Consider the following 229,242-nt stretch of genomic DNA (forward strand, 5'->3'; position numbering starts at 1 on the left):
CGGCCGCGAAAGTTCGTAAGCAGTTCAAAGACATGGTTGGCCTTCGGGGGAACATCGTTCTTGATGTCCATGCGCTGCACGATCGGGTCATCCGCCTGATCGGGGCTGCTGAAATCTGACGCCTCCAGCGTGACTTTGACGCGAACCCCATTCTCCCAACGATAGCCTTCCAGAATCCGGTTTGCGATGTGGCTGCGTTCCGAACCCCGGTGCATAAAATAGCGGGAGTGCTCATCCCACGCGGGCAGATTGAGATAGAGAAATGGATGCGCATCCATGCTCTTCACCGCCTTGAGTTCCGCTTCCCGCGCGGAGATTTCCTTGTTGAATGCATCGAGGGACATGATCTTCGTCTCGAGCCGTGCGTCTTCCACAGTGGCGGACCCTTTGACCGTCACGCCGGCGGGCAAATCGATAAGATGGCGTCCCACACAACGCGGGATTAGGTTGGTAGTCAGGGCATTCACTGTCTGTTGTTCCTGAGGCGTCAATGGAGGGGTCTTCCCACAAGCCGGTAGCGCAAGCGAAAAGATCACGATAAGTAGCGATGAGAAGCGTTTCATTTGCGATAGGCCATGGAAGTTTGTTTCACGGCATCCGTGATCTTGACGATCGACCATACGGTGAATAGCTGGAGTGGCAAGACCTTGTACGCGGCTTCGTGCTCGATCCCTCGGTAAGCCAGGCAGACCTTTGCTTTCTCCCGTGGCGCTGCGCCGGACCGGCGCGGGACGGTGCCGTCGCCATCTTCGTCCGCGCCGTTCAGGTCGAAGGCGACGCGCAATGGGTTTCCGGCACTGCGCGTGAGGATCGAGATGCTTCCCACGCCTGTGTCACCCGTAACCGTTCCCTCGGCAAGGTCGTCAATGGCGCGCGGCCCGAAGCGCGGCGCAGCATGCCGCCGCCGCCATGTGACCTCTCCCCAGGTCTTGTGTGCGGTATCGTCGCCGTAGAACGCATACGTATTCGGGTGATATCGGTTCGCGATGGCACGATGAAATGGGCGCACTAGCGTCTCAACGGTTTCCACGTACCGTTGCCAGTCCTCGTTTACTGTTTTTTTGTACGTATCGAGCGGATTGATAAGGTGTTCGTGGCATAGCGCCCACCACTTTCCCCGCACGGTGTAGATCTCGTTGTAGGGATCTGACTGCGGAAGCGAGACCATGCGGTTGCCATCACGGATCTTCAGCCAATGGCTGCCGTACTCGGGCGTGGGCAGCAATTGCAGGGGTCCGGGCGCTTGTGCAAAAACCGCCGTCACTTCTTCGGCATTACTACCCAGGACGCTTCCCGCCGCACCCTCCGTACCGGCTTTCACCCGCTTGTAGGCTGCCGCAGCGCCGGTCGCCGGCATGACCCCATTCACCACACCGAGGATGACTTCCTTGCCGCCCATCGACTCAGTGAAATACCTCCCGACAAGTCCGCCCATCGAATGCGTAACGAGGATGGCGCGGTCGCACATGAATCCCTGGCTTCGGTAGAAGGCCATGAACGCATTGACTCTGGCCGCCAGGCGCTTTGCCGAATCCTCGTTGGACTGCAGCCAGTTGTATCCCACGGCATGGACGGGATAGCGGTACTTGTAGGACAAGGCGGCTTCTTCGCGCGTGAGCGCGGCCACGCCGATCGCGCGGGCCTTCACGTCATCCAGCAGCGTCGAACGTATGCCGTTCTGCCATTGATGTGTATCGTTGAGCGCTCCCTCAAGCCAGGCGAGGAACTCTCCATAGCTCATGTATGCGACTTCGCCCCAGCCTCGCCGCTGCATTTCCTCTTTGGTCAGCGCGCTTCCGGTCGGAAGCTTCCCTTTGCGATACACGATCGTCTCATTCGGATTCAGGATCCTTTTGCGATCGGCCGCATCCTTGCTCGTCCAATGGAACACGGTACGTATGCTATCCAGCAGCCAAACAGCTTTACCTTCCCCATCTTTCTCAGCCAAATTCGACCCCATCACCCCCGGCACGAACACCACCGGGATGACCCGCCGCGAGACCAGGTAGCAAATCGCCTCGGTCTTTCCCTTCGACATGACGGATCGATACCGCACGGAGCCGTCTTCCTGAATCTCGGGCGGGATAATGCGTTGCGTGACTTCCATGACATCACCGTTGTTGTTTGACGTTGACCATCGCCGGCTTCTCAGAGAGCACCGGGTCTGGGCCGCAGGGTGCGGGACACGGCGTCCCATAGGGCCAGTGCCTGCGCCTCCGTCAGCGAGGCCTTCTTCAACGGTTCTTCCAGGCCCGTGGGGCCGCCGTTGCTCAGCTTGACGGCGACGAACGGTGTCTCCGGGCTGCCGGTCGTGGCGTTGCTCTCCAGCCGGAACGCCTGCCCCTGGACGTTCGTCACGATCATCGGCCCCGCAATAACCATCTCCTCGCCCCGGCCACCGGGCAGATCCACCGTGCCCCTGCGTAACGTCTTCCCGTCATCGAGCACGCGTTGCGCAGCGGCAATCGGGCCGCCCCGCCACAGCAAGGAGGTCTTCTCCTGAAGGCTGGAATGGGTGAATACGTTGAAGTAGACGTCGGGATAGGCCGGCAAATTGAAATCGACGTCGACCTGCTCGTCATCCTTCGACTTGCCCAGGAGAATCCCGCCGGGAACGCAGAGGCCGGGCTCTGTGGGTATCGCGCCATCCGGCCGGCCGCGGAAGCTGGTGAGCATTTCGAACACCTGTGTGGCGGCGCGAGGCACGTCGTTCTTGGTCTCCATTTTCCGCACGAGCGGATCCTTGGTCTGATCGGGCTTTGTGAAGTCCCAGGATTGAAGCTCGATCCTGATCAGCACACCGTTCTCCCACCGGTAGCCTTCCAGTATTCGATGTCCCGGATCGTTGCCGATCGAGCCACGATGCAGGAAGTAGCGTGAATGTTCATCCCACGCCGGCGCGTTCACGTACAGGAAGGGATGCGCATCGATGCTTCGCGTCTTGGTGAGTTCGGCCTCCCGGGCTGCCACCTCTTTCTGGAATTGGTCCAGCGACATGGCTACCGTCTCGACGAGGGCACCTTGCATCTTCACCATGCCGCCCAATTCGACTTGCGCCGGCATATCGATGAGGTAGCGCCCCACGCATTGCGGGACGAGTTGGGTGGTCAGTGCCTGGATGGCTTGTTGTTCTTGCGCGGTCATTTTCGGAGGGAAATCGCAGCCGGCAAGCGTCAGGCACAGGCCGGCGGTAAAGAATCTGCGGGTCAGGTTCATTTGCCGTACGCCATCGAGGTGAGCTTGACGGCATCGGTGATCTTCACGATCGACCAAAGCGTAAAGAGTTGGATGGGCAGCGCCTTGTAGGCACCTTCGTGATCGATGCCACGATAGGCCAGGCAGACCTTTGTCCTGCCTTTTGGCGCGGCACCCGAGCGGTGCGGGACTGTGCCGTCACCGCTGTCCGCTGCGGCTTGAAGCTGGAACACGGTCCGGACGGTGTTGTCACCGCGCCGGGTGTGAACGGCGATTTCGCCGGTGCCCTTGTTCGCCACCACCTTGCCATCCAATGGGTCATCGACAGGCAGGCCTCTTGCCGGCCCGAGGCCTGCCTGATGGCGTCGCTGCCATGTCACCTCGCCCCAGCTCTTGTGATTTGGATCGTCACCGAAGAAGGCATACGAATTTGGATGGTAGCGGCCGGCGATCTCCTGATGAAACGGTTTGACGACGGCCTTGACTCGGAACTCGTATAGCTTCCAATCGCGATCGAGGGTGACCTTCTTCTTGTCCGCCGGATTGATCAACTTGTCGTCGCATAGACACCACCACTTTCCGCGGTTGGTATAGATCTCGTCGTACGGATCCGATTCCGGCAAGCCAATCACCTTGTCCCCATCCCGAAACTTCAGCCAACGCATGCCGTACTCCGGCGTTGGCAGCAGTTGCAGCGGGCCCGGCGATTGCGCGAAGACCGCCGTCATTTCCTCCGCATCGCAGCCCAGTGCCCAGCCAGCCGGTTTTTCCGTTCCCGCCTTGACGCGCTTGTAGGCGGCCGGCGCGCCGGTGGCGGGCATGACGCCATGCACGACGCCCAGCACCCGGTCGCGCCCGCCCAGCACTTCGGTGTAGCAGCGTGACACCAGCCCGCCCATGGAATGCGTGACGAGAATCACCCGGTCGCACATGAATCCCTGCTTCCGGTAATAGGCCATGAATGCCTCGACGCGCGCCTTCAGGTGCTCCGCCGATGCGCGGTTCGACTGCAGCCAGTTGTAGCCCACGGCATGCACCGGGTATCGGTATTTGTAGGACAGCGCCACCTCCGCACGCGTCAGCGGCTGTACGCCCACGCGTTGCACGGTGTTGGGCTCCATCAGTTGCGAGCGCACGCCCGTCAGGAAGTCGTGGGTGTCGTTGAGGGCGTTCTCCAGCCAGGCCAGAAACCCGCCGTAGCTGATGTGGGCGATCTCTCCCCAACCACGGCGCCTCATCTCGTCTTCCGTCAGCGACGTCCCGGTAGGGAGCTTTCCGCCGCCATAGACGGAAGTCGTCAGTGGGTCCAGCATGATCTTGCGGAACTCGGCGCCTACGGGAATCCAGGTTGCCGCGTCGGCCATGCTGTCGAGCAGCCATACAGGCTCCTTCGTCAGTTCAATCTCGCCGTTGAACCGCCGTCTGGGTCGCAATCCAAGCAGATTCGACCCCATCACCCCCGGCACGAACACCACCGGAATCATCCGGCGTGACACCAGATAGCAGACCGCAACGCTGTCGTCCGGCGGGGTCATGACGGAGCGGTAACGGACCGAGCCGTCCGCCTGGATTTCGGGTGGAATGATGCGTTCTCTTGCTGCCAAGATGGGGTCCTCAGGATTTCAATGGGCAAAGCAGGTCGACGCTCTCGGCGAAGAGGCTCTTCTGCAGCGACGTCTTGCCTTCCGCATCGGCCGCGCCACGAATGCGGCTGCCGTCGTCGCGGAGCACGGCATACGACTCATGGCTGGCGGGCTCGTCGTCGAACGGCCAGCGGACCGTGAACGCTTCATCGAACTCCGTGTGCTTCCACGTATTCATCGCCTGAGAAAGCGACTGCTTTGTCGTCTGCTGATAGGAAGCCGATCGGATGATCCGGTCGCCGCGCGTGCCGTCCTCGATGCCCGTGAGCGACAGCCGCAGGAATGAACCGCCGCACTTCAGCAGCAGTTCCTTTTCGGCCTCGATGACCACCCTGCCGTTGGCGCTGCTGATGGTCACGTTGCGGTCGGCCAGCAGACGCATGTCGTCGCTCTGCGCCTGGATGTCGATGGGTCCCCGCGCGGCGAACAGCTTGATGCCGAGCTTTTGCGCGAAGATCGACACCAGCTCGCCGGCGGCGACGGTGAAGCGCTTCAGCGCGCTGAAGTCCGCGTGGCCACCCGATGTGCCGATCAAGTTCTGGCTCGCGCTCAGTTGCAGGTCGCCGCCAGACGCCAGCGCCATGCCGGCCGGGGCGCTGGCCAGCAGGCCGGCCTGCTTGAGGGTGTCCAGCGTGTTGTCGAGCAGCGCCTTCTGGCGGCCGTAGTCTGCCGCCACCGCCTGTGCCGCCTGCGCGGCGGAGGCCAGCGCTTCGGCCTGACTGAGCGCCTGCTGGAGCAAACCCCGGGCCGCGTCCATGCCGAGCTGTGGGCCCTTGGCGCTGGGCTGGTCGTCCGCCGACAGGAACAGGCCCTTGCCGCCCCGGATGGCGCCCCACCCGGACGTGCGCAGCTCGAAGCCCTCACCGCGCTTCTGCCGTTTGTCGTCGACCAGATAGCCAAGATTCAGCTGCGACTTGCGCGCAAAGTCGGTGGAGAGCTTGACGCCCTCCTGCCCCTCCCAGTCTTCGAAACGCAGCTTGTTATTGCTCTGGGTGCGGATCACGTTGCGAGACAGCCAGCGGTCCCGGTTGGTGATCAGGTCCTCGTGCTGGCTGTTGTGCTGCACGTGGGCGATGTATGGCTTGTTCGGATTGCCGTCGCGGAAGGCCACGTCCACATAGGTGCCATCGACGAGCGGAAAGTGGAAGCCGGTCTGCCTCGCCCCGGCGAACGGCTTGGCCAGCGCCAGCGGCACGCTTTCGCCGCCGTTCGGCCAGGTGTCGAAATCGAGGTCGAAGCGGACCGTGTAGTGCCCCTGCTGCGTCAGGTAGGCGTACTTGTACTGGCCCGGCGAGGTCACGCGGGCAGACAGCGTGCCCTGGATCCTCGGCCAGCGGTCTTCGGCCAGCGACAGCCGGAAGCGCCGGTCAGAGGGAATAGCCTTGAACGTGTTGCGATAGGCGGCATCGCGCGCGCCGGTGTGGATAACCTCGGTGATGACCTGCCCGTTCGGCGCCTCCGCCAGCGCCAGATCCATGCGGAGGATGCGCGCCGGGCGCAGGTCCAGCACGTTGCTCTCGCCCGAGAACACCAACTGGCCGGCCATCGCCGCTTCATGGCGTAGCTGCGCCTCCCACTTGCCGCCCTCGAAGTCCAGATGATGGGTGCCGAAGACATAGGACTGCCCGTAGGTCGTCGTCTCCTTGCGCGCGACGTTGGCCTCGCCGGTGAAGCGCTCCCACGCGCTGCCCGGGTGGTAATCGGCCACGCGAAATGACGCCGCCACGGTCGTCGCATGAGATTGCAGCGCCAGCACCGCCTCCACGCCCGCCTCCAGCCCGGCGGTTTCGCGGTACGGCACGCGCAGTTCCGGCTGGTAGAGGTAATGGTCGATGTCATCCCCGACCACCAGCATCTCGCCGAACTTGCCGGGCACGAAGTAGCTGTACAGCCCCTCCTGCTCCATCAGCAGCCGGATGTAGGCCCAGTCGGACATCTGGTACTGGAAGCGGAACGCGTGCTGCGGATACTTGCGGCGCAGCCGGAAGGCGAACTGATGGCCCTGCAGGTCGTGCCGGCGCAGGATGGCCTCGATGATCTGCGGCGCGGTCTGGTGCTGGTAGATGCGACTGGCCTGCGTAAGCTTCAGCCGTGCGGCGAGCGGTTCGACCACGGCCTCGTAGCTGAACAGGTCGCGGGAGCGCTGGAGCCGGCTGAGCCGGGTGATGCAGCCGGCGAACTGGCGCGGCGCGGCCCCGTCGATGGGGTCGCCATGGTCAATGCGGAAGGTGGCGGCCTTGCCGAGATAGTCGGCACGCTCGAGTTCGAGCGGGTGCGTGAACTGCACCGTGACGACGTAGGTCTCGCCAAGCCGTTCTTCGGCAGTGAATGACACCACCGACAGCGCGGCGGCATTGGCGGCGCCGGGCACGTCGAGGTAGTAGACCTGCCTCCTCTTCAGCCGGGCGTCGCCGTCGTCCGCCCAGTATTCCTTCCGCTGCGCTATTGCTTCCACTTCCTTCCCCATCGACTCGGATTTGCGGCAGAACCGTACTCCGTTTCGATGGCGCCGGAAGCGCCCAAAGCGCGCTGTTTGCGCTACGTCATGTGTGACTAATTGCTTGAATTTCCTAGGCTTTCTCGGAATTACCTGAGGTCAGGCCGGCGCCTTCCCAGGCGCCCGATCTATCGGCCTAGCTTGCAGCCACGGTCCAGGAAATCGCTGGCATGGCCGTTGTTGGCCGGCGCGAGAGCGACCGGCTCATCCACGACGACAAAGCCGCCGCCCGCGTAAGCGAGAAAGATGCCGCGGTCCTGCGTGTCGCCGGCGGTGCCCGCCGTTTCGCGATGCACCTCATCGAACGGATTGAAGGCCAGCACCGGCTGGTCCGCCGGCACGCGCTTCGCCCGGACGCGCTTCCCCGCGAACGTGAACTCCCCCCATGCCGGCGAAATGCCGCTCTGGTTCAGAAACTTCTGAGCGGCGCCGCTGATGCAATCCAGATGGATATGGAGCTGGTCCTGGCTGCGCGAGCCCCGGGAATTCACGGCGAGGCCGATCAGCGTATCGGGCAGGGGCTTGCCGACCGCCTTCGCCACGATCTGGCGTTCTTCCCACCCGAAGGCCCAGCCGTTGGCGCGCGTGCCCGTCCAGACGCGCGCGTGTTCCACACCGCTGACGGCATGATCGGGAATCACGAGGTAGTGCGAGGCGCCGACGTAGTCCTTGTAGAGCACGAGGCCCCGGTCGCGATCGACCACGGCGCAGTCGGCGTGGCGCGGCGCGCCGTCCGTGAGGCAGCGCGCCTGCACGTTGCGCCAGAGACCGTTGCGGGTGAAACCGCCGACGGCATTCGGCGGCCACACGATCTCCGCGCTGGCCACGGCCGAAACGCAGGCCGCAATGATCGCGACGAACAAACCTCGCATCGGAAAACTCCTGGGTATGGGTGAGATGCCTGGGGCGCGGGGCGCGCGCCTGACCCGGGAGAGTTACCAGAACTTGTGTGGCATTTCTACCATAGGGCCGGACTGGCTATCTGGATTGCACGCCGCCCTGGTCCACCGCCGCACTGGCCAGCAGCACGAGATCGGCGATGGCCTTGCCGCCTGCCGAGATATGCGTCCGCATGGCCTCGGCGGCGACGTCGGCATGGCCCGCCAGCACCGCCTCCACCACATGCCCGTGCTCGCGGTGGGAGCTGGGCACGCGGGCGTCGTTGATCAGCCCCTTCTTCTGCCAGTAGATCGCCAGCCGGCGGCGCAACTGCACGATCTGCTCGGACAGGAACGGATTGGCTGCCGCCTGGTACAGCACGTCGTGGAATTTGCGATTGGCCTCGATATAGCCGGCGGTATCCCCGCGCTCGACGTGCTCGGCTGCCGCTTCGTGCGCATTGGCCAGCACTTTCTTGCCGGCCGCCGTAATGCGCTGGGTTGCCAGCCGCGCCACCACGCCCTCCATCTCGGCCAGCGTCTCGAACATCGCCACCAGTTCGGCGGCGGTCGGCTGGTGCACGAACATGCCAGCGCGCGGCACGATGGTCACCAGCCCCTGAGCGGCCAGCATCAGCAGCGCCTCGCGCACCGGCGTGCGCGAGCTCTCGAACGCGTCGGCCAGCGCCTTCTCGTCGATCTGTGCCCCCGGGGGCAGCGCGCCGGTCTGAATGGCCGACACCACGTTTTCTCGAATGCGATCCTGGAGTGATTGCACGGGTATACCCTCTTTTGTTCCGGATAGAAAATATCTGTAGGCTTCGTGAATATATCAAGAAGACCGGGAGATATTTCGGAATGGATGATAACTCGCCTCTGCTCACTGTGGACGGCCCCATCGCCACCCTCGCGCTACGCCGCCCCGAGGTGGCAAACCGGCTCAATCCAGGTGATCTGCGCGCCATACGGCATCACATCGAGGCGGTCAACGAGATGGAGCGCGTGCTGGTGCTCCGCTTCGTCAGCGCCGGCAAGTATTTCTGCAGCGGCTACGACATCGGCTCGCTGGCCGGCAAGGCCGACGAAGGCGCGCTGAATTTCGGCGAAGTCATGGACGTCATCGAAGCCGCCCGCCCGGTCACCATCGCCGCCATCAACGGCGGCGTCTACGGCGGCGCCACCGATCTTTGCCTGGCGTGCGACTTCCGCATCGGCGTGCCCGGCTGCGACATGTTTATGCCGGCCGCCCGCCTGGGCCTGCATTTCTATCGCGGCGGCATGGCGCGCTACGTCTCGCGGCTCGGCCTGAACGCCGCCAAGCGCCTGTTTCTGACCACTGACCGGATCGACGCCGCCACCATGCTGGACATCGGCTTCCTCACCGAGATGGTCGAGCCGGAGGCGCTCCACGCGCGGGTGGACCAGTTGTCCACCCAGCTTGCCGGCATGGCGCCCATCGCCCTGCTCGGCATGAAGCAGCACCTCAACGCGCTGGCGCGCGGCACGCTCGATGCCGACGCGCTGGCGCGGGACATCCATCGCTCGGAGATCTCGGCAGATCTCCGGGAAGGCGCGGCGGCGTGGAAGGAAAAGCGCCAGCCGGTATTCAGCGGCAAGTAGCGATACAGCTACCCGGAGGAGACACACACCATGAAAAAGACCCCCGTATCCACGCAGTCACTGGCCGCCCTGGCCACGTTGGCCCTCGTCGCCACCGCGCTGCCTGCACAGGCTTCGCCGCAGACGGCGTACCCGACCAAACCCATCCGCCTCGTCATCGGCTTTCCCGCCGGCGGCGGCGCGGACAACACGGCACGGCTGTATGGCGATGCGCTGAGCCGCGAACTGGGCCAGCCCGTCATCGTTGACAACCGGCCCGGCGCGGGCACCACCATCGCCGCCGAGTTCGTCGCCAAGGCGCCGGCGGACGGCTACACGCTCTACATCGCCACGGCCAGCCTGATGGGCGGCGACAAGGTGCTCTACAAGAACATCAAGTACGAGCCGTCCGATTTCATCCCCATCACCCGGCTGGTGGCGGCGCCGATGATCCTGGCCGTCAACAAGGACATCGGCATCCGCAATGTGGCCGACCTCGTGGCGCAGGCCAAGGCGCACCCGGGCTCGCTGAACTATTCGTCCTCCGGCAACGGCGTCATCACCCATCTGGCCGGCGTCTACTTCACCAAGCTGGCCGGCGTGAAGATGACACACGTGCCGTATAAGGGCGGCGCGCCGTCCGCGCAGGCCGTGGCCGCCGGCGACGTGCAGCTCACCTTCGGCACGGCGCCGTCCGTCAAGCCGATGATCGACACCGGCAAGATCGTGCCGATTGCCGTGACGTCCGCCCAGCGCTCGCCGGCCAACCCCCAGTTGCCGACCATTGCCGAAGGCGGCGTGAAGGGCTACGACCTGTCCGCGTGGTACGGCCTGTTCGCGCCCGCCAAGACGCCGCCCGAGATCATCGACAAGCTCTACGCGGCCACCGCCAAGGTCATGGCCAACCCCGAACTGAAGAAGAAATTCCTGATGCAGGGCGACGAAGTGGCGGTCTCCGCCTCGGTGGCCGAATTCCAGGAATACGCGGCGCGCGAAGGCCGGATCGGCGTGGACCTGGCGGTCTCCAGCGGCGCGAAGATCGATTGAATGACATGGAGCATGCAATGACAAACCCGGCCAATCCCACCCCCACGCCTCCGGCGGGCCAGAGCCTGCTGCCGCTGGCGGGCCTCATGGTGGTGGATCTCACGCGGGTGCTGTCCGGCCCCTACTGCACGATGATGCTGGCCGACCTTGGCGCCCGCGTCATCAAGATCGAGCACCCCAACGGCGGCGACGACTCGCGCCAGGTCGGCCCGTTCGTGGATGGCGAGTCGGCCTACTTCGCCTCCATCAACCGGAACAAGGAATCGATCGCGCTGGATCTAAAGCAGGCCGACGACCGCAAGGTGCTCGAAAAGATGCTGGAGTCGGCCGACGTGCTGATCGAGAACTTCCGCGCGGGCGTGATGGAGAAGCTCGGCTACACCTGGGCGACGCTGCACGCGCGCTACCCGCGCCTGGTGTTCGCGTCGATTTCCGGCTTCGGGCAGACCGGCCCCTACCGGAACCGCCCCGCCTACGACATGGTGGTGCAGGCCATGGGCGGCCTGATGAGCGTGACTGGCGAGGCCGGCGGCAACCCGGCGCGCGTGGGCGTATCGATTGGCGATATCGGCGCGGGGCTGTACGCCACCATCGGCATCCAGTCCGCGCTGCTCAAGCGCGCGGCCACGGGGCTGGGCGAACGCGTGGACATCTCGATGCTCGACTGCCAGGTGGCGCTGCTGGAGAACCCGATCGCACGCTACTCGGCCACGGGCGGCGTGCCGAAGCCGCTGGGCACACGGCATCCGTCGATCACCCCGTTCGACATGTTCGCCACGCGCGACGGCTTCATCGTCATCGCCGTGGGCAACGATGCGCTGTTCACCACACTTTGCGCGGCGCTGGGGCGCGAGGAATGGGCGCGCGACCCGCGCTTTGCCACGGTGCCGGCCCGCAACGAGCACCACGCCATCCTGAAAGAGGCGCTCGAAGCCCGGCTGGCCGATGCCACCACCGCGGAGTGGGAAGCTGCGCTGGAAGCCGCCGGGGTGCCGCATGGTCCACTCAACGGCGTGCCGGAGCTGGTCGAGAACGCGCACGTGGCGGCGCGCGGCATGCTGCTGGACATCGGCATCGGCGATGGCAAGGCGCTGCGCGTGGCCGGCAACCCGATCAAGATCGGCACGGCGGACGCACTCTCTGGCGTGCGCAACCCGCCGGCGCTCGACCAGGACCGCGCCCGGCTGCTGGCCGAGTTCCGGGTGTAGGCCCCGCTAATCAGGGTTCGCGCGCGTAACTAACCGGCCTTGCCGTGACGGGCAAGGCTCGTAAATGACAGTTGCACAATCAAACAGAATGTCAGGTGCCTCGACGCTACAGTGGTCACTCCCATGCCTGTAGGCGTTTTAGGAGGTACACGAATGAAGCAACATCTGGCGAAATCCCTGTTGATGGCTGGTGCGATGATCGCGTCTTATCCGCTGCTGGCGCAGCAGACGCTGCCGGCCCAGCCGATGCAACCGGCGCAACAGGGTCAACCGCCGATGCAGTCGGCCGCGCCGTCCCCGGTGGGCGTGCAGCAAGGCGTGCCGCCTGCTGCACCCGACACCTATGCGCAAGGCTCCGGCCAGTCGGTCCAGTACGGCGTGCCGCCGTCGGCTGGCGCGCCCATCGCGGCAACCGTCGCCCCCGCCCCCACCATGAGTCCGGCGATGGACCCGAGCGCGGCAGCGAACACCACCTTGCCGCCCGACGCACTAGGCTCGCGGCTCGGCCAGCGCAGCAGTTTCCTCGACGGGGCCTGATCCAGCCCGTTCAGCCCGGCACGCCGAGGCACCGCGCTGGTGCCCCGGCGTGCCAGCGCTCACCGCCGGAACCACAGCATCGACAAGGCGCAGGCCGCCACCAGCAACACCACCGACGCCGCCGCCAGCAGCGCGCTCACCTCGGTTTCCTTGCGCTCCATCGCAAAGCGGGCACTGAGCTGGCGATAAACCTGACTCAGGTCGGCCGCCGACCCGGCCTGGAAGTACTCCCCACCCGTCATCGTCGCCACCGCGCGCAGCGCCGGTTCATCGAGCTGCATGAAGTAAGACAGGTTCGATTCCCCCGCCGCGCCGCCCTGCGTCGACCCAAATCCCACGGTATAGACACGCACCCCGCGCTGGGCCGCCATGCGCGCGGCTTCCGCCGGGTCCGGGCCGGTGGTGCGGCGCCCATCACTCAGCAGGATCACCGCGCCGTGCCGGTACGAGCCCGGCTGCACCGCCTCCCGCTCCTGATCGCGCTTGCGCGCGGCATCCGCCGACGCGGCCTCGTCCAGCGAGCGGGGGCCGCGCCCGGGGCGGGCCGACATGCCATTGAACAGGATGTCCTCGAGATCGATGCCATCGTCGGGAAACAGCACCGCCAGCGCCTGGATCAGCCCGCTGCCGGTGGCCGTGCCACGCTGGAGCTGGAAGCGCTCGATGGCGTCGAGCATGTCCTGCCGGTTGTTGGTGGGCGGCAGCACCACCGTGGCAGTCGTGGCGAAGGACACGATGCCCAGGCGCACGCTGGCCGGCAGGCCGATGATGAGGTCCCGCGCCGCCTGCTGCGCGGCGCTGATGCGTGTGGGCGCCACGTCGGTGGCTTCCATGCTGCGCGAGGTGTCCATGGCAAGCACCAGCGTGACGGTGTCCGATGGCAGGGTGATGGTGGCGCTGGGGCGCGCGCAGGCCAGTAGCGCCAGGGCCAGCGCCACGAAGTACAGCAGGGGTGGAATATGGCGCCGCAGGCGTTGGCGCGTGCCAAGCGCGGCGCGGGGCAGCGTCAGGCTGGCATAAAGCAGCGCGGTCTTCTTACGCCGTGCCAGCAGATAGAGATAGGCCGCGGCCAGCAGCGGGAGCGCCAGCAGCAACCAGAGCATTTGCGGCCAGAGAAACTGCATGCCCTGCTCCTTGGCGCGTGAGTGAGAACGATGGTACTGTATTTTCCAACGGCGGGACGGGACCTCGGGAGCAGCAATGAAACGGGTGACGATCTACGGATGGCTCTCGGCGGCAGTCGCGCTCGTTTTCTCCTTGGGTGTGGGCTCCGCCTGGCTGATGCAGCCCGCCCCGGCGCGCGCACCCACGCAGGCAGACATCGACTCGGCCGTGCTCCATACGCTGCAAACCAAGAGCCTGCCGTCGCGCACGGCGCGCGCCGCAGAGGCGGTGCGCGAGTCGGTGGTGGAAGTCCGCAGCTACGCGCCCGGGGAAGACAAGGCGCAACCGGCACCGGCGGCGCCCAACAGCAAGCCGGCGCCATCCGCCAAGGCACACACCAAGCCGTCGCCAAAATCCTCGCCAAAATCCTCTGCACCTTCGCCCGCGCCGGCCCCCGCCCCGCCGCGTGACGAAATCGCCACGGAAGGCATGCCCGACCACAAGACCGAAGAGCGCCAGATCGGCACCGGCGTGGTCGTGACCGAAAGTGGCATCGTCATCACCAATCACCACGTCATTGCCGATGCCAGCCGCGTGGAAATCCGCTTCCACGACGGGCATGTCGCCGAGGCGTCCATCCTCCAGGCGATTCCGGAAAAGGACATCGCCATCCTGCAGGCCAAATCCATCCCCGACGACCTGCCGGCGGCCACGCTCGGCTCCAGCCGGGAGCTGGCGCCCGGCGCCGAAGTCGTGGCGGTGGGCTTTCCGTTCGGCATCGGCCCGTCCGTCTCCGCCGGCGTGGTGTCCGGGCTGGACCGCCAGTTCATCTCGCCGGACAACAAGCAGAAGCTGGACAAGCTGATCCAGTTCGACGCCGCCGCCAACCCGGGCAACTCGGGCGGGCCGCTGGTCAACATGAACGGCGAGGTGGTGGGCATCGTCACGGCCATCCTCAACCCCAACAAGGACGGCACTTTCCTCGGTATTGGCTTTGCCATCACCATCGAAAGTGCCGGCGCATCCATCGGATCTTCCCCCTTCTAGACGCGGAGGCCTATGAACGACGAAGCCCGGAGCGCTGCGGACAGCGCCAACCTGATGGAACGCCTGCTGTACGAGGTGAAGCGCGTGGTGGTGGGGCAGGACCACTTCCTGGAGCGGGTACTGGTGGCCGTGCTGGCTGGGGGGCACCTGCTGGTGGAAGGCGTGCCGGGCCTGGCCAAGACGCTGACCGTCAACACGCTCGCCCGCACCATGAGCGGCACGTTCAAGCGTATCCAGTTCACGCCGGACCTGCTGCCGGCGGACCTGGTCGGCACGCGCATGTACAACCAGGGCAGCGGCGAGTTCTCCACCGTGCGCGGGCCGGTGTTCGCCAACCTGCTGCTGGCCGATGAAATCAATCGCGCCCCAGCCAAGGTGCAGAGCGCGCTGCTGGAAGTGATGCAGGAGAAGCAGGTCACCATCGCCGGGGAGACGCATCGCGTGCCGGCGCCCTTCCTCGTCATGGCCACCCAGAACCCGATCGAGACCGAGGGCACCTACCCGCTGCCCGAGGCGCAGGTCGACCGCTTCATGATGAAGGTGCTGGTGGGCTACCCGAGCGAGGAGGAGGAGGTCGTCATCGTCAATCGCGTGACCGGCCCGCGCATCCATGTCGGGGCGATTGCCACGCCGGAGCATCTGGTCGAATTGCAGGAAGCCTGCCGCAAGGTCTATGTCGACCCGGAACTGATCCAGTACGCGGTGCGCGTGGTGGCGGCCACCCGCAAGCCCGGCAACTACGATCTCGCCGACATGGATCGCTACGTGTCCTTCGGCGCCAGCCCCCGCGCCACCATCGGCCTGATCGAAGGCGCCCGCGCGCTGGCCTTCCTGCGCGGCCGGCACTATGCCGTGCCCGAGGACGTGGTGGATCTGGTGCCCGATGTCCTGCGCCACCGGCTGGCGCTCTCCTATGAAGCCATGTCCGATGGCGTGACGGCGGACCAGTTGATCGCACGCATCCTCAAGGCCCTGCCGGTGCCGGAGCGGCCGCTGGAAACCCATGCTCGGGCGGCTGTTCGCTAGGCGCCGGGCCGGCGCGGACGGCATTGCCGCCGCCGCCCCGCTCCCGCCGGTCCCCCCGCCTGCGGAGGCGCCGCTGGGCGGCCCGCGCGTCAGCCAGACCGAGGCGCTGGTCCGCCGCCTGGAATGGACCGTGGTGCGCCGGCTGGACGGCATGCTCCAGGGCGACTACCGCACCCTGTTCCGCGGCTTCGGGCTGGATCTTGCCGATCTGCGCGAATACCGGCCCGGCGACGATGTGCGCCACATCGACTGGAACGTGACCGCGCGGCTGCAGACGCCGCATGTGCGCGAGTTCCAGGAAGACCGCGAGGTGGCAGTCTGGTTCCTGCTGGACCTGAGCGGCTCGATCGACTTCGGCTCGGGCAGCGTGCGCAAGCGCGACCTGCTGAACGATTTCACCACCGTGCTGGCGCTGCTGCTGACGCGCTATGGCAACCGGGTAGGCGCGGTGTTCTACGGCGGCGCGGGCGAGATCGCCACCTCGGTGATCCCGGCGCGCGCGGGGCGCCGCCAGTTGCTGCACCTGCTCGACCGCATGCAGGCCACGCCCGCCGCTTCGCCGGGCGACACCCGGCTGCGCGACCTGCTCGAACGCGCGCGGTCCGTGGCGAAACGCCGCTCCGTGATGTTCGTGGTCTCTGACTTCATCAGCGCGCCGGGCTGGCAGGCCTCGCTCGCCATGCTGGCCCGGCGCCACGAAATCGTCGCGGTGCGGCTGGTCGATCCGCTGGAAGTGGCCCTGCCTGATCTTGGGCTGGTGGTGCTGCAGGATGCCGAAACCGGCGAGCAGATGTTCGTCGACACCCATGACCCGGCCTTCCGGAAGCGCTTTGCGGCCGCCGCGGAGGCGCGCGAGGCGGAGTTGCGGCAGGGCTTCGCGCGGGCCGGCGTGGAGTGCCTGACCCTGTCGACCTACGCCCGGCTCGATCTGGCGCTGCTGCACTTCGCCCGGCAGCGACGCCATCGGCAAGGGGCCGCGAGCGGCGCGGGGGCATCATGATCGATGCGATGAGCCGCCTGCCCCTCTTCAGTTTCCTGTGGCCGGAAATGCTGTGGCTGCTCGGCTTCGTGCTGGTGCTGGGGGCCGGCTATGTCTGGCTCGATGCGCGCCGGCGCCGCGCAGCGGTGCACTATCCCGCGCTGCGCAGCGTCGGCCTGACCACCACGGGCGGCGCCGGCTGGCGCCGGCACGTGTCGCCCGGGCTGGCGCTGCTGGCCCTGAGCGCGTTGATCTTCGCCATCGCCCGCCCGCAGGCCGTGCTGATGCTGCCGTCCCGCATCGATACCGTCATGCTGGTGATGGACCTGTCCGGCAGCATGCGTGCGCAGGACGTGAAGCCGAGCCGCATTCGCGCCGCCCAGCAGGCCGCCAAGGTGCTGCTGGACGCCCAGCCCTCGGGGGTCAAGGTGGGCGTGGTGGCGATGGCCGCCACGGCCGCCGTGGCGCACGCGCCCAGCCGCAACCGGGAAGACGTGGCCAGCGCCATCGACCGCCTGAAACCGCAGGGCGGCACGGCTCTCGGCAACGGCCTGCTGATCGCGCTCACCACGCTGCTCCCGCAGGCCACCCCCGACGCCGCGCTCCTCATGGACGACGACATCCCCCCGCAGAAGACTGCCGATGCGCTGGGTAGCGACGACGACAAGCGACCCGGCTCCTACGCCTCGGGCGCCATCGTCCTGTTCTCCGACGGCGAAAGCAACGCCGGCCCGGCGGTGGTCCAGGCCGCCCAACTCGCCGCCGCCCACGGCGTCCGCATCTACACGGTAGGCGTGGGCACGACGGACGGCGTGGTGCTCTCGGTGGACGGCTGGTCGGCCCGGGTCAAGCTCGACGAAAAGGTCCTGAAACAGGTGGCCGACGTGACCGGCGCCGAATACTTCCGCCTGGAAGATGCCAGCCAGCTCAAGAAGGTCTACCGCGCCCTCAGCGCCAAGCTGGCCTTCGACAAACGCAACCAGGTGGAAATCACCGCCTTCTTCGCCGCGCTGGGCGCCCTGCTGGCCGGCTGCGCCGGGTTGCTGTCGCTGTGGTGGTTTGGGAGGGTGTTGTAGGGCGCCGCCTGTGCAGCCCCCGCACAAATCCTGTGCGGCGCATGGCGTTGTAGTGCAGCGTGGCGGTACCTAGACTGGCGCCTCTTTCCTGAGGAGCCTGTTGCATGAACTTCCATCTGCCACGCTATTTGCGCTTCGCTACCGTCGGGGTCTCGCTCGCCGTATCGGCCGCATCGGCCGGCGCCGCCGGGGCGAACCCGCATCCGGGTATCCGCGCGATTCTCGGCGCCCAGCCCATCGACCATCTCGAGGCCAGCACCACCGCGCTGGTCATCATCGACTTCCAGAAGGAATACTTCTCCGGCCGGCTGCCCATCCCGGACGGCCGGCGTGCGCTGGCGCAGGCGCAGCGGCTGGTGGCGTTCGCGGATCAGGCGCGGATGCCGGTGTTCCAGGTGCAGCATGTGGCGCCGGCCGGCTCCGCCTTGTTTGCGGCCGATGGGGACACGGTGTCGTTCGAGCCGGGCATGCTGCCGCGCCCGCAGGACACCGTGCTGCGCAAGCAGACCGTGAGCGTGTTTGCGAGTACCGATCTCGACCGGCGCCTCAAGACGCTGGGCGTGAAAACCGTGATCGTGGCGGGCCTGATGACGCATGCCTGCGTGGCCGGCGCGGCGCGGGACGCGGTGCCGCTCGGCTATCACGTTGTGATAGCATCGGACGCCTCCGCCACGCGCGATATCGTGCGGGCCGACGGCCAGAAGGTCGACAAGGACGCGCTGCATCGCGCCGCGCTCGCGGAGATCGAAGACACCTTCGGCGATGTGATGACCACCGCCGACATTACCCGCCTGCCGCTGCGCTGAGCGGGTTCACGGAACGCCCTGCGGGGCGTTTCTCATTTGGCCGGACACATCGATACTTCATGGATCAGTTGCTTGCCATGCGCATCTTCTGCTGCATCGTCGAGACCAAGGGGTTCTCGGCGGCGGCGGAGCGGCTCGACATGTCGCACTCCACCGTCTCGCGGCAGTTAAAGCAGCTCGAAGCCGCCATGGGCGTGCAGCTGCTGAACCGCACCACGCGCCGCTTCGCGCTGACCGCGGCGGGCGAGCGCTATCACCAGTACAGCCTCGACATCCTCGCGCGCCTGGACGCCATGACAGCGGCGATGACCGGCGAACGCGAGCATCTCGCCGGGCCGCTGCGGGTGACAGTGCCGCTGGCCATCGGCACGCTGGAGCTGCCGGACTGGCTGCCGGCCTTCCAGGCAAGCTTTCCCGATATCGCCCTGGATCTGTCGTGCAGCGACCACTTCGTGGATCTGGTAGCCGAGCGTTTCGACGTGGCACTGCGCATCAGCAGTACACCGCTGGCCGACAGCAGCCTGATGGCGAAATCGCTGACGGCATCGGACACGGTGCTGGTGGCGTCACCGGCCTATCTGGCACGGCACGGCCTGCCGGTATCGGCGGCGGACCTTGCGCAGCATGCTGTGCTGAGCTTCACGGGCGCAAACCGCACCGGCGAATGGACGCTGACAGCCCCGGACGGGGCTGTCGAACACGTGGGTGTACGGGGTGGCATGTCGACCGATACGATCACCGCGCTGTACGCGGCGGCGTTGGCCGGCACGGGCATCGCGGCATTCACCGAACGCACCGTGCGTACCGAACTGGCCCGGGGCGGGCTGGTTCGCGTGCTGCCGCAATACCGGCTGGGTACCAGCCACTACTACGCGCTGTACCCCCACACCCGACATCTCACGCCGCGTGCGCGTGCCTTCGTCGAATTCATGGCGGCGCACTATCGGATGGACGACCGGGCAAATTGAATCGGCTTACCGCGCCAGCCGCCTGAGCGTCTCGTCGGTGTCCCAGAGCGCGTTGGCGATGTAGCGGAAGTTGACCAGCGCCGCATGGTAGCCATCACCCTCGGGCAGCTTGGGGCCGGCCACGGCATCGCGCACCACCGCCACCTCGAAGCCGTGCTCGAGCAGGTCGCGCAGATGGGACTCCACGCACAGGTTGGCCGCCATGCCGGCGAGGATGACCTGATCCACCCGCTGCTTGCGCAACTGCAGGACCAGATCGTTGGCCTGCGGCCCATAGAGCTTGTGGGTCGAGCAGATGATGGTCTCGCCATCCTCGATATAAGGCTTCAGCTCGGGCATGAAGTCGGCGCCCGAGTCACGGAAGCCCTCCAGCGTCAGCGCGCCGGGGCGGTCGAACATGCCGACGGCATGCTGGAACATCTCCGCCGGACCCGCCACCTTCCACTTGTGGTCGTGCGGAAAATAGTAGTGCGGAGAGATGGCGACGCAGATCCCGGCCTGCTTCGCCGCCGCGAACAGGCGGACGAGGTTGGGCACCAGGTTCTGCTCGGTCACGCTCTCCCCCACCACGCCCCAACTCCGCCCTTCGGGACTCATAAAGTCGACCTGCGGGTCGATCACGACCAGCGCGGTACGCGCGAGGTCCAGCGCCAGGTCGGCGCTGGGCAGGCCCGGCTCGGCCGGGTCCTTGTAGGCAGGGTTGGCATTGCACATGGTGGGGGCCTTTCAGGTGAAGTTGCGAGGTCAGCTGCGGATAAACGCCAGCAAATCGGCGTTGAATTTCTCCTTGTGGGTGTCGGTCAGGCCGTGCGGCGCGCCCGGGTAGACGATCAGCTTGGAGCCCTTGATCAGCTTCGCCGAGGCGCGGCCGGCGGCGTCGATCGGCACGATCTGGTCGTCGTCACCGTGGATGATCAGCGTCGGCTTGTCGATCTTCTTGAGGTCTTCGGTGAAATCGGTTTCCGAGAAGGCCTTGATCGAGTCCAGGGTGTTCTTGTGTCCGCCCTGCATCCCTTGCGCCCACCAGGCATCGATCAGCCCCTGGGACGGCTTGGCGCCCGGACGGTTGTAGCCGTAGAACGGGCCGGACGGCACGTCGCGATAGAACTGCGAGCGGTTGGCGAGCTGGGCCGCGCGCAGGCCGTCGAAGACCTCCACCGGCAGGCCGTTCGGGTTGGCCGGCGTCTTGACCATCACCGGGGGCACGGCCGAGACCAGGACGACCTTGGACACGCGACGCGTGCCGTGGCGGCCGAGGTAGCGCGCCACTTCGCCGCCGCCGGTGGAGAAGCCCACCAGGATGGCGTCGCGCAGGTCGAGGGTTTCGATCACCGTGGCGAGGTCGTCGGCATAGTGGTCCATGTCATTGCCCTCCCACGGCTGGCTCGACCGGCCATGGCCACGACGGTCATGCGCCACGGCGCGGAAGCCCGAGCTGGCCACCAGCAGCATCTGCGATTCCCAGCTATCGGAATGCAGCGGCCAGCCATGACTGAACACCACGGGCCGACCCGATCCCCAGTCCTTGTAGTAGAGCTGCGTGCCGTCGCGGGCGGTGATGTAGCTGCCGTGCGGCTTGCCCGCTGCCGAGGCGCTGGCCCCCTTGGCGGCCTGTGCGGCTTCGGCGCCGCCGGGAATGCTGGTGGCCACCAGCGCGGAGGCTGCGGCGGCGCTGCCGAGCAGCAGGTTACGACGTGACACGCGATTCGGGAGACTCTGATCGGAAGACATGGCGAAGATCCTTGTTTTGCTGCGAGGTTGAGAATCGGGGGTGAACGACAGTGCGCTTGTTGCTGGTTTCCATTGAACAACGAAAACGCCCGCAGGATTGGTGCCTCTCCGGCAACACCGTGCGCGCCGGCGGGGCACTACCGGCGTGCGGGGCCGACCGCTACCTTTGGTATCAGGCAACCGGCCTGTCGTCGGGGCCGATGTTCAGCCCCGGCCATGTCGTCCGGGCGAAGGTTGCGGAGAAGCAATGATGGCGAAGCCAAAGACGCGTACCGTGCCGGCCTGGGTATGCCTTGGCGTGTTGGGCGCAGCGGTATTCCTGCCGGGCTGCGCCAGCATGAAGGGGCTCAAGACCCAAGCTACGGTCGATGACCCCAACCGCCTGGCCGCCACCGCATCGCTCGCCGACACGCCCCTGTCGCCGGCCGCCTGGCCGGACCGCGCATGGTGGGAAGGCTTCGGTGATCCGCAGCTCACCGCGCTCGTGGAAACGGCACTGGCCGGGCAACCCACGCTGCGCATCGCCGCCGCGCGGGTGCGTCAGGCCGATGCGCTCGCCGGCCGCTCCGAAGCCGCCTTGTATCCGCAGGTCAACCTGGACGCGCGGACCACGCGCCAGCGCTTCAGCGAGAACGGCCTTGTGCCACCCCCGCTCGGCGGCAGCTGGAAATGGGCCAGTGACGTGCAGCTCGGTCTCGGCTACGAACTCGACTTCTGGGGCAAGAACCGCGCCGCGTTCGACGCCGCGCTGGACCGCGTGCGCGCCGCCGAGGTCGACTACCACGCAGCGGAACTGATGCTGACCACCTCCGTCGTGCGCACCTACCTGCGGCTCGATGCCGCCTACGCCCAGCGCGCGCTGACCGAGCAGACCTACCGCCAGCGCCAGAACACGTTCGACCTGACACGCCGGCGCGTGGATGCGCAACTCGACTCGGCCTTCGACATGAAGCAGGCCGAAGCCGCCCTCCCCGCCACGCGCGAGCGCCTTGCCGCCATCAACGAGATCATCGCGCTGACCCAGAACCAGCTCGCGGCACTGGCGGGCAAGGGGCCGGATGCCGGCGCCGACATCCGCCCCCCGCAACTGCGCGACCGCTACGCGGCGGCGGTGCCGGCCACCCTGCCGGCCGAACTGATCGGCCGCCGGCCGGATGTGGTGGCGCAGCGTTGGCGCGTGGAAGCGGCGGGCCACGACATCCGCGCCGCCAAGGCCGAGTTCTATCCGAACATCAGCCTGAACGCCTTTGCCGGGCTGTCCAGCCTGAGCCTGTCCGACTTCTTTACCGCGGGCAGCCGCACCCTTGGCATCGGCCCGGCGCTATCGTTGCCGATTTTCGACGGGGGCCGGCTGCGCGCCAACCTCGGCGTCAGGCAGGCCGAGTACGACGCCGCAACGGAGCAGTACAACGCCACGCTGATTACCGCGCTGCACGATGTGGTCAACCAGCTGGTGTCCCTGCGCTGGCATGCCGAGCGCGCCGACGAGCAGCAACAGGCGCTGCGACTGACGCAGGAAGCCTATGACATGGCCGTGTCGCGCTATCGCAGCGGCGTGGGCAACTATCTGCAGGTGCTGTCGGCCGAGGGCCAGGTCCTGCAACAGAAGCAATTGCTGATCGACCTTGAAACCCAGGAGCGTACGTTGCACCTCGAACTGATCCGCGCGCTGGGCGGCGGGTATGACACCGCGACAGCGCCGGCCCAAGGCGCCGGTGCGGCCACCCGGAGCGCATCATGAATCCCGCCAGCCAGCCCACGCCCGCGCAAGCCACCGCCGCGCCGCCCGTCGACCTCCGTCCGGCACGGCGCCGGCGCATCGCCGGCGGCGTCCTGCTCGTCCTCCTGCTTGCCGGCGCCGCCGGCTATTGGCTGCAATACGGCCGGGACCAGGTTTCCACCGAAGATGCCTATGTCGAAGGCAACGTGGTGCAGGTCACGCCGCAGGTCAGCGGCGTGGTCACCGCGATCCTCGCCGACAACACGGATCTGGTCGCCTCGGGCGTGACCCTGGTCGAACTCAATGGCGTGGATGCCCAGCTGGCGCTGGCGGCCGCGCAGGCCCAGCTCGCCCGCACGGTGCGGCAGGTGCGCGGGCAGTTTGCCGCCGTCGGCCAGGATCGCGCCAATGTGGAACTGCGCACGGTCGACTTGGCGCGGGAGCAGGAGAACATGACGCGGCGCTCGGCGCTGGTCGCCAGCGGGGCGATCTCGGGCGAAGAACTGATCCATGCGCGCCATGCTGTACGCGCCGCACAGGCCGCCCTGACCATGGCCAGCGAGCAGCTCAAGCGCAACCAGGCGCTGGTCGAGCGGACGTCGGTGGGGTCTCACCCCGATGTGCTCGCCGCCGCCGCGCAGGTGCGCAATGCCAGCATCGCCCTCTCGCGCACGCGCATCCTGGCGCCGGTGGGGGGCGTGGTGACCAAGCGCTCGGTGCAGGTGGGGCAGCGCGTCAGCCCGGGCGTGTCGATGATGTCCGTGGTGCCGCTGGATCACCTGTGGGTCACGGCCAACCTGAAGGAGTCGCAGTTGCGCGATATCCGCCTCGGCCAGCCGGTGACGCTGACCACCGACCTGTACGGCCGGCGGGTGGTGTACCACGGCCGGGTCATCGGGCAGGACGCCGGCACCGGCAGCGCGTTTGCGCTGCTGCCGGCGCAGAACGCCACCGGCAACTGGATCAAGGTGGTGCAGCGTGTGCCGGTGCGCATCGCGCTGGACCCGGCGGAAGTGACGGCCCACCCGCTACAGATCGGCCTGTCGATGAAGGTCGCCGTCGATACGCGCGCCCGGGACGGCAAGCGGCTGGTGGCCATCGACGCCTCCAGCCAGAACTACCGCACCACGGTGTTCGCGGACGAACTGGCGCGCGCCGAAGCGCACGTGCGCCGCATCATCGACGACAACTCCTAGGCGCGCCATGACCTCCGCCATGCCTTCCGCCGTGCCCTCCGCGCCTCCCCGACGTCTCCTGCTGACGATAGGCGCGCTGACCACGATCGACTTCCTCCAGAACGGCATGGTGGCCTTCTCCGCCGCGCCGATCATGGGCGAGATCGGCGCGAGCCCGGACCAGTACAGCACCGTTGCGGCGGCCTACGCCAGCGTGGCGGTGGTGGTGATCGCGCTGCAGCGCTGGATCGTGGAGCGCGTGGGATGGCGGCGCTACGTCCAGGGGTCGCTGGTGGCGGCGGCGCTGGGGGCGCTCCTGTGCGCCCATGCCGACAGCTACGAGACCTTCCTGGTCGCCCGCATGGTCATGGCGCTCGGCTGTGCCGGCATGGTGACGTCGTCGCGGCTGACCGTGAACCTGATCCCGCCCAGCCCGGCGCGATTCTTCGGCATCAAGGCGCTGGCGTCCGGCGTGTGCTGCGGCATGGCGCTGGCACCCTGGCTGGCCTCCGCCATCGTCAGCGCGGACCGCTGGCCGCTGATCTTCTGGCTGGTGGCCGGGTGTACGCTGGCGCTGCTACCGGCCACCAGCGTCCTGCCGGAGGCCACGGCGCCGCCCGCGCAACGCTCGGACGCCCATCCGATTCGGCTGGCCGCGCTGGCCGTGGGCAGCTTCCTGGTCCTGTATGTGCTGCAGCGTTCCTACTACGATTTCTACGCGGACCGGCTCTGGCTGGTGATCGGCGCCATCGCGGGCGGCACCGCCCTGCTCGGCTTCATCTGGACGGAGTCCCGCAGCGAACGTCCGCTGCTGCGGCTGCGCCATCTGGTCGAGCCGCGTTACCTGTGCGGGCTGGCGCTGTTCACGTTCTGCTACGTCACGCTGGGCGCGAATGGCTACCTGCTGCCCATTGTCCTGCAGCGCTCGCTCGGGCATGCCTGGTCCACCGCCGGGCAGTTCTATGCGATGGGGTTGTCGGCGGGCGTGCTCACCTGGCTGACCGTCTCGCGCCTGCTGCCGCGCTGGCCCAGTCCGCGCAAGTACTTCGTCGCCGGCTTTCTGTCGCTGGCCATCTCGGCCTGGATGATGAGCCGGATGCCACCCGCGCCCGACCTGTGGGGCCACGTGCTGCCGGCGCTCGCGTTCTACGGGGTCTTCATCATGATCCTGATGCCGGTGACGGCCATGCAGACTTTCAGCGGCGTGGCGCACAACGAGTCCGTGTTCTCCAACGCGCAGCAGACCAAGAACATGCTCGGCCAGCTCGGCCAGGCGCTGGGCGTGACCATCGCCACGGTGGGCCAGCAATGGCTGACCACGCGGCACTACAGCACGCTGCATGACACCATCCACCTCAACAACCCGCAGTTCCAGGACGCCCACGCGCGCTTCACGGCGGCGATTGCCGCGTCGTCCGATCCGGTGCGCGCCGCCGAACTCGCCACGGCGCAGATCGCCCAGGTGCTCGCGCAGCAATCCGCCCTGCTGGCCAATCTTGACCACTTCCGCGCGCTTGCCGTGGTGGCCGTGCTGGCCATCGTCGTGAGCCTGACCCAGAAGGTGATCCGCTGAGCGCCCCGCTTGCTGGCCTCGGCGCACGCCCTTCCCATTGACTGACGCATCAGATACATTGACGGCTCCTGGCTTTTCCGAGGCGCCGTGAAACACTACAACCGCGAGAACTTCCGATTGACGCAGAGCGTTGGCTTCCATCTGAACAAGGCCCGCAACGGGCTGCTGATGGAGATCGACGCGGCGCTCCGTCCGCTGGACATCACCGGCCAGCAGATGGGCATCCTGCTGTCGCTCACGCAGGGCGCGGCCAGCACGCCGCTGGAGATCAGCAAGCTGCTGGAGATCGACACCGGCCTGATGACGCGCATGCTCGACAAGCTGGAGAGCAAGGGTATGCTGCAGCGGCAGCGGAGCGAGGCAGACCGGCGCGTGGTGAACCTGATCGTGACCGACAAGGGCCGGGACGTGGCCAGCCGCGTGCCCGACATCGCCCCGGATGTGCTGAACCACCGCCTGCGCCATTTCTCGCGGGAGGAGTTCAGCGAGTTCCTGCGCCTGCTGCACAAATTCTCCGAAGCCGCCTGAGCAGCAAGGGGTGGCCCTCAGTGGGCCGCCGCAGCAGCGCTCGACATCTTGCCCTTCGCAGGCCGGGTCAGCCAGATCAACGGGATGATGGCGACGAAGATCACCGCCGAGACCCAGAAGATATCGTTGAGCCCGAGCATGATCGCCTGCGCATTCATCCCCCGTTCGAAGAACGCCACGGCCTGGTCCGGCGACAGATGCATGGCCGTCTGGATCGACTCGAGCGCGGTCGTATAGAGCGGATTGCCCGGGCCGGCCTGTTCCGCGAGCCGGGCGTGGTGGAGCACCGCGCGATCGTTCCACACCGTGGTGGCCAGCGACGTGCCGGCCGCGCCGAAGAAGACCCGCACGAAGTTCGACAAACCAGCCGCAGCCGGAATCTTCTCCGGCGGCAGGCCGGAGAGGATGATGGCCGTCAGCGGCACGAAGAACAGCGCCATCGGAATGCCCTGCAGCAGCGTGGGCAGCACCAGCGTGAAGGTATCCACGCCGGTCGTGTATTGCGAGCGCATGAAGAACACGGCGGCAAAGCCCAGGAACGCCAGCGTCGCCAGCACACGCAACTCGGCCTTCGGCAGCAGCTTGCCGACCACCGGCGCCAGCAGCACGGCAAAGATGCCCAGCGGCGCCGTGACGAGACCCGCGTTGACCGCCGGATACGCCAGGTACTGCTGCATCCACTGGGGCAGCACCACGAGGTTGGCGAAGAACAAGGCAAAGCCCACCGAGATCGCCGCCGTGCCCGCCAGGAAGTTGCGGCCCTTGAACAGGCGCAGGTCGATGATCGGGTCAGGCTCGGTCAGCTCCCAGATCACGAAGAACACGAAGCTGAGCAGCGCCACCACCCCAAGGCCGATGATCACGGGCGAGGCGAACCAGTCGAGATCCTTGCCCTTGTCGAGCATGATCTGCAGCGACGCCACCCAGGTAATCAGCGAGGCCAGGCCGACCAAGTCGATCGGCAGCTTGCGCACCGGTGATTCGCGGTCGCGATAGACCGCCCAGGTCACGGCGGCGGCGAACAGCCCCACCGGCACGTTGATGTAGAAGATCCACGCCCAGGAGTAGCTGTCGGTCATCCATCCGCCCAGCGCCGGGCCGGCAATCGGCCCCACGGTGGCCGTCATGGCCCACAGCGCCAGCGCCTGCGAACTCTTCTCCTTCGGAAACGAGCCGAGCAGGATGGCCTGCGACAGCGGAATCAGCGGCCCGGCCACCGCGCCCTGCAGGATGCGCGCGGCCAGCAGCGCGGTCAGGTTCGGCGCGATGCCGCACAGCCATGACGCCAGCACGAACAGCAGCAGCGAGCCGACGAACAGTCGGATCTGCCCCACGCGCTGCGTGAGCCAGCCGGTCAGCGGAATGGCCACGGCGTTGGCGGCGGCGAACAGCGTGATGACCCACGTGCCTTCATGGACGGACACGCCGAGGTTGCCGGAGATGGTCGGAATCGCCACGTTGGCGATCGACGAATCCAGCACGTTCATAAAGGTGGCGAGCGCCACGGCAAAGCTGCCCAGCACCAGCCTGCCGCCGGTGAGCGGCGGGGGCGGCTGGAAGGGGGTCGCGGTAGACATGATGCGGCTCCGGTTGCGGTGATGGCTGGGGGATGGCTGGGTTACGACGCGGTGCGCGCGGGGGTCTCACGCTTGCGCGCCGCGCTTTGCTCGCCGCCCTGCCCCCGGTTGCGCGCGATGATGCGGTCGATCTCGGCATCCGCCTCGGCGCCGTACTGCCGGAACACGTCCGTGCTGTACGTGGTGCGGACCGGGGCGGCGTTGCGCGTGGGGTTGCGTGTGGCGTCCAGGGCATCGCCACGCGCCTTGGTTTCCACATCCACCTGCATCGACAGCCCGATCTGCAGCGGATGGGCGCGCAGCTCGGCCGGATCGAGCGCGATCCGCACCGGCAGGCGCTGCACCACCTTGATCCAGTTCCCCGTGGCGTTCTGCGCCGGCAGGGCCGAGAACGCGCTGCCGGTGCCGGCCGAGAAGCCGACCACCTTGCCGTGGTACGTCACCGTGCTGCCGTAGAGGTCGGCATGCAGTGCCACCGGCTGGCCGATGCGGATGTGCTTGAGCTGGACTTCCTTGAAGTTGGCATCCACCCAGACGCCGTCCAGCGGCACGATGGCCATCAGCGGATTGCCCGGCGCCACCCGCTGCCCCACCTGCACGGAGCGGCGCGCCACATAGCCGGTGACCGGCGCCGGCAGCGTATTGCGGGCATTGGCGAGGTAGGCGTCGCGCACACGTGCGGCGGCGGCCTCCACGCTGGGGTGGTCCGCCACGGCGGCCCCGTCGGTCAGGGCATGGTTCGAGGCGAGTTGCTGGCGGGCCGTCTCCAGCGCGGCTTCGGCGGACTTGACCGCATCGCGGGCATGGGCGATGTCCTCGACCGCCACGGCGCCGGACTCGGAAACCGCCGTGCGGCGGCGCAGATCGTCACGCACGCGCGCCACATCGGCCTCCCGCTGCCGCACGGTGGCGGCCAGCACATCGTTGTTGATATAGAGCGCGCTCACCTGCCGCACGGTCTGGCCCAGCGCGGCCTCGGCGTTGGCCAGCGCAATGCGGGTATCGGCAGGGTCCAGCGTCACGACCGGCTCGCCGGCGCGCACGACCTGCGTGTCGTCGGCATTGACCGACACCACGGTACCGCTCACCTGGGGCGTCAGCTGCACGAGGTTGCCGTTCACGTAGGCATCGTCGGTGTGTTCGTGGAACCGGGCCACCCCGTAGTAGTAAGCGCCATAGCCTGCGGCGGCCAGGAGCGTGGTCAAACCCAGCAGCGCCAGCAGGCGCTTGCGGGAAGACTTCGGCGCGGTGGCGGACGGCTTGTCAGCGGAGGAAGGAGTCGAGGTCATGAGAGGGTCTGTTATCGAAGGAAGGGGGCGATCAGCGGGCCGCCGCTGTCTGTTGGGTGTGGGCGACGGTCTCGGCGGTCTGGGCGGTCTGGGCGGTCTCGGTGTACCCACCGCCAAGCGCGGTAGCCAGCGCGATCTGCCGGTCGCGGCGTTGCATGCGCAGGTTGGTCACCACCTGGCTGCTGGCCAGCGCCGTGGTCTGGGCGTTGAGCACGGTCAACTGCGTGGTCAGGCCGCCCTGGTACTGGGCCATCGCCAGCCGGAGCGCGCGCTGCGCGGCCTCGTCGGACCGCGTGGCGTTGACCAACTGCGCGTCCACCGCGCGGATATCGGCCAGTTGCGTGGCCACATCGGTCAGCGCCTGGATCAGCGTGTCGTTGTAGTTCGCCACCGCGAAGTCGAACTCGGCATAGCGCCCCTTGAGCTGCGCACGCAGCGCGCCGCCGTCGAAGATCGGCAGATGGATGGCCGGCCCGGCCGATGCCGTGCGGCTCGCCGCGCGCAGGAAGCGGCCCCAGCCAAAGGCATCGAGGCCGATGGCCGCGCTCAGGTTGATATCCGGATAGAACTCGGCCTTGGCCACCTTGATGTCGTGCGTGGTGGCCTCCACGCGCCAGCGCGCGGCCACGATGTCCGGGCGGCGCGAGACGAGGTCGGCGGGCAGGTTGGCCGGCAGATGGATCTCGTCGCCCACGCCAAGCGTGGGACGTGCGATGGCCAGGCCGCGATCCGGCCCCTGCCCGAGCAGCGCGCCCAGTTGATAGCGGGTGCGCTGGATATTGCCTTCCAGCGCGGAGACACTGACTTGCGCGGCGGCCAGATTGGCCTCGGCAGTGCGCAGCTCGACTTCGGTATCGAGCCCCATCTTCACCCGGCCCCGCGCCACGCGCAGCACTTCGGTGCGCTGGCCGACTTCGTCGCGCGCAATGTCGAGCAGGGCGTAGAGACGCCCCAGCTCGTTGTAGCTGCGGGCGATGGCGCTCGTCAGCGTCAGGCGCACCTGCTCGGCTTCGGCCTCGCTGGCGTGCACCGTCGACACGGCCGAGCGCAACGCCTCACGGTTCTTGCCCCACAGGTCCAGCTCGTAGCTGGCGCCGAGGAAGGCCTTGTTTTCCGATTGCCAGCTGCCGGCGAACGCGGGCGGGATAAAGGTGCTTTCGGTCAGGCGCTGGCGCGTCCAGCTATAGCCGGCCCCCACCTGCGGCAGCGTATTGGCGTTGGCGGTTTCGCTGAACGCCACCGCCGCCGCCACGCGGGCGCGGGCCTTGTCGAGTGTCGGGCTGTCTTTCAACGCTTCCGCGATCAACGCCTTGAGTTGCGCATCCCCGAACTGGTCGGCCCAATCCGCCGCGGGCCATCGGCCCTGCTCCGCCGGAAGGCTCTGCGTGGTGGCGTATTGGCCGGGCTGCGCCATCTGGCGGTCGCTTCGGATGCCGGCATAGTTCGCACAGCCCGCCAGCACCGCGACCACGAGGGTCGACAGCACTGGCCCGGCCAGCCGACTCACCCCGCGCGGCATTCCCTTAGATTGCTCGAACATTATCTGACCTGTCAGTTAATCATGCAAAAAAGTGGCGCAGCGTGGGCTTTTCGTACAATTTGGCCGTGCTGCGCGTTATTTGCCTGAACAATAATTGACAGGTCAGCAAAAAACAAGCCTTAATTGGACTTTGTGCGTGCACGGTGACGAAGGCGGCAATAAATGCCTGATATGTCACTTATGTGGCAGTAACGTGTCCGTCATCTCAGTCGTTCCGGTTTAGCGCTACCATCTGAACCGAATTCCCGCCGCAGAACATCAGATTCGCACTTCCCGTCCTACCCATGCCCCACGCCATCGAAGTCCCCCTGTCAACCGTCGACAAATGGCAAGACATTGTCAATCTGCTCGCCGAGATCATGTGCGTGCCGTCCGCGCTGATCATGCGGACCAAGGCACCCAATATCGAAGTGCTGGTATCGAGCCATTCGGAGGGCAATCCTTATGAGGCGGCCGAAACCGCCCCGCTGGATACGGGGCTGTATTGCGAGACCGTGATGGAGACCCGCCAGCCGCTGCTGGTGCCGGATGCCCTAGCGGACGTGGACTGGAATGCCAACCCGGATATCAAGCTGGGCATGATCTCGTACATGGGGCTCCCGATCAGCTGGCCCGATGGCGAAGTGTTCGGCACGATCTGCGTGCTCGACCGGAAGAAGAACGCCTACAGCAACCAGTTTCTCCGGCTGCTGTCGATGTGCCGGGACATCCTGCAAGCCGACCTGAACATGCTGATGGCCTTGAGCGGCCAGCTTGCGGAAAGCCAGGCCAGGATCCGGCGCCTGGTGGACGCCGACATCATCGGCATCTTCCTCTGGGAGGTGGACACCCAGGTCATCGTCGAGGCCAATGACGCCTTCCTGCGGATCGTCGGCTACGACCGCGAGGATTTGCGGTCGCGCGGCATGCGTTGGACCGCGATGACCCCGCCGGATTGGCTTGAGGTGGATCTGCGAGACCGGTTGCCGGTACTCAAGCGCAGCGGCCGCCTGCAACCGTTCGAGAAGGAATATTTCCGCAAGGATGGCAGCCGGGTGCCGGTGATGATGGGCGTGGCCCGGTTCGAGGACGGCGGCAAGGAGGGGGTCGCGTTCGTGCTGGATTTGACCGAACGCAAGCTCGCCGAAGCCGACGCCCGCGAAAGCGAGCGCCGTTACCGGGAAACCCAAAGCGCGTTGGCGCACGTCAACCGGGTCACGACCATGGGGCAGCTCACGGCCTCCATCAGCCATGAGCTGAAGCAGCCGATCGGCGCCTGTGCGATGAACGCCAGCGCGGGCCTGCGCTGGCTCGCGGCGCAACCACCGAATCTGGAAGAAGCGCGCCTCGCCTTCGAGCGGATCAACAAGGACGCCCGGCAGGCCAGCGACATGATGAGCCACATCCGCGACCTGTTCAAGAACGCCCCGCTGCAAAAGGAGGGGGTGCAGATCAACGAGGCGATTCGCGAAGTCATTACCCTGACGCGCGGCGAAGTCGTCCAGCATGGCGTGGCGGTGCAGATGCAGCTCGCGGAGGATCTGCCGCCGGTCAAGGGTGATCGCGTCCAGCTGCAGCAGGCCATGCTGAACCTGATCATGAATGCCGTGGAAGCGATGAGCGCCGTGGACGACGGCCCCCGGGAACTGACGATCCGCACCGCCGCCGATGCGGGACATGCCGTGGTGGTGACGGTGCGCGACTCCGGACCGGGTGTACCGCCCGAGCACGCGGTGCGGCTCTTCGAACCGTTCTGCACGACGAAGTCCAGCGGCATGGGCATGGGCCTGACGATCTGCCGATCGATCATCCAGGCCCATGGCGGCACCCTGGAACTCTGCGAGAACGAGGCGCGTGGCGCCGTGTTCCGGTTCACGGTGCCCACGCTCGACGCCTAGCGCGCGTTCCCGGCAATCATCGCCGTAATCTCGGCGGCGTCCATCCCCGTCTCCCCCAGCACCTCGGCCGTGTGCTCGCCCAGCGCCGGCGCCGGGCGGTGGATCGCGGTCGGCGTTTCGGAGAACTTCGCCGTCGGCCGGATCTGGCGGATCGGCCCGACCACCGGATGCGTGGAGTCCTCGAACAAACCCACTTCGCGCAGATGCGGATGCGCCGGCAGGTCGTCCAGGCCGTAGATCGGCGTGGCGGGGATGTCCATCCGCTCGCACATCGCCATCCATTGCGCCGTGGTCCGCTCGGGCGCCAGTTCGCGCAGGTGGCCGTACAGCGCCTGGATATGCGCATTGCGCGCGCGCCGGCTGGCGATGTCGTAGCGGCTGGCGAGGTCGTTCCGGCCCACTTCGGCAAAGAAGGCATGCCAGTGCTTCTCGGTGTACGGCAGCAGACTCATCCAGCCGTCGGCGGTGCGCACCGGCTTGCGCCCGCCGCCGAGCAGCCGCGCGTAGCCGGCCTTGCCCGGGTTGTCCGGGAACGTCATGCCGCCCATATGCTCGGTCAGCACGAAGGCGGTCATGGTTTCCAGCATCGGCACCTCCACGTACTGCCCCGCGCCATGCCGCTCGCGATGGAACAGCGCCGCCAGCACCGCGTTGGCCACCGCCAGCCCTGTGGTCTTGTCCGCGATCAGGCTCGGCATGTAGTCCGGCGCGGCACCATCCCCCGACGCCGCCCCCACGAAACCACACGCAGCCTGGATGATGTCGTCGAACGCCGGCTTGTCGCGGTGCGGCCCGTCCTGGCCAAAACCGGTGGCGGCGCAGTAGACGATGTCCGGCTTCAGCGCCGCCACGGCCGCGTAGCCAAGGCCAAGCCGCTCGATGGCACCGACGCGCATGTTGTGGATCAGCACGTCCGCGGTCGGGATCAGCCGCTCCAGCGCCTCGCGTCCGGCCGGGCTTTTCAGGTCGAGCACGATGGAGCGCTTGTTGCGGTTCAGGGCGAGGAAGATCGAACTCATGCCCACGTGGTGCACCACGCCGTTGGCCCGCATCAGGTCGCCTTCGGGCGCCTCCACCTTGATCACGTCGGCGCCCATGTCGGCCAGCAGCTGCGTGGCCATCGGCCCCAGCACGACTGAGGACAGGTCCAGCACCCGCACGCCATGCAGCGGGCCGATGGCGGCCGGCGCGTTGGGCGTCGATCGATCGCTCTTGGCAGTCCGCTCCATGCTCAGCGCCCCTGGAATTGCGGCAGGCGCCGCTCGGCCATCGCCGCCACGCCCTCGCGGAAGTCCTCGCTGGCGAACTCCTTCAGTTGCGCCGCCAGCTCCTGCCGGTTGCCCTCGACGATGCGGTCCGCCAGCCCCTGCCGCAGCGTGGCGCGGGTGCTGCGCACAGCCATCGGCGCGGAAATGGCGATCTCCGCCGCCAGTGCGTGGGCCTGCGCCAGTTCATCGCCGGGCTCGGCCAGCACGTCGGCCAGCCCGATCTCCACGGCACGCGCGCCATCGATGCGCCGGCCCGTGTAGAACAGCAGTGCCGCCTGCTGCTCGCCGATCAGGCGCGGCAGCGTCACGCTGAGGCCGAAGCCCGGATGGAAGCCGAGCCGGTTGAAATTCACGCTGAAGCGCGCGTCGCGGCTCGTCACGCGGAAATCCGCAACCAGCGCCAGCCCCACGCCGGCGCCAACGGCCGGGCCATGCACGGCGGCCACGATCGGCTTGGCCGTGCGGAACAGGCGCATGGCCTGCCGGTAGAACGGGCTCGGGTCGCGCGCCACGCTGCTGTCCTGCGCGCCGAAGTTGGCGCCGGCGCAGAACGCCTTGCCCTCCGCCGCCAGCACGATGGCGCGGCATTCGGGCGTCTCGTCGAGCGCGGCGAAGGCTTCGGCCAACTGCGTCATACACGCCTCGTCCACATAATTGTGCGGCGGACGGCGCAGCGTCACCTGCGCCACATGGCCTGTCATGGCGACCTGGACCATGTCGGTGGAAAGCTCGGACACGGGACGTTTCGTATGCATGGGGTTGTCTCCTTCGGTTGGATGGCGCCGATCAGGCGCACGAATAGTGGGTTATGTCTGGATCGATATACACTGCGGGGGTCCACCGGACGCACCCCGCCAGGGGCGATGCCCGGCCTCAACTTACAAAATCTAGGGACATCGATGGAGCAAGGAGACAGCCTCGCCGGACCTGGCGACACCACGGGCGACACCACGGGCGGCCGACGCCTGCCGCTCGCGGACCTGCGCAAGAAGGACCTCAACCTGCTGGTGGTGCTTGCCGCACTGCTGGAGAGCAACAGCGTGAGCGAGGCCGCCAAGCGGCTCGACAGCACCCAGCCGTCCACCAGCCGCATGCTGGAGCGACTGCGCGACGAAATCGGCGATCCGCTGCTGATCAAGAGCGCGCTGAAGATGCTGCCCACGCGCCGCGCCCAGGAACTGCAGCCGCTGCTCGAAAACGTGCTGCGCCAGATCGAGCAAATCTACACCCAGGCGGCCGACTACGATCCGGCGCTGGAAACCGGCTCCTACGCCATCGGCATCAACGACTCCCTGCAGGCCGTGATCGCGCCCGGCTTCCTGGAGGCGCTGCGTCAGACCGCGCCGCGTGCGCGCGTGCGCATGCAGCCGGTGCCGATGCCGAGCGGCGTCAGCGCGCTGTCCAGCGGCGCCATCGACGTCATGGTGGCCTTCCACCCGGCCGAGGAGCACGAATCGCTGCGCGCGGAGCTGCTGTTCAACGCCCAGTTCGGCTGCCTGTGCGCCACCGGCAATCGCCAGATCGGCGACCATCCCACGCCGGCCGACCTGACGCCGCTGCCCTGCCTCGATGTCTCGCAGTTCGGCCTCGTGACCAAACTGATCGACCGATACTTCGGCGCCCACGGCACCACGCGCAACATCGTCGGCACGCTGACCAGCTATCTGGCCGTGCCGGACGCCGTGGCGGGCACCGCCATGTACGCGATGGTGCCCGGCTACCTCGCCCCGCTGCTGTGCCGCCATCCCGGCGTGCGCTTCGCGCCGGTGGTGGACCCGCTGCTGACCGTGCCGGTGCACCTGTGCTGGCACAACAACGTCCACACGCACCCCTTCGTGTCGGTGCTGCGCACGCTGCTGACGCAGGCCGCCGCGCCGCTGGCGCACTGACGTCCCGGGGTGTCCATGGCGGCTGCGCCCCATCGCGGCTACTCCGGACGGATGCCCGCCGCCTGCGCCACCCGGCGGAAGCGCGCCATCTCGGTCTGGTGGAAGCTGCGCATCGCGTCGGGGTCGTAGGGCATCAGGCTCGACCCCGAACGCGCGACGTAGGCGGCGGACTCCGGCGTCTTCAGGATGGCCTGCATCGTCGTGGCCAGCCGGGCGACGATATCGTCCGGCGTCTGCGCGCGCACGTAGAACGACACCCAGCTGTACTGGATGTAGTCCGGATAGCCGCTCTCGCGCACCGTGGGCACGTCCGGCAGCTCCGGATGCCGGCGCTCGCCGGATACCGCCAGCGCGCGCAGCTTGCCCTGCTTCAGCAACGGTAGCGCCCCCCCGGTATCGACCAGCGCCAGGTCAAGCTGGCTGCCGAGGATGTCGGACATGATCTGCGCCTGGCCCTTGTACGGGATATTGGTGAAGCGGATGCCCGCGAGCGAGCCGAACCACACTGCCGCGAGCTGGTAGCCGGCGGAGTAGGTGCCCACGTTGAACGGCCGCTCCTGCTTCTTCGCGGCGGCGGCCAGATCGCCCATGGTCTTCAGCGGCGACGTCAGCGGCACCACGAACACATTCATATTGCGGCTCAGGCCCGCCACCGGGCGCAGATCGGCGACGGGGTCATAGGGCAACTGCTTGATGACGAGGGGATTGACCGACATCGGCGAATTGCTGGCCAGCAGGATCGTGTAGCCGTCCGCCGGCGCGCTCTTGAGCGCCTGGATGCCGATGACGCCATTGGCCCCGGGCCGGTTCTCCACCACGACCGCCTGGCCGAGTTCGCGCGCCAGCGCCTCGCCGTAGAAGCGCGCCGAGGCGTCCGAGCCGCTGCCGGGCGTGAACGGCACGATGATCCGCAAGGGCTTCGAGGGGAAGTCCTGCGCGCGCTCGCCCGCCTGCGCCGTCGGCGCGTAGACGAGCAGCGTGGTGGCCACCCCGGCCAGCATCGTCTTCAGCCATGTCATGGTGTCTCCCCGTGTGTCGTCTGAAGGCTAGGCCGCCGCGGCGGTCAGGTCCGCCCACAGCGCATCGCCGCCGCGCGCAATCGCACGCCGGCCAATCTCGGCCGCCCAGTACGCCTCGGTGCCGCACTCGGCACGCCAGGCCCACACGCGCCGCGTGGATTGGTGCAGCGAATGCTCGTGCGTGAAGCCGATCGCCCCATGCACCTGATGCGCGATGGCCGCCGCGCGGCCGGCGGACTGCCCGCAGATCACCTTGGCGACCATCGCCGCCTGGGTCCAGTCGCCGGCATCGACCGCCGCGCAGGCGGACGCCACGGCCATGCGCGCGGCCACGGTCTCGTTGGCGAGGATGGCCAGTTGCTGCTGCACCGCCTGGAACTTGCCGATCGGGCGGCCGAACTGCGTCCGCTCGTTCGCGTACTGCACGGTCTGGTTCAGGATGCGCTCCAGCAGGCCAGCGATGCCGATCGCCCGCGTCAGCGCGCCGAGTGCCTGTGGCGCCGCTGGCCATCCCGCCGGATCGCCGCGCACGGCCGCGCTGTCCGGCACGCGCTGGAAGGTGAGCCGGTCGCGCGGTTCGTTGGCGAGGTTCACGCCGGTCTCCACCGCAGCGGCGCCGGTCGCGGCGAGCAGCCAGAGCGGCGCCTTGGTCTCGGCATCGATCGCGCGGATCAGCACATGGCCCACGTAGCGGCCCCACGGCACCGCTACCGCGCCATCGAGTGCCCATCCATCGTCATGCAGACAGGCGCTGACGGGCGCGGCGAGATCGGCAAGGCCGATGGGGCCGCCCGGCATCGCCACGCCAAGCTGGTTCAGGACCCAGCCTGCCACTGCGGTGTCCAGGAACGGCGCCGGGGCGTTGGCGCCGGCCAGCAGCACCGGCAGGCCCTCGGTCCAGCTGGCCTGCGCGCCCTCGTCCGCTTCCGGCACGAAGAGGCGGGTCAGGCCGCTGGCCTCCACCTGGTCCCACAGTTCGGCCGGCCACAGGCCGTGTTCCATCGCGTCGATCCGGGCCGGCGTCACGGCATCGGCAAAGAGACGGCTGGCGCTGTCCGCCAGCATGCGTTCGAGTTCGTTCATCGGACCCCCAGTCCCTTGGCAATGATGCCACGCAGGATTTCGCGGGTGCCGCCGCGCAGCGAGAAGGACGGCACAACCTGTGTCAGATAGCGGTGCGTGGCCGCGAACGGCGACGCGCTCCCCTGCAGGGCATCCCCGAACAGCTGGTGCGCCACCTCGGGAATTCGCTGTTCGAACAGCGCGCCAAGGTCCTTGACGTTGGCGGCGGCCACCTGCGGGTTCTCCCCGCGATTCAGCATGGCCGCAATGCCGCGCGACATCTGCCGCAGGGTGGTCAGTTCCGCCACCAGCAGGCCCAGCTCCGTGGCCTGGCGGCTGTCCGCGGCGTCGGCGTGATCGAGCATCTGGGGCAGCAGCGCGTAGCTGCTCAGGTAGCGCTCGGGGCCGCTGCGCTCGAACGTCAGCTCGGCCGTCACCTGCGCCCAGCCGTCGCCTTCCTTGCCGATCAGCATGCGGTCCGGCACGAAGACATCGGTAAACACCACCTCGTTGAAGCCCTCCTCGCCGGAGAGGCTGCGGATCGGCCGCACCTGCAGGCCCGGCGAGTTCATGTCGACGAGGAACTGCGACATGCCCTTGTGCTTCTCGTCGGCGCCGCGATCGGTGCGCACCAGCGCAATCATGTAGTGCGAGCGGTGCGCGTTGGAGGTCCAGAGCTTGGTGCCATTGATGACCCAGCCGCCTTCCACGCGGTCGGCGCGGGTGCGGATCGAGGCGAGGTCGGAGCCCGAGTCGGGCTCGCTCATGCCGATGCAGAAGTAGACCTCGCCACGGGTGATGCGCGGCACGATCTCGGCGGCGACGGCCGGATCGGCGTAGCGCATCAGCAGCGGTCCGCTCTGGCGCTCGGCCACCCAGTGGCCGCCGACCGGCGCGCCGGCGGCGAGCAGTTCCTCAAGGACCACGTAGCGTTCGAGCATCGAACGCCCCTGGCCGCCGAACTCGCGCGGCCAGGTCATGCCGATCCAGCCGTGCGCGCCGAGCGCCAGGCTGAACTCGGCATCGAAGCCGCTCCAGCTCTTGGCGCGCAACGGGCGCGGCCGGTCCGGCATGACCCGGGCGAGAAATGCCCGCACCTCGGCCCGCAATGGTGCCAGCGGCCCATCGGGCTCGGCTGGGCGGATCACTATCCTGGCGGCTGTGTCCACGCTGTCTCCTGTCGTTATCATGTGTCGCGTTGCCGGGGGCCCCGCGAAAGTGACGACGAGATTAGCAAGCCGCAGACGCCGCACCTATCGCACGGACGGCATATCCGAAATGCGTGCGATAGGTGCGGCGCGCCCGGGGCATGGTTTTCCCGCACCCGGCCCCCTGCCCGCGCGGCGCATACCGGCCCGCGCATAACGGATATGCCCCGCCGAGCCTTGCCTCGGTGCAGGGCGAGCCAGTAGGCTCTTCCTCCATCAAACGACGACGGATCACCGTTGCGGAGGAGACCACCATGAGACACCGACAGGACAAGGTTCGCGCCATCCCTCACCAAACCCGGCGTCGTACGCTGCACACGCTGGCCACCCTGGCGGCGGCCATCGGGCTGGCGCCGCTGGCTGCCCTCCCCGCCCTGGCGCAGGGCGATGCCGCCAGCTTCCCCAACCGGCCCGTGAAGTTCATCGTGCCGTTTCCGCCGGGCAGCGGCACGGACACTGGCGCGCGCATCTTCGCCAAGAAGATCGGCGACCTCACCGGCCAGCCGGTCACGGTGGAGAACAAGCCGGGTGGCAACGGCTTTATCGGCGTGCAGACCGCGCTCAACGCGCCGGCCGATGGCTACACGGTCTTCATCGGCAGCAACTCCACGCTCTCCACCAACGCCGCCACGTTCCGCAAGCTGCCCTATGACCCGCTGACCGACTTCGCGCCGATCAGCCTGCTGACGCGTGGCCCGTGCCTGATCATCGTGCCGCCAAACTCGCCGTACAAGAACGTCGAGGAGCTGGTGGCGGACGGCAAGAAGCGCCCCGGCGCGCTCAACTACGCGAGCGGGTCGATGTCGTACACGCTGTATTCGGAATGGCTCAATGACATGACCGGCATGCGCTCCACCGGCATCAACTACAAGGGGGCGGGCGATGCGATCAACGTGACGCTCTCCGGCACCGTGGACTTCGCGGTGGTGGACGCCAGTGGCGCCATCGAGCTGGTGAAGAGTGGGAAGCTGCGCGCGCTGGCGTACACAGCCCCGCAGCGCACCCACCTGCTGCCCGATGTGCCGAACGCGCAGGAGGCCGGCATTCCGCAGTTCCTGGCCTACAACTGGGTGGCCGCGGCAGTCTCGGCCAAGACGCCGCCGGAGCTGGTGCGCCGCTGGGCCACGCTGTTCCACCAGGCGGCAGAGACACCGGAACTCAAGGACTACTACAAGCGACAATCCACGACGGTCATCATGTCCAGCCCGGCCGAGATGCGCCAGTACCAGCAGGAGGAAATCCAGCGCTGGAAGCAACTGGCTTCCCGCGCTGGCATCCCCCTGCAGTAAGGGTCGCAGTCAGGGCCGCTGTACGGTCCTTTAGCGCTCCAGGTTCTTGCGCTCCGTGGCGGTGAGCATGCGCAGCTGCGATTCGCCCAGGTCCATCTGCCCCAGCACCTGCACCACGCCTTGCGGATCGTACTTCGGCGGCGTGGCGCTGGCGCCTTCGCGTCCTCGCGGCGCGTAGGCGCCGGCGCTGCCGTCGCCCTCATTGCCGTTGCCGAGCACCCGCACCGTGAACACCGACGGCAAGCCCTGGCGCGCCGCCGCGCGGTCGCGCTGCACGGCATCCTGCGCCGCGCTGGCCGCCTGCGACGCCGCCGCGCTGGCGTTGCTCAACGCCCCCACGTTGATCGCCGCCACCACCGGCATGCCCGCCGCCTTGCCCTGCACCTGGATGTTCTCCGCATTGACCACCCGCAGCGCCGCCAGATTGACGTTGCCCGAGACCCGGATACCGGCCTCGCCCGCGTCGATGGTGCCGAGCGGCGCAATCAGGTCGATATCGCCCGGCGGTACTTCCGGGATCGGGTTCAGCGTGGCGATACCCGCGCCCGTATTCGGCGTGGTCGGTGACAGCGCCACCAGCCCGATGTCGTCATACGTGCGCCGCTGCGGCGTGTAGACCACGGTGGACTTGGAGCCGCGCCCCGCGTTGATGTCGCCCTGCGCCGACCAGCCGAGGATATTGCCGCCGAAGGTCGTGAAGATGCGGCTCTGGCCCAGCAGGATACTGTCGCGGGCATACATCTGGATCTCGCCCGCGCCCTGCGTCAGCACGCCGGAACCCTCGCCCGGCACGAAGCCGCCGTCCACGCCGACCAACGTACGGCCACCCGGCGTGAACACGCTGATGTCGCCGCCGAAGTCGGTGTGGATGCCGGCATCGAGCACGTCGTAGAACGGCACGCTGCCGGGGCTGCCCGCAGCCAGCCACTCGGCCTTGCTCAGGTACTTCATGCCCGGTTTGGGACGCGTGGTGAAGCGCCCGTCCAGGTTGTCCTGCCCGCTCTGGTAGAACCGCGCGCTGCTGAACATCGTCAGGTCGCCCTGATAGTCACCCTGAGCGTCCGCCGCCTGCCCCGGGAACAGCGTGGCGATGGCCTCGCGGCCACGCAGGTAGCTGCCCGCGCGCGGACCGGTGGCGTCGTTGAACTCGCGGCCCGAGGCCTTGAGTTCCGCGTAATACACGTTGCGCAGGTAGGCGCGCTGCTGTTCCGGCGGCAGCGCGGCGAGGAACTGCCGCGCGTCCATGGTGGCGGCATCGAAATGCACGCCCAGCCCGTTGCTGCCGCCGAAGCGGTCCGTCAGCCAGTTGACCAGGTGTAGCTGGCCGGCCAGTCCGTATTCGCGCTGCAGGTCGCGGCTGGGCGCCGCGGTGCCGGCGGCCAGCGCCGCCTTGCGCGACTGGTCCAGCTCGGCCTGCCGGGCGGCCAGGAAGGCCGGGGCGCCGGCCTCGTCGCCGGTGTAGCCGAACTCGGCGCGCAGCCAGTCACCCAGCGTCAGCTTGCCGCCGTAGGTGGTCACGGCCTTGCCCGGCTGATCGGCCAGCGGGCGCCCGCTGTCGGCCTGATTGGCCGCATCCAGGTAGCGCGCGGCGAAGGCGTCGAAGCCCAGCCCGTCGAGCCCCTTGGCGCCCACGCCGGCGGCCACGGCAATCGCCGCGCCGTTCGAGCGGTCGTGCTGCGCCGAACCGGCCACCGCGCCGATGCTGCGCAGCTCGCCCTTGTCCGCCAGGTAGAGATCACGCCCGGCGGTCACTTCCAGCAGGCCGGGGCCCGCCACATAGAAGCTGCCGCCCCGGATGTCGCGGCCCGCCGAGATCACCGAGATGTCATCGTCGTTGCCATGCACGATCAGGTTCCCGCGCGTGGTGGCGATCGTGTTCCGGGTGGGCCGCAGCGGCGCGTCGGGCTCGGAGCTGTAGTACTGGCCGAACCAGCCCAGCGCGTCTTCCGGTGCCATCGCGAAGGTACCCAGCGGCGTGCCGGCGTTGACGATATCGCGCCCCGCGCGGATCGCCACCGGCCCGCCCCCCTCGTACAACGGGCTCTGGGTGCCTACCGTGCCCGTCAGGCTGCCCACGTAGATGATGGCGCCGGTGCGCAGGCCGACGATATCGCCCGCGTTCGCATAGAAGCGCGCGGGCGGCTGCCCCTCGCGGGTATAGCCGGATGCGGTGGGCGACGTGAGGCTGAACAGCGGATACGCCTGCTCGCTCTCCACCCCCTTCGAGAACAGCACGCTGGGCGCCAGACCCTGCGGGTCGATATTGCCGACCACGTGCTGGCCGTACCACGCGGTACCGACCACGCCGAGGAAGCCGGGGTTGAACGGGCTCGGCAGCAGCGTGGGATTGGCGCCGGACTGGGTCACCGAGTAGCCGGCGGCGTAGATCGAATCGCCAGCCAGCAGCTCCAGCGCGCCGGTGCCCGTCACCGCGAAATGCGGGCTCACCGGCGAAGGTGCCAGGATCAGGCCGACCGGCGACTGCTCCGGACTGTTGTTGCTGACCCGGCCGGAACTCGCGTTGCCGTAGTACAGGCTGCCGTTGGGCGCCGCCGCGCGCAGGATCGACGGCATCACGAAGCGGCCGTCGGTGGCGCTATGGTTGCTGCGGTCCCGGTCGTCCGTCCACGACGTGGACGGCGTCAGGTTGCCGCCCGCGCTGAACAGGTCGATGGCGGTGGACGGCGTCCACAGCGAGAACCAGCTCCAGCCCTCGCCATCCTGCGCGGTGCCGTCGAGCGTGAACGGCGTGCCGTTGTGGAACTGGGCCACGCGGCCCGGATCCGCCACGCCGCCGATGACGAGGTCGCCGCGCGACTCGATGCGCACGCCGGCATCGCCCACCACCAGCACCGGCCCGCCGCCCGCGATGGACGAGGTGGCCACATAGGGCTGGTAGGCGCGCGTCTCCATCGGATCGGCACGGTCGTAGCGCAGCTCGATGCCGCCCACGGCGCCGGCTTCCAGCCGCAGCGCGCCGCGCAGGTTGACGAACGTGCTGTTCAGGTCCAGGCGCGGATTCGAGAAGCGGGTCAGCGGCGTGATCTCGCCATTGCTCTCGGGCTGGTTGCGGACTTCCGCCACCGGGTTCAGGCCGCCGCCGATGCGGATGTCGAGGTCGCCCCCGCCGGTCTGCGTCAGCGTGCTGCCATCGGCCGAGACGCGGCCCGTGCTGCCCACGGCCAGCACCAGACCCTGGCTCCGCGAGAGCACCGGCGCGCCATTGCCCATGCGCGATTCCAGCATGCCGGCGTTGCCGCCGGCTTCCATCACCAGATTGCCGCCGCCGAGCGTGCCGATACCGGTGAAGCCCACCAGGAACGGCAGGGTGCCCTGCACCGCGTACTGGTCGTCCTTGGCCGCCACATAGCTGCCGAAGTTGACCCACCACGCCGTGGGCACGCCCTCGCCGGGCGCTGCCGCGCTGCCGGTGCCCTGGCGCCACAGCCAGCCGCCCACGGCCGAGGTGTCGAAGTGGATGCGCATCTGGCCCAGCGCGTCGTCGGTGCGGATGGTGCCCGGCTTGGTGCCGATGATGTCGCCGCGCACATCGCCCTGCGCGCGCACCAGCACGTTGCCGCCGTGCTCGGGATACCACGCCTGGTACGTGCTCTGCGCGCCGCCGTTGATAAACGGTTCGAGGTAGGCGCCGTTAGCGCCCAGCAGCGTGCCGTCCGCGCCCCTGGCGCGCGCCTGGTTATAGGCCGCACCCACGCCGGCCGCCTGCGTGCCGGCGGTATAGACGCCGAACGGCGAGGTCATGGTGAAGTCGGCCGCGGCCAGCAGGTCGAGGTCGCCGGTGCCGGTGCGCAGCACGCTGAACATTTGCTGGCGCCCCGGCATCATCTTGTCCTCATAGACCGGCGGCGTGCCATCGGCGATCTTCTCGACGAGGATGCCGAGGCCCAGGTCGTTGAGCCCCGCCACTGCTTCCTCACCGCCATACGCCTCGAGGTTGATCGGCGTGCCCGGCACTTCGCCGAACATCCAGGCCTCCGGCCCCCAGATGTACTTGCCCGGGATGCCCGTGCCCGGCTTGAGCACGGTCTGCTGGGCCAGCCCGTAGTGGGTATCGGCCAGCAGGAGCTGCCCGCGCGTGCTGCGCGGCTGCAGCGCGCGGGTGTCGGCCGCCGTGAGGTCGGCGCCGCCCACCAGCCGCATCGACCACGCCTGCGAGCCCTGCTCCAGCATCGGCGCCAGCGCCCAGGTGCGGCCCTGGTTGCCGCTGGCATCCGCGTCGCGCATCAGCACGGTGGTGGCGTCGCCGGGCAGCTTCACCACGGTTTCGGCCGGGATCATGGCGCCCTTGCGCAGCATCAGGTCACCCGCCAGCACCACGCCGTTGACCGGGCCGTAGGTGGGCATGTCCACCACGGCGCCATCGGGGAACGGCAGCGGCACGCCGGCCGGCCACGTCATGGCCGCCACATGCGCGGCGCCCGGCAGGCGGTTGCCCGCGTCGAGCTGCATGCCAGTGGTCAGCGTGAGCGCGGCAGACAGTACCGTGCCGGCCGGATGCACCACATTGCCCGCGCCGTCGCGGATGGCGCCGCCCAGCACGGTGCCGGCCGGCAGCACGAGGTCCGCTGTCAGCGTGGCGCGCGTGGGCAGCTCGGTGCCGGCGCGCAGGCTCATGGCCTGGATCGGCAAGGCGTAGTTGAGCGCGCGGCCCGGCTGGAAGAAGGTGCCGTCGGCCAGCGTGACCTTGCCGTCGGTCGGCACCACCACGTCGCCGCCCCAGGGCACGCGGCCCTTGACCAGCATCCAGCCGTTGTCGTCCGGCGTGACGGGCAGCGCGGCGCCGTCGAAGCCATCGGACACGCTGCCAAAGATCTTGAAGTCCCCGCCGGCACGCATCACCAGCGCGCCCGCCTCGCCGGAGCCGCGCACGCCGGTCTGCTGCGTATGCGGGTTGACGCTCGCGTAGCGGTAGCCGGACAGGTCGATATCCCCGTCGATATGCAGGTCGCCATCGGGCGTGATCGAGACGATCTCCACGCCCGGGCGCAGGTGGAACGCGTCCGCGTAGGTGCGCAGGCCGGCCAGCCTGCGGGTCATCAGGTCGCCGTTGGCCAGCGCGTTGCCCATGAAGGTCAGGCTCTCCGCGTGCTTCTGGTCCAGGTAACCCTGGGTGATGGACTGGTAGTCGCGCCCATCGGCCGTGCCGCCGGAGACCAGCGGCGCGTCGTTGTAGGTCTGGAACGCGTTGACGGTGATCGCGCGCGCGCCGTCGATGCGCACGCTGCCTGATGCGTCGATGTCGACGTCGTTGCCGGTGGCGCCGCCCAGCCGGCGGGCGCTCAGCTCCACCGTGCCGAGCGACAGCGGCGTGCCGTCGGTGCCGGCGCGCACGTCCATGCGCGCGCCGTCCGCCAGCGTCAGCCGGCCTTGCCCCGCGTTGATGTCGATCACGGCGCGGTTCGGCGCCTCGATCACCTGCCCGTAGCTGTCCACGCGCAGCACGCGGCCATGGGCGTCCAGCAGCGCGCCGCCGCCGATCGTCACGCCATCGCGCGCGGCCAGGCGGATGCTGCCGACCTGCTCGCCGCTGGCGTCCACGGTGCCGTTCACTACGAGGCGGCCGCCATCCACCGAGACGCTGATCTCGCGCGCCTTCAGTTCGTCGCCCACCGTCAGGTCGCCCTGCTTGATCTGGAAGTTGCGGCTGCCGGTGACCCCGCCCGCCGTCAGGCGCTGATTGAGGCCCGTGAAGTCGGCCACGTGCTGGCCGCGAATGTCGGCGCCGCCGGCCGCGTACGGCACCCACGTGCCGCCCGCATCGTAGTAGCCGGTGCTGCCGCCGGCGATGGCACCGCGCAGGTCCACCGTGCCCGCGCCAGCCCCCACCGCCACGGCGGTGAGCTTGCCGGCGCGGTTCTCCAGCGCGGAGAGGTCGATGCGCGAACCAGCCGTCTGCAGGATGTTGCCGGACTGGCTTTCCAGCACCACGTCGCCGCCCCAGCTGTACTTGCTGACGTCGAAGAAATCGACCTTGCGGCCGGCGAGGTCCAGCCGGGCGCCATCGCCGAGCACGACATCGCCCTCGGCGGACACCGTGAGCTTGCCGCTGGGCAGCGCCACGGTGGTGTCGAGTGCCACGCTGCGTCCGGCGAGCGAGACTTCCGCGCCCAGCGCGGCAATCAGCTCCGCATTCGTCAGCGCGGGCGCGGTAGCCCCGGCAGGCGCGGCCACGTTCACCGCGCCGCCCGCGCGGATCTTGTTGACCGAGCCTGCCGCGCCGGTCAGCAGCGGCGTATGGATGGTCAGGTCGCCGCCGCTGTAGGCGTAGGCGTTAGTGGCTGCATCCCAGGCGCCGCGCGTCTGGTAGACCGCGAGCGAGCCGGTCTGGTTGGCCGTGACGCGTTCGCTGGCGTTCAACTCCACGCCGCCGAAGCCCAGCACCAGCCGGTCCATATCGTGGATGGTGTCCGGGCGGGTGCCCGGGCCGTAGCCGAATTCGATCTGGCGGGCATCGACGATGAACTGCCCGCTGCCGTTGCCGGCGCCACCGGCCGCCACCTGCCCCGGCGCGGTGTTGGTGCCGTTCCAGACCAGCGTGTCGGTACGGATGCGGGCGCGGGCGTCGGCGTCTCCCAGGCCGTAGATGGCCGGGGTGGTCAGCACCAGCCGTTCCAGCGAGGACTTGCCAGTGGTAGGGTCGATGGTGGACAGTTCGATCGAATCGTAGAAATTGACCGCGTCGCGCGCCGTCAGCACCAGATTCTCCAGTGCCGGCGCGCCCGCGCTGGTGTCGCCGCGCAGCAGGCGGTCCAGCACGCCCTGGTTGAGGGTCAGCCCCGGGGTCAGGGCATTGCGCGCGGCCACGGCGGCCAGCGACGCCTCGCTCCCCACGTTGATGCCGCCCACGGCCAGCGTCAGGTTGCGCGTGCCGTAGCGCGCCGTGTCGCGCAGCTCGAAAGTCTGGTCGGTGGCGGCCGCGATGGTGCCTTCCGAATAGAGCTGCGTGGTGCCGTTGCAGACGGCGCCCGCCGCGCAGGCGCCAATGTCGATGCGGCCCGGGCCCTGCGCCGGGTCATTGCCGATGGCAGGCGGCAGCAGGTCCAGCCAGCCGTTGGACACCGCCAGCACGGACAGCCGGGCCGGATCGTAGACGTAGCCGTCCATGGAATCCCACGCGGCCTTGCCCTGCCCGAGCGTGTTGATGCCCGCGCCCTGCTCGATGACGATGCCGCCGGACTTGGCGCCGGTGACGAGGAACACCTCGCCGGCCTTGAGCACCGCGCCTTCGCGCAGCACGATGTTGCGGGCGTTGCCGGTGAAGGTGGCGATGTTGTCGCGCGGTGCGCCGGTGGTGGCGCGCACCACGGCGGGCAGGCCGCCGATGCCGAGGCGGTTGGCGCCGATGGCATTGAGGTCGTCCGCGTGCAGCGAGATCTGGTTCAACAGATCCCCGCCGGGCAGCGCCCGCGGCGTCGCGCCGGCCGCCAGGATCTCGTAGTCGCCGGAGTTGCTGACGACCAGCGCGCTGCCGCCATAGCCGCCCGTCGGCGTGCCGTAGGCGGTGGTGCCGCTGGCAAAGCGCAGCGCGGGCGCGTCACCGATCTTGCCGGCCTGGATATCGGCGATGAATTCGAGCTGAAGGCCCTTGGCGTCGCGCTCGAGCATGGGCCGTGGCACGCCGTTGAGCGCCGCGTTCGCCAGCCCGAATTCGGCGTAGCTCGTCTCGTTGTACTGCGACAGCCGGCGCAGCCTGTCGGCCGAGGTCAGCAAGACCTGCGTCGGCAGCGCATCGCGGAGGGTCGTGTTGGCCGTGCCGAGCTGCGCGGAGGTGGCGTACGAGCCATTGCGCATGGCCAGCGCCGGTCCCTGCCCCAGCCCAGCCTGGCTGGCGCCGTTGAGTTCCACGCGGAACGCGCCCGGTAGCAGCGCGAAGGTCGAGGGCAGCAGCGTGTAGGTGCCGGCAGGCAGCCCCGGCACGCCCGCGCCGATGGTGATCTGGCGGCCGATGGCCGGGTCGCTGGCGCCGTGCTCGGCCACGATCGGCGCATAGCCGGCCTGCGCGCCCGGCACGATGGCGTAGATGGGATTGGTGCCCAGGCCCGGCAGCGTGAAGCCGCCCTTCGGCGACACCTGCACCAGCGGATTCATCCGCGCGTCAGTGGAGCCGCCGCGCCCGGCCAGGAAGGCCGCGCCGGTCAACTCGCCGCCGCCGGTCATGTCCAGCAGCGCGCCCGGCTGCACGTCGATGGCGTGGCCGGTCAGGTTGATGGTCGGCCCCGCGCCCACGCCGGGGAACACCACGTCCGTGCCGTCGTGCATATAGCTCAGGCCGTCCAGCGTGCCGCCGTAGGGCATCACCAGCCCGTTCGCGCTGACCGACGTCACGCTGCCGGGCAGCACGTTGACCACGCCGGTTTCCGTGCCGTTGCCGCTGGTCCCGATCGAGACCGAGCCGAGCGGGGCCCGCACGACGCCGCCCTGGTTGACCGTGGGGCCGGAGAGACTCAGGGTGCCGAAGACCGAGTACGGCGTGGCGGGGAGTGCGTCGCCCACCCGCTCGATGTTCAGCACGCGGGTCGGGTCGAAGGTGCGGATGGGGCTGCCCCACTGGTTGACACCGTCGATCTGCCCGACCAGGACCCTGCCGCTGTCCTGCATGGCCGGGTAGATCTGCGAGGCGGCCAGCGTCAGGTCGCCCGGCTGGTACAGCAGCGCGGCGCCGGACATGCGGATGTCCGAGGCGCTGCGCAGCGTCATCTGGTCGAAGGCATCGCGCTCCACCTTGAGCGGATCGACGGCGTTCTGGATGATCTCGCCGCGCGCGCCAACGCTCAACTCGCCCACGATGTCGAGGAACTGCGCATCGGCCAGGAAGCTGGTGCCGTCCGCCACCAGCGGCACACCGAGCGTGCCGCCCGCCGCGCCGGAATTCTTGGAGCCGCGCACCGGGTTCGGCATGATGCCGTTTTCGCCCTGGCTGCGCGTGGTGCCAGCGAGGCGCATATAGGGCGCCGCCAGGCTGACACGCGTGCCGGCCGCAGCCTGTTCGGCCAGGCCGATGGCGCTGGCGGTCAGGCTCAGGCTCTGGCCCATGGCCAGGTTCACGTCGCCATCGAAGCTGATCAGGCCGTTGGCGAGCAGCGCCAGGTTGTCGAAGCCACCGGCCGCCACACGGTCTACGCCGATACGGGCGGTGCCGTAGCGCAGCGCGGCATCGCGCATGCCGGGGCGCAGCGCGTCGGAGAGGCCGCTATCGCCCTGCACCTGCGCCACCACCAGTTCACGCGGCACACGCACCGCGTCGTCCACGGCCGCGCCCTTCAGGGTGTTGCGGTCCACGCCGAGGTAGGACGGCGTCTCCAGGTTGATCGCCAGCGTGCCGCCGGCCGCGCCCGCGCCACCGGCTGCCGCGCGCAGGTCGCCATCCACGAACAGGCCGCGCATCGAGCTGAGCGCGATCACCCCGCCGTTGCTGGCCACGTTGATCGGGCCGACGCCGGCTACGTCCACCACTGCCGACGCCCCGGAGGCGTCCAGCCGCGCGCCGGGCCGCACCACCACGAAGGCATCGGCCGCATCGACCTCCCGTGCGCCGTCCACGTGGCGCGCGCCGATCTCGATGGTGCCGCCGTTGGCGACCTCGCCATAGGCCCGGCCCTGCACGTCACGCGCGGTGACCGCACGGCCTGCCACGTCGATCACGGCATCGCCGCCGATCCAGATCGAGCGGCCATCGGGCGTGCCGCTCGGCGACGCCGCATTGCCCACGCCCAGCGCGGTCTGCAACACGGCGACGCTGCCGCCCCAGGCGTTCAGCGTACCGTCGATGGTGATCTGGCCGTTGCCCTGCAGCGTCAGCGCGTGGCCCGGATCGACCGTGACCGTGGCGCCCTGCCCCACCGTCACCGGCGCCTGGCCGTAGACGTTGCCGCCACCCAGCACGAGGTCGGCGCCGCGCCGCTGCGTCAGCACGCCATGGACCGGATCTTCCTCCCACAGCGGCGGCAGCCAGCGCTCCAGCGCCTGCGAGGGGTCCGCGCCGGTGGGCACCCTGTGCGCCGCCGTGGTGTCGTGGCGCAGCACCGGCATGATGACGTCGACGGTGGCGCCGTTGGCGATCTGCGAGCCCTGCTGGCCCGATACGTCGTACTTCGAAAAGCCGGTCTGGAACAGGTCGGTATCCAGCACCAGCAGCGGCTTGACCGCTACGTCGGTGGAAAGCACCGCGCCAGCCGGCAGGCGGTCTCCGGCGGCCATCGCATGGTCGGTCTGGAACGCCGTGCCCGCCTTGACCGTGGTGCTGTACATCGCCACCGGCATGCCGTTCGGGAACACGTTGCCCGGCACCACGTAACCGGCGCCCATTTCGCCCTGCGTGCGCACCAGCACGGTCCCAGCAGGCACCGTGGTGCCGCTCGCGTACCAGGCGCCGTTCGTGTCGTACACAACGAACTGGTTGAAGCCGACGCCCGGCGGCACCACCCACCCCTGGGTGAGCGTGAGCGGCCGGCTCGGCGCGATGGCGATGGTGCCCGGCGACACCTGGCCCGGCGCAGCGGTGTCGGACGTGAACGTGTAATCCACCGGCAGCACCGTGCCCGCCTTGATCGTGAACGGCTGGTCCAGCGTCAGGTGCACCGGCACCGATTCCCCGGCGCGCAGCACGCCGGATTCGGCCAGCAGGCCGCCGCCGATGGCGACGCCCAGCCCCGAGTCGATGGTCAGCGTACCGCCGCCGTTCACCCCGTAGCCGCGCAGATCGCCATCCATGCGCAGCGTGCCCGAGCCGGTGCCGGCCACGTCATACTGGTTCGAGCGGAGCGTGATATTGCCGCCGCGCCCGCCGCGCAGCGAGCCGTCCGCCATCAGCGCCGCACCGGACGACACGTCGATCAGGCTGCCCGCGCCGAGCGTGACGTCGCCCGAGCTGCTGACCGTGACCGAGCCGCCGTTCACATAGGGCAGGCCGTCGATGTTGCCCGGGTCCTGCTTGAGATTGGTCCACAGGCCGCGCGCATCGAGGGTGACGCCGGGCGCCACGGTCACGGTTGCCGTGCCGGTGGACGCGTCGGTGACGGGCCGGTCGATCCAGTTGCCCGGGGTGCCCCGGCTGACGATGTCCCCAAGCGCGATGGTGCCGCCACGCGCGGTAAGGTCCGCGCCGATGTCCACCGTGGTGGCATGCAGCCCCAGCGCGCCGCCCGTCGCCACGGCCAGCGGCGCATCCACGGCAATGCCATCCTTGGCGAAGACCGTGAAGCCGCCGAGTTCCAGCCCGTTGAGCCAGCCGGCGTCGAGACGGATGTGGCCGCCGCTCTGATCCGCCGGCAGCGCGTCTTCGAGCGCGATACCCTGCGCGATGCCCTGCACCGCGCCAATGTCGACCTGCCCGGCCACCGCCGTCGGGATTTCCCGGATCGTGTTGGTGGCGGGGTCGAACAGCGGCGTCAACTTGCCGATCACCAGCTGTCCGCGCCGCGGCGCGGCAATCTGGGACTGCTGGTAGCCGTCCAGCCCGGCGTCGCGCGCCTGGCCCTGGCGCGGGCCCTGATAGACGGTGGCGTCGATATCGCCCTCCATCACAGCCGAGGCGGTGGACACCACCACGCGGCCGGCATCGCGGCCCACGGTGTAGCCGTTCTCCAGCCGCTCGCGCGGCGCGATCAACGGGTTGTAGAACTGCTCGGTGGCCTTGGCGCCCCAGCGCTTGTGCGCGGCCTCAAAGCCGCGATACACGCCCTCGTAGGTCATGTCGCCGGGCGCGGTGGCGAGGTTGTAGAGCTGGCCGTCGCTGCCGCGCAGCCAGGTCTGCTTGATCTTGCCGGTCTGCACGTCCAGCGAGCCGCCCGCCACATTGATGGTCGAGCCCGCCCGCGAGACCAGCTCGCCGCCTTCGAACAGCACGGTGCCGCCCAGCGCGGCCCATTCGCCGATGCCGTGGCCGCTCGTGTTCAGGTAGCCGCTGACTTCCAGCAGGCCGCCGCCGGTGTACCAGCGGTCCGTGGTGGCGCCGTTGGTGCCGGCCGGCACGCGCACGAGGTAGCGCCGGTCCACCCACATGGTGGTGTTGTTCAGCTTGCCGGAGTCGCGGTTGTTCGGGGCGTCGCGCTGCTCGTTGCCCTGGACGTTGATCTCGACGTTGTTGGACTCCATCGCCACGCGCACGCCCACCGCGCCCGACACATCCAGCACGGCGCGATCGGCCAGCAGCGTGCGTCGCGCGGCATTGACCTGGATCTGTCCGCCGGTGGCCAGCGCCAGCGAATCGGCGTCGAACAGCACGTCCCCGCCCGAGGCGATCTGCACCAGCGACTGGTCGCGCCGGTTGTAGCCGCCCTCGCTGGCGGTGGCGGAATCCTTGATCAGCGCGTCGCGCTGCACGTCGAGCGCGGTCTCGTTGCTGTCGGCCAGCAGGATGGCGCTGACGCTGCCCGGCGCCAGCGTCACGCGGCTCTTGTCATCGCCCTCGGCGCGCAGGTGCACCGTGCCGCGCGTGGTGACGGAGCTGCTGGAGAGCAGCACGCCGCGCTGCTCGACCGTATGGCCCTTGAGCGTGATGTCGCCGGTGGCGGCCTGGATCAGGCCGGCGTTGGTGACCAGCCCGGCCGTGCTGCCCGGGTTGCGCAGCACATCCACCTCATTGCCGCGCGTGGTGGACGTCTTGTTCGCGTCGGTGCCCATGCCCCGGCGAATCACAAAGCTGTCGCCGGCGGCCAGCGTAGTCTGGCCGTTCGGCGTGACGATGGTGCCCCGGTTGTGCGCCTCGCGGCCGGCCAGCAGCACATAGCCGCCGCCCTCGGTCACGCTCTGCGGCGTGCGCGTGGCGATGCGGGCGCCCGCTTCCACCACCACGTCGCCGGTGGCGTTGCCGAAAGAGGTAGCGGTCGCCGTCGAGACCAGGTCATTGGCGAAGGTGGGCACGTAGCCGCTGCCCTTGGCCTCGCTGAACAGCCCCTTCTGGAACTGCGAATCGGTCATGCCGGCGGCGGCGGCCACGAGGTTACGCGTGTCGACCTGGCTGGTGCCCTTGAAGACGATGCCGTTGCGGTTGACGATCATCACCGTGCCATCGGCCTTGATCTGCCCTTGGATCTGGCTGGGCCGCGCCTGCGGATCGTTCACGCGGTTGAGCACCGCCCAGTCGGCCTGCTGGTGGAACTCCACCGTGGTGTTGCGGCCCACGTTGAAGGTTTCCCAGTTCAGGATGGCGCGGTCGCCGGTCTGCTCGATGGAGACCACGGTCCGGCCATCGACAACCTTCTGCCCGGTGGCCTTGTCCAGCGGCCGGGCGTTCTGCCAGCCCGCCGTCAGGCTGTTGGTATCGACCTTGAGGCCGCCCTCGGCCAGCCCGTCGGGGACGGACGGGTCCTGCGCGGCGGCGTTGCGCGCCGCAGCCTGCGCGGCCTGCATGGCGGCGATGGCCTGCGCGGTGGTGGCGAGGTTCTGGATCGAACGCTGAAGCTGCTGGTTGGCCTGCTGTTGCTGCGCGGACGGGTTGGTCAGCGCGGAGGCCGGCATGCCGTTGGGCAGCCGGCCGGTGGCGGCCGCCGTGCCCTGCATCATGTTCTTCTGCGCCATCCAGTCGCGGCTGAAGGCCTGCTGGGCGTGCGCGCCATCGAGCATGCCGCCCGCTGCCACCAGCAGCGCTATCGCATGGGCCAGCGGCCGGCGGCGTGGATTCGGAAGCCGGAAGCCGCCGCCGTGTTGTGGCGAAGGCATGTTCCCGCTGTGAGCGCGCATCTGCATGGTGATCTCAATCCCGTCAAGCAACGTTGGCGGGCCGCCTCTCGCAATCTGCGTGGCGTGGCGGCCCTGTCGTCATGTCCACCGACGGCAAGCGCCGTCGATGCTCCTGGGACCTAGACCATTGGGCCGAAGGGAATCGGCAAGCTTTTCCTTGAAGATTTCGTGACAGCGATCCGGGAAAACCCGGACCACCGTGCCTGCGAAAAACCTAGCTCAGCAGCACCATGCCGCCCGGCAGCGTGCGCGCGTGCAGCCCGAACGAGCGCTGCATCTGGACGATGGCCTTGTCGAGCGCGTGAATCTGAAAACGGCCGGTGACCGGCTTCGCCGCGAGTTGGCGGTCCAGCAGCACGACCTTGCCGGTACGGTAACGATTGATCTCGTCGAGCACCTCGCCCAGCGGCGCATCGGTGAAGCGCAGGTAGCCCTGGCGCCAGCCCGGCATGCGCGCGGCATCGAGCTGTTCGGCGCGGCCCAGCGTGTGGTCGTCGTAGCGCAGGCGCTGGCCGCCCGACAGTTGCACGGTGCCGCTGGCATGGGCCACCTGTACCTGGCCGTCGATGCAGGTCACGCACACCGCGCCGTCCAGGTGCCGGACCTCGAAGCGCGCCGCCTGGCGCTGAAGCGCCTGCGTATGGCCGGCGCCGGCCGCCACCACGAAGGGCGTTTCGGCACGGCTCAGGTCGATGGCGGCTTCCCCGGCGATCAGGTCGATGCCGCGCGTGCCGCCCGCGCCGGGCCACACCGCGATGCTGGTGCGCGTATTGAGTTCGACATCGACGGCGCCGCCCAGCGCCAGCCGCCGCTGTTCGCCGGTGGCGGTGCGGTAGTCGGCACGCCATTCATTGGCGGCGGGCCACAGGCCCAGCGGCGGGTGGACGACGGCTGCTACCGCCGTCGCCGCGGTGGCGCCCAGCGCGCCACCGAGGAACGCACGCCGCTGCCAGCTGGACGGACGCCGTGCCGCCGGCAGGGTGGCGTGTATGGCGGCGGGGTTGCGCGCCTTGACCATCGCGGCGGCCTCGCCGAGCTGGGCCCAGCGGGCGCGCGCGGCGGCAAAGGCGGCGGCGTGGGCAGGGTTCGCCTGACACCACTGCCGCAGCGCCGCGCCGTCGGCATGCGTGATCTCGCCCGCCGCGACACGGCGCACCCAGGCGAGCGCCTGCCGCTCGACGGGATCCAGTTCGCGCGGCGGGGGGAACGGAGCATTCATGGTTGGGATCATGGCGTCAGACGAGCCATCCTCGGGTAGCGCCCGGCCAGCAGGCTTACAGACAAGACGGTTGGGCGGACGCGGATCGGCACGATTTCTTCACTCATGCTTCGGCATGTGCGCCATGCAGTACTCATGGGCGCGTTTCAGTTCCAGACCGACCAGTCGCGTGGATACGCCGAAGCGCACCGCCACCTCCTGGTTGGAGCGCTCCTCCACGCGCACCGCGAGGAAGATCGCCCGCCGCCGGGGCGGCATGCTGTCGATCAGCCGCGCCAGCGCCTCCAGCTCGTCGCGGGCGGCCACGGTCTGCGCCGGCCCCGGGGCGGGATCCGCGATTTCGAGCATCAGCGTGTCCACCTCGTCCGCACTCATATAGCGGCGGTCGCGCTGGAGCCGGTCCAGCGCGAGGTTGGTCGCCATCCGCATCAGGTAGGCGGCCGGGCTGCTGACCGGGCCGCTTTCCTCGCTGCGGTCTTCCAGATGGACCCAGGTGTCGTGCAGCGCGTCGCTGGCCAGCTCGGACGAGCCGAGCCGCCACGTCAGGCGGCGCTTGAGGTCTTCGTAGCGCAGCGCGAGGAGGTCGCGCAGGGTGGCGCGGGTGGAATCGCTCATGGCTCAGCCCGCCTGCCGTTCGCACGCCGGGCGGCACGCGCCGGCCTGCGCCGCCCGTGCGTCGCAGTGCACGGGGTGGGCCAGCAGCACGAAGGGCCGCGACGGATCGGTGGGCGACAGGCCCACATCGACCTGTTCGAGGGTCTCAACGATGGCTGCATCGCGTGCCTTGTCGCCGGTGGTGTCCAGCAGCCGCACCTGCCGCACATGGCCGGAGGCATCGACATGCACGCGCAGCGCCAGCCGGTATTCCCCGAACGCCAGCGACGGCCGCGCGCACAGCGCCCGGTAGATGCGCGCCTGCACCGCGCCGTCGACCTGGCGCTGCCGGCTGGCGGTGGCCTCTGGCGCGGGCGCATCCGGCGGGCGGGGTGTGGGGATCAGCACGAAGGCGTCGGACGCCGCGGCCTGCACGGTCAGCCCGGTGCCGTCCACCAGCCTGCGCAGCGCGTCCTCGGGGCGATAGCTGCCATGCACCGGATTCGAAGTGCGGCCCTCCGCGAGTTCGGAAGGGAAGAAGACGGACAGGCTGGTCAGCCTGTCGTACTGCGCCAACGCCTGTTTCAACGGCTGGGCCGGCAGGTCGAAGGCGATCTCGGCCATGCCGTCCGGCGTGGCCTGCTGGGCGCGGAGCTTCTGGCAGGCCATGCAGAGCACGAGCAGCGTCAGGTAACCCACCAGCGCGCGCGCACTGGGCGATGCGACCAGCCTTGCCATCACGATCCAAGATGAGTCGTCCGTTGAGGAATGCCCGACGGCGCCGCTTGCGGGCGCCTTGAGCCGGTCCGCATCGTAGGACTCCTGTGTGACGTAACCGTGACTGCAAGGCGGCGTACTGCCCTCCCCCCTCCGGGAGGGGGGCGTGGCAAGCTTCAGCCGGCAACGGCGTCGGTGGCGGCGGTGACGTCATCGGTGACGGCTGCATCGGTCGCCGCTTCCGTCGCCGCTTCCGTCCCGGCCGCCTGGAAGTTGCGCAGATGCAGGAAGAACTGCCCCATCATCTGCACCCAGAGCTGCATCGCCACGCCGAGATAGGTGGGCGCGACGCCGCCGGAGACCATCACATCCATCTCCAGCACCACGAACTCGCCATGCTGCGCCACCCGCGCGAAGCGCCGGCTGCGGTGCCACTCGGCCACCACGCCCTCGGGCAGCGTGCCGCCCTGCACGCGCAGCGGGCAGCTCAGCGTGAAATCCACATACTCGCCCGGCGCGGCGGCATTGCCCCACAGCACCTGGAAGCCGACGCCGTGGCTGGCGCTGTGCAGGCGCGGCACGCCCTCCTGCTCGATGACGGTGACGGCGCAGCCGGCCGCCTTGATGGCGTCCGCTACCTGATCGGGCGTGATGGCCTGCAGGAGCGTGGGTTGTTCGGTGGTTTGCGCGACGGTGTCGAACGGCGTGGCGATGGTGGCGATGGTGGTCATGGACTTGTCCTGAGATCTGAAATACGTGGAAGAGGGGTTAGTGCGTCTTTTGCGGCGCGGCGTCCGGCTGGCTCGCTGACTGGGCCGATGGAGCCGCCGGCGCAGCCTGCGCTGCCGCGGCGGCGGAGAACTGCCCTTCGTAGAGCTTGTCGCCAAACTGCTGCGCAATCTGCTCGTAGCGCACGCGGCTCTGCGCGGCGAAGGGCTGGCGCGCGCTCAGCACCGTGCCGAGGTCGACGGTCTCGTAGGCCTGCAGCACCTCCTGGCCCACCGCGTACAGCTGCGCGTTCTTGGCTTCGCACTGGGTCAGCGCGGTCTTCTGCGCGGTGGTTTCGGCGGCCAGGCGCTGGCGCTCGGCGTCCAGTCCGCGCGCCATCCTGAGCAGTTCGTCGTACGCCCCGCGATACTGGGCAATCTGCGCGCCAGCCTTTTCCGCCAGCGCCTGGCCCTGCTGCTGGCTCTGGCGTAGCGCCTCGCGCGACTGGCGCTCGCCGGCCAGTTGCGCGCGCGCAGCCTCCAGCTCCTTCTTCAGGGCCTCGACATCGGCCGACGCCGCGCCGGCCTTGGCGGCGGGCTGGCTGCCGGCGCCGGCCTTGAGCACCGCCAGTTCGTTCTGCGCCTGCTGGAGCTGCGCGGTGGTGTTGCGGAGCTGGTTGCGCAGGCGCTCTTCCATGCTCTGGCCGGCCGGGGCCTGCTGGGCATGGGCGGCGTCGGCGGCGGCGCCGGCCACCAGCAGCGTGGCGGCCAGGGCAATGCCGGGGAGGAACGGATGGGACACGGTGTCCTCCTTAGAAACGGGCGTTGACTTCAAGCTGCAGCGTGTCGATCGACAGCGGCGGCCCGAACACTTCCTTGGTCGAGATCCAGCGGCCGGTCAGCCAGGCGTTCTTGTCGAACGCGTAGGAGCCGCCCAGGTAGTAGCCGCGCGCATTGGTGCCGCCCATGTGGAAGGTAGAGTCGTTGTAGCCGTCCGGCATGGCGTCCGGCTCGATGCGCTTGTAGCCAGCCAGCACGTTCCAGTCGCCGCGTGCCGAAGGCGTGGGCTTGCCGAAGGTGGCCTGGAACATGTAGGCGTTGCCGCCACTCTTGAAGTCCGCGCGGCTGGTGCCGCCGCTGGCGCCGAAGTTGTTCACGATGCCGCCGTTGGCGCGCGCGAACATCTCGTCCGGGTCGTAGGCCAGGTTGCGGATGTAGTTGCCGTCCAGGCGGAGCATGTACTTGCCGGCCACCTTGGTGTCCCAGCGCAGGTTGACGTCGAGCAGCTGGAATTGCGAGGCCAGGCCCACGTACTGCGGCTGCGGCGTGTTAGCCGGGTCGAGCGGGTTGAGCGCGATATTGCGCAGCAGCATGAGCGTGTTGCCCTTCTGCATGAAGGCCGGACGGCTCCAGTCGGTGCTGCAGCTGGTGGCGCCCGCGTACAGCGCGCAGGGGTCGGACACCCGGCCGCTGACGTTGTGGAAGTCGTAGTAGGCCAGCGCGCCGCGCAGGCGGTTGTCGTCGTTCACCTTCCAGCTCGCGCCGATCTGCGCGCCCAGCAGCCACTTGTTCTCGCTGCTCATCTTGTCCTGGCTGTTGCCCGGGAAGCCGTCCGACGAGTATTCGAGCGGGATCAGGCCCAGCGAGCCGAACAGCGAGATGTCGCGGTTAGGCAGCGCCTTGTCGAACTGCGCGGCGATGCCGTCGAAATTCAGGTCATTCGAGAACAGCGTGTCCGACGACACAAACGGGTTGCCGAAGCGGCCGCCGGTGACCTTGACCCATTCGAACGGCTGGTACGACAGCCAGCCCTGGTCGAGCCAGACGTCCTTCTTGGCCAGCCCGCCGCCGAGCGTCTGGTTGGTGGAGACCGGGCTGTTGTCGTTGCCGGTGGCCAGGCGCACGCCGGCCTTCACGCTCTCGGACACATCGGCGAGCACGCCAATCCGCGCGCGGGCCTTCCACTGGAGCGTGCGGTTCTGGCGCGTGTTGAGCAGCGGCGGGAGCGCCAGGTTGGTGTTCGGGTTGACGTCGAAGCCGCCGCCCGAGTTGATGGCGGCCCAGTCGATCTCGATATTGCTGTTGTTGCCCGAGTAGAAGCGCGATTCGTTGCGCAGGCGTACATCGCCCTCGACATGGATGCGCTGGGTCCACTCCGGCGTTTCGTTCGGCGCGGCCCAGCCTTCGGCCTTGGCCTGGGCCATTACCTGCACCTTCACCTCGTCGCGGATCTCGTCCCGCACGGTTTCCGGGATGTACGGCACGCGTACGTCGCCCGGTTGCAGCGCGGCGGCGGTCACGGCACCGGCAGCGGCACCCGTGGCGACACCGGCCCCGGCACCCGTGCCGCTGGACGCCTGCATGGTCGCCAGTTGGCGCTGGGTCTGCTGCGCGGCCATCGCCTCGGTCTGGGCCTGCACCAGCAGGGCCTCGCCGGCGTCCTTGCGCAGCGCGCCGCTCTCGATCAGGCCACGGATCAGCTTGACCATGGTGCTGTCGCCCTGGGCGGCGGTCTGCGCGTTGGCGCCGCCACCCGCGGCCAGCAGCGCGACGGCCAGGGCAAGCGCCTGCGCGCGGCGCCGGGTGCGTGGATCGCGCGTGATGGGCGTGGCGCGCGGGTGGATGGCGGAGGGATTCATCGGTGTGTTCTGCATGATGTGTTGGGAATGGGGAGCGCGCGGCATCGTCATGGCCGGCGCCCCTTGATCGACATGCGCAACGGCGAGCGCAGCGTGGCCGGCGGGCGTTCGTCGGCACGGAATTCGCGCACCATGGCGAGCACCGCTTCGTCGGTCTTCGCGTTGCCGGTGCCTTGCGAGAGCTGCACGCGCGTGACGGTGCCGTCCGCATCGAGCCAGACGTCGATGCGGATATCGTCGAACGCCAGCTGGCGGGTGCGCGCGTCACGCGCAAACGCCTGCTGCAGCGCGCTGGACAGCCACGACGCGTAGGAACGGCTGCCGAGCCCGCCCCCGCCACCGGTCATGCCGCCGCCGCTGCCCGCGCCGATGCCGAACGCATCGGTGCCGGCCTGCGCGGCGCCGTCGATGGTGACCGGGTCGCCCAGGTCCTTCGAGGGGCTGGGCGGGCTGTCGTCCTTGGGCGGATCGAGCGGCTCCATCGGCTTGGGCTCGGGCTCCTTGATTTCCGGCTTGACCTTCTCCGGCTCCGGCTCGGGCAGCTTCTCGGGCTCGGGCGGCGGAGGCGGCGGCGGTGGCAGCACCAGCGTGGGCGTGGCGGCAACTTCGCGCTTGGTGCTGGCCGTGCCGGACAGCAGGTACCAGACCACGGCCGCGAGCACCACGAACGCCAGCGCGCCAATCAGGTGCCCGCCCCAGCGGCGCCAGAGCACCGCAACGCGTGCGCGGAAATCAGGCGGGGGATCGCGACGGTTCACGCTGTCTCCCTTACGCCGGCTTGCCGGTGACGAGGCCGATCTGGTTCAGCTCGATCCGCCGCAGCAGGTCGAGCACCTCCACCACCTTCGCGTATTGCACGGCGGCATCGCCGCGCACGATCACCGGGAAATCCGGCGTCAGCGCCTTCTCGGTGCGCAGGCGCTCCTCCAGCTCCGGCAGCGACACCGGGTAGGCGTCCAGGAACACCTGGCCGGCGTTGTCGATGGTGATCGCCTTGGTCTTGGGCTTCTCCAGCGCCACCGAGGCGCTGGCCTTCGGCAGATCCACCTTGATGCCGGGGATGCTGGCGTTGCTGGTGAGGATGAAGATCACCAGCACCACCAGCAGCACGTCCACGAATGGCGTGATGTTGATGCCGCCGGTGCGCTTCTTCGTGCCGAACTTGGCTGCGTGTGCCATGGTTTCGGTACCCCGTCAGGCGCTGTGCAGCGCGGCGGGCACGCGGCGGCCCTCGCCCTGCTCTTCGGCCAGGCGCGTGGCGAACTCATCCACGAACACCGCCATGTCGGCGCCGATGGCGTCCGAGCGCGAGGCCAGCCAGTTGTAGCCGAACAGCGCCGGAATGGCGACGCCGAGGCCGGCGGCGGTACACAGCAGCGCCGCGGCCATGCCCGGTGCCACCGAGTTGATGTCCACGGCGCCGGCCATGGCCGCCACCACGAACACCAGCATGATGCCGATGACGGTGCCGAACAGGCCCACGTACGGGGCGCCTTCGATGGTGGTGGAGAGCCAGTTCATGCGTTGTGCCATGCGCTCGTTCTCGCGCACCATCACGCCGTCCATCGCCGCGCGGATCGCGCTGATGGTGGCGTCGGACACCGCGTTGAGGTCGTAGCCCATCTGGTGGCGGCGGTGCAGCTCCTCGGTGGCCACCTCGTACAGGCGCCACAGCGACGAGTTCGCCTTCACCTCCGCTGGCACGCGGCCGGTCTTGGCGAGATGGTCCAGCGAGGCTGCGGACGTATCGCGGAAATGCGTCATGAAGGCGGCGTTGGCGCGCGCGTTGGCGCCGTAGCTGCGGCCCTTGGTGATCATGATGGCCCACGACGTGGCCATCATCAGGCCCAGCAGCGCCACCACGATCCAGGCGTCCAGCGGCATGGCCGCGAGGATGAAGCCGAAGTGGCTCTTGCCGGCCTGTTGTTCATCGGGGCCGAACGCCGTCAGGCGCGATTCAGCGCCTTGCGACACGGCGTCCGCCAGCAGCAGCGGCGCCGGGCGCGCGATCTTCGACAAACGCAGTTCGTCGATGGCACCGGCGAACGGCGTGCCGCTGGTTTCGGCGGTACCCCCGGCCACCGGCGCGCCGATGGCGGCAGGCGTGTTCAGCGCCGGCAGCGCCAGCGGCAGCGTTGCGGCAGAGCGGCCACCCACGAAGAGCGTGACGGCCTTGCCATCCGCATTGACCGCCAGGTGCGACCACTGCCCGGCCTGCACCGGCTGGCCCGGGCGGCTGCGCTGGCCGTTGACCTGCACGAACGGCACGCCCTGGTCGATGCCGATCACCAGTTCGCTGGCGCCATCGCGGCGGGCATAGATCACCTGCTGCGCGCCAAGCTGGTCCGGGCGCACCCACGCCGAGAACGTGAAGGGAGCGCCGGCCTGGAGCGCCAGCGACGGCGAGGCGGGCAGCATCAGCGGTGCGGTGCCGAGCTGGGCGCCACGCCCGATGATGGTGCCGTCCTTGCTCACCACGGCGGTCTGGCTGTTGTTGCCGTAGGCGGTGGAGTCCCGCGCCGGCACGTTGGCCTCGGTGAAGTGGTAGACCAGCGTGTAGTCGGGGTCGAAGCTGCGCTGGCCGTTGCCTGAGGCGGGTGCCTTGGGGTTGCCGTAGTACATCCAGATCTGCTGCGGGCTGCCCGCCGAGACGGCCGGTACATCCACCCAGACCAGTGCGATGCCCAGCAACGGGTCGAACTGTTCGATCTGGTGGTTCAGCACGGTCTTGTCGTCACCGGCGACAAAGCGCAGGTCGGCGCCGCTCTCGCTGACGCCCTCGAAGGTGAAATTGCCGGTATGCAGGCGCAGCAGCACCGGCGTGCGGCCGGCATCGCCGCCGATGGCGCCGCCCTGCGGGCCGGCATCGATCGTGACCGGCTTGCGATAGGCCCAGTCGGGCTGCCACCAGGCGTGCGCCAGGCCCGGCAGCAGGGTGCTCGCTAGCGCGAGCAGAAGCAAAACGATGCGTCGCATGACAAGGGTTCTCCGTAGATATATGAGGGGCGCCCGCGCTCAGTAACTCGCGGTGACGCTGAAATTCAGGCGTGGGTCGAAGCGTTCCGTGCGGGGGCCGGCCTTGAGCGGGAAGCCCAGGTCCAGGCGGCCCGTGACCTGCTGGCCGAGGCGGAAGCTGGTGCCCAGGCCCACCGAGGCCAGCGAGAACGTGCTTTCCTGCTCGGGCAGCGGTTCGCGCAGCCGCAGCTGGCCGCCATCGACGAAGGCGTACACGCGCCAGTCCTCGACCACGGTGGGGAAGAACGGCAGCGGCGGCGCGCGCAGTTCGACCGAGCCGACCACGCCGTAGTCGCCGGTGGCTTCAGCCGAGAGGTAGCCGCGCACCGAGTTCATGCCGCCGGCCGCGATCTGCTCGCTCGACACCAGCGGGGAATCGGTGATCTGCCCGGCCAGCCGCCATGCGAGCTGGGTGTTGCCGGGGAAGCTGTAGCTGCCGGTGGTGTCGGCCTTGAGCACAGTGAAGCTCGGCGACGCCTTGTAGCGCTTGTAGTCGAACTGTTCCCAGTTGCTGCCGTAGCCGAGGAAGCTGCGCGTGCCGGATACCAGCGCGATATTCAGGCCGTACTGGCCGCGCTCGCTCTGGGTGAAGCCCGCATAGGACAGCGTGATTGGCGCGTACTTGAGCGGCACGTTGTCGCTGGAGGCGCCGAACCGGGTGGTTTCCTGGTTGTCCTTGAAGTCCACGCCCAGGCTCAGGGCATGCCACCACGCGCCGGTGTCCGGCACGGTGTAGGTGCCCTTGATCCCGACCGAATGGCCCTTGCCGAGCACGCTGGTGCCGCCCACGGTGGCGACATTGCTGTCCGACTTGTAGCCCGAGGCTTCCACGCTCCAGTTCGTGCCCCGGAACGGCGCCACGTAGGAGCCCGAGAACACCTTGGTCTGGTTCATGTCCTGCGGTGCGCCGAAGAAGCTCAGCGAGGCGCTGTGGCCGAGCTGCCAGAGGTTGTCGTGCCCCAGCGAGGCGGTGGCGCGCAGGGCCTCGGTATCGGGGCTGTAGTCGTTGTTCAGGCCGACGCTGGCGCGCCACGGGCTGCTGTCGTCCACCTTCAGGTCGACATCCATCGTGCCGGGCAGGCTGCCCTGCCGGACCAGCGGCGCCACCTGGCGCTTGGCGCCGCGATTCACGGCGGTCAGCTCCGCCTGCACCTGCGTGAAGTCGGGCACGGCGCCTTCCTTCAGCGCCGGTACCTGCTCGCGCACCTCGCGCGGCGAGTTGTACTCGGTGCCCACCACGCGCACGCGGCCCACGCGCGTCTCGCTGACCTGCAGGAACACGATGCCGCCGCTGACCTGCTGCTCGGGCAGTTCGACATAGACCGACTGGTATCCCTTGGCCTGGTAGGCCGCCGTGAGCGCGTCCCGCGCGCCCTCGATGTCCTGCATGGTGCGGTCCGGGCCCAGGAACGGGCGGACCGCCCGCTCGATCGAGCGGACGTCGAGCACGGTATTGCCGCGCACGATGTACTCGTTGACGTTGACACGCCGCGCCGTCTCGGCCTTGCCCGGCGCGGGCGCAGTGGCCTCAGCTGCGGTAGCGGCCGTGGCGCTGGCGGCCGGCGCCTCTGCCGTTGCCGCCTGCTGCGCCCCTGCCAAACCCGAGGTTCCCAGTCCAATGACCGCCAGCCACACCGCACTCCAGCTCGAAGGCGGGCCGTTCTTCTTCACGTCATGCATTGTTGACTCAATTGCTCTTGTTCGATTCGGTGCCGTGGCGCGCCCGCGGCCTCGACCAAGGCCCGTGATGCGGATGCATTCGGCAGCGGGAGACATGATGGAAAGCCTTCATGTCAGCGTTGCGCTCGGTTGCCTAGACGGCCGGCACGGGCGCCGACTGTCGTTTGTCACAAAAGCTTCATCGAGAAAAAAATGGTGCGCGGCCGCGCCGCACGGCTGGCTATACTCGGGCGAGGCAGAGCGCCCACACGAACGACAGGAACGACAGGAACGACAGGAACGACACGAACGGAGGCATCGACATGGGAATGCAGAACTGGCTGGTGGCGATAGCCGCCATCGCGGCGGGTAGCGCGGCGCCCATGGCGTCGGCCTGGGCGGCGCCGTGCGTGGAAGTGGAGGTGAACGGCGAACGCGCGCCTTCGTACGACTGCCTGACCGAAAAGCTGAAGCCCACGGGCGGCCGCCCGGCCGGCAAGGGAGAGACGACGATGTCGTCCGAGTCGATCGTCCAGCGGCCATCGAACCAGCTGGGGCTCTATAACAACGCCGCCACCAGCCATCGCATGGGGAACACCTTCGGTACGTCGGTCTATCCCCAGCGGCCGGCCACCCCGCCGCCGGCTGCGCCGGTGGTGCCGCGCGGGCAGCCCTGACGGCTGCCGTTTTTCTCGGGCGGCGCACCCCCTGCGCCGGCCCATGTCACCGCCTTCTACCCGCGTCCCCTCTCCTCTCGCTGCCCGCAATCGGCGCCTTCGACCTGCCCAAATGTATCTAAATGTTTCCAAACGTATCATGTTGTACAAATCAATGCGAATCATTATCATTCGTACTTCCTTTCGTATTGACCTCTCAATTCATGCGTCTCACACGTATCGCGCTCGTTACCGGCTCCCTGCTTTCGACGTGGCCGGCGGCCCATGCCCTCGCTGCCGACGGCCAGGAATTGCCGGCCGTGGTGGTCACCGGTACCCGCTCGGAAAAGCCGATCGACGAGACGCCCATCCGTACCGAGGTGGTGGATCGCCAGGAAATCGAGCGCACCCACGCCCGCACGCTGAAAGACGCACTGGAGAACGTGCCCGGCCTGCAACTGCGGGAAATCCACGGCAAGTCGGGCTACGAGGTGACGCTGCAGGGCATGACCAGCGACCAGGTGCTGGTGCTGATCGACGGCCTGCCGATTACGGCCAGCACCGGCTCCACGGTGGATGTCTCCCAGTACCTGCTGACCGACGTGGACCGGGTGGAGGTGGTGAAGGGGGCCAGTTCGGCGCAATACGGCAGTTCGGCCATGGGCGGCGTGATCAACGTCATCACGCGCCCCATCCGCAAGGGCTTTTCGGGCGCGATGACGGCCGATGGCGGCAGCTACGGCGGCCAGAACGCCGATGGCTCGCCCGGCCTGCTGCACGGCAACGTGCGCGTGGAAGGTGGCACCGAGCAGTTCCGCGGCCGGCTTTCCGCCGATGGCCTGGACAACAAGGGCTTCGCGGTGGACCCCGATGGCTGGACCCGCCACGGCGACGCCGTGCGCCGCCAGCAGTACGCGGGCCGGCTGGAGTGGCTGCCCACGCAGGCCGGCAGCTTCTGGTTCGACGCCAGCGCCTATCGGGAGACCGACGAGCAGCGCTACCAGTACTACGCCCCGCCCAACTACGTGCCGCAGCGCAAGACCGAGGATATCGACCGCAACCGCTATACCTACGGCGGGCAATGGCGCTTCGACAACGGCGTGCGGGCCCGGCTGGCGGGCGTGGCCGAGACCTACGACACCACCACGCGCGAGTTCTCCAACAGCTTCCAGACCGCCACGCGCAACAGTTCGCAGCGCACCGACCATGTGTCGACCCAGTTCGACCTGCCGGCTTGGTACTCGCAACTCTGGCAGTTCGGCGCCGATTTCCACCGCGAGCGGCTGGACCAGACCGTCAACGGCGCCTCCGAGCTGGCCGGGAATGCCGAGCGCCGCGCCGGCGAGCTCTACTTCCAGAACGACATCCTGTTCAGCGAGACCTGGGAGATGATCGTCGGCCTGCGCGGCCAGCAGGATTCGGACTTCGGCAGCCACTTCGCGCCCAAGATCGGCGTGCGCGGCAACCTGCTCGCCACCGAGGACTGGAAGGGCGTGCTGCGCGCCAACTACGGCCAGGGCTATCGCGTGCCGAACCTCAAGGAGCGGCACTACCTGTTCGACCACAGCTCGCTGGGCTACATGGTGCTGGGCAACCCGGACCTCAAGCCCGAGTCGTCGCACAGCTTCCAGCTCGGCGGCCAGGTGAGCTGGCGCGACCGCGTGACGGTGGATGCCAACCTGTTCTACAACCGCGTCTCGGACCTGATCCAGACCGACATGGCCAACTTCACGCTGGTCAACGGCATTGCCACCTACACCTACCGCAACGTGGCACGGGCACGCACCCAGGGCGCGGAAACCTCGCTGCGCTGGCGCGCCACCGGGGCGCTGGGCCTGACCGCCGCCTACACCTACACCGACGCAGACGACCTCGACACCGGCGCGCAGCTGACCCGCCGTCCGCGCCATATGGGCCGGCTCGGCGCGGACTGGCGCGTGCTGCCATCCACCGAGATCACCGCACGGGCGCGCTTCCAGAGCAGCGAAGTGGCGGATTCCACCACCGGCGCGCGCTCGCCGGGCTGGGGCACGCTCGATCTGGTCGTCAACCAGCGCATCGGCCGCAATGCCGCCGTCTTCGCGGGCGTGAACAACCTGTTCGGCCGCCAGCGCGATTTTTCGAATGCCAGTGATTTCGGGCCCGTGGCGGGGCGCTTTGTCTATCTGGGCGCGCGATTCAATGTCGACGTCGTCCGCTGATTCCAACAAGCAACCAGGGGAGCGAACTACCATGAACAATACCCAACCCACCACTCGCCGCGCGCTGGGCGCGCTCAGTATCATCGCGCTCGCCGCGACCCTTGCCGCCTGCGGCGGCGGCGGCGACGACGGCGGTACCGCCACCACGCCGCCCACCAGCGGCGGTGGCGGCGTGGTCGCGCCGCCGACCGTCACGCCCACGTCGAGCTTCACGCAGACGGCCGAATGGACGTTCACGCTGCCGGCCGCCGGCACGTCGCTGTGCTACGACTTCAACACCAAGGCCGAAGTGGCCGGCTGCACGGGCACCGGCTGGGACCTGAAGGTCACCAGCAGCGGGCTCACCGGCACGCTCTGGAGCAATAGCGGCACGAGCGGTACCGGCGGCGGCGGCGTGTTCGGCAGCCCCCTCGCGAACACCTGGGCTGACCTGTCCACCTGGAAGAACGCCACCATCGATCCGGTCAATGGCACGCTGCCTGCCGCCGTGTTCCTGAAGGACTCCGCTGCCGGCGTGTTCGCGAACAGCAACTCGATCAGCTCGGCAGCCTTCGAGTACGGCGTGGCCAGCGCCACCGACCACCTGCTCTACCCCACCTATCGCACCTTCATCGTCACCAGCAACAGCGCCAGCGCGGACACCACGGGCACCGTGGGGGCGCCGGTCTTCGCGCTGCAGGTCACTGGCTACTACGGCGGCTCGGGCGGTACCACGTCCGGCTATCCGTCGTTCCGCTGGATCGACCGCACTGCGCCGGGCGTGGTGCGCACGGCCCAGGTCAATGCCTCGGCGGACTGGGTCTACTACGACCTGGTGGCGGGTGCCGTCAGCACGGCCAGCGGCACGTGGCATATCGCGTTCAACCGCTACAACGTGAAGCTGAACGGCGGCCAGTCCGGCAGCGGCACCGTGGCGGGCTTCCTGGGCAAGACGCCGGCGGGCTTCTATGACGGCACTGGTGCGCCGGTGGCGTCGAAGTTCGCCGATGCCTCGAACCTCACTGCCACGCTGGCCGACCTCACCGCGCCGGACCTGACGCTGCCCACGGCCGCCAACCAGTGGATCAAGGACGCCAACGCGTCCGCGCTGAACCCGAAGTACACCGGCGCCTACCCGAACGCGCTGAACTACGGCTGGCTCTCCTACTTCCCGACCGCCGCCGCATCGGCCGCGAACGGCCTGCCCGCCGTGGCCCACCTGATCGCCGCCAATCCGCAAGGCGCCGTGATGCTGCGCGGTGGCGAAGGTTCCACCTACGCCCGCTTCCACCTGACCAAGATCCAGTACGCGGATCCGAACGTCAACAGCAGCGCACAGACGTGGACCATCAACTTCGACGTGCAGCCCTGATACCCGACACCCAAGAACCCTATGGCACAAGATAGTTTTGAAGCCCTGCGCCAGCGCCACGCCGCGCTGGTGGCCGCCACACCCGACCTGCGCATCCGCGAGCGCGCCAGCCGCCTCGGCGCCACCGAAGCCGAACTGGTGGCCGCCGGCTGCGGCGTGTCCTCGCGCCAGCTGGGCGGCACCGCGCAGGCGCTGTTCCGCGACCTCGGCTCGCTCGGGTCGGTCATGGCGCTGTCCCGCAACGACGCCGCCGTGCACGAGCGGCACGGCCACTACGACAACATCCAGGCCGATGATGGCCCGGTCGGCATCGTGCTCGGGCCGGACATCGACCTGCGCATGTTCTTCAGCGCGTGGCAGTACTTCTACGCGGTGACCGAGAACGGCCGGGACAGCATCCAGTTCTTCGACAAAGCCGGCGAGGCGGTGCACAAGATCTACCGCACCGACCACACCGACGCGGCAGCCTGGCAGGCGTACATCGACCGGCACGCCCTGCCGGCGGGGACGCCGGTGACGCCGGTGGTGGTGGCGCCGTTCGCGGCGTCCACCGAGGCCGCCCAGCCCGCCGACCCCGAAGCGCTGCGTGCCGACTGGCGCGGCCTGAAGGACACGCACGACTTCTTCAGCATGCTGCGCCAGCACAAGGTGTCGCGCATCGGCGCGCTGCGCACGGCCGGCCAGGACCTCGCGCAGCAGGTGGCCGACGGCGCGGTGGAAACGATGCTGCAGCAGGCGGCGGAGACGGGGCTGTCGATCATGTGCTTTGTCGCCAATCGCGGCATCGTGCAGATCCACACCGGCCCGGTGCAGAAGCTGGTCCGGACCGGCCCGTGGTTCAACGTGCTGGATCAGGCCTTCAACCTGCACCTGAACACCACGGCGGTGACGTCGAGCTGGGTGGTCAACAAGCCCACGGTCGATGGCTGGGTCACGTCGCTCGAGCTGTACAGCGCGGAGGGCGAGCTGATCGTCCAGTTCTTCGGCGAGCGCAAGCCCGGCAAGCCGGAGTTGCCGGCGTGGCGCGCCCTGCTGGAGTCCTTGTGCCCGACGGCGCTGGCGGCGTAAGCCGTCTTTTCAGGAAGGAGTTTTCATCATGACTTTGCTGCGCCTGGCGCTGCTTTCGCTGCTGTGCGCAGCCGGCATGACCCACGCGGCGCCGCCGGCCCGCGTGGTCGGGCTGGGCGGCGCCATCACCGAGATTGTCTATGCGCTCGACGCCGGCGGCACGCTGGTCGGCGCCGATTCGTCGAGCATCTACCCGCCCGAGGCGCTCAAGCTGCCCAAGGTGGGCTACTACCGCACGTTCTCTGTGGAGGGCGTTGCCAGCCTGAAGCCGAACCTCGTGCTGGCGTCCGACCAGAGCGGCCCGCCGCAGGCCTTCGAGCAACTGCAGCGCCTGGGCAGCAAGGTGGTGGTGCTGCCCTCCGCGCCCACGCTGGCGGCGCTGGACCAGCGCATCCTCGGCGTGGCCGCCGCGCTGGACATGCAGGCCCGGGGCACCGCCATGGTGGAACGCCTCCATGCCGAACTGCGCGAGATCAAGCCGCCGGCGCAGCGTCCGCGCGTGCTGCTGGTGAGCAGCCATACCGGCAAGATGCAGGCCGCCGGCGAGGACACCGCCGCCGACGCGATGCTGGCGCTGGCCGGCGCGACCAACGTGCTGGCCGGCCAGACCGGCTACAAGCCGTTCTCGGCCGAGGCCGCCGCCGCGCTCAAACCCGATGTCATCGTCACCACGACGATGTCCGTCAGTGCCAGCGGCAGCGTGGACAAGTTCCTGGCGCAGCCCGGCCTGAACGCCACGCCGGCCGCGCGACAGAAACGCGTGGTTGTCATGGATGACCTGCTGCTGCTCGGCTTCGGCCCGCGCCTGCCGGACGCGCTGCGCCAGCTGCAGGCCGGCTTTGCGGCCCGCCCGGTGGCCGCCGCACGCTGATGCCGCGTCCGCCGCTTGCCGTATTCACGGCCCTGTGCGCCGTGCTGGTGGTCTCCGCGCTATGGGCGTCCGCCAGCGGCGCGCTGTCGATCCCGCACAACAAGCTGCTGCCGCTGCTGTGGTCCGGCGCCACCGACGGTGACGATGTGATCTGGCGCAATGTCCTGATCGAAGTGCGCCTCCCGCGCATTGTGCTGGCCGTGACCGTGGGCGCCGCACTGGCGCTCTCGGGCGCGGTGATGCAGGCGCTGTTCCGCAACCCGCTGGCGGAGCCGGGCCTGATCGGCATCTCGCTGGGCGGTGCCGCCGGTGCGGTGGCGGCCATCGTGCTGGGCGCCGAGGGGCTGTTCGGCATCGCGCCGGCAGCGTTCGGCGGCAGCCTGATCGCCACCGCACTGGCCTATCGCCTCGGCTCGCAGCGGCCCGGCGTGGCCAACCTGTTGCTGGCCGGCGTGGCCATCAACGCCATCTGCGCCAGCATCGTCGGCTTCTTTACCTATCAGGCCAGCGATGTGCAGCTGCGCAACCTCACTTTCTGGAACATGGGCAGTCTGGCCGGGGCCACCTGGAGCATGCTGGCCTGGCTGGTACCGCTCGTGGTGGTGATCTGCGCGCTGATGCTGCGCGACTGGCGCGCCATGAACGCGCTGCTGCTGGGCGAGCGGGAAGCGCAGCACCTCGGCTTCGACCTCGCGCGCCTGCGCCGGCGCCTGATCGTGCTGACGGCGCTGCTGGTGGGACCGATCGTCGCCGTGACCGGCACCATCACCTTTGTCGGGCTGGTGGTACCGCATCTGATCCGCCTGCCGCTGGGGGCCGATCACCGCTGGCTGCTGCCGAATACGCTGGCTGGTGGCGCGATTGCCTTGACGCTGGCCGACTGGCTGGCGCGCACGGTGGTGATTCCCGCCGAGCTGCCGATCGGCATCGTCACGAGCCTCGTGGGCGGCCCTTTCCTGTTGTGGATGCTGACGCGCCGGAGCGCCTGACATGCTGACTGCACGCAACCTGCAATGCAGCCGTGGCCGCCGCCGCGTGCTGGACGCCATCGATATCGACCTGCCCGCCGGCGAAGTGCTTGGCGTGCTGGGCGCCAACGGCGCCGGCAAGAGCACGCTGCTCGGCACGCTGGCCGGCGAACTGAAGCCGGAACTGAGCCCGGAGCCGGGCCTGTTGCTCAACGGGCGCGAGATGGCGGCGTGGTCGGTGGCGTCGCTGGCGCGCTGCCGCGCCGTGCTGCCGCAATCGCCGGGGCTCGGCTTCGACCTGCCCGCGCACGAGGTGGTGGCGATGGGTGCCTACCCGTTTCCCGAACTGACGCCGCGTGCGCTCGCGACGCTGATCGACCGCGCCTTGGAGATTGCCGACGTGAGCGCCCTGGCGCCGCGCGCCTACCAGAGCCTGTCCGGCGGCGAGCAGCAGCGCGTACAGTTCGCCCGCACGCTGGTGCAGGTGCTGGCCTGCCGGGCGGCAGAGGAGTACCGCGTGCTGTTTCTCGACGAACCCACTTCCAGCCTGGACCCGCGCCACCAGTTGCTGCTGCTCCAGGCCGTGCGGACGCTGAGCCGCACCGATGGCCTCGCGGTGCTGGTCGTGCTCCACGACGTCAACCTCGCCGCCCGCTGGTGTGACCGCCTGCTGTTGCTGGCCGACGGGCGCACCGTCGCGCTCGGCACGCCAGCGAACGTGCTGTCCCCGGCCCATCTGGCTACGGTCTACGGCATGGACGCCGCCGTCATCGACTCCCCGGTGCATCCGGGTACGCCGATGGTGGTGTTCGGCTGAGCGCTACGCCCAGCCGGGGGCCGCTCAGATCGGCAGGCCCTTCTCGCGCAGCACTGCGTCGAACCGTTCCGGGTCCGCCGTGCCGAGCCGGTTCGTTTCGCGGATCTTGGCCTCACGCTCCAGGTGCAGCCGCGTGCGGCGCAAGACATCGGCGGCATCGGCCGCCGGTACCGCGATGACGCCATCGGCATCCCCGACGATCAGGTCGCCCGGCATGACGGCCATGCCTGCGCACGACACCGGCACGTTGATCTCGCCGGGACCATCCTTGCTCGGGCCGCGATGGGTATGGCCCCTCGCAAAAATCGGCATGCCGTCCTCGGCCCACTCCAGCAGGTCGCGGATCGCCCCGTCGATCACCAGCCCGCCGAGGCGCTTGGCCACGCAGGTGGTGCGCATCAGGCCGCCAACGAGGGCCTGCGTGACGTCGGCACCGCCGTCGATCACGAGCACGTCGCCGGGCTGCACCATCATCAGCGCCTTGTGGATCACGAGGTTGTCACCGGGCCGCACGCGCACGGTCACGGCCGGCCCGCAGAGCACCGTTTCGAGCCGCGCGTGATACTGCCGCAGGCCGTAGGTGCCGACGTTGCGGCTCATGGCATCGCCGATGGCGGCCACGGGCATCTCGCGGAACGCATCGACGATGGCTTTCGCGGGCCCCTCGGCGCGCGGGTTGATGCGATAGCCGGCCGGCCACTGCACCGGTTGGTTGGTATCGGTCATATTCAGGACGCTCCCTTGTCAGCGGTGATTCAGCGCAGTTGTTCGCAGGCCGTGCGCAGACGCGCCAGGCCGGCCTCGAGCCGTTGCATCGACGTGGCGAACGAGATGCGGAAGAACGGCGACACGCCATAGGCGCCGCCCTGCAGCACCGCCAGGTTCTGCGCATCGAGCAGGTACATCACGAAATCCTCGTCCGTCTCGATCCGCTTGCCATCGGGCGTGGTCTTGCCCAGCAAGGCCGCGCACGAGGGAAACACGTAGAACGCGCCTTCGGGCGCATGGCAGGTGATGCCGGGCATGGTGTTCAGCGCGCTCACCACCGCATCCCGGCGCGACTGGAACACGCGGGTGCGTTCGGCGATGAAGTCCTGCGGCCCATTCAGCGCCTCCAGCGCGGCGGCCTGGCTGATCGATGACGGATTCGACGTGCTTTGCGACTGCAGCTTGACCATCGCCTTGACCAGTTCCGCCGGGGCACCGCCGTAGCCAATGCGCCAGCCGGTCATGGCGTAGGCCTTCGAGACGCCGTTGATGGTCAGCGTGCGTTCCTTGAGCGCCGGCTCCACCTGGGCGATGGTCGCGAACTCGCGGCCGTCGTAGAGGATGTGCTCGTAGATGTCATCCGTCATCACCCAGACGTGCGGATGCCGCAGCAGCACCTCGGCCAGGCCCTTCAGCTCCGCATACGAATAAGTGGCGCCGCTCGGGTTGTTCGGCGCATTCAGCACCAACCAGCGCGTGCGCGGCGTGATGGCCGCCTCGAGCTGGGCGGGCGTGAGCTTGAACGCGTTCTGGGGCAGGCAGTTGACGAAGACCGGCTTGCCTTCGGCCAGCAGCACGATGTCCGGATACGAGACCCAGTACGGCGCCGGCACGATGACTTCGTCACCGGCCTGCAGGGTGCACATGAAGGCGTTGAAGATGATCTGCTTGCCACCCGTGCCGACGATCAGCTCGTTGGGCGCGTAGTCGAGCCTATTGTCGCGGCGGAACTTGTCGGCAACGGCCGCGCGGAGCTCCGGCGTGCCGCCGACGTCGGTGTACTTGGTCTGCGACGCCGACATGGCGCGCGTGGCGGCCTCGCAGATGTTCTGCGGGGTGTCGAAGTCAGGCTCGCCGGAGGTCAGTCCGATGATGTCGCGGCCAGCGGCGCGCAACTCCCGGGCGCGCTGGCCCGCCATGGAACTGGGCGACGGCTTGATACGGTTCAGGCGTTCAGCAATGAGGGGCATGATCAGAGCGGTTGGGGGGTGATGGGACCGGGTACGGAACCCGGCCGGGATGGCTTGAGGAACTGGCGGTGCTGCCGCAGGTACGGCACCAGGCCGCCAGCTTCGCGGATGGTCAGGACGACATCGGGCACAGGCTCGCACGCAATCACATGCGCGCCCTCGGCGCCGACGTGCAACGTGGCCTGCGCGCCGGCAAGCCGCAGCGAGAGCGGCGCGCCTTCCGGCACGGCCTCGGTATCGGCGGTATCGGCGGTAATCAGCAGCAGGCCGTTATTCACGGCATTGCGCCAGTACGTGCGGGCAAAACTCTTCGCCACGACCACGCGGATGCCGGCGGCCAGCACCACCGTGACGGCCACCTCCATGGCGGAGCCACAGCCGAAGTTGTGCCCTGCCACGAGGATGTCGCCATCGCGGACGCTTCCCGCGAAGTCGGGATCGAGGTCTTCCAGCAGGAACTGCCGCAACACGTGCGGATCGACACTGTGCTTCTTGCGGCTGGAGGCAATGATGTAGTCGGTGTTGATATCGTCCCCCAGACGACGGGCGCGGCCTTCGATGACAAGGGAACGGGGACTGGCGACGGCGGGCAACGGCGAATTCATGGCGTGACGACGAGGTCTCGGGGGTCCGCCAGATGGCCACTCGCTGCGGCGGTGGCGCAGGCAAGCGGCGAGGCGAGGAAGATCTGCGCATGGCGATTGCCCATGCGCCCCTTGAAATTGCGGTTGGCGGTCGAGATCACGCGTTGGCCGTCCGCTGGAATGCTGCCGCAGGTGCCGCAGCAGCTGCCGCATCCGGGCGGCTGCAACTCGGCGCCCAGGGCGACGAACTCGGCCAGCATGCCGTTGCGCTCCATCTCGGCCCGCACGGGTTCGGACGCCGGCGTGACGATCAGCCGCACGCCCGGCGCCACGCCGCCGCGTGCGTGCAGCACGGACAGCGCCTCGCGGTAGTCCTTCACGCGGCCACCGGTACAGGTGCCGAGGTAGACGATGTCGATCTTGGTATCGCCCGCGTCGGCCAGATCGACCACGTTGTCCACGCGGTGCGGCAACGCCACCTGCGGCGCGACCACCGAGAGGTCGAAGGTCATCGTATCGACATAGCTGGCATCGGCGTCGGCCGAGACCGGCGTGTAGCGGCCCGGGTCGACGGACGCGTTGGCCGACAGCCAGTCCGCCGTGCATGCATCGAACGGAAACAGCCCGGCCTTGGCGCCCATTTCCACCGACATGTTGGCGAGCACGATCCGGTCGTCCATATCGAGCGTCGCCACGCCGGGGCCGGCGAACTCCAGTGCCAGATAGTTGGCCCCGCCCACGCCGAGCCGCCGGGCCATGGTCAGGGCGACATCTTTCGCCGAAGCGTAGGCCGGCAGCGTGCCCGTCAGCCAGATGCGCAGCGTGCCGGGGACCTTCAGCCAGAGCTGTCCGCACTGGAAGATGCCGGCGAGATCGGACGAGCCGATACCGGAGCCAAACGCGTTGAGCGCGCCATAGCTGACCGCATGCGAATCGGCACCGACCACGAGCTGGCCCGGCAGCACGCGGCCACGTTCCAGCATCAATTGATGGCCGATGCCCTCGCCTACCTCGAACACGCACAGGCCGTGGGTCTGGGCATAACTGCGCGCCCGGTCCTGCAGCCGCAGCGCCTGCTCGCCCGACGGGGCGCCATAGTGGTCCAGCGCGAACACCAGCCGCTCCGGAAAGGCTGGCGGCGGCAAGTCGCCCTCGGGCTGCATGTCGCGGAAGTAGTCGAGCGCCATCGGGATCGACCCGTCGGTGCCCATCGCGCCATGCGGCACGCAGATCGCCAGGTCGTCGGCATAGACCGCTTCGCCTGCGGCGCGCGACAACAACTTCTCGGCAAGGGTCTGGCCACGCGTGGCGGCCGGCTGGAGAGACGTCATAACGATCAGGGCGTGACTCAGTTGAGCTTGATCTGGGCGGTCTTGATGACCTTGCCCCACTTGTCGTGCTCGGCCTGGATCAGGCGCGCGAAGTCCTCGGGCGAGCCGCCGACCGGTTCCACGCCCAGATTCAGGAGCTTCGCCTTGACGTCATCGGACTTCAGGATCGCATCGATCGCACGGTTGAGCTTCAACACGATGGCGCGCGGCGTGGCGGCTGGCGCCACGACCCCACTCCACGACAGCGATTCGTAGCCCTTGACGCCGGCTTCGTCGAGCGTCGGCACATTGGGCAGGCCGGGAAGGCGCTTGCGGCTGGTCACGGCCAGCGCCTTGAGCTTGCCTTGCTGCACGAAGCCGATGGACGACGGCGCGTTGTCGAACAGCATCGTGACATTGCCGCCCAGCAGGTCGGTCAGCGCCTGCGAACTACCCTTGTAGGGCACGTGCAGCATGTTCACGCCGGTCATCGACTTGAACAGTTCGCCCGACAGGTGCGTGGAACTGCCGGGGCCGGACGACGCGAAGCTCAGCGCGCCGGGGCGCGTCTTGGCCAGTTGCACGAGGTCCGCCACGTTGGTAGCCGGCATGCCCGGCGACACCACGAGGATGTTGGCATTCTGCGTGGCATAGCTCACAGGCACGAAGTCCTTGGCCGCGTTGTAGTTGAGCTTGCCGTACAGGTGGTCGTTGATCGACAGGATGCCGGTGGCCCCCATCAGCAGCGTGTAGCCGTCAGCGGGAGACTTGGCCACCAGTTCGGCGCCGATATTGCCGCTGGCGCCGGCGCGATTGTCCACCACGAACGGCTGCTTGAACTGCTCCTGCAGCTTCTCGGCGAGAATGCGCGCCACCACGTCAGTGGAGCCACCGGCGGCGAACGGCACGACGATGCGGACCGCCTTGTCGGGATAGGTATCTTCCGGGCCGGCAAAGGCGAAGGTGGGCAAACAGGCAAGCAGGACTGCGGCGCGACCAAACAGGTTCTTCATGGGGGGATCCTGGGCAGAGGGTGTGATTTTTTTCGCTTGGCCACGTATGCAGCCCCGTGGTTGCGAACACAGTCTAGAGACGGCCATTACCGTGGACAATCGACTTTTTTGCGCCCACTATTACCAAATTCTGATAAATCGCCCCTTCGCACCCGCCTGATGCGTCACAACGTCACCCTCAAGCAGTTCCGCTGTTTCCTGGCCGTGGCCGAGACCGGTTCGTTCACCGCCGCGGCGTTGCGGCTCCACATCACCCAGTCCGCGCTGACCGCGACCATCCAGCAACTCGAGGAGGTGCTCGGTCTCCGGCTGTTCGACCGCACCACCCGCCGGGTGACGCTGACCGGGCATGCGGAGCGCTTCCGGCCCGAGGCGGAACGGCTGGTCAACGGTATCGACGGCGCCGTCTCGGACCTCGTGGCGCTGGCCCAGGGCGAGCGCGGGCATATCCGCATCGGCGCGGCGTCGTCGGTCATCAGCCAGTTCCTGGTGCCGGCGCTGCCGCGCTTTCGCGACGCGTATCCGGGCATCACGGTCTCGCTGCGCAACCCCGCCGCACAGCAGACCGAGCGGCTGGTGCTTGAGGGGGAGGTCGACTTCGCCATCGACAGCAAATTTCGGGGCGCGGAAGAACTCGACTACACGCCGCTGGTGAGCGACTGCTATGGCGCGGTCTGCCACCGGGACTCGCCGCTCGCCACCCTCGATCGGCCGATCGATTGGACCGACCTGCCCACGGGCGGCTATGTCGGCTTCAGCGCAGACACCGGCATCGGCCACTTCCTGCGCACGCACGCCGCCCACTGGTCCATGCTGCAAGGCGAACACGATGAGGTAGAAAGCACCACCTACCTCTTCGCCATGCTGGCGCGCGGCAACTACTACTCGGTGCTGCCGGCGCTGGCGTATCAGCGCAACGAGTTTCCGGAACTCGTGTTCCGGGAGCTGCACGGCCCGCGCCTGTCGCGCGAGCTTTGCGTGATGACCCGGCCGCTGCGCTCGCTGGCGCCCAGCGCGCAACGGCTGCTGGCCCTGCTGACCGATACGTTGACCGAGATGCCCATGCCGCCGGGCGTGACGCTGCTGGCCAGACGGCAGCCGGCATAGCGCCCGACGACGATATATCGCCAACACTGATCAATCGATCTTTATTTTTCATTGGTCATCATCAATCGATATTCCTATCATCGTCTGACGACTTCATGACGACGGGAGTGCCTTGTGACGATGTGGGCAATTGGGATTGATATTGGCGGCACCTTTACGGATGTCGTCGCACTGGACTACGGGGCGGGCAGGCTCGTCAGCCTGAAGGTCCTCACCACCCACGGTGACCCGGCGCAGGGCGTGGCCGATGGCGTCAGCCGGCTGATGCACACCCACCACATCGACCCGCAGCGGGTCACGCGCGTGGTCCATGCCACCACGCTGTTCACCAACGCGCTGATTGAACGCCGCGGCAGCACCACCGGCCTGCTGACGACCCGGGGCTTCCGGGACGTGCTGGAGATCGGCCACGAGCGCAAGTACGACCTGTATGACCTGACGATCGAGCCAGCGCCGGCGCTGGTGCCGCGCCGGCTGCGCGCCGAGATTGGCGGGCGCATGGATGCGCAAGGCCATGAGATCGAGGCGCCGGACGCCCAGGAAGTGCGCGCGGTGGTGGGGCAGTTGGTGGAGCAAGGCGTCGATTCGCTCGCCGTGTGCCTGCTGCACGCCTACGGCGCGCCGGCGCACGAGCGGCTGGTGCGCGACTGGATCGAGCGCGATTTCCCCACCCTGCACGTCACGCTGTCATCGGATGTCGCGCCCGTCATCCGCGAATTCGAGCGCAATTCCACCACCGTCGCCAATGCCTATATCAAGCCGCTGGCGACGCGCTACCTGGACGCACTCGAAGGTCGCCTGCAAGCGCTCGGCCTGCACGCCGGCGTGCTGATGATGCTGTCCAACGGCGGTCTGGCCCATATCGGCGAGGCCAAGCGCAATCCGATCGAGCTGCTCGAGTCCGGCCCCGCGGCCGGCGCGATCTCGGCGGCCCACTACAGCCTGCGCGATGCGCAGCCAGACCTGCTGGCCTTCGACATGGGCGGCACCACGGCCAAGCTGTGTTTGGTAGAGGATGGCAAGCCGGCCATCACGTTCGGCTTCGAGGCGGCACGGCGCAAGCGTTTTGCCGAAGGCAGCGGCCTACCGATCCGCATTACCACCATCGACCTGATCGAGATCGGCGCCGGCGGCGGCAGCATCGCCCATCAGGACGCCCTGGGCCTCCTCAAGGTGGGGCCGCAGAGCGCCGGCTCCGAGCCGGGGCCAGCCTGCTATGGGCTGGGCGGCACTGATCCGACCGTGACGGATGCGAATCTCGTGCTCGGCTACCTCAATCCCGATTACTTCGCCGGCGGCACGATGGCCATCAGCGTGGCGCGCGCCGCCGAGGCGCTTGGCCGCGCGGGCGAGCGGCTGGCGCGTGACGTGACCGGCGTGGCCTGGGGCATCCATGACATCGTCGCCGAGAACATGGCGGGCGCCGCGCGCGTGCACGTGGCCGAGCGTGGGCGCGATCCGCGCGGCTTCGTGCTGCTGTGCACCGGTGGCGGGGGGCCATTGCATGCGTATTACGTTGCCCAGAAGATTGGTGTGCGGACGATTTTGTGTCCGCCCGCCGCAGGCGTGGCGTCTGCATACGGCCTGCTGGTGTCACCGGCACGCGCCGACCGCTCGCGCACGGTGAGCGTGCGGCCCGCCACGGATTCGCTGGAGCGGCTGGAAACCGCCTTTGCCGAACTGGAATCGCAATCGCGCGAAGCGCTGGCGCCGCTGGACGAGAGCTTCGGCCCGATACGGCTGACGCGCCATGCCGACGGGCGCTTCGCCGGACAGGGCTTCAACCTGTCGGTGCGCCTGCCCGATGGCCCCTACACCGGCAAACAGCCGGCGGAGATCGTGCGCGCCGCCTTGATCGCCGCGTTCGAATCCGGCTATCGCGAGAAATTTGGCCGTACCCCGCCCGATGTCCCCGTGGAACTGGTGACCTTGCGCGTGACGGGCGAGGCGCCGCCGCGACAGGCCTTCGTCGCCGAAACGCTGCCTGAAGGCGTGGCCGTCGCGCCCGGCAGCCGGCGCAAGGTCTATTTCAGGGAGGCCGATGGCTACCTGGACACCCCGGTCTTCGACCGCGCCGCGCTGCCAGCGGGATTCCGCGCGCAGGGGCCGCTGCTGATCGAGGATGCCGGTTCCACGCTGGTCGTGGGGCCGAAGGGCCGCGTCACGCAAGGGGCAAGCGGCAATCTCGTCATCGAACTGGAGGAGCACGCAGCATGACCCGCCAACCCATGCCCGGCGCGGCTTCCGCCGCCGACCCCATCTTCCTGGAAGTGTTCTGGACGCGCGTGCGCGCCGTGGTGAACGAGGCCGCCAAGCTTATCGTGCGCACGTCCTTCTCCACCCTCTCCACCGAGGCCAACGACTTCGCGGTGGTCGTCACCGATTCGGCGGGTCGCGCGTTGGCGGAGAACAGCGGCAGCATTCCCTCCTTCATCGGCACCCTGCCACGCACCGTGCGCGCCGCCATCGCGCAGATCGGTGCGGACAATATGCGGCCGGGGGACATCTTCATCACCAATAACCCGTGGATCGGCACGGGGCACCTTAACGACGTGTGCCTGGTCAAGCCGATATTCCACGGCAATCGCCTGGTGGGCTTCGCCGCGACGGCGGGCCACGTGCCCGACATCGGCGGCAAGATCCGTTCGGTGGATGCGCGCGAGCTGTTCGAGGAAGGGTTCCACATCCCGATGATGCCGCTCATGCGCGAGGGGCACGTGGACGACACGCTGCTGCAACTGATTCGCACCAATGTGCGCACGCCGGAGCAGACCGTGGGCGATATCTGGTCGCAGGTCGGCGCGGTGGAACTGATCGCGGCGCGGCTCCATGACATCCTGACCGAGTACGCCTTGCCCGGCATCGACGATCTGGCGCAGGCGCTGTTCGACCGCAGCGAGGCCGCCATGCGCCACGCCATTGCGCAGCTGCCGGAGGGCGAATATCGCTACACGATGCAAACCGACGGCTTTGGCGAGCGCTTCACCTATGCCGTGACGGCGCGCATCGGCAACGGCGAGATCGAGTGCGATTTCGCGGGCACGTCTCCGCAGCAGCCGCGCGGCATCAACTGCGTGCTGGCCTATACGAGCGCGATGACGGCCTATGCGATCAAGTGCCTGCTACTGCCCGACCTGCCGAACAACGACGGACTGTTCCGTCCGATCCGCGCCGTGGCGCCGGAGGGCTCGCTGCTCAATCCGCGCTCACCCGCGCCCGTAGGGGGGCGCGCTTGCACGGGCCACTACGTGCCCACCGTCATCTTCGGCGCCATGCAGCAGGTGCTGCCCGAGCGCGTGATGGCCGGCGCCGGCTCGCCGCTGTGGATCGCCAACCTCAGCGGCACCCGCGAGGATGGCCGCCCCTTCGCCACGGTGCTCTTCTATAACGGCGGTCTGGGCGCCACGGCCGGGAAGGACGGCGCATCCGTCATGTCCTGGCCGAGCAATATTTCGCCGACGCCGGTGGAAGTGGCGGAACGCGACGCGCCGCTGTTCTTCCGCTACAAGGCACTGCGCCCGGGCACCGGCGGTGCCGGCCGGCAGCGGGGCGGGCTTGGCGAGGAGGTGTGCTTCGTCAGCCGTCATCCCACGCCCCTGTCAATCGTCTTCCTGACGGAACGGCTGATCGTGCCGGCGCCGGGTTTTGCCGGCGGCGAGGCCGGCGCCTGCGGGGAAGTGCTGATCAACGGGCAAGCGGTGGATGCACGTCAGCCGCAGACGCTGCAGCCCGGCGACGAAGTGATCCTGCGTACCCCGGGCGGTGGCGGCTTCGGCCCGGCCACCGAACGGGACTTCGAGCGCATCGCGTACGATCGGGAACAGGGCTACGCCACCTGAATCGGCACGCATCATGCATGCGGAGGAGACAAGAGCCGGCACCTGAGGGTGCCTTTACCACACAACATCCGGGCGGACCCACGCCGCACCGGTGGAGAGGTAGTCATGCATTGCATCTTCAAGACGCTGTCCCTGCCCGTCGCGCTGTGGTTGCTGGCGCCCCTTGCCCACGCGGCCGATGCCACGCCGGCAGAGGTTGCCGCGTATCCCAACAAGCCAGTACGCATCATCGTGCCGTATCCAGCCGGTGGCTCCACCGACGTGCTCGCGCGCGTGCTCGGCCAGAAGATCGGCGAGGAAATGGGCCAGCCAGTGGTGGTGGAGAATCGCCCCGGCGCCAGCGGCAATATCGGCGCGAGCTATGTCGCCAAGTCGCCGGCGGATGGCTACACGCTGTTCCTCGGCACCTCCACTGCGCTAGCGGCCAACCCCGGCCTGTACAAGACGCTCCCTTACGATCCGCAGAAGGATTTCGCGCCGATCATCCTGGCTACGACGCTCGCCAGCCTGGTCGTCGTCAATCCATCGGTGCCGGTGAAGACCATGCAGGAGCTGAGCGCCTACCTGAAGGCGCATCCCGGCACGAGCTACGCGTCATCCGGCAACGGCACGCCGGCCCACCTCGGTGGCGAGCTATACAAGAAGATGGCGGGCGTGCAGATGAATCATGTGCCCTACAAGGGTGGAGCGCCGGCGCTGACGGATCTCATCGGCGGGCAGACGTCGCTGATGTTCGCGATCCTGCCCGAGGCGATGCCGTTCGTGAAGGAAGGCAAGCTGCGCGCACTGGCCGTGACCACGGCCAAGCCCACCCCCAACGCCCCGCAGATGCCGACGGTGGCCGAAGCCGGCGTGCCGGGCTATGAGCTGGTCGGCTGGTATGCCTTCCTGGCGCCGCGCGCCACGCCGCAGCCCATCGTTTCCAAGTTGAACAAGGCGTTCGACGAGGCGCTGCAGGACAAGGCGGTGCGCGAGCGGCTCACCAGTCTCGGCTTCGACGTTGCCGGCGGCCCGCCGGAGCGCCTGGCCAGCACGATTCGCAGCGAGACGAAGAAGTGGAAGCAGGTCATCGACGAGGCGCACATCAACCTCGACTGACGATTGCAACGCCGGAAGGGCTGGGGCGGCGCGGGCGCGGGGCCGGCCGCTTCAGCCCGCCTTCCGGCGCGTGGTGCGGCGCGTGGCGCGACGCGGGGCGGCTTCCTCGCCGATGATCGACACGCCATCGGGCAGCGCCTGCGCACGGATGGTGTCCATGATGATGTCGAGCATGCGTTGCGAACTCGGCGACAACGAGCGCAGCCGCCGCGTGATCAGGCAGATCTCGCGTGACAGCACCGGCGCGGCCAGCTCACGGTAGGCCAGGTCGGTGAAGCCCGCCGCCTTGGCCGCCAGGGCCGGGATGATCGAGAATCGCCCGCCTTCGTTGAGCACCGCGAACAACGACGTCGTGCTCGAAATCTCGTCATGTTCCCCGCCGAACACCGGCCAGTGGCCCGCGTTCTCGTGCAGGAAGGTGCCGATGCCCGTGTCGGCCGTGAAGGCGACGAAATCCTCTGGCGCAAGGTCCGCCCAGCGCAACGGACCGGCGCGCTTGGCTAGCGGATAGTCCGCGCGGCAGACCACGCCGTAGCGGTCTTCCAGCAGCGGCACGTAGGAGAGTTCGTCGATGCCCTTGTGGCGGCTGGTAATGGCGAAGTCGAGTTCCCCATCCATCACCATCTGTTCGACCTGCTCCGCGCCGGCATCGCGCAGCGTGAACGTCACGCCCGGATACTGCTGGCGAAACTTGCCCACGGCCGTGACCAGGAACTGGTAGATCACCGACGCCGCCGCCGCAATGCGGATATGCCCTTTCTGGCTGTCCGCGAACGATTGCAGGTCGGAGATGGCGCTGTCGAAATCCCGCAGGATCCTGTCGGCCTCGGCCTTGAAGCGGACCGCCTCCTGCGTCATGACCACGCGCCGCGTGTTGCGGTCGAACAGCTTGAGCCCGACCGATTCCTCGAACTGCTGGATGGTCGCCGTCAGCGCCGACTGCGTAACAAACAGGCGCGCCGCCGCCGTGGTGAACGATCCGGCGTTGGCCACCTCGACAAACGAGCGTAGGTGACGCAGGGAGATATTGCGGTTCATGGCGCGCGCTGTGCGGCGTGGGGAGGGATGCCTGCAGCATATATTCGAAGCCGTGAATGATCAACGACGACTCATCGCGCGTAGCGAAAAGCCGTGCGCTGCTCACCCAACGCCAGCCCCGCGTCACTAGCCGCGGTCGAAGGCGGTCACCTTGGGTAGCACCTCCGCCAGGTAGTCCACCATCGTGCGCACCGCCGGCAGCAGGCCGATACGGTAGGGAATCAGCGCGGTGATGCGCGCATCGGCGGCAATCCATTGCGGCAAAATCTGCCGCAGCGCGCCGGCTTTCAGCTCCGTCTGGCAGATGTAGCCGGGCAGCGCCGCGATGCCGATGTTTGCGCAGGCGGCTTCCTTCAGTGAAATCAGGCTGTTGCTCTGGAACCTCGGATCGATCGGCACCGTAACGGTGCGTTTGTCGGGGCCCTGCAAATGCCATTGCAGCGGTCCCTTGCTGACCATGCCGATGAGCGAATGGGTCATCAGGTCTTCCGGCTCCGCCGGCACGGACATCCGCTCAAGGTATTCCGGACCCGCGAACAGGTACCAGGGCGCCTTGGCCAGCGGATGCTGGATCAGGTTGGAGTCCTGCAATTGCCCCGTATGGCCCCGGATCGCGAGGTCGAAGCCCTCCCCCACGATATCCACCAGCCGGTCCGTGGCGGTCTCGACGATCTTGACCTTGGGATTCTCTGACAGGAAGGTAGGCAGCACGTGCCGCAGCGCAAACTGCGCGATCTCGGCGGCGGTGGTCACGCGGATCACGCCGCTGGGTTCGGCCAGCCGCTGGCGCATCGCCTCCTCGGCCACCTCCGCGCTGCGCAGCAGGTTCATCGCGTACTGGTAGAACTCCTGGCCCACCTCGGTCATGGCGAACTGCCGCGAGGTGCGATTGATGAGCCGCACGCCCAGCGACGCTTCCAGCTCCTTGACCCGATGGCTCAGCGTCGACTTCGGCAGGCGCAGCACCTCGCCGGCCGATGTGAAGCCACCGCGGTCAACGACCTGCACGAAGAAATAGACGTCCTTCAGATCGAGCATTGGATGGGGGCGCGCAGTCCGCTGTCGCGATGGCAACGGCTGTCATATCGGTATGGTATCGAGGTCCGATCATACTGCACCGCGCGCGCCCAGTGGCATCCGGGCAAACCTTGGTACTTCCTGCCCCCGCCGTACGACCATCGTTCGGTTTTGCCGAACCTTGCGTACACGATCTGACCGCTGCCCAATCGATATTGAACGCTTAAGCTGTTGCACATGAGCGGCTCCGCGCTGTCTCGTGACCGTCAATACTCAAGTGGAGAGGACAATGTCGATGATCAAGGGATTTCATCATCTGACCGCCGGCGTAAGACACGCGCAGGAGGATGTGGATTTTTACGTCAAGCTGCTGGGGCAAAGCCTCGTCAAGAAGACCGTTCTTCTCGACGGCGAGGACCCGATCTATCACCTCTACTACGGCAACGCCAACGGTGACCCGGGCACGCTGGTGACCTCGTTCCCGTTCCGGCAGAAAGGGGTTGCGGCGCGCCCCGGCTCGGGCCAGGTCCGGGTCATCAACTATTCGGTGCCCACCGGCTCGCTCGACTTCTGGCGCGCCCGCTTCGACGCGATGGGCATTGCCTACGACAGCGCCATCACCGCGCGCTTCGACGAGCGGCGCCAGCGTTTTCATCACCCCTGCGGCATCGAGTTCGATCTGGTCGAGACGGATCTGGACAAGCGCCCGGCCTGCGTGGCCAGCGACATTCCCGAAGCATTCGCGATCCGCGGCGTGCACAGCATCACGCTGTCGCTGCGCGAGGTGGCCGAATCGATCCGCTTCATGAGCGAGGCGATCGGTTTCCGCCAGGTCGGCCAGACCGGGCCGTACTACCGCTTCGAGACGCACACGGGCGGCCCCGGCATGGTTGTCGAATTCCTGCATGAGCCGGATCGTCACCAGGGCTCCTCGGTCTATGGCGAAGGCACGATCCACCATGTGGCGTTCGCCGTCGACACCATGGACCAGCAGATGGCCCTCAAGGAAAAGTTCATGGCGCTGGGCTACATCGATACCTCGGAGTCGGTGAACCGCAACTACTTCCGCTCCATGTATTTCAAGATGCCGGGCGGTGTGATGTTCGAAGCGGCCACGACCGATATCGGCTTCGCCATCGACGAAGAACCCGGCCACTTCGGCGAGGAATTCCAGTTGCCGCCCTGGCTGGCCGACCGCAAGGACGAGTTGCTCGGGCGACTCGAACCCATTTCCGTTTGACCGACTTCACCCTGTCTGGACCTGACATGCAGAAACCCAAAGTACTGATCGCCTTCTATTCCCGCAACAGCTCGACCGAACTGCTGGCCAAGGCCGTGGCAGCCGGCGCCATCGAGGCCGGCGCGGAAGTCCGCCTGCGCCGCGCGCGCGAGGTGGTCGGCCCCGACGTCATGCGCCAGGCGCCGGGCTGGCTCGAGAACGCCACCGCCATGAACGACCGCTACGAAGCGCCGACCGAGGCCGACGCCGAGTGGGCCGATGCCATCGTCTTCGGCACGCCGACGCGCTTCGGCTCGATCTCGACGGAACTCAAGGCCTATATCGACGGCCTCGGCGGCCTGTGGTTCCAGGGCAAGCTCAACGGCAAGGTCGGCTCGGTGTTCGGCTCGACCTCGTCGCGCCACGGCGGCAATGAATCGACGCTGCTGTCGATCTACACGCCGATGGCCCACCTGGGCCTGATCATCGTGCCGCTGGGCTACGCCGACGCCGTGATGTTCAAGGCCGGCACGCCCTACGGTGCGACCCATGTCTCACACCTCGACGCCGACAAGCCCGACGAGGACCACCTGGCCGTGGCCCGCTTCCAGGGCCGCCGCGTGACCGCCGTGGCACGTTCGCTGCATTGCGAGCAGGAACCCGTGGCCGCTTGAGGTCGCTCCAGGTCGCTTGAGGTAAGAGAAAGGGCGGGGACTTGTGGTCCCCGCCCTTCTTTATGCCCCCTCCGTCTGGTTCCTGTTACTGCTTCTACCCCAAACCTAAGCCGCCACGGCCTCGCCGCAGCACGCCACCGTTTCCATGTACCGCGAAGGCGGCATCGCGCCGAGCGTGGCCTGGATCGCCTCCTTGCAGAGCGACGGGCGCCTGGCGAGCAGCTCCACGTAACGCGTGACGTTCGGCAGTTCCTCCCACAGCGACGCCAGCCCGAGGTAGGCCATCCGCACCAGGTTCACGCCCCACAGCACATCGCCCAGCGTGAACGGGCCGCCCTTGAGATAGGTTTCCGACGACGAGGACAGCGTGTTTTCGAGATCCTTCAACAGGCTGGCCACGTGCTGACGCGCTGCCCGCTGGAACGCCGCGTCGTGGCGGACGGACTTGCCACCGCGCTCCTTGGCGATCTTGGCGCGATAGGCGGCCACCAGCACCGCATCGTCCGCATTGGCGGCGATCATCGCCTCGAGCGCCATGATCTTGTAGTCGTAGACCCGTTCCATGCCAGCCTTGAGCACATCGGGCCGCGCATCCGCATCGGGATGAAAGCCATAGAGCAGCGTGCCGTTCGGGATCCTGTCGACGATATCGACCTGCCGCATCACCGCCGCGCGCGCGACCGCGTCCTCTGGCACCAGTTGCACCGGGTCATGGGACACCGCGTCCAGGTAGCAGCAGATCCGCTTCGAATCGGCGATGACCCGGCCGGCCTCGTAGTCCACCAGCAGCGGCACCACGCACGGATCGAAGCCTTCGGTCTCGACCGAGGTGCGCCCGCTGTAGCCGCTGACGAATGCCCTGTCCACCTCTCGCCCGGCGATCAGGCGCAGCCGGACATAGGGCGGATGGTAGTGCTCGGCGGCGACGACACCCGCCGGCCCCATCGAACCGAGGATCATCATGTCGTTCGAGCGGTACGACAGGCGCTTCTCGGCCAAGACCGTACGCACCTTCTGCGAGCAGAGCGAACTCGCCGCATGAAAGAGCTCGAAACGCGGCGCGGCGTCGTCCCCGACGATGGTGATCCGCGCGGGGTCGGCCATGGCGGCACGGGCATCGGCCGCCAGACTCTTCAATCTCGTATGGTCCATTGCTGTGTTCTCCTTACTTGTGCATGTGCGGGCATGCCGCCGGCGGGTCGCCGATGAAACCGCGCGCCGACCAGAGTTCCGGGAACGGGATCTCCGCCATGGACGGCAGCAGCCAGGCAACGCCCTCCGTGCCGAAGTAGGCCGGGCGGGCGCCGAACGTGCGGCGCGTGGCCATCAGGTGCAGGTGCTTCCAGGCGGAGAAGCCCTCGGCGACATCGGCCAAGGTCTCGCCAAGACGCTGGAGTTCGACATGCTGGTTCGGGTTGGCATACACAACGCGCCAGGCTTTCTCGACATCCTTGCTGGGTGCATAGGCCTGGCTGAAGTCGCGCTTGAGTACCGTGGCCGGCACCGCGAAGCCGTGGCGGTCCAGGTAGCCGAGCACGTCGTCGTAGACGCTCGGCTGGTGCAGCGTCGTGTTGAGCTGGTCCCAGCGCGCGGGTTGCGGTTCGAAATGCTGCAGGTGCTCCGCCTGCTTGATGCCGAGCAGGTAGACCATCTGCCGGTAGGTCCAGCCCTGGAGCGCGGTGTCCTTGCCGAACGTCGCTACCGCGCGGGACAGGATAGCCAGCAGGTCGTTGGGCGTCATCCACGCCAGCGAGCGCCACGTCGCGTTAAGCGGCTCATGATGGGCGACCACGCGTTGCAGGGTCTTGATGGCCTGCGTCAGGTCATTGGCGCGCAACTGCGCCTGGGCGATCCGCAGCTCCTTGATGATCAGCATCCAGTACAACTCGGACACCTGCACCGACGTGATCCACGCATGCTCGCCCGGATGATCGCTGACCGGGTGTTGCAGCGAGTGCAGCACGTCGGTGCGCATCCACGCGCTGTAGGGCGTTTGCCCGGGGGAAGCGCTGGCCGGGGCGGCGCGCTCTGGCTTGACGGTTTCGTCCATCGTCGTCTCCTGGTTGTGGGGGGTCAAATCTCGTGGGCCGTGCCTGCCCGCAGCAGCAACTCCATCTGCTGCGCGATCTGGAGCAGCGCGCCGTCGTCGCCCGGCTTGGCCACGACCTGCAACGCCGCGGGAAGGCCGCAGTCGCCGGTGGGCAATGGAATCGAGATGGCGGGAAACCCGGCGATGTTGAATGGCGCGGTGTAAGTCATCAGCGCCTCGCGGACCGTGCCGGACCACGCGCCGATCTCGACGTTTGCAGCGCCAAGATGGGGGGCGACGCACGGGCAGGTCGGCAGCACGAGGTAGTCGACCGTCGACATTGCCTCGTGCAGCCTGGCCGTGAACCGGCGCCGCGTCTGCTGGGCCGCCGCATAGCCGCGCAGGTCCATCGTCTCCGCACGCCGCAATCGGTCGACGGTTTCCGGGTTGTAGTGCGTGGCGATGCGGTCCCAATCGTTGCGCCGGAAGTGCTCGATGCCGCCTTCGATCAGCACGATGGTCGCGAAGGCATCGAATACGGCATCGAACAGGCCGGACGTGTCGACGTCCACGCAGGCGAAGACCTGCCCCAGTCGGCCGATCGCCCCCTTGAATGCCGTGGCGACTGCCGGGCTCGTCGGCACCGGCGCGATCTCCGGGATCACGCCGAGGCGCGCGGACAGCCACGCATCGCTTTCGGGTACCTCGATATGAAGGGCATCGGCCAGCAACAGCACATCGTCGACCTGCGCCCCGAGCAGGCCGACGTGGTCGCACGTGGGTGCCAGCGGAAACACGCCGCGCGTGGAGAACGTATCGAACGTCGGCTTGTATCCGACCACGCCGCACAGCGCGGCGGGAATGCGCACCGAGCCACCCGTATCGGTGCCCACGCCGGCCATGACGGCCCCCTCGGCAATTGCCGCCGCCGCGCCGCCGCTGGAACCGCCCGGGATGCGCGTGCGGTCGAGCGGGTTCAGCGTATCGCCAAACTTTGTACTGGCGGTGGTCACGCCCCACGCGAACTCATGCGTCGTGGTCTTGCCGATGAGGATCGCGCCGCGCTCCGTCAGCGCTTTCACGATGTCGGCATCGGCGGCGGGCAGGTGCCCGAGGTAGGCCGCCGAGCCGTAGCGGGTCTCCAAGCCTTTGGTGTCGATGAGGTCCTTGATCGCGATGGGCAACCCTTCCAGCGGACGCTGCCGATTGTCGGCGTAACGGCGGTCACTCTCTGCCGCCGCCTTGAGCGCGCGGTCCCAGTCGATGGTCGAAAAGGCGTTGATGGATCGCTGGCTCGCTTCCGCCGCGTGGAGCGCCTGCTCCGCCAGCGCGGTTGCGGATATCTGCCGCGTCGCCAGGGCATCGAGCGTCTTGCGCAGGCCGGCCGGTTGCGTGGCCGCGCGGGCCGACTGCAGCAGATCACGGTGGTGATGGTCGGGATGGAGATCAGGATGGACGTCGAGATGGGTCATCACCACATGCTCTCCAGCAGTGCATCGAGCTTCTGGCCGGCGTGGGCGCCCAGGTCGCCGACCTCGGCGGGATAGTTCTGCTTCAGGAGCGCCGCCACCTCGGGCAGCTTCGCGCGGTCGAAATCGAACGCGGCGAGCCGGCTGGGCAGTTGCAGCGCGTCCACGACATCCGCAATGCGGTTGGCCAGTGCCGTGGCAGCGGTGACGTCCCCCTTGCCGGAAGCGAAGATGCCGAACTTGTCGCCATAGGCTTCGGCGCAGGCGCGAATGACGGGCGCCAGCGTGATGCACGAGGTCATGCTGTGCGGCAGCCCGAACGTGCCGCCGAGGATGTGCCCGATGCGATGGCTCAGTCCGTAGATGACCGATGCGGGATAGAAGTAGCACTGCCAGGCGCCAAGCTGGAGTTGCAGCAGGTCTTCGGTCGAGACCAGCCCGCGCGCGATGGCTTCCCGTGTCTCAAGCTGCTGCGGCCACTTCTCCAGCACGGCGAGGAAACGCTCGACGCCCCGCGCGGCCAGGATCGCGTGCGGATGATCCACGCCCACCTTGCGCATCCCTTCCACCGCGTGGTCGATGCCCTTGATGGCCGAGCTCAGCAACAGCGCGCGCGGGGTATCGATGACCAGCCGGGGGTCGATGGCAACGATCTTGGGCGCCGTTTCGCGCACGGCGTAGCTGCGCTTGAATTTCTGCGGACCGTCCGTCTCCGTCACACCGAAGTAGTGGGAGAACTCGGAACCGGACAAGGTCGTCGGGAAGGCCGCGATGGGCAGGTAGCGCCCGGTCTGCTTGAAGTGCGCGTAGGAGACCGCCTTCGCTGCGTCGAGCACCGAGCCCCCGCCCAGCGCGACAATCGACTGTGCGTCACGCGTGAGGCACGCTTGCAGGCCGTCGCGCACGGCGAAGTCCGGCACATGCGGTGGCAGGTCGATAAAGGCCCCCACGCCATCCCGGCTGCCGGGCTGCAGGACGTCACGATGCAAGGATTCGAGGAACCCGACCGTGAACGTGATCGGGCGGCGGATGCCGCGGTCTCCCAGCGACGCGGCAACGTCCTCCAGGATGTCGTGTCCCCAGACAATTTCTTCTTGCGGCAGGCATTTTAACTGGTTCATCCACTCACTCCAACGTGTGTCGCATGCAATCGATGCATCGATCCCGAGTGAGAAGATAGGCGATCCGGATTCAGCCGTGCGCGCGGCTTTCAGGAACATTGCGTCCATGAATATGGACGCCGGAATGCGTGCCTTGGCGCGCGCCTGCCAACGGTGCATCGCGGCCACGCAGCGGTGCAAGCGGCACGTTTTTCACCTCCGCTCACACAGGTAAACCCTCGGACTTCGGCACCGTCTTCACGCATGACGCGCCGGTGCGGTGCATCGTTCATCGTTCTCGGACGAAGCATGCAAGCATCGCCATCTTTTCACCGTCCACCACGCGGCTATGATTTTTTCACCGCGACCCCACCACGGAGAAAAGAGCGATGGAAATGGAATTGGAGGCTGAGATGGAGACGGCGATGAACATGGCGATGGACACGGAGATGAGCACAGCGGCCACGCGGTTCACCGAGACACTGATTCGCGGACGCCGCAGCAAGCGCGCGTTCCTGGACCGGCCGGTGCCGCTGCGGGCGGTCAGAGACATCCTGTCGGTGGCGAAGTACGCGCCGAGTTCAAGCAACACCCAGCCCTGGAAATGCTATGTGCTCACCGGCAGCGCACGCGAGCGAATCACCGATGCCGCGGTCGACGCCTACCGCGCCGGGCCCGACACGCTGGCCCACGAGTATCCGTTCTTCCCCAAGGATCTGCCGGCGCCGTATTCGTCACGCTTCAACATGTTCCGCGGCATGCTCGGTGACGCGCAGGGTGTAGCCAGGAGCGATATCGTCGGGCGGCGGCGCGACGTGGAACGCCAGTTCCGCTTCTTCGACGCGCCGGTCGGCCTGATCTTCACGATGGACCGCTGCCTGGAGTGGGCCAGCTTCCTCTGCTACGGCTGCTTCCTGCAGAACGTCATGCTGGCTGCGCGCGCGGAAGGACTGGATACCTGCCCGCAGCAAATCTGGTCGCTGCAGTCCGATGTGCTCCGCAAGGGCCTCGGCATTCCCGACTGCGAGATGGTGGTGGCCGGCATGTCACTGGGTTATGCGGACAACAGCGTGCCCGAGAACAACATGGCGATTCAGCGGCTGGAACTCGACGCTTTCGTCTCTTTCATCGACAACTGAGGCCCGGCGAGTCACGCCAGGCTGCCGCCCGCTACCATCATCACCAGCACCAGGGCGAGCAGCGCGACATACGTGACAGCGTGGACGCGGTCCGGGATGCGGCCGATCCAGCGTGCCGCCAGCCGGATCCCCACCCAGGAGCCGGCCGCCAGCACGACAAAGGCCAGCAGGTCGACATAGCCGGCGTGACCGGGCCCGAAGGTCGCGCCGTGCTGCCAGGCCAGCGCGACGTAGGTGACGGTGGCCGCAATCGCCATCGGCAATGACAGCGGATTGGCCATCGCCGTCGCCTGCGTCATGGTGGCCCCGCGCCGGCGCATCAGCGGCACGGTCATCACGCTGCCGCCGACGCCCAGGAAAGCGGCAATCGCCCCGATGCCGATGCCGATGGCGGCCGTCGCGCCTGCGGTCATCGGCCGCGCGGTGCCCGGGCCGGCATGCATGAATCCGGGGCGCAGCGTGCTGTCCACGATGGTCACGGCCAGATAGGCGACGAACGCCCACCGCACCCAGTCGCCATTGAGCCAGCTCGCGGCGGCGGCGCCAACGACCGCACCGACGGCGATATAGGCACCCATCGCCCGGATGCGCGGCCAGTCGACATTGCCGGCGCGATGGTGGCGCCACGTCGCCATGGAAGCGCCAAAGATCATCACGCACGACGAGGTGGCCACGGCGATCTGCATGGCCGCCTGCGCCACGGCGCTGCCGGCGGCGTGCGTCATCGTCAGCATCGTATAAAGCAGCGGCACCACGACAAAACCGCCGCCAAACCCGAACAGCACCGTCGTCACGCCGGCCAGGCCGCCGCAGAGCATGAGTACCGCGTACATCGACATCGTTAGCCCTCGTTTCCCATCGAACGGATGATCACGATACGGCGGATGCGGCTGGCAAACTTGCGATGTTTGGACAATAATCTTCGAGATCCTGCCAACGTCTCTCGTGTCCCGATGATCAATGTTCCGCTCGACAGCGTCGATGCCAGCCCGTGTGCCGCACTGGCCATCGGCACCGACTACACCTTCGGCACGCTGCTCGACACGCACAGCCACCGCCGCGCCCAGTTCCTGTATGGCATGACGGGATTGATGGAGGTGGGCACCGAGGAAGGCGCGTGGGTGGTGCCGCCCTATACGGGCGTGTGGATTCCGGCGCAGAAGCCGCATCGGGTGCGCATGAACGGGGTCAGCACGCGCAGCGTCTACGTGCTGCCGGAGTCGGCGCCGCGCAGTGGTGCGGGCTGCGAGGTGTTGGTGGTTAGTCCGCTGCTGCATGCCTTGCTGCTGGCCTCGGCGGACGTGCCCGCGCACTACACGGCGGACAGCCGCGACGGGGCGCTGATGCAGCTCATCCTGTTCGAACTGCACCGCGCGCCGACCTTGCCGCTGTTTGCGCCGATGCCGCGCGACCCGGCGCTCGCCAGGCTCTGCGCGGCACTGCTGGCGCACCCCGATATCGGCGCATCCGCCGATGACTGGGCGCGGCAGCTCCACTGCAGCCCGCGCACGTTCGCGCGCCTGTTCCAACAGCAAACGGGGATGTCGTTCGGCGCATGGCGCCAGCAGGCGTGCCTGTTGGCCGCGCTGTCGCGCCTGTCGGCCGGCACGCCCGTTACGGAGGTGGCGCTCGATCTCGGCTACGACAGCCCGAGCGCGTTCTCGACGATGTTCCGCAAGGCGCTGGGCGCGCCGCCCTCGTCATTCCTGCAGGCCAGGCGCTAGCAGCGGCGAGCGCATGCCCGCCACATCCATCTCGACCCGGAGAATCTCGCCTGCGGTGGAGTCAGTCACGTAAAGCGTCTTGCGCGCCGGGCCGCCGAACGCCACGTTGGTCAACGAGTGGCCGGGGGTGCCACAAATCACCTCGACAGGTTCCGCCCGGTGATTCAGCACCCAGACGTAGGCGAGCCCCGGGTTGGCTACCAGCAAGCGTCCGGACTGGTCCATCGCGAGCCCGTCGGGTCCGCTGGGACCATAGGACGTGAAGAACTGCCCCGTCTTGGACACACTCCCGTCTGCGAGCAGCGGCATCCGCCACACACAGTTCCCCCGCGTCACGGCCACAAACAGGAAACGTTCGTCCGGAGACAGGACGATGCCATTGGGACTCGGCACGTTGGACAGCAGCAGGTCCAGCCGGCCTTCGCGGGTCAGCCGGTAGACCCGGCCGGTGGGGTCGTGCAGGCCGGTCTGGCCCTGGTCCGTGAAGTACACGTTGCCTTGCGAGTCGAGCGTCAGGTCGTTCACGCCCTTGAAGCTTTCCGTGTTGCGGCGCGCCAGATAAGGCCGGACCTCGCCCGTGCGGGTCTCCACCACCATCAGTCCGTTGCGGTAGTCCGTGACCAGCAGTTGGTCGGGAGCGATGAACTTCATGCCGTTGGGCTCGCCGTCCCACTCGGCGATCACCTCCCACTCTCCCCCGTTGTCGATCCGGAAGATGCGACCGTTGGGAATATCCGTCACGTAGACATTGCCCGCATCGTCGACGACCGGACCTTCGAGGAACGAGTCGATGGCCCGTCCCCCCTGGTTGGCGTCGGACCAATCAGTCTGGCGACGTTTGCGATAGCGCTCCGGCAGGCTGCTGAACCGCGCTGGCTGGCGGATCGTTGGCGGGGTGAGGAGGAACATGTCGATTACCTGAAGAGGGTTGCGCAGGGTGTCCGCCCGGTCACTGCTTCTCGAAGCCGGTCGCAGTGGCGACCTTACCCCAGAACGCCGTGCGCGCCCCCATCTCCTTGCGGAAGGCCCCGGCGTCCCAATAGCCGGCATCGGCCCCGATGCTCTCGGCGTAGGTGCGCATGTCGGGCGTCGCCATCGCCGTGGCGACTTCCTTCTGCAGGCGAGCGAGGACATCCGCCGGCGTGCCCTTCGGCGCCCAAAGACCCGTGAAGTTCGTGACGCCATAGCCGCGCACGCCTGCCTCGGCGAACGTGGGCACACCGGGCAATGCCGGCAGGCGCTTGTCGCCGCTCACGGCGAGCACGCGCAGCTTGTTGCCTTGCACTTGGCCGATCACGCCCGAGATGGAGGCCATCTGGAAGTCCACGGTGCCACCCAGCAGCGCCACGGTCGCCTCGCCCGCGCCCTTGAAGGGCACATGCATGAAGTGCGCGCCGGCGGCCAGCCCGAGCGCCTCACTGGCGAAATGGGGCGTCGACCCCGGGCCACCCGAGCCATAGGAGATCTTGCTGTCCGCCCCCTTCGCGGCGGCAACCAGATCGTTCAGCGTCTTGAACTTGCTGTCCGCCTTGACCACCACGCCCATCGGCGCGAATACATAGGCGCAAACCGGCTGCAGGTCTTGGGCGTAGTCGAACGGGAGCTTCTTGAAGATATGGGGCAGCAGCGCGTAGGTCGTGTCGTTGGCCAACAGCGTGTAGCCATCCGGCGCCGATCGCGCCACCTGGACCGCGCCGATGGTGCCCGTCGCCCCGGCCTTGTTTTCGACGAAGAAGCTCTGGCCGGTCTGCTCGGTCAGGCGCTGCGCCATCTTGCGCGTGACCGCATCAACGGCGCCGCCCGGCGGATAGGGCACGACGATCTTGACGGGCTTGGCCGGCCAGGTCTCGGCGTGCACGCCCATCGAAAGGACGGCGAGCGCCGCCATTACCAGTTGCGGCAGCCATCCGGCGCCGCGTTGTTGCGTGGTCATGTGTGTCTCCAAACTGCTGTGTCTTTTTGATCGCCCCGCTCCAGGCCGGGTCGCCATGCGTATCGCGGACGGAGGTGGCCTCCCGCTAGCCCTTCGTCAGTACCGGCTCCCGCTCGCGGTTCAGTACCCCCAGCACGTTCTTGGCCGCGGCCACGCCCATGTTGACGTAGGCCGCACCCGTCACACCGCCGATGTGCGGCGTCAGAATCACGCCCGGTTGCCCGTGGAAAATATGCGGCGCGGCCATCGGCTCGACGGCGAAGCTATCGAGCCCGGCCCCAGCCACTTGCCCCGACTGGACCGCCGCCAGCAGGGCCGGTTCGTCGATCAGCCCGCCGCGCGCGGTGTTGACGACGATCACGCCCCGCTTGCAGCGCGCGAGCACGTTGGCGTCCAGCATCTTGCGATTGTCGTCCGTCAGCGGGCAATGCAGCGAGATCACGTCGGACTCGGCCCAGATCGCCTCGAGTCCGACCGGCCGCACGTAGTCGGGCAGATTCCTGGCGAACGGGTCGAAGCCGATCACGCGCATATCCATGGCGTGGCACATCCGCGCAAAGCGCAGCCCGATGGTGCCCAGGCCAACCAGTCCCACGGTGCGCCCGCTCAGTTCGACACTCTTGTGCGTGGCCTTGTCCCAGTGGCCGCCGTGCATGCGCGCATCGAGCGGCACGATCGACTTGGCGCAGGCCAGCATCAGCGCCAGCGCATGCTCCGCCACGGCGGCGGCATTGGCACCGACCGCCGCCAGCACCTCCACGCCCCGCGCTGCGGCGGCAACCTTGTCGATGGTATCCGTGCCGCTGCCGTGCTTGGCGATCACCCGCAGTGACGCGGCGGCATCCATGACCTCGGCCGTCACGCTACCGTAGCGGACGATGATGGCAACCGGGTCTTGTTGTTTCGCGAGGGCGACCAGGTCAGCGGGTTGCGGGGTCTTGCCGGCGAAGACGATCGTGTAGTCGTGGAGGATGGCGAGGGCTTCGGGCGCCAGGTCCGCCCCCGTCACGATGATGGCGGGCCGGCTCGTCACAGCGTTTCTCCCTGCTTGAGCACGCCGGCGGTCACCAGCGAGGCCAGCAGCCACGGCGCCGTGGTATTGCCTTCCTTGATCTGTGCGATCCGCTTGGCTTCGGCCGCTTCCTTGTGTTCTGCGGCGGCGAGCAGCGACTCGATCTTGTCCCGCTCGACCACCACCACGCCATCGGCATCGCCGCAGACGTAGTCACCCGGGTACACCGTCACGCCCCCGACGCAGACCGGGTGACCGATGCGGCCGCCGACTTCCTTGGTCGGGCCGTTCGGGTTGGTACCCACGGAGAAGACGGGGAATTGCATTTCCTCCAGTTCGATGCTGTCGCGCACGGCGCCGTCGATGACCACGCCGGCCAGCCCGAGCTGGCGTGCCGCGTTCATCATGATGGTGCCCATCAGCGCGGAAGTCTGGTCGCCCTTGCCATCGATGACGAGGATGTCGCCCGGTTGGGCCAGCGCCAGCGCGGCGTGGATCATCAGGTTGTCGCCGGGGCGAACCTCGACCGTGAAGGCCGGACCAGCGAGCTTCATACTCGGGCGCAGGGCCTTGATGCGGCCATGCAGCGCGCCACGGCGGCCCGCGACGTCGGCGAGAATCGCCGGCTGGAATTTCGCGGCCTTGGCGACAACGGCGGCCGATACGCGTTCAAACGATTGGTTGATATTGGGCAGGCTCATGGCTTGGCTCCGGTAGGCAAGGGGAAAGGGAGAGGAGGATTAGTCCAGCTTGGTGCCGGAGTCCTTGATGATCGAAGCCCAGCGGGCGATGTCCTGACGGATCTGCGTGCCGAACGCCTCGGGGGAGCCGCCAAGGACCAGCGCACCCTGGTCGTTCAGCTTCTTCGCCAGATCGGGCGACTTGAGCGCCTTGTTGAACTCGGCATTCAGCCGCGTGACGATGTCCTTCGGCGTGGCGGCCGGTGCGGCGAAACCGAACCAGGTCGAGGCCTCGAAGCCGGCGTAGCCGGACTCGGCGATGGTGGGTACCTGGGGCAGATCGTCCACGCGCTTCGCCGAGGTGACCGCCAGCGGGCGCAGCTTGCCGCTCTTGATATGGGCCAGCAGGGTCGGCACCGACGAGAGATACAGGTCGACCTGACCGCCGATCAGGTCGTTCACCGCCTGGGCGGCGCCCTTGTACGGCACGTGAATCAGCTTGATGCCGGCCGTCTTCTGCAGCAACTCGCCCGAGAGATGGGCGACGGTGCCATTGCCGGGCGAGGCGATATTGAGCGCGCCCGGCTTTGCCTTGCTGGCCTTGATGACATCGGCCAGGGTCTTGTAGGGTGAGCTGACCGGCGTCACGAGGACGAGCGGCGCGCTGGCCACGAGGCTGATCGGCGTCAGGTCCTTGACCGGGTCATAAGGCAGATGGCTGAACAGTGTGGGGTTGATGGCAAGGTTGCTGGTCTGCCCCAGCACGATGGTGTAGCCGTCGGCGGGGGCCTTCGCTGCGGCGTCCACGCCCAGGTTGCCGCCCGAGCCGGGCTTGTTGTCCACCACGAAGGTCCAGCCCGTCGACATGGCAACCTTGTTGGTCACTTCCCGCGCGATGATGTCGGTGCCCCCGCCTGCCGGGAACGGCACGATGACGCGAATCGGCTTGGAGGGATAGGCGGGTGCGGCGGCCGCCACGTGGGCAGCGCCAAGCAAAGTGACGGCAAGGGTGAACATGCAGCGGCGAATCGCGCTCATGACTGTCTCCGAATCTCGTTGTGTTGTGAGACGGATTGTTGTCGAACGTTTCACGCCATACAATGTCGTTTCGTACCACGCAACGCGTTTCGTGCCATGAACCCAAAAAGTGATGAAATCAGCCCCGCAGGTACTGAGGAGGCCGCGAGCGGCGTCATCGCGGTCACGCGGGCGCTGCGCGTGCTGGAGGCCTTCGGAGTCAACGATCCGCAGCTGTCCCTGGCGGAACTGAGCCGCAGGACGGGTATCCACAAGACCACGGTGCTGCGGCTGGCGCGCACGCTGGCGGCGGACAACTATCTGGTGCAGAAGGAAGACGGGAGCTGGCGGCTTGGGCGTGCGGCCGGCTGGCTGGGCGCGTGCTACCAGGCGACCTTCAACGTGCAGGACGTGGTGGAGCCGGTGCTGCGCGAATTGACCATCAAGACCGGGGAAAGCGCGTCGTTCTATGTTCGCGAAGGCAGACAGCGGACCTGTCTGGTGCGTGTGGAAGGTCCGCAGGCGATCCGGCACCATGTCCGGATTGGCGCGGCCCTGCCCCTCGACAGTGGATCGCCCGGCCGGGTGATCCTCGCCTTCTCAGGGGAGCCCGGCGACCTCTATGAAACGATCCGGCGCCGTGGCTTCCATTTGTCGCTTGGGGAGCGCGAAGCGGAGGTATCGAGCGTCTCGGCGCCCGTATTCGGACTGCACTGGCGGCTGCTGGGATCGATGTGTATTTCGGGACCGACGGCGCGTCTGGGGGAAGACCGGCTGCTGGAACTCGCGCAGACGGTCGTCGATGCAGCGAACAAGCTTTCGTACGCCATGGCGGGCAGCCAACGGCCGGCCATGCCCGTCGACAAGCCGGCGACGTGGCACCCGTGATCGCCTAGAACGTCGCGGGCGAATTCACCCAGAGCACCTTCGCCACGACATCGCCGACGTTGCGGTAGCCATGCGGCACCTGGCTCGAGAACGTAAACGCATCGCCCGGGCCGATCAGGTAGATATCGTCGCCCAGCATCAGCTCCAGCTTGCCTTCCAGCACGTAGCCGACTTCCTCGCCCTGATGCTCGATCTGGCCGTCACTGGCTTCGCCGGGCCAGACGATGTGGATGTTGGCCTGCAGCAGGCCGCCGCGCTTGGGCAGCACCACGCGTTCGAGCGCCACGCCACCCACACGGATCACGGGCCGTTCGCCGTGACGGAGGATCGGCGACTGGTGCGCGTCATCCTCGCTGGTGAGCGCGCCGATATTGGTGTCGAGCGCCACGGCCAGCCGGTGGAGCGTGGTGAATGACGGCGTGGCCAGGCCACGCTCGACCTTCGAGATCAGGCTCTCGGAGCAACCGGCCTTGTTAGCCAGTTGCAATAAGGTATAGCCGGCCACCAGCCGCGCGTGGCGCAGCTTGACACCAAGCGTCAGGGTGGCCGACTTGCTGTCGACCGGCTCTTGCGGGATCGGGCTCGCGGTCTTTGCCATGCGGGCTGGTTGGTTGGTATTCAAAGGGGCCGCCACGCGCACCGGGGGTCGGTCACGGCCGGCGGCAGGCCAGTTCGGCGACAGTGTACGCCAGCGCCTGCGCGCCCAGGAACAGGTCCGTGACATCGGTGTCCTCCGCCGCGTTGTGGCTGATCCCGTCCTTGCTCGGCACGAAGATCATCGCGGTCGGGCAATGATCGGCCACGTACATGGCATCGTGAAAGGCGCCGGACGTGAGCCGCATCGGCGGCGCTCGGCCAGCAAGCTGGCTGGCCCGCCCGCAGGCGCGCTGAATGGACGCCAGCATGGATTCGGGAAAGTACGTCGGGCCACGATGGAAGAAGCGCGTGATCGCTACGTCGGAGGCCGGGGCATGACGCGTGCAGGCCAGCCGCAGCGCGGCCTCGGCGCGATCGAGGGCGGCATCATCCAGGCAGCGCATGTCCACCGTGAATGTCACCTTGCCCGGGATGGTGTTGACCGAATTCGGCACCACCGCCCATTGGCCAAGCGTCAGGCGCAGTTCCGGCGCGCCCGGTGCCCCCGGTTCGCGTGGGGCCAGCGCGTAGAGGTCCTGCGCGATGGCGACGGCCACTGCCATCGCATCGCGCCGCACGGCCATGGGCGTGGTGCCGGCGTGTGCCATGGTGCCTGCGCACTCCACGCGGAACCATCGCACCGCCTGGATGCCCGTGACGACCCCGAGCGGCACGGCGGCAGCCTCCAGCACGGGGCCCTGCTCGATATGGAGTTCCACGCAGGCGGACATCGGTCGCGCCATCGGCACGCGCTCCACGTCAGGACTGGCGGCCAGCGCCGCGTCCAGTGCATCGCCAAACCGGACGCCTGTCTGGTCGGTGGCATCGCGATAGCCGGCCAGCCGCGCCGGCTCGACGAAGGCGCTGGAGCCCATCGCGCCGGGCCCAAAGCGGCTGCCCTCCTCGTTGGTCCACGACACCACCTCGATGGGTCGCACCGTTTCGATGCCCGCCGCGTTGAGCGCCGCGATCACTTCGAGGCCGGCCAGCACGCCATACGCCCCGTCGTACTTGCCGCCCACCGGCTGGGTATCGGCATGGCTCCCGGTCAGCACGGGAGGCAGATCCTCGCTACCAGCCCGCCGGAAGAACAGGTTTCCGCAATCGTCGATGCTCACCTGGCAGCCCAGCGCGCGCGCCTGATCGACGAGGTGGCGGCGCGACGCGAGGTCGATGGCTGTCAGCGTTTCGCGCGACACGCCGCCGTCGTCACGACCGCCGAACTGCGCCAAGGCGGTGAGCGATGCCGCCAGGCGATTGGCGTCGACATGGTCCTGTGCCCGTTCGGCGAGGGCCTGTACGGTGTTATCCACGATGGCCTCGGCGGGCTGATGCAAGCGATTCAACATGTTCTCCTGGTGTCAGGCCGCCAGAGCCAGCGCCTGAGATAAACGATGTGCCACGGCCAGTACGCGCGCATCGGCGTGGCGTGGCGCGGTCACTGTCACGCCGACAGGCATGCCGCCAGCGCCCGTTCCGGTCGGCACATGGACGCAAGGCGTACCGAGCAGCGTCCACATGCGGCAGAAAATCGGGTCGCCGGTAGCGGCGAGGCCCTCGGGCGCTTCGCCTTCTGCGCTGGGGGCCAGGACCACATCGAATCCTTCCAGCGACACTGCCAGCGACATGCGCGCCTGTTCCGCGAGCGCCAGCGCAGCGCGAAAGCGCTCGCCCGTCACCGCACGCCCCACTTCGAGCTGCCTGGCAAAGGCCGCGCTGAAATCCGCTGCCCGATCGCGCGCTTCCGGTGCGAACGCGGCGACGGCTTCGAAGGCCATGATGTCCATCTGGGCCTCGGTGAGACCATGGCAGGCGACGGGCAACTCGACATCCTGAATCGACGCGCCGAGGCCCTGCAGCGTCCGTACCGCCGTCTCCAGCGCGGCACGCGCATCGGCACCCGCGCGCTCCCAGTGCGGCGTGCGGACGATGCCGACGCGCAACGGGGTCGGTGCCTGGGCACAAGCCTCCGTAATCGAGACATCGCGTGCCAGCGTACCGATAAACAACGCGGCGTCGTCCACGCGCCGGGCCAGCACACCCACCGTATCCAGGCTGGGCGACAACGGTTTGATACCGGCCAGCGGCAACGTCGCGTGGGTGGGCTTGTAGCCAATCACGCCACAGTAGGCGGCAGGCCGAATGATCGACCCTGCGGTCTGCGTGCCGAATGCCAGCGGCACCATGCCAGCCGCCACGGCGGCGGCAGAGCCACTCGACGAGCCACCCGGCGTGCGCGGGGCATTCACGGGCGCGCGTGGATTGCACGTGGGGCCCGGCTGGAATGTCGCGAATTCCGTGGTCACGGTCTTGCCCACCACCACCGCGCCAGCACTTCGCGCCAGTGCAACGGCGGCGGCATCCAGCACAGGTCGATGCGTCGCGTAGATCGGCGATCCGTATGTCGTCGGCAGATCCGCCGTATCCATCAGATCCTTGACGCCGAGCGGTACGCCGTGCAGCGCCGCTGACGCAGTGCCGGCATCCAGACGCCGCGCCTGCGCGATGGCCGCTTCACCGCCAACGTGCTGCCACGCATGGATGACATCGTCCTGCGCCCGGATGCGATCGAGCGCAGCCTGCACGACGGTTTCCGCGCGCAGCTCGCGACGGGCCATGCGCGCCACCAGTTCGCGCACGGGAAGATCGAGATATTGGTCCAAAGCTTCAGTCTCCAGAATCGATCCGCCAGCACTCAGCCAAAGTAGGCGGCGCGCACTTCGTCATTCTCACGCAACGCCTGCGCCGAGCCTTGCGCCACCACGCGCCCCTGCGTCAGCACATAGCCCTGGTGCGCAATCGCCAGCGTCTGGCGCGCGTTCTGCTCGACCAGCAGCACGGTCATGCCCAGCTCGTTGATCTGCTGTATGACCTTGAAGTTCTCCTTCACGTACAGCGGCGACAAGCCAAGCGACGGTTCATCGATGACCAGCAGGCGCGGCTGCGCCATCAATCCGCGCCCGATCGACACCATGGCCTGTTCGCCGCCCGACATGGTGCCGGCCAACTGTGCGGACCGCTCGCGCAGGCGCGGGAATATCTCGTAGACGCGTGCGATGCGCTCCCGCACCTTGGCCGGATCGGCCTCCAGGAAGGCGCCCAGTGCCAGGTTCTCGGCAACGGTCATGCGCGGGAATACCTTGCGCCCTTCCGGTATGCAGGAAATGCCGCGCGCGATGACGTTGTGCGTCTTCTCCGCGGCGATGTCCACGCCATCCCACAGGATGCGGCCTTTGCGCGCGGGCGTCAGGCCCAGGATCGCCCGGATCAGTGTGCTCTTGCCCGCGCCGTTCGCCCCGAGGATGCAGGTGATCTTGCCGGGCGGCACTTCGATGGAGACGTCATGCAGCACGTTGACCTTGTCATAGCCCGTGCTCAGGCCCTCCACGCGCAACGTGTTATCGCTCATGCGGCTTCCTCCCCGAGATAGGCCGTCTGCACGTCGGGATCGGCGGTGATCTCGGCGTACGTGCCTTCGGCGATCTTCTTGCCGTAGTTCAGCACGACGCACCGATCGGTGATGCGCTCGATCACGTTCATTTCGTGCTCGATGAGCACGACGGACAAGTCCTGCAACTTGCTTCGCACCTGGAGGATGTCGTCCATCAGCTCATGGGTTTCGTCATGGGTCATGCCTGCCGAAGGTTCATCCAGCAGCAGCAGCCGTGGCCGGCTCATCAGGGCGCGGCAGACCTCGATCCGGCGACGGTCGATCATCGTGAACGACTCGACTGGCTCGAATAGCCGACTGACCAGCGGAGGGCTGAAGATGCCCAGCAGTTCGCGCACAGATTCCACATAGCGTTCATACTCGGCCCGGAATGCCTTGCGTCGAAACAGGTTGAACACCAGCCCGTGCTGCATGTGCTGGTAGTCGCCGATCACGATATTGTCGAAGACGGTCAGGGGCAGCGACAGGCGGGAGCGCTGGAACGTCCGCGCCACGCCGCTACGATAGATGTCCTGCGGCGTCTTGCCGATGACGTTCTCGCCGTTGTACGTGATGGTGCCCGCGCTGGCCTTGTAGAGGCCCGTGAGCACGTTGAAGAACGTGGTCTTGCCGGAGCCATTCGGCCCCAGCAGGCCCAGCACTTCCCCGCGGCGGATGTCGAGCTGGAGATTGTCCAGCGCAGTCAGGCCGCCGAATCGCATCGTGAGATTGCGTACCTCGATCATCGCGTCGCTCATTTGGCGTCCTGGGTCGGGAAGAACAGACGGATCTTGCGCGGCAATAGCCCGTCCGGACGGAACAGCAGGATGGCGATGACCAGCGCCGCGTAGAACAGGAAGCGGTACTCCTGGATGAACTGCAGCTTCTCCGGGAGCACCAGCACGATGATGGCGGCCGGGATCAGGCCGACGACATTGCCCAGACCACCCAGAATGACGATCGACAGCATCAGCAGCGAGTCGGCGAACGTGAAGTTGTTCGGTGCCACGAACGCCGTGACCATGCCGTAGACGCTGCCCGCCACGCCCGCGAAGAAGTTGCCGAGCATGAATGCGATGACTTTCCAGCGCGCGATATGGAGGCCGAAGGTCGCAGCGGCGGTTTCATCGGTACGCACCACGTCCATGGCCAGCCCCACCCACGAGCGCTCCAGTGCCTTGACCACCGCAAAGGTGCCTGCGCAGATCGCCAGGCTCAGCAGTGCGTAGCTGGCGTAGAACGACACGTCGATGCCGAACAGCGTCAAGCCTTCGTTGAACTGGAAGCCGAACAGCGTCATGCCGGGCACCTGCAGGCCCTGCGGACCGCCCAGCACATCGTTGACTTCGAGAAAGGTCTTGAACAGGATGCCGAACGCGATGGTCACCAGCGCCGCGTAGTGGCCACGCGTCCGCAACACCGGCGCGATCAGCAGCGAGCCGATGACCGCAGCCGCGATGCCGGACAGCACGATCACAAGGATCGACGGGATGGGCGTATGCGCGGCCAGCACCGCCGTGGCGTACGCGCCAATGCCGAAGAACGCCGCGCCGGCGAAGTTGGATACACCGGAGAAACCGAACTGCACCGTCAGGCCCAGGCAGGCAGTGGTATACAACAGCACCGCGCACAGCATCAGCAAGACAAAATGGCTTTCGTGGAACAGCACGATCAGCACGAGCGTGCCCACGACCGACCATAGCCGCGACAGCCCGGGCCGCCGGGCGGCAGCCTGCTCCACGGCCCGCGTGACCTTGAACTTGCCTGCGATGACCGTCGCTGCGACGGCCAGTGCCAGCAGCGCGGCCACGGAGAGCTGCGATTCCGCGTGCAGGAACAGATAGAGGTAGGCCACGATGACGATGGCCGCGATGCCCAGCACCACGGCCGGGCTGCGCTGCTTGCCACCGGCGCCAACCACGGCAGGGGGCAGTGGATTCGAGACGTTGTCAGACACGTTCACTGGCTTTCTCCGCAATAAGTCCGGTCGGCTTGAAGGCCATCAGCACGATGACCACGGCGAACGCAAAGACATCCTTGTAGGCGCTCGGGATATCGGGCACCAGCGCCGGCAACGTCGCACTGCCCAGCACCTGGAGCGCCGCGAACAGGAAGCCACCGAGGATGGCGCCGTACAGGTTGCCCAGTCCACCCAGGATGGCGGCTGCGAAGCCGATCACGCCGAGGAGCAGCCCGACGTTGAAGTTGATCTCGTTGTAATAGAGGCCGTTCATCACGCCGGCCAGCGCGGCCATGGCCGAGCCCAGCGCAAACGTGACCAGCACCACCACTTCGAAGTTGATGCCCATCAGGCGCGCCGTCTCGCCGTCCTGTGCCACGGCGCGGATGGCCATGCCAAAACGCGTGCGCGTGATCAACAGATGGACGCCGATGATGATGGCGACACCTGCCGCCAGCAAGATCAGGTTATCGGCGCGAAGCGTCAACGCGCCGAGCGACAGCTCCGTGGTGGGCAGCAGCGCGGGAAACGGCTTCGGGTTCGATCCATCCGGATAGAACAGGCGCACGGCTTCGCGCAGCACCGTACCCAGCATCAAGGTGGCCAGCAGGGTGTTCAGCGGCGGCGCCTTGCGCAAGGGCAGGATCAGGAAGCGGGCGATCACGGCGCCCAGCAAGCCGGTCACGACAATCGCGCACACCACGATGGCCAGCAATTGCAGCCACGGCGAATCCACATGCAGCGCCAACACGCCGGCCGATGCGGCAAGCCCTGCGAAGGCGCCCACCATCAGCACATCGCCGTGAGAAAACTTGATGACGTCCAGCACGCCAAAGAACAGCGTGAAGCCGACCGCCACCATGGCGTAGATCATGCCGAGCATCAGCCCGTTGAAGACGTACTGTCCCAATACACTCATCGGTATCCCCAGAATGGCCTGAATAGACCGTCCAGCAGTGCCAGGCCGGGTCCGCAGACGGCGCGGGCCCGGCTCAGGCGCCACGCTTACAGTCCGGCCAGCTTCTTCTTGCCCTTGGCGTAGGCGCTGTCTTCCCAGATCACCCACTTGCCGTCCTCGACGACGTACTTGGTGATCAGCGGCACCACGTTCTGGCCGTGCTCATCGAAGGTGACCTTGCCGATAATGGTGTCGACGTCCTTCGTACCGTTCAGCACGTCGCGGACCTTCTTGCGATCCGGGCCGACCTTCTCGACGGCATCCATGATCAGGTTGGCAGCGACAAAGGCGAACGGACCATAGGCTTCAGGCGGCTCGCCGTACTTCTGCTGCGTATAGCGCTCCATGAACAACTGGCCGCCGGCCAGCTTCTCGACCGGCGCCCCTTCGATAAAGGCCAGCGAGCCTTCGGACAGGGGCTTGCCCACGCCTTCGATATAGGCATCGGACTTGATGCCTGACGTGCCTTCGAACTGGGCCTTGATGCCCAGCTTCTCCATCTGGGTGCGGATGCGGACGCCGAGCGGCGTCAGGCCACCGAAATAGACCACGTCCGGCTTCAGTTCGCGGATCTTGGTCAGTTCGGTCGTGAAATCCTGCTGGTCGGCGGTCACGCCGAAGGTGCCGACGATGGTGCCGCCGTCCTTCTTCAGGAATTCACTGAAGTATTTGTTGTGACCCTTGCCGTAATCGGTGGTGTCGTGAATGATCGCCCACTTCTTGTAGCCCAGGCCGGTCATGAACTTGGCCGCCACTTCACTTTGGTTGATCATCGTGCCGTTGACGCGATGGATCTCCTTGAAGTTGTTGCCGTACGTGACTTCGGGGAGCACCGCGCCCCAGACGACCGCCGGCATGCCAAAGCGGTTATAGACACCCACGGTGCCCATGGCCACGGCCGAGCAGAAGTGCGTCACGCCGCCGACGATCGACTTGTCCGCGGCGATCTTGGTGGCCACCTGCACGCCCACGTTGGGCCGGCATTCGTCATCCTGGACGACCAGTTCGTAGGTGTATTTGGCCATGGGATCGGCGTTGCGCAGGCGGATGGCCAGGTCAGCGGAATTGCGCCCGCCCAAGCCGATCGACGACACGCCACCGGTCAGCGGGCCCACAAAGGCGATCTTGACGACGTCCTTTGCCTGCGCCGGCGCGGACATCAGCACCACTCCCGTGGCAGCGGCGGCAATCGCGGCGGCGGCCGCAGTTTTCTTCTTCAGCACTCTGTTCCCCTATATAGACATGTCCAACGGGCGGCAGGCCCGGCGCCTGACCGAACGGGTGCAAGGCGCCGACCATACGCCGGAACACATCGAGGAAAGTCCTCTGCACCAAATTCAAGTCACTTGAATCCTATGCAACAGGCGTGCCATGGGGCAACGGGCAATAACCCGTAGGACTTTTGGGGGGAATGAGGGGGGATATGCCGCGCGGCGGCGCCAGGACAGGGTTAACGCGAGGACATTTCGGTGCATGACCTGCGTTTTCGGTGCATGGGCGGGGGGGGGCAGCCCGCCACACGTCAATGGATGTCCGCGGAGGCTCGCAACGCCCTTTTCAGGGTCGTCATTATCGACGCTGCGCAAGGCGTTGAAGTACTCGGGGGCGTAAAGCAGGAAGCAGGTGCTGTCTCGCTCATTCTGGTACCACCCCGGCGGCTTGGATGATCTTGCCCCACTTTGCGACTTCCGAGCGCTGAAACGCGGCGAAGGCAGCGGACGGCTTTCCCTCCGGCTCCACGCCGAGCGCGCGCAAGCGCTGTTGCACGGCCGGCGTCGCGACGACAGCCGCGATCTCGGTGGCGAGGCGATCGACAATCGGCTTCGGCGTGCCCGCTGGCGCGAAAATGCCCTGCCATGACTGCATCTCGAAGCCCTTCAGACCCAGCTCCGCCAACGGCCGCACCCCGGGCAGGCTCGGCAGCGGGTGCGCCGACGTCACGCCGATCGCGCGCACGCGCTTGCCGTCGAGCATGGGCTTGGCGGCGGCAACCGTCTCGAACACCATGTCGATCTGGCCGCCTATCAGGTCCGTCATCGCCGCTGCGCCGCCCTTGTAGGAGATCTGCTGCAGGCGCGTACCCGTAATGTTCTGGAATAACTGGCCCGACAACTGCTGCGAGCTGCCCGGTCCCGCCGTGCCGAACGTCAACGCACCAGGCTTGGCCTTCAAGGCCGCGACGATCTGGCCGACCGACTGGTATTGGCTGTCGTTCGACACCACCAGCACGTTGCTGACCGTGCCCACAAGATTCACCGCCACGAAGTCCTTGACCGGGTCATAGCCAAGCTTCTTGTAGAAGAAGGGATTGACCGCGTGCGTGGTAATGGTGCCGCCCATGATGGTGTAACCATCAGGCTCGGCACGGGCCACAAACTGCGTCCCCAGGATGCCCGATACGCCTGGCTTGTTATCGATGACGACTGGCTGTCCCAATCGCTGCGACAGGCCTTCGGCGACGATGCGGGCAGTGGCATCCGACACCCCGCCCGGCGAGAACGGCACCACATACTTGATTGGCTTGCTCGGCCAGGTATCGGCCCACACGCCCGGCGTGGCCATGACCAGCGAGAGCCCTCCCATTGCCAGGGCAACGCGCAGTGCGCAGCGATTCATGAATCTCATGTTTTGTCTCCAGTTCTTGTAGGGAGGCCCCGCCTCAATAGAGCTGCCGCCACCGACGCGCCCGCTCCCGCAAACGCGTGGCAGATGGCGGACCCAGGCCGCCCGTTGCGCCCGTCACCAGCACTACGCTGCCGCCGAAATCGACCGGCCCGCCCCGGCGTGCGCTCATGCTGCCTGGCGCGGCTTGCCGTAGCGGCGCACGCGAATGTCGTCGTGAATGGGGAATGGCGAGCCACTGACTGGCCCGGTGCCGGGCCGAACTAGTAACGCAGCGTCGGCGCCGGCATGTCGGGAGGCTGCGCCGCCTGCCGGAACGCCTGCGTGATCAGCGTGGTGGCGACCGTGGCGAAATAGCGCGCACCAAACTGGCCGTAGCGCTGCTCGTCGTCGGCGCCCAGCGCGATGATGCCCGCGCACTTGCCCTGACCATCGATGGCACGCAGCGCTTGCTCGATCGCCGCTGCCACGGCCGGCGCCTTCCAGTCGTTGCCGAAGCCCATTGCGTGCGACAGGTCGTTGGGGCCAACAAACACTGCGTCGATTCCCTCGACTGCCGCAATTTCCGCGGCGTTGGCCACGCCCTCGGGCGTCTCGATCATGGCGATCAGCGCCACGCCCTCGTTGCTGCGCGTGGTGTGCGGAGCGCCGGGAAAGGCGCCATAGCCGGCCGCGCGACTGCTGAAGGCGCTGCCGCGCCGGCCGATGGCGGGGTAACGGACGCGCTGCACGAGGTCGCGCGCCGCATCGGCGGTCTCGATCATGGGCACCTGGACGCCGCTCGCCCCCATGTCCAGTACCCGCGCCATATCGCCGGGGAAGCAGCGCACAACAGGAATGATCCCGCTGGCACGCGCCGCGCGCAGCATGTGCTCGGTCGTTTCGAAACCGGCCGCGCCATGCTCGTTGTCGATGATGACGAAGGTGAAGCCCGCGTAGGCGCACATCTCCACGATGGCCGGGCTGGGCAAGGCGGTGAAGATGCCGCGGAGGGGCTCGCCGCTGCGCAGCAGCGCCGGGAGGCGGTCGTCGAGGGGGTGTTGGATGATCATGTCTCGCGCAGTTGTTCTGGTCTCGCCCCCTTGATGGGGACTGGGTGAAGACATTCTGCGTACTCGCGAGTTATATTTCCAATATTACTTCTGTATCTGACTTATACAAATCCTGTATATGTACACGCCCCTCGAACTCCGCGTATTGACCTCGTTTCTCGTGCTGGCTGACGAGCTCAATTTCACGCGCGCGGCGCGGCGGCTGAATATGACCCAGCCGCCCCTCAGCCTGCAGATCAAGCAGTTGGAGGCGCAGATCGGCGCCCAGCTGTTCGAGCGCAACAAGCGCAGCGTGCGACTGACGCCGGCAGGCCAGGTCCTGCGGGCGGAGGCGGAAAAGCTGTTCGACATCGAGCACCGCGCGCGGCAAATGGTGACCCAGGCGGATCGCGGGGAGAACGTCGGACACCTCGGCATCGGCCTGACCGCGATCTCCGCCATCGAACTGGTGCCGGACATCCTGCGGCAATTTTCGGCGCATGTGCCCGGCGTCCTGTACTCGCTGCGCGAGACCAGCTCCGAAGCGATGATCCAGTCCCTTCTGGGAAACGAACTCGATGTGGCGATCCTGCGGCCGCCTGTCACCGATTCCCGTCTGCAGGCGCGCCGCCTGATGTCGGAGCCTTATGTCCTGGCCGCCCCCGGGAACCATCCGCTGGCCGGAAAATCCAGCGTCAATGCGCGTGACCTCGATGGCCAAAGCCTTGCCACGCTCGAACGGCGTCACGGCCAGTATGCGCACGACCTGATGATGACCTGGCTGGCGGAGCACAACGTCGTACCGTCGTGCATGCACGACGGGGCGCGTCACCACGCCATGATGGCGATGGTGGCAGCCGGCGTGGCGGTGTCCCTGGTGCCCGCCTCGGCCGCCGCGCAGCCGGTCAAGGGCGTGGTGTATCGACGGATCGCCAATCGGGACGTACCAACCCTTGAACTGTGGATCGCCTTCCACAAGGAAATCGGCAATCCGCTGACCTTGCCGTTCGTCGAACAGGCGGTGGAGATCGCAGCCGGTTACACGGTTGACCAGCGGTGCTTCTCCGGTCAGACATGAGCCGGCATCCCTTCTGTGCCGGACAGTCATGGGGTCGCGCCGCTGCCTTACCAGCGATAACGCACGCCAAGCTTGGCGCCAATCGCATTGCTGTCGCCAAAGTCCTGCAGGCTGGTGCGCGCCAGCAGTTCGCCATAGACCGTGTAGCGATCGTCGTCCCAGTTCAGCGAGGCACCGATGCCCAGGCCAGCCCACAGCGCCTGCTCCTTGCTGACGACGCTGAGGTCGGCGACGCGCGCCGACGTGCCGTGCAGGAAGTCGTAGTACAGGTTGGTGATGCCGTAGACGTGCGAGCGGCTCGTCTTGCCGTTGCCGGCGGTCCACTTGGCCTCGTGATCGAGCGACACGCCCAGGCGCGAGACCAGGCTGTTGCCGTTATCGCGCGACACATTGGTGCCGTACTGGTCCGTGAACGCGTCGAAGCGCACCTGCGACCAGGCGAGCTGCGCCTGCGGCGTGATCGACCAGTTGCCGCCCAGCGCGAGCTGGTGGCCGGCTTCCACGCTGGTGGCTACACCGCTGCCCCGGTTGCCGTTGGCCAGCTTGGTCGACAGCGTCGACGAGCGGATATCGGTGTCGTACCAGGTCACGGTCGCGCGGGCATCGACATACGATCCATTGTTGCCATACCACGTCGCCGTGCCGCCAAAGCCGTAGCCGGTGGCATCGATCGCGCCGTTGCCGAACATCGACGAGACGTTGGAATTGGCGACGCCATAGTGGAAGGTCGGCCCCACCACCAGCGTGCCGGCCTGATTCTCGATGACCGGCGCATCCACGCCACCCTCGAACTTCCACATGCGGACGTTGTAGCTGGCGCTGGTCGTGCTGGTGGACGGATCGATATGGGTGTTCGAACCTTCCACGCGCGCCCACGCCCCACGGCCAATGACCGGCTTGCCCGCATCCTGCTCGGCCTGCACGGCGGCGTTGGGCGACCACGAACGATTGCCCACGCGCTGCTGGAGCGTGCCCAGCTCGTTGAAGCGTTGCAGCACGCTGGAATAGGCTTCGTACAGCGGCACGGTCGGGGCCAGCAGCGGCGTGGCGGCGGCTGACGCCGAGGCGCCGACAGCAGGCGTTTCGGCCAGCGTGGACCGCAGGTACCAGTCACCGTCGGTCGGCGTCGACACGCCGTTCTTGACCAGCCGGTACGCGTACGGGCCGGCCACCACTGCCTGCTGGCCCTGGAATGTGTAGTCGCCAGCGAGCGTGAAGGTGGCATTCGACGCGCCCTGCACGTCGATGACCTTGATCCCCTCGACCGTGGCCGCGCCCCCTCCGCCGATGTTGACCGCCCGGATCTGGCTGCTGCCCGAGGTATCGCCGGTCACCACAAGCCGCCCGGTGGCCGATGCGTCGCCGCCAAACACCGTGTTCACGCGGACCGTGCCGCCGTTGCCGATGTAGTTGCCGGCGATGGTCAGCACGCCCGAGCCGCCGCCCGGCGTCACCGTACCGCTGTTCGTGACATTGCCGAAGATCGTGCCGGTGCCGGACAGCGTACCGGCCGTGGCTACCGTCACCGGGCTGGTGATCGAGCCGTCGATGGCCAGCGTGCCGAGGTTGACGGCGGTGCCGCCCGTGTAGGTGTTGGCGCCGGTCAGCACGGTGGTGCCGCTGCCGTTCTGCGCGAGGCTACCCGCGCCCGACACGATGCCGCCATAGGTGTGGGCATCGGAACGATTGAACGCCAGCGTGGCGCCGCTGTTGACGACCACATTGCCGGCCAGGCTGCCGCTGGTGCCGCCATTGCCGATCTGCAGCGTGCCCTGGTCCACGGTCCACGGCGCGGTGACCGTGCCGGCACCGATCAGCGCCCACGTGCTGGCGCCGGTCTTCACGAAGTTGTCGAAGTAACGGTACTGCGCGGTGTCGCCGATGGTCGAGACATCGAACACGCTGTCGGTGGCGCCGCCGAGGCGGAAGGTGTCATTGGCCACCGTGGCGTTCGCGACGACGTTGCCGACGATGTTGGAGCCGGCCTGCAGTTCGAGCACAGCCCGGCCCGTGCCGCCCGAGGCATATTCGATGGCATTCGCGTAACCGGTCCCGGCGCGGATGGTGCCCGCGTTGACGACCGTCAGCGTTCCGGCGGAGCCAGATACGGCGATAGCCCCCGCGCCAGCCCCCCCTTCGATCAGCCCCGAGTTAGTGACGGTAGGCGTACCCGCCTGGACGCGTATGCCGACGCCACCGGCCCCGCCACCACTCAGGTCGGCGCCCCCGCGAATCGTGCCCGCGTTGACCACGCCGCCCGTGACGGTCGCAGTCAGGTTCACGGCGGTGCCGGCCTGGCCACCCGAGGCATCGCCCCCCGTGATGGTGCCAGTGGCCGAGTTGACCAATCTGGCATTGGTCGAGAGCGATACGCCTCCCGTACCGTTGGCAGAATTCGTTCCGCTGCCGCCTTTGATCGAACCGTTGTTGACGACGGTTGTGTTGGGCAGCACCGAGACGGCGACCCCGCTCTCGCTGCCCGCCACCGTCGTGTTGCCGCCGGTCACGGTGCCGTTGACGATCGCCTGGCCGCCTCCGCTGATCAACATGGCCGTGCCGCCCGCCGTGTCCGGGGCAACCGTATAGGTGCCGTTCAACGTCAGCGGTCCCGTCGCGGATGTCACATAGTTCCCCAGCGCGCCGGTCTTCGTCAGCACGAAACCGTTCGTATCGAGCGTGATTGGTTTGGTAGGCGAGCCGATTGACCAGACGCCACCGGGCATGGTCACGTCAGCGCTCAGGCGGATGGTGGCAGTGGCATCGCCGTCCGCATTGGCGGCCGTAATGGCCGACTGCAGCTCGGCGAGACTGGAGGCAACATATTCGCCGGCCGACGCGCCCGTCGGAAACAGCAGCGCAACAGCCAGGGTGATACAGGACGCTTGCGGCGCGCGCACGCCCGCCCGTCGGATTCCACGACAAAAATTGGACTTCATTGACACCCCGTTCAAATGTATTGTTATTGGCACAAAGTGATGCGGGGCGATCTTAAATCACGACGCAAAATGTATGTAAGCGCTACAGATAACGTCCTGTCGCGACAGCGCGACGCCTGTCTGTTGGACGGTGGCAAGGTATTGCCACCGCCGTCCTGATGGTTTAGAGGACACGCTCTAAACGTCATTCTGTTAGTCGGAATGCACGCCGTGCGGCCGAGGAAAGGCCGCACGGCGTGCTCATCTGCAGGACCCTCCGTCAATCCGAACCGTCACATTTCGATCAACACCCTGTCACGAGCGCTCTCCAGAATCACGGGCTTTTCGTGGGTCAACAGGGAAGTAGAAATGCAAAGCAAGACACCGGGCAAGCCATCCGCAATCGATACCGTCAAGCTCGAGGGCATTCCAGACCGCCAGCGCCGCCTGCTGCTCAGGGCGGGCCTTGGCATGTCGTTCGGCACCTCGGCCCTGCTGGCCGCGTGCGGCGGCGGCGACGATGCCGCGCCCGGCACGCCGGCCACGACGCCCGGCACCACGCCGGGTGGCTCCACGCCGTCCGGCAAGGTCTCGAGCTTCGCGCTCGCCGTGCTGCCCGATACGCAGTTCTATTCGCGCTACGCCACCACTGACGAGAACCTGCAGTTCCAGCGCAAGTACGGCACCACGCCGTTCCTGGCGCAGACCAAGTGGATCACGCAGAACGCCGCCGACCTGCGCATCCCGTTCACGATCCACCTCGGCGATGTGGTGGATCAGCAGGGCAAGCCGCTGCAATGGCAGATCGCCGACGAGGCCATGGAAGTCATGGAAGCGGCCCGCGCGCCGTACTCGATCCTGGCCGGCAACCACGACGTGATCTCGGACGTGGACTACGTCAACGCCGGCAGCCAGGCGTCGAACACCGACGCGCAGCGCAACCTGGCCAACGAGCCGTACCTGAAGACCTTCCCGACCACCCGCGCGCAGCGCCAGGCCACCTTCGGCGGTCGCGATCCGTCGGGCTTCCACGAGTACCACTTCTTCGAGGTGGACGGCAACCGCTTCATGGTGCTGTCGATGTCGTGGCGCGCCTCCGACGCCGCCATCACCTGGGCGCGCAACGTGCTCAAGCGCTACCCGAAGGTGCCGGTCATCCTCTCGACCCACCAGTTGCTCAATATCGGCCCGGATGGCGTCAGCCCGCTGGAAGTGCCGTACGGCCTGATGCTGTGGGACAAGCTGATCAAGGACAACGACCAGATCTTCATGACGCTGAACGGCCACTACCATGGCGCTGCGCACCTCACGAAGACCAACGACTTCGGCAACCCCGTCGAGGAAATGGTGGTCGACTACCAGATGGCGTACATGGGCGGCAACGGCTTGATGCGCCTGTACGAATTCGACCTGACCAATAACAAGATCAAGGTCATCTCGTTCTCGCCGTGGGTGCCGCAGAAGCCCACCGAGACGCTGAACGAGTTCGACGTAGCGGTGCTGACCGACAAGAACCAGCAGTTCGAGATCGACTTCGATTTCCGCAAGCGCTTTGCGCGCTTCAACGCCGACTTCGCCATCCCGGCGGCCGGCAACGATCCGATCAACGACCGCGCCAAGGCCGCGATCCTGGCCAACTACACCGAGCCGAGCGTGACCGACAAGAAGGCCGCCGCCGACACCAACGACTACCCGCTGGTGACTTCCACCGTGGCGCACTGGCGCTTCTTCGGCGGCACCGACGGCGCCGCCGTGCCGGTCGGCCAGGTGATCGACGACCTGACCGGTGCCAATCCGCTCTCGCGTGAAGCGCTGGCCAACGGCGGCGCGGCCCAACTGGGCGACCTGACGTGGTCGAACGATCACCACTTCCTGTCGGCTGCCCCGGGAAGCGTGAAGTTCGCCAATTCACTGAACAGTCCCCAGCGCATGAGCTACTTCGCCACGCAGACCACGGCGGCCCTGAATGCGTTGACGTTCGACAACGGCTACACCGTCGAGGCATTCATCAAGGTGCCGGCGTCATGGACGGCCGGCAACAACGCGTGGATGAACATCATGGAGCGCGAGGGCCGACGCAGCACGGTCGCCGGCTTTGGCAGCGGCGACGGCGACGAAAGCCCGCTGATCTTCGCCATCTCCAGCCTGCGCGAAGTGCAGTGGGAAGTCACGCCGAGCACGGCCGGCACCAAGAACCCGGCCGCAAACTGGTCTGGCGAGATCATCGCCGAGAAGTGGGTCCACGTCGCCGTGGTCAACGACCCGGCGAAGAACGAGACGGTGATGTACGTGGAAGGCGCCCCGGTGCTGCGCAACGCGTCGAACACGCGCGGCATCGCCGCCGTCAATGCTGCCAGCCGCTTCTTTGTGGGCGGCGGTGTCTACGGCAACGTCCCGTCGAATGGCTTCCTCGGCCAGATCGGCGAAGTGCGCCTCTGCACGGAACCGCTGGCGTCGGACAAGTGGCTGACGGCACGCCGCGCCTGACCTGAGGCGTTGAGGCGCTAGCTAAAAAAGGCCCGTGCCGCCATGCGATGTTGCATGGCGGCACGGGCCTTTCTACATTGCGGTCCTGGCTTACTGCGGCTGGAGATGGATCCGCTTCGCCATCGCGCGGAACTTGCCGGTCTCTGCCTGCAGGAAGCGCTGCGCGTCAGCCACCGAGCTGGGCTTGGCCACCTCCGCACCGGTCGCCTCCAGACCGCTGACGACCTGTGCGTCCTGCAGCGTCTCGACGAGCGCCTGGTGCAGCCGCGCGACCACGGCCTCCGGCGTGCCCTGCTTGACCATGATGCCGGCCCAGGTCGCCTGGTCGAAGTCCTTGAGTTGCGTCCCTTCGCCGAAGGCCGGGATGGCGGGATCGACCTTGCTGCGGCTGTTTCCGGCCCAGCCGACCAGCTTCAACCGCCCCTGATCGGACAAGCCACGGAAGCTGGCCGCGTACGGCAGGATGGCGAAGTCGACGTTCTTCCCGGCCAGGTCCTGCATCAGCGGCGCCATGCCCTTGTAGGGGATGTGGCTCACGCCGATATGGGTCCGGGTCGCCATGTCCTCGGTCACCAGGTGATACATCGACCCGGGACCGACGCTGCCGTACGTCAGCGGCTTGGCCGGATTGGCCTTGGCCAGCGCGATGAGATCGTCGACCCTGCGGACCGGCAGGTCGGGCCGCGCCACCATCACGAGCCGGTTGACGGTGACCGGCGTCAATAAGCGGAAATCCTCGGTACGCAGCTTCACCGCCGCATTGGACAGCGGCGACAGGATGACCTCGTTCGGCGAGCCCAGGAAGATCATGTAGCCGTCCGCCGGCGCGTTCAGCACCTTCTGCGCCGCCATGGCGCCACTGACGCCGCCGAGATTCTCCACCAGCACCGGCTGGCCCAGCGCCTTCGACAGCCGAGTATTCATGCTGCGGGCAATGGCATCGGAGAGCCCGCCGGCCGGGTACGGCACCATCAGCACGACTGGCTTGGAGGGATACGCGTCCGCCGCGCCCGCGCCCGGCGTGGCGAGCAGGCCAACCGTAGCGACAGCGGCAAACGTGCAACGGGCAAGCATTCTGCGAATCGAGTTCATGGCAGTCAGGCAGTGGGATGGAAGAATTCGGTGGCGAGCGCCACCCAGAATGCCGCGCCCGTATCCAGGCAGCGGTCGTTGAAATCGTACGAGGGGTTGTGCACGCTGCAGGGGCCGGTCGGCACGCCGCCCGCGTGGCCATTGTCGCCATTGCCGATCATCAGGTAGCAGCCGGGGCGCTCGGCCAGCATGTAGGCGAAGTCCTCGCTGGCGCACAGCGGCGTCGCGTCGTCATCGACGCAATCGGCCCCGTACAGCTTGCGGGCGACCCGCACGGCAAGCGCCGTTTCCGGCCCGGTGTTGACCAGTACCGGATAGCCGCGCTCATAGACGATGGCATGCCGCAGACCGAACGCGCGCGCCTGGCCCTCGACCACCTCGTGGATGCGCCGCTCCAGCAGCGCCCGCACCTCGGGCTGCAGCGCCCGGATGCTCAGTTCCAGTTCGGCCGACTCCGGGATGATGTTGTAGGTGGTTCCCGCCTCGAGGCGCCCTACGGTGATGACGGCGGCAGCCTGCGGATCGACATTGCGGGCGACGATGCTCTGCAGCGCCATCACGGTCGAAGCCGCGGCAATCGTGGGATCGACAGCCAGTTGGGGCATCGCCCCATGCCCCCCGACCCCGTGGAAGGTGATCACGGCGCGGTCGGACGACGCCATGAACGCGCCCTCCTTGACATAGAAGCGCCCCACCGGGCGCCCCGGATAGTTGTGCATGGCGAACACGGCATCGCACGGAAAGCGCGCGAACAGGGCCTCGTCCATCATCCGCCGCGCCCCGCCGGCGCCGCCCAGTTCCTCGGCCGGCTGGAAGATCAGGTGCAGGGTGCCATCCCAATCCACGCCCTCTCGCTGCATCGCCGCCAGACGCTGGGCCGCGCCTAGCAGCATCGCCGTGTGGCCATCGTGGCCGCAGCCATGCATCTTGCCGGGGATCTGGCTGGCCCATGGCAGCCCCGTGACCTCCTGGATGGGCAGCGCGTCCATCTCCGCGCGCAGGCCGAGCTGGCGGCTGCCCTTGCCGAAGCGAAGCCGCCCGACTAGCCCGGTGCCAGCGATGCCCGTGGTGACGTCGTAGCCCCATTCCTCCAGCTTGCCGGCCACGAAGGCGCTGGTCCGGAATTCCTCGAAGCCGAGTTCCGGGTGACTGTGGAAGCGCCGCCGCCAGGCCGTCATGTTGTCCACATCGGGGTCACTGCAGTTCGCGTCGGTCATGGGGGGTCGGATCGGTTCTGGTCCGCTCCATCATATGGCTCCCGGAGAAAACCAATTGGCGATATATTTTCCATGGTGAACACCTTTGGTGTTCATCATCGCCACCCTCCCCTGGAACCCTTGTCATGCGCCAGCACCAGCTCCGAGCCCTCGTCCAGGTCGCCGAAAACGGCACCATCCGTGCCGCTGCCCGGAGCCTGCATCTCAGCCAGAGCGCCCTGACCAAGGCGCTGCGCGAACTCGAGGACGATGTCGGGACGGAGCTGCTCGTGCGCAGCCACAAGGGGGTGGAGTTCACGGCGGCCGGGCGCGTGCTGCTCACCAACGCCCGCCTGGCGCTGGCGTCGCTGGAGCGGGCCCGGGACGAGATCCGGGCGTTGCAGGGCGGTGCCGGCGCGCACGTGGCGGCGGCGGTCACCCCGCTTCTGGCGCTGGATGTGCTGCCCCGCGTCTGGGAGGCCTTCACCGCCCGGCAGCCCGATGCGCGGCTGTCATTGAGCGAAGGATTTCTTGCCGACCTGATTCCACGGCTGATCGAAGGCCGGCTGGACTTCGCCATCGCCATCGCGGATCCGGACGAGCTGCCGCCCGAGCTGGCCTTCGAACCGCTGTTCGAGGTCAGCGCCGTCCCGGCCGGCAGAGTCGGCCATCCGCTCGCCGGTGCGACGGGCTGGCAGGCGCTGGAGCATGCCCGGTGGACCTTGAACTTGTCCCCGGGCAGCCAGAGCGAGACGTTGCTGGAATGGTTGCGGACGAGCGACCTCCCCGTCCCGCGCCAGATCACGGCGTGCACATCGCCCACGCTGATGACGGAACTGATGCGCCGCACCGATGCCATCGGCTACTGCCCCACGCAACTGCTGGCCGATCCGATGTATGGCAACGGGCTGCAGGCGTTCGCGGCGCTATCTCCGCTGCCGCCCCCGATGCAGGCCGGCCTCATCCGCCTGCGCGCGATGCCGCTGGGGACGTCCGCGCGCATGCTGGCCGCACTGTTTGTCAGCCACCTGGCGCCATAGCATCCTGCGAACACGCAAAGTCCCCGGCTTTCGGAAAACGCCCCTGCGCCGCCCAGCCGTAGAGTGGCTCCAGTCAATGTCCGACAGGAGCCGCCCATGTTTTCCACACGTCGTCCTTCATCGCTGCACTTCCCGCTGGCCGCCATGCTGCTGGCCAGCACGCTGCTTGCCTCTGCCTGCGCCGAGTACGCGCCGCCGGGCAGCGTCTACAGCGCCGGACAGACCTCGCTGCCCGAGACCGTGACGATGGCCACGGTCGAGCGCGTGCGGTTGGTGCAGATCGACGACAGCAGCCAGGGATCGAGTCTGGTGGGCGAACTGGGCGGCGGCCTGCTGGGCGCCGTGGCCGGCAGCGCCATCGGGCACGGCCATGGTTCGCTGCTCGCAGGTGTGGCCGGCGGCCTTGCCGGCGGGTTGGCCGGGCACGAGATCGAGTCGGGCGTGGAGCGCCACCCCGGATATGAAATCACGGTCCGGCTGCCCGACGGCCGGCTGCAGGCGATCACCCAGTCGGCATCCGAAGGCAGCTTCTACCCGGGCCAGCGCGTGCAACTGCTGTGGTCGGAAGATGGCAAGGTGCGGGTGACGGCCTGAGCGGCCGGGGGAACGCGGCGCGATGGCCGCGCCGCTGTCAGATCTTGACGGCCGCGAAGAGAATCAGCGCGGCGATCGGCGAGGACACCAGCGAGATCACGGCGCTCTGCTTGAGCGTGGCCTTCAGCATCACGACGAAGCCGAACGAGAACGCGATGAACGTCACCACCCAGGTCACGAGCGAGGCGGGGCCGGACAGCGATCCGCCCGTCAGCTTGGCCATGGCCGCCGCCGCGATGGCGTTGAACAGTAGCGCTACAAACACGGCCTTCAGGGCCTCGACCACGGTCGGGTCTTCGCCCGTCACCATCCTGGCGACGACCTTGACCACGAAGCCGATCACCACGGTAATCACCACCACGGCGAGGGTGACCTTGACCGGCAACAGCATGGCCATGAACAGAAATGCGGCAACCAGAAGCAGGATGGCGACCATAGTCGGCAGATAGAGTGTGAGGGCGGCGAGCACGGTATCACGCAGGCAGCGCTATCGCACGCGTCTCGAAGTGGGGTGTGCGGGACCGATACACCCGACTAGGGGAGGGATGCGGGCTTACGGGTCGCAGGGGCGAGTCAGTGGCTCGCCACCGCCACCGTCACCCGGCGGATTGTCTCTTATTGATGAGGCAGCGGACGGCGCGGATGGGCCAGGAAGAACCGGAGCATTTCCGTACTGGCGTCTGGCCCCTTGGGATCGGTGTACGAACCGCCTGTGCCTCCGCCTGACCATGCATGTCCGGCGTCATGGAGCAGCCAGTATTCGGCATCGACGCCCGACGGCGTGGTGATCAGGCTGCGCGTGTAGCGGCGGCCGGCGCGACTGGCGTCACGCTCGATCCGCTTCTGGGCACTGCCCTGTTCGTAGGGCTCGATCAGCCGGTCGCCGTTGGCGCGGTGCACAGTGTGGTCGGCATCGCCGTGGAAGACAATCAAGGGGCGCCGTGGCGTGGCGTGCGGCGACGCGCCCCGCCTGGAAGCGCCCAGCCCCTTTCCGCCTTTCATCGCCGCGAGCGCCGATGGCAGGTCATGGGCGCAGCCCGCCGGAAGTCCCGAGTGGACGCCGGCCGCGGCAAACAGTTCGGGATAGCGTTCGACCATCACGGCGGCCATCGCCCCGCCCGCTGACAGGCCCGCAATGTATACGCGATCGGGATCGACGCCGTGGCGCGCAATGACCTCCTGCGTCATGCCCGCGAGGATCGACGGCTCACCACGCCCCGCTTGCTGGTCGCCCGGGCGGAACCAGTTCCAGCATTTCGAGGCATTGGCATCGGCCGGCTGAATCGGATACAGGACCATGAAGCCGAGCTTGTCCGCAAGCGCATTCATGCGCGTACCCGCTGCGAAATCATCGGCATCCTGGGTACAACCATGCAGCATGACGACCAGCGGCATCGGGCCGTGCACCTCGCCTGTCGGCTTGTAAAGTTTGTAGGCGCGCTTGCCAGCTTCATTGGCGAATCGTCGCTGACTGAAGTCTCCCGCCTTTGCCACGGCTTCGGCGCGTGGGGCTGGAGCTGGAGCCGGAGCCGGCTCGGCGGTGCGATGCTCCAGCAGGTGCTGGACCACCTGTGCCGGCATCGGCGGCGATTCCGGCGCGGGTGCATCCGCCGAATGTTGGCGAAGCGCCCGTTGGATAACGGCGGTTGCCTCGAGCGGGCCTGCGGTCTGAAGAAGCTGCATGGCCTCATGCATCGAGGCGAGAAACGCGTCGTTCATTTTCACGTTGATTTCCATCTGGCCCGAAGAACCGGGCGCGGCGACATTGCCGCAAGCTACCGTATGCGTCCTGCCAGCGCGGCCTTGACCGCGGGCGGTGCATGAAACGCGCCGAGTACAACAACCGATTCGATCGTCGCCGATGCCAGCGCTGGGCTCACATCGGCAGCAATACTTGCCAGACCAAGAACATGGATGGCCAGTTTCTCATTGGCTGCCAACGCCGCCTCGAGATCCTGCTTCGAGAAATGCTGCAGACCGAGTACCAGCGCGCGGCGCGTCACCGTCTCATGAATGGCCTGCTGGTGCACGGCCAGTTGATTGCGGATGGCGGTCCGGATCAGATCCGTGCGGTTCGAATAGAAGCCCTCTTCCACCAGCAGATCGATCTGCCCGAGGTCCACCGGCCCAAGGTTGATCGTGATTTTTTCGGTCTCGCCGCCCTTGGGGCGAAGTGCGGCGCCCTGTGCCGCAAGGTCCATTTTTCGTTCCATGTCGCCCGCTAAGTGGTTAGGTCTGCAACCATCCTAGCACCATCCCACTGGATGGTACTAGGAGTTTTTTCGCCCTCTTGGAGGCTGCCATGCGGAAGTGCGGTGATATGCTGGGACGACGGCGTGCGCTTCCGCGCCCACCGAAAACCACACCTCTGCCCCCGCCCTGTGCTTCGAATCCCGCACCGCCAGGCAGCACGCCCATCGCCCCTGAAGATCTGGGAAGGCTATTCGAACCCTATTGGCGCCCTGCAGGGCAGGACGCTGCCGCTGGACTGGGACTTGGCTTGTATATCTGCCATGAGATTGTGAAAGCGCATGGTGGCACCCTCCGGGCGCAATCCGACCTTGAAGTGGGAACGCGCTTCGAAGCCTCCCTTCCAGTACGGTAATGGCCCGCATGCGCGCTAGTGCTTCTGTGATCTTTTTGTCCCGTCTCGAAATTAATGGGACGTCAATCACCGACAAATCCAAAAGGGACGATCTGTCTCACAGTAACTGGGCACATGGAGAGTGGTGGTACTACAGGTCGCAGTCCTACTTGGCGACGTCCTAAGACGTGTGCGTCGGCACGTTTAGAATCGCCCTACAGGTTGGAAGTGGATTGGTCGATGGCGCCGACGGCGAACGTAACTGTTAGCTACGATAAAGATCGCGGCGCGTCGAGGTCCCTTTCCGGCCATTAGCGGACGGAGGCAGCGTGAATGTGGATGGCTGCTATTGAATGCCTCTCGGACCCGCGTCAGCCAGGGTCGCGCACATGGGACGATTCGCCTTGATCGGACATCTACCGCATGTGCGCGAGGGCGCGGAAGCAAAGCGTCACTATTCCTGCCAAAAAAATGCCACGTACGCAAGTACGTGGCAATGGCGAAGCCCCTTCGCTTACTTGTGCGCTTATTCGATCTTCGCGCCGGATTCTTTGATCACGCGGGCCCAGCGGACAGATTCGCTCTTCATGTAGTCCGTGTATTGCTGCGGCGTTCCCCCCAGGATCTCAGAGCCCTGGTCCTGCAGCTTGGCACGCACCGACTTGTCTTGCAACGCGTGCGCCGTCGCATCGCGCAGTTGCGCGACGATGGCACCGGGCGTGCCCTTGGGTACCAGAATGCCCTGCCAAGCGCCCATCACCAGCGAATCCAGGCCCGTCGCTTCCTTGATGGTGGGCACGTCGGGAAGGATCGGCGTGCGCTTGTTGCTGGTGAGCGCAAGCGCCTTAAGCTTACCCGCCTTGATATGCGGCGTGGCCTCGTTGAGCGGCAGGAACATGAACTGCGTTGCACCGGCGATCAGGTCCGTGATGGCGGGCGCGCTGCCCTTGTACGCCACATGCGTGGCCTGGATGCCCATCTCCTTGGCAAACAGGGCACCGCCCAGGTGCAGCAGTGCGCCCGAACCTGACGACGCGTAGTTCAGCTTGCCGGGATTGGCCTTCGCATGCGCAACGAGTTCCTTGACGTTGTTCACGGGCAGGTTTGGCGTCGTGACGAGGACCAGCGGGATGTTGGCGGTCAGGCTGATCGGGACGAAATCATTGAAAGCATCGAATTGAACGTTCTGGTACAGGGACGGCGCGAGCACGATGGCCGAGGTGCTGTAGAAGATCGTATAGCCATCCGGCGCCGCACGCTTGGCCTCGGTCGCCGCGATATTGCCACCGGCGCCGGGCTTGTTGTCAGGGACAATCGAGGCGGAAAACTGAGATGCCAATCCCTGCGCCATGATCCGCGCATTGATGTCCGCCGAGCCGCCCGGCGGGAAGCCCACCAGCATGCGCACGGGCTTGTTGGGGTATTTGTCCTCAGCGGACACTGCCGGCGCCGCAAACGTCGTGGCAAGGATCGCTGCAGTTGCTGCGAGATAGAGGGTACGCATGTCCTGTCTCCGAAATTCTTTATCGTGGTGATACTTGTGTCGTTATGCGGCTTGGCTAAGCAGCCACTGCAGTGCGTCCTCGAGCGACGGGTTCTCTCCCACCGGGCTGGTTTCGATGGCTGCGGCGGTATTGGCGAAGCGGGCCTCCACACCGGGCAGCACGAGCGACGTCAGCCCCGCCCCGCGCAGTTCTTTCTGGGCTTCCGCCACTTCGTGGGTGCGGCGACGCGCATGAATCGTGTGCGTGCGCACCAGCATGTTGATGAAGTCTTCGAGCGGACTGTCGTCGATGTCCTTCAGCACGCCATACAGCTTCGCGCGCACGCCCTGTTTTTCCGCCGCCATGAGCAGTTCCACCGCCAGCGCTTCCATCCCCTTGGTGAACACGCTGCGCAGAACCTTCAACGAGATGGCATCGCCCGCAGCACCGCCATCGACGACCCGCGCATTGCCGCCCGCGCGCTGGATAAGTCCTGCAAAGTCGTCGGCGGCATCGCCCGCGCACAGTAGCGGCGTCTTCGACAAGGCGAGCGAGATCGCCCCCATAACCGCCACGTCCGCGTAGCCGATGCCCTTGGTTTTCGCACGCACGGCCGCCACGCGCTTGTCCCCCGGGCTTGCCGTCGTCAGGTCGGCATAGCGCGCACCTAGCTTCATGTGGTCGAAGCACTGCCCTGCCACGTCGAGCGCCACCGCGCCGAACACACAGGACAGCACCCAGTCGGCATCGGCGAGCCAAGGCCCGATCTGATCGTGAACACTGAGGTCGAAGCTTGTGGCGAGCTCCTGGCCGGTCTGCGACAGGTGGGTGTCGCAAAACTGGAAAGTGGTGCCCGGAATCGTGGCGAGTGTGCTGACGTAGCACCGGCCGACTTCGCCTAGGCCAATAATTGCGATGTTCAAGACCGCCTCCTTGCTGATGAAGCCAAAGAGTACAAAAAAAATACAGCCAGGACAACGGGTATCGACAGAGTGCAGGGTAAACGTGGAAAATGCTCGCGGTCACCTCTCCGCAATGTGCGCCGCAGTCGCTACATTGTTCTATTTTTGTACGTCGATCGGTCGTGGCTCGAAGCTGTCCAAGCGCCGGCTCATGAACCGCTGATTCGACACCAGTAGGTGCACGGACATGAGTTGCTCGGCCAAGTCGCCATCGTGCAACTCGACGGCCATGGCGATATCACGGTGGTGTTGCAGGCTTCGCAACAGGTCTTCGTACTCGTAGAGGAAGAACGAGCGCGTGATGATCGGCATGTCGATCATGGTCTCCAGGATCGTCTTCAGCCGCTGGGAGCCTGCTGCATCGAGCATCAGGCGATGGAAGCGACTGTTCGCGGCCTGCACCGCCTCAATGCCACTTTCCGAATCGCGAGCCCCTTCGATAGCGCCGGCCATTTCTTGGTTGCATTGCTTCAGGCGCGCGATGACGGACGCATCGGCCCGCTCGGCCGCCAGGCGCGCGGCAAAGGGCTCGAGGCGGATGCGCAGCCGGAACATGTCTTCGATATCCCACCGTGTAAAGCCTGTGACGAATACGCCACGCCCGCTTTCCTGCACGGCCAGGCCATCGTCGATCAGTCGCTTGAGGGCGGCACGCACCGGCGTGCGGCTCACGCCGATGTCCTCGGCGATGTGCTCCTCCTTGAGCTGAGTGCCCGCCGTGTAGTGTCCCGCCACGATCCGCTTCTTCAGCACTTCGTAGGTCTGTTCGCTGCCCTTTTTCATCGCTTTTCTGATTTTCCTGACGCGCGTCTCGGGGTCACTCCCCACCGGACCGCATGAGGCGGCCAGCGTCGCAATGCTACCAAATGCGCCGGCGCCCGCTGAGCGACGCGCGGGCGCGTGGGCATCGTTGTACTTTTAATGTACACATACCACCGAGATACCGCGGTTACCCACCAAGATGTTCGCGTTTTTTCCACGTTTACCCGCACCACATTAAGTTGTCCTTGAACTGTATTGTTTTTATTTTGTACTATGCGCTCACCAACGACACACCGCATTCACTCTAAACGGAGACGACATGTCCGCCAACGCACAGCACATCGATCGCCTGAAAGCATTGGGCACCGCCACCATCCATGAAGCCCAGGGCCAGAAAGGCGCGCTCGATTCGGGACTCAAGCCCCTGGACCCGACCCTGCGCATGGCCGGCCCGGCCGTCACCGTCGAGATCCGGCCGAGCGACAACCTGATGATCCACTACGCCCTGACCAAGACGAAGCCCGGCGACGTGCTCGTCGTGGACGCCAAGGGTTTTCTCGAAGCAGGACCGTGGGGCGACATCCTGACGCTGGCCGCGCTTGAACTTGGACTCGCAGGCCTCGTCGTAAACGGTTCGGTTCGCGATGGCAACGCCATCATTGAGATGGGCTTCCCCGTGTTCTGCCGCGGTCTGTCCATCAAGGGTACCGGCAAGAACCAGCCTGGCAAGGTCAACGTGCCGGTGCACTTCGGCGGCGTCCAGATTAATGCGGGCGACATCATCGTCGGCGACCGTGACGGGTTGGTGGTGGTCTCGCCCGATGAGGTCGAGAGCGTCATCAACAAGAGCATCGAGCGCGAGGAGAAGGAAGAAGCCATGCGCGTGGCGCTGAAGGAAGGCAAGACGATGGTGGAACTGCTCAAGCTGGGCGAGACCCTGGAGCGCTTCGGCCTCCGTTGATCTCAGCGCGCCCATCAGCGGGCGCGTTCTTCCGCATCCCAGGAGCGCTCGAAGAAGCGCCTTTCCCAAAAGATTCTGGAGACACTCATGCACATCCTCATGCGCATGCTGGCGGCGCTCGCCCTGAGCACTACCGTATCTACTGCCGCGTACGCCGCGGAATACGCCGGCCCCATCCGCATCGTCGTACCGTTCGCCGCGGGCGGCGCCACCGATGCGCTCGCTCGCCTGCTTGCACCAGGACTCGCCAGGGAACTCGGCCACACCGTGGTGGTGGAGAACCGCCCCGGCGCCAGCGGCCAGATCGGCACCGCCTACGTCAAGAACGCACCCGCCGACGGCGCCGTGTATCTGCTCGCGCTGGACCACTCCGTCGTGATCGTGCCGTTGATTACCCCGACGGCCGGGTATGACGCCTTGCGCGACTTCACGGCTGTTGGCACCGTCGCCCGCTTCCAGTGGGTGCTCTCTGTCCCGACCACCAGCCCCGCAACGACCCTCCAGCAGTTCATGGAGCTGGCGAAGAACGACCCTGGCAAACGCAATTACGGTGTGCCGCTGATGGGCGGGATGCCGGATCTCATCGGCAGGAGCGTCGGCAAGAAGTCGGGCGTCGCAATCGAAGCCATTCCCTTCAACGGATCTGCGCTGATGATGCCGCAACTCATCGGCGGCCAGCTCGCGTCCGGTGTAACCGGTTCTCCCGAAGCCGTGACCATGGCGCGCGCGAAGAAGGTTCGCCTGCTCGCGGTCACGGGCGACAAGCGCTCGCCCGTACTGCCCGACGTGCCGACCTTTACCGAAGGCGGCGTGCCGGGCCTGAACCTGAACAGCTTCAATGCGTTCTTCGCGCCGAAGAACCTGCCACCGGCGATCGCGGACAAGTTCAACGCGGCCCTGCGCAAGACGCTCGCCGACCCGGACGTACGGAAGCAAGTGAGCGATATGTCGCTGGATCTGGTGGAGTCATCCTCAATTCCGGAGGCCAAATCCGAACTCGAACGCACCTATCGGTTCTGGAACACCTCCGCGGCGGCCAAACGCTGATACGACTCAGGAGCGTCACGCAATGACGGACAACGTTCCTCACTCGACAGGCACCGACGCGCCGTCGTTCGCCATGCCTGAGAACGCATGTGATTGCCACATGCACATCTTCGATCCGGCGCTACCGTTCTTGGACAACGCAGTGCTGACGCATGATGCCGCGACGCCCGCTCAATACGAGCGTCTTCGCGAGCGCCTTGGCATCAGGCGCAATGTCATCGTCCAGCCGTCATCGTATGGCACCGACCATCGGGCCACGCTCGCGGCATTGCAATATTTCGGTCCGTTCGCGCGAGGCGTGGCCGTCGTCACTCCGGACACCTCCGATGGGGAACTGGAACGGTTGGCAGCTGCAGGCGTCGTTGGCGCGCGCTTCAATCTTGTCCAAAGAGGCGCGACCGACATTTCGATGGCCAAGCCGCTGGCCGCGCGGCTTCGTCACCTTGGCTGGCATCTGCAAGTCCACATGGTGCCGGACGATTTCGTGCAGGAAGTGGACCATCTGCTGGGTCTCGGCATCGATATCGTGGTCGATCACTTCGCACGGGCCTGCACCGAACCATCGCTCGCCCCCCTGATGACACGCGCGGTCAACAAGCTGCTCGGAAGCGGCCGCGGATGGCTGAAGCTATCGGGCGCCTACATCGCGGTGCCGCACGGCAGCCCCGACCTCCATCCGCTCGATGACTTCGTCGCTGGCATCGCCGACCGGTTCTCATCGCGCCTCGTGTGGGGAACCGATTGGCCTCACGCAACGGAGTCGGTCAAGCCCGACGACACCACGCTCGCCAACCTGCTCGCGCGCTGGTTCCCGCAGCCCGTGCGGGACAGCATCCTCGCGACCAATCCTGCCCTGCTTTACCGCTTCAACGATTAGTACCCATTCCGGACGAGGTCCGGACAAGCAGCATCTGTCATCACAACAACTAGACGAGGAGACATGGTGGAACATTTGAAACGAAAAGCCCAAGCGGCGATCATCGGCGCGGGCATGGCCGTACTGGCAATTACCGCCGCTTGCGGAGGCAGCGACGATCCGCCGGCCGCATCGACGACTCCGGCCACACCCCCGGTCGTCGACCGCTTCGCGGCATTGACACCCGTCGATCCAGAGCCCGCCTATGCAACACAAATGGACCGGCACCTCGCGGCGGCGACGCGCGACGCAGGCGGGGATCAGGCGCTTCTGGATACGTACCGTAAGTACTACTGCATGTATCCGGAGAACAATACGGCCTTCCGCAGCCAAGTGATCGCAGACAATGCACGCCTGCCCCTGACGCAGATCTTCGACGACGTCTGGTACGTCGGCAGCCGCTATGTGGGGCAATACATCTTCCGCTCGCCGACGAGCTTCATGATCCTCGATGCGCTTAATAACGCCGCCGAGGTGCAGCAGTACTCGGTTCCTGCGCTGACGTCCCTCGGCGTCGGCGCGGCGCTTCCGGTAAAAGATCTGCTGCTCACGCATGGCCACGGCGACCACGACGGCGGCGCACTGGAAATCAAGACGACCTATGGCCCCCGCGTCCTGCTGGGTTCCGGCGACGCAGCGGGCAAGGCATACGCGCCCTATCAGATCGACTCGACCGATCCGAACCCTGTGACCATGACGCTCGGTGGCCGCGTGGTGTCGCTGCTTGCCACGCCTGGCCATACGCCGGGTTCGGTCAGCGCGGTCCTGCCCGTGCTCGACAAGGGCAAGCAGATCAAGGTGATCGTGGTAGGTGGGTCCGCAATTCCCGCAACGGTCAACGAATCCAGGAATTATCTGGACTCCGTGGAGCGCACCTACAAGCTCGCCCGATCGGAAGGCGTGGTCGGCTCCATCCACCCGCATCCGGTGTTCGACGGCTCGCAACGCAACATGGTGACCATCAACGCATCCGGCATGCCGGCGAACAATCCATTCGTCGTCGGCAATAAGAAGGTCCTGCGCGCTACCGCGATCTTGCGCCAATGCGCAGCCGCGATGGTTGCGCGGGTGGACACCACGGCAAACCTGTCCGTGTGGCGCGTCACGAAACTCGAGTTGCCCATTGGCGGCCCGAACATCAACGACGTGTCCGCACGACTGACGAGCGACTGGGGGCCGATACAGGGCAAGACACTGAACTTCTCCACGGCCTCCGGTAAAACCTGCGCCGCCACGACAAACGACGTGGGCGTCGCCCGCTGCACCAACCCCGGCTTCGCCGCAACGGATTCTGTCACCGTGACCTTCGATGGCGCTGAGGGCGATGGCACGACGGAATTGCCCAGCACAGAGACCGCGCAGATGGCATCGGCGACGTAAAGCGGACCCTTTGTCACCGGGACGACAGCGGTTCATCGGCCGCTGTTGTCAAAATTGCGGCCGGTGGATATCCAGTCTCCAAATGACGGCTCTGGGTCGGCTACGAAGTCCGGCCCGGCGGTGACGCCTGGTGGCCAGCGGACTTCCGGATTCGGCCAGTAACCGTCATTGCCCATCGCTGAACGAATGGCTGCTTTGGCACAGGCAGCAGTCGAGACTTGATTCCTTGCTGGCTTGATTTCCATTAGCGCGACTCTGCAGCTTCCAAACCACTTACTTGCACCAGATTCCCGCTCAATTAGCCCGATTTTTCTCCGAAGATCTGGCTCTATTCGGAGGATCGGCTGATACCGGAAACGGAAAATGGCTGAATGCCCTTCGAGCACCCCTCGGTCGATAAAGGAGTGTTGAAGGATCAGTGTTCAACTGTGTGGGCTACCCGACTGAATGCATGAGGGCGGTCTGCGTTCCCGCATTACGCCGCTGCCGCAACTGGAAGCCGAAACGGGGCGCCGAGACGATTGAATGCGTTCATGGCGGCAATCGTAATAGTGAGATCAACGAGGTCCTTGGGCGAAAATGCTGCCGATGCGGCCGCATAGGCTTCGTCTGAGGCATGCGTCTCACTGACGCGCGTCACTTCCTCCGCCCAGGCCAACGCGGCCCGCTCTTGCTCGGCGAATAGGTGCGGTACTTCATCCCACACCGGAACCAGCGTGATCTTGTCGACCGACATGGTCTTTCTGAGATCGCGGCTATGCATGTCAATGCAATGCGCGCATCCGTTGATCTGGGAGACGCGGAGGAACACGAGGTGGACAAGCTCCTCGGGGAGATCCGTCTTCTTCGTGACATAGTGGTGGATACCAAAAAGCGCCTTCGCGCCGTCAGGCGCTATCTCTTGCCAATTCAAGCGGGTCATCTCGGTCCTTTTCTGTTGGTGATGGGGTCTAGCGTCGCGGTCCGCGCGCCCGAGCCGCCTATCGACTTGGGCCGCGATTCATGTCATAACGCAAAGTTACTCCGCCAGGCATTGAAGATACAGGCCCAAAAAGTGGAGAAACGACTGGCCCAAAATGAATCACCCGAATTCGCCCGCCGTGCTGTCCGTTCTGGTGGACCGCGCCACCGCCGTGCCGATCGGCGACCAGATCCATGCGAGCCTGCGACAGGCGATCGTCGAGGGTCGGCTCCTACCTGGACAGCGTCTTCCTTCCGGCCGGGACCTCGCTGCGCAGCTTGGCGTCGCCCGCGGCACCATCCGTGTCGCCTACGACCGTCTGATCGCCGAGAATCTGGTGTTCGGCGCGGGCTCCGCGGGCACACACGTATGCGCGCGGCTACCTGTCGGGCGAGCCGGCGGCGAAGCCGCACTCGATGGGCCTCTGGCGGATTTCACCCGCCCGTTCTCGAGCGTCCCGCTTCCGTTCCAAATGGGCGTACCTGCCCACGACGCGTTTCCCGCCAAGCTCTGGGCCCGCATGCGGACGCGTGCCGTACGCGCCGATGCCTTCGCTTACACGGCCTATGCTGATCCGCGCGGCGAGCCTGCCCTGCGAGCCCAGATCGCGAGCCACCTGGCCGTAAGCAGGCAGATGCAATGTCATCCGGATCAAATCATCGTTACCAGTGGATACCGGCAGGGTCTGATGCTGGCACTGACCGCCCTGCGCGCGCACGGCCGCAAGGCGTGGCTCGAGGAGCCAGGGTATCCGCTCGGAAGGCGAGCACTGGAAGTGACCGGAGCCGAGGTCGTACCCGTACCCATTGATGCCGAGGGGCTGCGCGTCGAAGCCGGCGTCGCCAGCGCGCCAGACGCTTTGCTGGCGCTGGTCACGCCCGGCCAGCATGCACCGCTGGGCGTCACGATGTCGCCGGCACGCAGGCGCGCGCTGCTCGAATGGGCGGCGACAAGGGGGGGCTGGATCATCGAAGACGACTATCTCGGAGAACTACAGCTCGACGGCCGGGCCGCACCGGCGCTTGCCGCCGGCGAGGGCGCCGAGCGTGTCGTTCATATCGGCGCGTTCAGCAAAACGATCAGCCCGGCGCTGGGCCTCGGTTTCGTCGTTGCCCCGCGCGCAGTGGCGGAGCGTCTGGTGGAGGTCTGCGCCGTGTTGGCCCCGGCGCCGAACCGGACCACCCAATTGGCGGTGACGGAGTTTCTGCGGGATGGGCACTACCTGCGGCATTTACGCCAGATGAAGGCACTCTATGGCGAACGGCGCCGCCTGACGCTGGCGCATGTCAGCGAGTTTCTGCCGGGCACGCTGATGGCGGGTCTGGGTGTGATCGCACCGCTGCCACAAACCGCCGACGACCGCGTGGTTGTCGGCATTGCCCGCGCACGCGGCCTCGCACCTTCGGCACTCTCCGCATGGTACCTTCGCCGCAATCACGCGCAAGGCGGCTTACTACTCAGTGCGACAAACCTGCGCCCTGACAACATCGAGGCCGTGTGCGCGACGCTTGCGGGTATCGTTGCTTCATCGAGTCGTAGCCCACATGAGTCCAATGGTCGCGAAGGCGACGTCGGAGCGTCCACTTTCTAGAGATATCGACGACGGCTAAGGGTCGGAACCGAGGATCCGTAGCTGCGGCGGGCCTGGCGACCGCGGAACTTCCGCGTTCGGCCATCAAGAGACGCTCGTCCATCCCATCGCGCGTGCATTTGATCGTCGGCGACACCACTGATAGCGACCCTTCGTTGGAGGATGACACCTTACAGGTCATCTGGCTAAGGGTATGCACGACCCGCGAATCTTGCGTCGTTCTCCAAGCAACCGCCCCCACCGAACCGGGCCGTCATAAAGCAGATGCGACGTGATCGCCGAGCCACGCGGTATGATTTGCGTCGTGATTACGACCATAGCTGCCCGGAGACTGGAATTGCTCAAAAACTACCTGAACAAGGACGGTGAGGACCTCTTCGCCTCATTCAAGTCTGATGCGGATCGTGAATGGACCTGGCAGGTGATTGAGTGCTTACGCGAACGTTATCCCGATGCCGACCAGTGGACGACAGGTGGGCCAAACTACAAGTACACCGACTTGCGATTCGGGCGACGCAAGCTCGGCCACTCAGCATGGCGCGTCAGTTTTCGAATTCGGCTGAGGGCGGGGCGACCTGCTTGTGAGCTTGCCAAATGGCTCTGCAAGGGTTCGGCAGACCGCCCGGCGATGTCGCCCGTGACGCATCCTGACTCGACCGCCATGAATGGCTGGCTCGACGAGTGGGCGCCGCGCGTCGCTCCCTATGCGAGCGACTTGATAGGGCAAGGCTACCGGCCGTCGGACTACGGCGCTTCAGCGTCTCCTGACGTCGACCCAGACGAGTCCGATCCAATCGAGCGGACACCGCGCGGCATACCTCCAGATGCCCGCCTAATGAACACCATTCTGTACGGCCCCCCGGGAACCGGCAAGACGTATGCCACCATTGACGAGACATTGCGCGTCCTGGATCCCGAGTTGCTGGCGCAGTATCCGGAGCCTGTCGGCAACGCTGCGGCCGACAGGCTGAATCGGCGTTCTGCATTGAAGACAAGATTCGACGAGCTGGCTCAGGCCGGGCGCGTGCGCTTCGTCACCTTCCACCAAAGCTTCAGCTACGAGGACTTCGTGGAGGGAATACGTGCGGTCAGCCACAGCAATGGACAAATCAGCTATCAAGTCGTTGACGGGGTGTTCAAGGCGCTGTGCGATCGTGCACGGGGGTCCGCCGCAACCAACACATCCGTCGAGACCGAGCCGCCCATTAAACTCTCCGGACGCCGCATCTGGAAGATGTCTTTAGGTGCAGCTGAAGGCGACGACGCATACGTCTACGATGACTGCATCAGGCAAGGGATGGCGCTGCTGGGCTACGGTTACGCGCTCGACTACACTGGCTGCGCTTCACGAGCGGACGTCTCTGCACGGATGCGCGAACACGGGCATCAACCCGATGTCAACGACTACGCCGCAACGGCGGTCAACACCTTCATAAACGTAATGAAGACCGGCGACCTGATAGTCGTGACGGACGGGAATCTGAAGTTCCGGGCACTTGGCGAGATCACAGGACCCTACCGACATATCGAACGCGAGGAAGGCGACGATTACAGGCAGAGCCGTGCTGTACGTTGGCTACGGTCCTATGAGCCGTCCCTGGCCTTCGGCGAATTGATGAACAATCGCTTCAGCCAGATGACGCTTTATGAACTGCGCGACGGCTCAATCGACATGACGAAACTTGACGCCTTGCTGGCACCGGCGCCTCCACCGACGGGAGCCGACGCGACGCCTTATGTGTTGATCATTGACGAGATCAATCGGGGAAATGTTTCGCGCATCTTTGGTGAACTGATTACGCTCATCGAGCCCAGCAAGCGAGCCGGCAATCCAGAAGCGTTGACGGTTACGTTGCCGTACTCGCAGACGCCATTCACTGTGCCGGACAATGTCCATCTGCTCGGTACGATGAACACGGCTGACCGTTCCCTAACGGGCCTGGATATCGCTTTGCGCCGACGTTTCACCTTCAGGGAAATGGCGCCTCGGCCAGATTTTCTCGATAGCGTACACGTTGCTGGCATCAACATCGGCCGAATGCTTGCGGTGATGAATGAGCGCATTGAGCTATTACTTGATCGCGACCACATGCTGGGCCACGCGTACTTCATGCCGCTGACAGCCGAAGGGGGCAACACACTGGAGACGCTGGCTCGAATCTTCAGGCATCAGGTATTCCCGCTGCTCCAGGAATATTTCTTCGAGGACTGGGAGCGAATCATCTGGGTGTTGAACGATCATCGCAAGGCAGATGAATTGCGCTTCATACGACAGCGTGGCGCGCCACTGGCACAACTTTTTGGTGCGGAGCAGGTCGGCATGCTGCGCGAAAAACGTTGGGAAGTGAACACAAAAGCCTTCGACATCGTTGAAAGCTATGCGGGCATCCTGTCGACCGAAGCATGAGCGCGCGCACGCTTACTGTCCGCGAATTCGCTCGTTTAACGACGGGCGAAGTGCCCACGTCGCTAGATCAGGCCCAAGTTACGAGCGCCGACTTCGAATGGCTATGCGAGATTTCGGCGCGTATGCGCGGGCAAACTGGCGCACAAGTCCTGCATGTCGAAAGCCGGCGGTGGTTACGTCTGGACAATTATGTCGGAGTGCTTGAATCGCCTGGCGGCCTGCGTCTCGAGGTCCTGCCCAAGCATGTAAGCCGCGCCGACGCCCAGACTGTCGAGCCAGCCCGAGCGTTACTGCGCCGCATGCTTGAAGTGGCAATGGAAATTACGCCGCGCGAAGGCGATGAGGCTGCCCTTCAATGCTTTGATCACCCCATCACCGAGTGGGTGATGCGACGGTTTCTACAGGCGCTCGAGCATGTGATCAAGCGAGGCGTGAGACACGACTATCTTCGTATCGAAGAAGAACAGCGCTATTTGCGCGGCCAACTGAATGTCGCAAAACAAATGCGCGCGTCGCCTGCTCGCGCCGATCTGCTGAACATCCGGCATGACGTGTTTTCGCCAGACCGTGCCGAAAACCGGCTACTCAAGTCCGGGTTGCTACGTGTGAGCAAAAGCACCCGGGATGCCGACAACTGGCGCCTTGCCAATGAACTGTTGCACCTCCTTCACGAGGTCCCCGCCAGTCGAAACGCGTCTGCGGATTTCCGGGCGTGGCGCACGGACCGCCTGATGGCGCATTATGTCCAGGCCAGGCCCTGGTGTCAGATCGTGTTGGGCGACCAGGTACCGCTGGCGCTAGCCGGTGAGACGCAAGGGATCAGTCTGCTGTTCCCCATGGAGAAGCTTTTCGAACGTTACGTAGGCCACGCGTTGCGTATGCGTTTGCCTGTGCGCTACCGACTGACGGAGCAAGGATCGCGGCACTGGCTTTGCAACCATGACAGCACTGGCATCTTCAAGCTCGAACCGGATTTTTTGATCGAGGGCCCAGACGCTGCCAGGATCCTCGACGCCAAGTGGAAACTGATTGATGGTGCGGACCGTACCAACAACTATGGGCTCAAACAGGCCGATTTCTATCAACTCTATGCCTACGGCCAAAAGTATCTCGGTGGCGCTGGCGAATTGACTTTGATCTATCCACGCACGCGGCAGTTCGAGGCGGCGCTCAAGCCGTTCTATTTCACTCCCGAGTTGCGCTTGCGAGTATTGCCGTTTGACCTAGACACTACAACATTACATGGCCTGAATTGGCTTGCGTCGGACTCTGAATTTTCCCCAGATCTTTAGATCTTGCGAGCCTCACCGCCTGTGGGGTCTGCTTACTGGCGATTCGATACACGCGAAGTCAGACCGTCATCTTCTGGCGTTCCGTTGCCGTCGCGTTCTCCGCCACATGAAAAACGTCACTTCAAGGCAGAGCACGCTAGTAGCAGTAGCGAAGTAGGCTTGGGGGCCGTTATGCGCTAGGGAACAGCCGTTCCTAGTGTACTAACGTGAAGGACGGCAACGTGTCGGCTACGGAAGTCCGGCCCTGCAGTGACGCCTGGTGGCCGGCGGACTTCCGGATTCGGCCATACTCGGTCATTGCATTTAGATTCGCGAGTGTCCGTTGTACAGTCACGAAGCGACGGCGACTAGGGTTGCGGTCGCTCATATTACATGCCTCGACCTGAACGTGAATGAGCACCTCCGATGAACCGGCTGACTATGGAGCATGCCACCGAAGAATCGCCTTTCGGCGAACAACTAATTCCATAAGCCACCCAGCCCCGCGTCTGCGGCATGCCATCCGGCGGACTCCGGGCTAACGCTTTCCTTCGCCAACTCAAGGAAAGAAACAACCGCCTCTGCCTGTTGTGCATCAAAGCTCATTCGGTACTCCTTCCAGTCAGGACGAGGCTCATATCTGGGATTATCCGGAAGCAGAGCGTCCAGTGCCAAGTACAAATAATCACTGTCATGCAAAACTCCTACCAAGAGCGAAGGCAGATAGTATTTGAAGAAGCTGCTACTTGTAGCGCGACGGATTGCAGAAGGACTGATGCTGCGGATCCAGTGGTCAAGGGAGATTTCCGTCCACATGTGTCCATTGAACTTCTGAACATCCTCGTCCACCTCGTAGTTTGCGATGCCGTCATCCCGGCTATGGCTGCCCGGGATTGGAATGATAGGGAACGCTGCACGAATAGTTGACTTCACCTGTGCAGATCGCCGTGCGTATTCGTTAGAGTCCATTGCAGATATCCACCTGTTGTACGACCTTTGCCCATTCCCGCTGATGAATTTTGTCTCCGCCACGGAAGCAAACGTTCATCATTTTCCGTCTCGCGTTTGCGCAAACTTGTAAAGCATCACGCTTTGATGCAAGTAAGATCGGGCTGTCACCTGCTTTGCAATACTGCTGTCCAGTCTTGCAGGCTTGCTCCACATTGGTTTTTAGCTTGGTATATGCGTCGTCATCACAATCCCCCGGAGGAGTGCTCTTGTCGAAAGAAGAAACGACTGCTTCAACCACCTCTCCACATGCCTTTTGAATCCTCACCAGGAACTGCATAACGTACATACCCGGCGCCGCCTTCTCCGGTGTAAGACTTGGGTCAAGATCAATTGCGGCACTCGAACCCGGGAGAGTTGGAATACTTTGACCGGGACGAAGTGGGGGCGCGTACGAGTTCGGCAGCGACGGCACAGTTTGGGCCTGTGCCGAGCTGATGATGCCCAAGAGCCAGCCCTTTAGCCAATGCAGCACTGCATTCCATCCCGACGCCAGCCGGCTGGAAACGGAAGCCAGCGAGGAAGGAGCCGCTGCCCCATTTACCGAGAAGGGGCTAACCAAGCTCGATTCGTTGATGGCTTCCGGAAGCGTGATGTTGTCCAGGATCTGGATCAGCCGATGGGCGGCATCATAGGTATAGCGTGTCACCAAATCGTACGGCCCGATGATCCCGACGAGCTGACCAATCGAATCGTACTCGTACCGTGTATGGATGCCATCAATATCGACGTCGGTCATGCGCCCGCGTGCGTCGTAAGCGTACTTGATGCGAGATCCACTGACATCCACAGCTTCAAGCAACCTACCCGCTGCATCATATTGCACGGCTGTTCCAGTCTGCCCCGACATGTTCGTCACCGAAGCCAGGTTGCCTTGAGCATCGTAAGTGAAGGTCCATTGGCCGGTGACCGTGTCCCCAAGCTTATCGACGGCCGTCGCCACCAAGCCGTTTGCGTCATAGGTCCAAGTCGTGCTCGTAAAGTCGCCGGACGGATGAGCATTGAGCCCTTGGCTGCCGGTGCTGTCGTTGGTTGGATACCAGCCGTAAGTTAGCACCTGCCCCTTCGAATCGTAGCTGAAATAGTCCACCCGGCTCGGCGCCGCAATCTTCAGCGGCAGATTCCAGTCGGGATGCCACTCAGTCGTCGTGGTCTTCGCGTTAGCAGTGCCGTAGCCCTCGATACGCTGGGTCTCGCGACCCAAGGAATCGTAGCTGTATCGCGTATCACTGCCGTTGCGATCGACCGTGCGGCTGATGTTGTTGCCGGCGTCATACTGGATCGTGTTGAACGGAACACCAACGGGGCTAGATCCTGACGCCCCATTCGGCTGGCGCAGTTTGCCAGCGAGTTGGTAGCTGAAGGTACGGGTGAGCCCACTGCCATCTGTCACTAGGGTGGAGTTCGTCCCGTAACTGAACGATAGCTTGTCGGCACCACCGGCATGCTCTTCAGCAGTTACAAATCCATCTAACGCACCACCACTGGCGAACTTATAGGTGTAACGAGAATAGCGCACTCCCAGTTCATCCGTAATGCCTGTCAACCTACCAGGGAGGAAAGCTTGAAAGTTCGGTACATCCTCTCCGTAGTGGTATCGGCGTACCGCCCCATCAGGCCACGTCACAGTTGGGCCGCCGTCAGTTGTAACGCCGTAGGCAATCGTCAAGCCGTCAGGGGTCGTGATGCCAATGAGATTGTTCTTCGCGTTGTATGTAAAAGAGAGTTTTGTGCCAAACTGGTTTCTCACGCTCTCGAGAACGCCAGACTGCCCCCAAGGCGCTGCCGCGGTAGCGCTGGTGGTATAGGTCAGCGTCGCCACCCAACCGTTTAGCTCCGTGACCGAGAGCAAGCGTCCGTTTGCGTCATAGGCCTCTACCGTATCGGTGGCTGCGACATGGTACTGCCAGGCGCCGATGCCCTTGTCGTTCGCCCCGGCCACAATGTAATCGTGCGACTGGCCGTCTGCCTGTAACCATTGCTGATCTCGTTTGACAAAACTGACTAGGGAGGCATCCGCACGCCTCGCCATAATCGTGCCCTCGTTGGCAAGCATCAGATTCAAAGCACGTTGCCAATTGTGGAACCACGTATTGCTGATCGATCCAACGTTAGAGCCGTACTGTGCCGTGTCAGACCTATAGACGCGCTGAAAAATCAGCGGATGTGGGCCCGTCGATTCGAAGTCGGGACTTTCGATCTGAATTTTTTGCCCGGTAAGAGGAGAGATTGGGTTCCCTATCGGGCAAGATTTGGCGGTTTCTTTCGGCGGATCCGGACATTGATCCTCAAGTGCCAAATTTGGATTTCTGCCCCAACTTGGATTATATGTTCTGCGAACCGGATCTATACAAATTTCTTTCTGATTGACATAATGTCCTAGCAATTCTCTATTAATATTCGGAGTCATTGGTGAGCCATCAAGCAATGGCTCACACCAATCACCTACGTGACCTGAGTCTAAATTGTGCCAGTGTCGATAGGTAACGGTATAGCCCACCCATTTCATTCCATCAAAGTGGGCGCATGCCTGCTGCGGAGTGCTATACATCGGACCCTGTCCGTTTGCATATGCGGTGCCGTAGGGTTCCGCCCACCAAACCTTGATTGGTGGGGAGGCTTCCGCCATGCGGCAAGCAAAAATGAGGACCGCTGCAGCGACAAGCAGCCAATGCAATTTCCTAGCCATTAATAGACCCTTTCACGTGCGCTTCCGTGGTGGCAACGTTGAATGCGCCGATGAGTGTAAGGGCGGTCTGCCATGTCAATGCATTGTTTTCTTTACACCTGAATTAAGTGCCGCTTAAATCACGTTGGCACTATAGGTGGCCCTCAGAAGCCGCTCTAAGCTATCCGACCTTTCACCGCACCCGGCGTCGTCTGCTGGCCAGCGTCAGGCACCAACCTCCGTGTCGCGCGGCTGCAATAAATTGCATGCGATGCCGACCTTGCATCTAGTTCACGCCCTGACACTTGCAAGTCCTAGTCACGCCGGATTGCATCTCAACGGCCGAATGTCGTCAGATTACAGCCATAAATGAAAGGGACACCGATCGGCTCTGATGGGTCGAGACCAGAAATTCATTGCCCGGGGCGGCCCGACTGCCTTGGGCTGGGCGCCCAGGTAAAACCGGGTCCACCAATCAGGCGCACGCAAAAATAGCGCTAGACACCGTTGCACCTCATCCCTCGGCCTCAAAGCGCGCCGCAATGGCATCGATCATCGCCCGAACCCTCGCGGTATGACGGAGGTCCTGGTGGGTGACTAGCCAGACCTCGTAGGCTGCCGCCCTTGAAAGCTCGGGCCAGATCCTTACCAGCCCATCCCGTTCGCCCATATGCACCGGCACCTCGCCGATACCGATATCGGCACGGATCATCGCTCGCAGCATCAGGCTTGAGTGCACACTGGCGACAATGCGTCCCGCATGGATAGGCTCGCCCACCAGCGTGGGCCTACTGCTGCCCGACAGGAACGGCTGATAGAGCACGAGATCGTGCCCCGTAAATCCCGTCCCACGTTCAGGCTCGCCGTGGCGACTCAGGTAATGCTCCGTTGCATAGAGCCCCACGCGCCAGCGGGCCAGCCGCCGTGCCACCAGGTCGGGGCTTTCCGGTTTCTGGGTACGAATGGCGATGTCCGATTCGCGCCGAGCGAGGTTGAGCACTTGTGTGGAGGTGCTCAATTGCACCCTGACGTCCGGATGTTCGACGTGCAAGCTGGCAATCGCCGGGATCACGAACGCGAGTGCGAGCGAATCTGTCGTGGTCACCCTCACCTCACCCGCCAGCCGATTGTCTACACCTTGTGCCTGCCTGGCCAGTTCATGCGCGGACTGCTCCATCTTCTCCGCTGCTTTCAGGACACTCTCGCCAGCAGATGTCAGGGCGTAGCCATCCGACGCCCGAAAGAACAACGTGGCGCCCAATGCATGCTCAAGCGCGGCAATGCGCCGTCCGACAGTAGCCTGGTCCAGCCCCACTACTTTGGCGGCCTTGCGCAGCGTACGTTCGCGCTGCACAGCGAGGAATACCCGTGTGTCATCCCAGTTCATGCTGTCGGCCTTGTGATGCGTTTTTGCATTGGAGAAGCTGAATATTGCCGCATCGATTCATCCGTGTGCAACTCTATACTGGCTACCAATGTTCGGGCGGCTGTCGTCCGGCGCAAGCGCGATCCACCAGGGACAAACCATGAAAGCCATCACCTTCGCCGAATTCGGCGACGCCGACGTTCTGCAACTCACCGATGTGCCGGATCCGGAGGTCAGGCCCCATGACTTGCTGGTGCGCAATCGTGCTGCCGGTCTGAACCGAGCGGATCTGACGCACAGGCGTGGGGGGTACGGGCGCACGAACTTCGGCGATTCGGACATCATGGGCCTGGAGATTGCCGGCGAGGTGATTGCAATCGGCTCAGAGGTGCAGGGTTTCACCATTGGGGATCGCGTCATGGGAATCGTGGGCGGCGGCGGATACGCGGAGCTGGCACGCATCGACTATCGCATGGCCATGCACATTCCCGATGGGCTGGACGACGTGCATGCGGGCGCGCTGCCGGAAGTATTCGTCACCGCCTGGGAGGCGCTTGGTCATCTCGGTCGGCTGGCATCAGGCGAGTCGGTACTGATCCATGCGGCGGCTGGTGGCGTCGGCTCGGCCGCAGTGCAACTGGCGCACGCGGTAGGTGCCCGGGTGCTGGCAACGGCCGACGGCAGCAAGCGCGAAGCCGTAATCGGTTTCGGCGCCGATGTCGCCATTGATTACAAGACCGAAGACTTCGAGGCGGTGGTGAATAAAGTCACCGAGGAGCGCGGCGTCGATGTGATTATCGATTTCGTCGGCGCGCCCTACCTGGCACGCAACATTCGCTCCCTGGGCTTTGGCGGTCGGCTGGTTCAAGTTGGCATCCTTGGCGGCATCCAAGGCGCCGAGCTTCCGCTGGATCGAGTGCTCTACCGACACCTGCAAATCATGGGAACGGTCATGAAATCGCGCCCGCCAGCGGTGAAACATGCCATGACTCGCCGGTTCGCAGATACGTGGCTTCCTCGATTTGCAAGCCACTGCCTGATGCCCGTCGTCGACAGCACGTTTCCGTTGAAGAATGCAGCTGATGCGCACCACCGCATGGAATCCAACCAGAATGTGGGGAAGATCATGCTGACGATGGCTTCTGTGACCTTTTGACGCACCGCAAAAACTCCTGCATGCCCCCTTGATCCGTATTAAACTTTCACAAATTACTGAAAGTTCGAAACGTTCATGCAGCTCTCGCCCCTGATCCAGCGCTTTGTCCTTCACTTTGGTGAGATGGGTAGCCGCTGGGGTATTAACCGGACGGTCGGTCAGATTTACGCCCTGCTCTTCACCGCCTCGCGCCCCCTCAATGCCGATGAAATCGCCGAATCGCTCGGTTTCTCGCGCTCCAACGTCAGTATCGGCCTCAAGGAACTGGAATCCTGGAGTCTGGTGAAGCTCTCCCACCAGCCGGGCGACCGCCGCGAGTACTTTTCCGCGCCCGATGACGTCTGGGCGATTTTCCGCACGCTGGCCGAGGAGCGCCGCCGCCGCGAGATCGATCCCACGCTGTCCATGCTGCGCGAAGTGCAGCTCGAGGCGGCCACCTCCCCGGAAGACCGCCACGCCCAGGCGCGCATGAAGGAGATGTACGGCCTGATCCTGCTGGTGACCACGTGGTTTGGCGACATGCAGCGGCTGGACGTCGCCACGCTGGAAAAGCTCATGCGGCTCGGCTCCCGTGTGACCAAGCTGCTCGACGTCAAGGACCGCTTCGCCAGTGCCATCGGCATGGGCGGCGACAAGAGCGCTGACAAGGGCGCCGACAAGTCCCCCGCCGCCGCCCCCAAGAAAGCCCCCAAGCCCCCCGCAAAGTCCTCCCGCCCCCGCAAGGAGTAGCCCGTGTTTGCCAGTCTCGACCCCGTGGTGCTGGCGCGCATCCAGTTTGCCGCCAACATCACGTTCCACATCCTTTTCCCAACGATCAGCATCTCGCTGGGCTGGGTGCTGCTGTTCTTCAAGCTGCGCTACGGCAAGACCGACGATGAAAGCTGGATGGCCGCCTACCGCGTCTGGGTCAAGATCTTCGCCCTGACTTTCGCGCTCGGCGTGGTCAGCGGCATCACCATGAGTTTCCAGTTCGGCACCAACTGGCCTGGCTATATGGAAACCGTCGGCAACATCGCCGGCCCGCTGCTGGCCTACGAGGTGCTGACCGCCTTCTTCCTGGAGGCCACCTTCCTCGGCATCATGCTGTTCGGCATGCGGCGCGTCAGCAACCGCACCCACACCATCGCCACGCTGCTGGTGGCGGGCGGCACCACGCTGTCGGCGTTCTGGATCCTCGCGCTGAATTCGTGGATGCAGACCCCGGCCGGCTTCGAGATGATCGATGGCCGCGCCCACGTCACGAGCTGGCTCGAAGTCATCTTCAATCCGTCGTTCCCCTACCGCCTGACCCACATGCTGCTGGCGTCCGGGCTGACCGTGGCCTTCCTGCTGGCCGGCGTCTCGGCCTACCGCTGGCTGCGCGGGGACCATGGGCGCGATGTCATCCATGCGATGCGGACCGGCGTGGTGCTCGCGGCGATCCTGATCCCGCTGCAGATCGTGGCGGGCGACCTCCACGGCCTGAATACGCTCCATCACCAGCCGGCCAAGATCGCCGCGATGGAGGGCATCTGGAAGACCGAGAAGGGCGCGCCGGCTGTGCTGTTCGGCATTCCCAACGCCCGCACACAGACCAACGACTTCGAAATCGCCATTCCCAAGCTGGCCTCGCTCTACCTCGCCCATGACCTCGAGGGCGAAATCAAGGGCATCGACGCCTTCCCGGACCGCCATCCCCCCGTGGCCCCGCTGTTCTTCGCCTTCCGCATCATGGTCGGCGTGGGCCTGCTGATGATGGCCGTGTCGTGGATCGGCGCGTGGCAGTTCCGCCGGCGCGGCGAGCCCGCACCGTGGATGGCCCGCGCGCTGGTGGCCATGACCTTCTCCGGCTGGGTGGCGCTCGTCGCCGGCTGGTACGTGACCGAGATCGGCCGCCAGCCGTACCTGGTCTATGGCGTGCTGACCACGGCGCAGGCCGCCTCCAAGGTGCCCGCCGCGATGATCGCCAGCACGCTGGCGATGTACCTGGCGCTCTATCTGGCGCTGATCGTGGCCTATATCTCGGTGGTGTTCCACCTCGCCCGCAAGGCCGGCGCCCCGCCGGAGGATGCCGCCGCGCCCGACGCCTTCCAGACACCGCAACCCGTCCTTCCCGGCCAACCCAGGAGCAAGTCATGAACCCGGCCACCCTTCCCGACCTGACCCAGCCGGCCGGCTGGATGCCGCTGGTCTTCCTGGCCCTGATGGGGCTGGCGATGCTGATCTACGTGATCCTGGACGGCTACGACCTCGGCGTGGGCGTGCTGCTGCGCCGGGCTGACGATGCGGACAAGGACCGCATGATCGCCTCGATCGGCCCGTTCTGGGATGCCAACGAAACCTGGCTGGTGCTCGGCGTGGGGCTGCTGCTGACGGCCTTCCCGCTCGCGCACGGCGCCATCCTGACCCACCTCTACCTGCCCGTGGCGATGATGCTGGCGGGGTTGATCATCCGCGGCGTGGCGTTCGACTTCCGCGTCAAGGCGCGCGATCCGCACAAGCCATGGTGGAACTTCGCGTTCTATGCGGGCTCGCTGCTGGCCAGCTTCTCGCAGGGGCTGATGCTCGGCCTCTATATCACCGGCTTCCGCTACGACCTGCCGAACCTGCTGTTCGCGGTGGCCGTGGGGCTGTGCCTGGTGGCCGGCTACTGCCTGCTCGGCGCGAGCTGGCTGATCATGAAGACCACCGGCAGCCTGCAACTGCGCGCCATCTACTGGGCGCGGCGCAGCCTGTGGCTGACGGCGCTGGGCGTGGCAGCCATCTCGGTGGTCACGCCGCTGGTCAGCGCGCGGATCTTCGAGAAATGGTTCTCGCTGCCCAACATCATCCTGCTGGCGCCGATTCCGCTGATTACGCTGGGCGTGTTCGTGGGGGTGGAGCGGCTGCTGCGCAAGATGCGCGACCTGCACGCGCGCGGCAACGACCGCTGGTGCTGGGTGCCGTTCGCTGGCACGGCGGTGATCTTCCTGATGGCGTTCAACGGCCTGGCCTACAGCCTGTTCCCCTACCTCGTGGTGGATCAGATCGACATCTGGCAGGCCGCCAGCGCGCCGGAATCGCTGGCAGTGATCCTGATCGGCGCGGCGGTGGTGCTGCCCACCATCCTGGGTTACACGGTCTACGCGTACCGTGTATTCTGGGGCAAGGCCACGGACCTGCATTACTACTGATTTACTACTGATCCGTCCCCACTCATTGACCCGTGGCCCCGGGCGCCAGGGAGGCGCCCCAGCGGCATGTCCTCACGCGTCCCCGGCCCCCCCACGGAACCCGCCACCCCTCCGCTGCTGACCCGCCTGCGCAGCCATGCCGGCGCGCAGGTGCGCGCGCTCACACGCAGCAACTCCGGCCTGTCGATCGACTACGACAACCCGCCGGGCGATCCCGGCCTGTTCGGCCCCGATGCAGTCTGCTGGCGCGTGCATGGCGATTTCCCGGCGATGCTGGCCGGCGGCGTCAGCGCGCTGCTGCTCCAGGCGCTGCATCCGCTGGCGCTGGCCGGCGTGTGGGACCACTCCACCTTCCGCACGGACATGCAGGGCCGGCTCGGCCGCACCGCGCAGTTCATCGCCGGCACCACCTACGGCAGCCGTGCGGACGCCATGCGGCTGATCGAGCGCGTGCGCCACATCCACGCCAATATCAGCGGCCTCGCGCCAAACGGCCAGCCCTACGCCGCCGACGACCCCGCGCTGCTGACCTGGGTGCATGTGGCCGAAGTGTCGAGTTTTTTGGCGGGATACCTGCGCTATGTCGGCCCGCTCTCGGCCGCCGATCAGGACCGCTACTACGCCGAGGAAGCCACCGTGGCCGCCCTGCTGGGCGCGCCGGACGTGCCGAGATCCGGCGCCGAGGTACACGCCTACCTGGAAGCCCAGCGTCCCTATTTAGTTAACAGTGAGCGCACGCGCGAAGTGGTGCGACTGGTGATGGCGATGCCGGTGGCCAATCCGATGCTGGTGCCGGCCGTGCGGACCATGGCCGATGCCGGCGTGGCGCTGTTGCCGTCCTGGGCGCGCGAGGCGCTCGGGCTGCACCGGCGCTCGGTGCGCCGGACCCTGGCCGTGCCGGCGATGGGCGCGCTGGCGCCCACCTTGCGCTGGGTGCTCGGCCCCGGGCTGGCAGCCCGCGCCCGGCGGCGCGTGGCGCGCAGCGCGTAACAGGTAAGCCGGGTTATTCCGCCGCGCTGGCCGCGGCCGTAGCGGCAACCGGGCTGCCGCGCAGCGTGGTCTCGCGCAACCGCATCACCAGGAACGGGGCGATCACGGACACCGCCGCGCTGAACAGGAACAGCGTGCGGAACGCCTGCTCGGCCGCCACGCGCACCGCCGCGGCGTCGCCATCGTTGGCCGCGCCCATCGCGCGCCGGAACATGCTCATCAGCACATCCTCGCCGCCGCTCAGGTCGCTCACGGCCATCCCGCTATGACGCAGCAGGGCGATCAGCACCGTGGTCAGCACGGCCACGCCCACCGCCCCGCCCAGCAGCCGCGAGAAAGCCGTCAGCGCCGTGGCGATGCCCACCTGCTGCGGCGGCACCGAATTCTGCGTGGCAACCAGCCCGCTCGGCAGTTGGAGCCCGATGGAGAGCCCGAGCACGATCATCACCAGCGCGGACGCCATCACGGCCTGCGGCGGCATGAACGCCAGCGCCACGATGGCCAGCGGCGCGATGATCGAGCCGGCCAGCTGCATCGGCTTGTAACGGCCGCTCCACGACATCAGCCGCCCGGAGATATAGGCGCCGAACGGAATCGCCAGCGTCAGCGGCACCAGCCGCAGCGCGGCGGTGTCGGCATGGGCGCCGCCCACCACCTGGAAGCGCAGCGGCAGCAACACCGACATCGCAATCAGCTGGAAGAAGCACAGGAACAGCGTGGTGCAGCAGATGGCCACCGTGGGCACGCGCAGCATCGACAGCGGAATCACCGGGTCGACGGCGCGCCGCTCCTGCCAGACGAACAGCACCATGCCGACGACGCCGGCCACCAGCAGGCCGAGGGTCTGGAATTCCAGCGGCGAGTGGCCCTGCCCCAGACGGGTCAGGAACACCAGCACGCCCGAGAGCCCGCCGCCGAACAGCAGCGCGCCGAGGTAGTCGATGCGGTGCCGGCGCCCGCCCACGGGCAGGTGGCGCAGCGCGCGGCGCACCACCACCAGCGCCAGCAGGGACAGCGGGATGTTGATCCAGAAGATCCAGCGCCAGGACAGGAAATGCGCCAGGTAGCCGCCGATGACCGGCCCGGCCATGCTCGCCACGGCCCAGACCCCGCTCACATAGCCCTGATAGCGGCCACGCTCGCGCAGCGGCACCACATCGGCGATGGTCGCCTGCGAGACCGAGATCAGGCCGCCGCCACCCAGGCCCTGGAGGATGCGGGCGAGGATCAGCATCGGCATGGTCGTGGCCATGGCGCAGAAAATCGACGCCAGCAGGAACAGGACGATCGAGAACGAGAGGACGGAGCGGCGCCCGAGCACGTCGGACAGCTTGCCGTAGATCGGCGTCACCACGGTGGAGGCAACGAGATACGCCGAGATCACCCAGGCCATGTCCTCGAAGCCGTTGAGCTGCAGCGCGATGTCCGGCAGCACCACGGCCACGATCGACTGTTCCAGCGCGCCAAGCAGGATGGCCAGCATCAGGCCGAACAGCACCTGCATGACGGGCACGTCTGGCGGCGAGGCGTCAGGTGACCGGAGGGACGGCTGGGGGGATGACTGCTGGGGAGGCGGCACGGAAGGGGCGGACATGGAAGGCCTGCGTGGCAGACGGCGGCGCGACCGGCCGTGTCTGCTCTTGTCTGGTCAAGGAGAGCCGGTATTGTAGGCGCATGCCGCCGGCCCTGCTTGCCGAAGTGCCGCCCGGCTTACAGGCGGCTTTCAGGCGACGCTGGCGCCGCCTGAAAGTGGGGACGGTCGATCAGAACGTTTCCCAGTCGCCAGCCTCGACCGTGGCAGGCGCGGGCGCGGCTGCGGGACGGCGGCGGGCCGGCGTGGACAGCACGGGCTCCTTGCGCTGGGGCGTCACTGCCGGACGCGGCTTGGCGGGCGTGGCCGGCTGGCGCGCGGCCAGCACCGACGGCTGCGGCTTGCGCGCCACCGGCGGACGCACCGCCGCCGGCACGGCCGGGGCGCGAGCGCTGCGGGGTGCGGGGGCTGGGGCCGGGGCAGGCGATGCCTTGGCCGGCAGCGCAGGCGCTGCCGGACGGCTGATGGCCCGCACACGGGCGGGGGCCGGCGCAGCCAGGGCCGGGGTCTTTGCCGGGAGCTTGGCCGGGGCGGCCATGCGCGGCGCGGCCGTCATCACGGCCTGGGGCGCGCGCGCCTCGGGGGCGCGCACGCCGCCCAGGTCGAAGCGCGCCACCTCGGACACCAGCCCGCCGGCCTGCTGCATCAGGCTCTCGGCCGCCGCGCTGGCCTGCTCCACCAGCGCCGCGTTCTGCTGCGTCACCGATTCCATCTGGGTAATCGCCAGGCTGACCTGCTCGATGCCGGCGGTCTGCTCCTCGCTGGCCGCGCTGATCTCGCCCATGATGTCGGTCACACGACGCACGGCGCCGACGATGTCGTCCATGGTCTTGCCGGCCACTTCCACCTGCTTGGCGCCGTCCTGCACCTGGCGCACCGAGCTGTTGATCAGTTCGCCGATCTCCTTGGCTGCCGACGACGAGCGCTGCGCCAGGCTGCGCACCTCGGCCGCCACCACGCTGAAGCCCCGGCCCTGCTCGCCGGCGCGGGCCGCTTCCACAGCCGCGTTCAGCGCAAGGATGTTGGTCTGGAAGGCGATGCCCTCGATCACGCTGATGATCTCGGCCACGCGTGCGGAGGATTTCGAGATGCCATCCATGGTGTCGACCACGCTGCGCACCACCCGGCCGCCTTCCGTGGCCACATCCGAGGCGTTGACCGCCAGCTGGTTGGCCTGGCGGGCGTTCTCGGCGTTCTGGCGCACCGTGGAGGTCAATTCCTCCATCGAGGCGGCGGTCTCCTCGAGCGAGGCCGCCTGCTGCTCGGTCCGCTGGGAGAGATCGGTATTGCCACTGGAAATCTCGCGCGCTGCCGTGTCGATCGAGCCGGCGGCCTGCTGGATGCCGCGTACCAGCACGCCAAGCTGGCCGAAGGCGCGTTCCATCGCGCCAAGCATGCGGCCCATCTCATCCTGGGTGCGCACGGCGATGGCGTGGCCCAGGCGGCCCTGGGCGAGCGCCTCGGCGGCGTCCAGCGCCTGGCCGGCCGGGCGCGTCACCGAGCGGGTGATGGCCAGGCCCAGCAGCGCGGCGATCGCGGCGGCGGCGGCCGCCAGGCCGATCAGCAGGTTGCGGGCAAAGACATAGTGGTCGGAAGCCTCGGCCACGGCGTCGATGGCCATCTTCCGGCCAGACGCGGCGGCTTCGTCGAGTTTGTCGAAATAGGCGCCCTGCGCCGCCGGCAGCGTCACGATCAGGCCGGCGCGGGCGCTATTGAAGTCGCCACCGCGCAGTTGTTGCATGACGAGGTCGAGCTGGCCGTTGTAGGTGGTCCGGGTCTGGTTGAGCTGCTCGAACATGGCCTTGGACTCGGCCCGGCCACTGGCCTCGATGATCTTGGCCAGGGTTTCCAGGCTGGCGCGCATCTCGTCGCGCAGCTTGTTCACCTTGTCGATGTTCTGGGCGGCCAGCGCCGGATCCTCGGTCAGCGTGGCGTCGCGCACCAGCACACCGATCTGCAGCGCCCCTTCCTTCACGTGGTTCAGGTCGATGACGCGCAGCAGGCGCTGCTCCACCGCCTGGTGCATCGCATCGTTCATCCCGCGCAGCGCCGTCACGCCCACGGCCGCTACGGCCGCCAGCAGCAACACCACCGCACAGAATGCCAGGGACAGTCGTGCCCCGATACCCATGTTTCGCAAGCCCATCTCAGCGTACCTTTCTCTCTTTTTCGATGTTGGATGTACGTCTAGCGTCCACCGGAATCCGGGTGTCGCCATCAGCGCTATCGGGCAGGCCGGTGCGCTTCTTGAGCGGAAAATCGAAATAGGGGGAAAAGTGCCGGCAGTTCGTCAAATTGCCGCGTCAACGACTGGCGTCTAATCTGTTCCGGGCACTCCGGCCCGGCCGATCACGGCCACTGCGGCAACAGACCGCGACGAAACGACGAGGGCAAAAAAAAGAAGCCCACGCGCGGGGTGCTCGTAGGCTTTCAGGACTGCTGTGAAAGACCGGGGGTAAACCGGTCCGAACCCCGGAATATAAACCTGCTTACATGAGGTGTAAATGAGGCTTCTATCAGGGAATGCCCTGATAGCGGCTGTAACGAATTGAGCACTTTCGCGTTCCATGTCATGCCATGCCGCACATTCGGGCATATCGGCAGTTATCGGCAGCGTCCCAGAAAGCTTTAGTGCGAGCGGATTGCGACCCAAACGTTGCTTTTCTGTCAGGCGCCGACCACGAAGGTGCTACTTCAATCACACCGACTGCATCAATAAAATAAATAGAGCTTTACCTCTAGGCATTGTTCGCGGGCCAACTTTGTCAACACTTGTAAAACTTTGTTACCCTCCCGGCTGAAGTATTCCCCTTCTCTCCTCGCAAGGCCGGCCGAATTGCTCGGCCGGATGGCGCCATTCAACCGTTCGGTGTGCGCGCCCGTTAACGTGATGAAGGTGAGCCCCTGCCCCGGCTCCGAGAGCGAATGTTTCATATCTCGCCGGGATCAGGGCGCGCCATCCGTCACTTTTAGTGCGACCTCGATCCATGCGCCTGGTCTTCGGACCGTTGACCGCCGCCAGAACCCTCGCGGGCTCTTCCGGAGAAGTTGTGAAGCAGGAAAAAAAGGTTCCCCGTCCCAGCCGAAAGTTGCAGCATCTGCACTTTGCGGCCCACAGCGCCAGCCGCAATACCGTCATCGTGCACCTCTCGAATGGCACGCGGCTGACCGGGATCGTGCTGGCCTCGGACAATTACATGATTCTGCTGGGCAAAACGGGCGAGGATCCCATGCCCACGGTGGTCTACAAGCGCGCCATTACCGTGGTGACGCCGGCGCACGCGCCGGAAGCCGACGCAGCGGTGCTGGACGCCGAGGCGTCGCCGGATTTTGTGCGTCTATATATACCGCGCACCCGCAAGCGCCGCTGACGCCGCCAGGCCGGCCTGCGCCGGCGGCGCCCCGCCCATTCCCCGGGCCGGCCGCCATCCGCAATAACGCCGGGGGTTCCGGGCAGCGCCCGCAAACTCTCGCAAAGATCACTCTAAAGTCTCCTACCGCCCTGTCGATAACCCTTGCAACGGAGGCACTCTACGCCCTGCAACGCAGGCAGCCAACGTTACGGCACCCGCCGGAATGCCTAAAACATTGCATATAGGAGTCGTACCATGGCGCAAGTCATCAACACCAACATTCTGTCGCTGCAAACGCAGAGCAACCTGAACACGTCGCAATCGTCGCTGAACACCGCGATCCAGCGCCTGTCGTCGGGCCTGCGCATCAACAGCGCCAAGGACGATGCTGCTGGTCAAGCCATCGCCAACCGCTTCACCGCCAACATCAAGGGCCTGACGCAAGCTTCGCGTAACGCCAACGACGGTATCTCGATCGCGCAAACGACCGAAGGCGCCCTGAGCGAAGTCAACAACAACCTGCAACGTATCCGTGAACTGTCGGTGGAAGCCGCCAACGGTACGAACTCGGGTTCGGACCTGAAGTCGATCCAGGACGAAATCAAGCAACGTCTGTCGGAAATCGACCGCGTGTCGGCTCAGACCCAGTTCAACGGTGTCAAGGTTCTGGCCAAGGACCAGAACATGTCGATCCAGGTTGGCGCCAACGACAGCGAAACCATCTCGATCGCCCTGAAGGAAATCACCTCGAAGACCCTGGGCGTCGCTGGTTTCAGCGTTGCCGGCCCGCAAGGTGCCACGGCTTCGATCGGTTCCGCCGCCGCTCAAACGGCTCTGGGTTCCGCTACCCCGGTGACGGCTGCTTCGGCAACCGGCATCGCCGCCGCTGACATCCAGCGCGCTCTGGGCCTGAACACCTCGGCAGCCATCAACTCGCAATCCGTCGTGACGGATTCGAAGGGCAACTGGTTCGTGCAAGTGAGCATGACCGGCCTGACCGCCGCCGACGACGCCGCTCTGTCCTCGAAGGGCCTGGCTGGCAACGGTACGGCTACCTCGACGACGATGTACATCGCCGTCAAGCCGAGCGACGCTTCGGTGTCGGGTTCCACCGCCGGCTTCACGATCAAGGGCGCTTCGCTGCAAGCTTCGGACTTCCAACAAGCTGCCACGGTTGACCCGCTGAAGACGCTGGACTCCGCACTGGCTTCGGTTGACAGCCTGCGTTCGAGCCTGGGTGCTGTGCAAAACCGCTTCGAGTCGACGATCAACAACCTGAGCACGACGGTGAACAACCTGTCGGCTTCGCGTTCGCGCATCGAAGACGCTGACTACGCAACGGAAGTGTCGAACATGACCCGCGCGCAGATCCTGCAACAAGCTGGTACCTCGGTGCTGTCGCAAGCGAACCAGACCACGCAAAACGTGCTGTCGCTGCTGCGTTAATCGCCACGCCGCAAGAAGGCCGGGCCGCAAGGCCCGGCTTTTTTGCCGGAATGTTTTGCAGGCAGCCCACTGCCTGCAAAGCGTTTCAACCGAGCAGAACCCCTCGCCTCACCGGACGGAGCAAACCATGGCAACTCCCAATCCCGTTTCCACTCCGGCGGCCCGCATTCCCGCCGACACCGTGGCCATCGCGCCGGCTTCCGCCGCCCCGACCGCCACGGTAAAAGCCGTTCGCCCGTCGCATGAAGCCGACCGCGCGGACACCCGGCCCGCCGCCGATGCGCCTGAAAACACCGCCACCGCGGTGCAGGAGCTGGTGGACGTGCTGAAGACCACCTCCATTGGCCTGCGCTTCGCCATCGACGACCAGACGCACCGCGTCATCACCACGGTTTTCGACAAGGAGACGGGCGAGATCATCCGGCAAATGCCGAATGAAGACGTTGTGCGCCTGGCGCGCGCGATCGACAAGCTCCAGGGCCTGTTCGTGAGCCACGCCGTCTGACCTCTGCAATCACCCAGTTGAAGACAAATAACAATAGGTAGAACAGTCATGGCAATCTCTTCCATCGGTATCGGTTCCAACCTCGAGCTGCAAACGCTGCTCGACAAGCTCCAGGCAGCGGAAGAACTTCCGCTCACGCAGATCAACAACCAGGCCAAGAGCTACCAGGCCAAGCTGTCCGGCTACGGCACCATCAAGAGCGTGCTGGATGCCTATTCGGCCGCCGCCAAGACGCTGAACACCGCCGCCACGTGGAGCGCCGTCAAGGCCGCCGTGGGCTCGGATAGCGTGCTCAGCGCCGCCACCGACGCTACCGCCGTGGCAGGCAGCTACAACATCAACGTGTCCTCGCTGGCCGCGGCGCAATCGCTGGTCTCGAAGTCGGTGGCCGACAAGACCGCTGCCATCGGCGGCGGCACCATCACGGTGGACTTCGGCGCCGACCTCGCCACGGGCGGCACGCCCACCAGCACCAAGACGGTGACGATCGGCTCCGATACCTCGCTGGAAGGCATCCGCGACTCGATCAACAAGGCCAATATCGGCGTCACCGCCAGTATCATCAACGACGGCAGCGGCACGCCCTACCATATTGTGCTGACGTCCAACAAGACCGGCACCCAGTCCGGCATGCGTATCAGCGCCAGCGACAGCGCCGTGAGCGACATCGTGGCCTATGACCCGGCCGTGGCCACGCAGCCGAACGGCATGTCCGAGAAGGTGGCCGCTGCCAACGCCACGCTGAAGATCAACGGTATCGACGTCACCAGCCAGAGCAACACCGTGCAGGGCGCGGCCCAGGGCGTGACCCTGACGCTGAAGTCCACCGGCACCACGACCATGAACGTGACGCGCGACGATGCGTCGATCAAGGCCAGCGTGCAAGGCTTTGTCACCGCGTACAACAACATCCTGTCGGCCGTCGGCTCGCTGACCACGTTCGACACCGATGCCGGCACGGCTGGCGCACTGAACGGCGACGGCACGCTGCGCAATATCGCCACGCGCCTGCGCTCGATGCTGACCACCCCGATGTCCGACGGCAACGGCGGCTCGGTCACGCTGTCCGATCTCGGCATCGAGTTCAACGTGACCACCGGCAACGCTGGCAAGCTGGAAATCGACGACGACAAGCTGAACAAGGCGCTCTCGGACAACTTCCAGGACCTGACCAAGTTCTTCTCGGGTGTGGATGGTTCGGCCGGCATGGGCAAGACCATCACCGACTATGTCGACTCGCTGAACGGCACCTCCGGCGCACTGACGGCAGCCACCGACGGCATCACCGCCACGCTGAAGGACCTGGAAGACAAGTACACGGCGACGCAGGACCGCGTCACGTCGACGATGGACCGTTACCGCGCGCAGTTCACGCAGCTGGACCTGCTGGTGTCGAAGCTGAACCAGACCAGCAGCTACCTGACGCAGCAGTTCGCGGCCATGAACGGCACCAGCAGCAAGTAAGTCACCGGAGTTCACCATGTTCGCGCGCCAAGCCATCAATGCCTATGCCCAGGTCGGTGTACAGACCGGGGTCATGAGCGCCAGCCCGCACAAGCTGATCGCGATGCTGTACGACGGCGCCCGCTCGGCCATCGCCCGTGCCAGGTTCCACCTGGACAATGGCGAGCTGGAGGCGCGCGGCAATGCCATCTCCAAGGCTATCAACATCATCGACAACGGGCTGCGCGCGGTGCTGGACCACGAGGCGGGCGGGGAAATCTCCGCCAACCTCGAATCGCTGTACGAATACATGACCCGTCGCCTGATGCTGGCCAACCTGCGCGGCGACGCTACCCTGCTGTCGGAAGTGGATGCCCTGCTCGAGAATCTTGCCTCGGCCTGGACCGCCATCGACCCGGCAGCGCCCACTGACGCCGAGCCCGCTGCACCGACCGCCATCACGCAGCCGGCCCTGCAGGAATCCTGAGATGTTCGATATGTCCCCCATCGTCAGAAGCTACGAAGAGCTGCTGGTGCTCTCGGAGCAGATGCTCGAAGCCGCGCGCGCGTCCAACTGGGATGCGCTCAACGATCTCCAGCAGGTCTACATGGCCGAAGTGGATCGCCTGCGCCTGCTCGACCACACCAAGCCGTTCTCCGACAACGAACGCCTGCGCCGCTTCCAGTTGCTGGAGCGCATCCTGGCCTACGACGCCCGGATCCGCGACCTGACCATGCCGCGCCTGGCCCAGTTGGGCGAACTGCTGAACAGCTCGCGCCGCAAGCTCGAGTTGTCCGCCGCCTACGGCGCCGCCGCCTGAATCCACTGCCCTTCCGTGCTTGCGGAAGGGATCGACCGACGCGTATCACGTCCATCGCCATCCGCTGACACGCGCCCATGACTGGCATCCAAATCCCGGCGGCCCTGGTGCCCCACGCTGCACCGGACACGCAACTCTCGCGCCCGGCGCTGGCCATCGACAAGCTCGCGGCGCTGATGCCGGTGCACGACGTCTCGCAGGGCGACGTGCAGTCGTCCACGGGCGAGACCGTCCAGGCCCGGCCGCCCAGCGCGGTCGGCCCCGGCGCCATGGACGCGCGCGGCAACGCGCTGACCACCTCCACGCGCGAGACCCTGAGCTTCGCGGCGCGCGCCATCCTCGACCTGTTCGAATCGGGCGATGCGCAGCCGCTGCAGACGCGCGCCCCGCTGCTGGCCACCGCGCCCGGCGCGGGCAACGCGTCGGCGGCCACGCTGTCCGCCGCGCTCGCCACGCTGGTCGACCAGAGCGGCCTGTTCTACGAATCGCATGTGGCGCAATGGGTAGTGGGCCAGCGCCCGCTGTCGGCCCTGCTGCAGGAGCCGCAGGCCGGCCTGCGCCAGCCCGCCCCGCCGGCCCAGACGGCCCCGCCCGCCGCGACGCCACCGCAGCAGCCCGCGCCCGGCGCCGGTGCGCCGGTGGCGCTGCTGCCCTATGGCGGCCCGCCCGCCGCGCCCGCGCAGGCCCCGAGCGCCGCGATCCTGGCAGAACTGACGCGCCCGACCATCTTTCCGCTGACTACCGGCGTACCGGCGCAGCCAGCGCGCGGCCATGGCGCCGACGCAGGGAGCCAGGCCGGCCAACCGGGCCAGCCCGTCGGCGCCACGCCCGGCCAGGCCACGCCCTCGACACCGGCCGCCGAACAGCGCCGTGCCGCGCACGCCAATGCGGCGGCGCATGCTTACCAGATCACGGCCGAGGTGTCGCACGAAGGCCACCATATCGCCCAGGCCCAGCGCGCGGCGATCATCGCCAGCTGGAATGCGCCCGACCAGCCCGCCGCCCCCCCGCAGGCCGACGTCGGCCCGCCAGTCCACCCGGCCAGCGAAGGCGTGGTGCGCCACCAGCTCGAGCTGCTCGCCACGCAGCAGTTCCGCTGGACCGTGGAAGCCTGGCCCGGCATGCCGATGGACTGGGAAGTCACGCGCGAGCAGCAAGGTGAGCACTCGCCTACCTCGGCAGATGCCGCGACCTGGAGCACCCGGCTGCGGCTGGATCTGCCCCGGCTCGGGCATGTCGATGCCGTGCTGACTCTCGGCGCGCACGGTCTGGAAGCGCGACTGGTGGCCGATGACCGCGCCACCGCTGGCCGTCTGGCCGAAGCAGGCGCTGACTTCCGCGGCCAGCTCGAAGCCCACGGCATCTCCCTGCTGAACCTCAACGTCAGCGCAGCCACCGAGGTGGAAGCGCGCCTGGACGCCATTCCCGCAGCCCAGTCATGAGCGAGAACGATCCGAACCGCGGCGCCGCCGTCGCGCTCTCCTACCAGTCCGCCGACAAGGCCCCGCGCGTGGTGGCCAAGGGCTACGGCCTGTCCGCCGAAGCCATCATCGCGCGTGCCCGCGAGGCCGGCGTCTACGTGCACGGCTCCCCGGCGCTGGTCAACCTGCTGATGCAGGTGGACCTCGACAGCCAGATTCCCCCGCAGCTCTATGTGGCCGTGGCCGAGTTGCTGGTCTGGCTGCACCGGATGGAGCAGCCGGATGCGGCGGCATCCCTTCCGGCCCTCACCTGACCCCCGCCTGACCCTCATCTGACCCGGTCCCCGAGGCGCCGAAAACGGCACCCCCGCTGAAATAGCGCCAATTTCGGCCCGTGTTCCGGCCGATGGCGCGGAACGTCCCTTGTTACTGTGCATGCATCGATCAGCCCGTCTGCTGTCCGGGCTGACACCGCGCCTTTGCAAAGCACAACGCCATGACCAAGAACGTTTCGAGTCCCGCGCAGCGGACGATCCAGCAGGCCTGGACTGCCTACAACGCCAGCAAGTATGCGGAAGCGCTGAAGCTCGCCCGCGCCGCCAAGCGCAGCGCCGGCACGCTCCCCGAACCGTATTACATCGAATCGCTGTGCCTGTCCGGCATGAACCATAGCGAGGAAGCCAAGCGGCTGGCGGAAGCCGGCATGAAGCGCTTCCCGAACCATCCGGGCTTCCTGGGCCTGGTCGGCGCGCTCGACGTGGCACTGGAAAACTACGCCGCCGGCATTCCGCTGCTCCAGCGCAGCCTGGAACTCCAGCCTGGCTCGGCCCATCTGTGGCAGGTGCTCGGCACGGCCATGTTCTATACCGGCGACTATTACGGCGCCCGCCTGGCCGGCGAGAAAGCCGCCGCGCTGCTGCCGAACGACCCGGTGGCGGTGGGCAACTACGCCTCGGCGCTGCGCGAATCGGGCAGCACCATCGAAGCCATTCCGGTGTTCCGCCGCGCCTGCGCGCTGGACCCGCTGCAGCGCGTGAACCGCTCCAACCTGCTGTTCTCGCTGCTCTACGACGAAACCATCGGCGCCGAGGAACTGCGCCGCGAGGCCACCGACTGGGCCCGCACGCTGGCCCGCACGCCCGTCGAAGCCCCGGCCTTGCAGGCCAGCCAGGGCGAGCGGATCCGCATCGGCATCCTGTCGAACGACTTGCGCCGCCATGCCTGCGCCTACTTCCTGATCCCGCTGATCGCCAACCTGGACCGCACGCGCTTCGAGGTGCACCTGTTCTCGCTGTCGAACGTCAACGACAACATCACCAGGAAGATCCGCGTCTACGCGGAAGGCTTCCACGACCTCTACAGGATGTCCGAGGCCGAGGTGGTCAAGGCCGTGCGCGCGCAGCGCTGCGACGTGATGATCGACCTGGGCGGCTACACGGGCGCCTCGCCGCTGACCTACATGGTCCACCGCCTGGCCCCGAAGCAGCTGACGTGGCTGGGCTACCCCGGCACCACCGGCATGGAACAGATCGAGTACCGCGTGACCGACTGGACCGCCGATCCGGAGGGCTTCGACCACAACTACACGGAAACACTACTCCGTGCGCCGGTGTTCAGCGCCTACCACCCGATCGTCACCAACCCGCTGAAGATCTACGACCCGCAGTTCCGCGTGCAGCCGACCCCGGCGCTGAACAACGGCTACATCACGTTTGGCTCGTGCAACACCATCGCCAAGCTGGGTCCCAAGACCATGCGGCTGTGGAGCGCCGTGCTGGCACGCTGCCCGAACGCCCGCATGCTGGTGGAAGCCACCGGCTGCGACCGCGACAACGTGCGCGAGATGCTCTACGAGCGCATGGTCGCCCATGGCATCGACACCAGCCGTGTGGAGCTGATCAACCGTGACGGCGCCGCGCAGTACGTGACCTACAACCGCATCGACATCGCGCTGGACACCGCGCCCGTCACCGGCGGCACCACCACCTGCGACGCCATCTGGATGGGCGTGCCCGTGGTGACCTTCTCCGGCGACACCTTCCACCAGCGCGTGTCGGCCCCGTTCCTGCACGCCGCCGGCCTGGACGACCTGATCTGCGAGACCGAGGCCCAGTACGTCGACGTGGCCTGTGCCCTGGCTTCGGACGTGCAGCAGCTCAACGAGATCCGCATGTCGATCCGTCCGCGTGCCGAGCAGAGCGAGATGTTCGACGCGCAGCGCTTCGCCGCCTGGTTCGAGGACCAGTTGACCGAGATCTGCAGCGAGACCAAGCCGATTCCCGCCCGCACCGAACCGCGCCGCTCCGGCCTGTTCTTCGCCGGCGCGTGGTATCCCGCCGAGGACCTCGTGATGTCGGTGGCCGCTCACATCCACCTGAAGGAATGGGTGCCGCTGCTCAATGTGCTGGAGAACCTGACGTCCACCTGGTACCGCAACTGGGTGGTGGCCTACGGCCTGGCCGAATTCAAGTACCACAACGGCGAGGCTGACGCGGCCATCGACCTGCTGGTGGAAGCCATCGGCATGCGCCCGTACGCGCTGCCGCTGTACCGCAAGCTGGCGCTCTGGCTCGACGAACTCGGCCTGGACAAGTCCGCGCTCGCCCAGTTGCTGGACGAGCAGTTCGGCCTGGCGCTGGAAGTGCTGGAAGCCTCCCCACCGCCTACCGTGTTCGAGGTGATCGGCATCGAGGTGGCTACGCAGGCCGCCCCCGAAGCCGCCGCCGAGGAGGTGGCAGCATGAAGGCCGTCATCCTGGCCGGGGGCCTGGGCACCCGCATCTCCGAGGAATCGCACCTGCGGCCGAAGCCGATGATCGAGATCGGCGGCAAGCCCATCCTCTGGCACATCATGAAGATGTACTCGGCGCACGGCGTGAACGAGTTCGTGATCTGCCTGGGCTACAAGGGCTACGTCATCAAGGAATACTTCGCCAACTACTTCCTGCACATGTCCGACGTCACGTTCGACATGCGCGAGAACCGCATGGCCGTGCACCACCGCAAGGCCGAGCCGTGGAGCGTGACGCTGGTCGATACCGGCGAGGACTCGATGACCGGCGGCCGCCTGCGCCGCGTGCGCGAGTACCTGACGCCCGGAGAGCCGTTCTGCTTCACCTACGGCGACGGCGTGTCCGACATCGACATCACGGCCGAGATCGCGTTCCACCGCGAGCACGGCCGCCGTGCCACCGTGGCCGCCGTGCAGCCGCCGGGCCGCTACGGCGCGCTCGAGCGCGACAACGACAAGGTGTGCGGCTTCACCGAGAAGCCGCGTGGCGATGGCGCGTGGATCAACGGCGGGTTCTTCATCCTGCACCCGGAAGTGCTCGACCTGATTCCGGACGACACCACGAGCTGGGAAGAAGCGCCGATGCGCCAACTCGCCCGCTCCGGCCAGATGGCCGCGTTCGAACATACCGGTTTCTGGCAGCCGATGGACACGCTGCGCGAGAAGAACCTGCTGGAAGACCTCTGGCAATCCGGCAAGGCGCCCTGGAAGCGCTGGTAATGGTGTCGACTGCTTCCCCGTCGGCGGCGCTTTCCGCCTTCGCAGGCCGGCGCGTCTTCGTGACCGGGCACACCGGTTTCAAGGGCGCCTGGCTGGCGCTGCTGCTCGCGCGGCTGGATGCGCGCGTCAGCGGCTACGCCCTCGCCCCGAACACCACGCCGAGCCTGTTCGACGCCGCGCGCGTGGCGCCGGCGCTCGCGCAGCATACGGTGGGCGATGTCCGCGATGCCGCCGCGCTCACGCGCGCGCTGCACGCGGCCGAACCCGAGATCGTGCTGCACCTGGCGGCGCAGCCGCTCGTGCGCGCGAGCTACCGCGACCCGGCCGAGACGTGGTCCACCAACGTCATGGGCACGGTCAACCTGCTCGACGCGGTGCGCACCTGCCCGTCCGTGCGCGCGGTCATCGTGGTCACCACCGACAAGTGCTACGACAACAAGGAATGGCTCTGGGGCTACCGCGAGACCGATCCGCTCGGCGGCCATGACCCCTATAGCGCGAGCAAGGCCGGCACCGAACTCGTGGCCGCCAGCTATCGCAAGTCGTTCCTGGCCGAGCGTGGCGTGCTGCTCGCCACCGCGCGCGCCGGCAATGTGATCGGCGGCGGCGACTGGTCCGAGGACCGCCTGATTCCCGACGCCGCGCGCGCTGCCGCCCGTAGCGCCACACTTGAGATCCGCAGCCCACAGGCGACGCGGCCGTGGCAGCACGTGCTGGAAGCGCTGCACGGCTACCTGCTGCTGGGCGCCCGGCTGCTGGCCGGCGACGCCGCCCTGGCCACCGCCTTCAACTTCGGCCCGGAAGCGCGCGACAACCTCCCGGTAGCGCGCGTGCTGGGCGGATTGCAGCAACACTGGCCGGAACTCCAGTGGGCGCATTGCCCGCCACCGGGCGCTGCGCCGCACGAGGCCCGCAACCTGTACCTCGATTCCTCCCAGGCGCACACGCTGCTGGGCTGGCAATCGCGCTGGACGCTGGACGAGGCGCTGGCCGCCACCGCACGCTGGTATCGCACCGTCCAGCACGAGCCGGGCCAGGCCCGCGCCATCACCGAACAACAGATCGAGCAATTCTGCGCATGACCACTGCTGCCACCGCTCCTACCCCCTGCTGCCGCGCCTGCGGCGCACCGCTGACGCAAACCGTCGTGGACCTCGGCCTGTCGCCGGTCTCCAATGCCTTCATCCGGCCGGAGCACATCGCACAGGGCGAGATGTTCTATCCGCTGCACGCCATGGTGTGCCACAAGTGCTGGCTCGTGCAGCTGCGCGACGCCACGCCGGCGGAAACCCATTTCCACGACGACTACGTCTACTTCTCGTCGTTCTCCACCTCGTGGCTCGAACACGCCCGCCGCTACGTGACGGCGATGACCGAGCGCTTCGACCTGACACCGGCGAGCAGCGTGATGGAGCTCGCCAGCAACGACGGCTACCTGCTCCAGTACTTTCACCAGAACGGCGTGCCGTGCCTGGGCATCGAGCCTTCCGCCAATACCGGCGAAGCCGCGCGCGCCAAGGGCATCGACAGCCGCGAGCTGTTCTTCGGCGAGCGCACCGCGCGCGCGCTGCGCGTGGAAGGCTGGGAGGTGGACCTGCTGCTCGGCAACAACGTGCTGGCCCACGTGCCGGACATCAACGACTTCGTGGGCGGCATGCCGATCGTGCTGAAGCCGGAAGGCGTGATCACGCTCGAGTTCCCGCACCTGCTGCGCCTGCTCGAACAGAACCAGTTCGACACGCTGTACCACGAGCACTATTCCTACCTGTCGCTGACGGCGCTGGTGCCGATCCTCGCCCGCGCCGGGCTGCGCGTGTTCGACATCGAGCACCTGCCCACGCACGGCGGCAGCCTGCGCCTGTTTGCCTGCCACCAGGCCTCGCGCCGCGCCACCACGCCGGCCGTGCAGGCCTGCCTGGATGAGGAGGTCGCCGGCGGCCTGACTTCGCCGGACCGCTACGCCCGCTTTGCCGAGCGCGTGCGCCAGGCCAAGCGCGACCTGCTGGCCTTCCTGATCGAGGCGCGCCGCGCCGGCAAGCGCGTGGCCGCCTACGGCGCCGCCGCCAAGGGCAACACGCTGCTGAACTACTGCGGCATCGACGCCGACCTGATCGAGTACGTGGTGGACCGCAACCCGGCCAAGCAGAACAAGCTGCTGCCCGGCACGCGCATTCCGGTGCGCTCGCCCGATTCCATCTACGCCAGCCGGCCCGACTACCTGGTGATCCTGCCGTGGAACATCAAGGACGAGGTGATCGAGCAGATGGCCGGCATCCGCGCCTGGGGCGGCCGCTTCGTGGTGCCCATTCCCGATACCGTGGTCCTGCCGTGATCTTCACCCCGACCCGCATCGCCGGCGCCTGGCTGGTGGACCCCGAACCGCTGCCCGACGCGCGAGGCTTTTTCGCGCGCACGGTCTGCGTGGCGGCGTTCGCCGAGCACGGCCTCGACGCGCACTTCGTGCAGCAGAGCGTCTCGCGCAACACGCGCGCCGGCATCCTGCGCGGCATGCACTTCCAGACCGGCGCGCATGCCGAGGACAAGCTCGTACGCGTGACCACCGGCGCGGTGTACGACGTGATCCTCGACCTGCGCCGCGCGTCCACCACCTACCTGCAATGGCAGGCCGTGGAGCTGTCGGCGGACAACCAGCGGGCGATCTACATCCCGAAGGGCGTCGCACACGGGTTCCAGACCCGCACGGCGCTCTCCGAGGTGTTCTACCAGATGACGGTGCCGTTCGCGCCCGGCAGCAGTGCCGGCGTACGCTGGGACGACCCCGCCATCGGCATTGACTGGCCAGACTGCGCGGACCGCATGGTCTCCGCGAAGGACCTGGCGCTTCCCCTGCTCGCCGGGCTTGGCGAGCATTGACAACCCCTTTTATTCGATCCTGACAATCCAAGCGGAGCCACCCATGACGACTGAACATCTGCAAAAGCTGTCCGACGCCCTGCGCACGGTGGGCGGCAGCGCCGCCGCCCGCGACAAGGTCATCGCCCTGTGCAAGAGCATCGAGCAAGACCTGGACGCCTACGAAGGCAGCGTGCGTGACGACATTACCGGCCCGATCGTCGACGCCATGTACAACGAGCAGTCGCGCCTGCGCAAGACGCTGGCCGACGGCACGGTGTTCGAATTCCTGTACCGCACCAAGATCGCGCGCGACTTCCTGATGAGCACGCCGCCGCAGCCGGACCACGTGTGGGAGCCGCAGACCACCAAGCTGCTGCTGAAGCTGTGCGAGCGCGGCGGCCATGCCGTGGTGGGGGGCGCCTACTTCGGCGACCAGGTGATCCTGATGGCGCGCCGCCTGGCGCAGGCCGGCGGCACCTGCCACGCGTTCGAGCCGAATGCCGACCAGCTCGGCATGCTGCGCAACAACGCCTCGCTGAACCACGTGGAAAACATCCGGAGCTGGCGCCTGGGCCTGTGGTCGGACAGCACCACGCAACTGCGCCTGGTGGGCCACGACTCGTTCGCCCATGCCGAGCACACCGACGGCCCCGCCGATGACGACAGCTTCTCGACGATCACCATCGACGAGTACTGCGCCCAGCAGAACGTGGACAAGCTCGGCCTGATCATGCTCGACATCGAAGGCGCCGAACTGAACGTGTTCAAGGGCGCGGCGAAGCAGCTGGCCCGCCCGGCCGGCGAAGCCCCGAACCTCGTGTTCGAAGTGCACCGCCACTACGTGGACTGGAGCGCCGGCCTGCAGAACGCCGAGATCATCCGCATGCTCACCGGCTTCGGCTACCACGTCTACGCCGTGCGCGACTTCAACTCGAACGTGAACATGGAAGGCCGCCCCGTGGAGCTGGTGCCGGTGGACCAGGTCTACCTGGAAGGCCCGGCGCACGGCTTCAACATGGTGGCCGTGAAGGACCCGGCGCTGCTGGCGGGCAAGGACTTCGCGGTCGTGCCGGGCGTGAGCCCCAAGCTGCTGTGGCACCGTGACCCGGCGCTCCACCATCCCGTCAACTGATCGACACCGAGGAAAGCAATGCGCTGTACGGTGATCGGCGGGGCCGGCTTTGTCGGCCGCCGCCTGGCGGACACGCTGCGGCGTGCCGGCCATGAGGTCTGGGTGCCCGCGCGCGGCGACCGCGCGCTCTTCACCCGTGACCTGGGCCATGTGTATTACTGCGCCGGCCTGACGGCCGACTTCGCGGCGCGCCCGTTCGACACCGTCACGGCGCACGTCTCGCTGCTGGCCGATGTGCTGCGCGCGAACCGCTTCGCGCATCTGGTCTACCTGTCTTCCACGCGGCTCTACGACACCTCGCAGCTGCCCGTGGGCGACGAAGCCGCCGCGCTGATGCTGCAGCCGGCCAGCCCGCGCGCGCTGTACGACCTGTCGAAGGGGCTGGGCGAAAACCTCTGCCTGACCGTGGCCGCCGGCCGCGCCGCCGTGGCGCGGCTCTCGTGCGTGTTCGACTGGGCGCCCGAAGCGCCGGGCTTCCTGTCCGAATGGCTGATCCGGGCCGCCACCGAGCGCGCGTTCACGCTCGACAGCGACGCCGGCTTCGTGCGCGACTACATCCACCTGGACGACGTGGTCGGCGCACTGACCGCGATGTCCACGGGCGGCGCGAGCGGCATCTTCAACCTGGCCAGCGGCGCCAATGTGTCCAACGGCGAGTTGGCCGAGGTCTTTAACCGGCTCGGCTGGGACATCGGGCTGACCCGCGCCTCGCCCGTGCAACGGGCCGCCGTGTGCAGCACCGAGGCACTGCGCGGCCTCGGCGTGGCCCCGCGCGACGTACGCGACGTTGTGGCGAGCTATCTGGAGGGGATCAAGCCATGGAACTGATCGGCCATACCCGCGAGTCGCTGGCCGCCTACACCTGCGCCCAGGTGGCCAACCTGGTGCCGGACGGCCGCCACGCGGCGCTGCTGCCCGTGGTGTCCCGGCACATGGACGAGGCCCTGACCCGCGTGGGCCACTGCATCGACGCCGTGCGCATGTGGCGCCCCGGCCAGTTCAACTACCTGCACTCGTCGCAGTACTGCCAGTACCTGTACTACCTCTCGAACACGATCTGGCGCAATGAGCGCCACGGCGAGGCCTGCACCAAGCTGTTCCTGCTCAACAAGGCGCTCAACGCGATCGACCTGTTCTACGAGATCGAGATGCCCGAGGTGTTCTTCATCGGCCACTCCGTCGGCATCGTGCTGGCCAAGGCCACCTATGGCAACTACCTCGTCCTGTACCAGAACTCCACCGTGGGCAAGAACCACGGCGTGGCCCCGGTCATCGGCGACGGCGTGGTCATGTACCCCAACACCGCCATCATCGGCCGCAGCCACGTCCGCAACGGCTCGGTGATCTCGCAGGGCGTCAGCGTGCTGAACCGCGAAACCCCGGGCGACTGCCTGGTCTACGCCGGCGACGCCGGCGACCTGATCTGCAAGCCCGCCTACGAGCGGGCGGCGACGGAGTATTTCAGGGTCTGAGGGGGTGACAGACGGCAAAAAGGCCATGTCGCGGCAGCGCAACATGGCCTTTTTGTCGTTCCCGACCCACGCCCCAACCGCTGCACGGGTCGGAGAACTGCCATCAAACCGGCATATTCATCATTTCCTGGTACGCCGCCGCCAGGCGGTTGCGGACCTGGACGGCGGTCTGGAACGACACGTTGGCTTTCTGCATGTCGATCATCACGTCGTTCAGGGCCACGCCGGGCTTGCCCATTTCGAAGGCTTCGGCCTGGCCGTAGGCGCGGTCCTGCACGGCGTTCAGGCGTTGCATGGAGCGTTGCAGTTCGCCCGCGAAGCCTTCGGTAGAGGCCGCCGGGGCCTGGTTGGTGCTGCCGCCGCCAGCCACCTGCGCCAGGCCGCGCAGTTGCTGGAGCATGCCTTCAATCGAGGAGATCGTCATGACGCGTCCGGTTCTGTGAGAGGGGTTTCCGGAGCCACGCGCCTGATACATCACACGCAGTCCGTTTTCAGTGCTCGCACTGTACCCACCCCCGCTCCCAGCCCAAAGGATGAATTCGGCGGGAAAACCTAGCCTATTCAGCCGATTGTCCATCAGCCTTCTGGCCGATCATCGCTACCGTGCCGGATCTGGCGGATCCAAGCGTATCGACGCACCGCCCCGGCCTGTTATCAACCAGCGGGGAGTGCGCGTGTTTTTTCAGCAGCGTAATGTGAGCCAAGCCGAAATGATTAACGGCAGCCAAGGCGAAAGTGGCAAGGGCAGGACTAACCCTGCCGCGCCGGAGTCGCGCGCATGAACGCGGCAGCTACCCTGCCGAACGGCGCGGCACTGGTCGACAAGCTCAAGGCCAATCCGCGCCTGCCCATGATGCTGGGCGGGGCGGCACTGGTCGCGGCCATCGCCGTGGGCGTGATGTGGTCGCGCACGCCGGACTACAAGGTGCTGTACAGCAACCTGTCCGAGCGCGACGGCGGCGCCGTGGTGGCCTCCCTCCAGCAGATGAACGTGCCGTACAAGTTCGCCGAAGGCGGCGGTGCGCTGATGGTGCCGGCTGACAAGGTGCACGAAATGCGCCTCAAGCTGGCCAGCCAGGGCCTGCCGAAGAGCGGCAACACCGGCATGGAGCTGATGGACAACCAGAAGTTCGGCATCAGCCAGTTTGCCGAACAGGTCAACTACCAGCGTGGCCTGGAAGGCGAACTCGCCCGCTCGATCGAGTCGATCGGCGCCGTGCAGTCGGCCCGCGTGCACCTGGCCATCCCCAAGCCCACCCTGTTCGTGCGCGAGCGCCAGAAGCCCACCGCGTCGATCGTGCTGCAGCTCTACCCGGGCCGCGCCGTCGATGAAGGCCAGGTCGCCGCCATCAGCCACCTGGTTTCGTCCAGCGTGCCCGAACTCACGCCGAAGTCGATCTCCATCGTCGACCAGCACGGCAACCTGCTCTCCGGCACCAACGACCGCTCGCTGGACGCCAGCCAGCTGAAGTTCGTGCAGCAGGTGGAACAGAACTACGTGAAGCGCGTGGAAGCCATCCTCGCGCCGATCCTCGGCAAGGACAACGTCCACGCCCAGGTCACCGCCGACGTGGACTTCTCGTCCGTCGAGCACACCGACGAAATCTACAAGCCGAACCAGGACCCGACCAAGGCGGTCATCCGCAGCCAGCAGACCAGCGAGTCGAGCACGCAGGGCGCCACCCCCGTGGGCGGCGTGCCGGGCGCGCTGTCGAACCAGCCGCCGGCCGCCGCCGTGGCCCCGGTGACCACGCCGCAGCCGCCGCGCCAGCCGGGCCAGCCCAATCCGCCGGCCCAGGCCAACGCGAACCAGGCCACGCAGACCGCCGAGAAGACCGGCCCGAGCACCAGCCGCCGCGACGCCACCACCAACTACGAGGTGGACCGCGTGGTGCGTCACGTGCAGCAGGCTCCCGGCGGCGTGAAGCGCCTGTCGGTGGCCGTGGTCGTGAACTACCGCCAGAAGCTCGATGCCAAGGGCAAGCCGGTGACCGAGGCGCTGTCCGCCAAGGAACTGGCCCAGATCGAGAACCTGACCAAGGAAGCGATGGGCTACTCGGCCGACCGCGGCGACTCGCTGAACGTGGTCAACAGCCCGTTCACCGACAACGCGGAGAAGGAACCCGAGCTGCCGCTGTGGAAGCAACCGCAGATGATCGACCTGGCCAAGACCGGCGTCGGCTACCTGCTGCTGGCCATCCTGGCGATGTTCCTGTGGTTCAAGGTGGCGCGTCCGGTGCTGCGCAAGTACACCGCGCCGCCGCTGCCCGCGCCCTCCGAGACGACGGAAGCCAGCGAGGCCGTGCTCCTGCCGCCGGAAGAAGCCCAGAATCCGGAAGTCCTGCGCCTGGCCGCGAAGTACGAAAGCGATCTCGCCCTGGTGCGCGACGCCGCGCAACGCGACCCGCGCCTGGTCGCCAGCGTAATCAAGAATTGGATGGCCCATGACGAACGCCAGTAAGGGAATGCCCGAACAGGGCCTGCAGAAGAGCGCCATCCTGATGATGGCGATTGGCGAGGACGCTGCCGCCGAGGTTTTCAAGCATCTGTCGCCCCGTGAAGTGCAGGGGCTGGGTTCGGCGATGGCCAACCTGTCGTCGGTGACGCGCGAGGAAATGGCCGAGGTGCTGGCCGAGTTCCGCGGCGAGACCGAGCAGTACCTGGCGCTGAACGTGGACTCCAGCTCGTTCATCAAGAGCGTGCTGAACAAGGCGCTGGGCGAGGAACGCGCGCTGTCCGTGATCGAGGACATCCTGGAATCGCGCGATCCGGGCGGCGGCATCGACTCCCTGAACTGGATGGACGCCACCTCGGTGGCCGAGCTGATCAAGGACGAGCACCCGCAGATCATCGCTACCATCCTGATCCACCTGGACCGCCAGAAGTCGTCCGAAGTGCTGGGCTTCTTCACGGACCGCCTGCGCAACGACGTGATCCTGCGGATCGCCACGTTCGGCGGCGTGCAGCCGGGCGCGCTGCAGGAGCTGACCGACGTGCTGACCAAGCTGCTGGCCGGCCAGAGCCTGAAGCGCAGCCGCATGGGCGGCGTCCGCACGGCGGCCGAGATCATCAACCTGATGAGCACGGCCCACGAGGAAGCGGTCATCGACGGCGTGCGCACGCACGACACCGACCTGGCCCAGAAGATCATCGACGAGATGTTCCTGTTCGAGAACCTGCTGGAAGTGGACGACCGCGGCATCCAGCGCGTGCTCAAGGAAGTGGCTACCGAATCGCTCATCGTGGCGCTCAAGGGTGCCCAGCAGGAACTGCGCGACAAGTTCATCCGCAACATGTCCACCCGTGCCGGCGAGATGCTGCGCGAAGACCTGGAAGCGCTGGGACCAGTGCGTGTGTCGCAGGTGGAGGCCGAGCAGAAGGCCATCCTGCAGGTGGTGAGACGCCTGGCGGAATCGGGCGAAATCCAGATTGGCGGAGGCGACGATGCCTACGTTTGAGCGCGGCTTTGCCGCCAGCCGCGGGCCTGCCCGCGGCGACACCGGCACCAGCATCGGCAATGGCAGTGGCGCCGGTGCCAGCGACCCGTTCGACAACTTCAGCGCGTTCGAGCCGCCCAGCCCGGTGCGCGCCCGCTCGCGCGGGGACGCCTGGCAGCGCTGGCAGATGGTGTCGCTGGACCCGCGCGACGCGCTGAAGCGGGCGCTTGAGTCCGTCCAGCTCCCCGCCGAACCGCCGCCCCCGCCGTCCATCGATTTCGAAGCCCTGCATGCGATGCGCGAAGGCGCCCGCAAGGAAGGCTATGCGCAGGGCTACACCCAGGGCCAGACCCAGGGTTATGGCGACGGCCACCGCGAAGGCTATGCGCGCGGTCTGGAATCGGCCCGCAATGAAGCCGCCCGGCTGCAGGAGCTGGCCGGCAACTTCCGCGACGCGCTTGGCCGCGTGGATACCGAGATTGCCGACGCACTGGTCGGCCTGGCCCTCGATGTGGCCCGCCAGCTGGTCCGCAAGACCATGGAGACCGATCCCGCCGCGCTGCTGCCCGCCGCGCGCGAACTGCTGGCGGCCGAGCCGCGGCTGTCCGGCTCGCCCTGCCTGCTGCTGAATCCCGAAGACGTGTCGCTGGTGGAAACCCACCTGGCCGGCGAACTGGAAGCCGCCGGCTGGACCGTGCGCGCCGACGCCACCGTGGCGCGCGGCGGCTGCATCGCCAGCGCCGCCAGCGGCGAACTGGACGCCAGCCTGGCCACCCGCTGGAGCCGTGTGATCAAGGCCCTGGGCCGCAACGACCCGTGGGAGCCCCCGCATGCATGACGCCCAGCCCGCCGCGCCGGCCCAGCCGATGCCCCCGTCGGCACCCGCCGATGTCGCTTCTGCCGCGCTGCACACCGCGCGCTGGCGCGACGCGCTGACCGGCGCCTCGGCAGGTATCGCCGAGGTGGACAGCAAGCGCGCCTGCGGCCGCCTGACGCGCGCCGCCGGGCTCGTGCTGGAAGCCGTGGGGCTGCGCATGCCGGTGGGCAGCGACTGCCTGATCGAACTGCCGGGCACGCAGCACGCCCATGGCGGCCCGCGCACGGCCGAGGCCGAAGTGGTCGGCTTTGGCGCCGACCGCCTCTACCTGATGCCGCAATCGGACGTGGCCGGCCTGGTGCCGGGCGCCCGTGTCTATCCGCTCGAACCGTCGCCGCAACCGTCCGGCATGGCTTCGCCGCGCGAACCCGGCTCGAAGCGCCTGCCGGTAGGCCACGGCCTGCTGGGCCGCGTGCTCGACGCCGCCGGTCGTCCGCTCGACGGCCTCGGCCCGATCACCGCCGCCACCGAAGTCCCGCTGGCCGGCAAGCAGATCAACCCGCTGATGCGCGCCCCGATCGAAACCGTGCTGGACACGGGCGTGCGCGCCATCAACGGCATGCTGACCGTGGGACGCGGCCAGCGCATGGGCCTGTTCGCCGGCTCCGGCGTGGGTAAGTCCGTGCTGCTGGGCATGATGGCCCGCTACACCAGCGCCGACGTGATCGTGGTCGGCCTGATCGGCGAACGCGGCCGCGAAGTGAAGGACTTCATCGAGAACATCCTGGGCGAAGAGGGCCGCAAGCGCTCGGTCGTGGTGGCCGCGCCGGCCGATACCTCGCCGCTGCTGCGCATGCAGGGTGCCGCCTACGCCACGCGCCTCGCCGAATATTTCCGCGACCAGGGCCAGCACGTGCTGCTGATCATGGACTCGCTCACCCGTTACGCGATGGCCCAGCGCGAGATCGCGCTGGCCATCGGCGAACCGCCCGCCACCAAGGGCTATCCGCCTTCGGTGTTCGCCAAGCTGCCCACGCTGGTGGAGCGCACCGGCAACGGCCCCGAGGGCGGCGGCTCCATCACCGCCTTCTACACCGTGCTGACCGAGGGCGATGACCAGCAGGACCCCATCGCCGATTCCGCCCGCGCGATTCTGGACGGCCACATCGTGCTGTCGCGGAGCCTGGCCGAGAGCGGCCACTATCCGGCCATCGACGTGGAAGCCTCGATCAGCCGCGCCATGACCGCGCTGATCGAGCCGCCGCAGTTCGCCTCCGTGCGGCGCTTCAAGCAACTGATGTCGCGCTACCAGCGCAACCGTGACCTGATCAGCGTGGGCGCCTACGTGCCCGGCAACGATCCGGAACTGGACCTCGCAATCCGCATGCACCCGCGCATGGAGTCGTTCCTGCAACAGGACATCCACGAGCGCGCGGACTACGAGGGTTCCATCGCCCGCCTGCACGATCTCTTCGAGAGGACGCACCATGGCTAAGCCCACCCCGCTCAACACGCTGGCCGAACTGGCCCAGGACAACACGGACAAGGCCACGCGCGAGCTGGGCCGGCTGCAGGGGCTGCGCACGCAGGCCGAGCAGCAGCTCCTGGCGCTGACCGAATACCGTCACGAGTACCGCACGCGCATGCAGGCCATCGCGGCGGAGGGCATGACCTCGGGGCGCTGGCAGGACTTCTCGCGCTTTCTCGACTCGCTCGACCACGCCATCCGCCAGCAGACCAGCGCGCTGGCCAAGGCCGAGGCCGACCTGCTGGCTGGCCGTGCCAACTGGCAGCAGCAGAAGCGCCGCCAGAACTCGTTCGACACGCTGATCACCCGCGCCGAAGTGCGCGAGCAGCAGGTCTCCGCGCGGCGCGAGCAGCGTTCCACTGACGAATACGCCGCCCGCATGGCCCGCCAGCCGGCCAGCGGCCAGAACTAACCTGCCAACAAGAACATGATCGATATCAGCCAGCTCGTCGGCAACGCCGGCCTGAAGACCCCGACCTCCGGCACGGCCGGCGACGCCCGCGCCAGCGCCGAAGCGAATGCGTTCAAGGACGCGCTGACCCGCGCGCGCGCGAGCGGCCAGCCCGCCGTGCGCGTGCCCGCCAAGCCGTCCGGCAACAAGGCGGACGCCAGGGACACGGCAGCCAAGGACAAGTCGGCCGAACCATCGACGCAGAACAAGGGCGACACCCAGACGGCGCAGGCCAATACGCGCCCGGCCAAGGATGCCGACGGGAAGACCACCGGCAAGGCCGATGCCGCCACGGACACCACGCAGGATGCCGAGAACGGCGAAGACAGCACTGTGGCCTCTGACGCCGCCGCCGCTGCCGCCGCGCTGGCCGCCGCGATGCTGCTGCAACCGCTGCCCCAGCAACCGGCTCCGACCGACAAGACCGCTGCCGACCCCACCGGGCTGAACAGCCTCGCTGGCCTGAATGGTATGAATGGCGTGAACGGTCTCAATGGTCTCAATGGCCCGGCCACGCTGACCGGCCAGGCTGCCGCGCAAGCCGCCGCACAGGCCGCACAAGCCGCACAAGCCGCCGCAGCGGCTGGCGATGCCGCCGCCCCGGCCCAGACCGACCCGCTGGCGCAACTGCCGGCCACGGCCACCGCCGACGCCACCGCCAAGGCGTCCACGCCGAGCCCGGCCGACACGCTGGCGACCATCGCCCAGCAGCGCGCCGCGCTCCAGGGCACCGCACCGACCACCGCCGACAAGATCGCCGCCGCCACGCAGCAGGTGCCGGTCGCCGGCGCGCAGGACGCGCACGGCCAGTCGGGCAGCCACACGGGTGGCCAGTCCGGCAGCCAGCAGTCGAGCCTCGGCCAGACGGCCCAGCCGGCACTGCAAGCCGCCGCCGCGCCGAACGCCAACGCCCCGGCCGCCAACCCGTTTGCCGCCGCTGCGGCTGCGGCGCGTACCGGCGAATCGGCCGATACCGGCGCCACGAATGCCAGCAGCGCCGCCACGCTGGCCTCGGCCATCGCCGCGCAGGCTGCCGTGCATGCCACGCCGGCAGCGGCCGCCGCAGCCGCCGCGCGTCCGGCCGTCGCGCCGAACGTCGGCGACAGCCAGTGGGCGCAGGCCCTCGGCCAGCAGATGGTGCGCCTGTCCACGCAAGGCAACCAGACCGCCGAACTCGATCTCAACCCGCCCAACCTCGGCCCGCTGAAGGTGGTGCTGAACGTGGTGAACGATCAGGCCCAGGCGCAGTTCGTGTCGCCGCATCAGGCCGTACGCGCCGCCGTGGAAGCCGCGCTGCCGCACCTGCGGACGTCGATGGCCGAAGCGGGCATCCAGCTCGGCCAGGCATCGGTCGGCTCGGACGGTTTCGCCCAGGCCGGCAACGGCGGCCAGCAGCAACCGCAGCGCCAGTCCAACGGCGGCAGCGCCTTCGCCCAGACCACCGGCTTCGGCAAGGACACGGCACCCGCCGTGGCCGCTACGCCCGCCCCCCGCACCCCGCGCCCGCTGGCGCGCGGCGAAGTCGATACATTCGCCTGATCGGGTACTGCAGACGCCTGCCCTCTCCCCCAGCCCCTCTCCCAGAGGGAGAGGGGAGAACACCGCGGGTTTGCTCCCCTCGCCCGCTTGCGGGAGAGGGGCCGGGGGAGAGGGCAGCGCCTGCACGCCCGCCGCCGTCCGGAACTTCCCCGCACGCGGGGCGGTCAGTTGTGCGACGATCCTGTCTCTTCCTCGCACCCCGCCCCCGCCATGTCCCTGCTCCGCCAGACCCTGCTTGCCGCTGCGACTGTCGCCGCGTTCTCTGCATTCGCCGCGCCGCTCGCCCACGCCGCCGATGCCGCTGCATCCGCGCCGACTGCCGATAGCGGCCCCGCCTACGGCCCCGAACTCGAAGGCTTCGACTACCCCGCCCCGGTCCAGCGCTACCGCTTCACCTCCCAGGGCGAAGCCATGCAGATGGCCTTTCTCGACATCAAACCCGAGAAGCCCAACGGCCGCGCGGTGGTCCTGCTCCACGGCAAGAACTTCTGCGCCGCCACCTGGCAGGAAACCATCCACCAGCTCAGCGGCGCCGGCTACCGCGTGATCGCGCCGGACCAGATCGGCTTCTGCAAGTCGACCAAGCCGGCGCGCTACCAGTACACCTTCCAGCAACTCGCCCGCAACACGCACGACCTGCTGGCATCCATCGGCGTCAGCAACGTGACGGTCATGGGCCATTCCACGGGCGGCATGCTGGCGATGCGCTACGCGCTGATGTACCCGCGCGAGACGCAGCAGCTCGTGCTGGTCAACCCGATCGGGCTCGAAGACTGGAAAGCCAAGGGCGTGCCGCCGCTCTCCGTGGACCAGTGGTACACGCGCGAACTGGCCACCACGGCCGACCGCATCCGCAACTATGAGAAGGCCACGTACTACGCGGGCCAATGGCGCGCCGACTACGAACCGTGGGTGCAGATGCTCGCCGGCCTCAACCGCGGCCCGGGCAAGCAGACCGTGGCGTGGAATTCGGCCCTGCTGTACGACATGATCTACACCCAGCCCGTGGTCTACGAAATGGGCGCGATCCAGGCCCCGACCCTCCTGCTGATCGGCGACAAGGACACCACCGCCATCGCCAAGGACGCCGCCCCGCCAGAGGTCCAGGCCAAGCTCGGCCGCTACCCCGAACTGGCCAAAATCACTGCCAAGGCCATTCCGAACACCACGCTGGTGGAATTCCCCGAACTCGGCCACGCCCCCCAGATGCAGGACCCGGCGGCGTTCCATAAGGCGTTGCTGGAGGGGATGGCGCGGCCGAGGTAACCCTCGCTCAGAACGGCAGCCCGATGTAGTACTTGCCCAGTTCCGTCAGTTGCCCATCGCCGCCGAGCAGGCTGGTGAAGTGCATGTCGTTGTTCCAGCGGCCGGTGAACCAGGCGTAGCGGAACACGTCGGCGCGTTGTTCGCAGATGGCGACCATTTCCTTCATCTGCTGTTTCTGTTTCTCGAGGGTGTCGATCTGGGCGCCGTCGGCGTTGCTGTGCCAGTTGGCGAACTCGGTCACCCAGAACGGCTTGTTGTACTTCATCAGCCGGTCGAGCTGGCCGCCGAGGCCGTAGTCGTACCAGTGGAAGGCCAGGTAGTCGATGCGCGGGTCGCGGTTGCCGTTGGCGGTGCGATAGGCGGCGTAGAACGCGTCCATCCAGATCACCGGGTCCTGGTAGCCGGGCATGGTGCCCCAGGTGATGGTCGGGCCGACCAGCTTGACGCCGGTATGGGCGGCGATGGCCTCGTAGCGCGGCCAGACGGTGGCCGCCTGCACCGGGGTCAGGTTGGCCTGATCGGTGAGGTTCGGCTCGTTCATCAGCAGCAGGTACTTCACGCGCGGATTGGCCAGCAGCCAGGCTTCGATGGCGGCGTCGTTGAAGTTGTCGTTCCAGAGCATGGGGATGAAGTCCATGCTGTACTTGGTGGTGGCATCGGCGGGCGCCGTGCCGTTGGGCTTGGCGGCCCAGTTGTACCACCAGGACACCCCCGGCGCGAGCGCCGCGAAGTCCTGCGCGCTGACCAGATCGTAGGCCACCCCGCGCTTGGCGCTCTTGGTCACGCCGGGCGTGCCGGGGTCCCCCGGGGTCACCGGCGGCACTTGCGGCACCTGTGGGTTGGACGGCGTCAGCGGCGCCCCGGCGCCAGGCGAGCCGTTGGTCGCCTCCTCGCCCCCGCCGCCACAGGCGGCCAGTGCCAGCATGCCGGCGATCAGTCCCGCGCCCAGCAAGCGCCGGACAAGTGTCATCCCGCGCCATGGCGCGAATTGCTTGGTTTCCATCGTATTGACCCCTTCTGGTTATTCCCGTGCGCGCTATGTTTTTGTCGATCCGCGCTACCGTCCCTTGACAGGACTCGCGGATGATAACGGAAGCGCACTCGGAATCCGTGCCGGTTTGCCCATTTACAACGCTGGTCGATGCGCGATGGCACCCAGATAGCGTGAACGCGTTGCACGCCCCGCCACCCGGCATCCCGGCGAGCCGCTATCATCGGCATGCCCCGCCTCACCTCATCATGACTTTCGATCTCTTCGACGCCCTGCCCGCCGACCCCGACACCCCGCCCGCCTCCGAGCCGCTCGGCGCGGGCGCCGTGGTGCTGCGCGGTTTTGCGCGCGATGTCGATACCCGCCTGCTGGCCACCGTGGACCAGGTCAGCGCCCAGGCCCCGTTCCGCCACCTGATCACCCCCGGCGGGCTGCGCATGTCCGTGGCCATGACCAACTGCGGCGAGGCGGGATGGGTCTCGGACCGCACCGGTTACCGCTACGACCCCGTCGACCCCGATTCCGGCGCGCCGTGGCCGCCCATGCCCGAGGTGTTCCGCGCGCTGGCCGAGCGCGCCGCCGCCAGCGCCGGCTATCCGGGCTTCGCGCCCGATGCCTGCCTGATCAACCGCTACCTGCCCGGCACGCGGCTCTCGCTCCATCAGGATCGCGACGAACTGGACCTGCGGGCGCCCATCGTCTCGGTCTCGCTCGGCCTGCCCGCCACCTTCCTCTGGGGCGGCCTGCGCCGCGCCGACAAGCCGGCGCGCATCCGGCTCGCCCATGGCGACGTAGTGGTGTGGGGCGGCCCGTCGCGGCTGGTCTTCCACGGCATTGCGCCGCTGCCCGATGACGATCACGCACTCACCGGGCGCACGCGCATCAACCTGACCTTCCGCAAGACACGCTGAGCGGGAAAACACAAGCGACAAATCCTCGCGCCGGGCACAAGTTGCGCATCCAGCACGGGCCTTGCGGCGTGCAGTACGATACGGCACCACGACAAATGGCTGCCGGCGCCAGACGTCAACAATCGCGCGACCGGCCTCCGAGAGACACCCGCGATGCCTGCCGATTCGACCCCCGCCAATCCCGCCAATCCCACCGCCAAGCCGACGGCAACACCACCCGCCCCGCAATTCACCGGCCGCCCCGCCGACTCCATCCGCGCCGCCCTGCTGATCGCGGCCAGCATCGCCGCGGTCTGGATCGCCGGCCAGGCCGCCGGGGCCCCGCCAGCGCTGATCTGGGCCGGCGCGCTGGTGGTCTCCACCGTGTGCTGCTGGGCCACCGGCGCACTGCCCGAACCCACCGCCACGCTGCTGTTCTTCCTGTGCGCAGTGGTCCTCCACATTGCGCCCGCGCCGGTGGTCTTCTCCGGCTTCACGTCCACAGCCTGGTGGCTGATGTTCGGCGGCGCGGTGACCGGCGTGGCGCTGCGCGGCACGGGGCTGGCGCTGCGGCTGGCGGACATCATCTTCCACAAGCGCGTCAACACCTATCCGCAGGTGATTGCCACGGTGGCCATGAGCGCGGTGGGGCTGGCGTTCCTGATGCCGTCCACCACGGGCCGGGTGCTGCTGTTGATGCCGATCGTGCTGGCGCTGTCGGACCGCCTCGGCTTCCGGCCCGGTTCGAACGGGCGCATCGGCATGGTGCTGACCGTGGCGGCGGCCAGCTACATGCCGCCCACGTCGATCCTGCCGGCCAACATTCCCAACAGCGTGCTGCTCGGCGCGGCCAATTCGCTCTATGGCATCAACCTGAGCTATGGCAGCTACCTGTTGCTGCATTTCCCGGTGCTTGGCGCGCTGAAGACCGTGGTGCTGGTCTGGCTGGTCTGCAAGCTGTTCCCGGAAACGGCGGCGATGACGCCGCAGCCGGCCACCGCGCGCACGGCCATGAGCAAGCCCGAAACGCTGCTCGCGGTGCTGCTGGCGCTGGCCGTGGCCGCGTTCGCCACGGACGCCTGGCACGGCATCTCGCCCGCCTGGATCTCGCTGGCGGCGTGCATCGTCTGCCTGCTGCCCGGCATCGGACTGGTCTCGCCCAAGGCGCTGACCGAGCAGGTGCATCTGGTGCCACTGCTCTACGTGGCCGGCTTCCTCGGCCTGGGCGCGGTGGTCGAGCACACCGGCCTCGGCACGGCCATCAGCGCAGCGCTGCTGCACTGGCTGCCGCTGGCGCCGGGCCATACCGCCGGCAATGTCGGCGCGCTGGGCGCCATGGGGGCCGTGCTCGGGCTGATGTCGACGCTGCCCGCGCTCCCCGCCGTGATGACGCCGCTGGCGCGCGACCTGGCCACCGCCACCGGCCTGCCGCTGGAAACGGTGCTGATGTTGCAGGTACCGGTGTTCTCGACGGTGTTCTTCCCCTACCAGTCGCCGCCCATCGTCATCGCCATGCAGCTGGGCGGCGTGGGCCTGCGGCACGGCACGCGGCTGTGCCTGGCGCTGGCGGCCATCACGGTGGTGGTGCTGCTGCCGCTGGATTACCTCTGGTGGCGCGTGCTGGGCTATCTCCCGTAAGCCACGCCCTGTGGGATTCGGCTGACATCGCGGCGCGCCGTTTGCCGGCAGGCGCCGCGCGGCGCCGTGCGTACCCTCCAAAGTGACAGATTCCGATGCTGGCACGAGGATGGAGGCACCATGGGCGACTTTCCGGACGATCGCGGCGCGCACGCCCACCTCGGGGCTTTGATTGCCGAGTTCGTCCGGGGGGATCGCGTCCCCCCTGGCATCCCCCATGGCATCCCCCTCCCCGGCCATGGCCAGACGCTGGCGCGCTGGCAACTGTTCGCCACCATCGCCGCCAGGCGGGGCGCGGTAGCCATCAAGCTGTTCGAGGCCCATGCCGATGCGCTGGCCATCCTCGCCGAAGTCGCCGGCGCCACGCCGGCTCCCGACTCAAGCTGGGCGATCTGGGCGGCGGAACCGCCCGATGCACGCCTGCGCGTGCAGACCGATGATTCGCCCAGCATCCCGCACATTGCCGGCCTGACCGGCAACGACAGCGGCACCGACAGCGGCACCGACACCTTCACCCCCGCCCGCCTCACCGGCCGCAAGGCCTGGTGTTCAGGCGCCTGGGAGGTCTCGCACGCGCTCGTCACCTGCTGGCTGGATCAGGCGGAGCCCGGTCCGCAGCGGCTGGCTATCGTCGACATGGCCGGACCCGGCGTCACCGTCACGCGCGAGGGCTGGCACGCCGTGGGCATGGCCGCCACCGATAGCGGCGATGTCCTGTTCGACGATTGCCCCGCGCTGCTGCTCACCGCGCCCGATGCCTACCTGCGCCGCCCCGGCTTCTGGCACGGCGGGGCCGGCATCGCGGCCTGCTGGCATGGTGCGGCGCTGCCGCTCGCCCACGCCGTGCGCGCGGCGCTGAAGAAGCGGGACGATCCCCACGCTGCCGCCCACCTCGCCGCCATCGACGGCGACCTGCACGCCAGCGCCGCGCTGCTGCGCGAGACCGCGCAATGGATCGACGCCCATCCCACCGAAGACGCCTTCGTGCCGGCCATGCGCGCCCGCACCGTGATCGAGGCCGCCGTGCTGCGCGTGATCCAGCACGCCGGCAACACGCTCGGCGCCGGCCCGCTGTGCCGCAACCCGACGCTGGCCGCGCTGTACGCCGACCTGCCCGTGCTGCTGCGCCAGAGCCATGCCGAACGCGACCTCGCCGCGCTGGGTCAACGGCTGGCGCAGGACGATAGCGATATGGGGGCGCTATGACCGCAACCGCCACGGATTTCCACGCCATGTTCGACAACCCCGACCCGTGGGGCTTCGAGTCGCTCTGGTACGAGGCCCGCAAGCGCGACGTGGTGCTCGCCGCGCTGCCTGACGCGCGCTACGGCGCGGCGTTCGAGGCCGGCTGCGCCACCGGCATGCTGACCGATCGCCTCGCCACGCGCTGCGACCACCTGCTGGCCGTCGATCTCGTGCCCCGCGCCGTGGCCTGCGCGCAGGAGCGCGTGGCGCGGCACAGGCACGTGAAGGTGGCCACCGCCAACCTGCCTGCGGAATGGCCGAACGGCCCCGAGGCCGCCTTCGACCTGATCGTGCTCAGCGAGATCGGCTACTTCTTCGCCCCGGATACCTGGCTTGAGACCGCGCAACGCGCGGCCGGCGCGCTGACCGATGCGGGCGTGATCCTGGCGTGCCACTGGCTGCGGCCGTTCGCCGAGCGCACCCAGCCCACGCGGCACGTGCACGCTGCCATCGCGCGGCAGCCGGGGCTGCATCGCCATGTGCGGCATCTGGAGCCGGATTTCCTGCTCGAAGTCTGGTCGCGCGACGCGCGGCCACTCCGCCAGCGGGAGGCGCCATGATCGGCGTGGTCGTGCCTGTTCACAACGAGGAAGACCATCTGGAGGCGTGCCTGCGGGCGCTGACCATGGCCGCCACCCATCCGGCGCTCGGCGGCGAGGCGGTGCGCGTGGTGATTGTGCTCGATGCCTGCGACGACGGCTCGGCCGCCATCGCCCAATGCCACGCGCCGGAGCGCATCACCTGCCTGACGATTGCCGCGCGCAACGTGGGCGAGGCCCGTCGTGCCGGCGCCCAGCACCTGCTGGCCCAGCAGGCGCGCTGGCTGGCCTTTACCGATGCCGACAGCCGCGTAGCGCCGGACTGGCTGGTGGCGCAGCTTGCGCTACGCGCCGATGCGGTCTGCGGACTGGTGACGGTGGAGGACTGGAGCCCCCAGCCGCCGCACGTGGCCGTGCGGTTTGCCGCGCGCTACCGGCGCGAGGAGGGGCACCGGCATGTCCACGGCGCCAACCTCGGGGTCTGCTCGCATGCCTACCGGCGCGCGGGCGGCTTCCTGCCGCACCCGGTCAGCGAGGACGTGGCGTTGATCGAGGCGCTGCAGGCCATCAACGCGCATATCGCCTGGAGCACGCTGCCGCAGGTGACCACCAGCGCGCGCGCCCGTGGCCGGCTGGCCGGCGGCTTTGCCGATCATCTTGCGACGCTTGCCGCGCTGCGCGAGGGCGAAACGCTGTTGCCCTGAGCCGGGCGGATTGATCCGGGCCTTACCACTCGAACTTCTGAATTTCCGCTTCCCCGATCGCGCGGTCCTGCACGACGAGATCGAGGTCATAGGCCCCGAGCAGCGCCAGCAGTTGCCCCGCGCTGATGGTCTCGGGGTTCAGCTCCATATGCGAAATCCGGCTTTGACTGATGTCGAGCCGGGCAGCCGCTTCCGCCTGGGTCAGGCCGGCGACCTTGCGTGCGCCTTGCAGCACTTGTCCAAGCTGATCTGGGTTGGAAATCATGACTCTCAGCATCGCGGTCATCCAGGAAAAGTTAAAAATCTATCAATTCTGACCAATGATTGACAAAACCTCCTAGCGCAACATCATGCGGCTACGCATGCCATAGGTAAGTACCCGCTTCGCGGTTTGTAATGTTGTCAAAATAAAACGCTCGCCCGAGCAGCGCGCCGTGGCAATCCCTACAAACGGAGGGAGGCGGCCCCCTCCGGACGGGCGCCGGCGGCGTGGAACGAAGCTTGCGGCGGTCAGGGAATTCCTATTCGATAACGGAGACACCCCCATGGACCCGATCGAGACCCCCATCGACCGCCTGGACGATCCCGAGCGCGCCCCGGTCACCGGCACGCGCCGGCTGGCCGTGGTCACCGGTGCCTCTACGGGCATTGGCTATCACCTCGCGCAGTGCTGCGCGGACCACGGCATGGACCTGATCATCGCGGCGGACGAGCCGCAGATCGAAGCGGCGGCGCAGACACTGCGCACCGAAGGCACCACCATCGAGGCCATCCAGGCCGATCTCTCCACCCCGGCCGGCGTGGACAAGCTGCTGGCCGCCACGCGCGGGCGGCAGGTGGACGTGCTGTGCGCCAACGCCGGGCGCGGCCTGGGCCGCGCCTTCCTGGACCAGGCATTTGCCGATATCGAGCATGTGGTGGAAACCAACGTCACCGGCACGCTCTACCTGCTCCATCACATCGGCCAGACCATGCGCGAGCGCGCCGAGGGCCGGATCCTGATCACCGGGTCCATCGCCGGCTTCATGCCGGGCACCTATCAGGCGGTCTACAACGCCACCAAGGCCTTCCTGGACTCGTTTTCGTTCGCCTTGCGCCACGAACTGCGCGATACCCGCGTCACGGTGACCTGCCTGATGCCGGGGGCCACGGAGACCGAGTTCTTCGACCGCGCCGACATGCTCGACACGCGCATCGCCCAGGAGAAGAAGGCCGATCCGGCCGAGGTGGCGCGCATCGGCTTCGAGGCCATGATGCGGGGCGAGGGCGACGTGATTACCGGCTGGCAGAACAAGCTGCGCGCGGCCATCGCCATGGTCACGCCGTCCGATGTGCTGGCGGAACAGCACCGCAAGATGGCCGAACCGATGAGCGGCGACGCGGTGCCGAGCGTGGAGAACGAGCCGCGCGCCGTGGAAGAGAAGTAAGAAGGGGAATCAGCGCCGCCGCGCGGCAATGACCAGCGCGATCCCGCCGAGGATGGCCACCGCGCTGACGGCCAGCCGCGCGGTCATCGGCTCGCCCAGCCAGGCGATGCCGCCCAGCGCGGCCAGCACCGGCACGCTCAGTTGCACCGTGGCCGCCGTGGTGGACGCCAGCCCGCGCAGCGCGGCGTACCAGATCACATAGCCGATGCCGGACGTCACGGCGCCCGAGGCCACCGCCAGCACCACCCCGCGCCAGTCGACCGAAAGCTGGGCGACCGCCCCCACGCTCACCACGCTCACCACGCTCACCGCCAAGGCTATCGGCACCCCGCGCACGAAGTTGCCGGCGGTGGCGGCCAGCGCGTCCGGCGCGCCCCGGCCCCGCAGCGAATAGACGCCCCAGCCGATGCCGGCGACGGCCATCAGCAGCGTCGCCCCGGGCGGCGGGGCCTGCAAACCCGGCAGCACCAGCCAGACCAGCCCCGCCAGCGCCAGCGCAATGCCGAGCCACTGCACCGCGCGCAGGCGGTCGCCGCGCCGCAGGCCATCGCCGATCATGGTCGCCTGCACGCTGGCGAACAGCACCAGCGCCCCGGTGCCGGCGGCCAGCCGCAGGTAGGCGAACGAAAAGCCGCACGCGTAGACCAGTAGCGCCGCCGCGCCAATCCAGTCGCCCCCCATGCGCGCCCTGCCCCGCGCCCGCAGGTGCAGGATCGCCCCCAGCACAAGGGCGGCCGAAGCCACCCGCACCAGCGTGAACGTGGCCGCGTCGATGCCGGTGCCCTTCAGCGCCGCCCGCGCCAGCAGCGAATTGGCCGCGAAGGCGACCATCGCCAGCGCGGTCAGGGCGGCCGTGGTGGCTGCCGTGGCGGGGGGTGCCGGGAGGGTGGACGGCGGGGTGGACGGCGGGGTGGACGGCGGGCGGGACATCATCGATTTGTCATTTGGGGGAAGGGGGCCGATGAACCATACTGGGCCATGATGCGCCCATGCAGGCGCCCCCCCACCAGCCCGATCCAGGAGACCAACATGCTCAGGGACAGCCATGCTTTCAGCGGATTTTCGGTCAACGACCTCGCCATGGCCAAGGACTTCTACGCCAACACGCTCGGCCTCGTGGTCACGGAGGAGCACGGCATGCTCGCGCTCAACCTGGCCGGCGGCAACCACGTGCTGCTCTACCCCAAACCCAACCACGCGCCGGCCACGTTCACGGTGCTGAACTTCCCGGTCGCCAGCGTCGACAAGGCCGTGGACGACCTCTCGCACCACGGCGTGCGCTTTGAAATGTATGACGAACCCGACCTGAAGACCGACGCGCGCGGCATCTGCCGGGGCGAAGGCGGCCCCGTCATCGCGTGGTTCAAGGACCCGGCCGGCAACATCCTCTCGATCCTCGAGGCAGAGTAGCCGGCGCCGCCAAAGGTCTCCGGCGTTGCGGGTCGGTGTGCGTGCCAATACACTAGTGCCTCCAACCCACACCCCAACGGCGTGCTGCCTGGCAGGCGCCGTGACGACAGCAACGGTGGAGACACATGACGGTTCGAAGAAAGACGCCCGACGCGCTGCGCAGCGCGCGCTGGTTTGCCCCCGATGACCTGCGCTCCTCGGGCCATCGCTCGCGCATCATGCAGATGGGCTACGCGCCCGACGAGTGGATGGGCAAGCCGCTCATCGCCATCCTGAACACCTGGTCGGACATCAACCCCTGCCACGCCCACTTCCGCCAGCGCGTGGAAGACGTCAAGCGCGGCATCCTGCAGGCCGGCGGCTTCCCGGTGGAGCTGCCCGCCATCTCGCTCTCCGAAAGCTCGGTCAAGCCGACCACCATGCTCTACCGCAACCTGCTCGCCATCGAGGCAGAGGAGCTGATCCGCTCGCATCCGGTGGATGGCGCGGTGCTGATGGGCGGCTGCGACAAGACCACGCCGGGCCTGCTGCTGGGCGCCACCAGCGCCGGCGTGCCCGCCATCTACGTGCCGGCCGGGCCGATGCTGCGCGGCAACTACAAGGGCAACGTGCTCGGCTCCGGCTCGGACGCCTGGAAATACTGGGACGAGCGCCGCGCCGGCAACCTGAGCCAGGCCGAGTGGATCGGCATCGAGGGCGGCATCGCGCGCAGCCACGGCACCTGCATGACGATGGGCACCGCCAGCACCATGACCGCCATCGCCGAGACGCTGGGCATGAGCCTGCCCGGCGCGTCGTCGATTCCGGCGGCAGACGCCAACCATATCCGCATGGCCTCCGAGTCGGGCCGGCGCATCGTCGACATGGTCTGGGAAGACCTCACGCCGGCGCGCATCCAGACCCGGGCGGCGTACCTGAACGCCATCGTGGTGGCCATGGCCATGGGCTGCTCCACCAACGCCATCATCCACGTGATTGCCATGGCGCGCCGCGCCGGGCATGACATCGGGCTGGACGACTTCGACGCCGCCAGCCGGCACGTGCCAGTTATCGCCAACATCCGGCCCAGCGGCGACAAGTACCTGATGGAAGACTTCTACTACGCGGGCGGGCTGCCGGCGCTGATGAGCCGCATCCGGGACAAGCTCGACCTGACCGCGCTGACCGTGACCGGCCGTACGCTGGGCGAGAACATCGCCGGGGCCGAAGTCCACAATGACGATGTGATCCGTACGACGGAGAACGCGCTGTACCGGGAAGGCGCGCTGGCCGTGCTGCGCGGCAATATCGCGCCGGACGGCTGCGTGATCAAGCCGAGCGCCTGCGACCCGCGCTACTTCCGCCATACCGGGCCGGCGCTGGTGTTCGACGATTACCCGTCGATGAAGGCTGCCGTGGAGGACGAGAGCCTCGACGTGACCGCCGACCACATCCTGATCCTGCGCAACGCCGGCCCGCAGGGCGGCCCCGGCATGCCGGAATGGGGCATGCTGCCGATCCCGAAGAAGCTGGTGAAGCAGGGTGTGCGCGACATGCTGCGCATGTCCGACGCACGCATGAGCGGCACCAGCTATGGCGCCTGCATCCTCCATGTGTCGCCCGAGGCGTACATCGGCGGGCCCTTCGCGCTGGTGCGCACCGGCGACCTGATCTCGGTGGACATCGACCGGCGCAGCATCCACCTGGAGGTATCCGACGAAGAACTGGCGCGCCGCCGCGCCGCCTGGACCCCGCCGCCGCCCCGCTATGCGCGCGGCTACGGCTTCATGTTCTCGCAGCACATCCGCCAGGCCAACGACGGCTGCGACTTCGACTTCCTGCAGACCGACTTCGGCGACCCCGTGGGTGAGCCGAGCATCTACTGACCGCAAGCCTTCCGCAAGCATCCTCCCCGATAATCACGGGCGCGCCGCCCCCGGCCGCGCCCCGCCCTTCTTCCCAGATCTCTCCCAGACAGGACCAATTCCGCATGAAACCCCGCCTCCTGCAGCACGGCCGCCTGCCCGAACACACCGAAGCCCGCCTGGCCGAATCTTTCGACGTGCACCCGCTCTGGGCCGAGACCGACCCCGCCGGCTACCTGGCCGCCCACGGCGCCGAGTTCGTGGCGATGACCACCCGGGCCGCCACCGGCGTGGACGGCAAGATGCTGGCCGCGCTGCCGAACCTGCGCGTGATTTCCAGCTTCGGCGTGGGGCTCGACAAGCTCGACCTGGACACCGCCCGCGCGCGCGGCATCGCGGTGGGCTACACGCCGGACGTGCTCAATGACTGCGTGGCCGACACGGCGTTCGCCCTGCTGATGGACGCGGCGCGCCAGGTCAGCGCGGCAGACCGCTACGTGCGGCGCGGCGCGTGGCCCAAGGCCCCGTATCCGCTGACCACGCGCGTCAGCGGCAAGCGGCTGGGCATCGTCGGCATGGGGCGTATCGGGCGCGTGATCGCGCAGCGCTCGTCGGGCTTCGACATGGAAGTGCGCTACTTCGGCCGCAAGCCGCAGGACGGCGTGGCCTATGGCTTCGAGCCGTCCGTGGAGGCGCTGGCGCGCTGGGCGGACTTCCTGGTCGTGGCCACCTCGGGCGGGCCCGAGACGCGCCACCTGATCTCCGCCGGCGTGCTGGAAGCGCTCGGGCCGCAGGGCTACCTGATCAATATCGCGCGCGGCACCGTGGTGGACGAGGCCGCGCTGGTCGACGCCCTGACCCACAAGCGCATCGCCGGCGCCGGGCTGGACGTCTACGAGAACGAACCGCACGTGCCCGAGGCGCTGTTCGGCCTGGACAACGTGGTCCTGCTGCCCCACGTGGCCAGCGGCACGCACGAGACGCGCGCAGCCATGGCCGGCCTCGTGTTCGAGAACCTGGAGAGCTTCTTCGCCTCCGGCGCGGTGGTGAAATCGGCGCTCTGATCCGCCGATCGCCCCCTTGGTCGCCCCGTTTACCACGTGTAGCCGGGGCGACACAGACGCGAAACACTGGCGGGGCACCCCCGGGACTACACTGGGCATTCCAGCTTTTTACGGAGCGTGCGATGCCCGACTCTCCTGCCTCGCCACCATCGACAGCATCGATCCCCCGCCGGCGCCACCTGCTGGCGCTGGGCCTGGGCAGCGCCGGCCTGACCGCGCTGGCCCGCGTGGCACCCGCCGCCGAACCCCGGCCGGCCACCGCCGCCACGCTCCCCCTGACCGCCCAGACCACCGAGGGCCCGTATTACTTCGATGCGGGCAAGATCCGGCAGGACATCACCGAAGGCCAGCCCGGCGTGCCGCTCGAGGTGCGCTTCACCGTGGTGGACGTGCAGTGCCGCCCGCTCGCCGGCCAGCGCGTGGATCTCTGGCACTGCAACGCCGCCGGCGTGTACTCGGGCTATGACGGCCAGCGCGACGACAAGGGCCAGCGCATTGCCACGCGCGGCCAGACCTTCCTGCGCGGCAGCCAGCCAGTGGGCGCCGATGGCGTGGCGATGTTCCGCACGATCTATCCCGGCTGGTACGCCGGGCGCGCCACCCATCTGCATATGAAGGTGCTCGACCCGGCCGGCCGGGCGCACCTGACCACGCAGTGCTTCCTGCCCGATGCGCTCAACGAGTATCTGTATAGCCAGCTCCCTGCCTACCGGCGCCGGCAGGTGCGCGGCACGCTGAACAGCAACGACGGCATCGCGCTGATGGCCGGCGAGACCGTGCTCGGCGCCGTGCGCGAGGCGCACGACCGCTACGTGGCCACGCTGACGCTGGTGGTGGACCCCGCCGGCACCGCCCCGCGCGAGGGGTTTTCCGATCATCCGCCGCCGGACCGTCCGCCGCTGTCCCGCGATGGCCGCCGCCCGCCCCCTCCCCCCGGCCAGGGCGAGCAGGCCGCCCCCGAGGCAGGCAGCGCCCGCGCCGCCGCGCTCATCCCCGGCGTGCGGCTGTAGGCCCCCTGGCCTCCGGCCGCCATCCACCATCCGGCCAAGGTCTCCATCAATGCCCGCCATGGAAAAAATGCAAAATCCACGGCAATGACCAGACATGACCCGTAATTGTTAGTTATGCTCCCCAGGGGCGGGCCGATGGCCTGCCGATCAACCGGGCGTTGACGATCCGGTACATCATGGGGAGCGGCGCATCCTTGGGAGCGCCGCGTTCGGCGCGGTTCTCCAGGAGGGGATGTTCTCCGATGCAGCGCAGCTGGTTTCTCGCGTTGACGATTGCCCTGGCGACCCTGGCTACGCTGTTCCCGGTGGGAATCGGCGTGTTCATGGCGCAGCTGGAGGCCAATCGGCGCGAAGCCGACCAACTCGCGGTGTTCGCCGACGCGGCGCTGCGGCGCGGCGAAGCGGTCATGAGCCAGGCCATCAGCGCCATCCAGGACATGGAGCAGCTCCGCGACGAGCCCTGCTCCCCGTCGAATCTCGTCGAACTCCGGCGCATCACCTACAGCTATCGCTTCCTCCAGGACGCCGGCGTCTATGGCCGCGGCCGCCGCCTGTGCTCGGCGCTGCTGGGCCCGGTGCAGGCGCGCACCCTGCCGCTGCCGCCGCCCGACTGGCGCACGCCCGATGGCTACGACTTCTGGTTCGACCTCGCCAACCCGTTCAGCGCGCCACGCCGGACCATCCTGATGGGCCGCAACGGCAACCATGTGTCGATCGATCCGCAGGTTTTCGTCGATGTGGTGGACCGCGACACGCGCATGCTCGCCGTGGTGCATACCGATGCCGGCCGCATCTTCGCCACCACGCAGGGCGCCAACCTCGCCCGGCTGCAGCGCGCCTACGCCGACCATGCCTACGGCACCGGCGGCGCCGCCGAGCATGAGGACGACGCCGCCGTAGTGCTGCGCAAGTCACGCACGATGCCGTTCGCGGTGGTGGTGCTGGCCCCGCGCGCGGCACTGCTGACCAACTGGAAGGCGCTGCTGGTGGGCGGGCTGATCGTCGGGCTGGCCGCCGGGGTGCCATTCGGCATCCTGGTCTGGCGGCGCGCCACGCGGCGCTTCAGCCTGGAGGGCGAGTTGCGCGGCGCGGTGCGGCGCCACGAGATGGCGGTGCACTACCAGCCCATCGTCGCGCTCTCGGACAACCACTGCGTGGGCGTGGAGGCGCTCGTGCGCTGGCGCCGTAACGGCCGGCTGGTGCGTCCCAACCTGTTTATCCCGATGGCCGAGAACGCCGGGCTGATCCAGCAGATCACCGATCAGGTGCTGGACATCGTGCTGACCGAGCTGGGCACGCTGCTGCGGCGGCATCCGTCGTTCTATGTCTCGATCAACGTGGGCGCGGAGGACCTGAAGAGCCGGCGCTTCCTGAGCGTGCTCGACGCGCGGCTGCGGGACACCGGCATCGCGCCGGCGCAGATCCGCATCGAGGCCACCGAGCGCGGCTTCCTGGAGCCGGACGTGGCGCGCGACACCATCCAGGCCTTCCGGGACGCCGGCCATCCGGTCTATATCGACGACTTCGGCACGGGGTACTCGAGCCTCTCCTACCTGGAGAGCTTCAAGGTGGATGCGCTCAAGATCGACAAGTCCTTCGTCGATACGATGGGACAGGAGGCGGCCACCAGCACCGTGGCGCCGCATATCATCGCCATGGCGCGCTCGCTCGGGCTGGAGGTGGTGGCCGAAGGCATCGAGGACAGCGCCCAGGCCGACTACCTGCGCGAGCAGGGCGTGGACTACGGGCAGGGCTGGCTGTTCGGGCGGCCCGTGCCGGCCGTGGAGCTGGCCCAGTTCCTGAGCAAGAACGCCGCGCCGGCGGCACCGGCGCCGGCCTGACGCAAACCCCAAGATCGATAAAAAAAGGAGGCCCGATGTCCCTGTCCACCCTGTTCCTGACCGCTGCCGGCGTTGGCCTGGCGGTGGCCGCCCCGGTCGGCCCGATGGGCATGCTCTGCATTCGCCGCACGCTGGCCGAGGGGCCGCGTGCCGGGCTGGCGATCGGGCTTGGCATTGCCTGTGGCGATGCGGTCTACGGGATGGTGGCGGCGCTGGGGCTGGTCGGCATCTCGCAGTTCATGCTGGCCTATGACAAGCCGCTCCACCTGGCGGCCGGGCTGTTTTTGGTCTACCTGGGCCTGCGCACGTTCTTCCACACGCCGACCGAGACCGTGGCCACGCTGCGCGGCAACGGCTCGCGCCGCCGGGCCTTCGCCAGCGCCCTGCTGCTGACGCTGACCAACCCGCAGACCATCATCATGTTCGCCGCGCTGTTCGCCACACTGGCGCCGCGCGGGCCGTTCTCGACCCCCATCGCCCTGACCACGGTGCTGGGGGTGTTCTGCGGATCGATTGCCTGGTGGTGCGTGCTGGTGGCGATGGTCACCGGCGCCCGCCACGCGCTGGGCCAGCGCGTGCGGCAGTGGATCGACCGCGTCACCGGCCTCGCGCTGGCCGCGTTCGGCGTGGCGGAGATCCGGCGGTCGATCTAGGCGCGTTGGGCGCTTACTCCGCCTTGGCCCCCGAGTCCTTGGCCACCTTGGTCCACTTGACGGTCTCGGTCTTGATGAAGCCGGCGAGCTGCGGCGGCGTCATGTCGCCGGCGGTCACGCCCTGTTCCTCGAAGCGCTTCTGCACGTCCGGCTGCTTCAGCACCTTGGCCAGCTCGGCGCTCATGCGCTGGCGCACGGCCTCGGGCGTGCCGTGCGGCGCCATCAGCGCGTACCACGTGGTCACCTCGTAGCCCGGCACGCCGCTTTCCGCCACGGTCGGCACGCCCGGATAGGCCGCCGAGCGCTTGGCCGTGGTCACCGCCAGCGCCTTCACCTTGCCGCTCTTCACATGCGGATTGGCCGACGGACTGGTCTCGATGGCCATCTGGATCTGGCCGGCGATCAGGTCCGTCATCATCGGCGCGCCGCCCTTGTACGGCACGTGGGCGATGTCGGTGCCGGTGGCCGCGCGGAACAGCTCGCCCGAGAGGTGCTCGGTGCTGCCGATGCCCGCCGAGCCGTAGTTCACCTTGCCCGGATGCGCCTTGATATAGGCGATCAGCTCCTGCACGGTCTTGGCCGGAATCGACGGATTGACCAGCAGCACGTTCGGCGTCAGCGCCACCATGCCGATCGGCTCCAGGTCTTTCTGGAAGTCGTACGGCAGGGTCTTGTAGATGCCCGGCGCCATGGTGTGGGCGACGGTGGCCAGCAGGAAGGTGTAGCCGTCCGGATTGGCGCGCGCCACGATGGACCCGCCAATGGTGCCGCCCGCGCCGGGGCGGTTGTCCACCACCATCGGCTGGCCCAGCGCCTCGCCCAGTTTCTGGCCCACGGCCCGGCCGATGATGTCGGTGGTGCCGCCCGAGGCGAAAGGCACGACCAGCGTGATCGGCTTGGACGGCCAGCTATCGGCGGCGAAGGTGGGGATGGCAGGGAGGGCGGCAAGGGTGGCGGCGGCGCCAAGGCAGGCCTTGAGCACGGCACGGCGCGGCATGCGGATGGTCATGCGGGTCTCCGGGGGATTTTCTGGATATGTAATCCCCCCCACTGTACTGAGACGTCCGCGTCACAACCAGCCCCACGCCGGCGGGAGGTCTTCAGGATTTGTGAAGGGTCGCCCCGGGCCAGCGGCCCGCCGTCACCAGCCCACGCGCCACGCTGTCCAGCACGCTGCGGGCGGCCAGGCCGGCCGGGGACAGTTCGTCGTCGGACAGGCTGACCAGCAGGTTGGGCCGGCGCACGCCCGCATCGGCAATCTCGATCAGCACCAGCGGCTCGCCCAGATGCCGCGCCACAGCGGCGCCGGGCTGGATGGTCGCCCCGAGGCCGGCGCGCACCGCATCCATCAGCACGGCCAGTCCGTCGATCTCCGCCACCACGTTGAGAGAGCGCTCACTACGCGCGAAGGCCGCGTTCAGCACCGCGCGCAGCCCGTGGGCGTTGCTGGGCAGGATCAGCGGCAGGCCGTCGAGTGCCTCCAGATGCACCGGATCGGTGGTCGGCAGGCCCGGCTGGTCCGGCCGGGCGATCACGAACAGCCGTTCCTCCAGCAGCGGCACCACGCTCCAGCGCTGGCCGGGTTCGAGCTGGAACAGCACGGCGAGGTCAAGCTGGCGCGCGCCGATCATCGTGGCGAGGTTGCCCGAGAGGCTCTCCACCAGATGCAGGCGGATGTCCGGGTAGCGCTCGCGCATGGCCAGCATGAACGGCGGGCCCATGACGGAGAGTGTGCTCGGCGCCATGCCCACGCTGACATGGCCCGAGAGGCGCGCGGTGCGCGCGGCGCGGGCGGCGTCATCGGCATGGCGCAGCGCCAGTTGGGCCTGGCGCCAGAAGGCGAGCCCGGCGTCGGTCGGCACCACGCCGGTGGAGGTGCGCTGGAGCAGCCGCGTGGACAGTTCGCTTTCGAGCCGGCTGATCTGCTGGCTCAGCGCGGACGTGACCACGCCCAGCCGCTGGGCCGCCTGGCCCATGCTGCCCAACTCCACCACATGCACGAAGTAGCGCAATTGGCGCAATTCCATCGTCTTCATCCCAGATCTGTCACGCGGAGCCGGTATTGTGCCTGTGCCGGGCCGCCTGGGCGGACAAAGCGGGCCAGGATCACCAAACTTCACAGAAGTCATCCATACGCTGGTTGACCGAGCGTCCATACTGGATAAGCATGTAGGCAACCCCTGCGCAGGACCCACCTTCCACCCAAGGTATCCACCGGAGCTTTCCACCATGAACAGCCTTCCACCGACGCTGTGGCCTTTCCCCGCTTTTTCGTTCCAGGGCGCCTACGCGCTGGACGACAAGATGATCGAGAACTGGCGCAAGATGATGGGCCTGAACGCCGATTTCGCGAAATCCTGGATGGATGAAGCCCAGTTCGACTGGGCCTCCTGCTTCATGCCGCAAGACCCCGAGGAACTGTACGCGCGGCAGTGGACCAACCAGATGCCCTTCTTCTCGATCCCGATGCACTACGCCACCGCCATGCTGGAGCAAGGCGCGGCCATGCAGCGCGCCTGGCTCGACAACTGGGGCCGCATGTTCGGCATGTTCGGTATGCCGACGCTGCTGCCCGCGATGCCGGTGATGCCCGACATCGCCGCCGTGGCGACATCCGAAGGGGACATCGTCGACGTACCGGCCGTCGCCGTGCGCGAGACCCCGCGCAAGGGCAAAAGTGTCTGAAAACCGTCACTGAAGCCGACAGGTTCCCGGGCTTTACACGGTATTTTCTGCAACGCACGGCCCTGACGCGACGTTTGCATCACAAATTGATCGGCACGATTGATGCGTCTACTGTTTAGTCAGTATGCTGATCGAGACACAAAGCGCCACCTGCCCGATGGCTTATAAAGCTGTTGAGGGCGCAGTCGAGGCAGGTATCTGAATCGCGCCCCATCCCGCGAGGCCCTTATGAGCAAGACCCTTATCTCCAGCATGTTCGTCGCCGCCGCTGCCATCGTCGCGATGCCGCTGGCCCACGCCCAGCAAAAGCCCGTGGACCCGTACACGCAAGGTGCCAAGGTCGGCAAGCCCGATCCGTACACCGACGGTGCCAAGTCCGGCAAGTTCGATCCGTACACGGATGGCGCGAAGTCGTCGACCAAGACCGACCTGGCGCCGAGCAAGCCGGACCCGTACACCTCGGGCGCCAAGAGCGGCAAGCCCGACCCGTACCTGGACGGCGCCAAGACCGGCAAGCCTGATCCGTACACCGACGGCGCCAAGAAGTAAGGCGAACCGTCAGGCGGCAAGCCAGCCGCCCGTGACATCCGGCGCCTGATACCCGGAATGCCCGGCACGCCCGCAAGGACGTGCCGGGCTATTTTTTTATCCTCCATCGTGCGGTGGATTTGCTCATCGCGGGCAGGCCATTCAGAATAGCGCTTCGTCCGGCTCGCCCCCGCCGGCGAGGAATCCATCTTGACTAGCCGCGCCCCTGCCGTCAAAGCCGACCCACCGGTCGCCTTTGGTCCGTTTACGCTGCATATCGCGCAGCGCCTTTTGCTGGAGTCCGGCCGCCCCGTGCGGTTGGGTGCGCGTGCGCGCAGCATCCTCGCCGCGCTGGTCGAACGTGCCGGCGAGGTAGTGGGCAAGGCCGCGCTGATCGCCTATGCCTGGCCCGACGGCGATGCCGAGGAAGCCACGCTGCGCGTGCACATGGGTGCGCTGCGCAAGGTGCTCGGCGATGGCCAGGGCGGCACGCGCTACATCGCCAGCGTGGCCGGACGCGGCTACTGCTTCGTCGCGCCGGTGGCACGCGCCACCGCCGAAGGTGCGCCCGGCGCACTCCCGGCAGCCCCCGCCCATGACGCCCACCTCCCCGCCCGCGTGACCCGCGTCATCGGCCGGGAAACCCTGATCGCCGCGCTCGCCCAGAGCCTGCCGCAGCGGCGCCTGCTCACGCTGTGCGGCGCGGGCGGCATGGGCAAGACCACCATCGCGCTGGCCATGGCCGAACGACTGCTGCCGGACTATGCGGACGGCGTGCGCTTCGTGGACCTTGGCCGCGTGGCCGACCCGGGACTGGTGGACGCCGCGCTGGCCGCCACGCTCGGCATGACGGCCGGCCCCACCGCGCGCGCGGCGCTGGTGGATGCGCTGCGGCACCGGCGCATGCTGATCGTGCTGGACAGTTGCGAGCATGTGATCGACGCCGTGGCCCTGCTGGTACTGGCGCTGCTGCAGGGGGCGCCGGACGTCCACCTGCTCGTCACCAGCCGCGAGCCGCTGCAATGCGAGGGCGAATGGGTCCAACGCGTGCCGCCGCTCGCCCTGCCCTCCCCCCGCAACGAAATCAGCGCCGACGAGGCGATGCGCTACCCGGCCGTGCAGCTATTCGTCGAGCGCGCCATCCACAGCGCCGACACCTTCCAGTTGCCGGACGCCGACGCGCCCGGCGTGGTCATGCTCTGCGCCAGCCTCGACGGCATGCCGCTGGCCATCGAACTGGCCGCCGCGCACGTGGAGACCTTCGGCGTCGCCCATCTGCGCCGGCTGCTGGACGACCGCTTCCAGATGTCGGCGTACAACAGCGACATCGTGCAGCCCCGCCACCGCACCCTGCGCGCGCTGCTGGACTGGAGCTACGACGTGCTGCCCGCCACCGAGCGCGTCGTGCTGACGCGGCTGGCCGTGTTCACCGGCGAATTCACGCTGGCCTGGGCGCGCGCGGTACTGGTGGACGCCGAGGTCAGCCGGGGCGATGTGGACACCGGCATCGCGTCGATGGTCGCCAAGTCGCTGGTCAGCGTGGATGCCAGCGAAGGCGTGGTGCGCTACCGGCTGCTCGCCACCACGCGCGCCTATGCGCTGGAACGGCTGGCCCGGGACGGCGCGCTCCGCGACCTCCAGGCCCGCCATGCGCTGCACTGGCGCGATGCACTGCGCGCCACCTGGACCGACGAACCGACGCTGACGCAGGCCGAATGGGCCGCGCGCTACGGCAACGCCATCGACGACGTGCGGGCCGCCATCGGCTGGGCGCTCTCCCCGGACGGCGACGCCGCCCTGGGCGCCACGCTGATCATCGCCGCGCTGCCGCTGGGCTACTTCCTCTCCCGTCTCGACGAATTCTGCGGCTACGCGGCGCGCGCGCTGGCGCTGGCCGACGAGGGCGCCGCCCCACTCGACCCCACGCTGACCACGCGGCTGCGCGTGGCGCTGGGCACGCTGATCTATCACACGCGCGGCGTGGCCGCCGGCGCCGAAGACGCCTACCAGCGCGCGCTGCGCGACGCCACCGCGCTGGCGCAGCCGGGGGCGCAATCGGGCCCGCAACAGCAGGCGCTGGCCGGCATCGGCATGATCGCGCTGGCTTCTGGCGACTACGCCGCCGGGCGGCGCCACGCCGAGACCATGTGCGCACTGGCCGATCAGGACGGCGATGCGATGGCCCGCCTGTGGGCCGAACACACGCTGGCGCTGGCCCACCACTATCTGGGCGACCACGCCACGGCGCGGCATCTCGCGCGGCACGTGCGCACCCATCCGAGCCCGCTGGTGCGGCCCGTGGACAACCTCACCGCGCTGGTGGACCGCCGCGTCTGCATGCGCATCGTCGAGGCGCGCACGCTGTGGATCGAGGGCTACGCGGACAGCGCCGCGTCGCTGGTCGCCCAGTGCGTGGAAGACGCGCTGACCGACATGCCGCTGGCACTGGCGCAGGCGCTGGCATTCGCGGCCTGCCCGATCGCGCTGTGGCGCGGCGACGAGACCGCACTGGCCGACTACGCCAACCGGCTGCGCGAGCACTCGTTGCAGCACGCGCTGGTGGCGTGGCACGGCTGGGTGGAGATGCTCGACGGCGCGCTCGCGCTGCGCGACGATGCGCCGGGTGCCGTCGACACCGACGCGCACCATCGCCTGCAAGCCCGGATCACGCACACCGGCGGCAAGCAGGCCGATCTCTACGCCACCTTCGGCGCCCGCTTCGTGACGCCGCTGGCCATCACGCGCGCGACGGCGGGCAAGTCCGGCTGGTGCATGGCCGAAGTGCGGCGCGTGGCCGCCGAGGCGCACCCGCATCGGCACACGCACGCAGGCCGGTTGGCCGCCGCATCGGCGTTCGAGGACGCGTTGGACGTGGCCCACGCCCAAGGCGCACGCGCCTGGGCGCTGCGCGCCGCCACCAGCCTCGCCCGGGTGCGCCATGAACTGGGCGATGCTGACGACAGCACGCGCGCGGCTGAGTTGCTCGCGTCGATCTGCGCACGCATGCCCGAAGGACACGCCACGCGCGACTACCGGACCGCGCAGGCTGCGCTGGCGGATTGCGCCGCGATGCCGGCCATCGCACCCGAAGCCGACGCGGCGACCACGCAGGCACGCGCATGATCATGGCGAAGACCGACCCTGACAGCGCGGCCGGGCGCGCGTACCGCTTTGGCGCCTTCCTGCTACGGCCGGCACGGCGCGAGCTGCTGGCGGACGGCGTGCCGGTGACGCTGGGCAGCCGCGCCTTCGACCTCCTCGCCGCGCTGGTCGAGCACGCCGGGCAGGTCGTTTCCCGCGATGCGCTGACCGCGGTGGCGTGGCCGCGCATGGTCGTGGAGGACAGCAGCCTGCGCGTGCAGATCGCCCATTTGCGGCGCGTGCTGGGCCCGGAAGGGCCGGGCATCGTCACGGTGCCGGGTCAGGGCTATCGCTTCGACGGCGTGGTGCAGGTCGTGGACGAGGGGGCCGCGCCAGCGGCGCAGGTCATACCGGCCGCGCGCGTGCTGCCGCGCCGCCTCACCGCCATCATCGGGCGCGATGCCGAGGTGGCCCGCGTGCAGGCGGCGGTCCAGCCGGGGCGAGTTGTCACCCTGGTCGGCATCGGCGGCATCGGCAAGACCACCGTGGCGCTGGCCGCCACCGAGCGGCTGGCGGGGGACTATGCCGATGGGATCTGCTACCTGGACCTCGGCACGCTGCCCGACCCCGTACAGGGTCTCGCCGCCGCGTTCGGCGCGGCGCGGATGGACGCGCTCGGCCACGCCATGGCCGGCCATCGGCTGCTGGTGGTGCTGGACGGCTGCGACTACGCACCGGAAGCCGTGGCCGCCCTGCTCGCGCAACTGGCGCAGGCGCCCGGCGTGGCGGTACTGGCCACGAGCCGCCACCCGCTCGGCGCCGCCGCCGAACACCGCCTGCGGCTGCCGCCGCTGGACCTGCCTCCTGAGGGAGAGATCGAGATCGACGCGCCCCGGGCGCTGACCTTCGGCGCGGTGCAGCTATTCGCCTCCCGCGCGCAGGCCAGCGGGGCCGGCTACACGCTGACCGACCGCGACGCCCCGGTCGTAGCCGCGCTCTGCCGGCGACTCGACGGCCTGCCGCTGGCCATCGAACTGGCCGCCGGCTGCGTCGACGCGTTCGGCGTGCTCGGCCTGCTCGACCAGGCCGACGATCGATTCAACCTGCTCGAAGCCCGCCGCCGCAGCCCGCAGGAACGCCAGCGCTCGCTGCGGGCGTCGCTGGATTGGAGTTACACCCGGCTGTCCGCCCCAGCGCAGACCGCGCTGCAACGGCTGTCGGTGCTCGACGGGACGTTCACGCTGGCGTCCGCCACGGCAGCCATCGGCGCGGATGGCATCGACAACGCGGCAGCAGCGGACCTGCTGGAAGCGCTGGTGGCGCAGTCGCTCGTATCGCCGGAAGCCACCGATGACGGCCCGCGCTTCCGCCTATCCGCCATGGTCCGCGCCTACGCGCGCGAGCGGCTGCGGGCCGTTACTTCGCCTCGATAGACTGGTAGGTGGAGACGTAGGTCGCGTCCGCGTAGACCCACGAGCGTATGAGGTTGATGCGCATGTCTTCGACATAAGACATGGTGTACCGGCGGCTGGTTTCGGCGCCCTCGGTCTCCGTGCAGATCATGTCGATGGCCATGCCGGTTAGCGTGGGCAGGATCTGGCTTGCCGCGTAGCGCCCGCCGGTCCGGCAAACCACCTTCGCCAGCTTCGGCGCGCCCGACACCTCCCCGCGCCACGACGATACGGAGAACGTCATCCGGGCATCGGGCTTCACGGTGGCGGGACGCTGCGCCGGCTCGTTCAGCATGACGTACTGGGGCGGCTCCATGGCTTTGGCGCCGTGCGTGTATTCCTGCTGTTTCATCGTCCACGGGAAGGTGTCCCCGAGGTAGAAGTTGCCGTAATAGGGGACGTCTTCCGTCGTGCTCGCCTGCTGGAAACACTGGAGGATCGGCGCCTTGACCACGGAACACACCGACTTGATTTCGACAAAATCCGATCGTTCGCGGGTCTTGATCGAGAGAAACGAATGCGTCTCCAACTGCTTGAATGGCAGCTTGCCGCCGAGCGAGGTCAGTTGCTTGCGGAAAGCGGGAGGCATGGCGGAGAGGACGAAGTCCGCGTCGAGGACATCCTGGCTGCTCTTGAAAGGCGCGGGCAGCACAGCAGTCTTTGGGCGTTCGGCGCGCGCCCGCCCACCCAGCAGGAGGAGGACGAGATCATCGCGATCCGCTTCGTCGATCTGGTCGACCGCGACGCGTACGACGGCTTCGACAAAGCACGCCGCGTCCTCGTCGGAAAAGTCCTTCTGACCCAGATCGATCAGCTTCTGGGCGCCGCCAGGCATCTTGGCGGCAACCTCAAGTGTCTTGGCACCGAACGTGCGTTCCAGCGCCGCCGTGCGCTCGACTGTCAATCGCGTGTGGGGAACGCTTCTGGCTTCGGCCTGAAGGCCCAGGTAGAACACACGGTAGGCTGCATCCAGGTCGATCGGCGCCGCCTCGTCAATTGGCGCGTTGCGGCGGCACAGCAATGGCATGCCGCTCCGCAAATAGGACATCCGGTTCTGGCTGTCGAGGCGCATCAGGTTCCGCGTCATCTCGCAGTGGCGGCATCCCTCGCTGGCAACCCGGTTCAACCGCGACTGCAATTCCTCGTCAGTAAGCCCCTTCCTGATCTCCGCATCATCCTCCGCAGCCTCCAGCCATTTCCGGACCGCCGGATTGCCCGCCAACTGGCGATCCGCGCCTTCGCGGCTCAGGGCGGAATCGGTCATCGGGTGGCTGCCGGCGCCGGGCGCCGCGGCATCTTCCGCCGCGCCTGCCGTGTGCATGGCAAGGAAAGTCCAGACTGCAACAAACAGCAACTGCAGGGCACGTCGTGTGAGCGTCATGATGGGAGGGAAGGTGCGGCGACTCGCCGAATTGGAGCGAGACCGTAGCACCGACGCCCCATCATGTCGCGGATGGCGAAGGAGGGTGTGTTGCGACCCGCCAACGCAGGACGCAGCGCCTGCTTTAGCAGGCTAGGTGAGCGCTGACTATCGGCGGGGCATGACCCCTCACCCCAACGTTCGCCTCGCCGCAGCCTGGATCGCTTGCACGGCCGCCGCGGTCATGACGCCCATCGCCAATACGCCCAGCGCGCCGAGGGCCACGGCGAGGAAGCGGCCCAGGGGGGTGGTCGGGACGACGTCGCCGAAGCCGATCGTCAGCGACGTAATCGCACAGAAATACAAGGTGCCGCCGAGCGACGCTGGCGACCGGCGGCCCGCGTCGACCGGGCCGCCGACGTAGTACATCGCCAGCGACAGCAGGACGAACAGCACGCTGAGGAAAATCAGGATCGAGCGCAATTGCCACAGCACGGCGGTGAATTCGGCAATGGCGTGGCGGGGGCGGATGGGTAGCTGCCCGGATTCGTTGCGGATGGTGGCCATAAGCGGTGGACTCCCTGGCAAGGTGCGGCGAAGGCCGCGCTAGTCCATGTTAGGTCCCGGATCAGCCCGCCGCGCGCTTCAGTCGCGTCGTGACCGAAAAGGTTTCCGCCGGATGGATGGTCACGGACACCTCGAAGGTGTCGCCGGCCTCGTCGATATAGCGGCGCACGATCTTCAGCACCGCGGCCCCCGGCTCCAGCCCCAGCGCGCGGCCGATGCGCGGGTCCGCCAGCGTGGTGGCGCGCACGTCCTGCTCGATCTCGGCAATCGGCCGCCCATGGCGCGACTCGATCAGGGCGCTGACCAGCACGTCGGGCGTGTCGCGCACGATCGGGCCGATGTCCGCGTAGGCGCTATCTATATAGATATCGGTCCAGGCCATGGGCGCGGCGCTGGCACCGTCGTCCAGCCGCACGCTGGAGATGCGCAGCCAGCGGGTGTCCGGCGCGCCGCCCAGGTCGGCCGCCACTTCTGGCGGCGCCGCCACGGTCTCCACCGACTGCACCACGCGCCGGTGCGCCTCGCCGAACTGCATGAGGTCTTCCACCGAGGCCAGCGTCGGTTTGAACACGGCCCGGGGCCGCGCGGCCTCCACGCGGGTGCCCACGTTCTTGCGGCGCGACACCAGCCCCATGTCCTGCAGGGACTGCAGCACCGCCCGGATGGTGTAGCGGCTGGCCTGGAACTGTTCGCACAGCGCGAATTCGGTCGGCAGCAGCGTGCCCACGGGGAATTGGCCCGTGGTGATGCCATCCAGCAGTTCGCGGGTGATCTCCGCTGCGTTTGTTTTACTCATAAAGGCCCGTTACATCACTGGATTGGCGCGGTGCGGCATGGCTGACGGCACACGGGTTGACGCCCCGGGTTTACGTCTATTTCGCAAATATGTTCGAACATATTTAATAGTCGATATGTTCGAACATATCCGAGATCCCATCAGCATGCCACAAGGTCGCACCATGCCCAACATTTCGATTCCCGCCGCCAGTACCGTTGTCGACTCCGCGCTGTTCCGCGACGCCTTCGGCACGGCGGCCATGCGCGAGATCTTCTCCGATGGCGCGCTGGTCCAGCGCTACATCGACGTCGAGATCGCCCTCGCCCGGGCCGAAGCCCGCGTCGGCGTGATTCCGGCCGATGCCGCCGAGACCATCGCCGCCGCCTCGCGCCTCGATCGCATCGACTTCGACCACATGCGCGAGGAAACCGACATTGTCGGCTATCCGATCCTCCCGCTGGTGCACCAGCTCGTGGAAATGTGCGGCGATGCCGGCCGGTACGTCCACTGGGGCGCCACCACGCAGGACATCATGGACACCGCCGTGGCCCTCCAGGTGCGCGACGCGCTGGACAGCATCGACGCCGATATCCGCACCCTGCGCGGCATCCTGGCCGACCTGGCTGCCCGGCACCGCGACACCCCGATGGCCGGCCGCACCCACTTGCAGCAGGCCCTGCCGGTGACCTTCGGCTACAAGGTGGCGATCTGGCTGGCGATGTTCGACCGCCACCAGCAGCGCCTGGCCGAGCTGCGTCCGCGCGTGGCCATGGTGGAGTTCGCCGGGGCCGCCGGCACGCTGGCGTCGCTGGGCGACAAGGGCTTCGCCGTGCAGCAGGCACTGGCCGAGGAACTGGGCCTGGGTGTGCCTGCCACCACCTGGCACGTGGCGCGCGACGGCTTTGCCGAGGCGGTGAACCTGCTGGCGCTGGTCACCGGCTCGCTGGGCAAGATTGCGCTCGACATCATGATCATGGCGTCCACCGAGTTCGCCGAGGTCTACGAGCCCTTCGTCAAGGGGCGCGGCGCCAGCAGCACCATGCCGCAGAAGCGCAACCCGATTTCGAGCGAACTGATGCTCGCCGCCTCGAAGGCAGTGCGCCAGCACGCCGGGCTGATGGTCGATGCGATGGTGCAGGACTTCGAACGCGCCACCGGCCCGTGGCACGCCGAGTGGATCGCCATTCCCGAGAGTTTCATCCTGACGGCCGGCGCGCTGCACCAGGCGAAGTTCGCGCTGGGCGGGCTGATCGTCGACGTGCCGCGCATGGCCCACAACCTCGGCATCACCAAGGGGCTGATCGTCGCCGAGGCCGTGATGATGCGCATGGCGCCCCACATCGGCCGCCAGCAGGCGCACGACGTGGTCTACGACGCCTGCCGCACCGTCAACGAGCAGGGCGGCACGCTGGCCGAGGCCCTGCTGGCGCTGCCGGCCGTGACCGAGCACTTCGACCGCGCCGCCATCGCACACATGGTGGACCCCGCCAATTACCTCGGCCTGGCGCCGCAGATGGTCGACCGGGCCATCGCGCTGTCCGGCGAAGTGGCCTGAGCCCTCCGGCCGGCGCCACGCACTGCTTTCCACACGATAAGACTGATTCAGGAGACAACCATGCACCGCTTCCCCACCTTCGTGCGCGGCGCGCTCGCCGCCGCCGCCCTGCTCACCGCCGTATCCGCCCAGGCCCAGAACTGGCCCACCAAGCCGATCACGTGGATCGTGCCGTTCGCGGCCGGCGGCCCCACCGACGCGCTGGCCCGCAACATCGCCGAGCGCGTGGGGCGCGAAGTCGGCCAGTCGATCATCATCGACAACTCGCCCGGTGCCGGCGGCACGGTCGGTGCGGCCAAGGCGGCCCGCGCGCCGGCGGACGGCTACACCATGCTGGTGGGGCACATGGGGTACATGGGCGCGGCGCCGGCGCTCTACAAGAAGCTGCCGTACGACCCGGTCAGGGACTTCGCGCCGGTGTTCCGCTTCCCGGACACGCCGATGGTGCTGATGGTGCGCAAGGACCATCCGGCCAAGGACGTGAAGGCGTTCGTCGAATATGGCAAGCAGCATCCGGGCAAGCTGTTCATCAGCAACGCCGGCATGGGCTCCACCTCGCACCTGATTGCGGCGATGTTTGCGTCGGCGGCGGGGATCAAGGTATCGCTGGTGCCCTACAAGGGCGCCGGCCCGGCGCTGATCGATGTGATTGGCGGGCAGGTCGATGGCATGTTCGACCAGACCAACACGGCGCTGCCGCAGATCACGGAATCGAAAGTCCGTGCGCTGGCGGTGACCTCGGCATCGCGGGTGGGCCAGCTCAAGGACGTGCCGACGCTGGCCGAAACCGTGATACCCGGCTTCGAGGCCGCGACGTGGTACGGCATCTACGCGCCGAAGGGCACGCCGCAGCCGGTCATCGACAAGATGCAGGCCGCCTACCTGAAGGTGATGCACGACAAGGCGTTCACTGACCGCCTGTCGGCGCAGGCCATCCAGATGCTGCCGGCTGACAAGTACACGGCCAGCGCGCTGGGCAAGCACACCGAGGCGGAAGTGGCGCGCTGGAAGGTGCTCGCCGCCAAGGCCAATATTTCGCTGGACTGAGCGCCATGACAACGTCCCGGGTGGAGCATGACGCCTTCGGCCCCGTCGATATCCCGGCGGACCGCTACTGGGGCGCCCAGACCCAGCGCGCGCTGGCCGTCTTCGGCATCGGCAGCGAGCGCTTTCCGGACTGCCTGATCCACGCCTTCGGCCTGCACAAGATGGCGGCGGCCGTTGCCAACCAGCAGCGCGGGGCGCTGGAGGCGGAGATGGCGGCGGCCATCGTCGCCGCGGCGGCCGAAGTGCGCAGCGGCGCGTTCGATGCGCATTTCCCGCTCACGGTCTGGCAGACCGGCTCCGGCACGCAGACCAATATGAATGCGAACGAGGTGATCGCCAATCGGGCCAACGAGCGGCTGGGCCAGCCGTTGGGGACCAAGCAGCCGATCCATCCGAACGATCACGTCAACCGCTCGCAGTCATCGAACGACAGCTTTCCCACGGTGATGCACCTGAGCGCGGTGCTGGAACTCGAAGACCGGCTGCTGCCGGCGATGGCCGCGCTGCGCGACAGCCTTCAGGCGCGCGCGACGGACTTCGCGGACATCCTGAAGCTGGCGCGCACCCACCTGATGGATGCCGTGCCGACCACGCTGGGCCGCGCCTTCGAGGGGTTCGCCGCGCAGATCGGGCACGGCATCGCGCGTATCGAGGGGACCCTGCCGCGCCTGCTGATGCTGCCGCAGGGCGGCACGGCGGCGGGCACCGGGCTCAACGCCCCGCCCGGCTTCGCGGAGGCGTTCTGTGCGGAGGTAAGCCGCCTGACCGGCCTGCCGTTCCAGCCCAATCCTTGCAAGGTGGAAGGCATGGCCGCGCACGACGCCCTGCTGGAGTTGTCCGGCGTGCTGAACGTGATTGCGGCGTCGTGCATCAAGATCGCCAACGACCTGCGCTGGATGAGTTCCGGGCCGAACTGCGGCCTCGGCGAGCTGGTGATGCCCGAGGACGGGCTCACCTCGTCGATCATGCCGGGCAAGCGCAATCCGACCATCGCCGAAGTCATGGTGCAGGCCGGCATGCAGGTAGCCGGCAACCATGTGACGGTGACCATGGCCGGCGCCTCGGGCAGCTTCGAGCTGAACGTGGCCAAGCCGGTGCTGATCTACAACGTCCTCCAGTCCATCCGCCTGCTGGCCGACAGTGCGAACACCGTGGCCGAACGGGTCATCCCCGGGCTGGCGCCGGACCGCGCGCGGCTGGCGCGCCAGCTCGACAGCCCGCTGCTGGCAGCCACCGCGCTGAACCCGGTGATCGGCTACGACCAGGCGGCACGCATCGTGCGCCACGCCATGGCGTACGGCATGGCGCCGCGCGAGGCCGCCATCGCACTGGGTATCCTGCGTGGCGAGGAATACGACCGGCTGGTCGATCTCGAACGCATGGCGCGCGGCGTGGCGTAGCCCCGGGGTGTCTCAGCAGCGATAGTCCCCGCCATCGCGATCCAGCAGGCGCAGCAGCGCCGTCCACTCGCGGTCCAGGTGCACCGTGTCGAGGTAGGCGTAGTCGTCGTGCTGCTTGGCGGCGTGCTCGCAGACCTCGGGCGACGGCAGGGTGACCTTCTGGCCCATCGACAGCGTCTGCACCTGGATCTCGCAGGCGCGATTCAGGTAGAACATGCGCGTGAACGCCTCCGCCACCGAGCGGCCGGTGGTCAGCAGGCCGTGGTTGCGCAGGATCAGGTAGTTGGCGTCCTGCATCGATTTCACGATGCGCGAGCGCTCGTCCAGATCCAGCGAAATACCTTCGTAGTCGTGGTAGTTCACGCGGTTGTAAAACTGCATGCTGATCTGGTTCAGCGGCAGCAGGCCGCACTCCAGCGCGGCGACGGCCATGCCGGCGTCCGTGTGCAGATGGACCACGCACTCCACGTCGTGGCGGCTCTGGTGCAGGGCGCTGTGGATCGTGAAGCCGGCGGCGTTGACCTCGAAGCGGTTATCGCCGATCGGCCGGCCTTCGGTATCGATCTTCACGAGGCACGACGCCGTGATCTCATCGAAAAACCAGCCGTGCGGATTGATCAGGAACTGGTCCTGCGTGCCCGGCACGCGCACGGAGATGTGGGTGTAGATCAGGTCGGTGAGCTGGTACTTCGCGGCCAGCCGGTAGGCGGCGGCCAGTTGCACGCGCACCGCCCATTCTTCCTCGCTGATGTTGCGCGGCTTGCGGTTGCGGTGCGGGTCCGTGGTGGAAATCATGGTGGCGTCCTCTGGTGAAATCGGCGGAAGTCGGCGGAAGTCGACGGAGTTCAGGCGAGCAAGGCAGTGATGACGATCTCCACGCGGTAGGCCGGGTCGGCCAGTTCGACCTTGCCGCAGCAGCGCGTGGGCGTTTCGCCGGGGGCCACCCAGGCGTCCCAGACCGCGTTGAAGCCGTCGAAGTCGGCCATGTCGGCCAGCCAGATCTGGGCGGTCAGCGCGCGGCGGCGGTCGGTGCCGGCCTCGGCCAGCAGCGCGTCTACCTTGGCCAGCGCCTCGCGGGCCTGGCTGGCGATATCGCCGGACTTGTCGTCAGCCACCTGGCCGGCCAAAAAGACCATGCCGTTGGCGATGACGGCCCGGCTGCGGCGGTGGTTCTGGTCCAGACGGACGATGGGCGATGCGGAAGATGTCGACATGGCGGGCTCAGGCGTGGGTCTTGACGATGCGGCGGCAGTGCTCCAGCGCGGCGCCGATCAGGTTGTTATTGGCCTCCGGTGTGCGGAAAGCCGAATGGGCGGACAGCGTGACGTTGGGCAGCGTGGTCAGCACGTGGCCGCCGGGCATCGGCTCCACCGTGAACACGTCCAGCCCGGCGTGCGCCAGCTTGCCGCTGCGCAGCGCCGCAATCATGGCGTCTTCATCCACCAGCGCGCCACGCGCCGTGTTGACCAGGATCGCGCCGTCGCGCATCGACTGGATGCGTTCCGCCGTGATCAGGCCGCGCGTCTCGTCGGTCAGCAGCAGGTGCAGCGACACCACGTCGCTCTGCGCCAGCAGCGTGTCCAGATCGACGAATTCCACGCCCTCGTGCGTCTTCGGCGTGCGGTTCCAGGCCAGCACGCGCATGCCGATACCCCGCGCCAGCCGCGCCAGTTCCTGGGCGATGCCGCCAAACCCGACCAGCCCGAGCGTCTTGCCGGTCAGCTGCACGGCGTCCGAGCGCAGCCAGTTGCCGGCGCGCATCTCGCGGTCCATGCGCGCGAAGTTGCGCGCGGCCGCCCACATCAGCGCGAAGGCGCACTCGGCCACGGCGGTATCCCCGTAGCCCTTGATGGTGTGCACCGTGATGCCGATCTCGGCCAGTTCCTCCGGATTCATATAGCTGCGCGGGCCGGTGCCCAGAAACACCACGTGCTTGAGGCCGGTGCACTGGCGGGCGATCTCGGTCGGCAGATGAGTGTGGTCGATGATCGCGATCGGCGCGCCGGCCAGCGTCGCGGGCAGTTGCTCGGGCTTGATCTCGGGCTGGCGGTTGATCGTCAGCGGCAGGTCATCGGCCCGGTGCAGGCGGGAAGCCACTTCCGACAGTGTGGGATTGGCATCGACGAAGACGGCGCGCCATGCACCAGCATCGGACGCGGGATTATGGGCGGCGGGGCGCGCAGGCGTAGCGGAAAGAGAAGAAGTCATTGTTTTTACTCGGCAATAAATAGGGGTGAACCATTACGGTGCCGATGAACCAAAACGGGGCTCGATGAGGCCGCAACGGTGAAGCGCAGCATAACGCTTTACAGAATACAGATCAATAATTAAAGTCTGTATACAGGACGGAGTGCAGGGCCGGGAGCCACCCGGCCCGCACGTTGCCCCCACCACCCTGCCCTTGGAGCGTTCCCATGACGATGCGCCGATTTGCCCCGCGATTTGCCTTGCTTCCCGCCTCCCTGCTTGCTGTCACGTTGATGGGGCTGGCCAGCCCCGCCTCGTCCCAGGACACCAAGTCGTGGCCCAACAACACGATTGCCATCGTCAGCGGCTTCCCCGGGGGCGCCGCCACCGACATCTACGCGCGCCGGCTTGGCGTGGAGCTGAACAAGGAATTCGGCGTCTCGTTTATCTCCGATAATCGCCCCGGTGCGGGCGGGAATATCGCGTCGAGTCTCGTCGCGCAGGCCAAGCCGGATGGTTATACTTTCCTGCTCGGCACGGCCGGCACGCACGCGATTAATCCCGCGCTATATTCGAAACTGTCATTTGACGTGGTGAATGATTTCTCGCGCATTGCATTATTGGGCACGCTGCCGAATATCCTGCTCGTGAATCCCGAGAAGCATCCGGAGATCAAGACCTGCCAGGACCTGATCGCCGCCGCGAAAAAGGCGCCGGGCACGCTGAACTACGCCTCAACCGGCAACGGCGCCTCCGGCCATCTGGCCGGCACGCAGTTCGCCACGGCCTCGAAGACCAGCTACGTGCACATCCCGTACAAGGGCCAGGGGCCGGCCATGACCGCGCTGCTCTCGGGCGAGGTCGATTTCTTCTTCAACCAGAGTTCGCCGAGCCTGGGCGCCATCCAGTCTGGCAAGGTGCGTGCGTTAGCGGTCACTTCGTCGCAGCGCGTGAGTGTGCTGCCGAATGTGCCGACCGTCGCCGAGGCGTGCAGCCTGCCCGGCTTCGAAAGCACCACCTGGTACGGCCTGTTCGGCCCGGCCGAGTTGCCGGCGGACATCCAGACCCGGATGTCGCAGGCCGTGCTCAAGGCCATCGGCACGGAGAGCTTCCGCCAATGGCTGGTGAGCCAGGCGATCCAGCCCATTGCCGATGGCGGCCCGGCAGCGTTCAAGCGCACGCAGCTTGCCGATATGAAAACCTGGGCCAAAATCGTCAAGGATTCCGGCGCCCATATCGATTAACGCTGATATAGACCGATTCGCATGGCGGCGTGCCGGTTGCCGCGAGGTGTATACACCGCCGTGCACAGAATCGAATTCAGGTATATTCCAGCCTTTCGCCAGCACCGGCGAAAGGCTGATGACCGAAGACAGGACTCAATACCGTGGCAACCGTGGCAAGTGACAGCATCGTCGAGCAGGTCTATGACAAGCTCAAGCAAATGAGCGTGGGCTATGACTTCAAACCCGGCGAACGGCTCAACGAAGGCGTGCTGGCCAGTGCGCTGGGCGTCAGCCGCACCCCGCTGCGCGAGGCGCTGACCCGCCTGACGACCGAAGGGCTGCTGCGCTTCTCGCCGGGCAAGGGCTTCTTCTGCCGCGATCTGGATGCCCAGGAAGTGTTTTCCCTCTACGAGCTGCGCAAGGTGGTGGAAACCGAGGCGCTGCGGCTGGCCATCGTGCGTGCCAAGGAAGAGGACATCGACGCCCTGCTGTCCTTCCTGGAGAACACCGGCCCGGAGCCGGGCGACCGTACGGTGGAGGAACTCGTGAAGCTCGACGAGACCTTCCATGAAGGCCTGATGGCGATGTCCGGCAACCTGGAGATGCTGCGGGTGCTGAAGAACATCAACGCGCGCATCCGCTTCGTGCGCTGGATCGACATGGAGCGCTGCGACCGCCGCGTCAGCCAGAACGACCACCGCGAGATCCTGCTGGGCCTCAAGGCGCGCGACCCCGAGCGCTGCATCCCCATCCTCACCCGCCATATCGACCGCCGCCACGACCAGATCGCGACCGCCCTGAAGGAAGGGCTGGCGCAGATCTACATGGGCTGACGGCCGGCCCGCCCTACCTCCCGCCTTCCCCCAAAGAAAAAACCCCGCGATGCCATCGGCAACGCGGGGTTCGATGCCCTGCCGCGAACGGCAGGGCCGGCTGTGCCCGGAAACGCTTACACGTTCACGGTATCGGCCACTTCCTTGAAGTCTTCGATCTGGTCGAAGTTCATGTACTGGTAGATCTTGTCGCTGTTGGCGGTCAGCACGCCCATGTCGGCCATGTACTCTTCCTTGTTCGGGATACGGCCAAGGCGCGAGCAGATGGCGGCCAGTTCGGCCGAGCCCAGGTACACGTTGGTGTTCTTGCCCAGACGGTTCGGGAAGTTACGCGTGCTGGTGGACATCACCGTGGCGCCTTCGCGCACCTGTGCCTGGTTACCCATGCACAGCGAGCAGCCCGGCATTTCGGTGCGCGCACCGGCCGTGCCGAACACGCCGTAGTGGCCCTCCTCGGTCAGCTGCTTCTGGTCCATCTTGGTCGGCGGGGCCACCCACAGCTTCACGGGGATGTCGCGCTTGCCTTCCAGCAGCTTCGAGGCTGCGCGGAAGTGACCGATGTTCGTCATGCACGAGCCGATGAACACTTCGTCGATCTTGGCGCCGGCCACGTCGCCCAGCGTCTTCACGTCGTCCGGGTCGTTCGGGCAGGCGACGATCGGCTCATGCACGTCGGCCAGATCGATCTCGATCACGGCGGCGTACTCGGCGTCAGCGTCCGGCTCCAGCAGCTTCGGATCGGCCAGCCACGCTTCCATGGCCTTGATACGGCGCTGCAGGCTGCGCGGGTCCTGGTAGCCCTCGGCGATCATCCACTTCAGCAGCGTGATGTTGCTGTTGATGTACTCGATGATCGGTTCCTTGTTCAGGCGCACCGTGCAACCGGCGGCCGAACGCTCGGCGGAGGCGTCGGACAGCTCGAAAGCCTGTTCCACCTTCAGTTCGGGCAGACCTTCGATTTCCAGGATACGGCCCGAGAAGATGTTCTTCTTGCCTTGCTTGGCCACGGTCAGCAGGCCCGACTTGATCGCGTACAGCGGAATCGCGTTGACCAGGTCGCGCAGCGTGACGCCGGGCTGCATCTTGCCCTTGAAGCGGACCAGCACCGATTCCGGCATGTCCAGCGGCATCACGCCGGTGGCAGCGGCAAACGCCACCAGACCGGAGCCGGCCGGGAAGCTGATGCCGATCGGGAAACGGGTGTGCGAGTCACCGCCGGTACCCACGGTATCCGGCAGCAGCATGCGGTTGAGCCACGAGTGGATCACACCGTCGCCCGGACGCAGCGAGATACCGCCGCGCGTGCTGATGAACTGGGGCAGCGTGTGGTGCGTCTTCACGTCCACGGGCTTCGGATAGGCGGCGGTGTGGCAGAACGACTGCATCACCAGATCGGCCGAGAAGCCCAGGCAGGCCAGGTCCTTCAGCTCGTCGCGCGTCATCGGGCCGGTGGTGTCCTGCGAGCCCACCGAGGTCATCTTCGGTTCGCAGTACGTGCCCGGGCGGATGCCCGTGCCGTCGGTCAGGCCGCAGGCGCGGCCAACCATCTTCTGGGCCAGCGTGTAACCCTTGCCGGTATCGGCCGGGTTTTGCGGCAGGCGGAACAGCGTGGACGGGGCCAGGCCCAGTGCCTCGCGGGCCTTGGCGGTCAGGCCACGGCCGACGATCAGCGGAATCCGGCCGCCGGCGCGCACTTCATCGAACAGCACGTCCGACTTGACCTTGAATTCGGCGATCACGGCGCCGTTCTTGAGCGCCTTGCCTTCGTACGGGCGCAGTTCGACCACGTCGCCGGTGTCCATCTGCGACACGTCGAGTTCGATCGGCAGCGCGCCGGCGTCTTCCATCGTGTTGTAGAAGATCGGGGCGATCTTGCTGCCCAGGCACACGCCGCCGAAGCGCTTGTTCGGCACGTAGGGGATGTCTTCGCCGGTGAACCACAGCACCGAGTTGGTGGCCGACTTGCGGCTGGAGCCCGTGCCGACCACGTCGCCCACGTAGGCCACGAGGTTGCCCTTCTCCTTCAGCGACTCGATGAACTTCACCGGGCCGCGCTTGCCGTCTTCCTCGGGCTCGAACGCGGTGCCTTCACGCTTGTTCTTCAGCATGGCCAGCGCGTGCATCGGGATGTCCGGGCGCGTGGTGGCGTCGGGGGCCGGCGACAGGTCGTCGGTGTTGGTCTCGCCCGGCACCTTGAACACGGTGATGGTCATCGACGCCGGCACTTCCGGACGGTTCGTGAACCACTCGGCGTCGGCCCAGCTTTGCAGCACGGACTTGGCGTTGGCGTTGCCCTTGTCGGCCTTTTCCTTCACATCGTGGAAGGCGTCGAACATCAGCAGCGTGGTCTTCAGCGCGTTGCCGGCCACGGCGCCGACTTCGGCGTCGTCGAGCAGCTCGATCAGCGGGGAGATGTTGTAGCCGCCGAGCATGGTGCCCAGCAGTTCGGTGGCGCGGGCGCGCGAAATCAGCGCGGTCTTCTCCGAACCCAGGGCCACGGCGGCCAGGTAGGAAGCCTTGACCTTGGCGGCGTCGTCCACGCCGGCCGGCACACGGTAGGTGATCAGGTCCAGCAGGGTCTGTTCCTCGCCCGCCGGCGGGTTCTTGATCAGTTCGATCAGCTCGGCGGTCTGCTTGGCGGTCAGCGGCAGAGGGGGAATGCCAAGCGCGGCGCGTTCGGCAACATGGGCGCGATAGATATCAAGCATGGGAACCTGCTGGTAATAGGGTTGTAACGTACAGCTTTGTCTCTGTGGGTCCAGCGGCACAGCACACCGCTGGTTGCCGCGTGATTGTAATCCGAAGTCCGGCCCAGATCAAATGTCTTATATCTTATATAAGACTTAAATCGCAACACCCGCGGCTCCACAACGGTTGGCGGCACATAAGACTCGCGGAACTGACATGAAAGGTGTCCGGAGGTCGCCACCCGCCCTGCCGGCAGCCACGCGAGCCGGGCCGCGGCGCCGGCCTTTTAAGATATTCATCGATCACATTCACACGTCATGCAAGACGTGCGTCTTAAGTTCCGGCGCGCCCATTCGTTAACCATGGTGCAGGCGCTAATGGCGCGCCCATGCGCCTCCGCGTCCGATGCCCGCCCAGCTCAAACGGCCAAGCTGAGTGGGTTTCCCCCTTTTTATCGGCCCTTTGCTTGCCTGCGATTCGGGAAGAATGGCAGGCATTCCGACACAGGCATCTCATGGCGAACACGCTTTCCCCCTCCCAGACTGGCGGCAATTCAAGCAAGCGCGGTCGACTGCTGCTGATTGGCGGCGGCGTGCTGGTGGTGGTGCTGGGCGTTGGCGGCTTCGTGCTCGGCAGCGTGCTCGGCGGTAATCGCCAGGCAGCGGCGCCGGCAGCACCCGTAATCCCCGCGCCGATCTTCGTGCCGCTCGACGCGTTCACGGTGAACCTGAAGGGCGAGGACGGTGATCGCTTCCTGCACACCGGCCTGTCGCTCAAGGTGGCGGACGCCGACACCCAGGGCCGTCTGGCCCAGTACCAGCCGGAAGCGCGCAGCCGCATCCTGCTGCTGCTTTCGGCCCGCCAGCCGGCGGACCTGGCCACGGTGGAGGGCAAGCGCAAGCTGGCCCAGGACGTGCAGGCTGCCATCAGCCAGCCGTTCGCGCCCGGCCTGCCGCCCCAGAAGATCCTGGATGTCTTGTTTACATCGTTCGTGGTGCAGTAAGCCCCTGGCGCCCTGCTCCCGAACCCAACTGCATAACCGACATGAAACTGTCCGCCGACCTTCCTTCCTGCCGACGCGCCTGGCGCGCCGACTGAAGCCGGCCATGGACCGTTTCATCCTTACAGCTGTTCACGGGGCAGGACACTAGATGGCCTACGACAAGTTCCTCTCGCAGGACGAGGTAGACGAGCTACTGAAAGGCGTATCGGGCGAATCCGATGCGCCCGCAGCCAGCAGCGCGCCCGCTATTGATGAAGGCGGGGTGCGGCCGTACAACCTGGCTACCCAGGAACGGATCATCCGTGGCCGCCTGCACACGCTCGAAATCATCAACGAGCGCTTCGCGCGGGCGCTGCGCACGGCGCTGTTCAACTTCATCCGCCGCGGCGCCGACATCTCGGTCGGTTCGGTAAGGATCGAAAAATACGGCGATTTCGTGCGCAACCTGCCGGTGCCGACCAACCTGAACCTGGTCCACATGAAGCCGCTGCGGGGCACCGCGCTGTTCGTGTACGACCCGAACCTCGTGTTCCTGGTGGTGGACAACCTGTTCGGCGGCGATGGCCGCTTCCACACCCGTGTGGAAGGCCGCGACTTCACGCAGACCGAGCAACGCATCATCCGCCGCATGCTGGACCTGACGCTGAACAGCTACGGCCAGGCCTGGCGCACCGTGCATCCCATCGAGTTCGACTATGTCCGCTCGGAGATGCACACCAAGTTTGCCAACATCGCCGGCGCCAACGACGCCGTGGTGACCACCGCGTTCCATATCGAACTGGGCGCCGTGGGCGGGCAACTGCATATCTGCATTCCCTTCTCGATGATCGAACCGCTGCGGGATCTGCTGATGAACCCGCTGCAGGACGAGGTCGAGGTGGACAAGCGCTGGCTCGGCCAGCTCTCCACCCAGCTGCGTGCCGCCGAAGTGGAACTGGTGGCCGAATTCACGCACCTCCAGAGCACCGTGGCCGAGGTACTGGCCCTGCGTGCCGGCGACGTGCTGCCGATCGACCTGCCCGAGAAGCTCTTCGGCAAGGTGGACGGCGTGCCCGTCATGCAATGCGGCTTCGGCACCATGAACGGCCAGTACGCGCTGCGCGTGGAGCGAATGATCAATTACCAAGACAGCGATTCCAACAAGGAAACCGATCATGACTGACGGCACTCAGGACAAGCCGGTCGATCCGATGGACGACTGGGCCAGCGCCCTGGCGGAGCAGACCAGCGCCGAGCCGGCACCGGCTGCCGCCCCGGCCGCCACGACCCCCTCCGCTACGGCACCCGCTACGGCGGCGCCTTCGCAGGCCATGGCTACCGCCACCCCGGCAGCCTCCACGGTGTTCCCGCCGCTGGCGCAGGAAGCGCCGGCCGGCTTCCACAACGATATCGGGATGATTCTCGATATCCCGGTGCAGCTGACCGTGGAACTGGGCCGCACCAAGGTACCCATCAAGAACCTGCTGCAACTGGCGCAGGGCTCGGTGGTGGAACTCGACGGCCTGGCTGGCGAACCGATGGACGTGCTGGTCAACGGCTACCTGATCGCCCAGGGCGAGGTGGTGGTCGTGAACGACAAGTTCGGCATCCGCCTGACGGACATCATCACGCCGTCCGAACGTATCCGGAAGCTGAACAAATGACAGCCGTGTCGCGCCGGCTGCGGTCTGCCGGACGCTTTGCCGCGGGCCTGATCCTCACGGGTCTGGCCACGGCCGGTGCGCAGGCTGCAGATGTTGTATTGAGTACCGCCCAGGCAGCCAGTGCACCGGCTGCCCCGGTCGCGCAGTCCGCGCCGGTGATCAGCGGCGGGGCCAGCCTCGCGCAGGCCGGGCTCGGCCTGTTTGCCGTCATCGCCCTGATCCTCGGCATGGCCTGGCTCGCGCGCCGCGTGGGCCTGGTGCGCCACGGCAGCGGCGGCGCCACGATGAAAGTCGTGGGCAGCCTGATGCTGGGCGCGCGCCAGAAGGTGGTCATGGTCGAAGTTGGCGATACCTGGCTCGTGCTGGGTGTTTCCGCCGGCGAGATTCGTCCGCTCCACACCCTCCCGGCCCAGCCGGATGCCATGGTCCCGGCCGGCACCACCGCGCCGCAGCCCTTGCAGGGCGGCTTTGGCGAGCGCCTGATGCGCGCGATGCAGGAAAACCTCAAGAAATGAACACGTTGCGTGCCGCCATCGGGCGGCATTCCGCCCGCGGGGCCTGGGTCGCGCTGCTGCCGGTAGCGGTCGGGCTGGCGCTGTCGGCCCTGCCCGAATCGGCCCTGGCCCAGGCGCTGCCGGGCGTGACCAGCAAGCCGGCCGCCGGCGGTGGCCAGACCTGGTCGCTCTCGATCCAGACGCTGGTCCTGCTGACCTCGCTGTCGTTTCTGCCGGCTGCCATGCTGATGATGACGGGCTTCACCCGCATCGTCATCGTGCTGGGCCTGCTGCGCAGCGCGCTGGGCACGGCCTCCTCGCCACCGAACCAGGTGCTGGTGGGCCTGTCGCTGTTCCTGACCTTCTTCGTCATGTCCCCGGTATTCGACCGCGTGTACACGGACGCCTACAAGCCGCTCTCGGAAAACAAGATCAGCCTGGAGACCGCCGCGTCCCGCGCCGCCGTGCCGATGCGCACGTTCATGCTGCGCCAGACCCGCGAGAAGGACCTGGCGATGTTCGCCCAGATGGCCAAGACGCCCGAGATGAACGGCCCGGAAGACGTGCCGTTCTCGGTGCTGGTGCCGGCGTTCGTCACCAGCGAGCTGAAGACCGCGTTCCAGATCGGCTTCACGATCTTCATCCCTTTCCTGATCATCGACCTGGTCGTGGCCAGCGTGCTGATGGCGATGGGCATGATGATGGTGCCGCCGGCGACGATTTCATTGCCATTCAAGCTGATGCTGTTCGTGCTCGTGGATGGCTGGCAACTGCTGCTGGGCTCCCTGGCGCAGAGCTTCATGACCTGACAAGGAGCCTGCCATGACGCCCGAAACAGTCATGACCATCGCCACGCAAGCGATGAAGATGACGCTGATGCTGTCCGCCCCGCTGCTGCTGGTGGCGCTGGCGGCCGGTCTGGTGGTGAGCCTGTTCCAGGCCGCCACCCAGATCAACGAAATGACCCTGACGTTCATCCCCAAGCTGATTGCACTGTTCGTGACGATGGTGCTGGTTGGCCCGTGGATGATCAACACCTTCGTCGACTACATGCGCGAGGTGTTCCAGGGCATTCCCGCGCTGGCGCACTGACGCCCGCCTGCCGTGATCGACGTCTCCACGGCCCAGCTCTACGGCTGGATCGCCGCCTTCCTGTGGCCGATGTTCCGCCTGCTCGGGCTGATCGCCACCGCGCCGCTGTTCAGTGAATCGACGATTCCGCGCCGCGCCAAGGTCCTGCTGGCCGGTGCGCTGTCGGTCATCGTCTCGCCCACGCTCGGCAATATCCCGAGCGCCACGGTCTATTCCTTCGACGGCTTCCTGATCATCCTCAACGAGGTCGGCATCGGCGTGGCCATGGGCTTCACCATGCGGCTGGTCTTCGCGGCGGTGCAGACCGCCGGCGAGGTGATCGGCCTGCAGATGGGTCTCTCGTTCGCCTCGTTCTACGACCGCTCGTCGGGCGGGCAGACCATGGTGCTGTCGCGTTTCCTGAACATCGTGGCGATGCTGCTGTTCATCGTCCTGGACGGCCACCTGATGATGCTGGCCGTGCTGGTGGACAGCTTTGGCGCGGTGCCCATCGCCGCCACGCCGCTCTCCGGCCACGGCTGGGGCACGGTGGCCAAGGCCGGGTCGATGGTGTTCTCGGCCGGCACGCTGCTCTCGCTGCCGATGATCGCCACGCTGCTCACGCTGAACCTGGCGATGGGGATTCTGAACCGCGCCTCGCCGCAGCTCTCGATCTTCGCGGTGGGCTTCCCCGTGACGCTCCTCGGTGGCATGCTGGTGATGACCCTGGTCATGCCGCAGATGGGCGCCTACATGCAGCACATGGTCGAGGCCGGCCTGGCCACCATGGGCGCCGTCCTCGACCAGCTGGCGCCCTAGGGCGCCCAAGCCGACTAGTTCGCCTGCGGCAGCGCGCCAGCCTGCTGCAGCGCGGCGCGGCCAATCTCGAGCCGCTTCGGCCCCTGATCCATCTTCGGCATGTCCATGTTCATGGCGAACACGTAGCGGTCCTCGCCGCGCGTGAGCGAGCCGACCCACCAGCCCACATCGACACCATCCCGCGCGGACCAGCCGGTCTTGGCCCGCAGCGTGTACGCCGGGGTCTGCTCGATGGTCAGGATGTCATCCAGCGCGTCATAGCTGCGCGCCGAGATGCCCGGCAGCGTGCGCGCCACCACGGCCCGCATGAAGTCGATCTGCTGGTAGGTGGTGATCTTCAGGTGGTTGTTGAGCCAGAACTGGTCCACCGGGCCGCTCACATCGGCATTGCCGAAGTGGGCCGCGCCGAGGAAGCGGCGGTACTGCGCCGTCCCCACGCGCCGCGCCAGCGCCTGATAGGCCGGCACGCACGAGTTCTTCAACGCCAGCCGCAGCGACACATCGCCATTGCACACGGCCGGCAGGATCGGCTTGCCGTGGTGGGTCCAGACCTTGCCGTCCCAGGGGATCTTGTCGTTGTCCACGTCAGCCACGGCGCCGGTCTCCAGCCCGATCAGGGAATTGAAGATCTTGAACGTCGAGGCCGGCGAGTAGGCCTCACGGGCACGCTGCGGGTTGTAGGCGTACAGGCGGGCGGCGCGCACGTCGTAGATCAACATCGTGCCCTGCGTGCCGGCGGCATCGAAGAGCGGCTTGAGGTTGAGCGGGGCTTCCTTGGGGGCTTCCTTGGCGGTCTGCGCGTGGACCGGCGCGGCCAGCATCAGCGCGGCGGACAGCGAGGCGAGGCAAAGGCGGCGGGCAAGGCTGGGCAATCTGTTTGGCATGTTCTGCACCTTTCTGAGGGGAGGATCGAAATGTCATGGGATGACAATCCAGGCCCGGATCGTGGTGCGGAGCATAGGCGCTGATCGCCGGGGCGCCAACCCGGCCGGCTGTAACACGCGTAACATGGCGGGGCCCCACAATCGCCCCACAATCGCCCCACAATCGCCCCCCAATCGCCCCCCATCGCCCCCGCCCCCATGCCCGCCCCGCTCGTCCATATCGACCTGTCCGCGCCCTACCGCGTGAACGGCCAGCCCGCGCGCTACCAGTCCGTCTGGCTGCTGGCGCGCATCTGGCTGGCCACCGCGCGCGACCATGAAGACCTGCCCGCCGCCGCCGTGCGCGCGCGCTTTGCGGAGGCTGCCGATGTGCGGATGATGGTGTCGCGCGCGTTTGCCGATTTCGCGCGCTGGAGCGTGCCGGTGGGCTGGGGCGGCGACACCTCGGCGCCCATCGACCATCTGCGCCCGGCCCGACGCAGCCGGGGCCCGTTCTGGATGCCGCCCGCCAGCGCGCGGCGCCTGCGCTTCGCAGCCGGCGGCAAGGCGCTGGGCGCCACCGCCGTGGCGCGCTGGCTGGGCCAGTCCGCCGCCGATAGCACCGATGGCGCCGATGCGGCGCCGCCCGCCGCCGACGATGGCCTCGGCTACGTGATGCGCGACATGGCGTTCTGGAGCCACCTCACCCAGGCCATGCGCGGCGCGCAGGACGGCGTACCGGGCACGGTCGATGCCGGCGTGGCCGAGTTGTTCCGCGCCGCCCAGCGCAGCGCGGCGGACGACTTCCAGCAGGCGCTGTCGCTGCTCAAGGAGAGCCTGGCGTGGCGCCGCAGCGACCGCCTCGACCAGAGCCGCGCGGCGCTGCGCCGCTTCCACCGCGTCGTCGCGCGGGGCGGCGTCAGCGCGGCCCTGCCCACCTTTGCGGCGATGGGCCACGTAGTGCGCGCGTGGGAGCACTACGCGCGCGGCGACCTGGACACCGCGCAGGGCGAGCTGGCGCGCCTCAACGCCGATGCCGAGCTACGCCCGGTGGTGCGCTACAACCCGCGCGTCCGCTTCGAGACGCTGAACCTGGGCGCACTGGTGCGCAAGAGCCTGGCGCTGCGGCCGGACGATCCCAAGGCCAAACCCGGCAAGGTCGATCGCCCCACCGCCGCGCGCGACGCCCTCCAGGCGTTCTCCGGCGCGCTGCAGGCCGGCTACGAGGCCGATTCGGTCGACGCCGTGCAACACGCCGCCGCCAATATCGGCTGGTCGCTGTGGCTGTTCTGGCAGCACGGGCTGGTCGATGAAGGCCGCGCGCTGGCCGCCGGCGACGTGCAGCGGCAGGCCATGCGCTGGCTGGGCCTGTCCGAATGGATCTGCGACCGCTTCGGCGTGGGCGGCGGCTCGGCCTGGAACACGATCTTCCTGCTGCGCGTGGCGCGCGGCACCGCCGACGTGGAAGCCCCCGACAGCGTGGCCGCGTTCCGCAGCCAGCGCCCCCTCACCGTGGCCGCCGCCATCGACGCCCTGCGCCCCTTCCACGCCCCGTTCGCGCCGGCCAAGGGCTTCGTGCGCTGGTCGTCGGTGGCCGCCTTCGCGCTTGAGGAGCACGACGCTGGCCACGTGCGCTACAACGCGCTCCAGCTCGCCAACCTGCTGATGGAATCGGCCTGGTACCTCACCCACGAGCAGGGCGCCACGGCCATCGCCTATACCGCGATGGAGCGACTGGCGCAGCAGATCGGCACGCTCAGGCCCGCCGAGCGCGGCTTCTTCCGCGCCGGCCTGCGCGCGTTCCCGCCGGAGTTGCGGGCGGCGGCAGCCGAAGCCATGCGCCGCCCGAGCCTCAGCCGCTGAACTGCACGGCCCCAACCGGCAGCGCGCGGCGGCGCCGAGCGTCAGCCACCCCCGCCACATCCCCCGCCCGGCCCGGAAGCCGGAAGAACGCCACCGCCTCATTGAGCATGCGGCCCTGTTCGTCGAGCGAGCGGGACGCCGTGGCGGCCTCGTGCACGAGGGTGGCGTTCTGCTGCGTGACCTGATCGATCTGGACGATGGCCTGGTTGACCTGTTCGATGCCCCGGTTCTGCTCGGCGGACGCTGCCGCGATCTCGTCGACGATGCCGGTCACGCGGGCCACCGCCTGGGTCACCTCGCCCATCGTCTTGCCGGCCTCCCCGGCCAGCACCGCGCCCTCGCTCACCTGCGCCACGGAGACCTCGATCAGCGCCTTGATCTCCTTGGCCGCGCTGGACGAGCGCTGCGCCAGCCCGCGCACCTCGCTGGCCACCACCGCGAAACCGCGCCCCTGTTCCCCGGCGCGCGCCGCTTCCACGGCCGCGTTGAGCGCGAGGATGTTGGTCTGGAAGGCGATGCCCTCGATGATGCCGGTGATATCGGCAATCTTGGCCGAACTGGCGCTGATGCCGTTCATGGTGTCCATCACGCGCCCCACCGTGCCGCTGCCCTGCTGCGCCACCGACGCGGCGTTGCGGGCCAGCTCGCTGGCCTGGCGGGCGTTCTCGGTGTTGTGGCGCACCGTGGCGGTCAGCTCCTCCATGCTCGCGGCGGTCTGCTCCAGTGACGCCGCCTGCTCCTCGGTGCGTGCGGACAGGTCCGCGTTGCCGTTGGCGATCTCGCCCGTGGCATCGACGATACTGGCGCTGCCCTGACGCACGCGCGCCACGGTTTCGGTCAGGCGGTCGTTCATGTCGCGCAGCGCGCCCAACAGGCGGCCAGTCTCGTCGTCCGAATTCACGTCGATGTGCATGCCCAGCTCGCCCCGCGCCACGGTGCGCGCCACGTCCACGGCGCGCTGGATCGGGCCGGTGATGGCGCGCGTCAGCAGCAGGCCGCCCATCAGCCCGAAGACCACGGCGGCCAGCGACACCACGACCAGGAGGTTGCGCTGCGTGCCGTAGTCAGCCTCCAGCGCCGCCACCATCTCGTGCTGGCGCTCGCGCGTGAAGCCGGCGTAGGCGTCGGTGGCCTTGACCAGCTCGGCCAGCAGCGGACGGCACTCCGCATTCATCTTGGCGATGGCCGCCTCCTGCTTCTTGTCCAGCGCGAGGCCGACGATGGCTGTCGCCACCGGGCCGTAGCGCGCTTCCACGCTGGCCATGCCGGCCACGAGGCCGCGCGCGGTCTCGCTGACGCCTTCGCGGGACACCATCTCCCTGAGCTTGGTCATGCGCGCCGCCACATCGTCATGCGCGCGCAGCACCTCGGCCTTTTCCACGTCGAGGTCCGCCTGCGTGGTCACCAGCACCAGATTGCGCGCGGCAATCGCGCGGCGGTCCACGGCGGAGCGCAGTTGCGCGGCCACCTCGGCCCGCGCGTTGAGGCCATCGACATAGGCCTTGAAGCCGCTGGTGGCACGGTTCAGCGCGTACAACGACAGCCCCGACACCAGCAGCACGACCAGCGCCAGCGTGCCAAAACCGGCCACGAGCTTGGTCTTGATGGAAAGATTGCGAAAGCTCACAGTGATCCCCTTTTCCCGAAGGCATGCCTGTCCGATATAGGCATGCCGGATGCATGTCACACGCACGCGTGACGGCCGAATCGCTGAGAGCCCGTTCCCCACTCGCTGGCACATCGCGATATGACTGGCTCTGCCCTTGCGGGCGCGCTCGCGATTTGGCGCGCGTACGCGCCGTGCTCTGTCTAGTGCGTGGGCTAACGGCAGGACGTGGAAAGCTTTACCCCTCCTGCGGGAGGGGTATCCGTAAGGGGGGAATGGTTAACCCGTGAGAAGTGACGGGACCGCCGGTTTCCCCCGTCAATCCGGCTTGGAACGGGGTCGCATTCTAAAGTTGCGTTTGTAATGCATATTTTATAGAATCGATTCGTCGCGGCGTTCGGCCGTGAATTCAAGCGAGCAACGATGTCCGTCCTGCTGCCGATTTCTCCCCCCTCCCGTCCCGACGCCGGCTATCGCGGCCTGCCCGTCTTCGCGCTCGGCTTCCGTCCGTTCTATTTGCTCGCCGCCGCCTTCGGCGCACTGGCCGTGCCGGCCTGGGTGGCGCTCTACCTCGGCTGGTGGCAGCCGGCCGCGCAGCCGTGGATGGGCACCATGGCCTGGCACGCGCATGAAATGGTGTTCGGCTTCGCGGCGGCGGTGGTGGTGGGCTTCCTGTTCACCGCCGGCAAGGCCTGGACCGGCCTCCAGACACCGCAAGGCCCCTGGCTGGCCGCGCTGGCCGGCACCTGGCTGGCGGCGCGCATCCTGATGTGGGCCGGGCCGGCCTGGGCGGCCATCGCCGTGGATGCGGTGTTCCTGCCGCTGTGCAGCTTCAGCTTCTACCGCCTGCTGCGCCGGGCCAAGAACAAGCGCAACATGGGCCTCGCCATCGCCATGGGGGTGCTGGGCGCGCTGAGCCTTGCCTTCGACCTCGCCGTCGCCAGCGGCCATCTCGGGCTGGCTTTCCAGATGGCCGACGCAGCCACCGGGCTGGTCGTCGTCTTCGTCACAGTGATCGGTGGCCGGGTGATTCCGATGTTCACCACCAACGGCGTGCCGGGCACGCGCATCCGCCGGGTGGAGATGGTCGAGCGCGCCGTTATCGCGCTGACCCTGCTCGCCATCGTCGCCCATGCCTCGATGCTGTCGCCGCTGGCCACCACGCTGCTGGCGCTCGGCGCGGCGGCGGCGCACGGCATCCGGCTGGCCGGCTGGGACCCGCTGCGCACCTGGCGCAAGCCCATCGTTGCCATCCTCCACTTCGCCTATGCCTTCCTGCCGATCGGCTTCCTGCTGATTGCCGGCGCCGCGCAGGGCTGGGTGGACCGCTCCACCGCGCTCCACGCGCTGACCGTCGGCGTGATCGGCTGCGCCATCGTCGCCATGATTACCCGCACCGCGCTTGGCCACACTGGCCGGCGGCTGGAAACCGGCCATCTGGAACACCTGGCCTACGCCTGCATCGTGCTGTCCGCGCTGGTCCGCGTGGCGCTGCCGATCTGGCTGCCGGCGCTCAAGGCGCAGGCGGTGGCCGGGGCCGGCGCGCTGTGGGTGGCGGCCTTCCTGCTCTACCTCGTCAAATACACCCCCTACCTGTTGCGGGTGCGCATCGACGGCAAGGACGGCTGATGCGGGGCTCCCGATGGACGTGATACGATGACCGACAACTGGGGCGTGACTTCGATGCCCCAGTCAATCCATCACCGTTCCTCCAACAAAAAACGGGAGACATCGATGTTCAAATTCGCCGCAGCCCTTGGCGCCGCCGTGCTGTTTGCATCGGCCAGCGTGCCTGCCATGGCCCAGTCCGCGGACGTCCAGTCCGTCACCACCACCGCCGAAAAGCTCCGCGTCGCCATGGTCGATCCCGACCAGGCCGCGCTCTCCGCACTGGTTGCCGAGACGCTGAGCTACGGCCACTCGGGCGGCCGCCTCGACACCAAGGCCAGCTTCATCGGCGACCTGCTCGATAAGAAGTCCGATTTCGTGTCGATCGCCATCACCGACCAGACCGTGTCCGTCTCGGGCGATGTGGCCGTGGTGCGCCACACGCTGTCCGGCGAGACGCTGGATAGCGGCAAACCCGGCACGGTGAACCTGAAGGTGCTTCAGGTCTGGCAGAAGCAGGGCGGCGCCTGGAAGCTGCTGGCGCGGCAGGCGGTCAAGGCCTGACGCGCCCCCGGACGTTATATGACGTCCTATGTTTCGAATGCCTCCTTCGGGAGGCATTTTCGTTTTGGCGCGTCGTATGATGACGGCTTCCCGGTCGTGATTCCGCGAGGTTGACCATGCCTATCGCCTATCTGCGCAGTCTCACGGCGCGCCAGCGCACTGCCTATTCGAACCGGCAGCTAGCCGGTTTCCTGTGCTTCGTGGCGGGCGCGGCCAACGCCGGCGGGTTCCTCGCGGTCAAGCAGTACACCTCGCATATGTCCGGCATCGTCTCGGCGATGGCCGACGATCTCGTGCTCGGCAACTTCGCCCTGCTGCTCCAGGGCCTGGGCGCCTTCCTCTCCTTCCTGCTCGGCGCCGCCTGTTCCGCCATCACCATCAATTGGGCCCGGCGCACCGGCCTGCGCAGCGAATACGCGCTGCCGCTGGTGCTGGAAGCCGCCCTGCTGCTCTGCTTTGGCCTGATGGGCGCGCAACTGGGCCTGAAGCAGTGGCTGTTCGTGCCAGCCACGGTGATGCTGCTGTGCTTCATGATGGGCCTGCAGAACGCGATGATCACCAAGGTTTCCAACGCCGAGATCCGCACCACCCACGTCACCGGCATGGTCACGGACATCGGTATCGAACTAGGCAAGCTGTGCTACTGGAACTGGGCGCCGCCACTGGGCAACCGGCGGCCGGTGACGGCCAACCACGACAAGCTGCGCATGCTCGCCCTGCTGGTGGGACTGTTCTTCGGCGGGGGCGTGGTGGGGGCGCTGGCGTTCAACGGCATCGGCTACACGGCCACGATTCCGCTGGCGGCCCTGCTACTGCTGGTGGCGCTGGTGCCTGTGCTCGACGATCTACTACCGCGCCTCTTCCTGCTGCTGCGCGCACGCCGGCTGGCGCGGCGCAGCCGCCGCTGGGGCCGCCGGCGTTAGTCGCCCGGCCAGCCCGCCAGCCTAGGCCCGCGCCGCGCGCCGCACCGCCTGCGGCGGGAGGCCGAAGCCGCGCACGAAGGCCTCGCGCATATGCCGGCGGTCCCGAAAGCCGGTTTCGCGCGCCACCACGTCCAGCGGGTGGCGGCTCTGTTCGATCATCAACCGCGCCGCCTCCAGCCGCAGGCTTTCGATGGCCTTTGCCGGCGACTGCCCGGTCTCCGCGGTAAAGATCCGGCTGAACTGGCGCGGGCTCAGATGCACCGACTGCGCGAGTTCCTCCACCGTCAGCGCCTGGCTCAGATTTTTGCGCGCATGGTCGATGGCGCGCTGGATGCGGTCTGACTTCGGCGCCATGTCCAGCAGCTCCGAGTGCTGCGACTGCCCGCCCGCGCGCCGCTGCACCATCACCAGCTTGTGCGCGAGGGACCGCGCCGCGTCCGCGCCAAGATCCTTCTCGACCATCGCCAGCGCGAGGTCAAACCCGGCCGTCATGCCCGCCGAGGTCCAGATCGGGCCATCGACGATATAGATACGGTCGTCCTCCACGTGGATGCCCGGGTGCTGCTGCTGCATCGCGCGCGCGTACGCCCAGTGCGTGGTGACGCGCCGGCCTTCGAGCAACCCCGCCTCGGCCAGCACGAAGGCGCCCGTGCAGATCGACGCCGCCCGCCGGGCGCGCGGGGCTGCGCGGCGCACGAAGTCCAGATGCGCCGCCGGCGTCGGCGTGGCGACCGGGTCCCCCACGCCGACGATGATCCACGTATCCACCGCCGTGCGCGGCCCGACGGCGCGCGTCTCCACGCGCATGCCCAGCGACGAGCGGACCGGCCCGCCGGCTATCGAGTAGTTGTCGATGGCATAGAACGGCTCCCCCGCCACCATGTTGGCGTACTCGAACACGCTCTGCGTGGCCAGCGCCATCACCTGGAAACCATCGATCAACAGAAATCCGATGCGATGCATTGATCACTCCGCGCCACGCCGTGGCCTATGTCCTGAATCCGTACCATAAACGTCATTTCGGCTATCGTCAAACGACCCTACGATGACATCCATGGATTCGACGAATCCGATCCGACGACACAAACCGATTCAAAGGAGCATCACCATGGCAATCACCCCGACCCCTCCCCTCGGCACGGCCCTGATCACGGGCGCCTCCACCGGCATCGGCGCGCTCTACGCCGAGCGGCTGGCACGGCGCGGCTACAACCTGATCCTGGTGGCACGCAACCGCGAGAAGCTGAACGCGCTGGCCGCGCGCATCACGGACGAAACGCGCCGCGAAGTGGAAGTGCTGGTGGCGGACCTGAACGACCGCGCCTCGCTGGCCACGGTGGAAGCCAAGCTGCGCGAGGACGCCAGCATCACGCTGCTGGTGAACAACGCCGGGGTCGGCACGCACACGCCGCTGCTGGAGAGCGACGTGGACAATATGACGCGGATGGTCGACCTGAACGTGACCGCGCTGACGCGCCTGACCTACGCCGCCGTGCCCGGTTTCGTGGCGCGCGGGCAGGGGTCGATCATCAATATCGCGTCGATCGTGGCCGTGGCGCCGGAGATTCTCAACGGGGTCTATGGGGCGAGCAAGGCCTACGTGCTGGCGCTCAGCCAGTCGCTCCATCACGAACTGAAGGACCAGGGCGTGCGCGTGCAGGCGGTGCTGCCGGGCGCCACGGCCACCGATTTCTGGGCGATTGGCGGCCTGCCGGTGGAACACCTCGACCAGAACATCGTGATGCCGGCGGCGGCCATGGTCGATGCGGCGCTGGTTGGTTTCGACCAGGGCGAACTGATCACGATTCCGTCGCTGCACGCCCTCGACACATGGCAGGCCTATGAAAGCGCCCGCCAGTCGATGATGGGCCAGCTGTCCCGCAACGCGCCGGCCCCGCGCTACGCCACGGCGGGCTGATTTTTATCGCAGCCCAAGCGAGTCAAGCGTCTCCCGCAGGCCCAGCAGCTCGACCATGGTCGCGCCCTGGGCCAGCCGCTCGCGCATCTGGGCCTCCTTCTGCTCGCGCGCCGCGCTCGCGGCGATGACTTCGGGCACCTCGTCGGCGGCCACGATGACGAGGCCGTCGCGGTCCCCCACCACGATGTCGCCGGGCCGCACCGCCGCCCCGCCCAGGATCAGCGGCAGGTTCAGCTTGCCCGGCTGGTGCTTGTTGGTGCCGCGAATGCTGAGCCCCCGGCAGAACACCGGAAAGCCCATCTCGACGATTTGCGAGGCATCGCGCACCGCGCCGTCGATCACCAGTCCGGCAATGCCGATCTGCTGCGCCGCGAAGGTCAACACATCGCCCCACGGGCCGGCATCGACGAACGCTTTCGCGTCCACCACGAGTACATCGCCCGGGCGCGCCTTGGTCAGCGCGTAGTGGATCATCAGGTTGTCGCCGGGACGGATGTCCACGGTCAGCGCCGGGCCGGCCAGCCGCATGGTCGGGTCCAGCGGCGCGATGCGTGGGTCCACGGCGCCGCGCTGGCCCTGCGCCTCGTGAATCGTGGCGGTGCCCAGGCGCTTGAGCTGGTCGCGCTGGGCGGCGGTAATCGAAGTGGTCATGGCGAAGTTCGATGAAGATCAGTCAACGGTCGCGCCGGAGCGCTTGACCAGCGATTCCCAATACGGCAGTTCCTTGCCGATAAAGGCGCGGAACTGGGCCGGCGTGCCGCGCACATCGCCCGAGCCCATCTCGGCCAGCTTGGCGGCGACGTCCGGCTCGCCGAGCACGGCGTTGAGGTCGTCGTTGAGGCGCTGCACCAGCGGCGCGGGCGTCTCCGCCGGCACGAACAGGCCGTACCAGTTCTCGATCACGAAGCCCGGGAAGCCGGCCTCCTGCATGGTCGGCAGATCAGGCAGTGCGCGGGCGCGCTTGGCGCCGGTAGTGGCCAGCGGCCGGACGCGGCCCGACTTGAGCTGCGGCGCCAGCGCCGTGGTGGTCTCGAAGGCAATCGGCACCTGCCCCGCCAGCACATCACTCAGCGCCGGCCCCTGTCCGCGATACGGCACGTGGATCAGGTCCAGATGGCGCTCCAGCTTCAGCAGTTCGCCAGCCAGATGCTGCGGGCTGCCGCTGCCGCCGGACGCGTAGCTGTACTTGCCCGGCGACGCCTTGACCAGATCCACCAACTGCCCCACGTTATTGGCCGGCAGCGCCGTGTTGACGTAAAGCACCAGCGGCACGGACGCCACCTCGCCCACCGGGGCCAGCGCGCGGGTGGGGTCCAGCTTGAGCTTGTACAGGGTGCGATTGATGACGATGCCGGTGTTGTTGCCGAGCAGCGCCGTGCAGCCATCGCCCTTGGCGCGGCCCACGAACTCGGTGCCGATATTGCTGCTGGCGCCGCCCCGGTTGTCGACGATGACTGGCACGCCCAGCCGCTTCGACAAGCCCGGCCCGACGATGCGCGCGAGGATGTCCGTCGTGCCGCCCGGCGGATAGGGCGAGACGATGCGC

At 67.3% G+C, this 229,242-nt stretch carries 196 protein-coding genes and 1 pseudogene (1 of these 197 only partly in view); 107 read left to right on the top strand and 90 right to left on the bottom strand.

What is annotated here, in order from left to right; all coding sequences use genetic code 11:
* The 7 genes from BM115_RS14895 to BM115_RS14925 all read right to left on the bottom strand — a co-directional run.
* On the bottom strand, positions 1-467 hold a 467-nt coding region (locus BM115_RS14895; RefSeq protein ID WP_369825673.1), incomplete at its 3' end, for a hypothetical protein.
* Between the two features lie 92 nt (positions 468-559).
* Positions 560-2,107 carry an esterase/lipase family protein gene (locus BM115_RS14900; protein WP_092295139.1) on the bottom strand — a complete coding sequence of 516 codons (1,548 nt, stop codon included), beginning with the start codon at positions 2,105-2,107 and terminating at the stop codon, positions 560-562.
* Positions 2,108-2,148: 41 nt separating this feature from the next.
* On the bottom strand, positions 2,149-3,216 hold the full coding sequence (locus BM115_RS14905; protein WP_092295141.1) for a T6SS immunity protein Tli4 family protein: 1,068 nt from the start codon (positions 3,214-3,216) through the stop codon (positions 2,149-2,151).
* On the bottom strand, positions 3,213-4,799 hold the full coding sequence (locus BM115_RS14910; protein WP_143093901.1) for an esterase/lipase family protein: 1,587 nt from the start codon (positions 4,797-4,799) through the stop codon (positions 3,213-3,215). Before BM115_RS14910 ends, BM115_RS14905 begins: the two co-directional genes overlap by 4 nt.
* A gap of 10 nt (positions 4,800-4,809) precedes the next feature.
* Complete coding sequence (locus BM115_RS14915; RefSeq protein WP_255370862.1) at positions 4,810-7,284, bottom strand: type VI secretion system Vgr family protein; 2,475 nt, start codon at positions 7,282-7,284, stop codon at positions 4,810-4,812.
* Positions 7,285-7,463: 179 nt separating this feature from the next.
* Positions 7,464-8,207 (bottom strand): CDP-diacylglycerol diphosphatase, encoded by a 744-nt coding sequence (locus BM115_RS14920; protein WP_092295147.1) that lies wholly within the window; start codon positions 8,205-8,207, stop codon positions 7,464-7,466.
* 106 nt (positions 8,208-8,313) lie between these two features.
* Positions 8,314-8,991, bottom strand: a complete 678-nt coding sequence (locus BM115_RS14925) for a GntR family transcriptional regulator (protein ID WP_092295149.1) — start codon at positions 8,989-8,991, stop codon at positions 8,314-8,316.
* An 80-nt stretch (positions 8,992-9,071) separates the two neighbouring features.
* Here BM115_RS14925 and BM115_RS14930 point away from each other — a divergent pair, with 80 nt between their 5' ends.
* The 4 genes from BM115_RS14930 to BM115_RS14945 all read left to right on the top strand — a co-directional run bounded on the left by BM115_RS14930 (position 9,072) and on the right by BM115_RS14945 (position 12,604).
* Positions 9,072-9,833 (top strand): enoyl-CoA hydratase/isomerase family protein, encoded by a 762-nt coding sequence (locus BM115_RS14930; protein WP_092295151.1) that lies wholly within the window; start codon positions 9,072-9,074, stop codon positions 9,831-9,833.
* A gap of 30 nt (positions 9,834-9,863) precedes the next feature.
* Positions 9,864-10,859 carry a tripartite tricarboxylate transporter substrate binding protein gene (locus tag BM115_RS14935; RefSeq protein ID WP_092295153.1) on the top strand — a complete coding sequence of 332 codons (996 nt, stop codon included), beginning with the start codon at positions 9,864-9,866 and terminating at the stop codon, positions 10,857-10,859.
* A gap of 17 nt (positions 10,860-10,876) precedes the next feature.
* Positions 10,877-12,067 carry a CaiB/BaiF CoA transferase family protein gene (locus tag BM115_RS14940; protein WP_092295155.1) on the top strand — a complete coding sequence of 397 codons (1,191 nt, stop codon included), beginning with the start codon at positions 10,877-10,879 and terminating at the stop codon, positions 12,065-12,067.
* A gap of 153 nt (positions 12,068-12,220) precedes the next feature.
* Positions 12,221-12,604 carry a hypothetical protein gene (locus BM115_RS14945; protein WP_092295157.1) on the top strand — a complete coding sequence of 128 codons (384 nt, stop codon included), beginning with the start codon at positions 12,221-12,223 and terminating at the stop codon, positions 12,602-12,604.
* 59 nt (positions 12,605-12,663) lie between these two features.
* On the opposite strand, the gene BM115_RS14950 is transcribed toward BM115_RS14945, so the two are convergent.
* Complete coding sequence (locus tag BM115_RS14950; protein WP_092295159.1) at positions 12,664-13,728, bottom strand: VWA domain-containing protein; 1,065 nt, start codon at positions 13,726-13,728, stop codon at positions 12,664-12,666.
* 76 nt (positions 13,729-13,804) lie between these two features.
* Here BM115_RS14950 and BM115_RS14955 point away from each other — a divergent pair, with 76 nt between their 5' ends.
* From BM115_RS14955 to BM115_RS14980, 6 genes are all read left to right on the top strand, one after another.
* On the top strand, positions 13,805-14,755 hold the full coding sequence (locus BM115_RS14955; protein ID WP_092295161.1) for a S1C family serine protease: 951 nt from the start codon (positions 13,805-13,807) through the stop codon (positions 14,753-14,755).
* 12 nt (positions 14,756-14,767) lie between these two features.
* The gene (locus BM115_RS14960) at positions 14,768-15,781 is read left to right on the top strand and encodes an AAA family ATPase (protein WP_092295163.1); all 1,014 of its coding nucleotides are present in this window, start codon (positions 14,768-14,770) and stop codon (positions 15,779-15,781) included.
* Positions 15,759-16,781 carry a DUF58 domain-containing protein gene (locus tag BM115_RS14965; protein ID WP_092295165.1) on the top strand — a complete coding sequence of 341 codons (1,023 nt, stop codon included), beginning with the start codon at positions 15,759-15,761 and terminating at the stop codon, positions 16,779-16,781. Before BM115_RS14960 ends, BM115_RS14965 begins: the two co-directional genes overlap by 23 nt.
* On the top strand, positions 16,778-17,836 hold the full coding sequence (locus tag BM115_RS14970) for a VWA domain-containing protein (protein WP_092295167.1): 1,059 nt from the start codon (positions 16,778-16,780) through the stop codon (positions 17,834-17,836). Before BM115_RS14965 ends, BM115_RS14970 begins: the two co-directional genes overlap by 4 nt.
* Before the next feature lie 104 nt (positions 17,837-17,940).
* Complete coding sequence (locus BM115_RS14975; protein WP_092295170.1) at positions 17,941-18,642, top strand: cysteine hydrolase family protein; 702 nt, start codon at positions 17,941-17,943, stop codon at positions 18,640-18,642.
* Positions 18,643-18,701: 59 nt separating this feature from the next.
* A complete protein-coding gene (locus BM115_RS14980) occupies positions 18,702-19,610 on the top strand; it encodes a LysR family transcriptional regulator (protein ID WP_092295173.1) in 909 nt (302 codons plus the stop codon).
* 6 nt (positions 19,611-19,616) lie between these two features.
* Here the strand turns inward: BM115_RS14980 and BM115_RS14985 are convergent, their stop codons facing one another.
* Both BM115_RS14985 and BM115_RS14990 read right to left on the bottom strand, forming a co-directional pair.
* Positions 19,617-20,324 (bottom strand): cysteine hydrolase family protein, encoded by a 708-nt coding sequence (locus BM115_RS14985; RefSeq protein WP_092295176.1) that lies wholly within the window; start codon positions 20,322-20,324, stop codon positions 19,617-19,619.
* Positions 20,325-20,354: 30 nt separating this feature from the next.
* Positions 20,355-21,341: an alpha/beta fold hydrolase gene (locus tag BM115_RS14990; RefSeq protein WP_092295178.1), complete on the bottom strand. Its 987-nt coding sequence runs from the start codon at positions 21,339-21,341 to the stop codon at positions 20,355-20,357.
* A 56-nt stretch (positions 21,342-21,397) separates the two neighbouring features.
* Here BM115_RS14990 and BM115_RS27120 point away from each other — a divergent pair, with 56 nt between their 5' ends.
* From BM115_RS27120 to BM115_RS15010, 5 genes are all read left to right on the top strand, one after another.
* Positions 21,398-21,592, top strand: coding sequence for a hypothetical protein (locus BM115_RS27120; RefSeq protein ID WP_143093902.1), 195 nt, complete (start codon positions 21,398-21,400; stop codon positions 21,590-21,592).
* The gene (locus BM115_RS14995) at positions 21,589-23,082 is read left to right on the top strand and encodes an efflux transporter outer membrane subunit (RefSeq protein WP_218158033.1); all 1,494 of its coding nucleotides are present in this window, start codon (positions 21,589-21,591) and stop codon (positions 23,080-23,082) included. Before BM115_RS27120 ends, BM115_RS14995 begins: the two co-directional genes overlap by 4 nt.
* Positions 23,079-24,257 carry an HlyD/EmrA/EmrK family protein gene (locus BM115_RS15000; protein ID WP_092295182.1) on the top strand — a complete coding sequence of 393 codons (1,179 nt, stop codon included), beginning with the start codon at positions 23,079-23,081 and terminating at the stop codon, positions 24,255-24,257. The genes BM115_RS14995 and BM115_RS15000 overlap by 4 nt, the downstream gene beginning before the upstream one ends.
* Positions 24,258-24,264: 7 nt before the next feature.
* The gene (locus tag BM115_RS15005; RefSeq protein WP_255370839.1) at positions 24,265-25,809 is read left to right on the top strand and encodes an MFS transporter; all 1,545 of its coding nucleotides are present in this window, start codon (positions 24,265-24,267) and stop codon (positions 25,807-25,809) included.
* Positions 25,810-25,896: 87 nt separating this feature from the next.
* A complete protein-coding gene (locus BM115_RS15010) occupies positions 25,897-26,337 on the top strand; it encodes a MarR family winged helix-turn-helix transcriptional regulator (RefSeq protein WP_092295184.1) in 441 nt (146 codons plus the stop codon).
* 17 nt (positions 26,338-26,354) lie between these two features.
* On the opposite strand, the gene BM115_RS15015 is transcribed toward BM115_RS15010, so the two are convergent.
* The 3 genes from BM115_RS15015 to BM115_RS15025 are packed head-to-tail and all read right to left on the bottom strand — an operon-like array spanning position 26,355 to position 30,743.
* Complete coding sequence (locus tag BM115_RS15015) at positions 26,355-27,914, bottom strand: DHA2 family efflux MFS transporter permease subunit (protein WP_092295187.1); 1,560 nt, start codon at positions 27,912-27,914, stop codon at positions 26,355-26,357.
* 41 nt (positions 27,915-27,955) lie between these two features.
* Positions 27,956-29,203 (bottom strand): HlyD/EmrA/EmrK family protein, encoded by a 1,248-nt coding sequence (locus BM115_RS15020; protein ID WP_092295190.1) that lies wholly within the window; start codon positions 29,201-29,203, stop codon positions 27,956-27,958.
* 31 nt (positions 29,204-29,234) lie between these two features.
* On the bottom strand, positions 29,235-30,743 hold the full coding sequence (locus tag BM115_RS15025) for an efflux transporter outer membrane subunit (protein WP_255370840.1): 1,509 nt from the start codon (positions 30,741-30,743) through the stop codon (positions 29,235-29,237).
* A gap of 284 nt (positions 30,744-31,027) precedes the next feature.
* On the opposite strand from BM115_RS15025, the gene BM115_RS15030 reads away from it, so the two are divergent.
* Complete coding sequence (locus BM115_RS15030; protein ID WP_092295195.1) at positions 31,028-32,620, top strand: ATP-binding protein; 1,593 nt, start codon at positions 31,028-31,030, stop codon at positions 32,618-32,620.
* Here BM115_RS15030 and BM115_RS15035 read toward each other — a convergent pair.
* Positions 32,617-33,849 carry a CaiB/BaiF CoA transferase family protein gene (locus tag BM115_RS15035; RefSeq protein ID WP_092295198.1) on the bottom strand — a complete coding sequence of 411 codons (1,233 nt, stop codon included), beginning with the start codon at positions 33,847-33,849 and terminating at the stop codon, positions 32,617-32,619. The genes BM115_RS15030 and BM115_RS15035 overlap by 4 nt on opposite strands.
* Positions 33,850-33,851: 2 nt before the next feature.
* Positions 33,852-34,643 (bottom strand): enoyl-CoA hydratase/isomerase family protein, encoded by a 792-nt coding sequence (locus BM115_RS15040; RefSeq protein WP_092295200.1) that lies wholly within the window; start codon positions 34,641-34,643, stop codon positions 33,852-33,854.
* A gap of 144 nt (positions 34,644-34,787) precedes the next feature.
* On the opposite strand from BM115_RS15040, the gene BM115_RS15045 reads away from it, so the two are divergent.
* Positions 34,788-35,777, top strand: a complete 990-nt coding sequence (locus BM115_RS15045; RefSeq protein WP_092295204.1) for a LysR family transcriptional regulator — start codon at positions 34,788-34,790, stop codon at positions 35,775-35,777.
* A 38-nt stretch (positions 35,778-35,815) separates the two neighbouring features.
* On the opposite strand, the gene BM115_RS15050 is transcribed toward BM115_RS15045, so the two are convergent.
* From BM115_RS15050 to BM115_RS15060, 3 genes are read right to left on the bottom strand one after another with little or no spacing between them, the layout of a single operon-like run.
* Positions 35,816-36,796, bottom strand: a complete 981-nt coding sequence (locus BM115_RS15050) for a Bug family tripartite tricarboxylate transporter substrate binding protein (protein WP_092295207.1) — start codon at positions 36,794-36,796, stop codon at positions 35,816-35,818.
* A 27-nt stretch (positions 36,797-36,823) separates the two neighbouring features.
* The gene (locus BM115_RS15055) at positions 36,824-37,879 is read right to left on the bottom strand and encodes an acyl-CoA dehydrogenase family protein (RefSeq protein WP_092295210.1); all 1,056 of its coding nucleotides are present in this window, start codon (positions 37,877-37,879) and stop codon (positions 36,824-36,826) included.
* On the bottom strand, positions 37,876-39,048 hold the full coding sequence (locus BM115_RS15060; protein WP_369823443.1) for an acyl-CoA dehydrogenase family protein: 1,173 nt from the start codon (positions 39,046-39,048) through the stop codon (positions 37,876-37,878). Before BM115_RS15060 ends, BM115_RS15055 begins: the two co-directional genes overlap by 4 nt.
* Positions 39,049-39,320: 272 nt before the next feature.
* Between BM115_RS15060 and BM115_RS15065 the strand changes: the two genes are divergently transcribed.
* Complete coding sequence (locus BM115_RS15065; protein WP_092295215.1) at positions 39,321-40,355, top strand: Bug family tripartite tricarboxylate transporter substrate binding protein; 1,035 nt, start codon at positions 39,321-39,323, stop codon at positions 40,353-40,355.
* Positions 40,356-40,385: 30 nt separating this feature from the next.
* Here the strand turns inward: BM115_RS15065 and BM115_RS15070 are convergent, their stop codons facing one another.
* From BM115_RS15070 to BM115_RS15120, 11 genes are all read right to left on the bottom strand, one after another.
* Positions 40,386-54,035, bottom strand: a complete 13,650-nt coding sequence (locus BM115_RS15070; RefSeq protein WP_177219929.1) for a filamentous haemagglutinin family protein — start codon at positions 54,033-54,035, stop codon at positions 40,386-40,388.
* Positions 54,036-54,270: 235 nt separating this feature from the next.
* Positions 54,271-55,275 carry a FecR family protein gene (locus BM115_RS15075; RefSeq protein WP_177219930.1) on the bottom strand — a complete coding sequence of 335 codons (1,005 nt, stop codon included), beginning with the start codon at positions 55,273-55,275 and terminating at the stop codon, positions 54,271-54,273.
* A 99-nt stretch (positions 55,276-55,374) separates the two neighbouring features.
* Positions 55,375-55,890 (bottom strand): RNA polymerase sigma factor, encoded by a 516-nt coding sequence (locus BM115_RS15080; RefSeq protein ID WP_092295224.1) that lies wholly within the window; start codon positions 55,888-55,890, stop codon positions 55,375-55,377.
* Between the two features lie 3 nt (positions 55,891-55,893).
* Positions 55,894-56,607 (bottom strand): STN domain-containing protein, encoded by a 714-nt coding sequence (locus tag BM115_RS15085; protein ID WP_092295227.1) that lies wholly within the window; start codon positions 56,605-56,607, stop codon positions 55,894-55,896.
* A gap of 155 nt (positions 56,608-56,762) precedes the next feature.
* Positions 56,763-57,317 (bottom strand): YbjN domain-containing protein, encoded by a 555-nt coding sequence (locus BM115_RS15090; protein ID WP_092295230.1) that lies wholly within the window; start codon positions 57,315-57,317, stop codon positions 56,763-56,765.
* Between the two features lie 37 nt (positions 57,318-57,354).
* Positions 57,355-58,095, bottom strand: a complete 741-nt coding sequence (locus tag BM115_RS15095) for a hypothetical protein (protein ID WP_092295233.1) — start codon at positions 58,093-58,095, stop codon at positions 57,355-57,357.
* A gap of 10 nt (positions 58,096-58,105) precedes the next feature.
* Positions 58,106-59,932: a putative porin gene (locus BM115_RS15100; RefSeq protein WP_092295236.1), complete on the bottom strand. Its 1,827-nt coding sequence runs from the start codon at positions 59,930-59,932 to the stop codon at positions 58,106-58,108.
* 47 nt (positions 59,933-59,979) lie between these two features.
* On the bottom strand, positions 59,980-60,690 hold the full coding sequence (locus tag BM115_RS15105) for an energy transducer TonB family protein (protein WP_177219931.1): 711 nt from the start codon (positions 60,688-60,690) through the stop codon (positions 59,980-59,982).
* Between the two features lie 10 nt (positions 60,691-60,700).
* Positions 60,701-61,111, bottom strand: coding sequence for an ExbD/TolR family protein (locus BM115_RS15110; protein WP_092295239.1), 411 nt, complete (start codon positions 61,109-61,111; stop codon positions 60,701-60,703).
* 15 nt (positions 61,112-61,126) lie between these two features.
* Positions 61,127-62,908 carry a DUF2341 domain-containing protein gene (locus tag BM115_RS15115; RefSeq protein WP_092295242.1) on the bottom strand — a complete coding sequence of 594 codons (1,782 nt, stop codon included), beginning with the start codon at positions 62,906-62,908 and terminating at the stop codon, positions 61,127-61,129.
* 39 nt (positions 62,909-62,947) lie between these two features.
* The gene (locus BM115_RS15120; protein ID WP_092295245.1) at positions 62,948-64,627 is read right to left on the bottom strand and encodes a ShlB/FhaC/HecB family hemolysin secretion/activation protein; all 1,680 of its coding nucleotides are present in this window, start codon (positions 64,625-64,627) and stop codon (positions 62,948-62,950) included.
* A 302-nt stretch (positions 64,628-64,929) separates the two neighbouring features.
* Here BM115_RS15120 and BM115_RS15125 point away from each other — a divergent pair, with 302 nt between their 5' ends.
* The 7 genes from BM115_RS15125 (at position 64,930) to BM115_RS15155 (ending at position 72,538) form a co-directional block, all read left to right on the top strand.
* On the top strand, positions 64,930-65,283 hold the full coding sequence (locus tag BM115_RS15125) for a hypothetical protein (protein ID WP_143093903.1): 354 nt from the start codon (positions 64,930-64,932) through the stop codon (positions 65,281-65,283).
* 203 nt (positions 65,284-65,486) lie between these two features.
* Positions 65,487-67,463, top strand: coding sequence for a TonB-dependent receptor plug domain-containing protein (locus BM115_RS15130; protein ID WP_092295251.1), 1,977 nt, complete (start codon positions 65,487-65,489; stop codon positions 67,461-67,463).
* Between the two features lie 31 nt (positions 67,464-67,494).
* Entirely contained in the window at positions 67,495-68,814 is a 1,320-nt protein-coding gene (locus tag BM115_RS15135) for an HmuY family protein (RefSeq protein ID WP_092295254.1), read from the top strand.
* A gap of 21 nt (positions 68,815-68,835) precedes the next feature.
* On the top strand, positions 68,836-69,882 hold the full coding sequence (locus BM115_RS15140; RefSeq protein WP_092295257.1) for a hemin-degrading factor: 1,047 nt from the start codon (positions 68,836-68,838) through the stop codon (positions 69,880-69,882).
* Positions 69,883-69,910: 28 nt separating this feature from the next.
* A complete protein-coding gene (locus BM115_RS15145; protein WP_092295260.1) occupies positions 69,911-70,753 on the top strand; it encodes a heme/hemin ABC transporter substrate-binding protein in 843 nt (280 codons plus the stop codon).
* Entirely contained in the window at positions 70,753-71,742 is a 990-nt protein-coding gene (locus tag BM115_RS15150; protein WP_092295263.1) for a FecCD family ABC transporter permease, read from the top strand. Before BM115_RS15145 ends, BM115_RS15150 begins: the two co-directional genes overlap by 1 nt.
* A gap of 1 nt (position 71,743) precedes the next feature.
* Positions 71,744-72,538: a heme ABC transporter ATP-binding protein gene (locus BM115_RS15155; RefSeq protein WP_092295266.1), complete on the top strand. Its 795-nt coding sequence runs from the start codon at positions 71,744-71,746 to the stop codon at positions 72,536-72,538.
* Positions 72,539-72,562: 24 nt separating this feature from the next.
* Here BM115_RS15155 and BM115_RS15160 read toward each other — a convergent pair whose 3' ends face one another.
* From BM115_RS15160 to BM115_RS15180, 5 genes are read right to left on the bottom strand one after another with little or no spacing between them, the layout of a single operon-like run.
* A complete protein-coding gene (locus BM115_RS15160) occupies positions 72,563-73,264 on the bottom strand; it encodes an RraA family protein (protein WP_092295269.1) in 702 nt (233 codons plus the stop codon).
* 29 nt (positions 73,265-73,293) lie between these two features.
* The gene (locus BM115_RS15165; RefSeq protein ID WP_092295272.1) at positions 73,294-74,496 is read right to left on the bottom strand and encodes a pyridoxal phosphate-dependent aminotransferase; all 1,203 of its coding nucleotides are present in this window, start codon (positions 74,494-74,496) and stop codon (positions 73,294-73,296) included.
* A gap of 2 nt (positions 74,497-74,498) precedes the next feature.
* A complete protein-coding gene (locus tag BM115_RS15170; RefSeq protein WP_092295275.1) occupies positions 74,499-75,101 on the bottom strand; it encodes a LeuD/DmdB family oxidoreductase small subunit in 603 nt (200 codons plus the stop codon).
* Positions 75,098-76,411: a 3-isopropylmalate dehydratase large subunit gene (locus tag BM115_RS15175; protein ID WP_092295278.1), complete on the bottom strand. Its 1,314-nt coding sequence runs from the start codon at positions 76,409-76,411 to the stop codon at positions 75,098-75,100. The genes BM115_RS15170 and BM115_RS15175 overlap by 4 nt, the downstream gene beginning before the upstream one ends.
* A gap of 17 nt (positions 76,412-76,428) precedes the next feature.
* Positions 76,429-77,403 (bottom strand): Bug family tripartite tricarboxylate transporter substrate binding protein, encoded by a 975-nt coding sequence (locus tag BM115_RS15180; RefSeq protein ID WP_092295281.1) that lies wholly within the window; start codon positions 77,401-77,403, stop codon positions 76,429-76,431.
* 159 nt (positions 77,404-77,562) lie between these two features.
* On the opposite strand from BM115_RS15180, the gene BM115_RS15185 reads away from it, so the two are divergent.
* The 4 genes from BM115_RS15185 (at position 77,563) to BM115_RS15200 (ending at position 83,447) form a co-directional block, all read left to right on the top strand.
* Complete coding sequence (locus BM115_RS15185) at positions 77,563-78,510, top strand: LysR family transcriptional regulator (protein ID WP_092295284.1); 948 nt, start codon at positions 77,563-77,565, stop codon at positions 78,508-78,510.
* A gap of 120 nt (positions 78,511-78,630) precedes the next feature.
* Complete coding sequence (locus BM115_RS15190) at positions 78,631-80,727, top strand: hydantoinase/oxoprolinase family protein (protein ID WP_092295287.1); 2,097 nt, start codon at positions 78,631-78,633, stop codon at positions 80,725-80,727.
* The gene (locus BM115_RS15195) at positions 80,724-82,349 is read left to right on the top strand and encodes a hydantoinase B/oxoprolinase family protein (RefSeq protein ID WP_092295289.1); all 1,626 of its coding nucleotides are present in this window, start codon (positions 80,724-80,726) and stop codon (positions 82,347-82,349) included. The genes BM115_RS15190 and BM115_RS15195 overlap by 4 nt, the downstream gene beginning before the upstream one ends.
* Positions 82,350-82,454: 105 nt before the next feature.
* Positions 82,455-83,447 carry a Bug family tripartite tricarboxylate transporter substrate binding protein gene (locus BM115_RS15200; RefSeq protein ID WP_177219932.1) on the top strand — a complete coding sequence of 331 codons (993 nt, stop codon included), beginning with the start codon at positions 82,455-82,457 and terminating at the stop codon, positions 83,445-83,447.
* 51 nt (positions 83,448-83,498) lie between these two features.
* Here BM115_RS15200 and BM115_RS15205 read toward each other — a convergent pair whose 3' ends face one another.
* Positions 83,499-84,485 (bottom strand): LysR family transcriptional regulator, encoded by a 987-nt coding sequence (locus tag BM115_RS15205; RefSeq protein WP_092295292.1) that lies wholly within the window; start codon positions 84,483-84,485, stop codon positions 83,499-83,501.
* A gap of 126 nt (positions 84,486-84,611) precedes the next feature.
* The gene (locus tag BM115_RS15210) at positions 84,612-85,523 is read right to left on the bottom strand and encodes a LysR substrate-binding domain-containing protein (protein ID WP_092295295.1); all 912 of its coding nucleotides are present in this window, start codon (positions 85,521-85,523) and stop codon (positions 84,612-84,614) included.
* A gap of 268 nt (positions 85,524-85,791) precedes the next feature.
* Here BM115_RS15210 and BM115_RS15215 point away from each other — a divergent pair, with 268 nt between their 5' ends.
* Positions 85,792-86,742 carry a ring-cleaving dioxygenase gene (locus tag BM115_RS15215; protein ID WP_092295298.1) on the top strand — a complete coding sequence of 317 codons (951 nt, stop codon included), beginning with the start codon at positions 85,792-85,794 and terminating at the stop codon, positions 86,740-86,742.
* A 26-nt stretch (positions 86,743-86,768) separates the two neighbouring features.
* Complete coding sequence (gene wrbA, locus BM115_RS15220) at positions 86,769-87,395, top strand: NAD(P)H:quinone oxidoreductase (protein WP_092295301.1); 627 nt, start codon at positions 86,769-86,771, stop codon at positions 87,393-87,395.
* 105 nt (positions 87,396-87,500) lie between these two features.
* Here the strand turns inward: wrbA and BM115_RS15225 are convergent, their stop codons facing one another.
* From BM115_RS15225 to BM115_RS15240, 4 genes are read right to left on the bottom strand one after another with little or no spacing between them, the layout of a single operon-like run.
* Positions 87,501-88,547 carry a glutathione S-transferase family protein gene (locus tag BM115_RS15225; protein ID WP_092295303.1) on the bottom strand — a complete coding sequence of 349 codons (1,047 nt, stop codon included), beginning with the start codon at positions 88,545-88,547 and terminating at the stop codon, positions 87,501-87,503.
* A gap of 13 nt (positions 88,548-88,560) precedes the next feature.
* The gene (locus BM115_RS15230) at positions 88,561-89,445 is read right to left on the bottom strand and encodes a tryptophan 2,3-dioxygenase (protein ID WP_092295306.1); all 885 of its coding nucleotides are present in this window, start codon (positions 89,443-89,445) and stop codon (positions 88,561-88,563) included.
* Between the two features lie 23 nt (positions 89,446-89,468).
* Positions 89,469-90,896 (bottom strand): amidase, encoded by a 1,428-nt coding sequence (locus tag BM115_RS15235; protein ID WP_092296139.1) that lies wholly within the window; start codon positions 90,894-90,896, stop codon positions 89,469-89,471.
* A complete protein-coding gene (locus BM115_RS15240; protein WP_092295309.1) occupies positions 90,896-92,014 on the bottom strand; it encodes an iron-containing alcohol dehydrogenase in 1,119 nt (372 codons plus the stop codon). Before BM115_RS15240 ends, BM115_RS15235 begins: the two co-directional genes overlap by 1 nt.
* A gap of 428 nt (positions 92,015-92,442) precedes the next feature.
* Here BM115_RS15240 and BM115_RS15245 point away from each other — a divergent pair, with 428 nt between their 5' ends.
* Positions 92,443-93,132 carry a nitroreductase gene (locus tag BM115_RS15245; RefSeq protein ID WP_369823446.1) on the top strand — a complete coding sequence of 230 codons (690 nt, stop codon included), beginning with the start codon at positions 92,443-92,445 and terminating at the stop codon, positions 93,130-93,132.
* Positions 93,133-93,143: 11 nt separating this feature from the next.
* Here the strand turns inward: BM115_RS15245 and BM115_RS15250 are convergent, their stop codons facing one another.
* Positions 93,144-93,965 (bottom strand): sulfite exporter TauE/SafE family protein, encoded by an 822-nt coding sequence (locus BM115_RS15250; RefSeq protein ID WP_092296145.1) that lies wholly within the window; start codon positions 93,963-93,965, stop codon positions 93,144-93,146.
* Positions 93,966-94,085: 120 nt separating this feature from the next.
* Between BM115_RS15250 and BM115_RS15255 the strand changes: the two genes are divergently transcribed.
* Positions 94,086-94,856 (top strand): AraC family transcriptional regulator, encoded by a 771-nt coding sequence (locus tag BM115_RS15255; RefSeq protein ID WP_092295312.1) that lies wholly within the window; start codon positions 94,086-94,088, stop codon positions 94,854-94,856.
* Here the strand turns inward: BM115_RS15255 and BM115_RS15260 are convergent.
* From BM115_RS15260 to BM115_RS15280, 5 genes are all read right to left on the bottom strand, one after another.
* Entirely contained in the window at positions 94,833-95,765 is a 933-nt protein-coding gene (locus BM115_RS15260; protein ID WP_092295315.1) for an SMP-30/gluconolactonase/LRE family protein, read from the bottom strand. The two genes, BM115_RS15255 and BM115_RS15260, sit on opposite strands and share 24 nt — an antisense overlap.
* 40 nt (positions 95,766-95,805) lie before the next feature.
* Positions 95,806-96,789 (bottom strand): Bug family tripartite tricarboxylate transporter substrate binding protein, encoded by a 984-nt coding sequence (locus BM115_RS15265; protein ID WP_255370841.1) that lies wholly within the window; start codon positions 96,787-96,789, stop codon positions 95,806-95,808.
* A gap of 85 nt (positions 96,790-96,874) precedes the next feature.
* Positions 96,875-97,822 carry an NAD(P)-dependent oxidoreductase gene (locus tag BM115_RS15270; protein WP_092295318.1) on the bottom strand — a complete coding sequence of 316 codons (948 nt, stop codon included), beginning with the start codon at positions 97,820-97,822 and terminating at the stop codon, positions 96,875-96,877.
* Positions 97,819-98,502: an RraA family protein gene (locus BM115_RS15275; RefSeq protein WP_092295320.1), complete on the bottom strand. Its 684-nt coding sequence runs from the start codon at positions 98,500-98,502 to the stop codon at positions 97,819-97,821. The genes BM115_RS15270 and BM115_RS15275 overlap by 4 nt, the downstream gene beginning before the upstream one ends.
* A gap of 39 nt (positions 98,503-98,541) precedes the next feature.
* A complete protein-coding gene (locus tag BM115_RS15280) occupies positions 98,542-99,519 on the bottom strand; it encodes a Bug family tripartite tricarboxylate transporter substrate binding protein (protein ID WP_092295323.1) in 978 nt (325 codons plus the stop codon).
* Positions 99,520-99,615: 96 nt separating this feature from the next.
* Between BM115_RS15280 and BM115_RS15285 the strand changes: the two genes are divergently transcribed.
* Entirely contained in the window at positions 99,616-100,386 is a 771-nt protein-coding gene (locus BM115_RS15285) for an IclR family transcriptional regulator (protein WP_092295326.1), read from the top strand.
* 4 nt (positions 100,387-100,390) lie between these two features.
* On the opposite strand, the gene BM115_RS15290 is transcribed toward BM115_RS15285, so the two are convergent.
* The 10 genes from BM115_RS15290 to BM115_RS15335 form a co-directional block, all read right to left on the bottom strand.
* Complete coding sequence (locus tag BM115_RS15290; protein WP_092295329.1) at positions 100,391-100,984, bottom strand: helix-turn-helix domain-containing protein; 594 nt, start codon at positions 100,982-100,984, stop codon at positions 100,391-100,393.
* A 52-nt stretch (positions 100,985-101,036) separates the two neighbouring features.
* The gene (locus BM115_RS15295) at positions 101,037-102,371 is read right to left on the bottom strand and encodes a M20 family metallo-hydrolase (protein ID WP_092295332.1); all 1,335 of its coding nucleotides are present in this window, start codon (positions 102,369-102,371) and stop codon (positions 101,037-101,039) included.
* Between the two features lie 12 nt (positions 102,372-102,383).
* A complete protein-coding gene (locus tag BM115_RS15300) occupies positions 102,384-103,685 on the bottom strand; it encodes an amidase (protein WP_092295335.1) in 1,302 nt (433 codons plus the stop codon).
* A 32-nt stretch (positions 103,686-103,717) separates the two neighbouring features.
* Positions 103,718-104,431: an ABC transporter ATP-binding protein gene (locus BM115_RS15305; RefSeq protein WP_092295338.1), complete on the bottom strand. Its 714-nt coding sequence runs from the start codon at positions 104,429-104,431 to the stop codon at positions 103,718-103,720.
* On the bottom strand, positions 104,428-105,210 hold the full coding sequence (locus tag BM115_RS15310; RefSeq protein WP_092295341.1) for an ABC transporter ATP-binding protein: 783 nt from the start codon (positions 105,208-105,210) through the stop codon (positions 104,428-104,430). The genes BM115_RS15305 and BM115_RS15310 overlap by 4 nt, the downstream gene beginning before the upstream one ends.
* Positions 105,207-106,415 carry a branched-chain amino acid ABC transporter permease gene (locus BM115_RS15315; RefSeq protein WP_177219933.1) on the bottom strand — a complete coding sequence of 403 codons (1,209 nt, stop codon included), beginning with the start codon at positions 106,413-106,415 and terminating at the stop codon, positions 105,207-105,209. The genes BM115_RS15310 and BM115_RS15315 overlap by 4 nt, the downstream gene beginning before the upstream one ends.
* On the bottom strand, positions 106,402-107,331 hold the full coding sequence (locus tag BM115_RS15320; protein WP_092295344.1) for a branched-chain amino acid ABC transporter permease: 930 nt from the start codon (positions 107,329-107,331) through the stop codon (positions 106,402-106,404). The genes BM115_RS15315 and BM115_RS15320 overlap by 14 nt, the downstream gene beginning before the upstream one ends.
* 86 nt (positions 107,332-107,417) lie before the next feature.
* On the bottom strand, positions 107,418-108,593 hold the full coding sequence (locus BM115_RS15325) for a branched-chain amino acid ABC transporter substrate-binding protein (protein ID WP_092295347.1): 1,176 nt from the start codon (positions 108,591-108,593) through the stop codon (positions 107,418-107,420).
* 412 nt (positions 108,594-109,005) lie between these two features.
* Positions 109,006-109,995, bottom strand: a complete 990-nt coding sequence (locus BM115_RS15330; RefSeq protein ID WP_255370842.1) for a Bug family tripartite tricarboxylate transporter substrate binding protein — start codon at positions 109,993-109,995, stop codon at positions 109,006-109,008.
* A gap of 260 nt (positions 109,996-110,255) precedes the next feature.
* Positions 110,256-111,044 carry an HpcH/HpaI aldolase family protein gene (locus BM115_RS15335; protein WP_092295350.1) on the bottom strand — a complete coding sequence of 263 codons (789 nt, stop codon included), beginning with the start codon at positions 111,042-111,044 and terminating at the stop codon, positions 110,256-110,258.
* 118 nt (positions 111,045-111,162) lie between these two features.
* On the opposite strand from BM115_RS15335, the gene BM115_RS15340 reads away from it, so the two are divergent.
* Positions 111,163-112,101 (top strand): LysR family transcriptional regulator, encoded by a 939-nt coding sequence (locus tag BM115_RS15340; RefSeq protein ID WP_092295353.1) that lies wholly within the window; start codon positions 111,163-111,165, stop codon positions 112,099-112,101.
* Positions 112,102-112,148: 47 nt separating this feature from the next.
* Here the strand turns inward: BM115_RS15340 and BM115_RS15345 are convergent, their stop codons facing one another.
* Entirely contained in the window at positions 112,149-114,998 is a 2,850-nt protein-coding gene (locus tag BM115_RS15345; RefSeq protein ID WP_218158034.1) for an autotransporter family protein, read from the bottom strand.
* Positions 114,999-115,385: 387 nt separating this feature from the next.
* Between BM115_RS15345 and BM115_RS15350 the strand changes: the two genes are divergently transcribed.
* Complete coding sequence (locus BM115_RS15350; protein WP_092295356.1) at positions 115,386-117,503, top strand: LamG-like jellyroll fold domain-containing protein; 2,118 nt, start codon at positions 115,386-115,388, stop codon at positions 117,501-117,503.
* Between the two features lie 90 nt (positions 117,504-117,593).
* On the opposite strand, the gene BM115_RS15355 is transcribed toward BM115_RS15350, so the two are convergent.
* Together BM115_RS15355 and BM115_RS15360 are read right to left on the bottom strand one after the other, a co-directional pair.
* Positions 117,594-118,577, bottom strand: a complete 984-nt coding sequence (locus tag BM115_RS15355; RefSeq protein WP_255370843.1) for a Bug family tripartite tricarboxylate transporter substrate binding protein — start codon at positions 118,575-118,577, stop codon at positions 117,594-117,596.
* Between the two features lie 23 nt (positions 118,578-118,600).
* The gene (locus tag BM115_RS15360) at positions 118,601-119,812 is read right to left on the bottom strand and encodes a M20 aminoacylase family protein (protein WP_218158035.1); all 1,212 of its coding nucleotides are present in this window, start codon (positions 119,810-119,812) and stop codon (positions 118,601-118,603) included.
* 125 nt (positions 119,813-119,937) lie between these two features.
* Between BM115_RS15360 and BM115_RS15365 the strand changes: the two genes are divergently transcribed.
* Together BM115_RS15365 and BM115_RS15370 are read left to right on the top strand one after the other, a co-directional pair.
* Positions 119,938-120,831, top strand: coding sequence for a LysR substrate-binding domain-containing protein (locus BM115_RS15365; protein ID WP_092295362.1), 894 nt, complete (start codon positions 119,938-119,940; stop codon positions 120,829-120,831).
* Between the two features lie 96 nt (positions 120,832-120,927).
* A complete protein-coding gene (locus tag BM115_RS15370) occupies positions 120,928-121,425 on the top strand; it encodes an outer membrane lipoprotein (protein ID WP_092295365.1) in 498 nt (165 codons plus the stop codon).
* 37 nt (positions 121,426-121,462) lie between these two features.
* Here BM115_RS15370 and BM115_RS15375 read toward each other — a convergent pair whose 3' ends face one another.
* The 3 genes from BM115_RS15375 to BM115_RS15385 form a co-directional block, all read right to left on the bottom strand.
* On the bottom strand, positions 121,463-121,822 hold the full coding sequence (locus tag BM115_RS15375; protein ID WP_143093904.1) for a hypothetical protein: 360 nt from the start codon (positions 121,820-121,822) through the stop codon (positions 121,463-121,465).
* A 218-nt stretch (positions 121,823-122,040) separates the two neighbouring features.
* Positions 122,041-123,150 carry an extracellular catalytic domain type 1 short-chain-length polyhydroxyalkanoate depolymerase gene (locus BM115_RS15380; protein WP_092296164.1) on the bottom strand — a complete coding sequence of 370 codons (1,110 nt, stop codon included), beginning with the start codon at positions 123,148-123,150 and terminating at the stop codon, positions 122,041-122,043.
* A 50-nt stretch (positions 123,151-123,200) separates the two neighbouring features.
* Positions 123,201-123,626, bottom strand: a complete 426-nt coding sequence (locus BM115_RS15385) for a CopG family transcriptional regulator (protein ID WP_092295371.1) — start codon at positions 123,624-123,626, stop codon at positions 123,201-123,203.
* A gap of 119 nt (positions 123,627-123,745) precedes the next feature.
* Here BM115_RS15385 and BM115_RS15390 point away from each other — a divergent pair, with 119 nt between their 5' ends.
* Entirely contained in the window at positions 123,746-124,030 is a 285-nt protein-coding gene (locus BM115_RS15390) for a sensor histidine kinase (RefSeq protein ID WP_255370863.1), read from the top strand.
* A 505-nt stretch (positions 124,031-124,535) separates the two neighbouring features.
* On the opposite strand, the gene BM115_RS15395 is transcribed toward BM115_RS15390, so the two are convergent.
* The 3 genes from BM115_RS15395 to BM115_RS15405 all read right to left on the bottom strand — a co-directional run bounded on the left by BM115_RS15395 (position 124,536) and on the right by BM115_RS15405 (position 127,238).
* The gene (locus BM115_RS15395; protein WP_092295377.1) at positions 124,536-125,513 is read right to left on the bottom strand and encodes a Bug family tripartite tricarboxylate transporter substrate binding protein; all 978 of its coding nucleotides are present in this window, start codon (positions 125,511-125,513) and stop codon (positions 124,536-124,538) included.
* A 42-nt stretch (positions 125,514-125,555) separates the two neighbouring features.
* Positions 125,556-126,416, bottom strand: coding sequence for a DUF1932 domain-containing protein (locus BM115_RS15400; protein ID WP_092295380.1), 861 nt, complete (start codon positions 126,414-126,416; stop codon positions 125,556-125,558).
* A 138-nt stretch (positions 126,417-126,554) separates the two neighbouring features.
* Positions 126,555-127,238: a GntR family transcriptional regulator gene (locus tag BM115_RS15405; RefSeq protein WP_092295383.1), complete on the bottom strand. Its 684-nt coding sequence runs from the start codon at positions 127,236-127,238 to the stop codon at positions 126,555-126,557.
* Positions 127,239-127,536: 298 nt separating this feature from the next.
* Here BM115_RS15405 and BM115_RS15410 point away from each other — a divergent pair, with 298 nt between their 5' ends.
* The 4 genes from BM115_RS15410 (at position 127,537) to BM115_RS15425 (ending at position 131,521) form a co-directional block, all read left to right on the top strand.
* Positions 127,537-128,178 (top strand): 4-carboxy-4-hydroxy-2-oxoadipate aldolase/oxaloacetate decarboxylase, encoded by a 642-nt coding sequence (locus BM115_RS15410; protein ID WP_092295386.1) that lies wholly within the window; start codon positions 127,537-127,539, stop codon positions 128,176-128,178.
* Positions 128,179-128,265: 87 nt separating this feature from the next.
* Entirely contained in the window at positions 128,266-129,225 is a 960-nt protein-coding gene (locus tag BM115_RS15415) for a Bug family tripartite tricarboxylate transporter substrate binding protein (protein ID WP_255370844.1), read from the top strand.
* 22 nt (positions 129,226-129,247) lie between these two features.
* Positions 129,248-130,102, top strand: coding sequence for an amidohydrolase family protein (locus BM115_RS15420; RefSeq protein WP_092295389.1), 855 nt, complete (start codon positions 129,248-129,250; stop codon positions 130,100-130,102).
* A 63-nt stretch (positions 130,103-130,165) separates the two neighbouring features.
* Positions 130,166-131,521, top strand: a complete 1,356-nt coding sequence (locus tag BM115_RS15425) for an MBL fold metallo-hydrolase (protein ID WP_092295392.1) — start codon at positions 130,166-130,168, stop codon at positions 131,519-131,521.
* Between the two features lie 475 nt (positions 131,522-131,996).
* On the opposite strand, the gene BM115_RS15430 is transcribed toward BM115_RS15425, so the two are convergent.
* Complete coding sequence (locus tag BM115_RS15430) at positions 131,997-132,443, bottom strand: carboxymuconolactone decarboxylase family protein (RefSeq protein WP_092295395.1); 447 nt, start codon at positions 132,441-132,443, stop codon at positions 131,997-131,999.
* Positions 132,444-132,597: 154 nt separating this feature from the next.
* Between BM115_RS15430 and BM115_RS15435 the strand changes: the two genes are divergently transcribed.
* From BM115_RS15435 to BM115_RS15445, 3 genes are all read left to right on the top strand, one after another.
* Positions 132,598-134,073, top strand: coding sequence for a MocR-like pyridoxine biosynthesis transcription factor PdxR (locus BM115_RS15435; protein ID WP_092295398.1), 1,476 nt, complete (start codon positions 132,598-132,600; stop codon positions 134,071-134,073).
* Positions 134,074-134,344: 271 nt separating this feature from the next.
* Positions 134,345-136,480 (top strand): AAA family ATPase, encoded by a 2,136-nt coding sequence (locus tag BM115_RS15440; RefSeq protein WP_244844916.1) that lies wholly within the window; start codon positions 134,345-134,347, stop codon positions 136,478-136,480.
* On the top strand, positions 136,477-137,772 hold the full coding sequence (locus BM115_RS15445) for an McrC family protein (RefSeq protein WP_092295401.1): 1,296 nt from the start codon (positions 136,477-136,479) through the stop codon (positions 137,770-137,772). The genes BM115_RS15440 and BM115_RS15445 overlap by 4 nt, the downstream gene beginning before the upstream one ends.
* A gap of 459 nt (positions 137,773-138,231) precedes the next feature.
* Here BM115_RS15445 and BM115_RS27125 read toward each other — a convergent pair whose 3' ends face one another.
* From BM115_RS27125 to BM115_RS15455, 3 genes are all read right to left on the bottom strand, one after another.
* Entirely contained in the window at positions 138,232-138,720 is a 489-nt protein-coding gene (locus BM115_RS27125; RefSeq protein ID WP_143093905.1) for a hypothetical protein, read from the bottom strand.
* On the bottom strand, positions 138,710-141,310 hold the full coding sequence (locus tag BM115_RS15450; protein ID WP_177219934.1) for a DUF6531 domain-containing protein: 2,601 nt from the start codon (positions 141,308-141,310) through the stop codon (positions 138,710-138,712). Before BM115_RS15450 ends, BM115_RS27125 begins: the two co-directional genes overlap by 11 nt.
* A gap of 631 nt (positions 141,311-141,941) precedes the next feature.
* A complete protein-coding gene (locus BM115_RS15455) occupies positions 141,942-142,814 on the bottom strand; it encodes a LysR family transcriptional regulator (RefSeq protein ID WP_092295408.1) in 873 nt (290 codons plus the stop codon).
* A gap of 139 nt (positions 142,815-142,953) precedes the next feature.
* Between BM115_RS15455 and BM115_RS15460 the strand changes: the two genes are divergently transcribed.
* From BM115_RS15460 to BM115_RS15480, 5 genes are all read left to right on the top strand, one after another.
* Positions 142,954-143,949, top strand: coding sequence for an NAD(P)H-quinone oxidoreductase (locus BM115_RS15460; protein ID WP_092296173.1), 996 nt, complete (start codon positions 142,954-142,956; stop codon positions 143,947-143,949).
* 75 nt (positions 143,950-144,024) lie between these two features.
* Positions 144,025-144,678 (top strand): GbsR/MarR family transcriptional regulator, encoded by a 654-nt coding sequence (locus tag BM115_RS15465; protein WP_092295411.1) that lies wholly within the window; start codon positions 144,025-144,027, stop codon positions 144,676-144,678.
* A 3-nt stretch (positions 144,679-144,681) separates the two neighbouring features.
* The gene (locus tag BM115_RS15470; RefSeq protein WP_092295414.1) at positions 144,682-146,067 is read left to right on the top strand and encodes a cytochrome ubiquinol oxidase subunit I; all 1,386 of its coding nucleotides are present in this window, start codon (positions 144,682-144,684) and stop codon (positions 146,065-146,067) included.
* Positions 146,064-147,101, top strand: a complete 1,038-nt coding sequence (locus BM115_RS15475; RefSeq protein WP_092295417.1) for a cytochrome d ubiquinol oxidase subunit II — start codon at positions 146,064-146,066, stop codon at positions 147,099-147,101. The genes BM115_RS15470 and BM115_RS15475 overlap by 4 nt, the downstream gene beginning before the upstream one ends.
* Positions 147,102-147,167: 66 nt before the next feature.
* Positions 147,168-148,091, top strand: coding sequence for an oxygenase MpaB family protein (locus BM115_RS15480; protein ID WP_092295420.1), 924 nt, complete (start codon positions 147,168-147,170; stop codon positions 148,089-148,091).
* 13 nt (positions 148,092-148,104) lie between these two features.
* On the opposite strand, the gene BM115_RS15485 is transcribed toward BM115_RS15480, so the two are convergent.
* From BM115_RS15485 to BM115_RS15495, 3 genes are all read right to left on the bottom strand, one after another.
* Positions 148,105-149,685: an MDR family MFS transporter gene (locus BM115_RS15485; RefSeq protein WP_369823442.1), complete on the bottom strand. Its 1,581-nt coding sequence runs from the start codon at positions 149,683-149,685 to the stop codon at positions 148,105-148,107.
* Positions 149,686-149,854: 169 nt separating this feature from the next.
* On the bottom strand, positions 149,855-151,813 hold the full coding sequence (locus tag BM115_RS15490; protein ID WP_255370845.1) for a methyl-accepting chemotaxis protein: 1,959 nt from the start codon (positions 151,811-151,813) through the stop codon (positions 149,855-149,857).
* Between the two features lie 581 nt (positions 151,814-152,394).
* Positions 152,395-152,616, bottom strand: coding sequence for a hypothetical protein (locus BM115_RS15495; protein ID WP_092295428.1), 222 nt, complete (start codon positions 152,614-152,616; stop codon positions 152,395-152,397).
* A 116-nt stretch (positions 152,617-152,732) separates the two neighbouring features.
* Between BM115_RS15495 and BM115_RS15500 the strand changes: the two genes are divergently transcribed.
* From BM115_RS15500 to BM115_RS15575, 16 genes are all read left to right on the top strand, one after another.
* On the top strand, positions 152,733-153,053 hold the full coding sequence (locus BM115_RS15500; RefSeq protein ID WP_092295431.1) for an RNA chaperone Hfq: 321 nt from the start codon (positions 152,733-152,735) through the stop codon (positions 153,051-153,053).
* A 237-nt stretch (positions 153,054-153,290) separates the two neighbouring features.
* Positions 153,291-154,481 (top strand): FliC/FljB family flagellin, encoded by a 1,191-nt coding sequence (locus BM115_RS15505; protein ID WP_092295434.1) that lies wholly within the window; start codon positions 153,291-153,293, stop codon positions 154,479-154,481.
* Positions 154,482-154,608: 127 nt separating this feature from the next.
* Complete coding sequence (locus BM115_RS15510) at positions 154,609-154,986, top strand: flagellar protein FlaG (protein WP_092295437.1); 378 nt, start codon at positions 154,609-154,611, stop codon at positions 154,984-154,986.
* A 48-nt stretch (positions 154,987-155,034) separates the two neighbouring features.
* Positions 155,035-156,450, top strand: a complete 1,416-nt coding sequence (gene fliD / locus BM115_RS15515) for a flagellar filament capping protein FliD (RefSeq protein ID WP_092295440.1) — start codon at positions 155,035-155,037, stop codon at positions 156,448-156,450.
* 16 nt (positions 156,451-156,466) lie between these two features.
* Positions 156,467-156,916: a flagellar export chaperone FliS gene (gene fliS, locus BM115_RS15520; RefSeq protein WP_092295443.1), complete on the top strand. Its 450-nt coding sequence runs from the start codon at positions 156,467-156,469 to the stop codon at positions 156,914-156,916.
* 1 nt (position 156,917) lies between these two features.
* Positions 156,918-157,250, top strand: coding sequence for a flagellar protein FliT (locus BM115_RS15525; RefSeq protein WP_092295446.1), 333 nt, complete (start codon positions 156,918-156,920; stop codon positions 157,248-157,250).
* A gap of 77 nt (positions 157,251-157,327) precedes the next feature.
* Positions 157,328-158,692 (top strand): flagellar hook-length control protein FliK, encoded by a 1,365-nt coding sequence (locus BM115_RS15530; protein ID WP_092295449.1) that lies wholly within the window; start codon positions 157,328-157,330, stop codon positions 158,690-158,692.
* Positions 158,689-158,985 carry an EscU/YscU/HrcU family type III secretion system export apparatus switch protein gene (locus BM115_RS15535; RefSeq protein WP_092295452.1) on the top strand — a complete coding sequence of 99 codons (297 nt, stop codon included), beginning with the start codon at positions 158,689-158,691 and terminating at the stop codon, positions 158,983-158,985. The genes BM115_RS15530 and BM115_RS15535 overlap by 4 nt, the downstream gene beginning before the upstream one ends.
* 182 nt (positions 158,986-159,167) lie before the next feature.
* On the top strand, positions 159,168-161,414 hold the full coding sequence (locus tag BM115_RS15540; RefSeq protein ID WP_092295455.1) for an O-linked N-acetylglucosamine transferase, SPINDLY family protein: 2,247 nt from the start codon (positions 159,168-159,170) through the stop codon (positions 161,412-161,414).
* Entirely contained in the window at positions 161,411-162,181 is a 771-nt protein-coding gene (gene rfbF, locus BM115_RS15545) for a glucose-1-phosphate cytidylyltransferase (RefSeq protein WP_092295458.1), read from the top strand. Before BM115_RS15540 ends, rfbF begins: the two co-directional genes overlap by 4 nt.
* Entirely contained in the window at positions 162,181-163,263 is a 1,083-nt protein-coding gene (gene rfbG / locus BM115_RS15550) for a CDP-glucose 4,6-dehydratase (RefSeq protein WP_092295461.1), read from the top strand. Before rfbF ends, rfbG begins: the two co-directional genes overlap by 1 nt.
* Positions 163,260-164,513 (top strand): class I SAM-dependent methyltransferase, encoded by a 1,254-nt coding sequence (locus BM115_RS15555; protein ID WP_092295464.1) that lies wholly within the window; start codon positions 163,260-163,262, stop codon positions 164,511-164,513. Before rfbG ends, BM115_RS15555 begins: the two co-directional genes overlap by 4 nt.
* Complete coding sequence (rfbC, locus tag BM115_RS15560; RefSeq protein ID WP_092295467.1) at positions 164,510-165,055, top strand: dTDP-4-dehydrorhamnose 3,5-epimerase; 546 nt, start codon at positions 164,510-164,512, stop codon at positions 165,053-165,055. The genes BM115_RS15555 and rfbC overlap by 4 nt, the downstream gene beginning before the upstream one ends.
* A 43-nt stretch (positions 165,056-165,098) precedes the next feature.
* Complete coding sequence (locus tag BM115_RS15565) at positions 165,099-166,169, top strand: FkbM family methyltransferase (protein WP_092295470.1); 1,071 nt, start codon at positions 165,099-165,101, stop codon at positions 166,167-166,169.
* 18 nt (positions 166,170-166,187) lie between these two features.
* Positions 166,188-166,997: an NAD-dependent epimerase/dehydratase family protein gene (locus tag BM115_RS15570; protein WP_092295473.1), complete on the top strand. Its 810-nt coding sequence runs from the start codon at positions 166,188-166,190 to the stop codon at positions 166,995-166,997.
* Complete coding sequence (locus BM115_RS15575; RefSeq protein WP_177219935.1) at positions 166,988-167,641, top strand: LbetaH domain-containing protein; 654 nt, start codon at positions 166,988-166,990, stop codon at positions 167,639-167,641. The genes BM115_RS15570 and BM115_RS15575 overlap by 10 nt, the downstream gene beginning before the upstream one ends.
* 103 nt (positions 167,642-167,744) lie before the next feature.
* Here BM115_RS15575 and fliE read toward each other — a convergent pair whose 3' ends face one another.
* Positions 167,745-168,065, bottom strand: a complete 321-nt coding sequence (fliE, locus tag BM115_RS15580; RefSeq protein WP_092295476.1) for a flagellar hook-basal body complex protein FliE — start codon at positions 168,063-168,065, stop codon at positions 167,745-167,747.
* A 354-nt stretch (positions 168,066-168,419) separates the two neighbouring features.
* On the opposite strand from fliE, the gene fliF reads away from it, so the two are divergent.
* The 7 genes from fliF (at position 168,420) to BM115_RS15615 (ending at position 176,679) form a co-directional block, all read left to right on the top strand.
* Positions 168,420-170,102: a flagellar basal-body MS-ring/collar protein FliF gene (fliF, locus tag BM115_RS15585; RefSeq protein WP_092295479.1), complete on the top strand. Its 1,683-nt coding sequence runs from the start codon at positions 168,420-168,422 to the stop codon at positions 170,100-170,102.
* Entirely contained in the window at positions 170,086-171,099 is a 1,014-nt protein-coding gene (gene fliG, locus BM115_RS15590) for a flagellar motor switch protein FliG (RefSeq protein WP_092295482.1), read from the top strand. The genes fliF and fliG overlap by 17 nt, the downstream gene beginning before the upstream one ends.
* The gene (gene fliH / locus BM115_RS15595; protein WP_092295485.1) at positions 171,086-171,916 is read left to right on the top strand and encodes a flagellar assembly protein FliH; all 831 of its coding nucleotides are present in this window, start codon (positions 171,086-171,088) and stop codon (positions 171,914-171,916) included. Before fliG ends, fliH begins: the two co-directional genes overlap by 14 nt.
* A complete protein-coding gene (gene fliI / locus BM115_RS15600) occupies positions 171,909-173,390 on the top strand; it encodes a flagellar protein export ATPase FliI (protein ID WP_369823441.1) in 1,482 nt (493 codons plus the stop codon). The genes fliH and fliI overlap by 8 nt, the downstream gene beginning before the upstream one ends.
* Positions 173,383-173,835 carry a flagellar export protein FliJ gene (fliJ, locus tag BM115_RS15605; protein ID WP_092295488.1) on the top strand — a complete coding sequence of 151 codons (453 nt, stop codon included), beginning with the start codon at positions 173,383-173,385 and terminating at the stop codon, positions 173,833-173,835. The genes fliI and fliJ overlap by 8 nt, the downstream gene beginning before the upstream one ends.
* 15 nt (positions 173,836-173,850) lie before the next feature.
* On the top strand, positions 173,851-175,413 hold the full coding sequence (locus tag BM115_RS15610; RefSeq protein ID WP_092295491.1) for a flagellar hook-length control protein FliK: 1,563 nt from the start codon (positions 173,851-173,853) through the stop codon (positions 175,411-175,413).
* A gap of 210 nt (positions 175,414-175,623) precedes the next feature.
* A complete protein-coding gene (locus tag BM115_RS15615; protein WP_092295494.1) occupies positions 175,624-176,679 on the top strand; it encodes an alpha/beta fold hydrolase in 1,056 nt (351 codons plus the stop codon).
* A gap of 7 nt (positions 176,680-176,686) precedes the next feature.
* Here the strand turns inward: BM115_RS15615 and BM115_RS15620 are convergent, their stop codons facing one another.
* Complete coding sequence (locus tag BM115_RS15620; RefSeq protein WP_255370846.1) at positions 176,687-177,682, bottom strand: glycoside hydrolase family protein; 996 nt, start codon at positions 177,680-177,682, stop codon at positions 176,687-176,689.
* A gap of 236 nt (positions 177,683-177,918) precedes the next feature.
* Between BM115_RS15620 and alkB the strand changes: the two genes are divergently transcribed.
* The 5 genes from alkB (at position 177,919) to BM115_RS15645 (ending at position 182,686) form a co-directional block, all read left to right on the top strand.
* Entirely contained in the window at positions 177,919-178,581 is a 663-nt protein-coding gene (gene alkB, locus BM115_RS15625; protein ID WP_092295500.1) for a DNA oxidative demethylase AlkB, read from the top strand.
* 153 nt (positions 178,582-178,734) lie between these two features.
* On the top strand, positions 178,735-180,198 hold the full coding sequence (locus BM115_RS15630; protein ID WP_092295503.1) for an SLC13 family permease: 1,464 nt from the start codon (positions 178,735-178,737) through the stop codon (positions 180,196-180,198).
* A 120-nt stretch (positions 180,199-180,318) separates the two neighbouring features.
* Positions 180,319-181,404: an acyl-CoA dehydrogenase family protein gene (locus BM115_RS15635; RefSeq protein ID WP_177219936.1), complete on the top strand. Its 1,086-nt coding sequence runs from the start codon at positions 180,319-180,321 to the stop codon at positions 181,402-181,404.
* Positions 181,401-182,003, top strand: a complete 603-nt coding sequence (locus tag BM115_RS15640; RefSeq protein ID WP_092295506.1) for an SAM-dependent methyltransferase — start codon at positions 181,401-181,403, stop codon at positions 182,001-182,003. The genes BM115_RS15635 and BM115_RS15640 overlap by 4 nt, the downstream gene beginning before the upstream one ends.
* Positions 182,000-182,686 (top strand): glycosyltransferase family 2 protein, encoded by a 687-nt coding sequence (locus tag BM115_RS15645; protein ID WP_092295509.1) that lies wholly within the window; start codon positions 182,000-182,002, stop codon positions 182,684-182,686. Before BM115_RS15640 ends, BM115_RS15645 begins: the two co-directional genes overlap by 4 nt.
* A gap of 22 nt (positions 182,687-182,708) precedes the next feature.
* On the opposite strand, the gene BM115_RS15650 is transcribed toward BM115_RS15645, so the two are convergent.
* A complete protein-coding gene (locus BM115_RS15650) occupies positions 182,709-182,951 on the bottom strand; it encodes a helix-turn-helix domain-containing protein (protein WP_255370847.1) in 243 nt (80 codons plus the stop codon).
* Between the two features lie 280 nt (positions 182,952-183,231).
* On the opposite strand from BM115_RS15650, the gene BM115_RS15655 reads away from it, so the two are divergent.
* Positions 183,232-184,113: an SDR family NAD(P)-dependent oxidoreductase gene (locus BM115_RS15655; RefSeq protein ID WP_092295512.1), complete on the top strand. Its 882-nt coding sequence runs from the start codon at positions 183,232-183,234 to the stop codon at positions 184,111-184,113.
* 9 nt (positions 184,114-184,122) lie between these two features.
* On the opposite strand, the gene BM115_RS15660 is transcribed toward BM115_RS15655, so the two are convergent.
* Complete coding sequence (locus BM115_RS15660) at positions 184,123-184,944, bottom strand: DMT family transporter (protein ID WP_255370864.1); 822 nt, start codon at positions 184,942-184,944, stop codon at positions 184,123-184,125.
* Positions 184,945-185,142: 198 nt separating this feature from the next.
* Between BM115_RS15660 and BM115_RS15665 the strand changes: the two genes are divergently transcribed.
* The 6 genes from BM115_RS15665 (at position 185,143) to BM115_RS15690 (ending at position 191,935) form a co-directional block, all read left to right on the top strand.
* Entirely contained in the window at positions 185,143-185,523 is a 381-nt protein-coding gene (locus BM115_RS15665; RefSeq protein ID WP_092295515.1) for a VOC family protein, read from the top strand.
* Between the two features lie 125 nt (positions 185,524-185,648).
* Positions 185,649-187,388, top strand: a complete 1,740-nt coding sequence (araD, locus tag BM115_RS15670; protein WP_092295518.1) for an L-arabinonate dehydratase — start codon at positions 185,649-185,651, stop codon at positions 187,386-187,388.
* Positions 187,389-187,492: 104 nt separating this feature from the next.
* Positions 187,493-188,431: a 2-hydroxyacid dehydrogenase gene (locus tag BM115_RS15675; RefSeq protein WP_092295521.1), complete on the top strand. Its 939-nt coding sequence runs from the start codon at positions 187,493-187,495 to the stop codon at positions 188,429-188,431.
* A 122-nt stretch (positions 188,432-188,553) separates the two neighbouring features.
* Positions 188,554-189,441 carry an intradiol ring-cleavage dioxygenase gene (locus BM115_RS15680; RefSeq protein WP_092295524.1) on the top strand — a complete coding sequence of 296 codons (888 nt, stop codon included), beginning with the start codon at positions 188,554-188,556 and terminating at the stop codon, positions 189,439-189,441.
* Positions 189,442-189,683: 242 nt separating this feature from the next.
* Positions 189,684-191,282: an EAL domain-containing protein gene (locus BM115_RS15685; RefSeq protein ID WP_092295527.1), complete on the top strand. Its 1,599-nt coding sequence runs from the start codon at positions 189,684-189,686 to the stop codon at positions 191,280-191,282.
* Between the two features lie 35 nt (positions 191,283-191,317).
* Positions 191,318-191,935, top strand: coding sequence for a LysE family translocator (locus BM115_RS15690; RefSeq protein ID WP_092295530.1), 618 nt, complete (start codon positions 191,318-191,320; stop codon positions 191,933-191,935).
* A gap of 13 nt (positions 191,936-191,948) precedes the next feature.
* Here BM115_RS15690 and BM115_RS15695 read toward each other — a convergent pair whose 3' ends face one another.
* Together BM115_RS15695 and BM115_RS15700 are read right to left on the bottom strand one after the other, a co-directional pair.
* The gene (locus BM115_RS15695; RefSeq protein ID WP_092295533.1) at positions 191,949-192,944 is read right to left on the bottom strand and encodes a Bug family tripartite tricarboxylate transporter substrate binding protein; all 996 of its coding nucleotides are present in this window, start codon (positions 192,942-192,944) and stop codon (positions 191,949-191,951) included.
* 91 nt (positions 192,945-193,035) lie between these two features.
* The gene (locus BM115_RS15700) at positions 193,036-193,962 is read right to left on the bottom strand and encodes a LysR family transcriptional regulator (protein ID WP_092296191.1); all 927 of its coding nucleotides are present in this window, start codon (positions 193,960-193,962) and stop codon (positions 193,036-193,038) included.
* 202 nt (positions 193,963-194,164) lie between these two features.
* On the opposite strand from BM115_RS15700, the gene BM115_RS15705 reads away from it, so the two are divergent.
* The 4 genes from BM115_RS15705 to BM115_RS15720 all read left to right on the top strand — a co-directional run bounded on the left by BM115_RS15705 (position 194,165) and on the right by BM115_RS15720 (position 199,662).
* Positions 194,165-194,620, top strand: coding sequence for a polyhydroxyalkanoate granule-associated phasin (locus BM115_RS15705; RefSeq protein ID WP_092295536.1), 456 nt, complete (start codon positions 194,165-194,167; stop codon positions 194,618-194,620).
* Positions 194,621-194,848: 228 nt separating this feature from the next.
* Positions 194,849-195,169 (top strand): hypothetical protein, encoded by a 321-nt coding sequence (locus BM115_RS15710; RefSeq protein WP_092295539.1) that lies wholly within the window; start codon positions 194,849-194,851, stop codon positions 195,167-195,169.
* Between the two features lie 189 nt (positions 195,170-195,358).
* Positions 195,359-198,271: an ATP-binding protein gene (locus BM115_RS15715; protein ID WP_143093906.1), complete on the top strand. Its 2,913-nt coding sequence runs from the start codon at positions 195,359-195,361 to the stop codon at positions 198,269-198,271.
* Positions 198,272-198,273: 2 nt separating this feature from the next.
* On the top strand, positions 198,274-199,662 hold the full coding sequence (locus BM115_RS15720) for an ATP-binding protein (protein WP_177219937.1): 1,389 nt from the start codon (positions 198,274-198,276) through the stop codon (positions 199,660-199,662).
* On the opposite strand, the gene BM115_RS15725 is transcribed toward BM115_RS15720, so the two are convergent.
* The 3 genes from BM115_RS15725 to BM115_RS15735 all read right to left on the bottom strand — a co-directional run bounded on the left by BM115_RS15725 (position 199,646) and on the right by BM115_RS15735 (position 202,403).
* Positions 199,646-201,061: a hypothetical protein gene (locus BM115_RS15725; protein WP_092295548.1), complete on the bottom strand. Its 1,416-nt coding sequence runs from the start codon at positions 201,059-201,061 to the stop codon at positions 199,646-199,648. The genes BM115_RS15720 and BM115_RS15725 overlap by 17 nt on opposite strands.
* Before the next feature lie 168 nt (positions 201,062-201,229).
* Positions 201,230-201,607 (bottom strand): potassium channel family protein, encoded by a 378-nt coding sequence (locus BM115_RS15730; RefSeq protein ID WP_092295551.1) that lies wholly within the window; start codon positions 201,605-201,607, stop codon positions 201,230-201,232.
* Positions 201,608-201,668: 61 nt separating this feature from the next.
* A complete protein-coding gene (locus BM115_RS15735; RefSeq protein ID WP_092295554.1) occupies positions 201,669-202,403 on the bottom strand; it encodes a GntR family transcriptional regulator in 735 nt (244 codons plus the stop codon).
* Positions 202,404-202,566: 163 nt separating this feature from the next.
* On the opposite strand from BM115_RS15735, the gene pcaB reads away from it, so the two are divergent.
* From pcaB to BM115_RS15750, 3 genes are read left to right on the top strand one after another with little or no spacing between them, the layout of a single operon-like run.
* Positions 202,567-203,940, top strand: coding sequence for a 3-carboxy-cis,cis-muconate cycloisomerase (gene pcaB, locus BM115_RS15740; protein WP_092296194.1), 1,374 nt, complete (start codon positions 202,567-202,569; stop codon positions 203,938-203,940).
* Between the two features lie 60 nt (positions 203,941-204,000).
* The gene (locus BM115_RS15745; RefSeq protein ID WP_092295557.1) at positions 204,001-204,987 is read left to right on the top strand and encodes a tripartite tricarboxylate transporter substrate binding protein BugD; all 987 of its coding nucleotides are present in this window, start codon (positions 204,001-204,003) and stop codon (positions 204,985-204,987) included.
* Positions 204,988-204,992: 5 nt separating this feature from the next.
* A complete protein-coding gene (locus BM115_RS15750; RefSeq protein WP_092295560.1) occupies positions 204,993-206,387 on the top strand; it encodes a class II fumarate hydratase in 1,395 nt (464 codons plus the stop codon).
* Positions 206,388-206,399: 12 nt separating this feature from the next.
* On the opposite strand, the gene BM115_RS15755 is transcribed toward BM115_RS15750, so the two are convergent.
* The 3 genes from BM115_RS15755 to BM115_RS15765 are packed head-to-tail and all read right to left on the bottom strand — an operon-like array spanning position 206,400 to position 208,595.
* Entirely contained in the window at positions 206,400-207,182 is a 783-nt protein-coding gene (locus tag BM115_RS15755) for a class II aldolase/adducin family protein (protein WP_092295563.1), read from the bottom strand.
* Between the two features lie 50 nt (positions 207,183-207,232).
* Positions 207,233-207,601, bottom strand: coding sequence for a RidA family protein (locus BM115_RS15760; RefSeq protein WP_092295566.1), 369 nt, complete (start codon positions 207,599-207,601; stop codon positions 207,233-207,235).
* Between the two features lie 7 nt (positions 207,602-207,608).
* Positions 207,609-208,595, bottom strand: a complete 987-nt coding sequence (locus tag BM115_RS15765) for an NAD(P)-dependent oxidoreductase (protein WP_092295570.1) — start codon at positions 208,593-208,595, stop codon at positions 207,609-207,611.
* Between the two features lie 206 nt (positions 208,596-208,801).
* Here BM115_RS15765 and BM115_RS15770 point away from each other — a divergent pair, with 206 nt between their 5' ends.
* Together BM115_RS15770 and BM115_RS15775 are read left to right on the top strand one after the other, a co-directional pair.
* Positions 208,802-209,818, top strand: a complete 1,017-nt coding sequence (locus BM115_RS15770; protein WP_255370848.1) for a Bug family tripartite tricarboxylate transporter substrate binding protein — start codon at positions 208,802-208,804, stop codon at positions 209,816-209,818.
* A gap of 143 nt (positions 209,819-209,961) precedes the next feature.
* Positions 209,962-210,633 carry a GntR family transcriptional regulator gene (locus BM115_RS15775; protein WP_092295573.1) on the top strand — a complete coding sequence of 224 codons (672 nt, stop codon included), beginning with the start codon at positions 209,962-209,964 and terminating at the stop codon, positions 210,631-210,633.
* Positions 210,634-210,749: 116 nt separating this feature from the next.
* Here BM115_RS15775 and BM115_RS15780 read toward each other — a convergent pair whose 3' ends face one another.
* Positions 210,750-213,341: a bifunctional aconitate hydratase 2/2-methylisocitrate dehydratase gene (locus BM115_RS15780; protein WP_092295576.1), complete on the bottom strand. Its 2,592-nt coding sequence runs from the start codon at positions 213,339-213,341 to the stop codon at positions 210,750-210,752.
* Positions 213,342-213,835: 494 nt separating this feature from the next.
* Between BM115_RS15780 and fliL the strand changes: the two genes are divergently transcribed.
* From fliL to fliR, 7 genes are all read left to right on the top strand, one after another.
* Positions 213,836-214,324: a flagellar basal body-associated protein FliL gene (fliL, locus tag BM115_RS15785; protein WP_092295579.1), complete on the top strand. Its 489-nt coding sequence runs from the start codon at positions 213,836-213,838 to the stop codon at positions 214,322-214,324.
* 148 nt (positions 214,325-214,472) lie between these two features.
* Positions 214,473-215,486: a flagellar motor switch protein FliM gene (gene fliM / locus BM115_RS15790; protein WP_092295582.1), complete on the top strand. Its 1,014-nt coding sequence runs from the start codon at positions 214,473-214,475 to the stop codon at positions 215,484-215,486.
* Positions 215,479-215,967: a flagellar motor switch protein FliN gene (gene fliN, locus BM115_RS15795; protein WP_092295585.1), complete on the top strand. Its 489-nt coding sequence runs from the start codon at positions 215,479-215,481 to the stop codon at positions 215,965-215,967. Before fliM ends, fliN begins: the two co-directional genes overlap by 8 nt.
* A complete protein-coding gene (fliO, locus tag BM115_RS15800) occupies positions 215,964-216,482 on the top strand; it encodes a flagellar biosynthetic protein FliO (protein ID WP_092295588.1) in 519 nt (172 codons plus the stop codon). The genes fliN and fliO overlap by 4 nt, the downstream gene beginning before the upstream one ends.
* Positions 216,479-217,270 (top strand): flagellar type III secretion system pore protein FliP, encoded by a 792-nt coding sequence (gene fliP / locus BM115_RS15805; protein ID WP_092295591.1) that lies wholly within the window; start codon positions 216,479-216,481, stop codon positions 217,268-217,270. Before fliO ends, fliP begins: the two co-directional genes overlap by 4 nt.
* A 13-nt stretch (positions 217,271-217,283) precedes the next feature.
* On the top strand, positions 217,284-217,553 hold the full coding sequence (fliQ, locus tag BM115_RS15810) for a flagellar biosynthesis protein FliQ (RefSeq protein WP_092295594.1): 270 nt from the start codon (positions 217,284-217,286) through the stop codon (positions 217,551-217,553).
* 12 nt (positions 217,554-217,565) lie between these two features.
* Positions 217,566-218,351 (top strand): flagellar biosynthetic protein FliR, encoded by a 786-nt coding sequence (gene fliR, locus BM115_RS15815; RefSeq protein ID WP_092295597.1) that lies wholly within the window; start codon positions 217,566-217,568, stop codon positions 218,349-218,351.
* A gap of 14 nt (positions 218,352-218,365) precedes the next feature.
* On the opposite strand, the gene BM115_RS15820 is transcribed toward fliR, so the two are convergent.
* The gene (locus tag BM115_RS15820) at positions 218,366-219,235 is read right to left on the bottom strand and encodes an OXA-1206 family carbapenem-hydrolyzing class D beta-lactamase (protein ID WP_092295600.1); all 870 of its coding nucleotides are present in this window, start codon (positions 219,233-219,235) and stop codon (positions 218,366-218,368) included.
* A 198-nt stretch (positions 219,236-219,433) separates the two neighbouring features.
* On the opposite strand from BM115_RS15820, the gene BM115_RS15825 reads away from it, so the two are divergent.
* The gene (locus BM115_RS15825) at positions 219,434-221,077 is read left to right on the top strand and encodes a hypothetical protein (protein ID WP_092295603.1); all 1,644 of its coding nucleotides are present in this window, start codon (positions 219,434-219,436) and stop codon (positions 221,075-221,077) included.
* On the opposite strand, the gene BM115_RS15830 is transcribed toward BM115_RS15825, so the two are convergent.
* A complete protein-coding gene (locus tag BM115_RS15830) occupies positions 221,067-222,704 on the bottom strand; it encodes a methyl-accepting chemotaxis protein (RefSeq protein WP_092295606.1) in 1,638 nt (545 codons plus the stop codon). The two genes, BM115_RS15825 and BM115_RS15830, sit on opposite strands and share 11 nt — an antisense overlap.
* Before the next feature lie 402 nt (positions 222,705-223,106).
* Here BM115_RS15830 and BM115_RS15835 point away from each other — a divergent pair, with 402 nt between their 5' ends.
* The 3 genes and pseudogenes from BM115_RS15835 to BM115_RS15845 all read left to right on the top strand — a co-directional run.
* On the top strand, positions 223,107-224,312 hold the full coding sequence (locus BM115_RS15835) for an NnrS family protein (RefSeq protein ID WP_092295609.1): 1,206 nt from the start codon (positions 223,107-223,109) through the stop codon (positions 224,310-224,312).
* A gap of 105 nt (positions 224,313-224,417) precedes the next feature.
* On the top strand, positions 224,418-224,855 hold the full coding sequence (locus BM115_RS15840) for a nuclear transport factor 2 family protein (protein WP_092295612.1): 438 nt from the start codon (positions 224,418-224,420) through the stop codon (positions 224,853-224,855).
* 116 nt (positions 224,856-224,971) lie between these two features.
* Positions 224,972-225,769 (top strand): annotated as a pseudogene (locus tag BM115_RS15845) (YoaK family protein); the annotation flags it as partial.
* Positions 225,770-225,799: 30 nt separating this feature from the next.
* On the opposite strand, the gene BM115_RS15850 reads toward BM115_RS15845, so the two are convergent.
* A complete protein-coding gene (locus BM115_RS15850; protein ID WP_092295618.1) occupies positions 225,800-226,741 on the bottom strand; it encodes a GlxA family transcriptional regulator in 942 nt (313 codons plus the stop codon).
* Positions 226,742-226,886: 145 nt separating this feature from the next.
* Between BM115_RS15850 and BM115_RS15855 the strand changes: the two genes are divergently transcribed.
* The gene (locus BM115_RS15855) at positions 226,887-227,696 is read left to right on the top strand and encodes an SDR family NAD(P)-dependent oxidoreductase (RefSeq protein ID WP_177219938.1); all 810 of its coding nucleotides are present in this window, start codon (positions 226,887-226,889) and stop codon (positions 227,694-227,696) included.
* A 3-nt stretch (positions 227,697-227,699) separates the two neighbouring features.
* Here BM115_RS15855 and BM115_RS15860 read toward each other — a convergent pair whose 3' ends face one another.
* Together BM115_RS15860 and BM115_RS15865 are read right to left on the bottom strand one after the other, a co-directional pair.
* Positions 227,700-228,347, bottom strand: a complete 648-nt coding sequence (locus BM115_RS15860; protein ID WP_092295621.1) for a 4-carboxy-4-hydroxy-2-oxoadipate aldolase/oxaloacetate decarboxylase — start codon at positions 228,345-228,347, stop codon at positions 227,700-227,702.
* 18 nt (positions 228,348-228,365) lie between these two features.
* On the bottom strand, positions 228,366-229,242 hold the 3' portion of the coding sequence (locus BM115_RS15865; protein WP_092295624.1) for a Bug family tripartite tricarboxylate transporter substrate binding protein. It continues 137 nt past the right edge of the window; 877 of the gene's 1,014 nt are visible here — the last part of the coding sequence; the start codon falls outside the window, past its right edge; it ends in the stop codon at positions 228,366-228,368.

Source organism: Cupriavidus sp. OV096 (assembly GCF_900115455.1).
Classification (GTDB): domain Bacteria; phylum Pseudomonadota; class Gammaproteobacteria; order Burkholderiales; family Burkholderiaceae; genus Cupriavidus.

Excerpts from the sequence above, each read along its gene's own strand:
- BM115_RS14900 (WP_092295139.1), bottom strand. The coding sequence starts at position 2,107 with ATGGAAGTCACGCAACGCATTATCCCGCCCGAGATTCAGGAAGACGGC.
- BM115_RS14905 (WP_092295141.1), bottom strand. The coding sequence starts at position 3,216 with ATGAACCTGACCCGCAGATTCTTTACCGCCGGCCTGTGCCTGACGCTT.
- BM115_RS14920 (WP_092295147.1), bottom strand. The coding sequence starts at position 8,207 with ATGCGAGGTTTGTTCGTCGCGATCATTGCGGCCTGCGTTTCGGCCGTG.
- BM115_RS14930 (WP_092295151.1), top strand. The coding sequence starts at position 9,072 with ATGGATGATAACTCGCCTCTGCTCACTGTGGACGGCCCCATCGCCACC.
- BM115_RS14935 (WP_092295153.1), top strand. The coding sequence starts at position 9,864 with ATGAAAAAGACCCCCGTATCCACGCAGTCACTGGCCGCCCTGGCCACG.
- BM115_RS14940 (WP_092295155.1), top strand. The coding sequence starts at position 10,877 with ATGACAAACCCGGCCAATCCCACCCCCACGCCTCCGGCGGGCCAGAGC.
- BM115_RS14945 (WP_092295157.1), top strand. The coding sequence starts at position 12,221 with ATGAAGCAACATCTGGCGAAATCCCTGTTGATGGCTGGTGCGATGATC.
- BM115_RS14950 (WP_092295159.1), bottom strand. The coding sequence starts at position 13,728 with ATGCAGTTTCTCTGGCCGCAAATGCTCTGGTTGCTGCTGGCGCTCCCG.
- BM115_RS14955 (WP_092295161.1), top strand. The coding sequence starts at position 13,805 with ATGAAACGGGTGACGATCTACGGATGGCTCTCGGCGGCAGTCGCGCTC.
- BM115_RS14960 (WP_092295163.1), top strand. The coding sequence starts at position 14,768 with ATGAACGACGAAGCCCGGAGCGCTGCGGACAGCGCCAACCTGATGGAA.
- BM115_RS14965 (WP_092295165.1), top strand. The coding sequence starts at position 15,759 with ATGCTCGGGCGGCTGTTCGCTAGGCGCCGGGCCGGCGCGGACGGCATT.
- BM115_RS14970 (WP_092295167.1), top strand. The coding sequence starts at position 16,778 with ATGATCGATGCGATGAGCCGCCTGCCCCTCTTCAGTTTCCTGTGGCCG.
- BM115_RS14975 (WP_092295170.1), top strand. The coding sequence starts at position 17,941 with ATGAACTTCCATCTGCCACGCTATTTGCGCTTCGCTACCGTCGGGGTC.
- BM115_RS14980 (WP_092295173.1), top strand. The coding sequence starts at position 18,702 with ATGGATCAGTTGCTTGCCATGCGCATCTTCTGCTGCATCGTCGAGACC.
- BM115_RS14985 (WP_092295176.1), bottom strand. The coding sequence starts at position 20,324 with ATGTGCAATGCCAACCCTGCCTACAAGGACCCGGCCGAGCCGGGCCTG.
- BM115_RS14990 (WP_092295178.1), bottom strand. The coding sequence starts at position 21,341 with ATGTCTTCCGATCAGAGTCTCCCGAATCGCGTGTCACGTCGTAACCTG.
- BM115_RS14995 (WP_218158033.1), top strand. The coding sequence starts at position 21,589 with ATGATGGCGAAGCCAAAGACGCGTACCGTGCCGGCCTGGGTATGCCTT.
- BM115_RS15000 (WP_092295182.1), top strand. The coding sequence starts at position 23,079 with ATGAATCCCGCCAGCCAGCCCACGCCCGCGCAAGCCACCGCCGCGCCG.
- BM115_RS15005 (WP_255370839.1), top strand. The coding sequence starts at position 24,265 with ATGACCTCCGCCATGCCTTCCGCCGTGCCCTCCGCGCCTCCCCGACGT.
- BM115_RS15015 (WP_092295187.1), bottom strand. The coding sequence starts at position 27,914 with ATGTCTACCGCGACCCCCTTCCAGCCGCCCCCGCCGCTCACCGGCGGC.
- BM115_RS15020 (WP_092295190.1), bottom strand. The coding sequence starts at position 29,203 with ATGACCTCGACTCCTTCCTCCGCTGACAAGCCGTCCGCCACCGCGCCG.
- BM115_RS15025 (WP_255370840.1), bottom strand. The coding sequence starts at position 30,743 with ATGTTCGAGCAATCTAAGGGAATGCCGCGCGGGGTGAGTCGGCTGGCC.
- BM115_RS15030 (WP_092295195.1), top strand. The coding sequence starts at position 31,028 with ATGCCCCACGCCATCGAAGTCCCCCTGTCAACCGTCGACAAATGGCAA.
- BM115_RS15035 (WP_092295198.1), bottom strand. The coding sequence starts at position 33,849 with ATGGAGCGGACTGCCAAGAGCGATCGATCGACGCCCAACGCGCCGGCC.
- BM115_RS15040 (WP_092295200.1), bottom strand. The coding sequence starts at position 34,643 with ATGCATACGAAACGTCCCGTGTCCGAGCTTTCCACCGACATGGTCCAG.
- BM115_RS15045 (WP_092295204.1), top strand. The coding sequence starts at position 34,788 with ATGGAGCAAGGAGACAGCCTCGCCGGACCTGGCGACACCACGGGCGAC.
- BM115_RS15050 (WP_092295207.1), bottom strand. The coding sequence starts at position 36,796 with ATGACATGGCTGAAGACGATGCTGGCCGGGGTGGCCACCACGCTGCTC.
- BM115_RS15055 (WP_092295210.1), bottom strand. The coding sequence starts at position 37,879 with ATGAACGAACTCGAACGCATGCTGGCGGACAGCGCCAGCCGTCTCTTT.
- BM115_RS15060 (WP_369823443.1), bottom strand. The coding sequence starts at position 39,048 with ATGATAACGACAGGAGACAGCGTGGACACAGCCGCCAGGATAGTGATC.
- BM115_RS15065 (WP_092295215.1), top strand. The coding sequence starts at position 39,321 with ATGAGACACCGACAGGACAAGGTTCGCGCCATCCCTCACCAAACCCGG.
- BM115_RS15070 (WP_177219929.1), bottom strand. The coding sequence starts at position 54,035 with ATGCCTTCGCCACAACACGGCGGCGGCTTCCGGCTTCCGAATCCACGC.
- BM115_RS15075 (WP_177219930.1), bottom strand. The coding sequence starts at position 55,275 with ATGAATGCTCCGTTCCCCCCGCCGCGCGAACTGGATCCCGTCGAGCGG.
- BM115_RS15080 (WP_092295224.1), bottom strand. The coding sequence starts at position 55,890 with ATGAGCGATTCCACCCGCGCCACCCTGCGCGACCTCCTCGCGCTGCGC.
- BM115_RS15085 (WP_092295227.1), bottom strand. The coding sequence starts at position 56,607 with ATGGCAAGGCTGGTCGCATCGCCCAGTGCGCGCGCGCTGGTGGGTTAC.
- BM115_RS15090 (WP_092295230.1), bottom strand. The coding sequence starts at position 57,317 with ATGACCACCATCGCCACCATCGCCACGCCGTTCGACACCGTCGCGCAA.
- BM115_RS15100 (WP_092295236.1), bottom strand. The coding sequence starts at position 59,932 with ATGAATCCCTCCGCCATCCACCCGCGCGCCACGCCCATCACGCGCGAT.
- BM115_RS15110 (WP_092295239.1), bottom strand. The coding sequence starts at position 61,111 with ATGGCACACGCAGCCAAGTTCGGCACGAAGAAGCGCACCGGCGGCATC.
- BM115_RS15115 (WP_092295242.1), bottom strand. The coding sequence starts at position 62,908 with ATGCGACGCATCGTTTTGCTTCTGCTCGCGCTAGCGAGCACCCTGCTG.
- BM115_RS15120 (WP_092295245.1), bottom strand. The coding sequence starts at position 64,627 with ATGCATGACGTGAAGAAGAACGGCCCGCCTTCGAGCTGGAGTGCGGTG.
- BM115_RS15125 (WP_143093903.1), top strand. The coding sequence starts at position 64,930 with ATGGGAATGCAGAACTGGCTGGTGGCGATAGCCGCCATCGCGGCGGGT.
- BM115_RS15130 (WP_092295251.1), top strand. The coding sequence starts at position 65,487 with ATGCGTCTCACACGTATCGCGCTCGTTACCGGCTCCCTGCTTTCGACG.
- BM115_RS15135 (WP_092295254.1), top strand. The coding sequence starts at position 67,495 with ATGAACAATACCCAACCCACCACTCGCCGCGCGCTGGGCGCGCTCAGT.
- BM115_RS15140 (WP_092295257.1), top strand. The coding sequence starts at position 68,836 with ATGGCACAAGATAGTTTTGAAGCCCTGCGCCAGCGCCACGCCGCGCTG.
- BM115_RS15145 (WP_092295260.1), top strand. The coding sequence starts at position 69,911 with ATGACTTTGCTGCGCCTGGCGCTGCTTTCGCTGCTGTGCGCAGCCGGC.
- BM115_RS15150 (WP_092295263.1), top strand. The coding sequence starts at position 70,753 with ATGCCGCGTCCGCCGCTTGCCGTATTCACGGCCCTGTGCGCCGTGCTG.
- BM115_RS15155 (WP_092295266.1), top strand. The coding sequence starts at position 71,744 with ATGCTGACTGCACGCAACCTGCAATGCAGCCGTGGCCGCCGCCGCGTG.
- BM115_RS15160 (WP_092295269.1), bottom strand. The coding sequence starts at position 73,264 with ATGACCGATACCAACCAACCGGTGCAGTGGCCGGCCGGCTATCGCATC.
- BM115_RS15165 (WP_092295272.1), bottom strand. The coding sequence starts at position 74,496 with ATGCCCCTCATTGCTGAACGCCTGAACCGTATCAAGCCGTCGCCCAGT.
- BM115_RS15170 (WP_092295275.1), bottom strand. The coding sequence starts at position 75,101 with ATGAATTCGCCGTTGCCCGCCGTCGCCAGTCCCCGTTCCCTTGTCATC.
- BM115_RS15175 (WP_092295278.1), bottom strand. The coding sequence starts at position 76,411 with ATGACGTCTCTCCAGCCGGCCGCCACGCGTGGCCAGACCCTTGCCGAG.
- BM115_RS15180 (WP_092295281.1), bottom strand. The coding sequence starts at position 77,403 with ATGAAGAACCTGTTTGGTCGCGCCGCAGTCCTGCTTGCCTGTTTGCCC.
- BM115_RS15185 (WP_092295284.1), top strand. The coding sequence starts at position 77,563 with ATGCGTCACAACGTCACCCTCAAGCAGTTCCGCTGTTTCCTGGCCGTG.
- BM115_RS15190 (WP_092295287.1), top strand. The coding sequence starts at position 78,631 with ATGTGGGCAATTGGGATTGATATTGGCGGCACCTTTACGGATGTCGTC.
- BM115_RS15195 (WP_092295289.1), top strand. The coding sequence starts at position 80,724 with ATGACCCGCCAACCCATGCCCGGCGCGGCTTCCGCCGCCGACCCCATC.
- BM115_RS15200 (WP_177219932.1), top strand. The coding sequence starts at position 82,455 with ATGCATTGCATCTTCAAGACGCTGTCCCTGCCCGTCGCGCTGTGGTTG.
- BM115_RS15205 (WP_092295292.1), bottom strand. The coding sequence starts at position 84,485 with ATGAACCGCAATATCTCCCTGCGTCACCTACGCTCGTTTGTCGAGGTG.
- BM115_RS15210 (WP_092295295.1), bottom strand. The coding sequence starts at position 85,523 with ATGCTCGATCTGAAGGACGTCTATTTCTTCGTGCAGGTCGTTGACCGC.
- BM115_RS15215 (WP_092295298.1), top strand. The coding sequence starts at position 85,792 with ATGTCGATGATCAAGGGATTTCATCATCTGACCGCCGGCGTAAGACAC.
- wrbA (WP_092295301.1), top strand. The coding sequence starts at position 86,769 with ATGCAGAAACCCAAAGTACTGATCGCCTTCTATTCCCGCAACAGCTCG.
- BM115_RS15225 (WP_092295303.1), bottom strand. The coding sequence starts at position 88,547 with ATGGACCATACGAGATTGAAGAGTCTGGCGGCCGATGCCCGTGCCGCC.
- BM115_RS15230 (WP_092295306.1), bottom strand. The coding sequence starts at position 89,445 with ATGGACGAAACCGTCAAGCCAGAGCGCGCCGCCCCGGCCAGCGCTTCC.
- BM115_RS15235 (WP_092296139.1), bottom strand. The coding sequence starts at position 90,896 with ATGACCCATCTCGACGTCCATCCTGATCTCCATCCCGACCATCACCAC.
- BM115_RS15240 (WP_092295309.1), bottom strand. The coding sequence starts at position 92,014 with ATGAACCAGTTAAAATGCCTGCCGCAAGAAGAAATTGTCTGGGGACAC.
- BM115_RS15245 (WP_369823446.1), top strand. The coding sequence starts at position 92,443 with ATGAGCACAGCGGCCACGCGGTTCACCGAGACACTGATTCGCGGACGC.
- BM115_RS15250 (WP_092296145.1), bottom strand. The coding sequence starts at position 93,965 with ATGTACGCGGTACTCATGCTCTGCGGCGGCCTGGCCGGCGTGACGACG.
- BM115_RS15255 (WP_092295312.1), top strand. The coding sequence starts at position 94,086 with ATGATCAATGTTCCGCTCGACAGCGTCGATGCCAGCCCGTGTGCCGCA.
- BM115_RS15260 (WP_092295315.1), bottom strand. The coding sequence starts at position 95,765 with ATGTTCCTCCTCACCCCGCCAACGATCCGCCAGCCAGCGCGGTTCAGC.
- BM115_RS15265 (WP_255370841.1), bottom strand. The coding sequence starts at position 96,789 with ATGACCACGCAACAACGCGGCGCCGGATGGCTGCCGCAACTGGTAATG.
- BM115_RS15275 (WP_092295320.1), bottom strand. The coding sequence starts at position 98,502 with ATGAGCCTGCCCAATATCAACCAATCGTTTGAACGCGTATCGGCCGCC.
- BM115_RS15280 (WP_092295323.1), bottom strand. The coding sequence starts at position 99,519 with ATGAGCGCGATTCGCCGCTGCATGTTCACCCTTGCCGTCACTTTGCTT.
- BM115_RS15285 (WP_092295326.1), top strand. The coding sequence starts at position 99,616 with ATGAACCCAAAAAGTGATGAAATCAGCCCCGCAGGTACTGAGGAGGCC.
- BM115_RS15290 (WP_092295329.1), bottom strand. The coding sequence starts at position 100,984 with ATGGCAAAGACCGCGAGCCCGATCCCGCAAGAGCCGGTCGACAGCAAG.
- BM115_RS15295 (WP_092295332.1), bottom strand. The coding sequence starts at position 102,371 with ATGTTGAATCGCTTGCATCAGCCCGCCGAGGCCATCGTGGATAACACC.
- BM115_RS15305 (WP_092295338.1), bottom strand. The coding sequence starts at position 104,431 with ATGAGCGATAACACGTTGCGCGTGGAGGGCCTGAGCACGGGCTATGAC.
- BM115_RS15310 (WP_092295341.1), bottom strand. The coding sequence starts at position 105,210 with ATGAGCGACGCGATGATCGAGGTACGCAATCTCACGATGCGATTCGGC.
- BM115_RS15320 (WP_092295344.1), bottom strand. The coding sequence starts at position 107,331 with ATGAGTGTATTGGGACAGTACGTCTTCAACGGGCTGATGCTCGGCATG.
- BM115_RS15330 (WP_255370842.1), bottom strand. The coding sequence starts at position 109,995 with ATGAGATTCATGAATCGCTGCGCACTGCGCGTTGCCCTGGCAATGGGA.
- BM115_RS15335 (WP_092295350.1), bottom strand. The coding sequence starts at position 111,044 with ATGATCATCCAACACCCCCTCGACGACCGCCTCCCGGCGCTGCTGCGC.
- BM115_RS15340 (WP_092295353.1), top strand. The coding sequence starts at position 111,163 with ATGTACACGCCCCTCGAACTCCGCGTATTGACCTCGTTTCTCGTGCTG.
- BM115_RS15350 (WP_092295356.1), top strand. The coding sequence starts at position 115,386 with ATGCAAAGCAAGACACCGGGCAAGCCATCCGCAATCGATACCGTCAAG.
- BM115_RS15355 (WP_255370843.1), bottom strand. The coding sequence starts at position 118,577 with ATGCTTGCCCGTTGCACGTTTGCCGCTGTCGCTACGGTTGGCCTGCTC.
- BM115_RS15360 (WP_218158035.1), bottom strand. The coding sequence starts at position 119,812 with ATGACCGACGCGAACTGCAGTGACCCCGATGTGGACAACATGACGGCC.
- BM115_RS15365 (WP_092295362.1), top strand. The coding sequence starts at position 119,938 with ATGCGCCAGCACCAGCTCCGAGCCCTCGTCCAGGTCGCCGAAAACGGC.
- BM115_RS15370 (WP_092295365.1), top strand. The coding sequence starts at position 120,928 with ATGTTTTCCACACGTCGTCCTTCATCGCTGCACTTCCCGCTGGCCGCC.
- BM115_RS15375 (WP_143093904.1), bottom strand. The coding sequence starts at position 121,822 with ATGGCCATGCTGTTGCCGGTCAAGGTCACCCTCGCCGTGGTGGTGATT.
- BM115_RS15385 (WP_092295371.1), bottom strand. The coding sequence starts at position 123,626 with ATGGACCTTGCGGCACAGGGCGCCGCACTTCGCCCCAAGGGCGGCGAG.
- BM115_RS15390 (WP_255370863.1), top strand. The coding sequence starts at position 123,746 with ATGCTGGGACGACGGCGTGCGCTTCCGCGCCCACCGAAAACCACACCT.
- BM115_RS15395 (WP_092295377.1), bottom strand. The coding sequence starts at position 125,513 with ATGCGTACCCTCTATCTCGCAGCAACTGCAGCGATCCTTGCCACGACG.
- BM115_RS15405 (WP_092295383.1), bottom strand. The coding sequence starts at position 127,238 with ATGAAAAAGGGCAGCGAACAGACCTACGAAGTGCTGAAGAAGCGGATC.
- BM115_RS15410 (WP_092295386.1), top strand. The coding sequence starts at position 127,537 with ATGTCCGCCAACGCACAGCACATCGATCGCCTGAAAGCATTGGGCACC.
- BM115_RS15415 (WP_255370844.1), top strand. The coding sequence starts at position 128,266 with ATGCACATCCTCATGCGCATGCTGGCGGCGCTCGCCCTGAGCACTACC.
- BM115_RS15420 (WP_092295389.1), top strand. The coding sequence starts at position 129,248 with ATGACGGACAACGTTCCTCACTCGACAGGCACCGACGCGCCGTCGTTC.
- BM115_RS15425 (WP_092295392.1), top strand. The coding sequence starts at position 130,166 with ATGGTGGAACATTTGAAACGAAAAGCCCAAGCGGCGATCATCGGCGCG.
- BM115_RS15430 (WP_092295395.1), bottom strand. The coding sequence starts at position 132,443 with ATGACCCGCTTGAATTGGCAAGAGATAGCGCCTGACGGCGCGAAGGCG.
- BM115_RS15435 (WP_092295398.1), top strand. The coding sequence starts at position 132,598 with ATGAATCACCCGAATTCGCCCGCCGTGCTGTCCGTTCTGGTGGACCGC.
- BM115_RS15445 (WP_092295401.1), top strand. The coding sequence starts at position 136,477 with ATGAGCGCGCGCACGCTTACTGTCCGCGAATTCGCTCGTTTAACGACG.
- BM115_RS27125 (WP_143093905.1), bottom strand. The coding sequence starts at position 138,720 with ATGGACTCTAACGAATACGCACGGCGATCTGCACAGGTGAAGTCAACT.
- BM115_RS15450 (WP_177219934.1), bottom strand. The coding sequence starts at position 141,310 with ATGTATAGCACTCCGCAGCAGGCATGCGCCCACTTTGATGGAATGAAA.
- BM115_RS15455 (WP_092295408.1), bottom strand. The coding sequence starts at position 142,814 with ATGAACTGGGATGACACACGGGTATTCCTCGCTGTGCAGCGCGAACGT.
- BM115_RS15460 (WP_092296173.1), top strand. The coding sequence starts at position 142,954 with ATGAAAGCCATCACCTTCGCCGAATTCGGCGACGCCGACGTTCTGCAA.
- BM115_RS15465 (WP_092295411.1), top strand. The coding sequence starts at position 144,025 with ATGCAGCTCTCGCCCCTGATCCAGCGCTTTGTCCTTCACTTTGGTGAG.
- BM115_RS15475 (WP_092295417.1), top strand. The coding sequence starts at position 146,064 with ATGAACCCGGCCACCCTTCCCGACCTGACCCAGCCGGCCGGCTGGATG.
- BM115_RS15480 (WP_092295420.1), top strand. The coding sequence starts at position 147,168 with ATGTCCTCACGCGTCCCCGGCCCCCCCACGGAACCCGCCACCCCTCCG.
- BM115_RS15485 (WP_369823442.1), bottom strand. The coding sequence starts at position 149,685 with ATGTCCGCCCCTTCCGTGCCGCCTCCCCAGCAGTCATCCCCCCAGCCG.
- BM115_RS15490 (WP_255370845.1), bottom strand. The coding sequence starts at position 151,813 with ATGGGTATCGGGGCACGACTGTCCCTGGCATTCTGTGCGGTGGTGTTG.
- BM115_RS15495 (WP_092295428.1), bottom strand. The coding sequence starts at position 152,616 with ATGAAACATTCGCTCTCGGAGCCGGGGCAGGGGCTCACCTTCATCACG.
- BM115_RS15505 (WP_092295434.1), top strand. The coding sequence starts at position 153,291 with ATGGCGCAAGTCATCAACACCAACATTCTGTCGCTGCAAACGCAGAGC.
- BM115_RS15510 (WP_092295437.1), top strand. The coding sequence starts at position 154,609 with ATGGCAACTCCCAATCCCGTTTCCACTCCGGCGGCCCGCATTCCCGCC.
- fliD (WP_092295440.1), top strand. The coding sequence starts at position 155,035 with ATGGCAATCTCTTCCATCGGTATCGGTTCCAACCTCGAGCTGCAAACG.
- fliS (WP_092295443.1), top strand. The coding sequence starts at position 156,467 with ATGTTCGCGCGCCAAGCCATCAATGCCTATGCCCAGGTCGGTGTACAG.
- BM115_RS15525 (WP_092295446.1), top strand. The coding sequence starts at position 156,918 with ATGTTCGATATGTCCCCCATCGTCAGAAGCTACGAAGAGCTGCTGGTG.
- BM115_RS15530 (WP_092295449.1), top strand. The coding sequence starts at position 157,328 with ATGACTGGCATCCAAATCCCGGCGGCCCTGGTGCCCCACGCTGCACCG.
- BM115_RS15535 (WP_092295452.1), top strand. The coding sequence starts at position 158,689 with ATGAGCGAGAACGATCCGAACCGCGGCGCCGCCGTCGCGCTCTCCTAC.
- BM115_RS15540 (WP_092295455.1), top strand. The coding sequence starts at position 159,168 with ATGACCAAGAACGTTTCGAGTCCCGCGCAGCGGACGATCCAGCAGGCC.
- rfbF (WP_092295458.1), top strand. The coding sequence starts at position 161,411 with ATGAAGGCCGTCATCCTGGCCGGGGGCCTGGGCACCCGCATCTCCGAG.
- rfbG (WP_092295461.1), top strand. The coding sequence starts at position 162,181 with ATGGTGTCGACTGCTTCCCCGTCGGCGGCGCTTTCCGCCTTCGCAGGC.
- BM115_RS15555 (WP_092295464.1), top strand. The coding sequence starts at position 163,260 with ATGACCACTGCTGCCACCGCTCCTACCCCCTGCTGCCGCGCCTGCGGC.
- BM115_RS15565 (WP_092295470.1), top strand. The coding sequence starts at position 165,099 with ATGACGACTGAACATCTGCAAAAGCTGTCCGACGCCCTGCGCACGGTG.
- BM115_RS15570 (WP_092295473.1), top strand. The coding sequence starts at position 166,188 with ATGCGCTGTACGGTGATCGGCGGGGCCGGCTTTGTCGGCCGCCGCCTG.
- BM115_RS15575 (WP_177219935.1), top strand. The coding sequence starts at position 166,988 with ATGGAACTGATCGGCCATACCCGCGAGTCGCTGGCCGCCTACACCTGC.
- fliE (WP_092295476.1), bottom strand. The coding sequence starts at position 168,065 with ATGACGATCTCCTCGATTGAAGGCATGCTCCAGCAACTGCGCGGCCTG.
- fliF (WP_092295479.1), top strand. The coding sequence starts at position 168,420 with ATGAACGCGGCAGCTACCCTGCCGAACGGCGCGGCACTGGTCGACAAG.
- fliG (WP_092295482.1), top strand. The coding sequence starts at position 170,086 with ATGACGAACGCCAGTAAGGGAATGCCCGAACAGGGCCTGCAGAAGAGC.
- fliH (WP_092295485.1), top strand. The coding sequence starts at position 171,086 with ATGCCTACGTTTGAGCGCGGCTTTGCCGCCAGCCGCGGGCCTGCCCGC.
- fliI (WP_369823441.1), top strand. The coding sequence starts at position 171,909 with ATGCATGACGCCCAGCCCGCCGCGCCGGCCCAGCCGATGCCCCCGTCG.
- fliJ (WP_092295488.1), top strand. The coding sequence starts at position 173,383 with ATGGCTAAGCCCACCCCGCTCAACACGCTGGCCGAACTGGCCCAGGAC.
- BM115_RS15610 (WP_092295491.1), top strand. The coding sequence starts at position 173,851 with ATGATCGATATCAGCCAGCTCGTCGGCAACGCCGGCCTGAAGACCCCG.
- BM115_RS15615 (WP_092295494.1), top strand. The coding sequence starts at position 175,624 with ATGTCCCTGCTCCGCCAGACCCTGCTTGCCGCTGCGACTGTCGCCGCG.
- BM115_RS15620 (WP_255370846.1), bottom strand. The coding sequence starts at position 177,682 with ATGGAAACCAAGCAATTCGCGCCATGGCGCGGGATGACACTTGTCCGG.
- alkB (WP_092295500.1), top strand. The coding sequence starts at position 177,919 with ATGACTTTCGATCTCTTCGACGCCCTGCCCGCCGACCCCGACACCCCG.
- BM115_RS15630 (WP_092295503.1), top strand. The coding sequence starts at position 178,735 with ATGCCTGCCGATTCGACCCCCGCCAATCCCGCCAATCCCACCGCCAAG.
- BM115_RS15635 (WP_177219936.1), top strand. The coding sequence starts at position 180,319 with ATGGGCGACTTTCCGGACGATCGCGGCGCGCACGCCCACCTCGGGGCT.
- BM115_RS15640 (WP_092295506.1), top strand. The coding sequence starts at position 181,401 with ATGACCGCAACCGCCACGGATTTCCACGCCATGTTCGACAACCCCGAC.
- BM115_RS15645 (WP_092295509.1), top strand. The coding sequence starts at position 182,000 with ATGATCGGCGTGGTCGTGCCTGTTCACAACGAGGAAGACCATCTGGAG.
- BM115_RS15650 (WP_255370847.1), bottom strand. The coding sequence starts at position 182,951 with ATGATTTCCAACCCAGATCAGCTTGGACAAGTGCTGCAAGGCGCACGC.
- BM115_RS15655 (WP_092295512.1), top strand. The coding sequence starts at position 183,232 with ATGGACCCGATCGAGACCCCCATCGACCGCCTGGACGATCCCGAGCGC.
- BM115_RS15660 (WP_255370864.1), bottom strand. The coding sequence starts at position 184,944 with ATGGTCGCCTTCGCGGCCAATTCGCTGCTGGCGCGGGCGGCGCTGAAG.
- BM115_RS15665 (WP_092295515.1), top strand. The coding sequence starts at position 185,143 with ATGCTCAGGGACAGCCATGCTTTCAGCGGATTTTCGGTCAACGACCTC.
- araD (WP_092295518.1), top strand. The coding sequence starts at position 185,649 with ATGACGGTTCGAAGAAAGACGCCCGACGCGCTGCGCAGCGCGCGCTGG.
- BM115_RS15675 (WP_092295521.1), top strand. The coding sequence starts at position 187,493 with ATGAAACCCCGCCTCCTGCAGCACGGCCGCCTGCCCGAACACACCGAA.
- BM115_RS15680 (WP_092295524.1), top strand. The coding sequence starts at position 188,554 with ATGCCCGACTCTCCTGCCTCGCCACCATCGACAGCATCGATCCCCCGC.
- BM115_RS15685 (WP_092295527.1), top strand. The coding sequence starts at position 189,684 with ATGCAGCGCAGCTGGTTTCTCGCGTTGACGATTGCCCTGGCGACCCTG.
- BM115_RS15690 (WP_092295530.1), top strand. The coding sequence starts at position 191,318 with ATGTCCCTGTCCACCCTGTTCCTGACCGCTGCCGGCGTTGGCCTGGCG.
- BM115_RS15695 (WP_092295533.1), bottom strand. The coding sequence starts at position 192,944 with ATGACCATCCGCATGCCGCGCCGTGCCGTGCTCAAGGCCTGCCTTGGC.
- BM115_RS15700 (WP_092296191.1), bottom strand. The coding sequence starts at position 193,962 with ATGGAATTGCGCCAATTGCGCTACTTCGTGCATGTGGTGGAGTTGGGC.
- BM115_RS15705 (WP_092295536.1), top strand. The coding sequence starts at position 194,165 with ATGAACAGCCTTCCACCGACGCTGTGGCCTTTCCCCGCTTTTTCGTTC.
- BM115_RS15710 (WP_092295539.1), top strand. The coding sequence starts at position 194,849 with ATGAGCAAGACCCTTATCTCCAGCATGTTCGTCGCCGCCGCTGCCATC.
- BM115_RS15720 (WP_177219937.1), top strand. The coding sequence starts at position 198,274 with ATGGCGAAGACCGACCCTGACAGCGCGGCCGGGCGCGCGTACCGCTTT.
- BM115_RS15725 (WP_092295548.1), bottom strand. The coding sequence starts at position 201,061 with ATGACGCTCACACGACGTGCCCTGCAGTTGCTGTTTGTTGCAGTCTGG.
- BM115_RS15730 (WP_092295551.1), bottom strand. The coding sequence starts at position 201,607 with ATGGCCACCATCCGCAACGAATCCGGGCAGCTACCCATCCGCCCCCGC.
- BM115_RS15735 (WP_092295554.1), bottom strand. The coding sequence starts at position 202,403 with ATGAGTAAAACAAACGCAGCGGAGATCACCCGCGAACTGCTGGATGGC.
- pcaB (WP_092296194.1), top strand. The coding sequence starts at position 202,567 with ATGCCCAACATTTCGATTCCCGCCGCCAGTACCGTTGTCGACTCCGCG.
- BM115_RS15745 (WP_092295557.1), top strand. The coding sequence starts at position 204,001 with ATGCACCGCTTCCCCACCTTCGTGCGCGGCGCGCTCGCCGCCGCCGCC.
- BM115_RS15750 (WP_092295560.1), top strand. The coding sequence starts at position 204,993 with ATGACAACGTCCCGGGTGGAGCATGACGCCTTCGGCCCCGTCGATATC.
- BM115_RS15755 (WP_092295563.1), bottom strand. The coding sequence starts at position 207,182 with ATGATTTCCACCACGGACCCGCACCGCAACCGCAAGCCGCGCAACATC.
- BM115_RS15760 (WP_092295566.1), bottom strand. The coding sequence starts at position 207,601 with ATGTCGACATCTTCCGCATCGCCCATCGTCCGTCTGGACCAGAACCAC.
- BM115_RS15765 (WP_092295570.1), bottom strand. The coding sequence starts at position 208,595 with ATGACTTCTTCTCTTTCCGCTACGCCTGCGCGCCCCGCCGCCCATAAT.
- BM115_RS15770 (WP_255370848.1), top strand. The coding sequence starts at position 208,802 with ATGACGATGCGCCGATTTGCCCCGCGATTTGCCTTGCTTCCCGCCTCC.
- BM115_RS15780 (WP_092295576.1), bottom strand. The coding sequence starts at position 213,341 with ATGCTTGATATCTATCGCGCCCATGTTGCCGAACGCGCCGCGCTTGGC.
- fliL (WP_092295579.1), top strand. The coding sequence starts at position 213,836 with ATGGCGAACACGCTTTCCCCCTCCCAGACTGGCGGCAATTCAAGCAAG.
- fliM (WP_092295582.1), top strand. The coding sequence starts at position 214,473 with ATGGCCTACGACAAGTTCCTCTCGCAGGACGAGGTAGACGAGCTACTG.
- fliN (WP_092295585.1), top strand. The coding sequence starts at position 215,479 with ATGACTGACGGCACTCAGGACAAGCCGGTCGATCCGATGGACGACTGG.
- fliO (WP_092295588.1), top strand. The coding sequence starts at position 215,964 with ATGACAGCCGTGTCGCGCCGGCTGCGGTCTGCCGGACGCTTTGCCGCG.
- fliP (WP_092295591.1), top strand. The coding sequence starts at position 216,479 with ATGAACACGTTGCGTGCCGCCATCGGGCGGCATTCCGCCCGCGGGGCC.
- fliQ (WP_092295594.1), top strand. The coding sequence starts at position 217,284 with ATGACGCCCGAAACAGTCATGACCATCGCCACGCAAGCGATGAAGATG.
- BM115_RS15820 (WP_092295600.1), bottom strand. The coding sequence starts at position 219,235 with ATGCCAAACAGATTGCCCAGCCTTGCCCGCCGCCTTTGCCTCGCCTCG.
- BM115_RS15825 (WP_092295603.1), top strand. The coding sequence starts at position 219,434 with ATGCCCGCCCCGCTCGTCCATATCGACCTGTCCGCGCCCTACCGCGTG.
- BM115_RS15835 (WP_092295609.1), top strand. The coding sequence starts at position 223,107 with ATGTCCGTCCTGCTGCCGATTTCTCCCCCCTCCCGTCCCGACGCCGGC.
- BM115_RS15840 (WP_092295612.1), top strand. The coding sequence starts at position 224,418 with ATGTTCAAATTCGCCGCAGCCCTTGGCGCCGCCGTGCTGTTTGCATCG.
- BM115_RS15850 (WP_092295618.1), bottom strand. The coding sequence starts at position 226,741 with ATGCATCGCATCGGATTTCTGTTGATCGATGGTTTCCAGGTGATGGCG.
- BM115_RS15855 (WP_177219938.1), top strand. The coding sequence starts at position 226,887 with ATGGCAATCACCCCGACCCCTCCCCTCGGCACGGCCCTGATCACGGGC.
- BM115_RS15860 (WP_092295621.1), bottom strand. The coding sequence starts at position 228,347 with ATGACCACTTCGATTACCGCCGCCCAGCGCGACCAGCTCAAGCGCCTG.